The following is a 204001-nucleotide window of genomic DNA, read 5'->3' on the forward strand; positions in this document are numbered from 1 at the left end:
GGCGACATCAGGACCAACGTCTGCCCATAGATCAGCGCCCGCAGCGCTGCACAGACTAGCCCGCCGACGTGGAAATGCGGCATCCCCTGGCCCACGACGTCCTCGCGCGCGCTGCCCATCAGCGCGCCCATCATCCAGGCGTTCAGCAGGGTCTTGATATGGGTGTGCCGGACCAGCTTGGGCGCACCCGTGGTGCCGCCGGTCGGCATCAGCGTGCATTCGTCATTGCCGCCGCGCCGGGGCAGTCTGGCGAAGCGGGTGCGGTCCACGTCCGCAAGGGCGCGTTCCAGCGACCGGGGGTCGTTCGGATCGCCGATCAGGAACACTGCCCGCAGGTCCGGCGCCGCCGCCAGCAGTTCGTCAAGCTGATCCCAGACGCCCTGTCCCAGGGCGGATGTCGCGCAGACGAGAATATCGGTTCCCGCCGCCTTCAACAGGGCCGTGACGCCCACGGGGGCAAGGAAGGGATTTACCGGATTGACCAAGCCGACCGACTGCGCGCCCCAGGTCGCGGCCATGGCCAGGGGGTGCAGCGGGGCGATCACCGAGACCACTGGCGGGCGGCTGCCGCCATCCGGGTTGACCGACTGGTGAAACAGCACCGCCGCCCTTTCGACCTGGTCCAGATGCTCGGCATAGCTGACGGGAACGGCATCCCCGGTCTCGGCGCCGGGCATGAAGACGATCGCGGACTTGTCGGGCTCGACCGCCGCCGCCGCGGCGATGCAGCCGTGGATGCTGTCGTCAGGCAGCATGCTGGCGGGCGCCATCGTCTCCAGCTCCAGCCGGTCCTCGACGGTGCGCAGCCGCATGCGGTGGATCGCCGTGCCCGCGGGCGCGCGGTCGATGGGCTTCTCGGTCGCTGATCCGGAATCGCGCATGCCAGGTTCCTCCCTTTTTCCCGGTTGGAACCTAGTCCGGCGTCCTGCTCCGGCTGCCACCCACGTGGGTAGGGCAAAGGTAAATTTCCTGAGCTATGCTCTTTGGCGGGAGGAGCAGGCCGATGAAGCAGCATTCAAGAATTATACAGGCTCCGGCGATACCGGAGCCGGCCGCAACCCGGACGGATCACAGTAGCTTTGTCGATGCCCCGCCTGATTTCCGGTTTCCCGTCGTCAGAACCCGTCTGCTGGCCGACTTGGCCAGTCGTGCGCTGCAAAGGCCCTGCGGGCTGGCCACGGTCGAGACTTTGCTGTCGCCGCACGGCTGGGGAAAGACGGTCATCCTGGCCGAGGTCTTCCGGGCATGGCGCCGGGATGCTGGCCTGCCGGGGGTCTGGCTGGGGCTGGGCTATCTGGACGACGACCTGGATACGGTCATCCTGCAGCTGTCGCGGCAGATCGCAGCATGGGTGCCCGGCATGGTGCGTAGCCTGCCCGCGGAACACGGTCCGATCTATGGGGCGCAGGACCAGGTCCTGTGGCCGCTGCTGGAAAACGTGCCGCGGCCTTTCCTGATCTGCATCGACAATATCGACAACTGCACCGCATCGCTGGTGCCCGGTGCGTTGGATGCGCTGTTCAACATCGCGCCGCCGGGGGTCCACTTCCTGCTGACCACGAACCACAGCCTGGGCTATGACCGGGTGGGCGCGTTGATGCGCGGCGCCTTGCGCGAGCATGGCGTGGACGAGCTGGCCTTTGCCGATGCCGAGGCCCGCGAGATGCTGGGCAGGACGGCGCAATCTATCGGGTCCGAGATCCTTCCCGCGCTGCTGAAACGCGCCGAGGGCTGGGCCGCGGGGCTGCGGCTGGTCGCCATGCTGCTGGATGGACCCGAGGGCGGATCGGGGACGCTCAGCCGGTTTTCCGGCGCGGCACCGGGCTTGCGCGACTGGTTCGACCGCAAGGTACTGGCGGCGATGCCGCCGCAGATGCATGGCTTCCTTTTGTTCGCCTCGCTCCTGCCCAGCTTCGAACCGGGGCAGGTCGGCAAGGCGATCGGCGTGGGCAATGTCCAGAAGCACATGGACAGCATGCTGGCGCAGGGCATGTTCATCGTGCCGGTGGCGGGCCGGGGCAATCGCTTCCGCATGCACCAACTGCTGCGCGACAGGCTGCGGTCCGAGGCTGAACAGACGATCCCCGAAACCAAACGGATGGCGTTCTGCCGGGAAATGGCCCTGCTGGCGCTCGAGGGCCGGCTGTGGGAGGAGGCGATTGCCGCGGCCCGCAGCACTCGGAGCGACAGCCTGATCGCCCAGGTTCTTGAACGCGCCGCGCCCAGCTTGGTGCGCGATATGTGTCGGATGCGCTATTTCGTCGAGGTGGTGGACGAGTTGATCGCGGCGGACGTTCCGCTGGGTTTCGAGACCCGCTATTGGCATGTCTTTGCCCTGACCTTCTACTTGCGCCATGCCTCGGCCGGTCGGCATCTGCAGCAACTGCGCAACATGGCCCGCGGTGGGGAAGGCGGCGGCAGTCTCATGCACCGGGTCGAGCATCTTTCGGTGGCGCTGGCGTTCCTGCGCGACGATCTGCCGGTTGCGGGACGCCATGCGCGGCAATGGCTAGAATCCGGCCATGACAAGGATCCGTTCGATCATGCCTGGGTTCTGTCCGTCATGGCGGCCTATCATCTGACCGCCTATCGCTTTGCCGAGACGCGAGAGTGCCTGTGGCGGGTTCGGGCCTTGGCCCATGAGGTGCGTTCGCCCTATCTGACCGGCTGGTGCGACCTGATCCTGGGCGCCAGCTATCTTTACGAGGGCAATGTCTTCCGCGCGCGCGAGATTATAGATCAGGCGCTTGTCCGGGCCGAGAGGGCGCTGGGCGCTGATGCCGATCTGTGCGACCTGATCAGTTCGGTAGCATCCAAATGCGCCATCGAAGCCGGCGATCATGAAGCTGCCCGCAATTTGCTGGCTCGCGCCTTGCGCAGCATGCACAAGCACGGGAATGTCGGAACCAGCATGTGTGCCGTAGATGCTGCGCTGCAGCTTTGGGACGGAGACGAGAGCGATCCGGTCTTCCTGCGGCTGAAATCCGTGGTGCCGTGCTATTCGTTCCGCCTTCGGCTGATGTTTTCCTGCTACCTGATCCGCCGTTTCGTTTCGTTGGGGCGGGTGGCGGATGCGCAGGCCGAGGCTGCGGCGATCGGCCTGGACCTGGCCGAGGGTTGTGTCAGTCCCGCCGATGGGAAGATGCTGCCGCGCACCCGCGACATCATTGCCATGACCGCGATCGAACTGTTGCTTGGCAGCGGCGAGTCCGGCGCCGCCCGCAAGCTGGCGGAGCGCGAAAGGAACATCGCGGAAAACGAGGGTCGCGCCCTGCGCCAAGCCCGGCTTGAACTGGTGCTGATGGCGATGGCAAGGCAGGGAGGCGATGCTTCGGAAGCGGCGAACCGCCTGCGGGCTGCGCTGCTGTTGGCGCGTCGCCGCGATATGGTCGAGGCGTTCCGCCGGCACAGTGCGGATATTGGCGCCTTGTTCGCCAGCCGGGCGATCCGGGCCGAGCATTTCCCGAACCCAGAGGACCGCGCCTTTCTGTCCCGGTTGCTGGAACGACTGGGTTTCGACGTGCCCGGCGGCAAGGAGTCCGAACGGCCTTTCGTTGCTGTGCCGCTGACGGGACGCGAGCGCGAATTGATGCGGCTGGTCCAGTCGGGGCTGAGCAACCCCGAGATCTGCGAGATCATGAATCTCAGCCGGAACACCGTCAAATGGCATCTCAAGAATATTTTCATCAAGCTGAATGTTCCGAACCGCACGGTGGCGGCCATGGTCTATTCCGAATGAACGGCGCTATTGATCGTCCAGGTGGCTTGCGGCTGTTCCCGATACATCAATGCGGTTGCCTGGACCTTGGGATCCCCGCGTGATGGAACAGCTTGGCCCGGAGACCAACCGATTGTCAGGAGATTTCCCCAGCATGACCGACCTTCCCGCCATTGAGTTTCCCCTTGCCGACCCGCCCGCCTATGGCGAGGTGCAGGCCATAGCGGATGGACTGCTATGGGTCAGGATCCCGCTGCCCTATCTGCTGGATCATGTGAACGTGTTTCTGCTGCAGGATCATGATGGATGGGCGGTGGTCGATACGGGAATCCTCACGCCCGAGGCACTTGCGGTCTGGCAGGCATTGTTCGCCGGTCCTCTGTCGGGCTTGCGGATCAGTCGCGTGATCATCACCCATTATCATCCCGACCATATCGGCCTGGCCGGCTGGTTCCATGAACGGCACGGCGCTCAGCTTCTGACCAGCCTCAGTAGCTATACACTGTGTCAGCTGATCTCGCAGGGACGCAACGAACAGGCGGTCCGGCAGAACTTCGATTTCTTCCTGCGCCATGGAATGACTGCGGAAACCGCCGGACTGGTCGCGATCCAGGGCAAGGAGTTCCTCCAGCGGGTCGCGCCTCTGCCCACGACCTTTCAGCGCCTCGTGCATGGCGACAGCCTGACCATCGGCGGGCGCAGCTTTCGCGTGCTGACCGGGGACGGGCATGCTCCCGAACAGGTCATGCTGCATTGCCCCGAGGAGGGTCTTTTCTTTGCCGCCGATCAGGTTCTGGAAAAGATCAGCCCCAACATCAGCGTCGAGGCGACCGAGCCGACAAGCGATCCGCTTGGGCATTTCCTGCGCAGCTTGCGGGTGATCGAGGCCGAGATTCCCGACGACGTGCTGGTGCTGGCCGGGCACCGCCGTCCATTCCGCGGGCTGCATACCCGCTGCCGCGAGTTGATCCGGCACCACGAAAACCGCTGCGACATCATCCTCGCCGCCTGTGCCGATCGTCCGCATTCTGCGGCGGAACTGGTTCCCCTGCTGTTCCATCGCCCTCTCGACCCCCATCAGATGGGCTTCGCCTTCACCGAGACGCTGGCCCATGCCAACCGGCTCGTTCGTCGCGATCAGCTTTCCATCATCGAAGAGAAGGACCGGACCCTGCTGGCCCTTGTGCGGTGACTGCCTGAACCGCTGCCTGGTCCGCGATGTATCGGCCTGGCCTCGCGCTTGCGGGGCATGCCGTGTTGGGCCGTCGGGACGGTTTCCTCTGGAAGCGTAAAATATTGCTGCGGAGGGCGGCGAATATGGAAAGCTTTATTATCTTATGATAGCGTAATGTTATGCTGACGTGTAGCATGAGTCATGGGCGGACCGGGGAGAGTGGTCCGGGGGGAGGTATCTTGAAACGTCTTGAAGGCCGAAGGGCAATCATCACCGGAGCAGGCAGTGGGATCGGACGGGCCAGCGCGCTGCGTTTCGCGGCCGAGGGCGCACTGGTTCTGGCAACAGGCCGGCGCGAGGCGCCATTGCAGGAAACCGCGGAACTGGTGCGCGCCGCAGGTGGCACCTGCATCGCCCATGTCGCGGACGCTGGTGACGAAGCGGCCGTCCAGGATGCCATCGACCGCTGCGTGCGGGAGTTGGGCGGGCTGGAGATATTCTTCGCCAATGCCGGAAACACCGATTCCGTCACGCCCTTCACGGAACAGACCGTGGAACAATGGACAGGCATGTTCCGCGACAATGTGATCCCGGCCTTCATCGCCTGCAAGCTCGCGGGCTGCTATATGGCCGCGCATGGCGGCGGGTCGATCATCCTGAACTCCTCGACCGGCTCGTTGCGTGCGCGGGGCGGGACCGAGGCCTATGGCGCGGCCAAGGCGGGCGTGAACCACCTGACGATGACGGCGGCCTGCGCCTATGCCGGTCAGAAGGTTCGGGTGAACGCGATCCTGCCCGGTCTGACCGAGACGGGCCTGACCAAGCCCATGTTCGACTGGGCGCGCCACTCGGGCAAGGAGGACCGGCTGGGCAAGCTGACCCCGCTGCAGCGTCCGGGTCATGTCGATGACATGGCGGCCGTCGCGGCATTCCTGGCGTCTGACGATTCGGCCTATATGGACGGTCAGCTGCTTCCGGTGGATGGGGGGATTTCCGCCACCCATCCGGCCGGAAAGTTCGTTTACTGAAAAACGGCACCGGCTGCCCCCGCGCAGGCGCCGGGGCGCGGCCGGCTTCTCCCGCGGCACAGAAGGCTTGACGCAACCGATTTTGCTATGCTTGAGTATAGTAGTCGAGCGTATCATTTTCCGGATTCCGCCAAGCTGGCATCCGCGCTGATGCCCCGGCAGGAGGAGGAAACCATGACCGACGGATTCGATCTCGCGGCGCATGCCCAAGCCATGCGGGTGGCTGGCTGGTGGCAGGACAGAACCTTCGACGATCTGCTGGAATCGGCGATCACCGCCTCGCCGCAGAAGAAGGCGGTGGTCGCCTATCGCAAGGATCGGGGCTTCGAGCGTCCGGCCAGGGTGATGACCTATGCCGAACTGGGCGATGCGGTGGCGCAGGCGGCGGGATCGCTGCGGGCGCTCGGCGTCGGTCCGGGGGACGTCATCGGCCTCATGCTGCCGAACTGGTGGGAATTCGTGGTCGCTGCCTTTGCCGCCTGCCGTATCGGTGCGGTGCCCAATCCGCTGATGCACATCTTCCGCGAACGCGAACTGCGTTTCATGCTGGGTTTTGCCGGGACCAAGGTGATCCTTGTCCCGAAAAACTTTCGGGGACATGACTTCCCGGCGATGATCGATCGGCTGAAGCCCGAGCTTTCCGCGCTGGAACATGTGATTATCGTGGATGACGACGGTCCGCAGTCCTTCGATCGGCTCATCATGCATTCCGGCGCCGTGCCGGTTCCGGCAACCAAGGGCACCCCCGCCGATCCTGGCGAGATGGCGGTGCTGATGTATACCTCGGGCACCACGGGCGAGCCCAAGGGCGTGATGCATTGCTTCAACACCCAGGTTGCATGTGTCACCGCACTGGGCAATCGCTTCGGCCTGACGCCGGACGACGTGCATTTCGCAGTCGCGCCCTTCGGGCACATGACCGGCTATACCGCGATGATGGTGCAGGGCATCCATTGCGGCGGCACGCTGGTGCTGCAGGACGTCTGGGAACCCGAGGCCGGGGCGGACATCATGGTGCGCGAGGGTGCGACCCATATGGCGGCCGCGACGCCCTTCCTGTCCGACATCTGCAACGTGATCGCCAATGGCGGCCCGGTACCTGGGCTGCGCACCTTTCTGTGCGGCGGCGCGCAAATCCCGCCGGTGGTCATCGAGCGCGCGCGGGAGATGATGAACTTGGACGTCTCTTCGCTGTGGGGCATGTCCGAAAGCCTCGCCGGCAGCCTGACCGAACCGGAACGCGCACAGGAAAAATCCGCCACCACTGACGGCCGCGCGGTCGACGGTGTGGAACTGCTGATCGCCGACGAGAACCTGACACCCCTGCCTCAGGGCGAGACCGGGCGGCTGTGGTTCCGCGGTGCCCAGCAGTTCCTGGGCTACTACAAGCGGCCGGGACTGGACGGTCGCGGGCCGGAAGGCTGGTTCGACACCGGCGATCTCGCCTATATGGACGCCGAGGGTTATATTCGCATCAACGGCCGCTCCAAGGACATCGTGATCCGCGGCGGCGAGAATATCCCCGTGGTCGAGATCGAATCGATCCTCTATCGCCACCCCCGCGTCACCGATGCGGCGGTTGTGGGCTATCCTGACCGGCGCATGGGCGAACGGGTCTGCGCCTTCCTGGTGCTTGCCGACCGCGAGCCGTTCAACATGGACGACCTTCGCGCCTGGATGGCGGCCTCGGCGGCGGCCAGGCAATACTGGCCCGAGGCGGTGGAGGTCATCGAGACCATGCCCCGCAACGCCGCCGGTAAGATCCAGAAATTCCTGCTCAGGGAACAGGCGGCCAAATACGCCGCCGACTGAAACGCGCACCGGGGGGCGCGGTGATCCAGCCCCGCATTCTTGCAACCACCCAGGAAAGTCACATGGATTTCACACTGCCTCAGGCCGTCGCCGACAAACTGGCCGAACTCGACGCTTTCATCGAGGCCGAGATCAAGCCGCTGGAACGCGAGAACATCAGGTTTTTCGACCATCGCCGCGAATATTACCGCACCGATTGGGAAAACGACGGCGCGCCAAGCAAGGAATGGCGCGCATTGCTGTCGGAAATGGAGCGCCGGGCCGACAAGGCCGGGCATCTACGGCTGTGCCTGCCGGAAAGTTGCGGCGGCAAGGCCGCCGGCAACCTGATGAACGCGGCGATCCGCGAATACCTGGCCGCCAAGGGTTTGGGGCTGCACAACGACCTTCAGGACGAGAACTCGATCGTCGGCAACTTTCCCATCGTGCCCGCCATCGCCGAATACGGAACCGAGGCGCAAAAGGTCTATATCGAGGGCATCATCACCGGCGAGCGTCACCTCAGCTTTGCGCTGACCGAGCCGCGGCACGGCTCGGATGCGACCTGGCTGGAAACCAGGGCGGTCCGGGACGGCGACCACTGGATCATCAACGGCCGCAAGCGCTGGAACAGCCAGGTCGGCCGCGCCGAGGCGAACCTGGTCTTTGCCCGCACCAGCGGAAAGGACGGCGAGGCGCGCGGCATCACCGCCTTCATCGTGCCGACCGACACCCCCGGCCACCGGATCGTGATGAACCACTGGACCTTCAACATGCCCACCGACCATTCCGAGGTCGAGCTGAAGGATGTCCGCGTGCCCGATAGCGCCATCCTGCACAAGGAGGGCGAGGGGCTGCGGATCGCCATGATGTTCATCCATGAAAACCGCATCCGCCAGGCGGCCGGCAGCGTAGGCGCCGCGCGCTATTGCATTCGCGAGGCGGTGCAATACGCCAAGGACCGGGTGCTGTTCGGCGAATCCCTGGCTTCGCGCCAAGCGATCCAGTTCCCGCTGGCGGAACTGCACGCCGAATGCGAGGTCGTGCGCAACTATGTCTTCCGCACCGCCTGGAAGATGGACCGGCAGGATCCCGCCACCATGTCGGACGAGGTGTCGATCTGCAACTACATGGCCAACAACCTGGTCTGCCGGGCGGCGGATTTCGCCATGCAGGTGCATGGCGGCATCGGCTATTCCCGCCACATGCCGTTCGAACACATCTATCGCCACCACCGGCGCTACAAAATCACCGAAGGGTCCGAGGAGGTGCAGAAGCGCCGTATCGCGCAGAAGCTTTTCGGCTTCGGGGGCAGGGGGGCGGCATGAGCGCGCCCTCTGCAACCCATGCGCCCGGCCTCGATTTCGACATCGAGGCGCTGCGCGGCTTTCTGAACGGCTTTCTGGGACGGGCGGTTCGCGACCTCATGGTCGTGCCGACCTCGGGCGGGATGTCGAACCCGACCTATTTCGTCACCGCCGACAATTGGCGGGCGGTGCTGCGCAAGCAGCCGGGGATGAAGCTTGCAAAGTCGGCCCATGCCATCGACCGCGAGTTTCGGGTGATGGGGGCGCTGCAGGCCAGCGCCGTGCCGGTCCCGCAACTCCATCACTACGAAGAGGACGCGAGCTTGCTGGGCACGCCCTTCTACCTGATGGAGTGGCTCGACGGGCGCATCTTCACCCAATATTCCCTGCCCGGCCTTGCGCCGGAACAGCGGGGCGCGATCTACAGGTCCATGGCGGCGACGATGGCGTCGATCCACAGCCTTGATTTCCGGGCGGCCGGCCTGGGCGATTTCGGCCGGCCGGGCAACTATTTCGAACGCCAGATCAGCCGCTGGTCGCAACTGTGGCAGCAATACCGCAAGGGGGATGACGACAACCCCGACCTGGACCGGATGATCGCCTGGCTTGGCGGCCGCATCCCGGACAGCCAACTCTTGGCCTTGTGCCATGGCGATTGCCGGATCGGCAACCTGATGTTCCACCCGACCGAACCGCGCGTGATCGGCGTGCTCGACTGGGAGCTTTCGACGCTGGGCCATCCGCTCGTCGACGTGGCGTTCAACACCCAGGCCTGGAACATGGCCCCGGACGAGAACGGCGGCCTTCTGGGCATCGACCTGGCGGCCGAGGGGATTCCGGCCGAGGCGGATTACCTGGAATGCTATTATGCCGAGGCCGGGACGACCGAGCGGATGACCGATTTCCATCGCGTCTTCGCCATGTTCCGTGCCGCGGTCGGCAGCGCCGGTGTCGCCTGGCGCGGCGAGCAGGGCAACAGCACGCTGCCCGATTCCGCGCAGGTCGGCCGCCGACTGGCCGCCGCCTATGCCCGTCGCGGCATGGAGATCGCCGCCCGCAGCGGCCTGTAAGGGGAAAAGCCGGGATGATGACCATCGACGAAGCCGTGGCAGGGCGCCGTTCCGTGCGCGGCTACCTGCCCGACGAGGCGCCGCAGGACATCCTGCGCGAGGTGCTGGGGCTGGCCCAGCTTGCGCCCTCGAACTGCAATATCCAGCCGTGGATAACCCATGTCCTGTCGGGGCCAAGCCTGCGCAGCCTTGGCCGGAAGATGGTAGAGGCAGCCCAGGCCGGGATTCCGCCGGACCCGGATTTCGCCGCGGACCGCAAGTTCGAGGGCGTCTATCGCGCGCGCCAGATCGACGCTGCCATGCAGCTTTACGGAGCGATGGGGATCGACCGGCACGACCGGCCACGCCGGGACTGGGCCTATCGCCGCAATCTTGATTTCTTCGGCGCGCCGCATGCGGCGCTGATCTTTCTTCACCATGCGTTCGAGGAGCGCGAGGCGGTCGATCTGGGCATCTATGCGCAGACGCTGATGCTTTTGCTGACCTCGCGAGGGGTTTCCTCCTGCGCGCAGGGGGCGCTTGGCCTGTATCCGACCATCATCCGGGACCATCTCGGCTTGCCCGAGACGCAGCGGCTGATCTTCGGCATCTCCTTCGGCTACGAGGATCCGGCGGTGGATGCGAACCGGGCGCGCGTCGGGCGCGCCGGATTGGAGGACGCGGTCATTTTCCATCGCGACCCAGCCTCGGGATGAGCGGGCAAGCGACCGGCAAGACGGGCTTCGACACCGGGTTCAGCTAACCCCACCTGACGATGCGGGGCCGGGGCGAACGGCCCGGTTGCGAATGCGGGCCGAAGCAGATCAAGGCTCGGGGCCGTTGCTCCGTCCATGTACCGGGCGAGCTTGCGAAACGGGACGACCTGATGCGACTGTTCGACAGATGGCCATGGCGGTTTTCGGCCGGGTCGACATCCTGGCCCGCGACATCCTGCCTTGCCAGATCACCGTGCTGGACAGGAAGGGGCGGTGCGCGGCCGTGGGCGTCAACCTGACCGGCGTTCTGCCGCTGCCGGACGGTCTGCTGGCAGTCCATGACCTGTCCTGGGCGGCGGTGGCGGTCGTTGTCGCGCATCCTGGACGTCAAGTTTGGTCCGCATAGCGGCGGTTACCACATCAAAAGGAGAAGCGAATGACGGGACGGCTGGAAGGATGTGTGGCGCTGGTGACGGGTGCCTCGAGCGGAATTGGCGAGGCGACGGCGGTCGAACTTGCCGCGCAGGGGGCCAAGGTCGTCCTGGTCGCGCGGCGGGCCGAAAGGCTGGTCGAGGTGGCCGGCAGGATCGCCGCGGCGGGCGGTGATGCCGGGGTGCTGGCCGCCGACATTGCCCGGCGGGGGGTGCCGGCGCAACTCGTGGCGGATGTGGTTGCGGCCGAGGGGCGGCTCGACATCCTCGTCAATGCCGCCGGCGTCATGCTCAACGGCGATTCCATCGAACGGCCGCTGTCGGAATGGGAGCAGATGGTCGACCTGAACCTGATGGCGCTGCTGGCGACCACCAAGGCGGCGCTGCCGCATCTGGTCGAGGCGGCCAAGGACCGGCGGGGCGTGGCCGATGTGGTGAACGTCAGTTCCATTGCCGGCAGGATCGCGGCGGGCACGGTGGGGGTCTACAATGCCACGAAGTTCGGTGTCACTGCCTTCAGCGAGGCGTTGCGGCAGGAGTTCGCCCGGCGCAATGTCCGCGTCTCCGTGGTCGAGCCTGGGGCCGTGCGCACCGAACTGTTCGACCATCAGGCCCCGGTCGCACAGGCGCGGCTGTCGCGGGTTCTCGCGGAAGTGGAGCAACTGCACCCCGAGGATCTTGCCGAGACCATCGTCCATATCGTCACCCGGCCCCGCCGCGTCGCATTGGCCGAGGTCGTGATCCGGCCCACCGACCATATCTGACCGCGGCGCGGCGACCCGCGCCGTCACCTGGAGCCGATCCGGCAAAAAAACCCCCTCACCACCGCGACGGACCCGAACCCGCACCGGCTTGAAAGGGCGTTCTGCAACCGGATGGAAAGGTTCCTGTCGTCCCAGGGCCAAGGCTGCGTCCAGATTGCGACAGACCGGGGCAAGATTGCCGGATCGCATCAATAAGAAGGGCGAGTCCCGAAAGACCCGCCCCCCGATCCGCGCAGGACAAGAGGGACTACCCCGCGGGCCGGTTCAGTTGGGCGTGGAAGAAGTCCAGCATCTCCTGCGGATCTTCCATCCCCGCGGCCTTGGCCTTTTCCAGCCATTCCGCGGTCAGCGGCGCTACTCTTTCCTTCATCCGGGCCAGTTCCGCGTCGCCCATGCGATGGATCGTCATGCCCTTGGCCTGCATCGCGGCGATGGCGGCCTCGGTTTCCTTGCGGTGCAGGTCGCCCGACATCCTGGCGACCGCCGCGCCGGAAACCTGGCGGATCGCCTGCTGGTCGGCCTCGGAAATCCTTGCCCAGGCATCGGGGTTGACCGAAACCAGCACCGTGGTCGAGCCGAGGCTGCCGGGCACGAAGGTCATCGTGTCCAGCACATCGTCGAGCTTGAAGCCGAGCAGCGCATCGGGCGGCGTCGTCGCGCCGTCGATCACGCCGCCGGAGGCCAGCTCATAGACCTCGGACACCGGCTTGTTGATCGGCGTGCCGCCCAGAAGCTCGATGATCCGGGTAAGCGAGGGGCTGGAGGTGCGGATCTTGGCGCCCTTCCAGTTGTCCGCCGCCGACAGGTCGCGTCCGGTGGTGAAGACGTGGAACACCCCGGTCTGGAACAAGGCCAGCGGCACGACATCGGGGAATACGTCCTTGTCGGCAAGGAACCTCTCGTAGGTGGCCCAGACGGCGGGTGATGTGCGGGATTCGTCGTCGCTGGCAAAGGGCAGTTCCATCGCCTCGACCTGCGGGAAACGGCCGGGCGCATAGCTCAGCACCATCAGCGACATGTCTGCCATCCCGTCGGCCACCACGTCATATTGCGAGGCGACGCTGCCCACCACCTTGGGGCTTTTCTGGATCTTGACCCGGCCCTGGGTCGCCTGCTCGATGGCGGCGATCCAGGGCTCCATCAGCTCGACGTCCAGCGCATAGCCCGCGGGCAGCCAGTTGGAATAGCGCAAGGTGACTTCTTGCGCCTGGACCGCCGCGGCGCCGGCCGCCAGCATGAGCCCGGCCAGAAGCCCGGCACGATTGAAAAACGACATTCTAAACTCCCTGTTTGTTGCCGCCGCCGGGGCAGATGAAGGGTCTGGCCCAGCGGGGGCAGACTGGCCGGTGGATCAGATCTTGCGCTCATGCCCCATCCAGTAGGGATCGCGCAGCACGTTCTTCATGACGGTGTTCTTGGGCGCCAGCGGCAGCGGTTCGCTGCGGAACTCGACCGACTTGGGGCATTTGTAGCCCCCGATCAGCGTGCGGCAGTGCGCGATCAGTTCCTCTTCGGTCGCGGTCGCGCCGGGCTTCAGGACCACGATGGCATGAACCTGTTCCCCCCATTCCTGGGACGGGATGCCGATCACCGCCGCCTCATGCACGGCGGAATGTTGGAACAGGGCGCGCTCGACCTCGATCGAATAGACGTTCTCGCCGCCGGTGACGATCATGTCCTTCACCCGGTCCGCGACATAGAGATAGCCGTCCTCGTCCAGATAGCCGGCATCGCCGGAATGCATCCAGCCGTCGCGCAGAACCTCGGCGGTCTGGTCCGGCTTGCCCAGGTATCCCATCATCAGGTAGTCCGAGCGCATGGCGATCTCGCCCAGCTGGCGGGGTGGCAGGGTCTTGCCGTCGGGCGAGACGATCCTGACCTCCACCCCCGGTCCAGGCTGGCCGCAAGAGCGGATGCGTTCGGCCTTGGGTCCGCTGAACACATGGTCGCGCCAGCGCAGCATGGTGGCAAAGCCGCCGGTCTCGGTCATGCCGTAGATCTGATAGAACCGCAGGTGCGGCAGTTTGGCCGCGGCGGCGGCCATCAGCGCCTCGGGCATGGGCGAGCCGCCATAGACGCAGGTTCGCAGGTTCGACAGGTCGTATTTGTCGAAATCGGGATGGCTGATAAGCATGTTGACGATCGTGGGCACCATCACCGCATTGCTGACCTTGTGGTCGTGGATGGCCTGCATCATCGCCAGCGGCTCGAACTTGGGCAGCACGACATGGGTGCCCCCGGCCATGGTGATGTAATGCACCGGGCTTGCGCCCGAGAAATGGAAGAACCCGCCGACATAGGCAAAGCTCAGATCCTCGACATCGGGGATCATGGCCAGCCAGGCGGTCGCGGCATGGCCGAGCGCCGCATGGCTCAGCGCCACGCCCTTGGGCTGGCCCGTGGTCCCGCCGGTATAGAACACGGCATAAAGATCCTCGCCCTTGCGGTCGGCATCCTCCATCCCGTCATGGCTGGCGATCAGTTCCTCATAGGACAGCATGCCCTCGGGCGTGGGGGCGTCGCCGATGTGGATCACGGCCCTGAGGCCGGGGAACGCCTCGCGCAGTTGCCGGCCCTGTTCGGCAAAGGCGTCGTCGACGCAGAGGATCACGGCATTGCAGTCCTGCAACGCATAAAGGTTCTCATGCGCCGACCAGCGCACGTTCATCGGCGCAAAGCATCCGCCCGCCCAAGGGACGGCATAGAACAGCTCCAGATACCTGTCCGAGTTCATGGCAAGCACGGCGACGAAGCCGCCGTCTTCCACGCCCAGCCGGTGCAGCGCCGCCGCCATGCGTGGAACCCGGTCGCCGACCTCATGCCAGCGGCGCTTGCGTGTCCCGCAAACCGTGGCGATGCCTTGCGCATTGCGGTGAACCGCCTGTTTCAGCAGCAGCGTTCCCTGCATGTCGTTCTCCTCCCTCTCTCGCCGACGATTCGCTCATGGACGGTCCGTGCCCCAGCCCTCGGCGGTGTCGGCAGGCCTGCCGATACCGCTTTCCTCTCTTTTGTCCCAAGAAGCGCCTTGCGGTTCTCGTGCCGTCGGACCGATCGTTTCGCCGGGTTGCCAGATTTGTTTTGCAATATTACTGTATGAAAGCGAATTTAAAACGCAAGCGCGCATTTCACCGATGAAGGGGTGGCGTGATCAGGAAATTTTCGCGCGACGCCGGCAGGCGATAGCTGTCGCGCCTGAAAGGGAGGAGACCACCATGACCGGACCCTTGTCCGATCTGCGGATCGTCGAGTTTTCGGGTCAGGGGCCGGGGCCGTTCGCCGGCGGGCTGCTGGCAGACTTCGGCGCCGATGTCATCCGCATCGACCGGCCGGCAGAGCCGCTGCTGCCGCCGAAATACGACTTCTACAACCGCAACAAGCGGTCGATCGCGCTGAACCTCAAATCACCGGCCGGGCGAGAGGCCGCGCTGGCGCTGGTTGCCGCCGCCGATGTGGTGATCGAGGGGTTCCGGCCGGGCGTGATGGACAAGCTGGGCCTTGGCCATGACGCTTGCGCCACCGTCAACCCGCGCATCGTCTACGGGTCGATGACCGGCTGGGGGCAAAGCGGTCCCATGGCGATGGAGGCGGGGCACGACATCAACTATCTCGCGCTGACCGGAGCGCTGGACGCCATAGGCTATCCCGACCGACCGCCAGCGCCCCCGTTGAATCTGGTCGCCGATCTGGGCGGGGGCGGGATGTATCTTGCCTTCGGTATCCTGGCCGCAGTCCATGAGGCCCGGCGCTCTGGCCAGGGGCAGAGGGTGGATGCGGCGATGATCGACGGCGTGTCGCATCTGATGTCTGCCTTCATGGCCTTCACCCAGCAGGGCACATGGACGGACCAGCGGGCGGACAATATCGTGGATGGCGGCTCTCCCGACTATGGCTGCTACGAGACGGCGGACGGCAAGCATGTCGCCGTGGGCGCGATCGAGCCGCAGTTCTATGCCGCGCTTCTGGAGGTGCTGGGCCTGGAGGCCGCGGATGTTCCCGACCGGGCGGACCGGGCGAACTGGCTCGCGCTGAGACAGCTTTTCGCCGAGCGGTTCCGGCAAAAGACCCGTGCCGAATGGGAGGCCGCCATGGCGGGGCGCGACGCCTGTTTCTCTCCGGTGCTGAGCATCGCTGAGGCTTGGGCGCACCCGCAGATGCAGGCGCGCGGGGTCCATGCACGATTCGACGGGTTGGTGCATCCCGCCCCCGCGCCCCGGCTGTCGCGCACTCCGGGCAGCCTGCGCCGCCCCACGCCCGCGCCTGGGGAAAACAGCCGCGAAATCTGCGCCGACTGGGGCCTGCCGCAGGCGCTTTGCGAGCGGCTGGAAAGCCAGGCGGCGATGCTCCAGGCCGAGCCCGCCGGAGCCTGAGCCATGGCGATCATTCCGCAACGGGCGCTGGCGGTCGACATCCCCGAACTGGTGCAGGCCTATTCCGAACGGGACACGATCCTCTATGCCCTCGGCATCGGCATCGGGCATGACACCACCGACCTGGGACAGGTCGGCTTCGTCTATGAAAAGGGGCTGAAGGTGGTCCCCACCATGGCGGTCGTCCTGGGCGAAACCATGGGCTGGGTCCATGATCCCGGACTGGGCATGGATGTGGTCCAGTCCCTTCATGGCGAGGAGCGGGTGATCCTGCACCGTCCGCTGGCGCCCGAGGGTCGCGTGGCCGGGCAGACCCAGGTCATTGGCCTGGCCGACAAGGGCGCGGGGCGCGGCGCTCTGGTCCACAGCCGCAAGGAGCTTCGCGATGCCGGAACTGGCGCCCTGATCGCCACTACGCTGCGAACCGCCTTCGCCCGCGCGGATGGCGGCTTCGGCGGCGTGCATGGCGAAACTCCCGCCCCCTTGCCGCCGGTGCCGGGCCGCGCACCCGATCTGACCTGCGAATTGCCGACCGTGCCGCAGGCTGCGCTGATCTATCGCCTGAGCGGCGACCGCATCCCGCTGCATGCCGATCCGGCCGTGGCGCGGGCGGCGGGGTTCGACCGGCCGATCCTGCACGGGCTCTGCAGCCTCGGGATCGCCTGCCACGCCATCCTGCGACTGGTCTGCGACTACGACCCCGTCCGGATCGCCGAGATAGGCTGCCGGTTCAGCGCCCCGGTCTTCCCCGGCGAAACCCTGCGCGTCGAATTGTGGCGCGACGGGCGGGCGGTCCATTTTCGCGCGCTGGTGGCGGAACGGGGCGTGGTTGCCGTGACCAATGGCCATGCGGTGCTGCGGATGCACGGAGGATGGAATGACTAAGCCCTTGCTTGGCAAGACCGCCATCGTCACCGGCTCCGCGCGCGGCATCGGGCGCGCCTATGCGCTGCGGCTGGCGCTGCTGGGGGCCGATGTGGTGGTGGCCGACCTCAACATGCAAGGCGCGGCCCGCATCGGCGAGCAGCTGACCGCCGAAACCGTCATGGCCGAGGTCGAGGTGCTGGGTTCCCGCGCGCTGGGGGTCGAGGGCGATTTGCGGGACTCCAGGACCGTCGAGCGGCTGTTCCGGGAAACGGTCCATGCTTTCGGCGGCGTGGATATTCTGGTCAACAACGCCGGCGCCGCCGTCTATCGCGACAGCGGCCCGTTGCCCAGTCAGACCACGCAGGAGGGATTCGACTTCCTGATCGACGTGAACCTGCGATCCTGCGTGATGTGCTGTCAGGCCGCCGTGCCGATCATGGCGGCGAAGGGGGCGGGGGTGATCGTCAACATCTCGTCCCAGACCGCGCTGGAGCCGCTGAAGGGTGGGGCGATGGCCGTCTATGGTGCCGCAAAATCGGCGGTAAACACCTATACCCGCAACCTGGCCGCCGAGTTGGGGCCGAAAGGCATCCGGGTCAACGCCATCGCTCCAGGGATCACGCTGACCGCACGGCTGCAGAAGCTGGATCCCGAAAACGGCGTGGGCACCCCCGAGCAGCTGGAAGCGATCGCGCTGCGCCGCTTTGCCACGCCCAAGGACATGGCGAATGTGTTGGAGTTTCTGGTCACCGACCTGTCCGGCTATGTTACCGGACAGGTGATCTCGGTCTGCGGCGGGGCGGTGCTGACGCCCGGCTAGGGCCGCGCCTCCCGGACGAAGGCCGCGACCTTGCCCCGCTGGCAAAGCTCGGTGACGGTGCCATGGCCGCCGCCCTTGGTGATCCAGCCGCGCCGCAGCGGCAGGTTCGGGATTGGCGGCTGATCATGGGCTTTGAGGCCACGCGTGCGGTATTCCGCGATGGCGGCGTCCAGATCCCGACCTCCCGCGCCACCACCACGTCGCCCGGCTGCAGTTCCGCCTTGCCCAAGGCTTCGACCAGTTCGATGATCCGCCCGGCGGTGTTGTCGAAGAACGCAAGCCACAGCCACAGCCCCAATTCCGGGATGCGCCGGATGATCGGCTCGCCCAGACCCGGCGTCCTGCCATGGAATTCCAGCGCGGGTCCATAGCGCCCGCGATGCCGATATGGTCCAGGATCGGCTTCATTTTCCTTGCTTCAATTTGATATGAATATTTATTGTAAACTAGCTGATAATATAAAACCAAGTCTGGCAACGGACGGACGGGGAAAGATGAACGATCCGATCAACCGGCAGCGGACTCATGCAGGGTCGCTGGAGGGCGCGTCGTGTCCAGGCCGAGACGCCGCAGTCCGGCCCGGCGCCAGGCAGGGCGGTGTCGTCACGGGCTCGGCCGAGCAGGGCGGGGGCGTGCCGGTCCCCACATCGCCTCTGGCCTTAGTCTTGTTGGCGACGGGGAACTTTGTCGTCGGTACCAGCGGTTTCATCGTCGTCAGCATTCTGCCCGCGATCACCGCCGGGCTGGGCATCAGCCTGGCTCAAGGGGCGCTGCTGTTCACCATCTATGCAGGAGCCTATGCCATAGGCTCGCCGCTGCTGATCTCCTTGACAGGGGGGATCGGGCGCCGGCTGCTACTGCTTGCAGCTTTGGCGATGGTGGTGGTCTCGGCCCTGGTCTGCGCCTTCACCCGCTCGTTCGAGGTGATGCTGGCGGCGCGGGCTGCCGCCGCCTTTGGCGGCGGGCTTTACACGCCGGTCGCTGCCTCTGTCGTATTCGCCACCGTGCCCGAGCCGCGGCGTGGTCGGGCGCTGGGTCTTGTCTTCGCCGGGCTTCAGCTGTCGCAGGCGGTCGGACTGCCGTTGGGCGTGGTCATCGCGCATCAGCTGAGTTGGCCTGCCGCCTTCCTGACCGTGGCCGGGCTGGGTGCGCTGTCGGCGGCCGGATTGTGGTGGACGCTGCCCCGCCGGGTCGTCGTTCCGGTCACTTCGCTGGGTACGTTGCTGGATGCGGGACGCGACCTCAAGGCGCTGGCGGCAGTGACGATCATGGCGCTGCATGCCTGCGCCCTGATCCTCTGCTATGGGCTGATCGCGCCGCTGGTCATGCGGCATGGCGGCAATGTCGGCCTGACGGTCGGGGCCTTCGGCGTCGGTGGGGTGGTTGCCGGGTTGATGATGGGCCTCGTCACCCAGAGGCTTGGCGCGGTGCGGGCGCGGATGATCGCGCTTGGCTCGCAGGTGGCGATCCTGCCGGTGCTGTCGCTGCCGCTGGTCGGCATCGCGCCGCTGCCGGGATCGCTGCTGATCGTGCAGGCGCTGCTGTGGCATCTGTTGGCAGGCGGCATGATGATCCCGCAGCAGATCCTGCTGATGCAGCGCAATCCCGAGCGGGGGGCGGTCGTGCTGGGCCTGAATGCGACGATGAATTATCTGGGCTTTGCACTGGGTTCGGGGCTGGGCGGCGTCGTGGTGGCCGGGCTGGGCTATGACTGGCTGGGCGTGGCGGGCGGCGCGGTGGCGGGGCTGGCAGTGTTCGTTTCGGTCCACAGCGAGCGGCTTTACCACCGCGCGGGACTGGGCCTGTGATCCTGCGGCAGCCAGGGCCTGCGGGGCCGGGGGAAATAATCGTTGCGTCGTAATCCCGGCAATATAGTATATAAGCGCACGATATGCTTCAGCCCGTTCCGGGAGAAATGTCAACAGGCCGGCCTTTGGCCCGCCGCAGCACCAGCGAGATGCGAATGCCTTACAATTCCGTGTATGCACCAGGTCTGTTCAAGGACCAGACCATCATCGTCACCGGCGGCGGCAGCGGCATCGGGCGCTGCACCGCGCACGAACTGGCCCATTTGGGCGCGCAGGTCGTGATCGTCGGTCGGAACCCCGAAAAGCTTGAAACCGTTCGGCAAGAGATCACCGAGGACGGCGGCAAGGTTCACGCCGCGACCTGTGACATCCGCGACGAGACGCAGGTCATCGCCGTGATCGATCAGACCCTGGAGCGTTTCGGTGCCATCAACGCGCTGGTCAACAACGCCGGCGGGCAATACCGCGCCGAACTCAAGACGATCTCGACCAAAGGATTCGAGGCGGTGGTCCGCAACAACCTGACCGGCGGCTTCATCTTCATGCGGGAAATCTACAACCGCTGGATGGAGGCCGACGGCGGCGCCATCGTCAACGTCATCGCCGACATCTGGAACGGCTGGCCCGAGATGGGGCATTCCGGCGCCTCGCGCGGTGGCATGTGGACGCTGACCGAAACTGCGGCCTGTGAATGGGCGCATTCCGGCGTGCGCGTGAATGCGGTGGCTCCGGGGGGAATCGCGTCCTCGGGTTTTGACCAATATGCCCCCGAGATCACCGAGCGGATCCTGGCCTATCCGGCGCAGGTGCCGCTGCCGCGCTATGGCACCGAATCGGAAATCTCGGCTGCGATCACCTATCTGCTGTCGCCCGCGGCCGCCTATGTGACCGGCAGCTGCCTGCGCGTCGACGGCGGCGCGCCGAACCGCAGGCAGACCTGGACCCAGAACTATCCGGCAACGAATATACCGGAATACAACGGCTTCCACCGTGCCGTGCAGCCGCAGATACTCAAGAACCGGACCTGAACCGCGCGTGCGGCAACAAGGACAAAGGCCCTCGCTCGTGCCGGGCCTTTGCTTTCGGCCGGGATTCCACCGGCTTCGGCGGCCAGCCGCACGATCACCTGCACGCCAAGGGCAGGGAGTGGGCCGGGTCGCCGTCTTCATGGTCCAAGGGAGGGAAATATGGCATTCATATCCAGAAATCTGCTGTCGGGCATTCTGCTGACGGTCATGGCTGCGGCGCCGCTGGGGGCACGGGCCCAGGCGGAATCGATAACCTTGCGCTATTCGCAATGGCTGCCCGCGACCTATCCGCTGCATGCCGAGATCATCGCGCCCTGGTTCGAGGAGATCGCGCGCGTGACCGAGGGCAGGGTGATCATTGTCCCGACGCCGAAAGTCGTCGGTGCCGTGGCGGGGCAATATGACGTGCTGGCGGACGGGCTTGCCGATGTGGCGCTGGTGGTGCCCGGCTATACGCCGGGACGGTTCCCGCTGTCCGAGGGGCTGGAGCTTCCGTTCCTGGGCGACGATCCGCGCGTCTCGATGCCGGTCAGCTACCGCACCTATGAAACCTATCTGGAGCCGACGGGGCTGTTCAAGGAGATCGTGCCCCTGGCCGTGTTCATCGGCAATCCGGCCCATATCGCGCTGCGCTCGGGCGAGGTGGCGGCCTTGTCCGACCTGGCAGGGAAAAAGCTGCGCAGCCCGCAGCAGGCGGCCTCGGCCTCGATCGACCTGCTGGAGGCGGTGCCGGTGTCGAAACCGATGTCCGAGGTCTACGAACTCGCCTCCAGCGGCGCGATCGACGGCGGCATCATTCCTCCCGACACGCTGCTGAGCTTCAAGCTGGCGGGCACGATGAAGGAATATGTGCTGGTGCCGGGCGGGGTGGTGAACACCGTCAATATGCTGGCCTTCAGCCACGAGGCCTGGGACCGCATCTCGCCGCAGGACCAGGCGGCGATCCGCAAGGTTTCGGGGTTGGCCCTGGTCACGAAAATGGGCGAGGTCTATGCGCAATCGCTTTCCGATGCGCTGACGGCCATGCCGGGCGAGGGCGTGCGGGTGCAAACGCCGCCGGAAGGCTTTGTCGCCGCCCTGAAAGAGCGGCTGGAGCCGATCCGAACCAACTGGTTCGAGGTGGCGCGGACATCCGGGCTTGAAAACCCCGAGGCGATGATCCGGTTCTTCGAAACCGAATACGCGGCCGGAAAGGCGGCACAGTAGGCCGGAAGGCGCGATCCAGGACGACTTCAGGCGATGCCCAGGCCATCGAGCTTGCCTGGGCATCCCACCGGCTAGGCGACCACCGAATAGCGTTTCAGCTCGGCCGCAGGCAGAGACTGCACGGCCAGCGCAAGAAGGGTTCACGCTGGAGATCGATCATGGTCGGCACCACGTCCTAGGCGTAAACGCCGTCGCCCTCGGTGCCGAACAGTCCGATGGTGCGCGGGATTTGATCTGCCCGCGTCGCGAAATGCGGCTTGTGGCCCCCTCTTGCAGGATCGAGGCGTGACTCGCCGGCAAACCGCCCAGAACGATGGTGGTTATCCGCGTTGATCTTGGTCGCAGCAAGGCGGGCTCCTGATGTTCCCTGCTCCTTCAGGTTGAGCAGACACCAGCGAGGGTGCTTCAGGGGGCAGGACAGGCGCCTTCGCCATCCTGGGAGGGACAGTCGCTAGGGAGGTCGTATTGCCGCGCCGGACCACTCGGCCCATATACCGGATGGGGGACAGCGGGATTCTAGCCCAGCTTGCCGGCCACGACGCGGTGCGCTGCGCTCGGCAGGCGCCGCATGCGCGGATCGCAAGGGGCCGGAAAACCGTAAAGCAGATCTATTCAGCATTGATATTATGGATTCATCCGGGCGGCAGGGAACCGCATTTGCGATGCGGATCGCGCGACCGTACCTATCCGCCCTCGCCAGCGATCCGCACCCGCGAGGGCCAGAGTTCGGCGCATTTCATATAGAACGGATGGCTGACATGATCGGCCTGGGAAGATATCTTGAAGATGCCGCGCGAACTCATGACCGGCGTATGGTCCACCCGTGCCACCATTTGGGTAAAGCACATCTTGCGGGTCTGGCGAATGATGTCTACCCGCGCCGAGACCCATTTTCCGGGCAGGATAGCCTGCAGGAAGTCGACGGACAGGGTGACCGTCGGCGTAATGATCCGGGAAAGACCGATGGCGTATTGCGCCCCAAGGGCCGCGTAATCCGCGAAAGCCGCGATTGCCCCGCCGTGACACAGGCCCAGCGGGTTCAGGTGGTGTTCTCCACAGCGGAAGCCCAGTTCAAGATGCTGGTCCTCGGACTCGCGGAAACCGACCAGACCGAAGGATCGGGCAAATCCGAATTCCAGGTCAAGGGGCGTCCATCCCGAAGGGATGTCCGTTCTGTCTGCCTTGGGATCGGCTGTCATGGTTCCCTCATTTCTGATTTGTGGCCGGGCGGCCCGGAAAAGGTCGATGAGGGCGCAGGCAGGATTGTTGGCCCCTGCCTGCGCCCCAATGCGGATCACGGCTTCAGCATGTCCCGCAGCAGGAATTTCTGGATCTTGCCGCTGGGCGTCCGGGGCATCGCTTCGATGATCTCGATCCGTTCGGGCCAATATTGCTTGGCGACCTTCTTCTCGTCCATCCAGACCCGCAGGTCGTCCAGCGAAACGGTGGCGCCGTTCTCCACCGTCAGAAAGGCGCAGGCGCGCTCGCCCAGTCGCTGGTCGGGATAGCCGACCAGCGCGGCGATGGTGATGGCGGGATGTTCGACCAGCAGGTTCTCGATCTCGACGACCGGGATGTTCTCGCCGCCACGGATGATGACGTCCTTGGTCCGCCCGGCAATGCGGATATAGTCGGTGCAATCGTCCTCGGCCAGGCAATAGGCCAGATCGCCGGTATCCATCCAGCCTTCGGCATCGAAGGTTTCTTCGGGCGGGATGCCCATATAGCCGATATGCAGTTGGGCACCGCGCACCAGCAGCCGCCCCCGTTCGCCCGCGGCAAGCGTCCTGCCGGCGTCATCGACGACCTTCACCTGCATCCCGGCGACCGGCCGGCCATCGGAGATCGAAGAAAGCTGCCCCGCCCGCTCGGGTTCGGTCATGGTCGAAGCCAGGCTTTCCGTCATCCCCCAGACCGAGGTGACGGTCGTGCCCAGCACCTCGTTGGCCTGGCGGACCAGCACCGGCGGAATTGGTGCACCGGCGCACAGGAACAGCCGCAGCGTCTCGGGGCGCGGCGCACCGCCCTGAACCTCGCGCACCAGATCGGCAAGGAAGGGCGTGGCGCCACCGCTGAAGGTGACCCGGTATTCCTCGATCAGTTCCAGCGCATGCCTGCCGTTCCAGCTTTCCTGCAAGACCATGGTCGCGCGGTTGAAGATCGCCAGGACCACCCCGGCCGCAAGGCCCAGCATGTGCCCCACGGGAGAGCCGACCAGGAACACGTCGTCGTTGGACAGATGCCCGCGCTTGGTCATGCTGCGGGCGGCGTTCACCATGCTGTTGGCGGTATGCTGCACCCCTTTGGGCGAGCCGGTGGTGCCCGAGGTATACATCAGCATCGATGTCTCGCCAGGATCGGTGATCGGCTTGCTTCCGTCGGGCGGCAGATCCACCCGTTCGCCCGAATTCAGCAGCGCCTCGAAACTGTCGCTGCCAGAGCCGTTCGCCACCACGACATGCTCGAGATGATCCAGTTCGTCACGAAGCTGACGGGCTGTGCCGACCAGATCCAGCGAACCATAGCCCTCTGGCACGATGAACACCTTGCAGCGTGCGAAGCCCAGCATGAAGCGCAGCTCGCGTTCGCGGAAGATGGGCATCAACGGATTGGTGATCGCCCCCAACCGCTGGGTGGCCAGCACGGCCACCACGAACTCCCACCAGTTGGGCATTTGGAGCGCCACCACATCACCTTTGCCTACGCCCAGCTTGCGCAGCCCGCCGGCGGCCCGAGCGACGCGATCCTCAAGCTCGCGAAAGGTCAACCTGACGACGCCCGAGGCACGATCCCCGACAACAGCCAGCTTGTCGGGGTGATCTTGCAGTGCCCGGCGCAGAAAATCGTCGTAATGCTCGTCCGTCCAATGGCCCTGTTCGCGCAACTTGCGCCTATGCACCCCGAGGTCGAATTTGGTCATGTGTCATCCTCCCATGGATTGGCGGATCGCCCCTCGATCCGGGGCGATGTCTCAGAAAGCGGCTGGATACTGTCGTTTCAGTCTGCGATCGGGGCGATCAGGCGCCGGACGCCATCGCTGCCGATGGAATCGTAAAGGGCAAACGGGCCGCCCAGATAGGCGGGGAAACCCGCCGCGTTGATGCTGTGGAAATCGGCCGCCCGGCGGCTGTCGGCGTCGAGCTCCCCACCGTTTTCCAATGCCGCCACGACCGCAGCGCCGAGCAATGCGCCAGCGATGACCTGATCCTGCCCTTGCGGCGCATCGATCCAGATCCCGGTGGCGGCGATGCCCCGATGTTCGCCCAGCACCTCGGCCAGGACTGGACGAGCCTGGCCATCTGCCGGGATCGTAATTGTCAGCCGCGCCCAGTGGGCCGCGCTTTCGACATCCTTCGGTTCGAAACGCGCCGCCACTTCGGCCCATGTCTTGCGTATGGCGGCAGCGATGGTGTCGTAAGCCTTGGGCAGGGCCTCGGCCTTGCGCTGCTTTTGCCAGATCTGCTTGCCCAGAAACAGGCTCGAGATCATGTCGCGCGGCTCGGGACGCTTGATGAGATCGGCGAAGATGTCGATTTCCTTGCTGACGGCGTCGTCCATCTTCAGCGGCATACCGAATTCGACGCAATCCAGGATGGCCGTGATTGCCGGATAGTGGCCGCCCGTCTCCTCTTGTCGCGCGCGCCGCAGGCCGGCCAGCCGGGCGCTGACCTCTGCCGCGGGGGGCATCACATGGTCCGTCCGGTCCCAGGGCTGCTGCGGCTGGGGATTGCCCTTGATCCATTCCACGCAGGCCGCGATTTCCTGGCCGGCGGGAACCACGCGATGGGCGACACCGGCCGCAACCGCGTCGGCAGGCGTGAAGCGGGCCGCGTCCAGCAAGACCGGCATTGCCGCCTCGATGCCCACAAGCCGGGGCATGCGTTGCGTGCCACCACCGCCGGGCAGCAGGCCCACCAGCGATTCCGGCAGCCCGAGAGCGGTCGACGGCGTGTCGGCCAGAACGCGGTAATGCCCGGCCAACGCGAATTCGCAGCCGCCACCAAGCGCCAACCCGTTGATGGCGAAGGCAATCGGCACCCCGGCGGTTTCCAGCTTGCGGAACGAGCGGCCGATGGGCGCGAAATGCTCGCGCCCGATCTGCCAGCGTTCGCTTTCCGGCGCGGCGATGATCATCGCATAGGCTTGCGCCAGCTCGCCCAGATCGGCCCCCGCACAGAAGGCGCTGTTCTTGCCCGAGGAGACCACCAGCCCTTTCAGCCCGCTCGTCCTGAGCCAGTCGGCTACGGCTTCCGATTCGTGGATTGCGCGATTCGAAAAGACGTTCATGGTTCGGCCGGGCATGTCGAAGATCAGGTGGCCGATGCCGTCCTCGATCAGCTCATACCGAAACTCCACGAGTTCAGGCGGTTGCGTCGTCATGTCCTGTCCTCCCCACGGGCATAAGTGCCGGCACAAATATAGTGCGCTTCAATATAATGCATATGCATATCTATTCGTCAATTCCCTTGCATCGGGCCACGCCGGGAAGACAGGTGTCGGTCGTCAAGCCGCAGTGGGCTTTCGCAGGAAAATGCCGGTCGCGATGGCGCTGTAGACGGCTGTTTTGTCCTGATTCTCGCCCTCCATCCGAAACGAGACGATTCCCCGATCGGGCTTCGACCGGGAAAGCCGGGCCGACAGCACCGTCACCCGCAGCCACAAGCTGTCGCCGGGACGCACCGGATGCAGCCAGCGCAATTCGTCGCAGCCGGGCGCCGCCAATCCAGCCCGCGACGGCAGGAAGTCATCGACCAGCAGCCGCATCATCAGCGCTGCCGTCATCCAGCCCGAGGCGATGACGCAGCCATAGGGTCCGGTTGCGGCAGTCTGCGGGTCGATATGGAACGACTGCGGATCATAGCGGCGCGCGAACGCGATGATTTCCTGTTCGGTTACCTCGATCGGGCCGAAAAGATAGGCATCCCCCGGACGGTAATGCTCAAACCAGCGATCTGCGGCGGAAGTATCGAAACCCATTTTTGGCGTCATGCGACCTGCTCTCTTGCGGCCAAGGGACGCCGCGTCAATTAAGTTGCTAGTTTACGATATGGTTGCATATTTATTTTACCCGATCTAATGTTGTCCATGCAACATAGCTCAGGGGGCGGAGGAGAGCATGGAGTTTCGCGGGCAATCTGTCAGGATGACCATGGAAGACGGGCTTGCCCGGATCGTGCTTTGCCAGTCCGATCGCGGCAATCCGATCGACGCGACGCTGGGTGCGGAACTGCTCGAACTGTCGGGCATGCTCTTTACCTCTGCGCAGGTGCGCGCCGTGCTGATGACGGCCGAAGGCCGCTTCTTTTCCGTGGGTGGCGATCTGAACAGCTTCAAGAATCGCATCGACGAGCTGCCCCGGCTGATTCTCGACTGGACCTCGGACTTTCACACGGCGCTTGTCCGCCTGCGCCGCATGGATGCCCCCATCGTCTGCGCGGTCGAGGGCGGGGTCGCGGGGGGCGCGGTATCCATGATGGCCTTCGCGGATGTGATTCACGCCGCCGACTCGGTCAAGTTCACGGCTGCCTTTCCCGCCATCGGCTTTTGCGCCGACAGCGGCACAACCGTCTCGCTGTCCGAACGGATGGGAATCGCCAGGGCGCGGCGCTTCATCCTGTGCAATGAAACGATCACGGCGGTCGAGGCCTGCGATGCGGGGCTGGTCGATCATTTGCATCCGCTTGCCGAGGTGCGCGCGGCAGCCGAGGCGACGGCGATGCGGTTGGCCCAAGGCCCCACGCGCGCTTATGGCATGATCAAGCGCAGCTTCTCGGGGGCGCTTGGTCGCAGCATCGACGAACAACTGGAGTTGGAGGCGCAGTCCCTGTCTCTCGTCGCCGGCTTGGCGGATGCGCGCGAGGGGATCGAGGCTTTCGTACAAAAGCGGAAGGCGGGCTTTACCGGCAGCTAGTCCTGCAACCGAACTTCGCTAGTCGCCAGAAGCACCCGCCGGACAGGCAGGAACCACTATAAAGAGGAAAAACCATGAAGCTTCTCGTCCCCGTGAAGCGCGTGATCGACTACAACGTGAAGGCCCGTGTGAAGGCTGACGGGTCTGGCGTCGATCTTGCGAATGTGAAGATGTCGATGAACCCGTTCGACGAGATCGCGGTCGAGGAGGCGATCCGGCTGAAGGAAAAGGGCGTGGCCTCCGAGGTCATCGCCGTCTCGATCGGCGTCAAGCAGGCGGCGGAGACGCTGCGCACGGCCTTGGCGATGGGCGCCGACCGGGCCATTCTCGTCACCGCTACGGACGACGTGCAGCAGGACATCGAGCCCTTGGCGGTGGCGAAGATCCTCGCCGCGGTGGCCAAGGCGGAAGGCACCGAGCTGGTCATCGCCGGCAAGCAGGCGATCGACAACGACATGAACGCGACCGGCCAGATGCTGGCGGCGCTGCTGGGCTGGGCGCAGGCGACCTTCGCCTCGAAACTCGAGATCGAGGGCGGCAAGGCCAGGGTGACGCGCGAGGTCGACGGCGGGCTGCAGACCATCGCGGTCAGCCTGCCGGCGGTGGTCACCGCCGACCTGCGCCTGAACGAGCCGCGCTATGCGTCGCTGCCGAACATCATGAAGGCGAAGAAGAAGCCGCTCGATGAAAAGACCGCCGCCGACTACGGCGTCGACGTCTCGCCGCGGCTCGAGGTGGTCTCGGTGCGCGAGCCCGAGGGCCGCAAGGCCGGCATCAAGGTCGGCTCGGTCGACGAGCTGGTCGGCAAGCTGAAGGAAGCGGGGGTGATCTGATGGCTGTTCTGCTGCTTGGGGAAGTGACGAACGGGGTGCTGAACCGCGACGCGACGGCGAAGGCGGTGGGCGCGGTCGGGTCCTTGGGCGAGGTGACGGTGCTCTGCGCCGGCGCCTCGGCGAAAGCGGCCGCCGAGGAGGCGGCGAAGATCGCCGGGGTCGCCAAGGTTCTGGTGGCGGAAGACGCGCTCTACGGCCACCGCCTGGCCGAGCCGACGGCGGCGCTGATCGTGGGCCTTGCCGGCGATTACGACCACATCGCGGCGCCTGCGACGACGGATGCCAAGAACGTGATGCCGCGCGTCGCGGCGCTTCTGGACGTGATGGTGCTGTCGGACGTCTCGGCGGTGATCGACGCGGACACGTTCGAGCGGCCGATCTATGCCGGCAACGCCATCCAGGTGGTGCGCTCGAAGGACGCCAGGAAGGTCTTCACCATCCGCACGGCGAGCTTCGACGCGGCGGGCGAGGGCGGCTCGGCCAGCGTTGCCGAGACCGCCGCCGCCGCCGATCCCGGCCTGTCGGCCTGGGTTGCCGACGAGGTTGCCGAGAGCGACCGCCCCGAGCTGACCTCGGCCAAGCGGGTGGTCTCGGGCGGCCGCGGCCTGGGCTCGAAGGAGAGCTTCGCGATCATCGAGGCGCTTGCCGACAAGCTCGGCGCCGCGGTGGGCGCCTCGCGCGCGGCGGTGGACTCGGGCTATGCGCCGAACGACTGGCAGGTCGGCCAGACCGGCAAGGTCGTCGCCCCCGAGCTCTACGTGGCGGTGGGCATCTCGGGGGCGATCCAGCACCTTGCGGGGATGAAGGATTCGAAGGTGATCGTTGCGATCAACAAGGACGAGGAGGCGCCGATCTTCCAGGTCGCCGACTACGGGTTGGTGGGCGACCTGTTCAGCGTCATCCCGGAACTGACCGGCAAGCTCTGAGGGGTCGCGTATCAGCAAAATTTCGTCGATCCGGTATCGGGTATGGCAGTTGCCGAAACAGATATGCATGCTGACAATATTAATACGAACCATAACCGCGGTATCTCGCTCGGTCGCAACCGCAGCCCTGCCGCATGACTGGAGGAGAGGCCAATATGGCAAACGCACCTGCTTTTGAGGACATCATCTATGAAATCCGCGGTCGCGCGGCCTGGATCATCATCAACCGCCCCAAGGTCTATAACGCCTTCCGCGGTCAGACGCTGGAAGAAATGATCCAGGCGTTGCATCTGGCGGGAAACAACAAGGACGTGGCATCGATCGTCATTACCGGTGCCGGCGACAAGGCGTTCTGCACCGGCGGCGACCAGTCCGCGCATGAGGGCAACTATGACGGCCGCGGCGTGGTCGGCCTGCCCATCGACGAGTTGCAGGGCCTGATCCGCGATGTGCCGAAACCCGTGATCGCCCGCGTGAACGGCTTTGCCATCGGCGGCGGCAATGTGCTGGCGACGCTGTGCGACCTGACCATCGCTTCGGAAAATGCCATGTTCGGTCAGGTGGGGCCGAAGGTCGGTTCGTTCGACGCCGGCTGGGGCACCGCCCTGCTGGCCCGCATCGTCGGCGACAAGAAGGCGCGCGAGATCTGGTATCTCAACGACCGCATCTCGGCCAGCGACGCCATGGGCTATGGCCTTGTGAACAAGGTCGTGCCGCTGGAGGAACTGGACGCCGCCGTCACGCAATGGACCGATACGCTGGCCGAGCGCTCGCCCACGGCACTGGCCTTCCTGAAGCGGTCGTTCAACGCCGACAGCGACGCGATCCGGGGCATCTCGAACCTGGCCCTGCATGCGGTCAAGCTGTATTACGCGACGCCGGAATCGCAGGAAGGGGTCAATGCCTTCAACGAGAAGCGCAAGCCCGATTTCTACAAGTTCGTGGAATAAGCGGGACCGGCCATGGCACCCCTGCGGATCGGTTCGGGCGACATAGCCGACCACCTTCCGGCCAGTTCCCGTATCTGGCTGCATGCCTGTTCGGGAGAAAGCGTCCTGATCCGCGATGGTTTAGAGGCCGCGGACCTGCGCGGCTTGACCTTTACCGGTATCTTCGTGCCCGGCCTGAATCGTCTGGCCGGGCTGCTGGCGGCGGGCGCGCGGATCGAAAGCTATTTCATGATGCCCGAGTTCTCGGGCCATGACGCGCAGGTGCGCTTCCTGCCGTTCTGCTATCGCGAGATCCGGCTGCATCTGGCGGCGAACCCGCCCGATGCGGCATTGCTCATGGTCTCGCTGCCGGACGAGGCCGGCATGTGCAGCCTTGGCCCGGTCAATGACTTCATTGCCGACATATGGCCGCGGATTCCGCGGATCATCGCCCATATCAACCCGCTGGTGCCGCGGACCAACGGCTGGTCGATCCCCTTCGACCGCTTCCATGCCGTGATCGAGGGCGAAGCGCCGCTGCCGGTCTCGGACCCCGGCATGGACGAGGTGTCGGCCCGCATCGCCGCGCTTGCCGGCGAAATGGTGCCCGAGGGCGCGACGATCCAGGCGGGCCTGGGCCGCACGCCCGAGGCCGTCCTGCGCGGCCTGACTGACCACCGGAACCTGTCGGTCCATTCGGGCTTGATCGGCAACTCGACGCTGGATCTGCTGGAAGCCGGTGCCCTGCGCCAGGATGCGCCGATCCGCGCCGGGGTCGCCATCGGCAACAGCCGGCTTTACGAGGCCGTGGGGCGGCCGGAGTTCCGCTTTGCCCCGCCCTCGATCACGCATGACGTCGCGCAGCTGGCGGCCATCGGACGCCTCGTGACCATCAATTCGGCCATCGAGGTGGATCTGGCCGGCAACAGCTATGCCGAAGCCACCCCCAGGGGCCTGGTTTCCGGCCCCGGCGGGGCTTCGGATTTCGCGGCCGGTGCCCGCGGATTGCAGGGGCTGCGCCTTGTCGTGCTGCCGGCGACCGCCGCCGGCGGCAGGGTCAGCCGCATCGTATCGGCCGGGCGGGCGACCGGACCGATCTCCCTGGGCCGGTTCGACACCGATATGGTCGTCACCGAATACGGCATTGCGGACCTGCGTGCGGCAAGCCAGGCGCAGCGCCGCGAAAGACTGACTGCCATTGCCGCCCCGCAACACCGGGCCGAGCTGGCGCAAAACTGATCCCGCCGTCCGGCACGACCTTGCGGCACTCGCCACCAGAGAGGAACCAACATGATCGAACGCAGCCTGTTCAACGAGGAACACGAGCTTTTCCGCGCCACCGTCAGGCGTTTCGTCGAGAAAGAGATCACGCCCCATCATGCGCAATGGGAAAGGGACGGCATCGTCCCGCGCGAACTTTGGCTGAAGGCCGGCGAACAGGGTCTGCTGTGCTGCACCGTGCCGGAAGAATACGGAGGGCTGGGCCTCGACTACCTGTTCGACGTTGTGGTGTTCGAGGAACTGTGGCGTGCCGGCGCCTCGGGGCCTGGCTTCCTGATCCACACCGACCTGGTGGCGACCTATATCCTGTCCTTCGGCACCGAAGAGCAGAAGCGCAGGTTCCTGCCCAAGATGGTCACGGGGGAATGGATCGGCGCGCTTGGCATGACCGAACCCCATGCGGGTTCTGACCTCAAGGCCATTCGCACCCGCGCCACCCGCGACGGCGACGATTTCGTCATCAACGGCCAGAAGGTCTTCATCTCGAACGGGCAGCATGCCGACGTGCTGGTCTGCGCCACCAAGACCGACCGCGACGCCGGGGCCAAGGGCGTCACCCTGTTCCTGATCGAAGGCGACCGCGAAGGCTTCCGCCGCGGCCGCAACCTGGAAAAGCTGGGGATGCACGCGCAGGACACGTCCGAGCTGTTCTTCGACAACGTGCGCGTTCCCGCCTCGAACATGCTGGGCAGCGAGGGCGACGGTTTTTCCCTGATGATGACCAAGCTGAGCCAGGAGCGGCTGGCGCAGGCCATCCGCTCGGCCACCGTGGCCGAGACGATCATCGAATGGACGCTGGACTATACCACGCAGCGCGAAGCCTTCGGCAAGACGATCTTCGACTTCCAGAACACCCAGTTCAAGCTGGCGGAGTTGAAGACCCAGGCCACGCTGGCCCGCGTGTTCACCGACAAATGCATCGAACTGTTCATGCAGGGCAAGCTGGATCCGGTCGATGCGGCGATGGCCAAGATGTATACGACCGAACTGCACTGCAAGGCGGCCGACGAATGCCTGCAACTGTTCGGCGGTTGGGGTTACATGTGGGAATATCCGATCTGTCGCGCCTATGCCGATGCACGGATCACCAAGATCGCCGGCGGCTCGATCGAGATCATGAAGACCATCATCGCGCGCGCCATGAAATCCGAGCATGATCGGCGTTGAAGACCCGGCTGCCCGCCCTGCGCCTTGCGGATCGGCGCCTGCCGCGCCGATCCCCGCGTAACGGTCACAGCCCCTGACGGGGATCCCTGTGGATCACGCTGTAAAAGGCTGCGGGCTGCAAGGCGCGACCCATATCCGGCGCTTCATATCCAGGTGGCGGCGACGAGGGGTTGCAGTGAGGATCTGACGCAGGATTGCGTCAGTCAAAAGACTGAGAAAACCGGGATGTCGACATGGGCATGATGCCGGCGGTCAGTTTAGTGGCTGATCGTCATCTGTCCGACGCGAAGGGCCGCGTGCTGCGCATCGACGCGGCGGCCGGACAATGCGTCCCGGCCGACTGATCGGCGCAGCCGACAGGAGGGGAGAGCACCTGCAGCCACCTTGGGCGGCCCTTCCTTCATCGACGTCGCCTGTTTCCGGGCAGGATACGCGGATGTGATCAAGGCTGTTTTCGACCCTGCCGGTGATGATGCCGGCTGAAAAATCAAGGCGGATCGTAAGAGTGGGCCGCCCTGACGGCCTTGGAAAGGATATGCCGCCCGGATCGCCGCTACCCTATCCAACTGGAAACGGGGCTCGGCTGCACCCGAGGCCAGGCGTCGACCGGATGGCTTGCACCGCAAGCGGCTGTGACGCGCTTTCGGTTTATGCAGAGCCGTGCTGCCTGGGACAGGAAGACTGTCTGTCCCGACCCCTCAATCGCCGGTGCCGAGGGTCCGGAGCGATGTGGGCTTCCCGTCCGTCGGGCCGATGTGGCCTGGTCTGGAAGCCCATGGCCGTTTCACGCGGCGCGGGTCCGCTGCACGTCGATGGTTTCCAGCATCGCCTCCAGACGGCTTTGCAGAACCTCGTCCTTGTAGAAGCTTTCGTCTGCGACATCGCCTTCGAAGAACATTGTCTGTATCCCCTTCTCCTGCGCCATTCGGGCAAGGAGGAGCTGTCCGTTGGTGGCTGACCGGCAGGTCCGGGTCGCGTGGAACACGATGCCGTCGATGCCGTATGTCTCGCAATCACGCAGCACCTGCTCGGCCAGGTTCTTTGCGCTATGGTTGAAGGGACACAGCAGATAGTGCTGCGCCATGCCAAGGATCGGATCGTCCTCATCGATCAGATGCGGCTCGTGCCAGAAACTGTTGTGCGTATAGCGCCCGCAGACGACCGCGGCGTCACGTTCGGCGAACTTGTTGGCAAGCCAGCCCACCTTATTCCAGTTCATGATGCCGTCAAATGCAAGGCGGTAGCGTTCGTTCGGAAGCGCGCTTACACCGTCTTGCAGCCGCTGCTCGATCTCGGTCTTTACGCCTTGGAAGTAATCGACCAGCGCCTGGTTGCCCGGCAGGAAGTTGATCGGCGCGATACTGGCAACCCAGTCCCAAAATACCGCCGGGGCGGGCCTGGCCTTGCACAGTTCAAGCGCATCAAGCCGCAATTGCGCGGCGCGCTTGATGTAATGCATCGATTCGCGCAGCCCCTCCCAATCGAATTTGTTGCCGGTCTGATGCTCAAGAAACTCGATCAGGTTGTAGATCTGGCCCGCGACGTATTTGGACGCGTTGTCCCATTCCTCGCCGCGCAGATATCCCGCGTCGGGCTTGTTTCCCCAAAGCAGGGGATAGGAGACCTTGAAAAGCGGCAGCTTCCTGTCGAAGACGCGATAGGAGATCTCGTCCCATTGCTGGCCGGTGCTGCATCCCGCATAAGCATTCACGAAAAGATCCGGCGGCGGCAGGCGGGCGGCCAGAACCTCTTTATCTGGGATGTTGGGCGAGCCGTCGATCTCGACCCTGTCCACCGCTTCCTTCTTGGTCAGCAGCGCACAGCCCAGGGTCGTGCGGGCATAGGAACAAAGTTCGTTGATATAGCCATAGGCCTCGCCGGCCTGTTGCGCGGGCCTTTCCAGATGCATTGCCGCAAGGCGCGCGCCGAAGGCCTCGCCATGGCACCACTCGACACCGGCTGCCTGCAGGATCGGGTTGATCGCGGCGCCGTTGTACCAGACGACCGTGGCACCGCGTTCGCGGGCGGTGAACAGGTTGTCCCAATAGTTTCTGATCATTTCCCCACCTGCGCGGGTGCTGACCAGGCGGTTGGCCAGCGGTGCGGTGCGGGCCGGGGCCTGACCGGGATTTGCGTGTTCCGTGATGGCAGACATCTTGTGTTCCTCCGAAGTCTTCAGGCCTCAGGCGGTTTCTCTGGACAGGGCAGGGCGGCGGATAACTTCGACCAGGGCCTCGACGCGGGTTTTCAGCATTTCCAGCGCCAACCCCTCGTGTTCCGTCTCGATCAGAAGGTGAGGAATGTTCCGCTTGCCGAATTCCTTGCGCAGTTCGGGGTAATAGAGCATGTGAGGTTCGCAGAACTTGGCCACGAGCACGATGACACCCTGCGCGCCGCTCTTTTCTAGCGCGCTTGCCAGATAGCTTTCCCAATCGACCGTCATCTGGGCCCGAGTAGAGCAGGGAACGTTGGCATTGCGGTTGAAATACCATCCGGCCAGCGCCGCGACCGGGTCAGAGCTGTCGGGGACATCGGTCGAGATGTAACGATAGCCGGTATAAATATCGTCATCGACCACGGTCACGCCGCAGCTTTCGATCATGTCGAGCAGTTCGGGCTTGGGTGCGTGGCAGAAATGCCCCGAGAGATGCAGCTTGACCAACGAGGAAGGCGCAGCCGGCTGTGCCTCAAGCAGCGTCACGAGACGTTCCATATGGGCGCTGTGCTCATCTACATCCATCACCATGGCGGATTTCACCAGCACCTGCATCTGTCGGCTGGTCAGCCTGATGAGGCCTGAACGGCGCATTTCATAAACCCGGCGCAACAGGCTGCGGTTGCGACTATAGGCCGTGATGCTGCGACGGATCGCCTGATCGTCGATCGGCGTGCCACAGAGTTCTTCCAGCTTTTCGCGCAGTTCGCTGATCCGGCCAAGAATCTGCGGTCGAGTCGTGGTCTCGTCCATCGAGGCGGTGAACTGGGCAAGAAAAACCGGCATGTCCGGCAGTTCAAAGCGAATCGCATCCACCGCGCCCAACAGGGCGACGCAATGATCGACCAGGAAAACCCCGTCATAGGGCTCAAGCCTTCCTGTTGCGGCCTGATCGACCAAGCTGCGCGTGTAGCCGCAGTAGAATTCGTGCAACAGGCGGCGGCCATAGGTGATCGGCGTATCGTCCTCTTGCACCGTGACAGGCAGCGCACCGGCCGCATGCACGATCTCGGCGGGGAAGTTCATCGGCAGTATGCCGATGACCTTGCGCCCGGTCTGGGCCTTCCAGGCGGTGGCATAGGCGCTTGGGCATGCGGCAATCTTGGCCAGATGCCCGACGATTTCGTCAATTTTGGCTGCCTGGTCCATTCAGCTCCTCCAGCTTCTGGTGAGTCCCACTCCGTAACTCGACACAGCTCTGTCACTGTCGAGAGCGCTGGAAAATGGGAAGGTAGCGTATCTTTCTTAGGCGAACATTCATTGCGAATCGTGTTCTGTCAACCGTGCAATCTTTGGCCTGATCCGCTCTCCAATTAAAATCTATTATAATTCAATAGTATAACAATTGCTTGTGCCTGGCATCATCTGATCCGCAGGGCAAGGCTGTGCATCCGTGCCTTCTCTGGCTGCTGGTTCGCGGGCTGATCAGGCTCCGTTCAAGGTGTTCCCTGCGTCGGCAGTGTTTTCGGCGTTACAGCATGATGCCGATGTGGAAAACCGTTATGAAACGTATTAATTTAATATATGAAAATCAATATGTTAATCTTACAAGTTTGGCAAAATCAAAAATAATCGTTGACCGAATGAGCGTCACTCATCACTATAGCTAATGAAGTGAGCGATGCTCATGATGCAACCAGGGGCCGCTGCAGCTAATGGCGGCAAGGAGGTAGCGTGTTGCCTTGGGAAGCTCTGTTGGAAGTCGATGCCGCCAAGGTTTCCCCTTGCAGGGTCCAACTGCGGGCCGGTCGCACGGAAACAGGCCCTGAAGAGGCCGGCGTGTGCAGGACGGCGAAAGCATAATGGCCATGAACAGGCACGTGATGGGGGTCGATCTTGGGTCGACCACGGCCAAGGCGGTCATCCTTGACCAGCATGGCCGGATTGTCGCCCGCGAGGTGGTGCAGATGGGTGCGGTCAGCGGCGACGCGATGACGGACGCGATACGGCGGGCATTGGCCAGTGCCGGGCTGTCCGAGGCGCAGATCGCCAATACCGTAGCGACTGGTTACGGCCGGCGGATGATCGACAGCGCCTCGAAATCCTATACCGAAATCACCTGCCACGCCCGCGGCGCGGCCCATATGGTGCCTGGCGTGCGGCTGGTCATCGACATCGGGGGTCAGGACAGCAAGGTGATTGCGGTCGCCCCAGACGGTCTGGTCGAGACCTTTGCCATGAATGACCGCTGCGCTGGCGGCACCGGCAAGTTCCTGGAGACGCTGGCGCGTTCCCTGGAGGTGCCGCTGGAAGACATGGGGGCCATGGCCTTGCAGGCGCAGGGCGAACTGGCGATCTCCAGCATCTGCGCGACTTTCGCGGAAACCGAGGTGATCTCTCTGCTGGCGGAAGGATCCTCGAAGCCCGATGTGGCAGCGGCGGTTCACGGCTCGGTCGCGCGCCGCACGCTCGGCCTGGTGTCGCGGGTCGGCTTGCGTAAGCCGATAGCGATGACGGGGGGCGTTGCACGCAACGCCGCGGCAGTGCGCGCCATCGTCAGGGAACTGGGGACGGAAATCACGGTCCCGCCCGATCCGCAGATCGCCGGTGCGCTTGGCGCTGCGCTTTTCGCGCTGGATGCGTTGCGGGTTGCCAAGCAGGAAAGCGAGCAGGCCGAGGAAGATCGGCTTTCGGCTGTCGCGATCCCAGGTTCGGACGCCCCGAAATGTCGTCTCGGACGTGGAGGCGATGACCCGTCCGCAACCATCGCCCCGCGGCCGACCGGCCCGTTGGCCCGGTTCCTTGGTCAGTTGAGCCCGTCAGGACGGGAGTGGAGGAAAAGATGACAGGAACCGGAGCTGGCAATGCCAGCCATTACCCAGGGTTTCCCCTGCGCAACAGTCACGTCGTCATCGGCGGCGGAACCTCTGGCGTCGGGCTTGAAACCGCCCGGTTGCTGCTGTGCGAAGGCGCGGCGCGGGTCGTTCTGATCGGCCGCAACCCGGACAAGGGCGCGGCGGCTGCGGCGGAGCTGAACACCGAAGGGCATGAGGGGGTGGCCAGCTTCGAATCTGTCGACCTGTGCGATCCGACGGCTGTCGCCCCGGCGATTGCCGCCGTCGAGGCCGCGGGCGGCCCGATAGACATCGCGATCAGTGCGGCCAATTCCAACGGTGTCCCCAAGCTGTTCCATTTGCTCGACCCCGCCGCCATCGTCGCCCAGCTGAACGAGCAGGCTCTGCCCGCGCTGCTGCTGTCTGCCGCGGTGTTGCCGGGGATGCGCCAGCGTCGGCGCGGGGCGATCATCCTGGTCGCATCGGACGCGGCCAGAGTGCCGACCCCTGGCGAGGCGGTGATCGGCGCCGGCATGGCCGCCATCACCCGCTTCGCGACCACGCTGGCGATGGAGGCCAAGCGCGACGGCATCCGGGTGAATGCGGTGACGCCCTCGCTGATCGCGGAAACGCAGTCCTATGACCGGATCATGGAAGACCCGTTCGCAGCCAAGCTGTTCCAGCGCGCCGAGAAGGCTGCTTCTCTGGGTCTGACCCGTCCTGAAGACATTGCGCCGACGCTGGTGTTCCTGGCCAGTCCTGCAGCCGCGCGGCTGACCGGGCAGGTGATTTCGGTGAACGGAGGCATTTCGGCCGCCTGAGACCGGGCGACCACTCCCGCCCTGCCGGGGGGAGGATGAAACAAAGTCCAGTGCTTTTGGGAGGAGGCAAGATGGAAACATTGACGCGCAGCGCGGCAGACGCCGCTGTTTCGCCCTGGCTGCCAGGGCATGCGCCCCGGTCCGGCCAGGTGGCGCGTGCGCGCTGCCTGACCCAGGCGGACCGCACGGAAATCGCCCGCTGGCCGATCGAGGCCCTGCTGCCCGCGGCGACCATCCTGGGCTGCCTGCGGGCGACTGCGGCAATGCAGCCCGACAAGACCGCGATCATCCAGCTGCACCGGGGCATTCCCGGCGGCCCGCGCAACGGCCTGTCCTATGACGATCTGCTCGACCGGGTCGAACGCGCGGGGCGGGTGTTTCAGGCCCATGCCGGGCCGGGCCGTCGCCCGGTGGTGGGCGTGGTGTTGCCGATGGTGGCCGAAGGGCTGATCGCCTCTTGGGCGGCGATGGCGGTCGGCACGCTGCTGCCCGTCAATCCCTATCTCGAGGTCGAGGCGCTGGCGGCGATCCTGCGTGCCGGCGGAGTAACCACCCTGGTCACCACGACCACCGCCGCGGGTGGCGATGGGGTCTGGCGCGATCTGGATCGGCTGCGGGCGATGATGCCCGACCTGGACCATATCCTGCTGGTCGGCGAGGCGGATCCCGCTTGCGGTTTTGACGCCGCCCTGGCCGGTGTTGGAACGGACGCGCCGCTGGCGTCCCTGACCGGCCCCGAAGAGGTCGTCGTGACGATGCCGACGGGCGGAACGACCGGAATGCCCAAGCTTGTCCGCATGTCGCAGCAGGGGCTGCTGACCGTTTCCTGGAACACGGGCATCCTGATGGGGCCCGAACCCGACGCCGTGGTTGCCCACGGCATGCCGAATTTCCATTGCGGCGGGTTGATCCCGTTGGCGACCCGCAGCCTGCTGTTCGGCCAGACGCTGTTGACGCTGACCTCGCTGGGGTTTCGAGACCGCGAGGTGGTGGCCAATTTTTGGCCGCTGATGCAGGAGTTCGGCGTCAGCTCGGTTCTTTCCACGCCAACGACGGCTGCCGCCATCCTGCAGGCCAGTCCCGAAGGCGAGATCCCCCACCGGATCACCGACTACCATTGCGGCGGATCGACCATCCCGGTCGATCTGATGGAGCGGTTCCACCGGCGCTTCGGGATCTGGCTGCGCGAGAACTGGGGCCTGACCGAGATGCATGGCACCATCACCGGCCATCCCGATCCGTCCAGCCGCCCGCAGGTGGGGTCGGTCGGCCGGGCTCTGCCCGGATATACCCTGAGGGTCGTCGAGCTGGACGACCACAGCCGGATCATCCGCGACCTCCCCGCGGACACCTGCGGGGTCGTGGTCGCACAGGGGCCAACCCTCATGCTGGGCTACAACATGCCGGACCGCGACCCCGAATTCTTTGTCACCGATCCGCGCGACGGCACGGTCTGGGGCAATTCCGGCGACATTGGACGGCTGGATGCCGAAGGTTATCTGTGGCTTTCGGGCCGGGCCAAGGATCTGATCATCCGGGGCGGCCACAATATCGACCCGCGCCTGATCGAGGATGTTCTGGACGCCCATCCGGCAGTGCGCCTGTGCGCCGCCGTGGCAGAACCCGATGCGGAAAAGGGCGAGATGCCGGTGGCCTATGTCGAGTTGATGGACGGGGCCGAGGTCAGCGGCGCGGCATTGCGAGCCTGGTGCGCCGAACGGATCGCCGAACGCGCCGCCCTGCCGCACGAAATCCGCATCCTGCAGGCGCTGCCCCTGACTTCGGTCGGCAAGATATCCAAGGTAGCGCTGCGCTTCGACGCCAAACGGCGCGCGCTGGAAACCGCGTTGCGGGACCGTTTCGGCGCGGCCGCCCCCGCCTTCGAGCTGAGCGCGGACCTCAGGGGTGACCGGGCGGTCTTTGCCGGCGCCGTCCCTGGAGACGTCGTCCCGGAGATCGCCGGGATCGCCTCTCGCTTGCTCTGCCTGACCAACCTCGACCCTGCATCCTGACCTTGAGGACCAAAGATGAAAGCCCTATTGCCACTCGTCATATCGGCCCTGATCGCTATCTCCGGCCAGGCCGTGGCGCAGCAGGTCACGCTGCGCGTCCACCATTTCCTGCCGCCCACCGCCTTTCCGGCGACCGATATGGTCGGGCACTGGTGCGAAACGATCAAGACGCGTTCGGAAGGAAGAATGGCCTGCCAGATCTATCCGGCGATGCAGCTGGGCGGCACGCCGGCGCAGTTGATCGACCAGGCCCGTGACGGGATTGCCGATGCGGTTTTCACCGTGCCGTCCTACCAACCCGGCGGCTATCTGCGCAGCGAGGTCTTCGAGCTGCCCTTCATCGGCGGAACCGAACCAGTGACCGCGATGGCGATGTATGAATACGTCACCGAGCATGTGTCCGATGAATACAGGGGCGTGCGTCCGCTCTGGGTCGCGGTTGGTGATCCTTCGGTCCTGCATTTCAAGGCTGACCCGTTGAAGACGGTTGCCGAGATGCGCGGCGCCAAGGTCCGCTCACCCGGCCGCTACGGCGCCATCGCACTGGAACAGGTCGGCGCCATGCCGGTGCAATTGCCTGCCAACGCGATCACGGAATCGCTTGCCCGTGGCGCGATCGACGGCGTCATGATTCCCTGGAGTGCAGTTCGCATGCTGAACATGGATGAGGAAGTGCATGCCCACAGCGTCTTCCCCGAGGGACACCGGCCATTCACCAGCTCGATCGCCATGTTCCTGGTCAGCGAGCGCACCTATAGCCGCCTGCCTGCCGATCTGCAGTCCGTCATCGACGAGGCTTCGGGGCTCGAGGTTTCGCGCTACATGAGCGAGATCTATCGCCAGAAGGGAATCGAGGACCAGGAGGCTGCCAAGGCACGCGGTGCCAAGGTCCATGTCATCGACGAGGCCCAGTATGGCGAATGGGTGACGCGGATGGACGTGGTCCGGCAACGCTGGATCGAGGAGGTCGAGCGCACCGGCGCAAACGGGGCCGCACTCTATGATACCGCCACGGCCCTGATCGAGAAATACGAAAACCAGTGAGCCTTGATCCGGCCCGCGACTGCTGCGGGCCTGGCCGCTTCGCTCGGCTACCATCTCTTTGCAGAGGGCAGAATGATAGACGTTCCAGGAAGGGCCGACCAGCCGGTCGGAGGTATGCCGCTGGAGGGCCTGCGCTCGCCGTGGCAACATGCGGCGACAGGATTGCGAAGGGCCGCACTGATTGCCGCGGGCGCCGGCGGCACGGCGCTTTGCGGACTTGCGATCCTGCTGACGATCTCGATCGTGGCGCGCAAGACCATGGGCTGGCAGGTGCGCGGCGATGTCGAGATCGTTCAGATGGGCGGCGCCGTGGCGTCCTCGCTGTTGTTTGCCTGGTGCCAGATTCGCCATGGCAATGTCGCGGTCGACTTTGCCACCAAATCGCTGCCGCGCGGCGTCCAGCAGGTATTGAACCGCATCGGTTATTTCAGCCTGGGCTGCCTTGGGTTGCTCCTGGCGGTGCGCACGGCGGCGCTTGGTCTGGGCAGTCTTGAGATCCATGCGGTATCGACCCTGCTCGCCTGGGGCGAAGGATATTGGCAACTGGCGATGGTTCCGGGACTGATGCTGTTCGGCATGATCGGCCTGTTTCAGTCGTTCGCGCCCCAACAGGTGGTCGACGACATGGCCCATATCTTTTCATGCAAGGGGAATTGACGCATGGACCCGATCACCCTTGGGCTTTTGCTTCTTGGCATCACCGTTCTGCTGATCTTGCTGCGCATGCCGGTGGGCGCGGCAATGTTCCTGTGCGGAGCAGCGGGCTTTCTATACGTGATGGGTTCGGTCGACGTCTTTCTGGCCTGGGTCAAGAACGTCACCTATGCCCGCCTGTCCAATTTCGACCTGATCGTAATTCCGATGTTCGTCCTGATGGGACAGTTCGCCACCCATGGTGGGCTGTCGCGTGCGCTGTTTCGGTTCGTGAATGCCGTGCTCGGCAGGTTTCGCGGTGGGGTTGCGGTGGCGACCATCGGCGCCTGTGCAGGCTTTGCGTCGGTTTGCGGCAGTTCGCTTGCGACGGCGGCGACCATGGGACAGGTCGCCCTGCCCGAAATGCGCAAGCGGGGATATTCTCCCCGGCTGGCAACCGGAACGGTCGCTGCGGGCGGCACGCTTGGCATCTTGATCCCGCCTTCGGTGCCGCTGGTGATCTACGCAATTCTCACCGGGGAATCGATCGGCAAGCTGTTCATCGCCGCTATCGTGCCCGCGATCATCGCCGTGATCGGCTATATGCTGGTGGTGATGCTCATCGTCTCGCGCAATCCCGGCTCGGGGCCCGCCAGCGTTCCGTCATCGCTGAACGAGATCCTGCGCTCTTTCATCGGCGTGCTGCCGGTGAGCCTTGTGTTTCTGGTGGTGATCCTCAGCATCTATCGCGGTTGGGCCAGTCCGACCGAGGCTTCGGCTGTCGGGGTCGTCGGTTGTGGCGTGATTGCCGCCCTGTCGGGAGAACTGCGGCCCGTCGCCTTCCTGCAATGCCTGTTGGGTACCGCCGAGGCGACGGTGATGATCTTTGTCATCCTGCTGGGCGCCGATATGCTGAATGCGGCGCTGGCGCTGACCAACATGACCCATCAGATCGCGGATATCATCGTCAACAGCGGCGTTACCCCGATCATGGTCGTGCTGGGCATGCTGATCATTTACATCGTGCTGGGCTGCGTGATGGAATCCATGGCGATCATCATGCTGACCGTACCCCTGTTCTTTCCGATCGTGATGCATCTGGATCTTTTCGGCCTGACGCCCCAGGAGAAATCGCTGTGGTTCGGCATTCTGGCGCTCAGCGTGGTGGAGATCGGGCTGATTACCCCTCCGGTCGGTATGAATGTCTTTGTCGTCAACAAGATGGCCAGGGATGTCAGCATGATGGAAACCTATCGAGGCGTATTTCCTTTCCTGATGTCCGATCTGCTGCGAATCGTGCTGCTGTTGGCGGTGCCGACGCTTTCGCTGATACTGGTCCGGACAATGTAACCAGCAGAATGTGATGGCCGCCTTGCCCCGATCCCCGAACAGCACTGCCATTCCGACCGCGAAATTGACCCAAACGATGACGGACTTGCCCCGGCGCCGGTCGCGCATGCCGCAAAAACAGCGGCTGTCGATGATCCTTTCCGTCGCGCGGCGGATGCTGGCCGAACGTGATTACAATTCCGTATCCATTGCCGAGATTGCGGCGGAATGCGGTATCGTCGAAGGAACGATCTACCGCTTCTTCAAGACCAAGCGCGACCTGATGCTGCGCGTGGCCGAGGACTGGATGGAGCAGGAATACCGCATAGGTGCGGGATATGCCAATCTCACGGGAACGCGTGAACGGATCTATTATCTGATCCATGCGGCGTTGCGCACGACCTATGATTTTCCCGGACTCTCCCGCTTCGTGCTGACCGAGGTGCGGCCAGATCCGAATTATCGCAAGATGCGGATCTACGAGCTGACCCGCACCTATTCCGCCGCGATCCGCGAGGTTTGTCAGGAAGCCATCGCCTCGGGCGAGTTCCACGACGCGGTCTCGACCCGGCTGATCCGCTCGGCGGTCTTCGGGACCATCGAACACGAGACTTGGGGCCATCTGCGTGGTGAAGGGCGACTCTCGGTTCCCGATGTCGCGCGTGAACTGACCGAATTGATCTACGAGGGCATGCGCAACCGCGAGACGCCGCCTGAACGGTTCCTGCCGTTGCCCGAACGGCTTGAACGAATCGAGGCGCGGTTGGCCCGGCTGGAAGCCGAAGCCTTGCCCCCCGAACGCGACGGCGGATCGCGGATCGGACCCCGAACAGCATAAGAGGAAAAGACATGGGCCCCTTGCAAGGCTTGAAGGTTCTGGAAATGGCGGGTCTTGGCCCGGCCCCGTTTTGCGGCATGCTGCTGGCTGATCTTGGGGCCGAAGTGCTCAGCGTCCAGCGACTGGCCAGCGCCGACCTGGGTTTTGATATTCCGACCCGCTACGACCTGTTGAACCGCAACAAGGAGGCGGTGGCCGTCGACCTGAAGTCCCCCGAGGGGATAGGGCTCATGCTTGATCTGGTGCGCGGCAGCGATCTGCTGATCGAAGGCTTCCGCCCAGGCGTGATGGAACGTCTTGGCCTGGGACCAGAGACCTGCATGGCGGCCAATCCCGGTCTGATCTACGGTCGCATGACGGGTTGGGGCCAGTCCGGCCCTCTGAGCGCCCGCGCCGGCCACGACATCAACTACATCGCGATGAGCGGCGCGCTGGCCGCGATCGGTCCCGAGCCCGGCGCCCCGCCGGCCGTTCCGCTCAATTACGTGGGCGATTTTGGCGGTGGGTCGCTCTATCTTGCCATGGGGTTGCTGGCGGCGCTGCACGAGCGCCGGCAATCCGGGCTTGGCCAAGTGGTCGATGCCGCCATGGTGGACGGCGTCGGGTCGATGATGGCGATGCATTACGGCTATTGGCAAGCCGGACAGTGGGAGCTGCGACGCGGCAGCAACACGGTGGACGGCGGTTCGCCCTGGTACACGACCTATCGCACGCGAGACGGGGGTTATGTTGCTGTGGGCGCGGTTGAAAGGCGGTTCTACGCCGAACTGCTATCGGTTCTGGGGCTTGCTGATGCCGATCTGCCCGACCAATATGACCGTGAAGGCTGGCCCCGGCTGCGCGCTGCTTTTGCAGAGGTTTTTGCCACCCGGAGCCGCAACGAATGGGAAGCGGCCTTCGCCGGGACCGACGCCTGCGTCAGCCCGGTTCTCGACATGGCCGAGGCGGCGGCCCATGAACTGGCCCAGGCCCGCGGTGCGTTCCTTCGCAACGATGACGTGATCGAGCCAGCCCCCGCGCCGCGTTTCAGCCGCTCGGCTCCGGCCGGAATTCGCCCGCCCCCTGTCGCTGCGCGGACTGGCGGCCCTGCGCTTCGGCAGCGCGGGGTCGACGCCGAGCGCATTGCCGATCTGATCCGCCGGAGGATTATTGCGGGCGAACCAGCCGTCCGGATGGCGTAATCGTCTGGGTCGTCTTGGCGGGAATGAATGTGACTGCCCCCCTTTCCGCTGGTGCCCGGTTCCTTCATGCTGGGCTGCCGATTAACCGAACGAGCCAGGGACGCGCGAACTCATGGCGCGCTGCAGAGCCGCAGACAGCTTATCGCCCTGGCGGATTTTATCCACCTGCCCATCGCGCTCCGTGACCTGATTGAAATAGGTGTCAACGCCGCGATTGATGGCCTCTGCGTCGAACACACCCGAGGAAAGGGCCGGGTTGAACTCGCGCTGATAGCCAGCGCCGCCACCGGTTAACAGCGCCGTGAGCGGGTTGAACCCGACCGCCTCGGCATCATTTGTCAATCGGCCCTTTAATTGCGTGCCTGGGTCAAGCCTTTTTTCAGTCCTTGCCGGGGTCATGGTCCTTTCCGAGGTCATGGCCTCATGATGAAGTTCGGGCCTGGCGCCTCAACGTGCGCAGCGCGGTTCTTCAGACCGCAGCCGATTGAACGAGGTCACCACAACCACCGTCCTGGCGGGACATCACAGGTCTGGTGTCAGGCCCGCGATCTCGAGGTAGTGTTGAGGGTCAGGCCGGCTCTTTTCCCCATTCGAACGAGGTGCCATCTACCCAGATGCAGTGCAGGATGACGGCGAGCTTCCGCGCCACCGCAACCTGCGCCTTCTTCATCCCATTTCGCTTGGCCAGCCGGAGTCCCCAAGCCTTCAGTGCGCACCAGCGCTTGGTCCGATGCAGCAGCACGCTGGCGGCTTCGAAGAGATAAGCGCGTAGGAGGCGGTTGCCCCATCGTGAGACATGGTCGGTGGTGTCCATCTCGTCCGACTGCCTTCGCCTCGGCGTAAGACCGAGATAGGCCCCGACCGACGCCGCGCTTCGAAACCGCGAGGGATCATCGATCATGTGCCGGAAGGTCAGCGCCGTAACCACGCCGATGCCGGGCACGGTCATCAACCGTCGTGTCGTCTCGTCGGTTCTCGCCATCTCCCCGATCTGCCGATCCAGCCCTTCAAGCTTGCCGCAGACATGATCATGCACCGAGAGCAGTGGTTGCAGGACAGGCCAGAGAACGTGCTCATCGCCGGTTAGTTCGATAACGCGGCGTCGGAACTGACCGGCAATCGCACGTGGAAAGATCAGCCCGTGTTCCTTCAGCATGGAGCGGATCTGGTTCTCCAAATCCCTGCGGATCGCCACCAGCCGCGACCTTGCGACCAGCAGGGCGCGGACCTGTTGACTGGCCTTGCTCTTGACCGCTACTTCCCGATACCAACAAATCCACACCAGTTCGGCTAGGCCACGGGCGTCGTTCTCGTTGCTCTTGTTCATCCGGACGGACAGAACGGCGTGCGCGTGTCGGGCATCGATACAGACCACCGGCAGACCGATCCCTTTCAGTTCATGCCAGAGCCAACTCGACATAGCGCCGGTCTCGAAGCCAACCATTTCTGCCAGCGGCGCCCTTTTTGCTAGGACACTGGCCAGAGCTCCTGGATCCGACTTGGCCCGACCCTCGAAGATCAGGCGGCCATCCTCGTCGACAACGCAGACTGCCGTTTCCTTCTGCGAGACGTCCAACCCCACATACTGCTTCATCGTCATATCCTCCCATGATCAGCGGGACGAGTGTGCCACCATCGACGGGTTGGAGAGATACGGGCAGCAACCCTGCATCCCGGCCACAATCGCCGCATGAAAGGTTGTTCAGACCGGAGCAATGAGACGAGGATTTCCGGGCCGGCGGCCGGGCACAGGCATGGGCGGGAATGGCCGCACCGGCTGCGGGGAGGCCGACCGGCGGGGCGGGCGATGGGATCGGGCGACCGGGTGGGGTTGGCGGCATCCTGCGGGCATGTCATGGTTGCCCGCGCGCACCCCCAAGGCGAACGGAACCGATGAATCACCCCAAAAAGCCAGCCGGCCGTATCATCCCTCTGTGGGAACGGATCGCCGAGGAACTGCGCGGCCGCATCGCCGACGGATCGCTTCCCGTGGACAGCTATCTGCCGAACGAGATCGACCTTGCGGGACAGTACGGGGTCAGCCGGAACACCATCCGCGCCAGCCTGCGCCAGCTTGCCGATCAAGGCTTCATCACCCGCATCCGCAAGAAGGGATCGCGCGTGGTTAAGAATGACGAGGTTCCCGTCGTGCGGACCACCGTCAACCCGTTCATCGCGCTGCGCGAGATCCACGCCAAGTCCCGGCTGAGGATCGATTCCTTCGAGCATTTCGGTGGGATCACCGGGCTTTGCCGGGATTACACCCCCTTTGGCCGCGACCCGGCCGACTGGTTCAGGCTTTCCTGCTATCGCATCCTGGACAAGACGCAGGAGCCGTGGAACCCGATCACGCTCTATTTCCCGCGCGAGTTCGAGGAGGCCGCGCGGCGGATGGGCAAGACCAAGGCGTCGGCCATCGACGTCATCAGCGATCTGGGCCTGGGCCGGGCGGTGTCGGCGCGGACCTTTGCCCAGCCGGTGCTGATGCCGGACGATTGCGCGGACTATCTGAAGATCCCGCGCAAGATGCTCGCCACCCAGATCACGACGCTGTATTTCAACGCCGACGACCAGTTCTTCCACCTCAGCGTCAGCCTGAATCCGGTGGACAGGTTCCAGATCGAACTGATCTTTCAGCCCTGACCTTTTCGGCCCCCACCTTTTCGGTCCCGACCGTCAGCGCCCTTCGCGGCGGGCCAGAAAGCCCGCGATCTCGCCCACGATGCCCTTGCGGAAGGCGATGACCACCACCACGAAGATCACGCCGTTGATGACCAGGATCCAGTCCTCGATCCCCGACAAGAACTCCTGGATGCCGATGATCGTCGCCGCCCCCGCGATCGGGCCCAACATCGTGCCGATGCCGCCGACGAGGTTCATCAGCACCACCTCGCCCGAGGTATGCCAGGACACATCGGTCAGCGAGGCCAACTCGAACACCACCGCCTTCATCGCCCCGGCCGCGCCGGACAGGGCGGCGGACAGCACGAAGGCCGCAAGCTTGTAGCGGTTGGTGCGGTAGCCAAGCGAGATCGCCCGGGTCTCGTTTTCCCGGATCGCCTTCAGCGTCTGGCCAAAGGGCGAATGCACGGTGCGGAAGACGATCAGGAACCCCGCCACGAACAGGATCAGCGTCGCCAGAAAAAGCTGGAACTCGTTGCGCGTGTCCAGCAAGCCCAGGAAATACCCGCGCGGGATCGACTGCAGCCCGTCCTCGCCCCCGGTGAACGGGGCCTGGATCGCCAGGAACAGCAGCATCTGCGCAAAGGCCAGCGTCACCATCGCTGTATAGATGCCATGACGGCGGACCGCCAGCACCCCGGTGCCCAGCCCCAGCAGGGCGGCCGCGGCGGCGGCCAGCACGATCCCCGCCTCGAGCGGCCAGCCGAAGGCCTTGATCGCGTGGCCGCCCACATAGGCCCCGCCGCCGAAGAACATCGCATGGCCGAACGAGACGATGCCGGTGAACCCCATGAGCAGGTTCAGCGCCAACGCGAACATGGCGAAGCACATGATCTTCATCACCACGAAGGGGTTCATCACCAGAGGCGCAAGCAGCAGCACCAGGACGATGGCGGCAAAGAGCCCGAGTTCCGCCCTCCGGCGGCGGCGGGTCATCAGGCGTTCGTTCCCGGGTGCGGAAAGGCTGGTCGTGTTGCCGGTCATCGGGCGCTCCCGAACAGGCCCGAGGGCCGGAAGATGAGGATCAGGATCATGATGAAGAAGATCACCGTGGTTGAAGCAGCGGGATAGAAGACCTTGGTCAGCCCCTCGATCAGCCCCAGCCCGAAGCCCGCGATCACCGAGCCCGCGATGGAGCCCATGCCGCCGATCACCACCACCGCGAAGACGACGATGATCAGGTTCGAGCCCATCGCCGGGCTGACCTGATAGACCGGGGCGGCGACGACGCCCGCCAGCCCCGCCAGCCCGACGCCGAAGCCATAGGTCAGCATGATCAGCCGGGGGATGTTGACGCCGAAGGCCTGCACCATGTCGGCATCCTCGGAGGCGGCGCGCAGATAGGCGCCGAGGCGGGTCCGCTCGATGGCGATCCAGACCGCAAGGCAGACGACCAGCGCGATGGCGATCGCCGCCAGCCGGTACATCGGCATGCGCATGAAGCCCAGATCGACCGCGCCCGGCAGCGGGTTGGGATAGGGCATCCCGGACCAGCCATAGGTCTGCGCCACCAGCCCTTCGAGGATCAGGGCGACGCCGAAGGTCAGCAGCAGCCCGTATATCTGGTCCATGTCGCGGAGATGCCGCAGCAGCCCCCGTTCCAGCGCCATGCCCAGCACGGCCACCACCAGCGGGGCGAGGACCAGCGCGCCCCAGAACCCGATCCCGAAATAGCTGAGCAGCATCCAGGCGGCATAGGCGCCCAGCATGTACTGCGCCCCGTGCGCGAAGTTGATCAGGTTCAGCAGCCCGAAGATGATGGCGAGCCCAAGGCTCAGCAGCGCATAGAACGCCCCGTTGACCAGCCCGAGCGCAAGCTGGCCGTAAAGCGCCTGTGCGGGAATTCCGAAAATTTCCATGCCGTTTCCCTTTCAGACGCCCAGATAGGCCCTGATCCGCGCCGATCCGGCGCCGAGGCCGTCCGAGGCGATTTCATCGACCACCCGCCCGTGCTCGACCACGTAATGCCGGTCTGCCAGGGCGGAGGCAAAGCGGAAGTTCTGCTCGACCAGAAGGATGGTGAAGCCCATGGACCGCAGCGATCCGATGATCTCTCCCAGCTGCTTGACGATGATCGGGGCCAGGCCTTCGGTCGGTTCGTCCAGCAACAGGAACCTGGCTCCCGTCCGCAGGATCCGCGCGATGGCCAGCATCTGCTGTTCGCCCCCCGACAGTTTCGTTCCCGGGCTGTGGCGGCGTTCCATGAGCCGGGGGAACATCGCCTGCACCCGGTCGAGCGTCAGGGGATCGGCGCCGATCACCGGCGGGAGTTCCAGGTTTTCCTGGACATCCAGCCGCGAGAAGATGCCGCGGTGTTCCGGGCAATAGGCGATGCCCATCCGTGCGATCCTGTGCGGCGGCAGCGCGATCGCCTCGCGCCCCTCATAGGTGATGGCGCCGCTGCGCTTTTTCATCAGCCCCATGATGGCGCGCATGGTGGTGGACTTGCCCGCGCCGTTCCGGCCGAGAAGCGTCACCACCTCGCCCCGCTCGACGTGCAATGTCATGCCGTGGAGCACATGGCTTTCGCCATACCAGGCATGAAGGTCGCGGACCGAAAGCATGGCCGTGTCTGCGGTCATCCTATTCTCCCATATAGGCGCGGGTGACGTCGGGGTCGGTCGAAACCTCGGCATAGGTTCCTTCGGCCAACACCTCGCCCCGCGCCAGGACGGTGATGCGGTCGGAAAGCTCCGCTACCACGGACAGGTTGTGTTCCACCATCAGCACCGTCATCGGCCCGCGCAGGCGGTTGATCAGCGCGGTGATCGGCGCGATGTCCTCGATCCCCATGCCCGAGGTCGGTTCGTCCAGCAGCAGCAGTTTCGGCCGCAGGGCCAGCGTCGTCGCGATCTCCAGCGCCCGCTTGCGGCCATAGGACAAGCTGGAGGCGAGCCTGCCCGCACGGTCGGCCAGCCCCACGTCGGCCAGAAGCTGCTCGGCCTCGTCGTTCAGCGACTCGGACCGGGTGATCGGACGCCAGAACCGGAAGGTGCCCCCCTCGCGGCGCTGGAGCGCGATCCGCACGTTCTCGATCAGGGTCAGGTGCGGGAACGTGGCCGAGATCTGGAAGGAGCGCACCATGCCGTCCATCGCCACGTCGGCCGGATGCCGCCGGGTGATGTCCTTGCCGTCGAAACGGATCATGCCCGAGGTCGCGTCCAGAAACCGGGTCAGCAGGTTGAAGGTCGTGGTCTTGCCTGCCCCATTGGGCCCGATCAGCGCATGCACCTTGCCCCGCGCCACGTCGAGGGACACGCCGTTCACGGCCTTGAAGCCGCCGAACTGCCTGGAAAGGTTGCGTGCTTGAAGAATCGTGTCGGTCATGGCGTTCCGTTCCGGCTGTGCCGCGCGCGGGCCGTCATTCGGCAGTCGCGCTGGTTTCAGGGTTGCCCGCATAACGGCCGAGCAGGGTTTCAAGCGCCGGAACCTCGGCCGGGGCGGGGTCGAGGCCCATGGGAAGATACCAGGCCCGTTCCATGGCGATGCGGTCCGCGGTGCCGTCGATCACGGCCAGGGCGATGCGGCGCGAGACCTCGGCCGGCAGGCCCGGGGCGGCTTGCACGATCCCGGAAACCGCATGATGGGCCCGGGCGGTCGCCTCGCGCAGGTCGGCGGTGGCCGCCCGGTGATCGGCCAGCAGATCGCCGGCCGCGGCGATCGCGCTTGCCAGCGCGGCGGTGTCCGGCGCGTCCGGGGCCGCTTCGCGCACCAGCACGGCCAGCGTCCGGGCATCGGCCAGCTGGAACCGTTCCCGCGCATGCAGATGGTCCAGCCGCGACCGCAGGAATTCCAGGTAGTGCACGATCAGGCTCAGCTGTTCGCGGGCCAGCGGGTCGTCCGGTTTCAGCGAGGGCGCGATCACGTCGGTCAGCGATTTGCAGACGGCGCGCAGGCCGGTGTCGGAGTGATCCATCACAGACGCTCCTTGAGACAAAGGGAGAGTTCGAGTTCGACGGTAGGCGCCATGCCCTTGACCCGGGTCAGCAGCGGGTCCTGGTGCGACTTGCCAAGCCGCGCGACGCGGTTGGCCGTCGCCACGGTCGAGGCGATGATCTGGTAGCAGTTCAGGATGCGATACCACGCCAGCCGGTCGGGATCGACCGAGAGCCCCGAGGCGCGGCTGTACCGGTCGAAGAATTCATCCAGCGGGATCAGCCCGCAGACGAAATAGGTTTTTCTGTCTTCGGAATAATGGCCCATGGTCGATTGCGTCATCCAGGCCAGATCGCGGTGGCGGTCGCCGATATGCGCCCGTTCCCAGTCGAGCCATGCGCCGATTCGGCCGGTTTCCTCGTCGAACAGGAAATTGCCGCTGCGGAAATCGCCATGCACGATGCTGGCGTGGTCGAGCACGGGCGCGTTCGCCTCGAGCCAGTTCGCGGCCACGTCCATCAGCGGGAAATCCTCGCCCCGGTCCTCTTCCCAGATGCGGCGGGCGCGGTTCAGCTGCCAGAGCGCCGCCTGGGTGGTCCCGGCCCGGGGCATGTCCATGGTCGAGAAGGACCGGGCCGAAAAGTCGAAATGGTGGATCGCCGCCAGATGGGCCATGAACTGCGGCGCCAGCTTCGCGCGCAGCTCGGGCCCGAAATTGGTCCCCAGTCCGCTGACCTGCCCCGTTTGCGTCGTCCGGCTTTTGGTGACGCCCGGGGCAAAGGCATAGATCAGCGCCGGCTGGGGAAACCAGCGCCCGTCCGGATCCAGCCAATACACTGCGGGCACGGGAATGATGTCCTGGAACGCCTCCAGCAGTTCGTATTCCCTTGCGCGGGACGTGGTATTGGATCCTTCGGACGGGTCCATCCGCAGCACCAGCCGTTCCTTCCTGCGGCCGCTTGCCGGGTCGTCCCATTCCAGGGTGAAGCCCATCTGGATCTTGGACACGCCCCCGGTGAACCAGCCCGGTTCGGTGATGACGAAGCTCCCGACGCCAAGGCCGGTCAGCATCCGGGTCAGGTTCGCCTCAAGCTCCTCCAGCGTGATGCGGCGATAGGGCGGGCCCGAGCGGTTCTGCATCTTGCGTGTCAGAAGCTCGTCCACCTCGCGTTCCACGGGGAATCGGTCGCGGATCGCGCGGATGAACTCGGGCGTCGGATTGTCGCGGATGTTGAAGCCGTCGTGCAGCGAAGCGGGTGCGGCGGTCATGCGATGCCCCCCGTCCGGACGCGGCGCCACGGCGCGGAACGCGACATGTGGCGGGCAAGGTAGTCCAGCCCGAAGATGTCGCCGAATTCGCCGAAGCCGACGCGGTTGTTCCAGGTGTAACGCATCGTGGTCTGATAGCAGACATGGCAGGGGTTGAACGAATGCCACGGATGCCCGCCGACCGCGGTGCCCAGGAACTCGAAGCTTTTGCCGCGGATGTCGGTGACGGTGATGCGGTTGCCGACCGGCTGCAGGTGGACACGGTTGGCCTGCACCTCGGCGCTGACCACGCCGTAAACCTCGCCATTCTCGCAGACGAAGCCGAACTGGACCGGATCATACAGCACCGTGCCCTTTTCGATCCGCATCGGCACGGCCAGATGGATGGCCAGATCGTCGCCGAAGTTGATGGAGACCCAGGTCACCGCGCGGGTGCCCAGTTCCTTTCGCGGACCCCAGGAATGGTCCATGCCCTCGTAGCAATCGACCTTGTAGGTTTCGCCGTAAAGCGTCAGCGACCCGGTGACATGGCCCTTGCATTCGAAATGGCCGTTCGCCCATTCCTTGCCGATGCGCGTGTCCTCGGCGCCCGTCGCCCGTTGCGAGAGCAGCGGGTTTTCCGCCGGGTCATGCGGGTCGAAAGGACGGTGCAGGCCGCGGAAGTCCAGGTCGAAGCTGCAGGCGCTCAGCTGGTTCTCATAGCGCATGTGATAATTCTGCGGACCGCCGAGCGCCTTGATGGACAGCCCGTTCTCCAGCGTGAAGTCGGAAAACTTCTCAGGACATTTCAGATGCATCTGCGGGTCGGTGAAGTCGATCTCGTAGGTGTGCAGGCAGATGCCGCGGCTGACGATGACCGAGGCCAGGCACACGCCCAGGTTCGGCCGGGCCAGCACGTAGCAATTGCCGAAGATGCCTTCTTCCGGGACCGCGAACGGCAGGAAGGTGGTCTCGGTCCAGCTCATGTCCGAGGGGTCGCGCGGATGGAAATCTGCATCGGCTGGGGTAATCATTGGCTTTGCTCCTGACGGGGATGGCGGATCGGTACGGGGCCGCGCACGATCCGGCGGTTTGCCTACGCGCCTTACTTCGCCAGCGCGCATTTCTCCGGTTCGGCCGGGCCGAAGGCCTGATCGCCGGGAATGGTCTTCAGCACCTTGACGTAATCCCAGGGCTTCGTGCTTTCCTCGGGGGTCTTGACCTGCATTACATACATGTCGTGGATGGCACGGCCGTCGGGCCGGATCGTCACCTGGCCGAACAGCGGGTCGTCGATCGGCTGCGCCTTCATGTCCGCGACGATGGCGCCGGCCTTGGACGACCCGGCCGCAAGTGCGGATTCAAGATAGTGATAGACCACGGAATAGACGCCCGCCTGTCCTTCGGACGGCATCGCGCCGTTGTGGGCGGCGGCGAAACGTTCGGAAAACGCGCGGGTCCGGTCGTTCGTGTCCCAATAGAAGGCCGTGGTATAGATCAGCCCCTTGGCCGCATCGAGCCCCAGCCCGTGCACGTCGTTGATGAAGATGGCAAGCGTCGCAAGCCGCTGGCCGCCGTCCACCAGTCCGAATTCGTTGGACTGCTTGATCATGTTCATCAGGTCCGTGCCCGCGGTGCCAAAGGCCACCACGTCGGACCCCGAGGATTGCGCCTGCAGCAGGAAGGACGAATAATCGACCAGCCCCAGCGGCGGCAGCACATGTCCCTTGACCTCGCCCCCCGCCTCGAGCACGAATCTGGTCGCGACCGCCTCGAGCCCCTTGCCGCCGGCATAGTCGGAAGTGACGAAGAACCAGCTTTTCCCGCCGGTCTCGACCGTCGCCTGCGCGGTGTTGCGGGCCAGCGAATACAGGTCAAAGGTCCAGTGCACCGTGTTCGGCGTGCATGCATCGCGGGTCAGCGCGTCATGCCCGCCGCCCGAGACGAGCAGAGCGGTGTCGCTATCCTTGACCAGCGTCGCGACCGCCAGCGCGGCGGCGGAATTCGGCACATCGACGATGGCGTTCACGCCGTCCCTGATCCAGTCCCGGGCGATGGTCGAGGCAACGTCGGCCTTGTTCTGGTGATCGGCAGAAAGCACTTCGATGTCGAAATCCGCCTCGGGATGCGCCATGCGGAAATCCTCGACCGCAAGTTTCGCGGCCACGACCGATCCCGGCCCGCTCCAGGCGGAAAAGCCGCTGGCCATGTCGTTCAGGACACCCAGACGGAGCTTGCTGATTTCGGCGAAGGCCGTGCCTGCGGTCAGGGTGAGCGCCAGCGCGGAGACGGCCGGAAGCCATCCCAGCAGCCGTCCCGGAAACCGTCCACGATTGATAGGTGCCATTGTCGCATATCCTCCCCGATATGTATGATGTATGGCGTTGTGAGGACGCATCGGTTGGCGCAGAAGCCATCGCCGGCCTCCGGCATGTGCCGAAACCTTTCTGTTCACTGTAGTTTTTCGCCCCCCGGCACTGCCTCCTCCGGCAGCCGATGGCCGGGCGATATTGGTACGCTAGAATAAGATAAATCTGCTGTCAAATGATTTGTTGGTACATAATAACGGACGGAAGGATGACGGAATCCGGGGTCCGGCCAGGCGGCCGAAGGGGCGCCAGGATTGAAAATACACAACAATATCAGTTTTGTGCCGGGTTTCCGGCCCGGCGCGTCCGGCTGGGAACCGGGCCGCGTCCGGGGGCAGGGGGCCCTAGCGGCCCTCGAATCGGGGGGTGCGGCGCTGGGAAAACGCGGTCATGCCCTCCCAGGCCTCGTCCGACAGCGAGAGGCGCGAAATCGTGCTCGCCTCGTCCTCAAGCGCGGCCTCGATCTCGCGCAGGCGCGCTGGCCATCGTGCGCTTTATTCCGCCATAGGCGAGCGTCGGCCCGTTCGCGAAACGGCCCGCCAGTCTTTCCGCTTCCGCCAGAAAATCCTCTTCGGCAAGGATTTCATCCACGAGACCCGATTGCTTGGCGTCCTCGGCCGAAATCGTGTCCGAAAGCAGCAGGAATTGTTTTGCCCGGGCATAGCCCATGCGGGCGGGCAGGGTCAGCGTGGTGCCGCAATCGGCGCTGAAGCCGATCATCGGAAAGGCGGGCGTGAAACGGGCGCGTGGGCTGGAAAACACGAAATCCGCCATTGCAATCAAGCCGATCGCGCCACCGGCCGCGGGGCCCTGGACTGTGCAGATGATGGGCGCGTCAAGCCGTAGCAGGCAGACGATCGCAGAATTCAGATCGGCCGTGGTGCGCCGCACGATTTCCGGTATTTTGCCGCGGTCGGAAAGAAACATGTTCATGTCCCCGCCGACGCTGAAATATTTTCCGGTCGAGGAGACAAGCACGTTGCTGGCCCGGATTGCAGAGCCATCAAGGGTGTCATTGCCAGCTCCGCCCCACAGGGAATCGCTTCCGGCCGCAGCTTCCAGTAAATCGTCTCCGTCCCGCCCGTCCAGAACATTGGCTCCCCCGTTTCCGACAAGCCGATTGTTTGCTGCTGATCCCAGTCTCCGATATTGGCGCTGCCTTGCAGCCAGACGTTTTCGACGTTGGCATAGGCCCCGTTTTCGCGGTCCAAGTTGACGCCGACCGTTGCGTTGATGCGGTCGACGCCGCCAGCGGCGCTCTCTGCAATGATATCGCCCGTGTGGTCCATGCGCCAGAGACGGTAATGGGCCGCAGCCAGATATCGTTCTGTTTTGTTGGAAAGCGAGGGGCGGTCCCAGGTCACCCCTTCAGGCTGCCCGCACTGTAGCAGGGCCGACGGCCGCTTGGACAGGCCCCCACTCTTCCGGATCAGGTGCGATCCTAGAGGGCGGTATTTCTACCGTAATGCTTATGCGGCCAAGGATTCTGCCGGTTGCCAGCCGCCTTGATACAAAGGCAAGTATTTCTGGAATCGCGTCCGCGCAACGATGTCTTCGTCGTTCCGGTCGCGGGGGATGCGGTGCTGCGCCAGCGCGCGGCACGGCTTGTGCTCCGTTACACGCGGCAGGACTGTCCGAACCTGGTCGATGCAGGCCCTACAGGGCGAGGGGTTGAAAAGCCTTCCCGTGCGTCGCCGTCAGGATCGGCTTCCAGCGTCGGATCGGCAACCGCCTTGCGCAGCCGGTCCTTCTTCTGGAGGTCCTTCCACTGGCGCGGCCGGTCCCGGCTCATGCCGCCGAGCTGCAATAGGTCAGCGCGGAAACGCCGATCTGGCGCCATCGTCCTGCCCTGGCCGCGCAGCACTTCAACCCGCCGCAACTTCGGCTTGTGCCGCATCCGTGCCATTGCGCCCCGTGCTTCATGGCCGGAACCATCTTCCAGGATGGACCCGTTCAAGGGAGGTGGATCGGTCGCGGACGATTGCATCCCTGCTCCGGGCGCGTTAGTTGCAATGACTACCAGTCGCCATTGCCCGCATTGGAGGGACGATCCCGTGGATATCGCAAACCCGCTTCAGACCCTTATTGCTGACCTGCAGGGCCTGCATTTCAGCGACTACGAATCCCGTGCCTATCTGGGGTTGCTGAAGATCCAGCCCGCGACCGCCTATGAGGTGGCCAAGGAAGCGGGGCTTCCCAAGGCGAATGCCTATTCGGTGCTGGAAAGCCTGGTTCGGAAGGAGGCGGTGCAGCCGGTTTCCGAAAGCCCGGTCCGCTATACCGCGACGCCGCCGGACGTGTTGCTGTCGGCCATCGTCGAGACGACCGAGCGGCGCGCGGCCCGGATCAAGGAAGGGATCAGCAAGCTCGGCAATGTGCCGCAGCAGGAATATGTCTGGTCGATGACCGGGGCGCATGCCATCAACTCGCGCATCTCGCAGATGATCGACGCCTCGACCACGCATCTCTGGATCAAGGGGTCGGAGGACAATCTCGAGGGGCATCTCGACCAGCTCGAGGCGGCCGCGCGGCGCGGGGTGGACGTGCTGATCGTGCTGTTCGGCACCAAGGTCGAGCAGTTCTCCTGCGGGGGTCGCATCACGGTCATGCTGCACGAGGGCAATGGCATTCCGGTGGCGATGGCCCCCTATCTGATCAGCATCACCCGCGATTTCGAGGAGGCGCTGGTGGCCGAGTTCGGCAGCCAGCCGCACGGTTCCTATACGCGCAACAAGCCCCTGGTGAACATCTTCGACAGCCTGATCCGGCACGAGATCTATTTTTGCGAGATCTTCGCCATCTTCGGCGACGAGATCCAGAACCGCTTCGGCCCGGCCCTGTTCGAGCTGCGGCAGAAATACCTTCCCACTCCGCAGGTCGAGACGCTTCGCAAGCTGATCGGCGTTGGGGACGACGCGAACCCCTGAGGCCCGCGCCGCATTGGATCGCGACGCCGGGTCCCTGCCGTTACCCGCAAGCGCCGCGCATGGCGGATGACCGGCGGTCGTCCTGTCCGTTGCGCGGCGGCCCTGGCGGATTTCCTGCAGGCCGATCCGCTGTCCGGTATGCCGGCGGAGGGCGGGGGCCGCGGCCAGCGGTCCCGCCCCTGGTGCTATTGCAGCAGGCCCAGATCGGTAAGCGAGGCCCTGAGCAGGTCGCGCTCGGTCGCAAGGAAGGTCATCGTCTCGTCGTGGCCCTTGACGTTTTCGGTCCAGTAATTCTCCGCGACTTCCTTTTTCCAGGCGTCAGTCGCGGCCATCTTCTGCAAGGCATCCTCCCAGAAGGCGATCTGCTCGGGCTCCATGCCTTGCGGGCCGATCACGCCGCGGAACGGGCCATAGACCACGTCATAGCCGAGTTCGGTCCATGTCGGCACATCCGACAGCGCCCCGCCCAGCCGCTCGGGCGCGCTGACCGCCAGGCATTTCACGTCGCCCGACCGGACATATTCCGCAAAGCTCGCGGCGGGGGCGATGGAAAAGTCGATATGCCGGCCAAGAAGCGCCGTCACCGCCTCGGACGCGCCCTTGAAGATCACGGTCTTGGGTTTCATCACGTCGAAGCCTACCGCCCCGGCAAGCTGCGCGAAGGCCACGTGGTTGTGGTTGCCCGGCGTGGTGGCGAAGCCGAAGCGGATCGCCTCGGGCTTTTCCTTCAGCGCCGCGACCAGATCCGCGGCGGTTTCCAGGTCGCTGTCGGCATGGACGGCAAAGCAGAGATATTCCGAAACCAGCGTCGCGATGGGGGTCAGGGCCTCGAAGGTCATGGGCGAGGTGCCCCGCAGCTCGTCGGTCAGGATGTTGGGCGAGGTGATCGAGATATAGTGCATGTCGCCCGGATGCCGGTTCATCGAGGCAAGGCCGACCGCCCCGCCGGCGCCGGGCTGGTTGATGACGTTGATCGGCTGGCCGACGATGCCGTCCTCCAGCACGCGCTCGATCGCTCGGGCGGTGCGGTCGAAGCCGCCGCCGGGCGAGGCGCCCACGATGATCTCGATCACGCGAGTCGGCTCGGCAGCCTGTGCGGCGGCGGCACTTGTGGCCACGGTCAGGGCCATTGCAACGATGCGGCTGAATGCAGCCATGGTGTCCTCCTATTGGGTTTGCGGTCTTTTTTCCTTTTTCGCCGCGCGCCGAAGCGCACGGTTCCGCGGGCTCATCAGCCGGGTGGCGGGCAGGATCGCCGCCAGCAGCACAAGAAGCGCGCTGAGGCCAAGGAACACCGCCGCGATGCCGCTGGGCACCAGCCCGGCCGGATCGCCGTCCGACAGGGAAAGCGCCTGGCGCAGGGATTGTTCCAGGCCGCCGCCCAGGGCGACCGCCAGCACCAGCGGGGCCAGCGGCACCTGCGCGCTGCGCAGCAGGAAGCCGATAACGCCGAAGACCAGCGCCACCTGGATGTCGAAGACGTTGTTGTTCAGCGAATAGGCTCCGGTGACGGCCAGCAGCAGGATGATCGCGTTGAGCGGCGCGCCGGGCATCATCAGCATCCGCACGAAGATGCCGATGAAGGGAATGTTGAGGATCACGAGCACCACGTTCGCGACATAGAGGCTGCCGATGATGCCCCAGACCAGGTCGGGATTTTCGGTGAAGAGATGCGGGCCCGGCTGGATGCCGAAGATCATCAGCGCCCCCAGCAGGATCGCCGTCGCCGACGATCCGGGCAGGCCCAGGGTGAAAAGCGGGATCAGCGCGCCGCCGACGCTGGCATTGTTGGCGGCCTCGGGGCCGGCCACGCCCTCGATCGCGCCCTTGCCGAATTCTTCGGGGTGGCGGCTCGACCGGCGCTCGGCGGCATAGGAAAGAAGCGTCGCCACCGCCCCGCCCGCGCCCGGCACGACCCCCACCATGAAGCCGATGACCGAGCCGCGCAGGAAGGAAAAGCGGCAGCGCTTCCATTCGGAGGGCTCCATCCACAGCCGTCCGACCGTTTCGACCTTGCCCCAGCGCCGGGCCATGATCTCCTGGATGTTGGTAAAGACCTCGGAGATGCCGAACAGGCCGATGATGACCGCGATGAGGCTGATCCCGTCGAAAAGGTTCGGCGAGTTCATGGTAAAGCGCGCCGCGCCGCTTTGCAGGTCGATGCCGACTGTGGCGATCATCAGGCCGATCACGATGGCCATGAGCCCCTTGACGGCCGCGCCCTGCATCAGCGTGGCGGTCGCGATCAGCGCAAAGGTCATCAGCGCGAAATATTCCGCAGGCCCGAAGCGCAGGGCGAAGCGCGCGATGGGCTCGGCCAGGAAGGTAAGCCCGACAAGCCCGACGCTTCCCCCGATGAACGAGGCGACGGCGGCGCAGAAAAGCGCGGCACCCCCGCGCCCGCGCCGCGCCATCGGGTTGCCGTCGAGCATGGTGATGACCGACGAGACGTCGCCCGGCGTGTTGAGCAGGATCGACGAGATCGAGCCCCCGTACATCGAGCCGAAATAGATGCCGCAAAGCATGATCATGCCGCCCGTTGGGTCGAGCCCGTAGGTCAGCGGCAGCAGCAGCGCGATGCCGGTCGAGGGGCCGAGGCCGGGCAGCATCCCGATCCAGGTGCCCACGAACGCCCCGATCAGGACATAGACGAAGTTCCAGCCGGAAAAAGCGGTGGCGATGCCCGTGGCAAGAAAGGCGACGGTGTCCATCAGAAGATCCTCCCCAGCAGGGTCGGCGGGAAATAGGTCTGCAGAAGCACCGTGAAGACGACATAGAACAGCAGGGTCAGGCCCGCCGCGTATAGCAGCGCAAGGCGCAGCGGCTCGCGCAGCGTCAGCAGGAAGCCCAGGAACAGCAGGAAGCTTGTCGCCGCATAGCCGACGACCGGCAAGAGCAGGATGAAGCCCAGGACCAGCGCCGCGCAGATCGCGATGGCGACAAGGGTCGCAAGCGGCGTGGCCGGCGCCTGCCGGGCCGAGGGCTGCACCAGCGTGATGATCGAGAACAGGATCAGCAGCGCGCCGAGGATCTGCGGAAAGGCCCGCGGCCCCAGCGGGTCGCCGAAACTGCCCTGCGCAATGCCGAGGGAAGCCGAGAGATAGAGCCCGGCCACGGCGATGCAGATCAGGGCAACCACCCTGTCGATGCCAAGAACATGTCTCATGGTCTTCTCCCTTCGTCCTGCGCCGCCAGGGGCTCGGCCAGGAAGGCGATATGCCGGTCCCAGCCGCTGTCCTGGTCGGGGCAATCGATGCGATAATGGGCGCCGCGGGATTCCGTCCGCGTGCCGCTTGCCTGGAGGATCAGGCGCGAAAGCACATACATGGCGTCGAGCGAGAAGCCCTCGACAGGGCCCGCCCCGGCCAGCGCCGCCTCGACCAGGGGGGCGAGGGCGGCGTGGCGGGCCAGCGCCCGCTCGACCGCGGCGCCGGTCCGCTCGATCCCCGCCCCTTCGACGAGGATCGCCCGGATCTCGGCCTTCAGCGCCGCGTGGTCCCTTGCGGCTGCAGCCCCGCCCGGCAGCCGGATGCCGATCATGTCGGACCGGGGCCGGCCGTTCGGGCGCCGCGGATCCTCGGCGATCAGGCAACGCACCATCCGCGGCGGAAAGTCGAAGCGCAAGGGCCGCTGGCCGGCCGTGCGGGCATGGTCCGCCGCGCTGCGGCCGGCGCGGATGCCAAAGACCGCGGCCTCGGTCAGCCCGTTGCTGTTCAGCCGCGTCGCGCCGTGAAGGCCGGCGGTGATCTCGCCCGCCGCGAAAAGCCCCGGCACGGCGGTGCGCCCGTCGATGTCGGCCACGACGCCGCCCATGGCGAAATGCACATCGGGCGCCACCTCGACGCGCTCGCGATAGGGGTCGATGCCGACCTTCGCGATCGCCCGCAGGAAGCGGCCGGAAACCTGCGCCACCGCCTCGCGGTCGGTTTCGGAAATATCCACCCAGACGGCGCCGTGTTCCGTGCCGCGCCCCTCGCTCACCTCGCGGAAAATCGCCCGCGAAAGCACGTCGCGGGTCGCCGCCTCCATCCGCTCGGGGTCGTAGCGGTGCATGAACCGCTCGCCCCTGGCATTCAGCAGCTTGACGCCGGGCTGCGCCATCAGCCCGCCGCCGGTGCTGGTGCCCCGCACCTGCGGCGGCCAGGCAAGCGAGGTGGGGGTGAACTGCACGAATTCCAGGTCGGTCAGCACCGCCCCGGCCTTCAGCGCGAGGTAATAGCCGCTGCCGTCCGCCAGGTCGTGGTTGCTGGTGACTGGAAAGATCCGTCCCATGCCGCCGCAGGCCAGCAGCACCGCCCCCGCCTCGATCGCAAGCCAGCCGTCGGGACCATGGCAGAGCAGCCCCGCCGCCGCCCCCTCGGCGTCCTTCAGCACTTCGATGGCGGTGGTATGGCCGACAAGACCTATCCCCGCCTCGGTCGCGCGTTCGATAAGCGTCGTCATCAGCCCGACCGCCCCCCCGTCCTCGCAGCGGACCGAGCGCGCGCGGGAATGTCCGGGGGCGGGGTAAAGGGCAAGGTCGCCGTCCTTCCGGTGGAAGGCCACGCCGAGCGACTCGAGCTTGCGGATCGCGGGCCCGGCCTCGGCCACGAAGGTCCGGGCGATATCGTCAAAGGCAAGGCCGCGGGCCGTCCGGCGGATGTCCTGCAAATGCAGTTCGGGCGTATCCTCGGGGTCCACGCCCGTCACCGCCGCAAGGCCGCCGCTCGCAAGCCAGCTGTTGGCGGACTTGCCGATCTCACCCTGGGCGACCAGGGTCACGGTCGCGCCGGCTTCGCGTGCGGTAATGGCGGCAAGCAGCCCTGCAAGGCCCGAGCCCACCACCACGACGTCGGCGCTTGCACGCGCCGCTTCGGTTATCACCACGTTTTCCTCCCCGATCTTTGGCCGGCCTCCCCGCCGGCGCTTGGTTGTCGCGCCTAAACCTCCAGTCCTGCGCGCAGTTCCTCGATCCTTGCGCGCGGGGCGAACAGGTCGCCCGCCATCAGCAGCCGCGCCGTTCGCTCGACCGCGGCGCTTTCGATGCGCCAGCCGTCCGCGGTCCGCGCCACCTGGGCCGAGACGGTCAGCACGCCCGCCGGATGGCCAAGCCGGGTCCGGTCGTCCCCGGCGCGGCACAGTTCCTGGACGATGCTTCCCGGCAGGCGGCTGGCCACAGCCGAGCAGACCGCCCCGGTCACGGCAAGCGTGTTGTGCGGCTTCTGCATGGCCAGTTGCCGGACGCAGACATCCATGCTTTCGGCGCTCACCGGACCATCCTGCGCGGCATAATCCTGCGGCGGGCCGACCATGATGACGCGCGGAATGTTGGGCGAGCGAAGCGTCGCCTCTTCGGGCCGGTCCACGAGGCCAAGGACGGTCGCCGCCCAGCCCCTGATCGCCTCCAGCTCGGCCATCAGGGCGGGATTGGCGCTGATCTCGGCGGGGCTTTCGGCACCCGTCGCCCCCAGCGCCCTGGCCGGGACGAAGACGAAGGGCGTCGCCGCATCCACGAAAGACACCGGCACCTCGCGTTCGCCCAGCCGGACCATGTCGCGGACCGATCCGGTGGGCAGCAGCCTGCCGCTGACCGCGCCCGCGCAATCGCCGAAATCAAGCGCGATGGCCGAGCCGGTGCCGGGCACGCCCGGTATGCGCGCCTCTCCCTCGATGCAGGGGCGGCCCTTTTCGACGCGAAAGCGTGCGGTGACGACTTGGCCCGTGTTCGTGGTGTGGATCCGCACCGACATCTCGGGCTCCCGCGGGGCGATCATGCCGCGCAATACCGCGAAGGGGCCCACCGCGGCCAGCATGTTGCCGCAATTGCCGCCCGCGCTGACCATCGGCCGGTCGATGCCCACCTGCAGGAAGGTATAGTCGAGGTCCGCGTCGGGGCGGGCCGAGCGGCCGACGACCGCCGCCTTGCTGGTCAGCGGGTCGGCGCCGCCGATTCCGTCGATCTGCCGACGGTCGGGCGAGCCGTAGCAGGCCAGCAGGAGCGCGTCGCGCTCCTGCCGGTCCGCAGGAAGATCCTCTTGCAGGAAGAAGGCCCCCCGGCTCGATCCGCCCCGCATGAAAAGGGCGCGGACCGAGACCTGTTGCGGATCGCTTATCGCGCCCGCCGCTTCTTGTGCGGAAACCTGGGGCATGGCCGCCTCAGGCTGCCCGGAGCGCGGGCTTGCGGTCGGATGCGACCGTAAGCGCGGGTATGACGCCCGCATCGCTTTCGGTCTCCAGCGCCATCAGGCGGCGGCTGATGTCCGCGATCCTGTCCTCGTCCAGCACCAGCCCGGCGGTGGTCAGGAACTTGCGCTCCAGCTCTTCCGCGGTCAGCGGGTTGGTGGGCTCGCCGCGCGGCTCGTCGCTGCGGTGGACAAGGCTGCGCCCGTCCTTCAGCCCCAGCGTCACCACCGCCTGCCGGCCGCCCACGCCGAAATCCGGCTCGGCCTCCAGCACCACCCTGGCCGCGAGGTCGTGGATCGATTGGTCGGCATAGCCGTCCCAATAGTCGCGCAGCCCGTTTCCGCCCCGCGCCAGCGCCAGCGCCACGCCGAACTGGGTGCTGCCCATCGCCGCGTTCAGGCTGGGGCAGGGGAACTTCGACGCCTGCCGGATGGCAAGGCCGCTCATCTTCACCGTGATCGTGTCGATCTCGTCCAGCGTGATCCCCTCGTCATGGAAAAGCTGCGCGAGGTCGATCGGGCCATGCGCATAGCGGCAGGCGGCATGGGGCTTGAAGCCCACCTCCATGATCGCGAACTCGGTGCCGAACCCGTCGAGCAGGTCCGAGGCGCGGACGCTGTCGGTGAAGGCGTTGAGGAAGCCCTCCTTCGATTCCAGCGCCTTTTTCGGCCCCGTGAAGCCGCGGCGCGCCATGACCCCGGCCAGCACGCCGTTGAAGGCGCCCTTGCCGGGACCAAAGGGCTTGGCCATGCAGGGATCGTCCAGATAGGACTGGATGCCGCTCGACTGCATCGCGGCCAGGCCGATGGCATTGGCGATGCCTTCCTCGTCGCAGCCCAGAAGGCGGGCGGTGATGACGGCCGCGCCCATCAGCGAAACGGTCGAGGTGGTGTGATAGCCGCGATGGCGGTGGCCGGGGTTGATCGCCTTGGCGACCCGGATCGCGATCTCGTAGCCCGCGACGACCGCGGCGACCAGATCCTCGCCCTTCGCGTGGCTGACCTCGGCCGCGGCAAAGGCCGCGGGGATAAGCACCGATCCGGCCTTGATCAGGCCCGAGCCATGCGCGTCGTCGAGTTCCACCCCGTGCCCCATCGCGCCGTTGCAAAAGGCGGCCAGCGGCGCCGGCACCTTGTCGCCATAGCCGACGATCGTGCTTTCGGGCTTGCCGCCCCATTCCTGCACGAGCTGCGTGATGGCGATCGCCGCCTCGCTGATGGCCGAGGCGGCGATCTGGTTGCCGACGCCATCGCGGATGATGAGCTTGGCCTTCTGCTGCACCGGGGCCGGCAGGTCTTGATAGCGCAGGTTCGCGGCCAGCTTCGCAAAGCGGCGCGTCAGGCCCTGGAGATCGGCTGTATCGCGGATGTGTTCGTTCATCGGCTCTTCCTTCGATTGAGTGTCTGGCAGGTGAGGGATGTGGTAGTTTCTAGCGCTGCGGCTATTGGTGGTATGTATAGCTACTACCATTTGCACCGACCTGTCAACGACGAGCAGCCGTTTTGCCGATCATGGGTCAAGGATTTGAAAAACTTGGTTTCCAAGCGGCCAGTTCCAGCCCGTATCCGGGTTACCGAACAATCTTGCGCTTTTAGGTGGTAGTAACTACAACCATTAAAGGGAATCAGGAGGCCCCATGTGCGACCGTTCCATCCTCGGGCCCTTGCCGGGGGCTGGTCCCGGCGGACCATGGCGCGGTCGCGGGGGCACGGGCTTGGGGAATATCGCAAGATGCAACATCAGATGCCGGGCGAGGCCGCGACTTCGGCGGAGGGGGTGACGCCGCTCAAGCTGTTCCTCGGCTTCGCCTCCATCGGCTTCGTGGGCTTCGGGGGCGTGATGCCCTGGGTGCGATGGCTGGTGGTGGACCGCAAGAGCTGGTGCAGCGCCGAGGAGTTCGACAATCTCTTCGCCTTGGCGAGCTTCCTGCCGGGCGGCAACGTGCTGGGCGTGTCGGTGATGGTGGGCGGACGGCTGGCCGGGCGGCGAGGCTCGCTTGCGGCGGTGCTGGGGCTCGTGGCGCCGCCGGCCGTGCTTGTCTGCCTCATGGCCGAACTCTATCGCCGGCACCAGCATCTCGAGGCGGTGCAGGGCATGATCGGCGCGCTGGCCTCGGCGGCGGCCGGGCTGATCGTGGCCATGGGGCTGCGCATGGTCTGGCCGATGCGGCGCAGCCCGCGGGCCCTGGCCATCGTCCTGGTGGTCGTGGTCGCGGCCGGGCTCCTGCGGCTGCCGCTGGTCTGGATCCTGCTGACGATCCTGCCGGCCAGCCTGCTTGCCGCCCGCCTGGTCGCAAGGTGACGGCCGATGGAGAATCCCGTCGCCCTGCTGACGCTGAAGATCCTTTTCCTTTCCTGCATCGCGGTCGGTGGCTTCATCGCGACGGTGCCGGAACTGAACCGCTTTGCCGTGCAGGTGCAGGGCTGGATGAGCGACGGGACATTCGCCACGCTCTTTGCCCTGTCCCAAGCCTCGCCCGGCCCCAACCTGATCATCGCGACCCTGGTCGGATGGGAGGTCGCGGGCTTTGCGGGCGCCGTGCTGGCGACGGCCGCGACCTGCCTGCCGACGCTGGTGATCGCCTATCAGGCGATGCGTTTGCGCGCCCATCACGGCCGCGCCCGCTGGTTCTTGCTGGTGGAGCGGGCGATCCTTCCGATCGCGGTCGGGCTGATCCTTGCCACCGCGATCCTGCTGACCGCCTCGGCTTCGGGTGCCGCGCCGCCGAAGCTGGCGCTGACCGCGCTGACGGCGGCCTTCCTCCTGGCCACCCGCCGCAGCCCGCTGGTCCCCCTGGCGATAGCCGCGGTGCTGGGCGGCGCGGGGTGGGTCTGACGGGGCCCGGCACCGCGCCGCCGCGCCGGCGGGGCAGGGGGCGCGGCCCTACTGGCCGCGTTCGCCCTTCATGGCGCGGTCGACCTCGGCCGAAAGGATCTCGGTGACCTCCTGCCGGTAGCGCCCGAGCCGCTGGTCCAGCGGGTCGCGCGGATGGGGCAGGTCGATCCTGACATCGGCCACGATCCGCGAGGGCCGCGCGCCAAGGATCAGCACCCGGTCGGCCATCAGCGTCGCCTCCTGCACCGAATGGGTCACCATCAGGATGGTCTTGCTGGCCGCGATCCACAGATCCTGCAGATCCTTCATGACATAGTTCTTCGTCTGCACGTCCAGCGCCCCGAAAGGCTCGTCGAGCAGCAGGATGTCGGGCTCGCAGGTCAGCGCGCGCGCGATCGCCACCCGTTGCTTCATGCCACCCGAAAGCGTGGCGGGATAGGCATTCTCGAACCCGCCGAGGCCGGTGAGGCGGATCCATTTCCGCGCCCGCTCCTCGGCCTCGGCCCGCGGCAGGCCGGCGATCTCGGGGCCCAGCGTGATGTTGCGCAGGACCGTGCGCCAGGGGAACAGCACGAATTCCTGGAACACGATGCCCCGGTCGGGCCCCGGCTTCACGATGGGCTTGCCGTCCACCTTCAGCACGCCCGAGGTGGTCTTCAGAAAGCCCGCGATCGCATAGAGCAGCGTGGACTTGCCGCAGCCCGAGGGGCCGATGATCGACACGAATTCGCGCTCGCGGATCACCGTGGTGAAATCCTCGACGGCGACGATGCTGCCAAAGCGGATGCCGGCGCCCTCGGCGGTGATTTTCGGCTTTGGGGCCAAGGTCGCGGTTTCGCCCACCGGATCGGACAGGATTTTCTCAACGTTCGACATTGACGCCCCATTTTTCAATCGTTCGCTTTTCCAGGGCGCCGATGACGCCCCGCTCGATCAAAAGCCCCATGACCGAGATCGTCAGGATCCCGCCGTAGATGCTTTTCATGTCCATGTATTCCTGCGCGTCGTAGATCATGAAGCCGAGCCCGTGAGAGCTGGCAGCCAGCATCTCGGCCGCGATCAGGGCACGCCAGGCATAGCCCACACCCAGCTTCAACCCGGTGATGAGATAGGGCAGGATGCCGGGCAGGACGACATAGCGCAAAGTCTGGAGGCGCGAGGCGCCCATGGAGGCCGCGACCCAGTAGACCTTGCGCGTCATCATCTCGATGCCGGTCACGACGTTGTAGATGATCTCGAAGCTGGCCGCGATGAAGACCACCGTGATCGTGGTGCGGTTGTCGATGCCGAAGACCAGCAGCAGCACGGGCGTCCAGGCCAGGGTCGGGATCGGCATCAGCGCGCTGATGATCGGCTTGAAGACCGCCCGGCCCCAGCCGGTCAGGCCGATGGCAAGGCCGATGATCGTGCCCAGCACGAGCGCAAGTCCCACCCCGGCGAGCAGCCGGTAGAGGCTCAGCGCGATGTCGAGCAGGATGCCATAGGGCGGATCGCCGTTCGGCCCCGCCGAGATCCAGAGCGCCGCGAAGATCGCGCTGGGCGGCGGGAAAAGGAAGGCGCTGATCGCGCCCGTGCGGGCCGCAATCTCCCACAGGCCGAAGAGAACCCCCAGCGACACCACCGGCCGGATCAGCTTCATGGGGGGCAACGGCAGGCGCCGGCGCGGAATCTCGGCGGTGTCCAGGGTCATTGGCGGCCTCCGGTCTGGGCGTCGCGGGCATACCAGCGATGGATGGTGGCGTGTTCCAGCGTGCCGAACAGGACATGCTCGATCAGCATGCCGATCGCGGCCAGGCAGACGACGCCCACGAACATGGTGCTGACGTCCATGTAGGAGCGGGCGGCAAAGATCATGTAGCCCAGCCCGCTGGTCAGCGCGGCAAGCATCTCGGCCGCGACCAGCGTCCGCCAGGAATGGGCCATGCCCAGCTTGAAGCCGGTGATGAGCGCGGGCAGGGACGAGGGGATCAGCACGCGGCGCAGGACGTCAAGACCGCTGCCGCCCATCGAGCGGACGACCCAGACGGGCTGCCTTCCGCAGGCGCGCACGCCCTGCATGGTGCTGTAGAGGACCGGAAACACCGCGCCGAGGAAGCAGACGACCACGATGGTCAGATCGCCCGGCCCGAACAGCACCAGCAGGATCGGCGTCCAGGCGACGGCCGGCAGCGGCAGCATCAGGCTCAGGATCGGGCTGACCCAGAGCTGGGCCTCCTCGCTCAGCCCGAGCAGGAAGCCCAGCGGCACGCCCACCGCCACCGCCAGGGCGAAGGCGACGAGCGCGCGCCTGAGACTTGCCAGGATATGACCCAAGAGGACCGCGCGCTCTCCCGTCAGGCCGAGCAGTTCGACCGCGCGGGCAAGGATGGTGCTGGGCGCAGGCAGGATGCCCGCCTGGGCAAGGCCGGTGCGCACCGCCAGTTCCCAGACCAGCAGCAGGCCCAGGATTGGCAGCAGGAACCGTATCACGCGCAGGGCGCGATCCAGGATTTGGAAGCCGATGGGCATGGGTCTGTCCTCTCCGGGGACGGGTCAGTGGGTGGCGGAGCGGGTCAGTTCGACCGCCTGCTCGTAGAGATCCTGCCGCACGAACGAGCCGAAGTCGGGCACCTCGGGGATCTTGCCCGCCGCCTTCATCGCCTCGGCGACCGGAATGAGTTCGGCCACCATCTCGTCGGTCACGGCGCGATCCACGCTGATCCGGGTGAAGGCCGTCTCGAGCGCTGCGGCCGGCACCGCGATCCCGCCCTTCGCGATCTGTTCGGCGGCGAGTTTCCCGGCCTCGGCCGGATCGGCCTCGATGAAGCGCGCCGCGTCGATGGTCGAGGCCAGGAACTTGACGATGGTCTCGGGATTGGCGTCGGTGAAGCTGCGGCTGGCGAGCAGGAAGTTCGGGCTTTCGTTCACGCCCTTGAGAGAGACGAGCCGCTTGACGTTGCCCATCTCCTCGGCGATGGCCACGAAGGGCTCCCACATCACCGCGCCGTCCACGAGCTTTTGCTCGACCGCGGCGCGCAGGTCGTCGATCTTCATGTTGACGATCTGGAAGTCGGCCTCGCTCATCCCCTGCTGCTGGAGATAGACGAGGAACGTGCCGTAGGTTCCGGTTCCCGTGACGACGCCGAGCTTGCGGCCCTTGAGATCCTGGATGCTGCCGATGTCGGAATCGGCCCGCACCACCACGCTGTAGCGGTCGCCGCCCGATTGCTGGGTGCCTATGATGTAGAAGCTTTCGGGCTGCTGGGCCGCAAGCGTCACCAGCCGCCCCGAGCCGCCATTCGCCACGGCGACCCGGCCGGCGAGGAAGGCTTTCAGCATGTCTCCGCCCGAGGAGAACTGCGTGGCCTTGACCTCGAGCCCATAGGGCTGGCCCCAGTCGCGGGCGATATAGACCTCGTCGGGCGGCACCTGCTGGACGCCGACCTCCAGCGTCTCGGCCTGTGCCGTTCCGGCGCCACCCGCCGCGAGGCAGGCCAGCATAAGCCCGCCCAGCATCCGCCGGATGCGGTGCAATCCGTCTTTCGCATTTCCCATGATCTCTCCTCCCGTTTTTATGTCGCGCAGCCCGCCCCTCGTCAGGCGGCCTGCAGGCTCAGCGCATGTTGGCCGGCATGCTCTCCCGCCAGCTTGCCGAAGACCGCCCCCGAGGTGAGGCCGGTGCCGCCCGGATAGTTGTGATAGAAGATGCCGCCCACCATCTCGCCGGCGGAATAGAGGCCGGGGATCGGCCTTCCGGCCCGGTCCATCACCTCGCCCCGCTCGGAAACCTTGACACCGCCGAAGGTGAAGGTCACGCCGCATGTGACGGCATAGGCCTCGAAGGGGGCCTGGTCGATGGTGTTGGCCCAGTTGGATTTCGGCACGGCCAGCCCGTCCGTCCCGCGCCCGTCCTTGACCGTGGGATTGAACGGGACCGAGGTGCGGACCGCCGCATTGTAGGCGCGCACCGTTTCGAGAAAGCGGCGCGGATCGACGCCGTCGAGCTTCCCGGCCAGTTCCTCGAGCGAGTTGGCAGTCACCTTGGTCACTTCGCGGATCCGGTATTCGTCGCGCAGCATCGGCACCACCTTCGCGTCGAATACCTGCCAGGCGAACATGCCGGGCTGGCGCAAGACCTCGTGCCCGTATTTCGCATAGGTGTAGTTGCGGAAGTCCGCTCCCTCGTCCACGAACCGCTCGCCATTCGCATTCACCATGATGCCGAAGGGATAGCTGTGCTTCTGGTAGTTGTCCCCGACGGCCAGGTCGCCATAGGGGGGTGCGTCGCGGTCCCAGCCCACGGCATGGGCGCCCGACCAGTGGCCGCAGGGCATGGCCCCGGCCTCCAGCGCCATCCTGATGCCGTCGCCCATGTTGAAGCGGGTGCCGCGGACCTTGGCCAGATCCCAGTCCGGCCCAAGGTAGCGGGCGCGCATCTCGGCATTGCTTTCGAAGCCGCCGCAGGCCAGCACGACCGAGCGCGCCCGGATCGACCGCCGCCCGGTCGCCGTGCGCACCACGACACCCTTCACCCCGCCGTCGTCGCGCACCAGGTCGACGGCCGGCGTGGAATAGCGGATCTCGATCCCGCCCTTGCGGCAGGCCGCGTGCAGCATCTCGACCAGTCCCGGACCGCCGCCCCAGACCTCGCAGGCCAGCCCGCCCCAGAAGCGGAACCTTCCGTCCACCTTGAACGCCTGCCGCCCGAAGCTGAGCTGGAAGCGGACGCCCTGCTCGCGCATCCAGCGCAGCGTGGGCAAGCTGTTGAGCACCAGGATCTCGACCAGTTCGGGGTCCGTGCGGAACTGGGTCATCCGAAACATGTCGTCGAAAAAGGCGCTGGCGCCGTAGCTGCCGAAATCGGTGATCGCCACCAGATCGTCGGGCACGTCGGGAACCAGCTGGTGCAGGTCGTCGATCCCGTCATAGACGACGCGCATCGCGCCGGCCGTATAGGTGGAATTGCCGCCGGCCTCGGCCTCGGGGGCGGCTTCCAGCATCAGCACGGTCCGGGCGCCGGCCTCGCGTGCGGCCAGCGCGGCACAAGAGGCGGCATTGCCCGCTCCGACCACGATCACGTCGAAATCGGGCGCTTTTTCGTCGTCGGGTGCCGCGTGCAGGGGCGGGGCATAGGTCATGCGGGGACTTCCTCTTCAGAGAACATCGAATAATCCACACCGCGCCCGATGCCGCGCCGCAGCCCCTCGAGCCGCAGTGCCTGCCCAGGGGCGATATTGGCAAGGCTGACATTGGCGCCGAACCGGCGGATCAGGTCGGCGTGCTGCGCGGGAAAGCGCAGCGGATCGGCTTCGATCAGGATGTCGGCGAACCACGGCTCGCGCGCAAGGCGGTCGAGGATGCCCGCATCGCTCCTGGTCGCCAGCTCGATCTCGGACTGCTCGACGATGACGTGATGCGCGCCCTTGTCGCGCACGGCGCCGATGATCCCGGCCAGGCGGTCGATATCCAGCGACTCGTCGGGCGTCTTGCGGCCGAATTCGTAGATCACGTCAAAACCGCGGTCGCGGAACCAGCCGATCCAGCGGTCGCGCTCGGCCGGGTCGAGCCGAATGTAGTTTTCCGAGATCTCGAGCCCCTGGATGCCGAGCCCGCGGAGCAGGGGGACCAACGCCTCCACCTCGCCCTGGCGATGGGCCCATTCGAAGAGGATGCCGCCCGAGAAGGTCGCGACGCCGGCCGCGCCATAGGCCGCGACGATCCGGGCCAGCGGCTCCTGCGGCATGAGCAGGGCGTTCATCGCATAGATCTTGGCGAAGTCGATATAGGGTCCGGCGATCGCCAGCAGATCCTCGACGCCCTGCACCCCGGTCCAGCCTGCGCTGTCGGGGCCGAAATCGATCACGGCGGTCAGCCCGCCGCCCGGCCCGCCCATGTCGCGCGGAGGAAGGCTGAGCGTCATCGGCCGGCCCCGGCTTGCGGGTGGCCGGCGAGGCGGGATGGTCGGCCAAGGAGCAGCCAGGATCGCATGATTCCCTCCATGCTTGGAATAGTAGCTGTTGCTAACACTATATGCTGCCTTCTATTATCCCAACAAGAAAGATCCTTTTCTTGGCAATAGCTTAGCTGGAAGCGGCATGCCGTGCCGGAGGGAACAAGTCCGTGCTACACGCCGTGAAACCAAGATTTCGAGGCTGCTTCGATAGTTTGCAGGGGTCCGTTCCCCCTTGGCCAGCCTGCCGCAGGCCGAGGGGCTGCTTGCCGGCCAGGACCGTGATGCGGGTTGGTTCCGCGACGCCCTGGAAAGGCAAGGGGATCAACCCACCGCCTGCCGCCGCCACGTGGCGGGATCTTGCGCTGCCGCGGACACCCGTCCGCCGTCGCCCCCTCTGCCGGATCGGCTGCGCCAAGCGCTCCTGGGGCGCGCAAAAATCAAGATCGCATTACAGCAGTTGAGCAGCTTTGACATGAAAAATTGTCGACAGTCGCCATTTTTGGTTGCCGCATGGGTATTTTCGGCTTAGCTGGATCAAGAACACAACCATCGACGGGTAAGGAATGCGCACGTCTGTCCTTGCGCCTTGCGTTCTCATCATCGCGGGACTTGCGGGATGGACTGCCTCGGCGCTGAAGTTGCCGCTTGCCTGGGTGCTTGCGCCGATGCTGGTGGTGGCGCTTGCCTCGATGGCGGGCCTGCGGATGCCAGAGATCCGCATGGGGCGGAAAATCGGACAGCTGATCGTCGGCTCGGCCATCGGCCTGACCATGACGCCGCAAGCGGCAGGGATGCTGGTCGCATGGTCGCCTCTCATGGTGCTGACCGCCTTTGTCGCGATCGGCGTCACCGGGCTGCTGACGGTGCCCTTTGCCCGGCTGTCGGGGCAGGATACGGCTACCGCCTTCTTCTCGCTGACACCGGGGGGGCTTTCGGAAATGGCCCATGTCGGCGCAGCCGAAGGCGCAAGGACCGAGGTGGTCGCCTTGGCCCAGGCGGTGCGCGTCGCCGTTCTGGTGACGGTTCTGCCGCTTCTTCTGCGCAGTTTCGGTGAGGACGGCGGCCTTCTGTCGCAGGAAGGTCGTCTGGATCTGCCGGTATTCGTCTATGCGGGGGTGCTGCTGGCCTGTCTTCTTTCGATCCGGCTGGTGCGCTATATCGGGGCCAACAATCCCTGGATGATCGGCGCGCTGCTGGCGGCGGCGCTTCTGGCCGGGTCGGGCTTGGTGTCGGGGCGCACGCCCTGGATGCCCTTTGCCCTTGGCCAGTATCTGATCGGCATTTCCATCGGCGCCCGGTTTGAACGCGAACGGATGAAAGGCATCCTGCGGATACTGGGCCTTGCCATGGCAATGGTGCTGGTCCTGTCGCTTGTGCTGGCGGGCTATGCCTGGCTGTTGTCGCGGATCAGCGGACAGGGGCTTTCCACGACGATCTTGCTGACCTCGCCGGGGGGAATGGCCGAAATGGCGCTGACTGCAACCGCTTTGCATCTGAATGTGATGCTGGTCACGGGCTTCCATTTCGCCCGGTCCTTTATCGTCAATGCCTATGTGTCGAACTTCTATCGCCTGTTCCTGCGGCTCGGGGTCTTCGGACATATGGAGCAGCTGCTGAGCAGGTTGGCGGGGGAGAAGCGCCGTTGATCGGCGCCGGTCATCTGAGGAGGAGAAGAAGGATGGAGACGAATGGCACCGCGGGCCGGATGCTGTCCGGGCAGGTCGCGCTGGTGACTGGCGGGGTGCGGCGCATCGGACGTTCGATCGCGCTCGCCCTTGCGGGTGCGGGGGCGGATGTGGTGATCAATGCCCGCAGTTCGGCCGAAGAGGCCGAGACGGTTTGCCGCGAGATCGAGGCCATGGGCGTGCGCGCGATGGCGCATCTGGCGGATGTGACGGATGACGATCAGGTCGCGCGAATGCGGCGGAAGGTGCTGGAGCGCTTCGGCCGCCTGGACATCCTGGTCAACAATGCGGCAATCCGGCAAGAGGCGGCGCTGACCGAGATGAGCCTTGCCGAGTGGCGCGGCGTGCTTTCGGTGATCCTGGACGGGGCTTTCCTGACCAGCCGGGCGTTTCTTCCGGCGATGGCAGGGCAGGGTTATGGCCGGATCATCAATATCGGCGGGGTCAGTTCCCATACCGGCGCCAGCCGGCGTGCCCATGTCGCTGCGGCCAAGGCCGGGATCGAAGGCTTCACCCGTGCGCTTGCCGTGGAATTCGCGAATTGCGGCGTTACCGCGAATTGCGTGGTGCCCGGCAAGATCGGCGGCAAGCGTTCGGCCACCTCGGGCGAATCGTTCAGCCTGCATGGCCATGAAGCCCGCCCCATCGTCGGCCGCGAGGGGCGGCCGGAGGATGTCGCCGCCATGGTCCTGACGCTCTGCGGCCCCGCGGGAGGGTTCATCACCGGGCAGTCTCTGCACGTGAACGGTGGTTTGTTCTTGACATGAGCGAGCGTTCTCGCAATCTTGAAATTGTCGACAGGCGACAATCGACTATCGGGGCGCAGGGAGACGCCCAGGGAGGAAATATGAAGCATCATGGAATCCGGGGGCTGCTGGGTGCGGCCGCCGTCGCCGCATCTCTTGTGGCTGCACCGCCGGTGCTGGCGGACTATCCCGTCCAGACCGTCCGCCTGATCACCCATTCCAGCCCCGGCGGCGGAATGGATGTTTTCCTGCGCAAGATTGGCCAGCATCTCGGCCCGATCATGGGCGTTCATTTCGTCGTCGAGAGCGTGACCGGCAGCGGCGGCGCCGCGGCCATGGCCGCCGTGGCGAACGGGCCAAAGGACGGCAGCGTCTTCTATGGCTCGACGCCGACCCATATCATCACGTCGCTGCTCAGCAACCCGTCTGTGACCTATGAAGAGATGGAGCCGGTGGTCAATCTCTTCAACGATCCGCAGACGGTCTACGTGCTGACCGAAAGCCCCTATCAGACGCTGGGCGATGTCGTGGCCGCCGCAAAGGAAAACCCGTCCAGCATCGTGGTCTCGGTCTCCACCCCCGGTTCACTCGACCGTCAGGTGATGGAGGAATTCCAGACCCTCACTGATAGCTCGATGATCGTGCTGACCCATGACGGCGGCGGCGATGCGATCCTCAGCGTGCTGAACGGCACCGCCCAGGTCGGCGTCAGCGAGATTGCGGAACTGCGCGGCCAGATCGAGGCGGGAAAGGTGCGCATCATCGCCACCTATACCGACGAGCGCGTGCCGGGAATCGGCGATGTGCCCACCGCCAAGGAGCAGGGCTATGACCTGGTGATCTCGAAGTTCCGCGGCATCGCGGGGGCGAAAGACCTGCCCCCCGAGGTGATCGCCGCCTGGGAGGAAGGCGTGGCAAAGCTGATGGAGGATCCCGAGTTCCGCGCCTGGTATGAGGCCGAGGGCCTGCAGAACGCCTATCAGACCCAGGCCGAGGCGGTTGCCGCGCGCGAGGCGTTCGTGACCTCGCTGCAGGCGTTCTTCGAAAAATTCGACATCAACTGACGGCGGAGGGGAACGACATGCGCAAGGCGACGCTGGCCGTATCGGCAGCCCTGTTCGTCCTGGCGGTGGCCTATTGGCTTGCGGCCGATGCCATTCCCGCAAGCCGTCTTGCGGGGCAGGTGGGGGCCGACGGCCTGCCGAAGCTGCTCGGCCTCGCGCTCGGGGTGCTCTCGCTGCTTCTGGCGGGGCAGACCCTGTTCGAGATGCGCCGCGCCGCCGCCGCAGGCGGGGGGGATGACCAGGACAAGGGCGAAGACCGGCTGCCGGGCTCGTGGCGCGAGCATCTGCGCGCGCTCGGCCTGATCGGGATCGGGGTGGGCTATCTCCTCGTGCTGCCCCATCTGGGCTACATGGTCTCGGCCGGATTGCTGTTGGCGGCGGTTGCGACCTATGCCGGGTTGAAGCCTTCGCCGGCCACCCTGCTTTTCGCGGCTGGCGGCGGCATCCTCTTCTATCTGATCTTCGTGAAGATCCTGCAGATTCCGCTGCCGGCGGGATTCTGGCCTGGGCTGCTGCGCTGAACGCAGCCCTCCTCTCCACCGTGTGATCGGAAACGTATAATGGATGGACTGACTTACGCATTGACCGCCGTGACCACGCCCTCGACGGTGCTGGCGGCGGCGGGGGGCGTGCTCTGGGGAATTCTCGGAGGGGCCCTGCCGGGGCTTTCGCCATCGATCGCGATGGCGCTTTTGCTGCCCTTCACCTTCGACATGTCGCCGCTGGCGGCGATCATCATGCTGACCGGCGTCTATATCGGGGCGGAATACGGCGGCTCGATCCCCGCCATCCTGATCCGCACGCCGGGCACCAATGCCGCCGCCGCGACGGTGATCGACGGCTATACCCTGCATCAGCAGGGCCGGGGCGGCGAGGCGCTGGGCCTTTCGCTGGTCGCCGGCACCATCGCCGGGCTGGTCGGGCTGATCTGCCTCGTGCTGCTGACTGCGCCGCTTTCCGCGCTGGCGCTTTACTTCAAGCCGCCCGCCTATTTCGCCCTGGCGTTCCTGGGCCTCAGCATCATTGCGGCCCTGTCCGAGGGATCGCTGGTCAAGGGGCTGATCATGGGGGTGATCGGGCTGATGGTGTCGACGGTCGGGACCGATCCCTTGTCGGGGGTGACGCGCTTTACCTTCGACGAGCCGGATCTTCTGGGCGGCATCGACTATATCTTCGTCATGCTGGGCGTTTTCGCGGTGGCCGAGCTGATGTCGAAAGTGGCCGAAAAGGACGGGGGCGACGGCGGCATCACAAAGACCGTGGCGCGGGTGAAGCTGCCGAGCCTGCAGAAGCTGTGGGAGTTGCGGCGCGCCCAGGCCATCGGCACGGCAGTGGGCATCATCGAGGGACCGATCCCCGGTGCGGGCGGCACCGTCGCGGCCTTCCTCTCTTATAACGAGACGAAGCGCTGGTCGAAGACGCCCGAGAAATTCGGCAAGGGCTCTGAGGAGGGCGTCGTCGCGCCCGAAGCCGCGAACAACGCCGTGACGTCCAGTGCGCTGATCCCGACGCTTTCATTCGGCATCCCCGGCTCGAACTCCATGGCGATCCTGCTGGGCGGGCTGCTGATCCACGGCATCCAGCCGGGGCCGATGCTGCTGAGTTCGCGCCCGGATCTGGTCTATGGGCTGTTCGGCGGCCTGTTCATGTCGAACATCTTCATGCTGATCTTTGGCCTTCTGGTCCTTGGTCCGGCGATCTGGCTGGTGAACCGGCCCAAGCCCTACCTGACCGCCGGGATCTTCATGGTCGTGCTGTCGGGGATCTATGTGATCAACCAGAGCCTGTTCGACTTCTGGATCGTGCTGGCGGCCGGGATCATCGGCTACGGGATGCGGCTGCTGAAATTCCCGGTCCTGCCGCTGATCCTGGGCATCGTGCTGGGCTACATGGTGGAATCCAACTATCGCCGCTCGCTTCTGCTGACCAATGGCGAGCATCGCGTGTTCTTCGAAAACCCGCTCAGCCTGGGCCTGCTGATCTGCGCCGGGCTGATCATCGGAATGGCGATCCTGAGCGAAATCCGCCGCTTCCGCCGCTCGGGGGTCGAGGTCCATGGCTGACAACGCAAGGGACCGCCTGGGGGCGGGCGGTCCATCGGTTCAGGGGAAAGGCACAACGATGGGAAAACACATGCGCGTTTCGGCCGGGACGGCAGTCGCGGAACAATTCGCCGCCTGGGCGGCGGGGTTGCGGGCGGCGGATCTTCCCGCCGAGGTCCGGGTCCGCGCGCAAGAGGCGCTGATCGACCATCTCGGCCTCGTCGTCTCGGCGCGGAACGAACCCTATGTCGCGGCCGTTCTGGCCGGGCTCGACAGCCGCGGCACCTGCACCGCCTTTGGCCATGAGGGCGGCCTCGACATGGCCGGGGCGGCGCTCGTGAACGGCACCGCCGCCCATGGCGAGGATTACGACGATACCTTCGAGGGCACACCCATGCACCCCGGCGCCGCCGTCATTCCGGCGACCCTGGCGGCGGCAGAGCATTCCGGCGCGGGGGGCGAGGCGGTCCTTTGCGGCATCGTCGCCGGGGCCGAGCTGATGTGCCGCATGGCGATCGTCGCCCCGATGGCGCAGCACCGGGCGGGCTTTCACCCCACGGCTGTCGCCGGGGCGATGGGCGCGGCTGCGGCGGTCTCGGTGGTGTTGGGGCTGGATGCGAAGCGGATGACGGATGCGCTTGGCATCGCGGGCAGCATGGCCTCGGGGATCATCGAATATCTCGCCGAGGGCACCTGGACCAAGCGGCTCCACCCCGGCTGGGCGGCGCAAAGCGGAATCCGCGCCGCCCATTTCGCCCGAGGCGGGTTCAGGGGGCCGCGCACCGTGTTCGAGGGCGAGCATGGATTTTTCCACGCTTTCGGCATCGAAAGCATCCCCCCCGATGTCACCCGCATCACCGACGAACTTGGCCGGCGCTGGCATTTCGCCGACATCGCCTTCAAGCCCTATGCCTGCGGCACCATGGTGCAGCCCTTCATCGATTGCGCCATCGCCCTTGCGCGCGAGGGGCTGGCGGTGTCCGACATCGACAGCATCCTGTGCAAGGTCGGCGAGGGCACGGTTCATCGGCTCTGGGAACCGCTGGCCGAAAAGCGCCGCCCCAGCACCCCTTATTCCGCCAAGTTCAGCGTGCCCTACGGGGTGGCCGTGGGGCTTCTCGACCAGGAGGCGGGGCTCCGCCAGTTCACCGAAAAGCGGATCCGGGATGCCGCGCTGCTGGATCTGACGGGGCGGATCAGCTACGAGATCGACCCCGATGACGAATACCCCCGCAACTACACCGGCACCGTCATCGCCACCCTGAAGGACGGCAGCACGCGCACCGCGCGGCAGCCCCATCTACGCGGCGGGCGCCGCGAGAGGCTTCCGCGAGAAGAGATTGTCGCCAAGTTTCGCGCCAACTGCCGTTTCGGCGGTTGGGACGATGCGCGGACCGAAGCGCTGCTTTCGTCGGCACAATCGCTGTTTATGGCAGAGAATATGGCTATGCTTGCAGGGTTCCGCGGATAGAACGCCGAGGAAGGATCTGGAGTTGACACAGGTGATGGAATGACGGGCGCAACCAGGCAGAAAAGCGAAGAATCCGGTCAGCCGGGCACGTCCGGCATCCGGTTCCTGAAGGGCAATTCCCTCAGCGAACTGGTCCGCCACGAGATCGAGGCCATGATCGTTGCCGGTCACTTCGCCCCCAACGAGCGGATCAACGAGATGAGCCTGGCCGCCCAGTGCGGCGTCAGCCGTGCTCCGGTGCGCGAGGCATGCCGGGCGCTCGCGGCGGTGGGGTTGCTGGAATATATCCCCAACCGGGGCCTTTTCGTGCGCCAGATGGACGAGGCCGAGCTGCGCGAGGTGGATATCGCGCGCGGCTTCGCCTTCGGCGCCGTCGCCTGGAGCCTCGCGGAAAACGCCACGCCTGCGCAACTGCATGAACTGCGCGGGCATATCCTGGGGATGGACGAGGCGGTCGCCGCCGATGACGTCAGCGCCTATTACCCGCTGAATGTCGCGTTCCACACCGCGCTTTGCGAGATGTGCGGCAATCGCAGGCTGGCCAACACCTATCAGGGTTTCGCGCGCGAACTGCATGTCCAGCGCTTCCGCGGCCTTTCGGCCCCGGCCAGCCTGCACCTGTCGAACCGCGAACATGGCCAGATCGTCGAGGCCATCGCGGCGGGCGACCCACAGGCGGCCTTCGATGCGGCGCGCGGGCATGTGATGAACGGCTATGCCCGGATCCTCGAACAGCGCCGCGCCATGGACGAAGGCCAGGCCGGGGAGACGGCCGAGGACCCCCCTCCTGAATGACGGACCTGCCCGGCAGTGCCGCGTGCGTGCCGGGCCGCTCCTGCGAATTTGACAACTGAAAGGCTATGAAATGACCGAAGTTTCGGTAACCCGCGATCTTGCGGAATGGATTGTTGCACTCCGCGCCCAGGATATTCCCGACGCCGTCCGGGCCGAGGGGCTGCGCACCTTCGTCAACTGGTTCGGCTGCGCCATCGGGGGGGCGAACCATGTCACCGCAGACCGCGCAATCGCGGCGCTTGCCCCCTTTGCGGGCCAGGCCCAGGCCGGGGTGATCGGCCGCGGGGAAAGGACCGATGTGCTTCATGCCGCGCTGTTCAACGGCATCGCCTCGCATGTGCTGGACTATGACGATACCCATCTGAAGACGATCATCCATCCGGCCGGGCCGGTGGCTTCGGCGCTGATGGCGGTGGCCGGATACAGGGCCGTCACGGGCGCCGATCTGCTGGACGCGCTGATCGTCGGAGTCGAGGTTGAGTGCCGCATCGGCAATGCGGTCTATCCGCACCATTACGACCGTGGCTGGCACATCACCGGCACGGCCGGCGTCTTTGGCGCCGCGGCGGCAATGTCCAGGCTGCTGGGGCTGGACGCGGAGCGGACGACCTGGGCGCTCGGGATCGCGGCCACCCAGTCCTCGGGGCTGCGCGAGATGTTCGGGACCATGTGCAAGAGCCTGCATCCCGGACGCGCGGCGCAGAACGGCGCGGCCGCGGCCTTCCTGGCCGAGGCCGGTTTCGACAGCTCGCTGCGCGGCATCGAGGCGCCGCGCGGCTTTGCCAACGTGCTTTCGGACAAGCAGGATTATTCGGAAATCCTTGGCGGCTTGGGCAGCCGCTGGGAAGCCGCGCTGAACAGCTACAAGCCCTTCGCCTGCGGCATCGTGATCCACCCCACCATCGACGGCTGCTGCCAGCTGCGCGAACGGCTGGGCGCGGAAGTGGCCGAAATCGCCTCGGTCGAACTGACCACCCATCCGCTGGTGCTGGAGCTGACCGGCAAACGGACGCCGCGGACCGGGCTGGAGACCAAGTTCAGCGTCTATCATGCCGCGGCGGTCGCGCTGCTGCATGGCGACGGCTCACCCACCGCCTTCACCGACGAGATCGCGCAGGATCCTCGGGTCATCGCCTTGCGCGACAGGGTAACTGCGACGGCGGGCGAGATTGCCGAGGACGAGGTGCGCATCACGCTGGTCATGAAGGACGGGCGGCGGATCGATCATCACGTCGAACATGCCATCGGCAGCGTCGAGCGCCCGCTGACCAACGAGGAGTTGAACGATAAATTCCTGCGCCAGTCGGCCCTGGTCATCGGCGAGGAGCAAAGCCGCAAGGCGCTGGACCTGGCCTGGAAACTGCCGGATCTGGCTTCCCCGGCCGGATTGGTCGACGTGACCGTTCCGCATGCGGGCGGCTTCGTCGCCAAGCTTGCTCGGTGAGGTTTTGCCATATGTCGGAGGGCGGCGCGCCCTCCGCACGCAAACAGGGACACTGATCGGAATATTGCAGACTGCATGAGGGCGGAAAAGGGCAGGGCCAAATTTCCGAACCGGCATGCCTGTTGGCGGGAGGATATTGCAAGGACAAGCATTTAGAATGCAGTTTCACAAAGGGAGGAGCACCATGAAACAAATGACTGGATTGTCAGGGTCGTTTAAGGGGGCGGTTTTTGGTCTTGCCAGCTTGATAATCACGAGCAGCGCGGTTTTCGCCCAGGGCGAGCCCATGACCGTCGTTGAACAGGGAAGCTTTTTTGTCGGCGGCCATTCTCTACAGGCGGCTGGCGAGTTTGATGCCGGAGCGCTCGGGTATACCGACAAGGGACAGACCTTCTGGAAGGATCAGATGTATGTTCAATACCAGATCCCGGCGGACGCTCGAAAGCTGCCTATCGTCCTTGTGCATGGCGGAGGCGGTACCGGGCGCGTCTGGGAAACGACGCCAGATGGCCGCGAGGGCTATCAGACCATTTTCCTCCGTCGCGGCTTCCCGGTCTATATCGTAGATGCACCTCGCCGTGGTCGGTCGGGATATCCAAGCTACAATGGGCCGTTTGGACAGCTTGATGGCGACGAAATCATCCCGAACAGGACGCAGCGCGCTGGTATTCAATATGCTTGGAGCCGGTGGAGAATCGGGCCCAAATATCCGGAAGTCTTTCCGGTCCAGCAGTTTGATGTCGAGAACATCGAAAGCTTCATCCAGCACCTGGTCCCGGATGTGAATCGCGATCCCGATGCAGTGGTTCAGGCCCTTGTCGCACTTCTGGAAAAAATCGGGCCGGCCATTCTGGTTACGCATTCGGAGTCCGGCATCTATGGATGGAAGACCGCCACCTTGTCCGATAATGTGAAGGGCATCGTCTCGTATGAGCCGGGATTTGTCTTCCCGGAGGATTCCATGCCTGATCCCATACCGCTTTTCGAAGGGGAAATGGCTGCCGGCAGTGTTGTCTCGAACGATGAGTTTGCCAAGCTTGCAAACATTCCTATCCAGATCGTCTATGGTGACAATATCCCAAGCGAGCCAATCCCTGATATCCCTGCGGACGGTCGGCGTGCCCAGGTTGTTGCATCCCAGCTATTTGCGGATTTCTTGAATGGAATTGGGGGGAACGCAAGCATTCTTTCGTTGCCGTCTGTGGGGCTGTTCGGGAATTCTCATTTCATGTTCTCGGACTTGAACAACCTGCAAGTCGCAGATCAGCTTTCCAAATTCCTGGCAGAAAACGAATTGGATCAACGCTGATTTCACTTTGGAAGTAAAAGTGGTGTGATCGCCCGCTTGCGTGGGCGATCATCACCATGAATTATTGGAAGAATGGGGAAATACCGGGCGCCAGCACGAAAGAAGGTGCTCGCGCTGGCCTGACGGGGCAGAGTTTCCATTGAGCGGCTCGTTGGAATAAATCGCAAGGTTTGATAGATGCACGCACCCATCTTTCACTTGCTCCGGGCCCGAGTAAAATGCTTGTCCCCACCGGCATGGTTCATTGCCTAACAGACTGCGGAAAAAGGGCCCTGACACGGCGTCGTGGCGAAATTCATTCTGGATTCGGCGAAGATTTGCCCATCGTCTCCGACTCCATTTCGGCGGCATTCACCGCATGCCGAAACGTGTTGCTGTTGACCCAGACCAGCCGGTCCGACAGCCCGGTGCGTCGCGATCTCGGCCGGCAGCAGCCCGACCGGCGCGCGATCAGGCGCGGCGTTCATGATGCGCCGCACCCGCCAGCGGGTGGCGATGTCGCGCAGGGCCGCGACCTGCGCCTCGTCCGGCCAAAGCCGGATCTTGCCGACCATGAAACCTCGGCACCGTCCAGGCGCAGCTTGCCCGAATTGGCCTGCCAGCCGGGGTCGATCCCGGTCGGAACGATCCGCACCTCGCCGGTGCGTTCATTCCTGACCACGCGGTCTGGCGCCTCCGGCTCCTCGGAAACCCTGCGCCGGGCTGCCTCGGCCTTCGTCACCTGCCGCGTCCAGGATTTGCAGCCCCAGCCGTTCGGCGGCATCCACGCGTCCCACAATGGGCTGTCGACCGGCAGGATCAGGCTGGCCGGTGCTTCTCGCCGGGACCGGTCCGATATTCCAGGAAGGAGAATGCGCTCCCACTGCCCAGCCGCGCGGGCCGAGCAGAGGTTCGCATTATAGATCGTGCGCAGCCGGCGCGGGCCGCCGAGTTGCACCAGCTCGGTCTCGCCGGTCAGCGGATCGACCATCTCGCGCTTGCCCCATCAATCGGCCAGCTTCGGGTTTGCGCGCCAGCTTTTCTGGAACGCATCGAAGGGCAAGCCCTCAGCGCCTTCTGCACCTCGCCCCTCATGGCATCGGGCAGGTCGAACGCCATGGCCTTGGCGACGGTGAAGGCGACGGCATGTTCCTCGGGCTCGACGTCCTCCCAACCCCAAAGCCGGCCGCAGTCCCTTGACGTGATGAACGACAACCTGGTGGCATGGCGGGTCTTTCTCGATCAGGTCATGGGTCGCCCCTGCCTTGGCGTCGGATTGGCCAGCTGCGTCTTGCCTCTTGTGGTCGAGGCCGTGGCAAATCGCGCGCTTCCACGGAATACCGGCGGTCGGCTGCTTGTGCGGGATCGACCCTGCGGAGTCCGGCGCCCGCCGCAGATTCAGCGCATCTTGCTGCAACGGGCAGACAGCGTGCCGTGGGTTGCCTAACTGATGGCTAAATCCGGGCGCGGGGTGATGCGCCAACGCGGGCTGGACTGGTATCTGGAGCGGGCCTTCCGCAGCGCACCGCTGAACCGGTCGACCGTACGCAATCCCGATTGGATGGCGTTGATCCGAAACGCCTGTGAGCATCTGCTGAAACAGGGTCCTGCGACCTTCGTGCTTTCGCGCCACCGCATGGATACCGCGCTGTGAAGGCTGGCCAAAATTCCTCGCGGCAGCACTGACGGAAAGGTATGGAGAGGACCGAGATTCTGGTCTGAACTGCCCATGGAGCCTGTACTTCCTCTGCGGGTCTCCGCCGCAAGGTAAGAGCAATGCGGCCAGGGAAACGCCTTCTCCTGCATATGCAAGCCTGGCCTGTCCTTCGGCCTATACCGGGGCGTGCTCTAGCCGGGTGCGCCTATTGCATCCGGCCGATCGTGGTGGCCTTGCGCCGCGCTGCGCCATATTGCCGACACAATGGGTGCTGTCGGCCTTGGGTGCCGAGGTTGCGACGGCGGGATCGGGCCGGTCGGCGATCGACTGCGCGGCGAAGCAATCCTTCGCTATTCTGCTGCTGGACCTGCGGATGCCCGATGCCGCCTCAAACAAGCGGGGGACGAATCCTCGGCCCGCCGCCCCAGCCGGGCTTTCCCGCCGTCAGGCAAGCCATCCTCACCGCGCGCGGGCAGCCAATCCGGTGTCCCCACTGCCGCAAATCCTTGCCCATGAAGACTTTGCCAAGGCAGGGCTAATCCAGCGGCGTGTTCACGGGCGTTTCCATGAAGACCGCTATCGCTCGCGGAAGGCGCGATTGAACTGGTCGGTCAAGGGCTTGGCAAGGTAAGAGAACGCTGTGCGTTCCTCGGTCGTGACGAAAACCTCGACGGGCATGCCCGGCACCAGTTGCAGCCCGGCCAGCTTTGCCAATTCTTCGGGGCCGACCTCGATATCCCCGGCATAGAAGCTGTCGCCGGTGGGGCCGACGCGCGAGGTGGCCGCCGCCACATAGGTCATCACGCCCTCGAGTTCGGGGGTGGTGCGCTGGTTGAAGGCGGAAAAGCGCAGCCGGGCGGTCTGGCCCACGGCAATCTGGTCGATGCTGGCGGGGGCGAATTTCACCCCGATCTTCAGCCGTGCATCTTCGGGAACGATGGTGGCCAGCACCTCGGCCGGGGATATGACACCGCCGATGGTATGGATCTTCATCTCGTTCACGATCCCCGCGATCGGGGCACGGATGTCGGTGCGGGTCAGCCGGTCCTCTATCGCCGCGCGGCGGTCCTGCAATTCCGAGATGCGGGTTTCGACAAGGCTCAGTTCGCGCTGCGCCTCGGTGCGCGCGGTTTCATCGATGGCGATGATCTGCAAGCGCACCTCGTTGGTGCGGGTCTTCGCGCGGGCAATGGCCGCGTCGATCTCGCCGCGTTCGCCAAGCAGCCGGCTGCGTTCGCGCCCGGTGGCGAAGACGCGCGAAACCTCGATCAGCCGCGCCTCGGTCAGCGCCGAGATCCTGAGATGCTCGGCCTCGACCAGTTCGATCTCTTCCAGCTTGGCGGCGCGCTGCGCCTCCAGCCCGGCGATTTCCTCGCCGATCTGCACGATGCCCAGCTCAAGCTGCTGCTTGCGGCTCTCGCGGTTCAGGCGGTTGCCCTCGAAAAGCCGCGTCTCGCCGGCCAGAAGGCTGGCGGTTTCCGCCCCGGCCTCGGTCAGTTCCGGCGGAAAGGCGATGACGGGCTGGTCGTCGCGTTCGGCGACCAGCCGCGCCTGCCGCGCCGCCAGCTCGATCAACTGCGAGCGGACGATCGACAGCTCCGCCCATGTCTGCGCATCGTCGAGGCGGAACAGGACCTGGCCCGCCGTCACGCGGTCGCCCTCTCGGATCTCGATGCTGCCGACGATGCCGCCGTCGCGGTGCTGGATCAGCTTCAGGTTCTGGTCGACCGCCACCTCGCCCTGCGCGATCACCGCGCCGGTCAATTGCGCCGTCGCGGCCCAGCCTCCGATCCCCAGCACCAGAACCGCGCCCAGCAGGAACCCGGCCGCCACGCGCGCGCGAAGGCGAAACCGCCCGTCATCGACAGGCGAGGCGGCGTTGGTCCGGTCTTTGCCCATGGCTTGTCCTTTCTTGCGTCAAGCCGTCCCATGCTCGACGATCACCAGAAGATGGCGGCCTTCGAGGGTGATCGTGGTTTCGTAAATGTCGTCGCGGTTGAAATCGGCCTCGATCACGGTGCGGTCGATGTCTTCGTCACGCTCGTGGCTAAAGCGGATGCGGATATCGTCGTCGTCGAAATCGTCGCCGTAGATCTTTTCGAAGTCGTCCTCGTGGCGGTCGATTATTCGCTCGAACAGGTCATATTTCGACATGCGCAACCGATCCCCGACCTTGAAGTCCATGATCTCGAAACTGCGCGCCTCGACCGTGGCGCCGGGATCGGGCGGCGGCGACGGGGCAAGAAATTCAAAGACATTGTCGCCCTCGCCGCCCTCAAGGCAGAACGGCGCGTCGCCCAGGATGAAATGGTCGTCACCCTTGCCGCCGCTTACGGCCTCGAAGCCGGCGATCGCATCCGTGCCGATCTCGACCCCGCTGGCGACGCCGGCATTCAGGTCGATCAGCAGGCATTCCTCGGCGGCGGAATAGTCCAGCCGGTCCCATCCCTCGCCGCCGTCCAGGCTGCCGTCCCCGCCATCGAGCGCCGCGATGACGTGATCGTCGCCCGCGCCTGCGATCACGCGCTCGAATCCCGCGATCGTGTCCGTGCCGATTTCCTCGCCGCTGGCAAGCTCGTCATGAAGGTCGATCAGCAGGCTGTCGGCGGCGGCGGAATAGTCCAGCGTATCCACGCCCGCGCCGCCGTCATAGATGTCGTCGGCGGCGTCCAGCGCCGCGACGACATGGTCGTCGCCCAGCCCGCCGCGGAGGACATCCGCGCCCCGGCCGTCGCTGAGAATATCATTGCCCGCACCGCCTTCCAGCAGGTCGTCGCCCGCGCCCCCGATCAGCAGATCGTCGCCCGCGCTGCCATGCAGGCTGTCATTGCCTGCACCGCCGTCCAGATAGTCGTCGCCGGTGCCGCCATCCAGCAGGTCGTGGCCGGCTTCGCCCTGGATGATGTCGTCGCCCTCCTGGCCGAAGATGCGGTCGTCGCCGGCACCGCCCCACAGGTGATCGTCGCCCCGGCCGCCGAAGATCACGTCATTGCCGTCGCCGCCGAAAACCGTGTCGTTGCCGTCAGCGGCGACGATATGGTCGTGGCCCCGCCCGCCCTGCACGACGTCGTTGCCGCCGCCCGCATCGATATTGTCGTCGCCGTCGCCGCCGTCGATATCCTCGGCGCAGGCGCCGCCAAGCAGGTTGTCGTCCCCGTCGGTCCCCTGGATGAAATGCCGTTCGAAGACCGAGAAATGCGCGGTCTGGATGACAGAGGCATGGCCGTCGCCGATCTCGTAGCTCAGCGTGACCGGGCCGCTGAAACCGGGTTCGGGGCGATACTCCCAGCCGCCGTCGGTGCGGATCACCGTGCCGGCCGAGGCGGTGACATGATGCACCGACAGCATGTCGCCGTCGGGATCCTCGGCATGGCGCAGCAATTGGCCCAGCCCGATCGCCAGAACCGCGCAAGAGGCCATGTCGGCCAGATGGACCGGCCCGGAAACGCGCGGAGGGCGGTTGCCGCCCTGGGGCGGGGGATCGCCGTCGTCGTCATCCTCGTCCGGTTTCGGGTCCGCAGGCCCGTCGTCCGCCGGCGGAAGCACCTGGCCCTTGGGGCTCGGGTTCGCGAATCCGGGCGTGGCGATGCGGTTGTCATTCGCGGCCGCGCCGCCCGGCGGGACGAACGGTGCGCCCTGCCACGGCACCGGCAGGCCGAATGTCTCGACATGAACGGTTTTCGGCGATGCCACGGATCCGGCGGCAAGGCCGGCGGGGCCGTCCTCGACCGGCGCCGCCGGCTGCGCCCCGGTTGCCGAAGGGGCGCCTTCTGGCGCCCTGGGCGGGGCGGCGGCCGAGAATGCGGCGCCGGCCGGCTCTGCCGCGCCCTGCGCCGCTTTCTGCGGCGGAAGGGCTGTTTCCTCTTGTCCCCAGGTTGGAAAGATCGATTTCAGATACAGGCCCAGCCAAACCAGCGCCGCGCCGAAAACATAGGGCGCGCGGCCTTCCCCTTCGGGCGCCTTCGCCGCATAGCGTTCCGCGGCGGCGGTTTCGGCCGAGCCGGATCGGGTGCCCTTGACCTTGATGATCATGCCGTGACGCGCGCCGTTGCCGGGGCACGCTCCTTCCTGTCGGTTTCTGCTGCGTCGAGATCGACCCGCACGGGCCGCGCGATGATGTCCTCCTTGGGACCGAAGGCGGTCATCCGGCCGTTCTGGACCACCGCGACCAGGTCCACCGCCGCCAGGGCGCTGGGACGATGGGCGATCACCACCACGATGCCGCCCCGCGCCTTGACCGCGTTGATCGCCGCCGTCAGCGCTGCCTCGCCCTCGCCATCCAGGTTCGAGTTCGGCTCGTCCAGCACCACCACGAAGGGATCGCCGTAAAGCGCGCGGGCAAGGCCGATGCGCTGCCGCTGGCCGCCGGACAGCGCGATCCCCATCGGCCCCAGCGCGGTGTGATAGCCGTCGGGCAGGCGCACGATCATCTCGTGCACGCCCGCCGCCTTGGCGGCATCGACGATGCCGCGCGGATCGGGATCGGGTTCCAGGCGCGAGATGTTTTCCTGGAGGTCGCCCTCCAGCAGCGCGACATCCTGCGGCAGATAGCCGATATGGCGGCCAAGGGTTTCGTCGTCCCATTGCCCCAGCTCGGCATCGTCCAGCCGGATGCTGCCGCGCAGGGCGGGCCAGATGCCGGTCAGGGCACGCGCCAGGGTGGTCTTGCCGCCGCCGCTGGGGCCGATGACGCCAAGCGCCTGGCCCGGCGACAAGGTGAAGCCGACCTCGCTCAGCAGCACGCGGCCGCTGTCGGGGGCGACGATGGTCAGGTTCTCGACCTTCAGCGACTGGCGGGGGGGCGGCAGGGGCATCGGCGCCTCGGCCTCGGCCAGCGCCACGACGGTTTCCTTCAGCCGCCGGAAGGCCGCGCGGGCGGCGACCACGCCCTTCCAGTTGGCGATGGCCATGTCGATCGGCGCCAGCGCGCGGGCCGAGGCGACCGAGGCGGCGATGATCGCGCCGGGCGACAGCTCGCCGATTATGGTCAGGAAGGCGCCGAGGCCCAGCACCGCGGATTGCAGGATCATCCTGAACACGCGCGAGATCGCCCCGAAGGTGCCGCCGACATCGTTGGCGCGGGTCTGCAGCGCCAGATGCTCGTCATTGGCGCGCGTGAAGCGCATGACGGCGCGGGCGCCGAAGCCCATCGCCTTGACGATCTCGGCGTTGCGGGCGTTGGAATCGGCGATGGCGTTGCGGGCGATCATCGCCTTCTGCGATGCCTCGTTCAGGCGCCGTGTCATCAGCTCGGTGACGATGGTCAGCGCTGCCAGCACGAAGGCGCCGCCCAGCGTCAGCGCCCCCAGCCAAGGATGCAGGACATAGACGAAGGCCACGAACAGCGGAACCCAAGGCAGGTCGAACAGCGCCACCGGCCCCTGGCTGCCCAGGAAGCCGCGCACCGTATCGACGTCGCGCCCCCGCTCCAGCGCCTCCGAGGTGGAAAAGCCAAAGCGCGGCATGTCGATCGCCACCTGATGGGCCAGCGGCGCCAGCCGGCGGTCCAGCCGCGCGCCGATCCGCACCAGGATCTGCGAGCGGATGATGTCGAACAGCCCCTGCGAGAAATACAGCCCGATGGCCAGGATCGAGATCGCCAGCAGCGTCGGCACGCTGCCGCTGGTCAGCGCCCGGTCATAGATCTGCAGCATGTAGAAGGCGCCGGTCAGCGCCAGGACGCTGATGATGCCCGATATGCCGAACAGAAAGACGAGGATGGCGCGATATCCCCGGATCAGGTTTGCAGCGCCCTTGCGTCTCGCCACCTTCGTCACATCCCTGCCACGCATCGGAACCCACCTCGCTACCTTGTCGGGAAAGGAACCCGCCGGCCGCCCTGGGACCGGCCGGCGGGCCACGGCGTCACAGATTGAAGTCGTTCGCCGTCAGGATATGCGCGCCCTTGAGGCTGATGCGGAAATCGGCCCCGTCATCGCCGGTGGTGTTCCCCATCACGACCGTATAGTCGCCATCCTCCCTTGTCTCGTGAACGACCATCAGCTGGCCGCGTCCGGTGAAGGCCTCTCCGGTCACCAGGGTGAAGGATTGCTTGCCGCCCGCCCCGGCATCGGCATCGATGGCGGAAAGGTCGATGCGATCACCCGGCGCGAAGTCGACGATCGTGTCGCCATCGGCATCCTGCGCCGACAGGAAGCGGAAGACGTCCTTGCCGCCGCCGCCATCCATCACGTTGACCGCGGCGCTGGCGGTGATGACGTCATTGCCCGATCCGGTGACGATGTTCTCGATGCTCCAAATCGTGTCGCTGCCGGTCTGTTCGCTCGACACGCTGCCCCGGCCCATGAAGCCGGTGCCCAGATCGGCGGTGATGTTGGTGGTTATCTGGGACATGTCCAGCGTGTCGGCATCCTCGTCGCCGTAATAGACGTCGTCGCCGTCGCCCTTGGTGGCCACGATCAGATCCCCGCCCTTGCCGCCGAAGACGGTGTCGTTGCCGGTGCCGCCGGTGATCATGTCCCCGTCGTCGCCGCCGAAGATCCGGTCGTGCCCGGCATCGCCATAGAGCATGTCCGCCCCGGCACCGCCGAAGATGTCATCGGCGTCGCTGCCGCCGAGGATCACGTCGCGCCCGCCGCCGCCGCTGAGGAAGTCGCTGCCCTCGCCGCCGCGGATGATGTCGGCGCCCTCGCCGCCCTGCAGCACATCCGCCTTGCCCGTGCCGATCAGGGTCAGGTCAGCCGCCGCGCCGGCCCCATCCGGGGGCGCGACGTCGTCCGGGCCGTCGCCCAAAGGGCTGGTATCGTCCGGCTCGGTTTCCGCCGGCGGCGCGGCCGGGCCGGTGAAGGTGACGGAACCCTCCCCGGCCGTCAGCGTGGTGGTGCCGTCGGGATTATGGGTGATCGTATGGCCCGCATCGCTTCCGGGCATCTCGATCACGTCCTGCTCGCGCAGCTGCCCGATGATCGTGTCCTGCCCGCCGTTCGAGCGGAACAGAACCCGGTGGGCCGAGTTCAGCCCCGAGATGTCGAGCACGTCGTCGCCGGCCCCGCCTTCCAGCGTGATGGTGCTGTAGGAAAGGCTGGTGCCGGTAAAGTCGCCATGCGCCGCGAAGGTGTCGCCGCCGCCCATGCCCGAGATGACGACCTCCTCGACATCCTTCATGATCGCGACGACCGCGGCGTAATTGGTGCCGTTGCGGGTGATGATGATCTCGGTATCCTCGGGCACGTTGCCGTTCAGCACCTGGTTGTTGTTGGCCGCGGCGGCGGCCCGCCATTCGGCAAGCGTCCAGATGTGATAGGCTTCGGCGGTCGCGTCGCCGGTGACATGCACGGTATCGGTGTCGGCGCCGCCGTCGATCGTGTCGCGCCCGTCGCCGACGTTCCACTGGACCAGGTCGTCGCCATCGCCGCCGCGGATGACGTCGGCGCCCACCCCGCCGATCAGCGTGTCGTTGCCCAGGCCGCCGTCAAGCGTGTCGTTGCCGATGCCGCCGTCAAGCGCGTCGTTGCCGGCCCCGCCATCCAGCAGATCGACGCCGGCCTCGCCGATCAGCTCGTCGTCGCCATCGCCGCCGGACAGGGCATCGTTGCCGGCGCCGCCGTTCAGCAGGTCGTCGCCCGCGTCGCCCTCCAGCGTATCGGCCCCGGCGGCGCCGTTCAGCGTGTCGTTGCCGCCGCCGCCCAGCAACAGGTCGTTGCCGCCTTCGCCGTTCAGAAGATCGTCGCCGTCCAGGCCGCTGATCGTGTCATTGCCGCCCCTGCCTTCGATGATGTCGGCGCCGACGGTGCCCGACATCGTCTCTGCCGTGCCGTTGCCGACCAGATGGACGCCGACCGGCGAGGTCACGGAAGAGATCACCTCCTCGGCCTTGCCGAAGCCGTCGGTATAGCGCGCCACCACCCGCAGCTGGGTGTTCACATGGGCCAGGCCCGGCGTGAAGGAACTGCCGGTCGCCCCGGCGATATCCGTCCACAGGCCGCCGATGAAGCTTTGCCACTGCACGCTCATCGTCGCCATGTCGATCCCGTCGGCATCGCTGATCCCGCTCAGGTCCACGGCCAGCGCCTGGCCCTGCGTGGGCGTGGTGTCGCTGATCAGCGGCTGGCCCACCGGCTCGGCGTTGAACAGGTCCGAGACATTGACGGTGACGTCGCCGAACTGCAGCACCTCGATGTTGTAGAGCGTGTCGATCCCGTCCGAGACCCGGTTCTGGTTGGTGATCGGGTCGATCACGCCAGCGGTCTCGTCGAGATGCTCGATCCGGATGCTGCCATCGGCGTTGCGCGTCACCGCGTAGTTCTCGAACAGATCCCAATAGACCGCGGTGTCCGTGCCGCTGTCGTCCCACAGGATTTCGCGGGTGATCTGCAACTGGCCGGGGTCATAGACCCGCTCCAGCATCAGCAGGTCCAGCGTCCGGCCGCCATGCAGCACGTTGCCGGCCAGGTCGGTGACGACCGCGGACATGCCTTCGGCCGTGGCGATCTCGGCCCCGCCCGCGTCAAGGATGCTGATGCGCAGGTTCAGCCAGGCGTCGCCGTCGATGACGTCATTGCCGCCCCGGCCCTCGATCAGATCGCCGCCGCCGCCGCCCAGCAGGATGTTGCCGCCGGTGAAGATCATCTTCTCGGCGCCCGAGCCGTCGGCCCAGTATTCGCCCAGCCGCATCATGTCGGGGGTGATGATCTGGTCCAGCCCGGCGATGCGGTCGATCCCGGCCTGGTCCAGCTCGTTATGGATGAAATTGCCCTCGGGCGTCGGATCGAAGGCCAGCTCCTGGTCGCCCTCTTCGTCGCTGCGGTCGTCGCCGCGCAGGATGTCGTCATGGATCCAGCCCGACAGCGCCTCGACCTGGCTGAAGCGGTCGCGCAGTACCTCCAGGGGCAGGCTGTCGAAGACCGGGAAGTTCATGTCGGCCACGCCCGGAACCTGCTGGCCCTTGAAGGCCACCCAGTCATGGCCCCACATGCCGATGAACTTCTGGATCCCCTCGCCGGCGATCATGATGTCGTCGCCGGAATCGGCGTCGTAATCGGTGTCGCCGCTGCCGCCGTTCAGCACGTCATGGCCGATGATCGACGAGTTGAAGAAGATGTCGCCGTTGTCGCCGGCGATATAGTCGAACAGGCCGTGGCCCTCGACCCAGTCGTCGCCCTCGTTGCCGAACAGCATGTCCGGGCCGTTGCCGCCCATGAGGAAGTCGTCGCCGGTGCCGCCGCGGATCTCGGAGCCGTCCGGGCCGGTCATCAGGAAATCCCGGCCCGAGCCGCCGAAGATCAGCGCCATGCCCGAGCCGCCGTGGATGACGTCGTTGCCGGCATCGCCATGCAGCATGTCGGTCTCGCCTATGTCGGTGCCGGCATTGGTGATGATGTCGTTGCCGTCGCCGCCATGGACGATGTCGACGCCATATCCGGCCTCGATCCGGTCGTCGCCGCCGAAGCCCCGGATCGCATCGTCGCCGCCGCCGGCGATGATGGTGTCGTTGCCCTCGGTCCCGGCGATGACGGTGTGATCGGCGCCATTGTAGCGGATGAAGTTCTCGCCGCGCTCGACCAGGCTGGAGATCGCCTCCAGCGTCGGGTTGTCATGCACCGGATCCGCGTGCCCGAACTGCGCCTGCTTGGCGGCATCGACATAGAGGACGTGATCGGGGATCGAGAAGATGTCGCCCGGCAGCGCGAATCCCGTCGCTCCCAGGTCGGTGTTGCGCATGACGATCGAGGCCAGCGAGTTGTTCTCCAGCTCGGTCAGCAGGTTCAGGCCCTGCGCGCGCGACAGGTAATAGAAGCGGTCGGCATGCTGCAGGTTCTCCATCTGCAATTCGAAGATGAAGGCGAAGGTCGAGCCCAGCATGCCCCCGAAGGGCATCTTCTTCTCGGCCAGGCCGCCGACCCACAGGTCGACATCGTCAAGCCCGCCCCTGCGCGCCGCGAACTCGCCGCTTGCGCTCAGGAAGGCCAGCCGGTCGGCGGGGGTCGAGATCACGCGGGCGCCGCCGTCCTCGAAGACCGTCTGGTCGGTGCCGAAGACGATGGCCATGGCGGCGGCACGCTTGCCCGCCACGGTTTCCTCGCCCGTGATCAGGTCATGGGTGCCGTAGGCGGCGATGAAGTTGACGATGGATTCGGGGTTCTTCAGGTTCACCGCGAAATCGACCCAGCTGTCATAGGGCTTCAGCTGGCTGTCGCCGCCGGCCATGTCCATGAACTGCTGGCGCGCCTCGTTCAGCGTCGGCATGCCGGTGTCGCGGCCGCGCGCGATGTTGATCGCGGCAAGGTCCAGCGGGATGCCGACCAGCTGGTTGCGCAGCACGTTGGTGACGAATTCGTCGATCTCGTTGCCGACCTGCCCGGTCATGCCGCGCACGATGGCGCCCGCCGCCTGGTGATGGTCCACGGTGTCGGAGCCGAAGGCCAGCGGGTTGAGGAAGGCGTCGAAGAGCGTCAGGTGGTCGGTCGAGCCGTCCGCATGGATCTGGTCCACGGTCTCGTTCAGCATCGAATGGCCGAAGCGATAGACCACATGGGCGAATTCGGCAAAGATCGCCGGATTGATCTCGACATCCGGCTGCACCATGAAGATGTCTACGTCGGGCTGCGCCTTGCGGGCGAATTCCTCGAAGACCAGGTGCTGATATTCCATCTCGGTGGTGAAGCGCGCGGTCTGGAACAGCCGCTCGCCGTCCCAGTTGCCGTCGGCGTCGCGCCATTCGGCGATGAAATCCGCGTCGCCAGTGTCCAGGATCACCTGCTTGATGTGATCGACCAGCCGGTTGTGCTCGGCGTGGAACACCGAATGCACCGCCGTCAGGCCGATATTCTCGTTCCCGCGCCCGTCGCCGGTGATGTAATGCGCATCCAGCATCTCGTCGTCATAGGAATCGCGGTTGCCGCGCGCGTCGAAGCCGCCGGAATAGCCCGGCGCGTCGTCGCCATCGGGCTGCAACACGCCGTCCACCGCCACCGGCACCGCGTTATGGGCGATGTCGTCCAGGAAGGCATTGCCCGTGCGTGCGGCCGAGACGGTCTCGCCCGGATCGATCACGTTGCCGCCGAACAGCACGGTGCCGGGGGGCAGCTGGATGGCGGAGGGATCGACCGGATCGGCCAGGTTGCCCTCGACCCAGATCGGCATGCCGTCCACGTCGAAGGCGGCAAGGATCTGCGGCAGCCCGTTCGGGCCGCGGATGAATTCGCCGTAGGGGTCGGTCAGCAGGACCGGAACCGCGCCCACGTCCAGGTCGGTCAGGTCGATGCCCAGCAACTCGCGCGCCTGATCCTTGACGTCGCGCCATGTGGCCATGCCCCGCGCCCCTTCCAGCAGCTTGCCGGTCGAGACCGGCCCGTCCGGCCCTTCGGCATATTCGCGCAGAAAGACCTGATGCGAGGGATGCGAGGTATAGGTCTGGTTCTGGTCCACCCACGGCGTGGTCACATTGGCCGCGCCGTCGCCGATGGTGGCGCGGGACATGGCCATGAAATTGGTATGCGGCGAATCCGGGTCATACAGCGGGTCGTCCGGCTGCAGCGGGATATAGACCGTGCCGTGCCCGCCCTTCTGCACCAGGTCCAGGCCGTGGTCGAAGAACTGCCCGAACAGCGTGAACCAGGCATTGTAGGATGCCGACAGCCCTTCGTCCGGGGCCTGGTTGGGCAGCCTGATGGTCGGGCCGTCCATCTCGATCCCGTGCTGGTCCAACAATGTGGCCAGCTGGGCCTGTGCGATGGCATGGGCCGCGCTGCCCGGCACCGTGCCCTTGACCAGCGAATGGGCCGTCATGACGCCTTGCATCGCCGCGGTCATGTCCGCGCCCTCGACCCCGGCATGGCGCAGCGCGGCGGCGATGGCCGCCGGATTGTCCAGCGTCTGGTCCACGATCAGGTTGGAAATCAGCCGCGGGTCGGCATCGACCACGGTTCCGGGCTGAAAGCCGGGGCTGGTCGGACTACCGGGCGCATAGTCGTTGTTGGTCAGCCATACCGGGTTTTCCGGCGTGCCGAACATCATCTGGTCGTCGCTTTCGTCGCGCCAGGTGGGGTCGGTCAGCCGCAGGAATTCCTCGTGCGAGGCGCCCCATCTTTCGCGGCCGGGAACAAGGTTGTTGTCGCTGCCATCGACCGTGCGCAGCCCATAGGGCAACAGCGGGCTGCTTACCAGTTCGGTCAGCGGCGTGCCGGCGGCATGGGCCTCGGCGATCTTGATCTGCTCGAGAATGAATTCGAGATCGTGCCTGATCAGCGTTACCATGATGTAATCCCCCTGTGTCGAACGCTTTCCGCCGCGGTGGCGGAAAAGCCCCGCCGGCGCCGCTATGCGGGACGCCTGCCGATATGCCTGGAATCATGCCCGTCTGGGCGCGGGGCATGAACTTGACAAAGTCCGGTCTTTTCATGCGGCCCAGGTCCGAAGGATAAGGCGTCGAAGGTCCAGGTGCGGATCGGACCAATGTCCGAAGGCCGATTGACCGAAAGTCTGAAAACCGGCCTTGGGACAATTCAACGGCCGTTCATTTCCATTATCGCATTCATATTGAAATCATCGGGAATCCGTATGGGAAAGACCGCGTCAAGATGCAAAAACATGCCCTTAACGACAGTTTCTGGGCCCGGACCGTTCTGCTATCGTCAAAACATATCGGTTCAGTTGAATGTCGACGGAGGTTTCCGCCCATGCCCAGAGTCGAGTTGGCGATTTTCGATGATCACCCCATCTTTCTTGAAGGCCTGGCAGGAATATTCGCCGACTCGGATGAATTCGCCGTGGTGGAAAAGGGCGTCTCGGCCAGCGATGCAATCAACCTGACGCTGAAGAACAGGCCCGATGTCATCCTTCTGGACCTGGACATGCCGGGGAACATCCTGCAGGCGATCCAGAAGATCCGCGAGGAAGCTCCCGATGTGCGGGTGCTGATCTTTACCGCCTCGATGGCGGTCGAACATGCCGTCCAGGTGCTGGAAGCGGGGGCGCATGGCTATGTCATCAAGGGCAGCACGGCGGCCGAACTGGCCGAGGCGATCCGCGCCGTGATGCGAGGCGAGACCTTTGTGACGCATACCTTCGCGGCCAAGGTCATCGCGGCATTGCAGAACGCTTCGCTTCGCAAGCGCACGCTGCAGGCGATCCGGCTGAACATGCGCGAGGAACAGATCGTGCGGCTGCTGTTGCGAGGCAGGACCAACAAGGAAATCGGCCAACAGCTGCAGATCAGCGAAAAGACCGTCAAGCATTACATGTCGATCCTGATGCAGAAGCTGCATGCACGCAACCGGCTGGAGGTGGTGTTGGCCGCACAAAAGCTGCAGGCAGAGGTGGCGCCGGGATCGAACCTCTACCTCCAGTAGTTTCCTATCCGGCTTCGACCGGCAGGCGAGCGGTGATCGTCGTGCCTCGTCCCGGTTCCGAGGTCGCATCAAGATTGCCGCCCAGGGTCTGCAATCGCCGCGACAGTCCAGGCAGCCCCAGTCCGGGCATTCCGTTTCCGCCCTGCGGCGCTTTCGCCGCCTCGGGTTGCAGCCCCGGACCGGCATCGCTGATGACAAGCTTGATCTCGCCGTTCCGCGTCTCGGCCCAGACCTGCTGGCCCCTGCCGCCGGCATGGCGAAAGGCGTTGTTCAGCGATTCCTGCACGATGCGATACAGGCAGATCTTTGCGGGCTCGGACAGGTGGTCGGGCAATTCCCCCAGCCGTTGCGAGACTGTCGTGCCGGTCTGGCTTTCATGCCGCGCAATCGCCAGCGACAGGGTTTCGGACACCGTCAGCCCGTCCAGTTCGGGAATGCTCAGCCCATAGGCCAGGTTCCGCAACTCCTGCATCGTGCGCGTGGCCAGCTCTGCGGTCTTTTGCCGCTCGCGCGCGGCGGCGGCGTCCTCGGCGCGGCCCGAGGGCAGGCCGCTGAGGCGCAGCACGATCAGCCCCAGCAGTTGCAGCGGGCCATCATGCAGATCCGCGCCGATGCGGGTCAGCAAGGTCTCGTTCACCTTGATCGCCTCCAGCTTGGCCGTTTCGGCGGTCTGCCGCAGGTCCGCGTTCTGGCGGGCCAGTTGCTGCGACATGTCCAGCCGATGGCGCAACTCGTCCTGTTGCGCCCGCACGATGCGGCGCGCCCGGCTCGCGGTCAGGATCAGCAGCGTCAGCATCAGCGCGGTCGTCAGCCCGACCACCCCCCAGATCCGCGACGCGACGCGGTTCATCTGGGCCTGAAGCTCGGCGGCATTCTGATAGAACTCGCCGACGGCGGTGACGAGGCCGCTTTCGCGGTCGCGCAGGGGCATATAGATCTCCAGCAAGGGCTGGCCCAGCCGCTCTTGCCGCCGAGTTCCGTGATCGGTCAGGTTCTCCATCAGTTCGGCCACGACCTGACCGCCAAAGGCGGCATCCAATTGGGCGGATGACATCTGCCGCCCCGTCAGCCGCTTGTCGGTGCTGTAGGCCACGGTGCCGTCCTGCCACCAGATCACCGCCGCCTCGATGGCGGTTTCATGGGTATGGCGCATCAGCAGTTCGTCCAGCTGCAATTCGATCCGGGACGGCAGCGTTCCATTTCGTTCGACATCACGCAGCAGCGGTTCGATGATGATGTTCATGTAGACGGCGCTGGCATCGGCCGCGCTTTCCACTTCGACATTGCGAATATAGGCGTTTACCCAATATCCTAGCGTGGCCATCGACATGCAGATCACCAGAGCGATCGCGATCACGACTTGCGAATGCAGCCCCATCTGCCGTCCGAAACTCTGAAGGATATGAGAGAACTCGGATTTGGGCATGGCGGATCCGCGGGGCAAGAAGAGCTTTCGCCATCTTGCAACAACCCGCAAAGCCCGCGCAATCCTTGCTGTGCCATGAAGTCCCGCACAGCGGGCGGTAGGCTCCGCGCATCCTCCGCAGCAACCTGGCCGCGTTTCCTCTTCGGGGAAGGCGTTGCAGTTCTCCCCGCGAGACAAGGGGTAAGCACCGGCCAGACTGACCCAGCGGAAGTTGATCGGGGAGGAACTCAAGCCGGTCTGGATTGGATGATATAACAGGTGCCTGTTAGATAACCGGCGAGGGAGCGCGAGATGACGACCGATCAGAACGATATGCGAAAGGATCAAGGTGAAACAATCGCCATCCTCAAACAAATCAAGCTTTGGCTACAGATATTGGCTGGGCTGCTCGTCCTGCTGATTTTGCAGGTCACGGTTTCTTGACGGCATCGCCTGATCGGCGGCGCGACGATGACGAGGGGCGACTTGATAAACGATCAGCCCAAGCTCAGCCAGGCGGTGGCAGCCGGCCGACTACGAGGTTTCCGAACCTCGCAGTCGATTGACCGATCCGCAGATGTCCAGGCCTGGAATCGCGGTCCAGATACCGTCCCTCGCGCTATCCAGACGAATGCAGCATTCGGTAAGTCCGTCCGCAACCACGGATCGGTGCCCGGTTTCGACACGGGCACGCCGGGCTTCATCCATGTGCTGGACGCCAATGACCTGCACCCGATCCGAAAAATCCAGGTGCTGCGCCGCTAATTCGCGCTGGCGCTCGACCGCAGCGCGGGGCGGCTTTACGCCGGCAATCCGCTGGACGGCTCGCTGACCGGGATCGACGCGCGGGGCGGGCGAGTTCTTGCACCGGATCGAGGGCGGGCTCTGGACCGCCGGCGCCGCCTATGGCGCGGCTGCCGGGCGCTTCTACGCCAGCGGCGGCGGCATCGAGGAGATCGCGGCGATCGACGCGGCTGGCGCGCTTCCAACCGGCGACACCGCCGAGGAAGGCGCCGAGACCTCGCAGCATTTTCTCGTCAACCTGACGATCGACGCCGAGGGCCAGCGCCTGTTCGCGGCCGATGCCCTATGCGGTCAAGCAGCGCATTCCCTTGCCGACGCATCCGAACAGGCTGGAGGTCAGCGAGGAAGGCCGGACCCCGTTTTTGACCGTCAAGACCCCGCGTGACAAGGACCATCCCGACTATCGCGAGGGCGCGCTGGATTCGCGGCCGCGCATCGACCTGGAGCGGTTGGGTAATCACGAAAAATAGCCAGCGATCCCGTTTTGAGTCCGAGCTTAGAGGTGTTTTTTGGCTTTCCACCGGAAAGTGCGTCTCTCCGAACTGATCCTATGCCCCAGGATGTTCCAGAATTACAAAAGCTGCATTCAGACGAATATGGGGAAATGGGAGGAATGGTTCTCGGGATCCGTGACGATTGCTTCAACCATGAGCCTGGTTGATACGGAGAAAATGGACGCGGAGCAGTTCTGCTCGGACCTCGCTGCCGGGGCCGGATGCTATTTTGACTGGGCATATGTCTTTATCGGCCCTGAGGCTCATGATATGATCATTCCGTTTTCCTGTATATGATCCTGTCCCGGCGGTATGGAGCCGCCGCTCTCGGGATCCGATGCCCGTCCTATAGGGATGCTGCCATGACGGAGTATCCGCCGTGTCGACTATCTGGCACCAGGGGTTCCGGGGTTTCCGAAGCTCGACTAAAGTGCCGAAACAGCCGAAAGCGACTGTCGTGATCCGCTGTCGCGCGGTTTCATGATGTATCCTTCCTTCACGGTCAATCGGCGCGCAAAGCTGGCTACTCCTGCTCGGCATCGGAAATGCCGCCAGATGACCGGTGTTGAGGGGGCATCATGCGGCCATCGCCCGCTTTGCCGGCCAGGTTCTCAGCCATGGCAATGACGGTTGCAGCCTGCCTCGCACAGGGCGCGCGACAGATGGATGCCGCGGGCCTTTGTATTTCCGTCCGATATGCCGCGCTCGTCCGACTGGTTGCGTGAGGGCGTCAGGCCCCCAAGGCCCAACCCGCTTCGAATATGCCAGGCCGGGTGGAGTTATCGAATGTTGACCGCGTCGTTGAGCTTGTGGAACTGGATCCCCGGACTAATGGGCGGCACGGGATCGTCGCCATCGTCATCGAGGATCTGGGCGGCTCTTGCGCGACCGGCTGCCGTGGCCGGCCTCGTTGGACGCGGCGGCACTTCGGGCGCATGGTCTCCTTCGTATTCGCCTGCGCGTTCAGGGGTGCGGAAAGGCCCAGATTACCAGCCGCATGGAGCGGACCGGCGGCCGGTATGAAGGCCTTGCCCTTGGTGAAGCTTTCCAGCCTCCACATCCAGCATGAAGCAGATTTGAAACGGGACCATCAGATCGCGCAGGCCGGTTTCGCAATCGGCATTGCTCGATCTCATGCCCGCAACATGCCGATAAGCTCCGTGGTCGATGCTGCGGAGTATTTCTTGAGCAGGCTTCCGCGATGGATATCCACCGTCTTGGGGCTGATGCCCAAGGCGATCGCGATCTGCTTGCTGGTGAGCTTGTCGACCAGCAGGGCGGCGACATCCCGCTCGCGCTGGGTCAGCGAGATTGCGGTCTTCTTCGCATCGCGATCCTCGGTGATCTCGGAAAACAGCCAGGCGGTCATTTCATGCGGCACCGCGGGATTGAAAGCATGGCCCCGAACCCGCACCCAGAAATGGCTGCCGTCGAGGCGGCGCATGATCCGGTTGTCGTCCTGGGGCACGCCGCCGATCAGAGAGGGTTCCATGCGGCGGCCGGCGGCCTCGAATTCGTCCAGGTCGGGGTAGAGGACCGAGAAGGGTTGCAGGACGACATCCCTGCGCCGCGCCCGGAAAAGGCTCAGTGCGGCGCCGTTGCAATCCATGATGATTCGGTCTTGGGCAATAATGGCAGCAACCGGCAACCCCAGGAAAATTGCTTTGTAATCAAGGCGTTTTCTTGATTTCATCCGCCATCCCATCACCGATTACCTAGGTAAAATATACCTATAGACCTAGGGGTCTGTCTGCAACATCCTTGCAGGCACGAAAAGACGTCCGATGGGGCGCAGGAAAATCACGGGGAGTTCTGGATGAAGACCGCAGCAATCATCGGCGCGGGGCTTATCGGGCAAGGCTGGGCGATCGTCTTTGCCCGTGCCGGTTGGAACGTGAACCTTTACGATCCGAATTCGCAGGCCGCCGAAAAGGGCCTGGCCATGATCGGTTCGCTGTTGGGGATGTTGAAGCAGGAAGGACTGCTGCCGGACGACACCTCTGCTGCAAACCGCATCCGCATTGCCCCGACGCTGCCGGACGCGCTGGCGGGGGCCGAATATATCCAGGAATCGGCGCCCGAGAACCTGGAGGCGAAGCGGGCGCTATTTGCCGAAATGGACGCGCTTGCCGCGCCGGATGCGCTACTGTGCAGCTCGACCTCGACCATCCCGGCCAGCGCGTTTACCGGGCATCTGGCCGGGCGGGCGCGCTGCATGGTGGCCCATCCGGTCAATCCGACCTATCTGATTCCGCTGGTCGAGCTTTCCGGTGCGCCCTGGACCGCAGCGAACCATATCGAACGCGCAAAGGACATTCTGCTGGACGTCGGCCAGCGTCCGATCGTCGTCAGGAAGGAGATCGAAGGCTTCGTCATGAACCGTCTGCAAGGCGCGGTGCTGCACGAAGCGTTCCGGCTGTTCAGCGAAGGCATCGCCTCGGGCGAGGATATCGACGCCACGATCAAGCACGGGCTGGGCCTTCGCTGGGCCTTCATCGGACCGTTCGAGACCATCGATCTGAACTCGCCCCAGGGGATCGAGGAATATTGCGAACGCTATGCCGGGGTCTACGAATCCATCGGCGCCTCGCTGGGCAAATGCGTGGACTGGAACAAGGCGCTGCGCCAGGGCCTTGCCGACGAGCGCAAGCGCGAACTGCCGCGCGACCAGCTGGAAGCCAAGCGCCTGTGGCGCGACCAGAAGCTGATGCAGATGGTGCGCCAGCTTTACCATGCCGGCTGACCGGCCGGAACGTTATCAGGAGAACTTCATGGCCAATCCCGTCATCATCACCTGTGCCGTCACAGGTGGCACGGATCACGCGCACAAGAATCCGGCCGTTCCGGTCACGCCCGCACAGATCGCGGCGTCTGCCGTCGAGGCCGCCGATGCCGGCGCGGCCATCGTCCATGTCCATGTCCGCGACCCGGAAACGACGCTCGCCTCGACCGATTTCGCGCTTTACGCCGAGACGGTGGAGCTGATCCGGCAGGCCCGGCCCGACCTGATCATCAATCTCAGTTCCGGCTATGGCGCCATGGTGACGGCGGACCAGATCCGCGACGGCAGATCCGCGGCCGAGGCGCTGCTGACCCCCGAGGCGCGGGTCGAGCATATCGTCCGGCTCAGGCCGGAAATCTGCAGCCTCGACATCGCCGCGATGAATTTCGGCGAGCAGATGTTCCTGAACTCGATCCCCGACCTGCGCGTCATGGCCGGGCTGATCGAGGGGGCAGGGGTCAAGCCCGAGTTGGAAGCCTTCGACATGGGGCATCTCGGCATCATCCGGCATTTCCTGAAGAAGGGGGTGCTGTCCTCGCCGCCCTTGGTGCAGATCGGCCTGGGCGTCATGGGCGGCGCGGATGCGGATGCGCACAGCATGTCCGCGCTCGTGCGCTTGCTGCCCGAGGATGCCGCCTGGGCGATCTTTGGCATCGGGCGCCACCAGTTCCCGGTGGCGACGCAGGCGATGCTGATGGGCGGCCATGTCCGGCTGGGGCTGGAGGACAATCTTTACCTCGAGGACGGCGTGCTGGCCCCGTCGAACGCCGCGCTGGTCGAGAGGATGGTCGCGATCATGGGCCTGCTGGGCCGCAGGCCCGCCACCACCGACGAGGCGCGCGCCACCCTTGGCCTGCGGCACGCCGGCTGATGGAGGACCAGGCCGCGCCCCGCCTGCTGGCCCGCATGTCGATTCCGGTCCGCTGGGGCGACATGGATGCGGCGGGTCACGTGAACAACACGGTCTATTTCCGTTTTGCAGAAGAAATCCGCCTGACATGGTTTCAGCGGATGGGCTTCGGCGCCGGGCTGGGCCATGGCGAAGGGCCGGTCATCGTCAACGCCTCGATGACCTTCCTGCGCCAGCTGCATCATCCGGCCAGCGTCATCGTCACCATGACCGCGTCCAATCCGGGACGCAGCAGCTTCGACACCGATTACGAACTGACGGACGCCGGCGATCCCGGCATCGTCTATGCGCGCGGCTCGGCCCGTTGCGTCTGGATCGACTATGCCACGGCGAAATCGGCACCGATGCCCGACCGCCTGCGCAAGGCGATCCTTGATCCCAGCCCGATCACGGCGGGTCTCTGAGCCCGAAACCAGAAGAAGCGTGATCAGGCCCAACCAGCCCACGGGGAGGCTACATGTCTGCAACACCACCACCCTTCGACCGTAAACAGCTGAAGTCCCTTCGCGTCGCGGCCATAGGCAACGCGCTGGAGTGGTTCGACTGGACGCTTTACGGCATGTTCTCGGTCTACCTGTCGGTGAACCTGTTCGACAAGGAGGATCCGACCTCGGCCCTGCTCAGCACCTTGCTGGCCTTTGCCGGCGGGTTCATCGCCCGGCCCATCGGCGGCTGGGTGTTCGGCCGCTTCGGCGACAGCTATGGCCGCAAGAACGCGCTGGTCGCGACGATGTGCCTCGTCGCGCTCGGCAGTCTCGGCATCGCCGTCCTGCCGACCTTCGAGAGCGTCGGTGCATGGGCCTCGGTCATGCTGTTCATGCTGAGGCTGCTCCAGGGCCTGGCCCATGGCGGCGAGACCGGCGTGTCCTTCACCTATGTCGCGGAAATCGCGCCGGCCAAAAGCCGGGGTTTCTGGTCCAGCGCGGTCTATATCAGCGTGCTGGTGGGCGTGATCGCCGCCACCGGGGTCGCCGCGCTTCTGACCTCGATCCTGTCGGCCGAGGCGATGAACGCCTGGGGCTGGCGCGTCGGCTTCGCCCTGGGCGGGGGTCTGGGGATCTATGCGCTGATCCTGCGCCGCGGCGCCTCGGAAAGCCATGCCTTCGAGAAGCAGGTGCTGGAGGATGAGAAGTCGGCCACGCGCCCCAGGCTGACGCAACGCCAGATCTGGATCATCGCCCGCAACATCGTGATGATCTCGGCCGTGGTCAACGCGGCCTACTACACCTGGGTCACCTTCGCCGCCTCGAACGCCATCAGCCAGGGCATGGACCCCGCCGGTGCCTATCGCGCCACGCTGTTCGCGCAGATCATCTGCCTGGCATGGCTGCCTGTTTCCGGCTGGTTGGCCGACAAGGTGGGGCGGCGCGCGATGGTCATGGCCTTCGGCTTCGGCGTGGTCATCATCTCCTTCCCGGTCTCGTGGATGGTGACGGATGCCCCCTGGACGCTGTTCGTTGCACAATTGATCTGCCTGTTCGTCTGGGGCCTGCTGGCCGGCATGTATCCGGCACTGGTCTCGGAGCAGGTTCCGACCCATGCCCGCGCCACTTCGGTCGGCTGGATCACCTCGACCGCGGCGGCGATCTTTGGCGGCACGGCGCCCTATCTCTACGCTTGGCTGAACGCCCATGACAGCGGCTGGATCTATGACGTCTATCTTGTCGCGCTTGGCCTGGTTTCCGCTTTGGGCGGTTATCTCATCAAGGAAACCGCCGGCAAGCCGATCGAGGAAATCAGCGTTGCGGATGCAAGGGACAACCTCCAACCCACAGCGGCGGGCGCGGTTCGATAGCCCCGTGCCATGGAGCGCCGGCACCGATTGGCGCTCCCCTCCCAACAATGCAAGCAAGACCCAAGGATCCGACATGACCGCACTGCACGACGATATCATTGTCTTCGACGGGCTGAACGTCTCGAACTTCGACCGTTCCGTCTACGAGGCGATGCGCGAGGGGGGCGTGACCGCCGCCAATTGCACCTGCTGCGTCTGGGAGAACTTCAGCGACACGATGCGCAATGTCGCCAAGCTGCGCAAGGACATCGCCGATCATTCCGACCTGATCATGCAAGTGACCGCGGTCGATCATATCCATGAGGCAAAGGCCGCCGGAAAGACCGGCATCGTGCTGGGCTGGCAGAACACCTCGGGGATCGAGGACCGGCTGGACCGGCTGGAGCTGTTTCACGGCCTCGGCCTGCGGATCGTGCAGCTGACCTACAACACGCAAAACTACGTCGGCTCGGGCTGCTATGAAGGCCGGGACGGCGGGCTGTCCGATTTCGGCCATGACCTGCTGGCCGAGATGAACCGGCTGGGCGTCCTGTGCGACCTGTCCCATGTCGGGCCCAAGACCTCGGAGGACGCCATCCGGGCATCAAGCCAGCGCGTCGCCTATTCGCATTGCCTTCCCGCCGGGCTGAAGGCGCATCCGCGCAACAAGACGGACGAGCAGCTTCGCTTCATCGCCGAGCATGACGGTTTCGTCGGGGTGACGATGTTCCCGCCCTTCCTGAAGAACGGACCGGCCTCGGACCTGGCGGATTATCTCGAGGCTATCGAATACATCATCAACCTGGTCGGCGAGGATGCGGTCGGGATCGGCACCGATTTCACCCAAGGCTATGACCAGCGCTTCTTCGAATGGATCTCGCGCGACAAGGGGGTGGGGCGCCTGCTGACCGATCTGGGCGAGATCATCAATCCCGACGGGATGCGCGAGATCAAGGATTTCCCGAACCTGACCGCGGCGATGGAAAGGCGCGGCTGGACGCGGTCGCGGATCGAAAAGGTCATGGGCGGGAACTGGGTGCGGTTGCTGGGCGACGTCTGGGCCGATTGAGGGACAGGGAGGTGTCGGAATGACGGACCGCAAGCCGGGCTCGCCATCATCGGCGCGGGAACTTCGGGGCGGCAGATCGCAAGGCTGATGGCCGTCCGAGACGAGGATATCGCCATATTCGACACCGATCCGGTCGTCGCGCGGGAGGCGGCCGGAACCGCCACCCGGCGGCGCTGCCGTTGATCGTCGCGCTGGTCGGTTGCTGCATGGGCGGCGGACAGACCGGGCTGAACGCCGCTGCGCCGACTGGCTATCCGACGGCCATTCGTGCAACGGCGGCAAGCTGGATGCTGGGCATGGGTCGCCTGGGCAGCGTTCCCGGTTCTTCCATCGGCGGCGCGCCGATGAGCTTCGGCTGGAGCTTCACGACGATCTTCCGCGTTCCTGCCATTCCGGCAGATCTGGCCGCCCTTGCCATCACGATCAACGGCCGCGACGCGGCTCGAGCCTGTGTGCAGGCAATCGGAGGCTGAGGCCGGGACGTTCCTGGCCGGAGGATCGGCGGCGCGTATCCTCGGGCGCCAGCATCACGCCCTGGGAAACGATTCCCCAAAAGAACGGCGCAATCCACCGGGCCGGCCGTCCGCCCGCGAACGACGACCCCGGTCGATAGAGCAAGGATCGAGCCATCGGTTCATCGGGCCTGATCACCTCGATGTTCTGCTACGGGAACCGGGATGCCGGACACCGCGGCAAGGGTTTGCAGCGCGACCTGCCGGTCAAGCGAGCCGACCGGGCGGCCGCGCGCGTCCAGCACGCAAAGCGGGCCGCCCTGCGCCACGATTTTCGGGGCGATCTCGGCGATGGTGGCATCGGCGCTGACCTGCTCGCCCGCGGCTGCTTCGTGCGCGGGCGTCATCAGCGACGCCACCCGGATCACGCGCGCGGGCGGCACCTTGGCGACGAAGCGTCGGACGTAATCGGTCGCCGGACGCGTGACCAGCTCCTCGGGCGTGCCGATCTGGACGATGCGGCCGCTTTCCATGATCGCCACCCGGTCGGCCAGCCGGATCGCCTCGTCCAGGTCGTGGGTGACGAAGATCGTGGTGCGGGTGTGTTCGCGCTGCAGCCGCTGCACCTCGGCCTGCAGGTCGGCGCGGATCAACGGGTCCAGCGCCGAGAAGGGCTCGTCCAGGAACCAGAATTCCGGGTCGGTGGCCAGCGAGCGGGCGATGCCCACGCGCTGCTGCTGGCCGCCCGACAGTTCCGCCGGGAAGCGGTGCTCGCGCCCGGTCAGGCCCACGACCTCGGCCAGTTCGCGGGCGCGCGCCTCGGCCCGGTCGCGGTCCATGCCCTGCATCTCCAGCGGGAAGGCGATATTGCCCAGCACGGTGCGGTTGGGCAGCAGGGCGAAATGCTGGAACACCATCCCCATACGCTTGCGGCGCAACGCGGCCAGCGGCTTTTCCCCCAGGGACAGGATGTCCTGGCCGTCGAACAGGATGCGTCCCTCGCTGGGTTCGATCAGCCGGGTCAGGCAGCGCAGCAGCGTGGACTTGCCCGAGCCCGACAGGCCCATGATGACGAAGACCTCGCCCCGGCCGATCTGGAAGCCGGCGTCGCGGACGGCGCCGACCAGGCGGTCGCGGGCCATGGCCTCGGGGGTGCGAGCCTCGGGCGGCCGATTGCGGAAGGCGCTTGCATCGGTGCCGAAGACCTTCCAGACGCCCTCGGCCGAGATGGCGACGGGGCGGGAAGCGGGGGTGTCAGGCATGGGCCTCTCCCTGGTGTCGGGCGGCACGGGCCGCGCCGGATTTCAGAAGCGCGTCGGCGATCAGCGCGATGCAGGCGACGCAAAGCCCGGCGGTGATGCCCGGCCCCGGCTGGCCCTGGGACAGGGCGGTGAACACGACCTGCCCCAGCTCGCGCGTGCCGACCAGCGCGGCGATGACCAGCATCGACAGCGCCATCATCACCGTCTGGTTGACGCCCAGCAGCAGCGTGGGCAGGGCCGCGGGCAGGCGGACATGGCGGAAGGTCTGCCATTTGCTGCATCCGCACATGGCGGCGGCCTCGACCCGTTCCGAGGGCACATGCGCCATCGCGTCCATGCCGTAGCGGATGGCGGGCGCGACCGCATAGCTGGTGATGGCGATCAGCGCCGAGAAATCGCCGTTGCGGAACAGCATGACGGCGGGTAGCAGATAGACCAGCGTCGGCAGGGTCTGCAGCGTGTCCAGCGCCAGTTGCACACCCTGGTGCCAGCGCTTGCGGGCGCTGATCCAGATGCCGAAGGGCATCCCCACCGCCAGCGCGACCAGCACCGCCAGCACGGTCAGGTAGACCGATCCCGTCGCGGGCAGCCAATAGCCGGTGACGACGACGAACATCGCCATCGCGGCGATGCCGGCGCCGACGCGCCAGCCGCCCAGCCGCCATCCGGCCAGGGCCAGCAGGACCACCGCGATGGGCCAGGGCAGGGCCGCAAGCGCATCGCGGAACGGGTTCATCACCTTCAGCAGCATGAAGGTGCGGATTGCTTCCAGCGGGTCGTAGAAATGCTGGTTGATGAAGGAGACCGCCGCGTTCCAGAATGGCGCCGAGGTCAGGCTCAGCGCCTTGGGCCAGACCGCCAGCGCGGGCAGCGCCAGGCTCAGCCCGGTCGGCACCGCCAGCAGGGCCAGCAGGATCAGGCCGTCGCGGCGGGACCAGAGCCTGCGGCGCCCGACGGACTGGTTGCGCGCGGCGGCCTGCGTCAGCCGGTCCAGCACCACGGCCAGCGCGACGATGCCCATCCCGGCCTCGAAACCCGCGCCGAAGTCGAGGCGGCGCAGCGCGCGCAGCACGTCATAGCCAAGCCCGCCGGCGCCGATCATCGAGGCGATGATGACCATGTTCAGCGTCATCATCACCACCTGGTTCAGCCCGATGGCAAGGCGGGGCAGGGCCACCGGCAGCTCGACCCGCCACAGGGTCTGGCGGCGCGAACAGCCGGTCATGCGCGCCAGCTCCAGCGTCTCGGCCGGGACCGAGCGCAGGGCCAGCACGGTCGCATGGACCATCGGCGGCAGCGCATAGACGACGGTGGCGAACAGCGCGGCGCTGGGGCCATAGCCGAACAGCAGAAGCGTCGGCAGCAGGTAGGAAAAGATCGGCACCGTCTGCATGACGTTCATCACCGCCCGCACCGCCGGCTCCATCCCCGGCGAGCGATGGGCGCGGATGCCGATGGCAAGGCCCAGCACCAGCGCGGCCAGAACGCAAAGCAGCACCGAGGCCAGCGTCGTCATGGCCGAGGTCCACAGCCCGAACAGCGCCAGGTAAAGCCCGGCGAGCAGCGTCATCGCGCCAAGTCCCGGCCCCGAGATGCGCCAGGCCAGCAGCGCGGTGGCCAGCGTGACCCCCAGCCAGCTGAGCGGCGGGGCGATCTGCACCTTGTTGAACCCCGCGCCCTGCACCCAGCCCTTGGCCAGCACCACCTGCAACGCCTCGATCGGCCATTGCGCGGCCGTGGCCAGCGCGCGGGTGACGGTGGCGAAATGGACGCCGGCGATCGCGGCGTCCCGCGCCAGCCAGTTCATCCCTGCCGCGATCCAGTCCGACAGGGGCCAGCGCAGCGCCTCGGGCACCGCGCGCCATGACGGCGGCATCAGCGGTGCGGCCGCCAGCAGGGCAAGGATCACGGCGGCGACCAGCAGGCCGGACCACAAGCGACGGAAAGGCCGCCTGCCGCGCAGGGTGTCGGGGGAAATGTCAGCCATGACGGGCCTTCCGGTCCGGGAAAGGCCGCGTCCCGGCCTCTCCCTGTCCAAGTTGCGTCAATTGGCGGCGCAGGTTGCCCATTCGCGCCACTTGGGCTCGTTCTCGGTCGCCCATTCCATGGCCACCTCCTCGACGCTGCGGCCATCGACATCGACCTTGTAGACCAGCTGGCCGACCTCGTCGCCGTCCATGGTGAACTTGCGCAGGATGTCATAGGCGCAGGGCCAGAGCTGCTCGCCCTCGGCCCAGGCCATCTTCTTGATCCAGCCCTGCGGCTTGCCGCAGTCATAGGCCTTGTCGGGGTTCACGCCCCAGGACGGATCGTTGTAGCAGGCATCTTCGTAGAGCGGGAACTCGACGAAGGAACCCTCGAAGACCGAGGGCGCCCAATGCGGGGTATAGACCCACAGGATGATCGGCGCCTTGCGTTCATAGGCCGATTGCAGCTCGGCGAACATGGCGGCGTCGGTGCCGGCATGGACCACCTCGAAGGGCAGGTCCAGCGCCTCGATCCGTTCCTCGTCGAAGCCGCCCCAGCTGACCGGCGCGCCCAGGTAGCGGCCCTTGGGCGCGGTCTCCGGCGACGAAAACGCCTCGGCGCAATTCTTCAGCGCCTGCCAGTCGGGCAGGCCGGGGCATTGCTCGGCCATATAGGCGGGATACCACCAGTCCTCGCGCGCATGGGGGCCAAGCTCGCCCATGTCCAAGACCTTGCCGGTCGCGACCGAGGCGTTGAAGGCCTTGTCCTGCGTCGTCTGCCAGGTCTCGACCGCCATGGTCAGGTCGCCGGATTCAAAGCCCGGATAGCGGGCGCTGTCGTCGGCAATGACCTTTTCCACGTCATAGCCATAGGTGGACAGGATGATGTTCAGGATCTCGGTATTGACCAGCATCGAGGTCCAGTCGGCCTGCATCAGCTTGATGGTCCGGTCCGATTCCGGCTCGAAACCCGAGGCCGCGCCTGTCAGCAAAAGACCGGCGGCGGTGGCGGTCAGGATGGTTTTCATGTCGTTTCTCCCTGTTTCCTGTTTTCCGACGCGCAAGGGTCAGCCCTTGGCATACCAGCCGTTATCGACGTAAAGCGCGGTGCCGTTGACGAAGCTTGCCTCGTCCGAGGCCAGCCACAAGGCGGCGGCGGCGACCTCTTCGGGTTCGCAAAGCCGGCCCTGGACGGCGTGCAGGTCGGCCTCGTTCCAGTTCTGGCCCAGGCCGTCCAGTTCCTCGATCTCGCGCAACCCGTGGGCGGTCTTGACGAAGGCGGGGCAGACCGCGTTGGTGCGGATGCCCTGGTCGCGGTATTCGATGGCGATCGAGCGTGCCAGTTGCAGCACCGCGCCCTTGCTCATGCAATAGATGCTTTCCAGCGCGAAGCCCTTCTCGCCGCCGATGGACGAGGTGATGACGATGGAACCGCCGCCGTTTTCCCGCATCTGCTTGACGACCTCGCGGCAGACGATGAAGGCGGAGCGCACGTTGATCGCCATCAGGCGGTCGTAATCCTCGTCGGTGGATTCGTGCAGCGGCTTGACGATGATGGTGCCGGCATGGCTGAACAGCGTGTCCACCGGCCCCCATTCCGTGTTGATCCGCGCCAGCGCGGCGCGCACCGCCTCCGAGCGGGTGACGTCGGTTTCGATGAACATGACCTCTCGGCCCGCGGCGGCCAGCTCGGCTTCGGCGGCGCGGCCGGCCTCGGCGGCGATGTCGAGGATCGCGACACGCGCGCCGGCCTCGGCGAACATGCGCACGGCGGCAAGGCCCATGCCGTTCGCGCCGCCGGTGATGATCGCGGTGCGCCCCGCCAGGCGGCCGGCCAGCGGCGCCTGGGCCAGGGCTTTCGACTCGATGTTCATGCCATTCCCTATTGGACCATTGGTATGCCCTTCATACCATTAGATCCGCTCCGGGTCTGTCAAGACTTTCTTGCGCTGCCCGCCGATTCAGGCTGCCGAGCGGGTGATCCGGCGAATGGCGCCCCAAAGCCTTGCATTCAGAACGTCCATTGCCCCCTCGACATCGTCCAGATTTTCAGCATCCAGCGCATCGTGGAGCCGCTGATAGGCGGCGACGGTTTCGGCAACCGATTGGGCCTCGGGCGCGGTCTCGAAGGGCAGGAACAGTTCGGCCAGGGCATCCTCGACCCCGCGGGACAAAAGCGCGTTCTGGGCGCCGTCGGCCACGGCCAGCAGGAACAGCGTCTCGGCCTGCTTGCGCCGCGGCGCGTCGTCTGCATTGCGCATGAGGGCCAGGGCCTCGCGCATCTTCTTGAGTTCGGCCGGGCCCCGGCGCCTTGCGGCAAAGCGCGCGGCGGCGGTCTGGTTCACGACCAGGTATTCCACCACCCGCATCGAGGCGGCGGGGGCGCGGGAAATGCGCCGCCTGGCCAGCTGGCTCAGCCGGTCCTGGTCCGAGACGAAGGCGCCGCCCTGCGCGCCGCGGCGGACGCTGATATACTGGTTCGTCTCCAGCACCCGCAGCGCCTCGCGCAGGGTCACGCGGCTGATGCCGAACTTGTCGGAAAGCTGGCGTTCGGCGGGCAGGCGTTCCTGCGGCAGCAGCAGGCCGGAATGGATCTGGCGCTGCAGCAGGTCCACCGCCAGGCCATAGGCCGCCTTGGGCTCAAGCGGTCGCAAGCCCCAAAGCACGGGTCAGACCGCCGTGAAGGTGTTGTCGACGAAGACTTCGGCCCCGTTGACAAAGCTGGACGCATCCGAGGCCAGGAACAGCGCCACCTCGGCCACTTCTTCCGGCTCGCAGATGCGGCCCTGCATCGCGTTCACGTCGCCTTCCGAGGCCAGCACGCCATAGCTGCGCAGCTGCTCGATCTCATGCTCGCCATGCTGGGTGCGCACGAAGCTGGGGCAGATCAGGTTGCAGCGGATGCCCTGGTCGCGATATTCCACGGCCAGCGCGCGCGCCAGCTGGTGCATCGCCGCCTTGGAGGCGCAATAGAGCGCCTCGAGATGGGTGGCGGCGCGCACGCCGGTGGTCGAGGTAAAGACCAGGGTGCCCTTGCCGCGTTCCAGCATCTGCGGCAGCACCAGGCGGCTCATCAAAAAGGCCGATTTGGCGTTGTTGTCCATCAGCTCGTCCCATTCCTCGAGCGTGCAGTCGAGAAAGGGCTTCACCAGCATGATGCCCGCGTGGTTGAACAGCACGTCGATCTCGCCCAGCTGCCGGCAGGCGGCGTCATGGGCGGCGCGGGCGTCCTCGACCTGCGAGACGTCGGCGCGGACCCAATGCACCTCGTGCCCGGCCTGGGTCAGTTCCTCGGACAGCAGGCGCGCGGCCTCGCCGTCGCGGTCGGCGATCATGATCCGTGCCCCCTCGCGAACGAACAGCCGGACGCTGGCCGCGCCGGCCCCCTTGGCGCCGCCGGTGATCAGGACGTTCTTGCGATCGAGCCGTTTCATGGATCAGAAACTAAACCATTGCGGCAAGGGATTCCAGTTGGTCGGTGGGTTTTCGGCAATCGCCGCCGGTCAGTTTTCCGCCACGATCAGCCGCGCGACCGCGTTCTCGAGCGCGGGGAACCCGCTGCGCGCGCGCGCCTTGGCATCGACGACCAGGCAGTCGATCTCGGCCGTCGGGCAGACGCATTTCCGGCTGGTCACGCCTATTTTCGCATGATCGGCAAGAATCGCGGTCTTGGTCGATTGGCGCGCCATCGCCTCTGCGATCTCGGCCCCGTAGAGGTGATGATAGGTCGCGCCCAACGCCGCATCCACCCCAAGGGGCGAGAGAAGGGCGATGTCGGCGTGATAGCTGTAGATGTCGGCGACCGTGGCCCCGCCCCAGGTTTCCAGCGGGTCGCGCCTGACCGGCCCCCGCAGAAGCTGCACCCGGACCCCGTTCTCGGGCGTGTTCTGCGCAAGGCGCATGGCCACTTCCAGCGAATTGGTGATCACGGTCAGGTCGGTCAGGCCGGTCGGTCCGGCCAGCACCTCGGCCATGATCGTGGTGGTCGAGCCTGCATCCATGAAGATGGTCTGCTGGCTTTTCAGCAGTTGCAGCGCCGCCACGCAGATCGCACGCTTTTCCTGCAGGCGCTGGGTGATGCGGACGCTGAACTCCATGTCCTCGGTTTCGACCGGGACGGCGCCGCCGCGGACGCGGCGTAATATTCCAGATTGTTCCATCTCGATCAGATCGCGCCGGACGGTTTGGCGCGACACGCCGAAGCTTTCGACGATCCGGTCGATGGAGACCTGGCCGAACGATGCCAGCATCGCCCGTATTTTCTGATGGCGCTCTTCTTGCCACATGGCTTCTCCAATCGCTGCGCAGGGGCCGTCTGCTTTCACTTAGCCTTCCCCACCCGGTGCATGCAAATTACAGATTGACGCATTTGCTACAAAATGCAACATTTCGGTATCGAAGGGCGAATCTGACGGCGCGTGCGCGACAGGGCGTCCGCAAATCGGAAAAAAGGGCAGGGGTGCCCCGGTTTCAGCCGGGGCAGGGTGGCACCGGCATCCGGGGTCGCATCGGCCTTGCCCATGCGCGGCGCGTTGCCCGCAAGCGGCGCAGGATATCAGGAGAAAGAACCAAGGTGTTGACGAACAGCAGCAAATCGAATGACGCGGTCCTGGATCGCCTGGCCGGCTTTGCCGCAATCCTTGCCGATGAAAGCCGCCGGATGCTTCTGGACGTGGTCGCGCAGGACCGCGCGATCGAGATGAAGGCCGACCGCAGTTTCGTCACCGACATGGACCTGGCCATCGAGATGCGGCTGCGCGAACTGATCTCGGACGCCCATCCCGACCATGGCGTCGTGGGCGAGGAACAGGACGCTTCGGACCCGGATGCGGAATTCGTCTGGGTGCTGGACCCCATCGACGGCACCGCACCCTTCATCGCGGGGATGCCGGTATTCGGCACGCTGATCGCGCTGATGCATCGCGGCAAGCCGGTGATCGGCGTGATCGACCACCCCTCGGGCGGCAATCGCTGGCTGGGGGTCGCGGGCCGGCCGACGCTGCTGAACGGCAGCCCGTGCCGGACGCGGGCCTGCGCCGACATCGGCGCCGCGATCCTGTCGGTCTGCAACCCGGATTTCTTCCACCCCGAGGAATATCCGGCGCTGGACGCGCTGCGCGAGGCGACGGCCTGGCGCATCTATGGCGGCGCCTGCCTCAGCTTCGGGCTGCTGGCCTCGGGGCGGACGGATGTCCATATCGACACGCAGTTCAAGATCCACGACCTTGCCCCCTATGCGCCGATCATCGAGGGCGCGGGCGGGGTCGTCACCGACTGGGACGGCCAACCGCTGACCCTGTCGAGCGGCCCGCGCATCCTGGCGGCGGGCGATCCGGCGCGGCATCGCGACGCGCTGGATCTGGTCCAGCGCGCGATGCGCTAGGCGACTTCTGGGGAGGAGACAGAGGGAATGGGGATTGATATCCAGAAACTGGGCGTCGCCTATGGCGATCACCTGGTCATCGACGGGCTTTCGCTGAGGATCGAGCCCGGATCGTTCTTCACGCTGCTGGGCCCGTCGGGCTGCGGCAAGACCACGCTTCTGCGCACCATCGCGGGCTTCATCGACGCGGCGGCGGGGCGGATCCTGTTCGGCGACAAGGACGTGACCGGCCTGCCGGCGCATCGGCGCGACATCGGCATGGTGTTCCAGGATTACGCCTTGTTTCCCGACAAGACCGTGAACGACAACGTGGCCTACGGGCTGCGGGCGCGCGGCCAGGACGGCGCCACGATCCGGCGCAAGGTCGGCGAGGCGCTGGAACGCGTGGGCCTGGGCCATCTGGGCGGGCGGCATCCGGCGGCGCTGTCGGGCGGCCAGCGCCAGCGGGTCGCGCTGGCCCGCGCGCTGGTGATCCAGCCGACGGTGCTGTTGATGGACGAGCCGCTGTCGAACCTGGACGCCAAGCTGCGGGTGCAGGTGCGCGACACCATCACCGAATTGCAGCGCGAGGCCGGGATCACCACCGTCTTCGTGACCCACGACCAGGAAGAGGCGCTGGCCATGTCCGACCGGATCGGGGTGATGAAAAGCGGCCGGCTGGAACAGGTCGGCACGCCCTCCGAGATCTATCGCGACTCGGTCTCGTCCTATGTCGCGGATTTCGTCGGCGCGGCCAATACGGTCGAGATCGACGCGCCCGGCGCGGCGCCGGGCATGGTCACTGTCCGCCTGGGCGGGCATGCGCTTTCGGCGCGCGTGCCGGCGCCCCTGGCCGGGTCCAGGGCGGTGCTGATCGCGCGGCCCGAGGACATCGCGCTGTCCCCGCAGGGCACGGGCGGCGCCAACAGCGTGCAGGGCACCGTCAGCCGCCGGCAATATCTGGGCGGCAAGACGCATTACCTGATCGGAATCGGCCAAGACGTCGCGCTGGCGGTGGAAACCCATGGCGACGGCCATGACCGCTACATGCCCGGCGCCGATGTCGAGCTGTCCTTCGACCCGGCGAAGACCCTGGTGCTGGCATCATGAGCGGGGGGTCCGGCAATCGCACCGTATGGTGGTGGATCTCGCTGGCCGCGATGGTGGTCATGGTGGTGTTCCTGCTTTATCCGCTGCTGACCATCCTGACCGGCAGCTTCGGCGGCGGCGAACGGAACGGCTGGGCGCAGCTGCTGGCCGATCCGCGCTATCTCGAGGCCGTGCGCAACACGCTGGTCCTGGCGACGGCGGTGACGGGGCTTTCGGTCTGCCTGGGCGTGCCGCTGGCCTATCTGGCCTCGCGCTACGAGTTTCCCGGCAAGTCGGCGCTGGCGCTCTTGCCGCTGATCGCGCTGGTGATCCCCGAGGTCATCGCCGCGCAGACCTGGCTGATGCTGGTCGGCAACAACGGCGTTGTCACCCGCGCGCTGCGCAACGTGGACATCGTCCTGCCCAGCTTCTACGGCTGGCCGGGGCTGATCGTCTCGCTGACCTTCACCTATTACGCCTATGTCTATATCAGCACGCTGGCGGCGATCCGCGGCTTCGACGTGCAACTGGAAGAGGCCGCCCGCAGCCTCGGCACCTCGCCCGCCCGGTCGCGGCTGAAGGTGCTGGTGCCGGTGATCATGCCCTCGGTCATGGCCGGCGCGCTGCTGGTCTTTACCATGGTCATGGGCAATTTCGGCACTTCGTCGATCCTGGGCGGCAAGGTGCGGCTGCTTTCCGTGATGACCTACCAGGCCGCCGTGGCCGAGGGAGGCGCCGACCCGGTGATGCAAAGCACGCTGGCCAGCGTCGCGGTCGGGCTGATCGTGATCGTGCTGTTCCTGCAGCGCTGGGTGCTGTCGCGCGGGCGCTACCAGGTGGTGCAGGGCCGCAATGCCCGGCCGGTGCCGCTGTCGGGCCGCCAGGGCTGGCTGATCGGCGGGGCGGCGGGTGCGGTGGCGATCGTGTCGCTGATGCCGCTGGCCATGCTGGTTGCGGGGGCCTTCACCGTCTCGCGCGGGCCGGTGATGCGCTGGGGCGAATGGACGCTGGCGAATTTCGAGCGGCTGCTGCTGACCAATCCCACGCCGATCCTCAACACGCTGGCCTATTCCGCCGTCGCCACGCTGATCGGCATCGCCGCCAGCACGCTGGTCAGCTACATGATCGTCAAGAAGAAGAACCTGTTCACCCCGGCGCTGGACTATCTCAGCACCCTGCCGCTGGCGCTTTCGGGCACGGCGATCGGGATCGGCCTCGCCATGTCCTTCAACAGCGGCTGGCTGCATCTGACGGGAACCGGGGCCATCGTCGTCTTGGCCTATGTCATCCGGCGGCTGCCCTTCTCGATGCGCAGCGCCTCGTCCACGCTCTACAACATCCCCGATTCCATCGAGGAGGCGTCGATCAGCCTTGGCGTGGCCCCGGTGCCCAGCTTCTTCAAGGTGGTGCTGCCGCTGATGGTGCCCGCCATCGCCTCGGCCATGGTGCTGACCTGGGCGGTGACGGTGTCCGAACTCAGCGCCTCGATCATCGTCTATTCCGGCGGGCGCGAGACCATGCCGATCCAGATCTACAAGCTGATCGACAGCAACCTGATGGCGCAGGCCTCGGCCATGGGGGTGCTGCTGCTGGCGGTGATCCTGCTGCCGATCTTCGTCGCGACCAAGCTGTTCCAGGTCGAGCTGTTCTCGTCCCGCTAGGCCCCACGCCGCCGGCCCGGCCGGGAGAGGCCGGCGAGCGTCACACAGAGCCATCACCCCGGAATGCAGAGGAGGAAAGACATGAACCCTGGATTTACCCGCCGCGTCGTGCTGTGCGGCTTGGCCGCCAGCTTGCTGCCGGCAATCGGCCTGGCGCAGGATGCCGGCGGCACGGTCGTCGTCTATACGCCTGCGCCCGCCCAGGCGGTCGAGGCGGTGACCGACAGCCTGCGCCAGCTTGAGCCGCAGATCTCGCTCAGCACCATCACCGGCGGCAGCGGCCAGCTTCTGCGCCGGCTGGAGGCCGAGGCCTCCGCCCCGCAGGCCGACCTGTTCTGGAGTTCGAGCGAAAACACCCTCGGCGGTTTTCGCGACCTGTTCGAGCCCTATCGCTCGACCCAGCTCGACGCGATCCCTGCGGCGCTGCACCAGCCCGAGGATCTGTGGGCCGCGACCTTCAGCCATGTCGTGGTCGCGATGGTGAACACCGACCAGCTTGGCGACATTCCCGCCCCGACGAAATGGCAGGATTTCCTGGACCCCGCCTGGAAGGGCAAGCTGGCCATCGCCGATCCGAACAACAGTTCGACCGCCTATACCATCCTGTGGGGGATCGACCAGCTGATGGGCCCCGATGCGCTGGAAAAGCTGGCGCAGAACGTGACGGTGAACAGCTCGGCCTCGTCGATCCTGCGCGGCGTGGCGCAGGGTGAATTCGTGGCCGGGCTGACCTTCGAGGCCAATGCCTATGCCTATGTCGCCGGCGGCCAGTCCGAGATTTCGCTGGTCTATCCCGAGGAGGGCACCTTCACCTCGACCGAGTTCATGGCGCTGGTGAAGGGCGCGCCCAATCCCGAACTGGGGCGGCGGACGATGGACGCGATCCTGTCCAGGGAAACCCAGGTCGCGCTGCTGGAAAGCACCTTCCGCCGTCCGACCCGCAGCGACATCGTGGTGGGCGACCATGCCGACCTGCCCGCGATCGACGAGATCAAGGTCTTTGCCACCGACGAGGCCGAGGCGGCCGCCGGCCGCGACGCCTTCCTCGCGCGCTGGCAGGGCTATCTGCAATCCGCCAACTAAGCCCCTGCCGCGAAAAGCGCCGCCCGGTGCCCGAGCCGGGCGGCGGCCCAGGCAAGCGCCGCCGGTCCGCATGGTGTCACTCACGGGATCTGCCGTTGGGGCGCCGCGCAGCAAAAACCCCGCAGCGGTGCAGGATGAAGAGAAGGCAAGGACATGCGCGGGACGGTGATCTCCAACCTGCAGGGCGAACTGGCCGAGGCCCTCACCGATGCGACGTTCGAGCTGCTGAGCGATGCGGAACGCCATGCGCTGGCCCGTTTCATCCGGCAGGATTGCGAACAGGGACAGGGCATGGACGATGTGGGGTTTGCCGGTGCCCATGTCATCGGACACCAGCGGGCTATCGGGAAATGGGCAAGCGCCTGACCGATGTGGCGGAAACCCCGCGTCGGGCCGAGGTCGCGCTGGACGAGGCGCGGGCGCTTTCCAGCACGGCCGGTCCCCTTGACCGGATCGAGCAGATGAAGGCCGGGGTCCGGGATCGCGCGGCAGAGCTTTCGACAGCAAATTGCCGGGCCTGACGCGGGGCTGGCGCTTCGCGCGCGCGAGATCCGAACCGATATCCTGCGTGCCGAGATCGACCGCGACCTGCCCGGACTTTCCGCCGGCAGCAAGGAGAACGGTGCGCTCGATCAGCTTTTGCGGCGGGCCGAACGGATCGCCGATGAGGATATCCTGCCTGACGCAAGGCAAGGGCTGCAGGATCGCATCGCGCCGCCCGCCCTGAGGACAAGCGATGAATACGTGACCGCGCTGACCGCGGAAGTCGACGCTTTGCCGGTCTCGTTGCAGGGCCTTGCGGATGCCTGGCGCATCGGTGCGTCGCTTGAGCCGATCGCCGATGCAATGCGCGCCCGCTTCGGTGTCGATCTTCGGCCCCGCATCCAGCCGCTGCATCTTCGCCGCACCATGATCGAAGGCGATCCGGCAGTGCTGGGGGCATTCCGTCAGCTTCTGGCGGATGTCCCCTCCGGTCGCGGCGCGAAAGAGGCTGTGCGAGCCGCTGCGTCGCAATATCTCGATGAGGCGGCGATGCAGTGCCTGCCGGACTATGCCGCGATCTACGAAGAGGCTTTGGAAGAGGCGGAGTTGCACGCGATCACCATCACCGACAACAGCCGCGATCCCGGCCCGGACGAACCGACTGCCGAGGATATCGCCCGCTTCGCGCTGGACCACGTGCGCGCGGTGAACGCGACGATCTCGCAGATCGAGGATGACTGCATGCAGGGCGCCGCGGGCATCGGCAACAATCCGGTGCGCGCGATGGAGTGCCAGACCATGCAGTCTGGGCGGTGCAAAAGGGCTTTGCATCCGAGCTGGTCTCGATCACCAAGCCATCCTGCTCTGCCGAGGCCGGGGGTTTTCCATGCTATTTTCAGCGGGGGGCTGACCGACCGTTACGGCACGCGCAATGCGCGGTGAAGCTGGGGATGAAGAATGCGCAGAGGATGCATCCAGGGCAGGGGCTGGCGCAGAAGCCTGTTCCGCCGGATTGCGCCCAGGCAGGTTCCCGGTCGGCAAGACGGATAACGAGACCGCAGAGCCCGACGATGCCCGTCCCGGCCGCCAAAGCGCTTCGCAACTGGGGACGCTTTGGACCGCAAAGCCGGTTTGCGCCGCCTCACGCCATGCCGCGCAACAGCATTTCCCCGCCCAGCAGGGCAAGCATGATCAGGAACCAGCGCCGGAAGGTGGCAGCGCTGACGGCACGACGCAGGATCTGTCCCGCCCCCATGCCGATCAGCGCCGGAACGACGGCCAGCACGGAAAGCGCAAGCTGATCGACCTGCCAGACCTGGCGCGAGGCCAGGCCAAGTGCCAGGGCGATGGTCGACGTGGTGAAGGACATGCCAAGCGCCTGGACCAACTCGTCCTTCTCCAGCCCAAGCGCCTGCAGCCAGGGCACCGCCGGGATCACGAAGACCCCGGTGCCGCCGGCAATCAGCCCGGTGACAAGCCCGACCAGCGGCGACAGCCAGCGCTCCTGGACAGGCGAGACCCGGAACGGCGGCGCGAGAAGGGTATAGAGCGCATAGGCGATCAGGGTCGCGCCGAGGATCGGCGTCGCCGCCCCGCCATTCCCGCCGGCCAGCAGCGGCGCGGCGATCAGCGTGCCCGCCATGCTCGCGGCCATCATCGGCCAAAGCCGCCGCGCCAATGCGCCGATGCGCGGACCGGCCAGCAACTGCCAGAGATTGGTGACCATCGACGGGACGATCAGCAGGCTCGCGGCGGTCAGGGGCGACAGCAGCGCGCCAAGGACGCCCATGGCGAGGGTGGGCAGCCCCATGCCGGTCACGCCCTTGACGATCCCGGCGGCAAGGAAGGTGAGGGCGATCAGCGGGACGGTGAAATCGGTCATGGTCTGTCCATAATCGAAGGGGAGCGCCGGACAATGCGGAACCTCCGCAGCCAGGCTTCGGTTGTTCCGAAGGCTGATTCTGGCCTATGCTGCCGGAATGCGCTTCGACCTGACCGATCTTCGCCTGTTCCTTGCCGTGGCCGACGCCGGCAGCATCACCCATGGCGCCGCCGATGCCGGGCTTTCGCTGCCCGCCGCCAGCGAGCGGCTGCGGGACATGGAACTGGCCGGCGGCGTCAGGCTGCTGGAGCGCGGGCGGCGCGGCGTGACGCTGACCGAGGCGGGCGAGGCGCTGGCCCATCACGCGCGCCTGATCTCCCGCCAGATGGCCATGATGCGCGGGGAGCTTGGCGAATATGCCACGGGCCTGCGCTCGACCGTGCGGCTTCTGTCGAACACGGCCGCCATCGCCGAGCTGCTGCCGCAGCGGCTTGCGGCGTGGATGGCGGCGAACCCGCGCATCGACCTCGACCTGAAGGAACGCCAGAGCATCGAGATCGCTCGCAGCGTCATGGCGGGCTTTGCCGATATCGGCATCCTTTCGGCGGCGGCGGCGCAGGAGGGGCTGGAGCTGCGCCCCTTTGCCGATGACCGGCTGGTCGTCGTCGCCGCGCAGGACGACGTCCTGGCCCGGATGCGGCAGGTCCGCCTTGCCGACCTTGCCGGGCGTCATTTCATCGGCCTGTCCGGCAGCGCGCTTCAGGATCACGTCACCGCCCAAGCCGCGGCGATGGGGATGCAGTTGCGCTATCGCGTCCGGCTGCGCACATTCGACGGAATTTGCCGGATGGCCGGGGCGGGCGCCGGCATCGGCATCGTGCCCCGGACCGCTGCCCGGCGGATGAAGCGGACCTCGGGCATCGCGATTATCCGGCTGGCCGACGGTTGGGCGCTGCGGCGCCTGTCGGTCTGTATCAGGGCCGGCACCGAGCTCTCGGCCCCGGCGCAGAGCCTGTTTCGCCACCTGACACAGGGCACGCCCGCAGCGTGACGCGATGCGGCCCGCAGCCGGATCGCCGTCTCGCACCAGAAGCCCTGTGCGGGGTTGTCGGGGAAGATGCGTATTCTGAACCCGCCTGGCTGACTGGCTGACTGGCTGACTGGCTGACTGGCTGACTGGCTGACTGGCGGGCTGCTCGATGCCGGCCGTCCCATCAGCCCGCAAAGCGAGTTGCGCCCGCATACCTCTCCAGGGCCAACCCGAGCCATTTTCGCAAGGACGTCCCACCAATTCCGGGCCGGAATACCGCTTCCTTGGGCATCCATCCAATCGAAATGCGCAGGCCCTTGCCCCAGCCGATCAGCGGCCGTCCTGCGCGGTGACGAGAAGCGCAGCCAGAGCCGCCCTCTGCCGCGCGGACAGGCTGTGGCGCAAGAAGAAGCGGACCATCTCGCGCGATGCATCGGGGCCCTTCGGATCGGTGAAGCGGCCGGCCGACGAACCGCCCGACCAGGCATGGCCCGATCCCGCGATGCTCCAATGCTCGACCAGCGGGCGCCCGGATCCGACCCGATGCACGGTTTTGACATAGCGGTGGCCGTTGGGAACCTGGCCCGCAAGCTCGGTCGCGCGCAGGGATGCGTAGGGTTCGCGCGCCCGAATTGCGGCCAGCCGCCCGTTCCGGGGGTGGACCACGTGATCGCGGCTGCCATGGAAGATGATGGTCGGCTTGGGATGTTGCAGCCGCCAGCCGGGATTGCCTCGCTGCATCGCCAGCAAGGCGGAAGCCTGGTCCTGCGCCGCGCCCGCGGGCAGCCCGGAATGCGCGCCGACCGCCGCGAAGATCTCGGGATAGGTCGCCGCCAGGATCAGCGCCGCCGAGGCGCCTGCCGAAAGGCCCGCGACATAGACGCGGGCGGGATCGGCGCCATGCCGATGGGTGATGCGGCGGGTCAGGCTGGCCAGCAGGGCCGGCTCGCCGGAACCGCGGGCCTGATCGTCGCGGCTGAACCAGTTCCAGCAGCGGTTCGGATGCGCCTCGCGCGGCTGCGCCGGATAAACCACCATGAAGCCGAACTCCGCCGCCAGCGCGTTCATGCGCGTGCCCTTGGCAAAATCGTCGGGCGTCTGGCCGCAGCCATGCAGCATCACCAGCAACGGCGGGGGCCTTGCGTCCGCCGCAAGGCCGGGCGTGAACAGCTTGTAGTGCCTGGCGCCATGTTCGCTGTCATGCGTGCCCGCCCGAAAGCTTGCACCCTGCCGGGCCTTGCCCTGGACCTTGGCGGTGCGTTTCGCGCGCTTGGGCGGGGCCTTCGCCGGTTTCGCGGCCTTGGGCGTCAGCGCGTTCAGCGCCGTCGTGGCCATCGAGGCAAGGCGCATGGCAAGCTTCAGCCCGCTGGTCAGCGTCGATGCCGTCTTTCGCGCGCGGCGTCTGCCGGTGCCATGTCTTCGGCGTTTGGAGGGGCTGGGCATATGACCTGGGGCGCTTGATCGGGGAACGTGCTTGCGATGGCCGGCTCACCTCGCCGCATCGTGACGCGCGAGGCATTGCGACACCCCTTGCGCGGAAAGCGCGGCCAGGCGCTTTTGCAGGGCCTCGCGCTTGCGCATCTCGGCGGCGGGGTCGATCGGCACCCTTTTGCGCATCGTATCGGGGCCACCGTGGCAGCTGGAATAGCCCAGGCCCAACCGGCCGTAACCGCCGCGGAAGCCGCCCGCGCAGAGGCGGAAGCCGGTGCCGCTCACCGTGGTTTCCCAGGCATAGCCGCGCGCGATATTCGCCTCGACTTCTTGCAAAAGCCGCAAGACGTTCCTTTGCTCGGCCGCGACGCGCGCCTCGCACTGCTCGGCCGGCGTGCCGCAGGAGGCCAGCCCGAACAGGGCGGCGCAGGTGATGGCAAGGGCGACGCGGTTCATCGGCATATCCCCTTATGGCCTCTTCAGCTTACCCCAGTCCAAGGGCGGGCGCGACAGTTTTGCCGTATCGGCCGGCAAGGCAGCGGCCGCCCTGCACGCGATGGCACGCCCGCAATATGCCTCGTCCCCCGCAGTCGGCATGCCGCAATCATGCGGCTTGACGGGCATGATCCGACCGGAATTGCGCGGTCTTGACTTTGTTTAATCCGGCGTGATGCGTGCCGGAAAAATTCCTCTCCTGCCAATCGGTTAACGAAGCTCTGCGCAACCCTGCCGCGGGGCGGGCCGCTTTTTCGCGGCCCGTAGGGGCGGATCCGGCGGGCCATTCCCGGCGCCGCAGCCCCAGCACTCTGGCAACTCGCCGGGACAGGCCCTAGATTGGCACGGGTATTGATGGGGTCGATACGGCCCGGACCCTCCGGGACGACGGTGCGACCGGAAGGAACAGGCGATGCCTCACCAGCGACCACCGCAAGCCGGCGAAGCGTTTTCCCGTCAGGCCGAGGAAAGACGGCGCATGGCCTCCCAGGCGAATGCCTGGCTTGCGGCCATTGTCGAGAACTCGAACGACGCCATCATCTCCAAGACGCTGGACGGGGTGATCACGACCTGGAACCGGGGGGCGGAACAGCTGTTCGGATACCAGGCCGAGGAAGCCGTCGGGCAACCGATCACCATGCTGATCCCCGACGAGCGCCTTTCGGAGGAAGAGGAGATCCTTTCCCGCCTGCGGACAGGCCAGAAGATCGATCATTTCGAAACCGTCCGCCGCCGCAAGGATGGCGCGTTGATCGAGATATCCGTCACGGTTTCGCCCGTCACGGACGAGGCCGGAACGATCCTGGGTGCCTCGAAGATCGCGCGCGACATCGGCGCACAAAAGCGCGCCTTCATCCGGCAGTCGCTGCTGCTGCGCGAGATGCATCACCGGATCAAGAACCTTTTCACCCTGACGGCGGGGCTGGTTTCGCTGAGCGCCCGCGCGACGACGGGGGGCGAGGCATTTGCGTCCGACCTGCATGCCCGGCTGCGCGCCTTGGCGCGGGCGCATGAATTGACGATGCCGGACCTCGGCGATGCTCCGATTGCGGCAAACGCGACGACCGTGCGTGCCCTGCTTGACGCGATCCTCACGCCACACGCTTCCCGGTCGGACATGCGCATCTCGATCACCGGCTGCGACGCGCCGCTGGCGGGAAATGCCCTGACCTCGATGGCGCTGCTTCTGCACGAGTTGACGACCAACGCGGCGAAATACGGGGCATTGTCCGTTCCCGAGGGGCATCTCGCCGTCGATTTCACGACCCATGCCGACAGGCTGCTCATGGCCTGGACGGAAACGAACGGTCCCGCGACCCCGGCCGAGGATCGGGTCGCAGGCTTCGGCTCGACCCTGGAAAGCGCGGCGGTCGCCGGGGTCGAAGGCGAACTGCGGCGCGAGTGGAGGGCCGATGGCCTTGCCATCACGCTGGAGGTTCCGCTGCGGCGCCTGGCCGGGTGACTGTTCGCCCGCCCGATTTCCACCACCCCGCAACCGGCCGCCCCACCGCGCTGTCGCGCAGGGCCGGGAGGTCTTTCGCGAAGGTTCCTCGCCAAGACGACATTGTTCCCGGCAAAGCGCGCCCCGCGCCGCAAGGGCTTGCAGGGGGATCTGCGTTTCGGTGACAGCCCTCGGCCGTAGCTGCGCTGTGGCTAGCTTTCGGGCGGAAGCAGGACGCTTCTGCGGGAACCTGACGGCGGGCCTGCGGCAGGCTATGCTGTTGGGAGGGCGTGATGAGCGCTGATCACGTCCGAGCCGGTGGCGAACCCGCGCCAGTTCCCGTGGCGGGCTTTCAAGGGCGGCCGGGTCGAGCGGCAGGGCGGGCTGGCACAGCACCGGCGCCAGCATCGCGGGCTCCAGCATCATCGACAGGGCGAAATTGCCGGTAAAGCACATGCCCACCGCGCCCACGCCAGGCCCGCCGCATTCCGCCTGCGCCAGCCGCGCCAGCGATCGCAGCCATGCCGTGACCGGGCTTGCCCCCTGTCCGGCCAGGGTGCGGAACGCAACCGCGGTGCAGGCGCGCCTGAAGATGCTTGCGCCGGCCTCAGCGGTGCGTTTGGCGCCGTCGACGCCGAACAGCGAGGGCAGCCAGACGGTGAAACCCGCATCGTGCAGCCAGCGGGCAAAGCGGACGACCTGTGGGCTGAGGCCGGGCATTTCCTGCATCACGGTCACCGCGGGCCCTTGCCCGCCGACATGGACCCGGCGGGTTTCGTCGGCGAGCGTGATGTCGCGCGGGGTGAAGTCGCCCATCCTGTCGTCGCGCATCCGCCCATCCTCAGCTTGCCCCGGCCGGCAGGCGGGCGGCGCTTCGGGGCATTGCGCGACGACGCGATAGCGGTCCTGCGACATCGGCGCGACCACCAGCGTGCCGCCGGCCGAGAAGAACAGCGTCACCTCGTCTTTCGGAATCGGCCAGCCCATCCGCACGTCGGCCAGCATGAACGAGCCATGGGTCTTGCCCGGAAAGGCGATGCCGGCCTGGTCGCGAACCGTGCTGTTCTGCCCGTCCGCGCCGACGGCGTAACGGGTCGCGATCCTGCGGCCATCGACCAGGGTCACGACCGCCCCGTCCGCCGCGGTCTCGATCCGCTCTGCCGCGGCGGGGCGCAGCACGCAATGGCCCAGACCGGCCAGCCGTTGGGTCAGGATGGCCTCGGTTTCGTCCTGCGGGATCATCAGCGCAAAGGGCAGCGCGTGGCGCAAGCTGCGGAAATCGGCACGCAGCAGCACCGGGTCGCGGTCGCTCGCAACTGATGGTGAACAATCATGGAGCAGATGGTCGCCCTGCGCGTATTCAGGACGGTGGAGCAGGGCTCCTTCACCGGGGCGGCACGCCCCTGCTGAAACTCTCGCCGGCCGCCGTCAGCAAGAATATCGGCGCGCTGGAGGGCCACCTGAACGTCCGGCTGCTGAGCCTGACCGAGGCGGGAGGGCGCTATTTCGAGCAGATCGCCCGGATCCTGGATGACCTTGACGAGGCCGACCGTTCGCTCGGCCCTTGTAGCGCCAGCCGAGCGGGCTGTTGCGTGTCAGCGCGCCGATGACCTTCACGCTCACCCGGCTTTCTGCGGCGCTATCCCGACCTGTCGCTCGACCTTCAGCTTGACGACAGGCGGGTCGATATCGTCAAGGAGGGCTTCGACCCGGCCATCCGCGGCAGCGACCGGCTAGAGGATTCAAGCCTGGTCGCCCGCCGGCTGATGACGCTGCGCCACGTCGTCTGCGCCTCGCCGGATCATTTCGCCCGTCACGGCGCGCCGCAGGATCTTGGGGCGCATGACTGCATCCAGTTCACCCTGTCGGGCCATGTCAGCGAATGGGAGTTTACCCGCGGGGCCGAGCGGATCAGGGTGCCGATCGACGGCCGCTACAAGGTAACGAGCGGCCTGGCGATCCGCGATGCCCTGCTTGCCGGTTTCGGGCTGAATCTCATTCCGCGCCAATATGTCGCCGATGACATCAGGGCCGGCCGCCTTGCTACTGCGCTCGACGACTGGACGCCGGTGCAGACCGCGATCTATGCGGTCTATCCTTCGCGCCGATACATCCTGCCGAAGGTGCGCGCCTTCGTCGCGTTCCTGGTCGAGGCCACCCGCGACGAGGCATAGCCGGCCGGGCAGGGCGCGGGGCCTATCGCATGGCCGGCCGTGGCCGATGCCGAGCGCATCCTGCGGGATGCCTGGCTGCGCTTGCCGGGCAGGATCTGGGGCGGCCATGCCTCGACCATCTCCGCGCCGCGCCGCGCGGATGCGATGCGAGGCACTTGCCGGCTGCCCGAGCCGCTGGTCCAGGACGCCCTCGCGGGGGTCGAGCAGCAGGACGTCGGCATCGCGCTGATCCTGACGCTCCACGGTCGCCCGATGCAGGTCTGACCGCTTGCATGGCCGTGGCCGTAACAAATCGGTCCCATGGGGCCGGCTTCCAGCCCATGGAAAGGATCGCGCCATCGAACCGTGGGATCAAACCGCTAGGGGGCCGAGACGGCGATGCCCCTTGGCCGCGCCCGCATGGAGACGACATCCAGGGCGAATCGCACCAGGTAGTCGTTCAGCTCCATCGAGGCAGAGGTCGCGGCCCCGGCATCGCCTTCGGCAATCGCCGTCAGGATGCGGCGGTGAAACGCCTTGCCGATGCCGATGTCCGCCGCCTCGTCCTGGATATGCATCACCCAGAAGCGCCGCGACAGCGCCTGGAGCGGGGTCATCAGCGCCTCGAGGTAGGGGTTATGGGCCGCCTGGATCACCAGCGCATGCGTTTGCCGCACCGTTTCGGCATAATCCTCGAGCGAGAACTCGCCCTCGAGCGACGCGGCAAGATCCCGCATCTGCTGCCGTTCGGCCTGGGTCGCGCGCTCGCAGGCCAGGGCGATCGCCAGAACCTCGGTGGCGCGGCGGACCTCCAGGGCGCTCAGCTGGTCCTCGACGGAAATGGCGGGGATCTCGATGCCGCGGCTGGGGTGGATGCGCAGCATCCGGCTTAGCGCAAGCCGCTGGATGGCCTCGCGGATCGGTGTGCGGCCAAATCCCGTCAGCTCCATCAGGCTGCGTTCGGACACCATCGACCCCGGCCTGAGTTCGCCGCGCTCGATCAATTGCTGAAGCACCGCCACGGCGCGATCCGACTGGTTGATCACCTGCTTTTCCCTGCAGCCACCCTGCGCGCCGTCATAGCGCAGGACGCGGGGCAGCGCAAAATATTCCCGGCCGCCAGTTGCCATGCAACCGATATATCGGTTATGTATCGATTCTGCCGAACCTCGAAAAGATGCCGTCCGCGTCTCCCTGAACCCCACCGACCGAGAGAGCAAAGATGAAGTATTCGCCCCATTCCGAGCCCTGTCCGCTGCCCTTTTCGCCGTTCAAGAGCTGCACCGTGCCGCGGCCGATCGGCTGGATTTCAAGCGTCAGCCGCGACGGGATCGAGAACATCGCCCCCTACAGCCAGTGGCAGAACCTGACCTTCGATCCGCCCATGGTGATGTTCTCGGCCAACCGCTACCCGGACGGCCGCCGCAAGGACACGGTGGTCAATGCCGAGGAGATCGGCTGGTTCGTCTGGAACATGGCGACCTATGCCCTGCGCGAGGCGGTCAATATCAGCGCGATGGCCTTGCCCCCGCAGGAAAGCGAATGGGACCGACTGGACGTCACCCGCGACTATGCCGACAACGCCCGCATCCCGATGGTGCGCGAAAGCCCCTGCAAGTTCGAATGCCGCCATATCGGCACGCATGTGCTGAAGGGCCGCTCGACGGTGGGGACCATCGACGTGGTGTTCGCCCAGGTCGAGAAGATCCATATCGACGACCGCGTCATCCGCGCCGACGGCCGGCTCGACATCCAGGCGATCCAGCCGATCGCGCGCATGGGCTATTTCGACTATACCGTCGTCCGCGAGACGTTCGAGATGCGCGTGCCCGGCTCCGACGCCGATGCGCGCGCCGGCCTCGAAGGCCGGGCCGAAGCCGTCTGACGGCGCCGGCAGGAATCAGCACCAGACATATGGCAACACATCCGGGGAGGAGACCCATGCCTGCGTCAGAACATTCGACACTCGTCGCCGATTGCGCCAGCGGCGCCGGGCCGCGCAAGCTGCGCGATCTGGTCGCGGTGAACTTCGGCAATGCGCTGGAATGGTTCGACTGGACCATCTACACCATTTTCGCGCCCTATTTCGCGGTGCAGTTCTTTCCGTCCGAGGACCGGGCCGCGGCGCTTCTGGCGACATTGGCGATCTTCGCGGTCGGCTTCGTGACCCGCCCGATCGGCGGGCTGGTCTTCGGGCTTTATGCCGACCGCGTCGGGCGCAAGGCCAGCCTGACGCTGGCGATGCTGGTGACGGCCGGCGGCAGCATCGTCATCGCGCTGGCCCCGACCTTCGATTCCGTCGGCATCCTGGCCTCGATCATCCTGCTGGTGGCGCGGCTGGCGCAGGGCATGGCCCATGGCGGCGAGATGGGCACCTCGATCACCTATCTGGTCGAGCGGGCGCCCAGGCACCGGCGGGCGCTTTACGGCAGCACCTCATGGGTCAGCGTGGTGATCGGCACCATGATCGCCACGCTTGCCGGGCTGGCGCTGACCAGCAATCTCGACCGGGCGGAAATCGAGGCCTGGGGCTGGCGCATTCCCTTTGCCCTTGGCGGCTTGCTGGGGGTCTATGGGCTTTACCTGCGCCGCAAGCTGACCGAGACGGAATCCTTCGAAAAGGGCCGGCGCGCGAAGACCCACTCGGGGATCGAGCCGCTTCTGCGCAACTGGCGCGGCATCGCCGTCGTGTTCGGGCTTTCGGCGGGCGGGTCGATCATGTTCTACACCTGGCTGATCTACAGCCCGACCTTTGCGCAGATCGGCCGCGGGCTTGACGCGCGCTCGGCCTTCACCGCCAGCCTGGTCGCGCAATGCATCTTCCTCGTGGCGATTCCCCTGGTCGGCTGGCTGGCCGACAGATACGGGCGGCGGCTGTTCGTGGCGCTGTTCGGCGTCGGCTTCATCCTGCTGACGCTGCATCTGGACGGGCGGATCGACGACAGCTTCGGCGGGCTGCTTTCGGCGATGACCATCGCGCTCGTGCTGCTTGCCTGCCTGTTCGGCGTGAACACGGCCGTCTGGTCCGAGGTGTTCCCGACCGGCGTCCGGGCGACGGGCGTGGCCGGCCCCCTGTCGCTGGCGACCGCGATCTTCGGCGGGACCGCGCCCTATGTGAACACCTATCTTTCGCAGCAGGGCCATCATGGCTGGTTCCTATACTACCTGATGGCGGTATCGGGGATCACCCTGCTCACGGCGATCCTGATGCCCGAGACCAGGGATCTCGACCTCGATCGCCCGGATACCGGCCGGCTGTCCTGACAGCAGGTCTGCAAGCTGCGCCGTGCGGCGGCGAGGGGGGCCTTTCCGGCCCCCCCTTTTCACCTTGCTTGAGGGAGTCTGAGGATTTCCTCGTGCGTTTTGATTGCGTCCTCGATGTTTTCGAAGAGGATGAGGCCTGCGTTGTGCAGGACGGCGCCCATGGAGCACATGGAGCGGATCATCGGCATGGAATGGCTGACGACGATGGCCGAGGAGCGGGCCATGCGCTCGGCGAAGACGCGCTGGGACTTGGCGCGGAAATTGGCGTCGCCGACGCTGGTGACCTCGTCCACCAGGTAGGTGTCGAAATGGATGCCCATCGAGGTGCCCATCGCCAGCCGCGAGCGCATCCCCGAGGAATAGCTGCCGAAAGGCTGGTGGTAATGCTGGCCCAGCTCGGCGAAATCGGCGACGTAATCGACCAGCTCGTCGGTGTCCACGCCGTAGATCCGCGCCACGAAGCGCACGTTCTGCGCCCCGGTCAGCTCGGGGTGGAAACTGCCCGAAAACCCCACCGGCCAGGAAATCGTGCCGTCCGACAGCACCCGGCCCGCGGTGGGCAGCACCGTGCCGGCGATGATCCGCAAGAGCGTCGACTTGCCGGCGCCGTTGCGGCCCAGCAGCGCCACCGAGGCCCCGGTCGGGAACTCGGCGTTCAGGTTGTCCGCCACCAGCGTCTCGCGGCCCTTGAGCCGGTAGATCTTGGTCAGGTTCTCGAGCCGGATCATCGCGCTAGCGGCGGTCGCGGACGCTGTAATAGACCAGCACCAGGATCGACCAGCCGGCCAGCAGCATGCCGGTGATCATCGCCCAGAGCCAGGGCCGGTTCGGCTCGGTCGCGCTTTGCGCCACCTTGGGCTCGATATGGGCGGCCAGGTAGCGGGCCTGGCGCTGCGCCTCGGCCAGCGCCGTCTCATGGGCGATGCGGGCCGAGCGATAGGCGCCCTCGGCGAATTCGCGGTCCACGGCCAGCTTTTCGTATTCCGCCATCAGCTGGGCATAGCTTTCGCCGGCCGGGCCCTGGCCCTCGGCGCCGAACTTGGCCCGCTCGGCCTCGATCAGCCGGCGCAGCGCGTCGATCTTCTGCTGGGACTGGGTGACGCGGTGGTCGGTGGGCTGGGCATTGTCCAGAAGCAGGTCGTGGGCGACCAGCGCCTCGGCCAGCTGCGCCTGCAGCCCGCTCAGCACCCCCATCTGCCCGGCGAGGTCGGCCTCGGGGTCGACGATCTGCGAGCGCATGCGGAAGGCGGTCATCGCCTGGCGGGTCTCGGTCAGCTCGGCGCGGGCCTTGTCCAGCTCGGCCTTGGCCAGGCGGGTGGCGTCGTCCTGGGCGATGGTCGAGAGCGCGTTGATCTTGTCCGAGCTTTCCTGGAACACCGCGGCGGCGATCTCCTGCGCGTCCTGGGCGGTGAAGGCGCTGACCTTGAGCGTGATCAGCTGGGTGCCGCTGTCGTAGAGCACCTTGACCTGGCGCTGCCAGTAGTCGGTCAGCTCCTCGACATGGCCCTCGGGGTCGAAGGCGAAGACGAAGTCATGCGGCCAGGCGCGCGCGTAGCGGGCGCGCAGGTCGAGCCGGGCGTCGATCCTTTCGACCATGTCCTGGCTGCGGATGTATTCGTAGAGGATGTCGGTGTCCGAGGCGCTGCCGCCGGCGCTGGCCAGCGGCGCCAGCCCGCCCAGGAGGTCGATGGCGGGGGTGGATTGTTCCTTGCGCACCGAGAAGCCGACGGTCGAGACATACTGGTCCTCGGCGCGCAGCCAGAGATAGCCGGCCCAGATGAGGCTCGGCAGCACCACCAGCGCCAGGAACGATCCCAGGATCAGCCAGTGCCGGCGCCGCGGCTCGGCCATGCGGGCGGGCGGGCGCAGGGGCTGGGCCGGGGCGGGGGCCGCCGGCCGGCGCGCGGGCGGCTGGGCGGCAGGCTGGGCGGCGGGCTGGGCCGGCGGCATGGGCCGGACCGGGATCGGCTGGCCCTGCGGGCGCAGCGCCGGCGGCTTGGCCTGGGACTGCGCCGCCAGCCGGCGCGCCCGCGCCGCCCTGCGCTCCCGCGCCAGTTCCTGCGCCGTCCTCTCCTGCGCCGTCTTTTCCTGGGCGGCCTCCTGCGGTGGCTCCGGCTTCGCCTGCGCCGGGTCCTGCGCCGGTTCGGGCTGGCGCTTCGTCTCCGCCCGTGCCCCTTCCCGTGCCCCTTCCGGCGGCTTCGGCGGCGTCACGCCCAAGCCCTGCCGGTTCTGGAAGGGGCGCTGCGGGCCAGCCTGGGCGGTAGTCTGCGAGACAGCTTGCGGCCCCGGCCGGGATGCGGCCTGGGTTGCGGATTGCGGTGCGGGCGCGGCCGGCCGGGGCGCGACAGCCTCGGCCTCGGCCTGCCGCGGCAGGGCGGCGCCCGGCTGCCGGGTGGCGGGCTCGGCGGGCTGGCCGGCCTTGCCGCCGGCCGGTGTGGAGGGGGTGGTCACGGGCAGGTGCGCTTTCGCTGGTTTACCTTTCGGGCGCAGTTGTTACATATTGCCGCCCGTCCAGACCAGTGTTTGCGTTCACATGTCCGATACCGCCCCGGAAATCCGCCACCCCCAAGGCCCGGCCGGCCAGGCCCGTGCCGGCCAGACCCGTGCCGGCGAAAGCCCAGCCGACGAAAGCCCAGCCGGCGCAGCCCATGCGGGCCCGACCCGCCGGCCGCAGCGCCCGTCGCGCAACGGGCCGCGCTTTCGCATGCCGCGCACCGTGGTGGCCCTGATGCTGCGCGAGATGGCCACCAGCTACGGCCGCTCGGCCGGCGGCTATGTCTGGGCGGTGCTCGAGCCGGTGCTGGGCGTGGCGCTTTTGTCGGTGCTGTTCAGCATGGCGCTGCGCAGCCCGGGCCTCGGCTCGAACTTCCCGCTGTTCTATGCCACCGGCTACCTGCCCTTTGCCATGTTCACCGACCTGGCCAACAAGACCGCCGCCTCGATCCGCTTCTCGCGGCCCTTCCTGGCCTATCCCAGCGTGACTTTCCTCGATGCGCTGCTGGCGCGGGTGGTGCTGAACGCGCTGACCCATGTCGCGGTGATCGCCATCGTGATCGGCGGCATCTTCCTGGCCTACCAGCTGCCGGGGCCGGTGGACATGGCCGGGGTCTTCGAGGCGCTGCTGCTGGTGGCGCTGCTGGGCACCGGGGTGGGGACGCTGAACTGCTACCTGATGAACGCCTTCCCGGTCTGGGAGCGGATCTGGCACATCCTGACCCGGCCGCTGTTCCTGATCTCGGGGGTGATCTTCCTTTACGACATGATGCCGGTCCGGGCGCAGGACCTGCTGTGGTACAACCCGCTGATCCATTGCACCGGGCTGATGCGCCGCGGCTTTTACGCCACCTACGAGGCCAGCTATGTCAGCCAGGCCTATGTCGTCGCCATCGCCCTGGTCTTCCTGCTCGCCGGCCTCGCCCTGCTCGAGAGAAACCACCAGAAACTCCTCGAACGATGATGCGCGGGGGCGGCGTCGCCCCGGCCCGCCGCCTTTCCGTGATCCGGGCCGTGATCCGGGCCGTGACGCACGCCATGTCCTGTGCCGTGCCCTCGCCGCCCAGGGCCGGATCGGAGCGCGCACCAGGCAGGCGCACAGGCATCGGCCCCGCCGAGAGCACGAACCCATCGGCTCCAGGCCCGCCGGCACCGGCAGCGCCTCTGCATCCGGCCATGCCCAGGCTTGAACCGCAGGCTCCAGGCCCGGCGCCGATCACGGGGCAATGCGCTGCGCCCCCCGACCGCCACCGGAAAGCGGATGCGGCATTCGTGCAGGACGGCGCGCAGCGCCTCCGGGATCATCGCCGCATGATGCTGGAACACGCCGTGCAGGCCGCCGACCGCGACATCCCTTGGCCAGCAGGGCCGGGCGATGCGCTGCCGAGGGGGCGAGGGCGCGCCACCCCGACCTTGTCGACCGGCTGCTGAGCGCCTCTCCGATCACGGGGCAATGCGCTGCGCCCCGCGACCGCTAGAGAAGCAGGTCCGAGGCGTTCAACTGCTCCAGCCCGCCCAGCGCGATCGTCAACTCGGCCGTGCCATCGCCGTCCAGGTCGACCAGCAGCCGATGCGCGCCGGCCTGCGACCAGTCGGCGCGAACCTGCCCCAGCCCGGAAAAATCATCGGTGCCGATGAAGGTCAGCCACAGGCGCGATGCGGCCCGCCCGTCACCATCGTCCAACGCTGTTGACATGGCCGCCGGAGGGTGCCTTGTTGCCGCTGCATGACAAGGGCCGGGGGGGGGTGAATGGCGCGGTTCTCTGCCAATCTGGGCTTTCTCTGGGCCGATCTGCCGCTGCCGCAGGCGATTCGCGCCGCCGGCCGCGCCGGCTTCGACGCGGTGGAATGCCATTGGCCGCATGAGGTGCCGCCCGAGCAGGTGGCGGCGGCGCTGGCCGAGACAGGGTTGCCGCTGCTGGGCCTGAACACCCGCCGCGGCCGGCCGGGCGAGAACGGGCTTGCCGCCCTGCCGGGGCGCGAGGCCGAGGCGCGGGCCGAGATCGCGCGCACGCTGGACCTTGCCGCCACCCTGGGCTGCGGCGCGGTGCATGTCATGGCGGGCATGGCCGAGGGGCAGGCGGCCGAGCGCGCCTTCCTGGCCAACCTGGACCATGCCTGCCGGCTGGCGCGCCCGCTTGGCATCACCATCCTGATCGAGCCGCTGAACCGGCACGACGCGCCGGGCTATTTCCTGGCCGGCTCGGACCAGGCGGCGCGGATCATCGAGGCGGCCGGGCACGACAACCTGCGGCTGATGTTCGACTGCTATCACCTGCAGATCATGGAGGGCGACATTTCGCGCCGGCTGCGGGCGCATCGGGACATCCTTGGCCATGTGCAGATCGCCTCGGTTCCCGACCGCGGCCCGCCCGACGGGGGCGAGCTGATGTCTGCGCGCTTCTGGACGATCTGGGCTGGATGCGGCCCATCGGCGCGGAATACCGCCCCAAGGGGCCGACCGAGGCGACGCTGGGCTGGCTGCACCAGCGCCGGCTGGATGCCGGGCGGGACGGGGCCGCGCGGTCGGGGCGATAGGGCCCGCGGTGCGGCGCGGAAAGGATCGCCGCCTTCGCGACAGCGCGGTCGCCCCGCTGCTGCAAGGGCGTCGCCGGGTTCCAGAGGCTTGAAATCAAAGCGGCAATGGCCATCTTTACGGGTGGGCCCCTTGGGGCCTCTTGGATTTTGCGCATGGGGATTTCGTCTTGCAAGGCTTCGGCTTGGACAGATTCGCCCTGCGCCTTGAACAGGCGCATGGCTTGCCCCGGCCCCGTTGACACGCAAGGCGTGGACGGCTGGCCGGGGTCAAGCTGAATCAAGCCCGTTTTCCCAAGAGGTTCCGTCATGCCGCGCGCCTTCCTGCCGGCGGTTTGCCCGCATTGCGGCGAGGATGTCCCCAGGGCTGCCGCCCGGCGATGTCCGATCTGCCGCTCTCCGTTTCCATTGCCGTTCTCGGTGCCCGAGCCCCGCCGCCTGCCCCGGCGCAAGGGCGCAAAGGGGGGCGACGATGGCGAAAGATGACATCCCCGCCCCCGGCCTGCTGTGGCGGCTGGCGGCGGCCATCGCCCTGGCGCTGGCCAGCGCCACGCTGGCCGAGCCGCTGGCGCGGCGCCATCCCGACCTGTCCGCCTTGCAGCTTTGGGCGGGGCCGCTGCGCAACGCGAGCTTTTCCGTCGCCTTCTTTGCCGGCGCGCGCCTGGCGCATGGGCTGGCCGCCCGGCGCCTCTTGCGGCGCCGGAAGGGCCGGCGCCCGGTGCCCAAGGTGCTGCTGGACCTTTTGTGGTTCGTGCTGCTGGCCGTGGCCACGCTGGCCAGCCTGTCGCTGTTCTTCCGCCAGGATCTGTCCGGGATCCTGACCGGCTCGGGCCTGGTGCTGGCGGTGCTGGGCTTTGCCGTCCGCAATGCGGTGGCCGACGTGTTCTCGGGGCTGGCGATGGGGATCGAGGCGCCGTTCCGCATCGGCGACTGGGTGCGCATCGAAACCCTGGCCGAGGGCAAGGTGCAGGAGATCGGCTGGCGCACCACCCGGCTGGTCAGCCGCGACAGCACCTATGTCATCCTGCCCAACAGCCAGATATCATCGCGGCGAATCACCAATTTCAGCGCGCCGCGGCAGGAATATCGCGACCATGCCGAACTGACCCTGCCCGCCGACCTGCCGGTGGCCGAGGCGGGACGGCTGATCGCCGAGGCCGCGGCGGCGGCGCGCATGATCTCGGCCGGCAAGCCGCCCGAGGTGCAGGTGACGGATTACGGCCCCACGGGCATCACCTATCGGGTGAAATACTGGGTGCCGCAGCACGACCGCGAGCTGGCCTGCCGCAACGAGGTCTTCAGCCTGATCGACGCGGCGCTGCGCAAGCAGGGCATCCGGCTGGCGGCGGACCGGATGCCCTGCGGCGAAGGTCAGGACAGCGCCAGCGCGGGCAGGGCGCCGGACGGGGCCCGCAGGCCGATCCGTCCGGCCTCGGCCGAGGCCAGGTAGATGTGATGGAAGGCATCGACCCGCCCGCCGGTCAGCTGGATGTCGTCGCGCCGCCAATGCCAGGGCTGGGCGTCCAGCACCCGCTCGAACGGGTCCGAGGCGGTGGCCGACCAGAAGGCGGCGATGCCGTCCGGCCGCAGCGCCCGGCGCAGCACCGCAAGGCCGTCATCGCCGTAAAGCCGGCTGTTTTCCGGGCGCACGGTGAAATCCGGCCCGTTGTCGGTGTCCATCAGGATCACGTCGAAGCCGGTGCGGGGTTCCGCCAGCACCGCCATCACATCCGCGACGCGCAGGGCGACGCGCGGATCGCGCAGCGGGTGGCCGGCCAGATGGCCGATGCGGTCGCGGTTCCAGCCGGCGATCTCGGGGACAAGCTCGCAGACCGTGACCTGCGCGGCGGGCCCCAGCAATTCCAGCGCCGCGCGCAGGGTGAAGCCCATGCCCAGCCCGCCGATCAGCACGCGGGCGTCGGGCCGGCCATGCAGGCGCAGGCTGCGCTCGGCCAGCACGGTTTCGGACTGGTGGTTGAGGTTCGACATCAGCTCGATCCCGTTGAAGCGGATCTCGTAAAGGGCGCCGCGCTGTCGCAGCAATATTTCGTCTCCCGCCGCCGTGCCGGCGCGGGCCAGGGTATTCCAGATGGGCATGTTCGATCCCCGACATCGGGCAGGCCAGAAGGGCCCCCCGGTGGTTGCGTGACGGTTTCGGAAAATGGCCTTGGGTTGCCCGGCGTTCAGCGCGCGGACAACCCCGGCACATTGTTGGCCCTGAAACCGATCAGCAGCGGGAAGATCGCCGAGGGATGCGGCAGGCCGAGCCGCGGCGCGGGGCCGCGATCCCGGCAGGACCGATCCGGTCGCATCGCAAGGCCCCCTATGCCGCCGGGGTCATTGGATCGGCGCGGCCGACCGTCAGCACCGTCAGCTCGCGCGTTTCGCCCACCCGCGTCTCCCAGGTGAAGCGCGCGCCCGCCCGCAGGCCGATCAGCGCCACCCCGATCGGCGTCAGCACCGAGGCGCGGCCGGCGGCGATGTCGGCATCCTCGGGCCAGGCCAGCACGACGGTCTGCTCGCGCCCGGTGGTCTCGTCGCGGAAGGTGACGGCGCTGCCGATGCCGGCGACGTCCTCGGGCATCCGCTCGGGCGCCAGGACGCGGGCGCGGGCCAGTTCGGTCAGCAGCCGGTCGGCAAGGTCGGGATTGCGCGCCATCGCCCCTTCGGCAAGGCGTTCAAGCCGGTCGAGCGTGTCGCTGGCGAGGGTGACCGGCGGTCGCGATGTTCTGGCCATGTCGGCTCCTTCAGTCATGTCATGACCCGCCGGAGCCGCCGCAGGCAGGGGCGGATCGGGGGTGGATTTTCTGGATCAGGAAAGCCCCGGACGCGAGGTCAGCGCAAGCGCGCCCCTGTCCGGGGCAGCTGGCGCGTCAGCAGCAAACCGGTGCCGAACCGGCTCTTGCAAAGGGGAATAGGCATGGTCATGCGCCCAGTCTAGCCGCGCGGCCAGCCCGAGTCGAGAGACCCGCCTCGCCGGCTTCAGGCCTGGCCCCTTCGCGGGCGGGCCCATCGGCAGAGGGGCAGGGCCCGCGCCGCCCTAGCGGGTCTCGACGGTGGCCAGGTAGCGGCGCAGATCCCCGGCCCCGCGGCCCAGCGACGCCTGTTCCTCGCCGCGCAGCTCGGGCGGCTCCAGCCAGCCGGGCTCGATCCCGGTCATGTCGGGCAGCTGATGCGCGATGCCCTTGTGGCAGTCGATGCAGGTCTTTTCGCCCGAGATCAGGTAGCGCTCGTGGATCTGGGCCGCGCGGCGGGTCTGCTTGGTAAAGTCCATCGCCACCGCCGCATGGCAGTTGCGGCATTCCAGCGAATCGTTGGCCTTAAGCCGCGCCCATTCGTGCTGGGCCAGCTCCAGCCGCTTTTCCAGGAATTTCTCGCGCGTGCTGATGGTGCCGAAGATCTTGCCCCAGACCTCCTTCGAGGCCTGCATCTTGCGGGCGATCTTGTCCGTCCACTGGTGCGGCACATGGCAGTCGGGGCAGCTGGCCCTGACCCCCGAGCGGTTCGAGAAATGCACCGTCGGCATCAGCTCCTGATAGACGTTGTCGCGCATCTCGTGGCAGCTGGTGCAGAATTTCTCGGTATTGGTGACTTCCAGCGCGGTGTTGAAGCCGCCCCAGAAGATCACGCCGCAGATGAAGCCGCCCAGCGTCAGGAAGCCGATGCTGAGAAAGCTGCTGGGCCGGCTGATGACGCGCCAGAACCAGGCGACCCGGCCCCAGACCCAGCGGATGCTTGCCCTGATCCAGCCCATGTCACGGGCTCCCGGCGTGGCGATAGCCGTCGCGGAACTGGTTGGGCACCAAGGGCTTCACGTCGGTCTGCTGGACGTGGCAGGCGGTGCAGAAATAGCGCCGCGGCGTCACGTCGGTCAGCACCTGCCCGTCGCGGTCCATGAAATGGGTGACGCTGATCATGGGCGCGCCCGAGCCTTCGGTGAATTGCGGCTTGTGGCAGTCCATGCAGCGGTTGGTGTTCACGCTCAGCTGATAGCCGTCGATCGAATGCGGGATCACCGGCGGCTGTTCGGGATAGTTGCGCATCCGGCGCACGTCGTCGGTGATCGGCCGGCCCAGGGGCGGGATCTGGCCTTCGGACATCGGCTCGGCCCAGCCGGTCAGGGGCGGCACGATCTGTACCGCCGGCTCGTCCTGCGGCAGCGCGGCACCGACAAGGGCGAACAGCAGCATCCCGGCCATGGCGGCGGGCCGGATCAGACGGAAAGGATCTTGACCGCGCATTTCTTGAAATCCGTCTGTTTGGAAATGGGATCGGTGGCGTCCAGCGTCACCTTGTTGATTAGCTGGCTGGCATCGAACCAGGGCACGAAGATCACCCCGCGCGGCATCCGGTTCCTGCCGCGCGTCTCGACGCGCGAACGGATCTCGCCGCGGCGCGAGACGATGCGCACCTCGGCCCCCTGGTTCAGGCCCATGTCGCGGGCATCCTCGGGGTTCATGAAGCAGCGCGCGCCGGGAAAGGCCCGGTAAAGCTCGGGCACGCGCATGGTCATCGAGCCGGAATGCCAATGCTCCAGCACCCGGCCCGTCACCAGCCAGATGTCGTATTCCTCGTCCGGGGGCTCGGCCGGCGGCTCGTAGGGCACGGCAATGATCCTGGCCTTGCCGTCGGGGTTGCCATAAAACTGCACGCCCGCGCCCGGCTCGACATAGGGGTCGAGCCCCTCGCGATAGCGCCAGAGCGTCTCCTTGCCGTCCACCACCGGCCAGCGCAGGCCCCGCACCTCGTGATAGGTGTCATAGGGGGCAAGGTCGTGGCCATGGCCGCGGCCGAAGGCGGCATATTCCTCGAACAGGCCCTTCTGGACGTAGAAGCCGAAATCGTTCGATTCCTGGTTGGCGTAGTCGGGGCTCAGCCCGGAGATGTCGAAGCGGTCCACGCTGCCGTTGCGGAACAGCACGTCGAACAGGCTCTGCCCGCGATAGTTGGGATTGGCGGCCAGGATCTCCTCGGGCCAGACCTCGTCGGTGGTGAAGCGCTTGGAAAACTCCATCATCTGCCACAGGTCCGAGCGCGCCTCGCCCGGCGCTTCGACCAGCTGGTGCCAGACATGGGTGCGGCGCTCGGCATTGCCATAGGCACCCTCCTTCTCGACCCACATGGCGGCGGGCAGGATCAGGTCGGCGGCCATCGCCGTCACCGTGGGATAGGCGTCCGAGACGACGATGAAGTTGTCCGGGTTGCGATAGCCCGGCCAGGTCTCGTTGCTGTTGTTGGGCGCGGCCTGCAGGTTGTTGTTCACCTGCACCCAGTAGAAGTTCAGCGTGCCGTCGTGCAGCGCGCGGTCCTGCGCCACCGCGTGCAGCCCCGGCTTTTCCGGGATCACGCCATGGGGGAGGCGCCAGATTTCCTCGGCATGCTTGCGGTGTTCGGGATTGGTCACGGTCATGTCGGCGGGCAGGCGATGGGCGAACGTGCCCACCTCGCGCGCCGTGCCGCAGGCCGATGGCTGGCCAGTCAGCGAGAACGGGCTGTTGCCGGGTTCCGAGATCTTTCCGGTCAGCAGGTGGATGTTATAGACCATCTGGTTGGCCCAGACGCCGCGCACATGCTGGTTGAAGCCCATGGTCCAGAGCGACATGACCTTGCGGTCGGGATCGGCGTAAAGCTCGGCCAGCTGTTCCAGGAAGCCCGGTTCGACGCCGCTGAGTTCCGAGACCTTCTCCAGCGTGTATTCGCTGACCAGTTCGGCGAAGGCCTCGAAGGTCGAGGGGGTGGTCGCCGCCGGATCCTCGGCCGTGCGCGCGGCCATCTCGCGCGGGTCGTCCTCGCGCAGGCCATAGCCGATGCCGGTCGCGCCGGCGACGAAGGTGGTGTGGCGATCCACGAAATCGCGGTTCACCCGGCCGGTCTGGATGATGTGATTGGCGATATAGTTCAGGATCGCCAGGTCCGTGCCGGGCTTGAAGACGATGGGAATGTCGGCCAGGTCCGAGCTGCGATGGGTAAAGGTGGACAGCACCGCCACCTTGACATGCGGGTGCCCCAGCCGGCGGTCCGCGACCCGCGTCCACAGGATCGGGTGCATCTCGGCCATGTTCGAGCCCCAGAGGACAAAGGCGTCCGCCGCCTCGAAATCGTCATAGCAGCCCATCGGCTCGTCCATGCCGAAGGTGCGCATGAAGGCATAGGCGGCCGAGGCCATGCAATGCCGGGCGTTGGGGTCGAGGTTGTTCGACCGGAACCCCGCCCGCATCAGCTTGGTCGCGGCATAGCCCTCGAAGATGGTCCACTGGCCGGAACCGAACATGCCGACGGCGGTCGGCCCCTTGTCCTTCAGCACCCGCTTGGCCTGCGCGGCCATGGTGTCGAAGGCTTCCTCCCAGCTGACCGGGGTGAATTCGCCGTCCTTGGCATAGACGCCGTCCTTCTTGCGCAGCAGGGGCTGGGTCAGCCGGTCCTGGCCATACATGATCTTGGACAGGAAATAGCCCTTGACGCAGTTCAGGCCGCGGTTCACCTCGGCCAGAAGGTCGCCATGGGTGGCGACCACGCGGCCTTCCTTGACGCCCACCATGACGCCGCAGCCGGTGCCGCAAAAGCGGCAGGGCGCCTTGGACCAGGTGATCTGCAAGGATTCGACGCCGCCGGGCACGGGCTGGGCCTGCGAAGCCAGCGGGATATTGGCGGCCATGGCGGCGATCCCCGCCGCCTGCGCCTTGAGCAGATCGCGTCGCGAGAGGGTCATGCCATTGCCTCCGTCTCGTCGGCGGGCAGGATCTGTTCAAAGACCAGGTTTGCCGAGAACACGCCCTCCATGACCGAGATCTCGGCCATGCGGCTGCCGATCTCGCCCACCGAGGCGCCTTCCAGCACCAGCACGATCTTGGCGTCCTTGACGGCATGGACCTCGGTCCCCGGCAGGGCGGCAAGGCGCCGGGCCAGGTCGGCCGCGCCCTCGGCCCGGGCCGTGACGATGGCGCTGGAGATGTGGAGGAACCGCGCTTCCGTGCCGCTGTCCTGCTTCAGCTTTCCGGTCAGAATGTCGCGTCGCTGGATGGGGGTCCTGTCTGGCTCGCGCATGGCCGCTCTCTAATGTATGGGTCCGGGGGGTCCGAAAATGAGCTGCCACATCCAGACCAGGAAGCCGTAGCCGCCGACGATCGCGACCGACAGGATCGGCCAGATCACCACGGCCAAGATCAGGAATGCGATGATTTCATCCCGCTTCCGGTGCTTGGGACGATCGGTTTCTGTTGCGGAATCGATCATTTCTGGGCAACCCGTGCGTCAAAACGCCTCAGTTCAATCTTCCACGGAACTGTGAAGGATCGAAGAAGGTTCCCAGCAAAATTCGCCCCGGCGCGGCATCCCGCCGGCCAGGCGATCTATGCCCGGCTGAAGCCGGGTGCTATGCCGCGCTTGAAAAGGCTTGCTTTTCAGCAAGATGGCCGGGGCTTGCGGCGTGGCCCCGGTCGCGGCCTCAAAGACCGTAAAGCGCCCCGGCCAGGGTCAGGCCGATCACCAGCATAGACGCGACCAGCCCGGCGACGCCCGGCGAGTCGGACTTCTGCATCACTCGATTCCTGCGCATGGCGTCCCCCGGCCAATGACATTCGTTATGCATGGTCAAACACAACGAGCCGCAGGTCAAGCCGGAATCGGCCCTTGCGGGCCGACTGCGACATGAGGGCGCTAACGGGCGAAGCCGCTGACCCGCGGCAGCCAGGTGGACAGGGCGGGCACGAAGGTCAGGATCAGCAGCGCCGCAAGGGCCGCCAGGAAAAAGGGCGGCAATTCGCGGATCAGCGCCGAGGGCTTCTGCTTGGTCGCCGAGGCCACGACGAAGATCAGCCCGCCGACCGGCGGCGTCATCAGGCCAAAGGTCAGGTTCACGATGACGATGATGGCGAAATGATCCGCCGCGATGCCCAGGTTGTGGGCGATGGGCGCCAGGATCGGCACCAGGATCATCACCCCCGGCAGCGGGTCCATGAACATGCCGAAACCCAGCAGCAGCAGGTTCACCATCAAGAGGAAGGCGATGGGCGACAGGTCCATGGCGATCACCGCATCGGCCATGGCCTGCGGCACGCCCTCGATGATCAGCACCCAGGCAAAGGCGCGGGCGGCGGCCAGGATCATCAGCACCGCCACCGACATGATGGCCGAGCGCAGGAACGCCCCCCACAGGTCCGCCAGCGTGAAGCCGCGATAGACGAAGGCGCTGGTCAGGATGGCATAGAACACCGCCACGACCGAGGCCTCGGTGGGGGTAAAGACCCCGCCGCGGATGCCGCCGACGATCAGCACGATCAACAGCAGGGCGGGCAGGGCGGCGAAGCTGTTGCGGACCATCTGGCCCACCGGCGGGCGCGGCTCCAGGCTGCGATAGTTGCGCTTGCGGCTGATCCACCAGTTCACCGCCGCCAGCAGCGCCGCGATCAGGATGCCGGGCAGGATCCCGGCCATGAACAGTGAGCCGACCGAGGTGTTGCGGTCCTGCAGCGCATAGATGATCATGGTGATCGAGGGCGGGATGATCGGGTCGATCACCGCCACGGAAATCGTCAGCGCGCCGGCATAGGCCTTGGAATAGCCGCTGCGCTCCATCATCCGCGCCATCATCGCGCCCGGCCCCGCCGCCGAGGCCAGCGCCGAGCCGGAAATCCCCGCAAACAGCGTCCCGGTCAGCACGTTGGCATAGCCCAGCCCGCCGCGCAGGTGGCCCACGAATTGCGAGGCGAAGCGTAGCAGCATGCGCGAGATCGCCCCGGTGGACATGATCTCGGCCGCCAGGATGAAGAAGGGCACGGCCAGCAGCGGAAAGCTGTCGAGGCCGGTGAACATCTCTTTCACCACCACGACCAGCGGATAGCGGCCGGACAGGCCCACCGCCGCAAAGGCCGCCATCGCCAGCGCGAAGGCGATGGGCACCCCCATGACCATCAGGATCAGGAAGGCGGCGATCAGGATCTCAACCAAGGGGGGCCTCGTCGGAATGCTGCAGGCCGGCGCGCAGGTATTGCGGCGCGATCAGCGCAAGATGGACGATCATCAGCGCGAAACCGGCGGGCATCGCGGCATAGATCCATTTCATCGGTACCTGGAGCGCCGCCGAGCGCTGGATCGACATGCGGTTCATGTAGTCGATGCCGACCCAGACCATGAAGCCGAAAAAGGCGAACAGGACCAGCAGGATCGCCAGGCGCAGGATGCGCTGGCCCCTGCCGGGCAACGCGTCCTGGGCATTGGTGATGGCGGCATGGGCGCCATGGCGCAAGGCCAGCCCGCTGCCCAGGAAGGTCAGCCAGATCATCGAGTAACGCGCCACCTCGTCGGCCCAGGTCAGCGAATTGCCGGTCACGTAGCGGCCGGCGACGTTCCAGCCGACGATGACCGACATCGCCGCCAGCCCCAGCACGAGGATGGCGCCGTTCAGCGTGACGAAGGCGCGTTCGATCCGGCGCATCGGGGCTTACTCGACCGCCTGGATGCGGTCCATCAGCTCCTTGCCGAACTGGGCCTCATATTGCTGGTAGGGCCCGGCCAGCGCATCGCGGAAGGCGGCCTTCTGCTCGGGGGAAAGCTCGTTCACCTGCATCCCGGCATCCTTCATCGAGGCGACGCCCGAGGCATCGACCTCGTCGACATAGGCGCGCATCGCGACGACCGCGTCCTTGGCCGCCTTGTCGAAGGCCGCCTTCTGCGCATCGTCCAGCCCGTTCCACAGCGAGGGCGAGACCAGGATGATGGTCGAGGAATAGACGTGCCCGTCCAGCGTCAGGTATTTCTGCACCTCGTTCAGCTTGGCCGAGACGATGACCGAAAGCGGGTTTTCCTGCCCGTCGATGGCGCCCTGCTCCAGCGCGCCGATCACCTCGGGCCAGGCCATGGGGGTGGGGGCGGCGCCAAGGGCGCGGAAGGCCTCGATATGCACCGGGTTTTCCATGGTGCGGATCTTCAGCCCGTTCAGGTCGGCCGGCGCCTCGACCGCGCCGCGATTGCTGGTGATGTGGCGGAAGCCCTGCTCGCCCCAGGCCAGCGCATGCAGGCCCGCGGGCTCGAACTTGGCCAGCATCTCTTGCCCGATCTCGCCGTCCAGCACCTTGCGGGCATGGTCCTTGTCGCGCAGCAGGAAGGGCACGCCCAGCACGCCGACCTCGGGGACGAAATTGGTCAGCGTCCCGTCCGAGGCGATGGTCATCTCGACGGTGCCGAGCTGCAGCCCCTCGAGCACCTCGCGCTCGCCGCCCAGGCCCGACGAGGGGAAGTGGCGGAAGGTGAACTGGTCGCCCAGGCTTTCCTTGAGCGAGGCTTCGAAGGCCTTGGCGCCGGCGCCGTAATGGCTGTCCTCGGCCAGGGCATAGCCGATCTTGATTTCCTGCGCGAACGAAGGCGCGGCGACGGCGGCGCAGAGAAGCGCCGCGGCAAAGACGTGTTTCATGCTGAATCCCTTCCGCTGTCCGGCAGGGATTTAGCGCCACATGGCGACAATGTGCAATCCCGCTGCCGGCCCCTGGGCGCGCGGGCGGGGTTCAGGCCCGGTTGCGATCGGCCTCGGCCAGGGCGCGGACCACCTCTTCGTCGCTGGTCTGCTCGAAGTCGCGATAATGCAGGCCGACGGCCTGGAACGGCTCGGGCGTGCGCAGGCAGACCACCTCGTCGGCATCGGCGCGGATCTTCTCCAGCACGTCGGGCGGGGCGACGGGGACGGCGACGATCACCCTGGCCGCGCCCGACCGCGCCAGCGCCTTCAGGGCGATGCGCATGGTGGCGCCGGTAGCGATGCCGTCGTCGACCACGATCACCGTCCGGCCCCAGGTATCGGGTGCCGGCCGGCCGCCGCGATAGGCCTGGCGCCGGCGCTCGATCTCGCGCAGCTGCCGGGCCTTTTCGGCGGCGATGTGATCGGGCGTCGCCCCGGTCGCGGCGACGAGATGGTCGTCCAGCAGCAGTTGCGGCGGCGCGCCGTCCACGATGGCGCCGATGGCCAGTTCGGGATGCGCGGGCGCCCTGAGCTTGCGCACCAGCATCACGTCCAGCGGCGCGTCCAGCACCCTGGCCACCTCGAGCCCGACCGGAACCCCGCCGCGCGGCAGCGCCAGGACCAGCAGCGGCTGGCCCTTGTGACCGGACAATGCGGCGCCAAGCTGCCTGCCGGCATCCGTGCGATCTGCGAACATCCCGCCCCTTCCTTTCTTGTTCGTTTTCCGCGAACCGAACACCCGCCGCCGGGGAATGTTCCCGCGCCCCGGAAACCTGCCCCCAAAAACGCGCCCCGAAAACGCGCCCCCGAAACGCGCCCGGAAAATGGCTGCGCCTGCCGGGCGGCTGCGCACGGTTCCGCCGAAGGCGGCCAGGGCGGCAGATGCCGATGGACGCTGGGGCCGGGACGTATTAGGAAGATGGCCCAGGGAACGGGCCGGCCAAGCCCGTCCGAATACGAAGAACAGAGCGGGACCGAGCAGACAGATGCAATCCGGCAAGAGCGCGGCGCAGACCGTGGCGACCGTGAAGCCTTTACAGATCCGCGGCCGCACCTTCACGGCCATCGCGCTGCATCTGAGCGGCCGGCCGGACCGTGCCTTCTTCGAGGCGCTGGAGGCGCGGCTGAACCAGACGCCGCTGTTTTTCGACAATGCGCCGCTGGTCATCGACCTGGAGCAGGCCGAGGGGCTGGACCGCGCCCAGGACCTGCTGCACCTGACCGCCGAGCTGCGCCGGCGCAAGCTGTCGGTCTTCGGCATCCAGAGCGGCACGCCCGCGCAGGCGCAGGCCGCGGCCGAGGCCGGGCTGATCTCGTTGCCCGGCGGGCGCGACGCGGCGCTGGAGCGCGTCTCGCGCCAGGGCAGCCGCCCCGAACCGGCCCCCGCGCCGGCGCCGAAAGAACCGGCGAACCGCCTGATCGCGCAGCCGGTGCGCTCGGGCCAGACCGTCTTTGCCGATCGCGGCGACCTGATCGTCGTCGGCTCGGTCAGTTCCGGGGCCGAGGTGATCGCCGCCGGCAACATCCACATCTATGGCCGCCTGCGCGGCCGCGCGCTGGCCGGCGTCAACGGCGACGATTCGGCGCGCATCTTCTGCCATGCGCTCGATGCCGAGCTGCTGGCCATCGCCGGGCTTTATCGCACCAGCGAGAACCTGGGGGCCGACACGCCGCGGCATTACGTGCAGGTCTATCTTCAGGGCGAGGTGCTGCGCATCGAGTCCCTCAAATAACCCATGAGAAAGGAAACGCTCGTGAGCAAGGTTATCGTAGTCACATCCGGCAAGGGCGGCGTCGGCAAGACGACCTCCTCTGCCGCCATCGGCGCGGGGCTCGCCATGCGCGGCCACAAGACGGCCGTGATCGACTTCGACGTGGGCCTGCGCAACCTGGACATGATCATGGGCTGCGAACGCCGCGTGGTCTTCGACTTCATCAACGTCATCCAGGGCGACGCCAAGCTGAAGCAGGCGCTGATCAAGGACCGCCGGCTCGAGAACCTGTATGTCCTGCCGACCTCGCAGACCCGCGACAAGGATGCGCTGACCAAGGAAGGCGTCAAGAAGGTTCTGGACGAGCTGCGCGAAGAGTTCGACTATATCGTCTGCGACAGCCCGGCGGGGATCGAGCGCGGCGCGCATCTGGCGATGTATTACGCCGACGAGGCCGTGGTGGTGACGAACCCCGAGGTCTCGTCCGTGCGCGACAGCGACCGGGTGCTGGGCCTGCTGAACTCCAAGACGGCGCTGGCGGAAAAGGGCGACGGCAGCGCGGTCAAGGCGCAGCTGCTGCTGACCCGCTTCGACCAGACCCGCTCGGCCAACGGCGACATGATGAGCGTCGAGGACGTGCTGGAAATCCTGGCCATCCCGCTGCTGGGCATCATCCCGGAAAGCACCTCGGTCCTGAAGGCCTCGAACGAGGGCACGCCGGTCTCGCTGGACGAGAAGTCGCCGGCGGGCAAGGCCTATATCGACGCCGTCGGCCGGCTGGTCGGCGAGCAGATCGAGATGCGGGTGAACCCCGGCGACCAGCGCCGCGGCTTCTTCCAGAGGCTTCTGGGACGGACGGCCTGACATGTTCGGTTTCTCATTCCGTCAGCGAAAGCCCAGTTCGGCGCAAACCGCCAAGGAGCGCCTGCAAATCCTGCTAGCGCATGAGCGTTCCAGCGGGGGAACCAGCCCGGACTTTCTGCCGTTGTTGCAGCGCGACATCCTCGAGGTGGTGCGCCGGCACATGGAAATCGACGGCGATGCGGTCGACATCAAGCTGGAGCGCAGCGACGACCTGTCCAGCCTGGAGATCAATATCGAGCTGCCCAACGCCAACCCGGTGAAGGCGCGGCCCGCCAGCTGAGGCAGGCCGACAGGCCCCGCCCGCCAGGGGCGGGGCGCGTCGTGGTCACAGCGCGCCCTTCTCCATTTCGGCGGCGATATGCTCCGCCTGCCGAATCGCCAGCGCGACGATGGTCAGCGTCGGGTTCTCGGCCGCCGAGGTGGTGAAGACCGAACCGTCCGAGACGAACAGGTTCGGGATGTCATGCGCCTGGCCCCATTTGTTCACAACGCCGTCGCGCGGGTTTTCCGACATGCGGTTGGTGCCCAGGTTATGCGTGGACGGGTAGGGCGGCGTCGGCAGGATCCGCGTCGCGCCTGCGGCGCGATAGATCCGCTCGCCCACGCCATAGGCATGGTTGCGCATGGCGATGTCGTTGGGGTGGTCGTCGTAATGCACGTTCGGCACCGGCAGGCCGAAGCGGTCCTTTTCGCTGCGGTTCAGGGTGATGCGGTTGGTTTCCTGCGGCAGATCCTCGCCCACGATCCACATGCCGGCCATGTTCTCGTAGCTGTCCATCGCCGAGGTGAACTCGCGCCCCCAGCCGCCGGGGTCCATGAAGGCCGCCATGAAGGGGATGCCGAGGGCCAGCGTCTCCAGCTCATAGCCGCCGACGAAGCCGCGGGCGGGGTCGTGATGCGCCTCGTCCTGGACGATGCCGGCCATGGTGGTGCCGCGCCACATTCGCACCGGGCGTTCGAAGATCGCATAGACCGAGCCGGTGGTGTGGCGCATGTAGTTGCGCCCGACCTGGCCCGAACTGTTCGCGAGCCCGTCCGGGAAGCGTTCCGAGGCCGAGGCCAGCAGCAGCCGCGGGCTTTCGATCGAGTTGCCGGCGACGGCGACGATGCGGGCGCGCTGGAACTGCTCGGCCCCGTCCTTGTCGATATAGCGCACGCCGGTGATCTTGCCGTCCTCGTCATGTTCGATCCGGGTGGCGTGGCTATGGTCGCGGACTTCCAGGTTGCCGGTCGCTTCGCCGCGCGGGATGTCGGTATAGGCCGCCGACCATTTGGCGCCCCATTTGCAGCCCTGGAAGCAGAATCCGGTCTGCTGGCAGGCCATGCGGTCGTCGTTGTCGACCGAGTTGATCGCCATGCGTCCGGTCGAGACCTTGCTGTAGCCCATTGCCTTGGCGCCCTTTTCCAGCACCAGGTAGTTGTTGTTCCCCGGCAGGCCGGGCAGGTCGTTGGTGCGGGTGACGCCCAGCTTCTTCTCGGCCAGGTCGTAATATGGCTCCAGTTCGGCCAGCGTGATCGGCCAGTCCAGCAGGCTGGCGCCGTCCACCGCGCCATAGGTGCTGGCCGCCTTGAACTCGTGTTCCTGGAAGCGCAGCGAGGCGCCGGCCCAGTGGATCGAGGTGCCGCCCACCGCCTTGACGATCCAGGCCGGCAGGTTGGCAAAGTCCCGCGCCACCCGCCAGTCGCCCGAGGTGGTGCGCATGTCGCCCCAGCTCAGCTGCGCGAAACTGTCCCATTCGTCGTTGATGTAATCCTCGGGCAGGTAGCGGCCGCCCGCCTCCAGCGCCACGACCTTGACGCCCCTTTGCGCCAGTTCGTTGGCCAGCACGCCGCCGCCCGACCCGGTGCCGACCACGACCACGACCGAGGCATCGTCATGCCCGAATTTCGCAATATTGTCAGCCATGTCCGCCTCCCTCACAGCCAGTCGATGTCGTTGAAGCCGCGCTCGATATAGCCGCCCTGCGAAAAGCTTTCGCCCTCGTAGCCAAAGACCGGCCAGACCTCCTTCTGGTTGTAGAGCCCGGTCACGAGCCCCGCGCGCACGGTCTGGAAGAAGGGCGTATGCTCGATCATGCGCAGCATGGCGACGCGGTCCTTTTCCCAGCCCGCGGCCAGGTAGCCGTCGAAGCCCTGCGCCTGGGCGACAAGGTTCAGCCCGGCCACGCCCTCTTCGATCATCTGCGCCTGCTCGGCATCGTCATGCGCCTTGACGGCGATGGCATAGAAGCGGTCGGCGATGCGGTCATGCGGATAGATGTCGCGCGCCATCTGGATCAGCACCGCCATGGTCTCGGGCTTCAGGGCGGCGGTCTCGACCGCCCAGGCCGCGTCGCGGGCGGCGACGAAGCCCGAGCCGACCACGAAGGTCGCCCCCGCCGCCATGGCGCGCGCCAGCAGGCCGCGCCGGGTCAGCCCCCTGACATCGCTGCCAGAGGGGGATTTGTGGATGACAGTCATGTACTCCTCCCTGAGTTGGTTGGCCCGCCCCTCCCGGCGGGCTGCCTGCCTAGAGGTAGCGGCCCCCGCGTTGCAGCACCTCGATCTCGTAGCCGTCCGGGTCCTGGATGAAGAAGAAGCGGGCGATCACCGTGCCGCCGGGGGCGAAATCGACTAGCTTGCGCGGGGCAAGGCCCAGATCGGTCAGCCGCCGGTGTTCGGCCGCGACATCCTCGACCGAGACGGCCAGGTGGCCGTAGCCGTTGCCCAGGTCATAGGCTTCCTCGCGGCCCTTGTTGATGGTCAGCTCCAGCTCGAAGCTGCTTTCGGCATTGGCCAGGTAGACCAGGGTGAAGCTGTCGAAATCCAGCCGCTCGACCGGCTCCAGGCCGAAGGCCGCCCTGTAGAAGGCCAGCGAGCGCGCCTCGTCCGTCACGCGGATCATCGAATGAATCATCTTGGCCATGCGGGCTTTCCTTTCCGATCTTTGCACCAGTATCGGAAGGACGCCGGCCCCGCGGGTAGCATCATGCTACCACGCTGCGGATTTCTTGCGCGATGCCGCGATCAGGCGGCCTGCGCCACCTGCTGCGCGGCCTTGCGGAAATCCTGCGCGCCGCGGCCGCGCAATTCCAGCTGCACCAGGCAGGCGCAGCGCAGCAGCGAGGTGAAATTCACCGGCTCGCCGCCAAGTTGCAGCACTTCGGATTGCAGCGTGGACAGGAAGGCGGGCGTGGCCATGCCCTCGCCGGCCGCGATCTCGTCGATGATGTCCCAGAACGCCTGTTCCAGCCGGATCGAGGTGCTTTGCCCGTTCAGCCGCAGCTTGCGGGTCGTCGGCTGATAGCGGCGCGGATCCTGGCGGGAGAAGACTTCGCACATGGCATGGTTCCCAAACTGGCTAGGCAAGTTCCCCGATCATAGCACGGCAGGCGGGTCATGCCAGTTTCTTGGACAGGGCGCCGTCCGGCGCGGGAAATCCGGTGCCGCGATCGGGCCCGATCAGGCAAGAGGGCGGCGTCGGCGGGCGCTGCGCTGCGAGTAGGCGGTTTCGCCGGCACCTGGAAGCGATCTTCGGCCGCGACTCGTCCCTGCCGGCGGCATGGGGCGACAATAAGTCGCCGTCCGGGCGGTTGCCATCTGCAATATACGTAAATGCGTATTATCGCATCTTGCATCAGGAGAAACCGATGAAAACCCTGCTCGCCGCTTCTGTCCTTGCCCTTGCGGCCGCGCTGCCGGCCTCGGCCCAAGAGGGGCGCAAGCTCGTGACCATCCTGACCGCGCCCGAGCCGCAGACCCAGCTGATGGCGATGGTGCTGACCATGAATGCCGTGGCCAAGGGGGCCGAGGCGCAGATCCTGCTGTGCGGTCCCGCCGGCGACATGGCGCTGAAGGAGGCGCCGGAAACCGCCACCGCCGGCCAGCCGCCCCAGGGCGCCAGCCCGCAGGGCCTGATGCGGCAGATGATCGAGAAGAACGGCGTCAAGGTGCAGGTGTGCGCCATCTACCTGCCCGGCAAGGGCGCCGATGCCTCGGTGCTGCTGGAGGGCGTGACCCCCGCCAAGCCCGATGCGATGGCCGCCGAACTGATCGCCGAGGGCACCACCGTCCTGAGCTTCTGATCCCGCCTCGCGGCGACATGAAAGGAAAGGCCGCCCTTGCCGGGCGGCCTTGTCGTTTGTGCGGCCCGCGATGGCGGGGCGGCGCGGGCCGGCACCTTGCCGCAGCGGCCGATCCGGCCGAAGCGGCCCGGCCGCTGTCCCGGACGCGCATGCGCGGCGTCCGGGTGCCGGGGTGATCCGCCGTTCAGGCGCTTTCGGTGTCCTCCCTGGCGGCGGCCTTGTCCTCCATCATCTCGAACCACATCGCGTTCAGCACCGCGAAGGTGACGGCCAGCGGCAGGCCGAGGATCCATGCGAAATACCACATTGCGTTTTCCTTTCAGTAGGCGTGACCGCCCTCGGTGATGTCCTTTTCCTCGACCTTGCCCCACAGCACCTTGTAGACCCAGCTGGTGTAGAGCGCGATGATCGGCAGGAAGATCCCGGTGCAGACCAGCATGATGAACAGCGTCAGGTGGCTGGACGAGGCGTCCCAGACCGTCAGACTCGCCCCCGGCATGACCGAGGAGGGCAGGATGAACGGGAACATCGACAGCCCGACCGAGGAGATGATGCCAAAGATCGCCAGCTTGCTCAGCAAGAGCGTGCGGACCTCGCGCCCCGAGTTCAGCGACCACAGTGCGCCAAGCGCGCCCAGGAAGCCGAGGGCCGGGGCGGCCAGCATCCAGGGATGCGCGGCGTAATTGGCAAACCAGGCGCCGGGCGCGATCTCGACCGTCTTGGCCAGCGGGTTCGACGGCCCGTTCGGGTCGATGGCCCCGGCGATGCGATAGCCGTCGACGAACAGCCACAGCGCCAGCCCGCCCGCCGCGTAAAGCAGCACGGTGGCCATGGCCGCCCAGCTGCCGAAGCGCCGCGCCCGGCCTGCGACCGGCCCCGAGGTCTTCAGGACCAGCCAGGCGGACCCGTGCATGGCCAGCATCGCCACCGACAGCAGGCCGCAGAGCAGCGCGAACGGGTTGAGCAGGCCGAAGAAGCCGCCGTCGTAGAAGATGCGCAGGTCCGAGCCCAGCCGGAAGGGCACGCCTTGCAGCACGTTCCCGACCGCGACGCCGAAGATCAGCGAGGGGACGAAGCCGCCGACGAACAGCGCCCAGTCCCAGTTGCCGCGCCAGCGCGCGCTTTCGCGCTTCGAGCGATACTTGAACCCGACCGGCCGCAGGATCAGCGCGGCAAGGATCGCGAACATGGCGATGTAGAAGCCGGAAAAGGACACGGCGTAAAGCGGCGGCCAGGCGGCAAAGATCGCGCCGCCGCCCAGGACCAGCCAGACCTGGTTGCCCTCCCATACCGGGCCGATGGTGTTGATGACGACGCGGCGCTCCATGTCGGTCTGGCCGGCGAAAGGCAGCAGCATGCCCACGCCCAGGTCGAAGCCGTCGGTGGCGGCAAAGCCGATCAGCAGCACTCCCAGCAGCACCCACCAGATCACGCGCAGGGTTTCATAGGTCAGCAATTCATGCAGGATCATGGTCTTACTCCGCGGGAACGAAACGGGCAGGCAGAAGCGGCGCCTCGGGCCCGTGGTCGGGCTGCGGCCCCTTGCGGATCGCGGCCAGCATCAGGCGCATCTCGATCACGATCAGCACCGAATAGATCAGGGTGAAGCCGGCGATGGTGAACAGCAGCGTCGGCACCGTCAGCGACGAGGCGGCGGCGACCGTGGGCAGCACGTCCTCGATGCTCCAGGGCTGGCGGCCGAACTCGGCCACGATCCAGCCGGCCTCGGCGGCGATCCAGGGCAGGGCCAGCGCGGCGACGGCGGCTTTCAGCAGCCAGGGCCGGCGCGTGATCGTGCCGCGGGCCGAAACCACCACGAAGGCCGCCATCAGCGCCACGTTGACGAAGCCGATGCCCACCATGATGCGGAAGGCCCAGAACAGCGTCGGCACATGCGGCACGGTATCCCACGCGGCCTGGGCGATCTGTTCCTCGGTCGCGTTGCGCGGATCCTCGACATATTTGGTCAGAAGCAGCGCATAGCCCATGTCGTCGCCATGCTCTTCGAAGGCCCTGACCGACTCGGGCGGCACCGCCTCGCGCGAGGGCGCGGCGCGATAGTCCTGCAAGGCGTCATAGGCGACGATGCCGCTGCGGATGCGGTCCTCGGCCTTGTCCACCAGTTCCAGGATGCCGGGAATCTCCTGCGTGAGCGAGCGGGTGCCGATCAGGCCCATCACCCAGGGGATGTGGATGGCGTAATGGTTGGTCCGCGCTTCCATGTCGGGGATGCCGACCAGGGTGAACGAGGCCGGCGCCGGCTGGGTTTCCCACATGCCCTCGATGGCGGCCAGCTTCATCTTCTGGTGTTCCGAGGCCAGGTAGCCGCCCTCGTCGCCCAGGATCACCACCGAGACCGCCGACAACAGCCCGAACGAGGCCGCGACGGTGATCGAGCGCTTGGCCAGGTCGATATGGCGCCCCTTGAGCAGATACCAGGCCGAGATGCCCAGCACGAAGACCGAGGCCGTGACATAGCCGGCCGAGACCGTATGCACGAAGCGGGTCTGCGCCACATGGTTGAACAGCACCGCGAAGAAGTCGTGGACCTCCATGCGCATGGTGTCGGGGTTGAACTCGGCCCCGACCGGGTGCTGCATCCAGCCGTTCGCGATCAGGATCCACAGCGCCGAGAAGTTCGAGCCGATGGCCACCGCATAGGTCGCCATCAGATGGCCGAGCTTGGAAAGCTTGTCCCAGCCAAAGAAGAACAGCCCGACGAAGGTCGCCTCCAGGAAGAATGCCATCAGCCCCTCGATGGCCAAGGGCGCACCGAAGATGTCGCCGACATAATGGCTGTAATAGCTCCAGTTCATGCCGAACTGGAACTCCATCACGATGCCGGTGGCGACGCCCAGGACGAAGTTGATGCCGAAGAGCGTGCCCCAGAACTTGGTCATCTGGCGCCAGATCGCCCGGCCGGTCATGACATAGACGGTCTCCATCACCGCCAGCAGGATCGACAGGCCGAGCGTCAGGGGCACGAACAGGAAATGGTAGAGCGCGGTCAATGCGAATTGCAGCCGCGACAGGGTGACGATGTCTAATTCCATCGGTTTGCCTTGTTTCTTCCCGGCCGGGGCCGGGGTCATGCAGAGGCGTCCGCCGGTGGCGGGCGTCGGTGGTTTTGGGCGCCCTCAGTCGGGGCGCAGACCGGCCAGGGCCGAGGCAAAGCCGGCGCTGCCCCTGGCATGGATCGCGGCGATCCGGCCCTGGTCGATATGGACGAGGCGGTCGGCCAGTGCGGCCTCGCGCCGGATATGGGTGGCGATGACGGCGCTGCGCCCGGTCAGGCAGGGCTGCAGCCGCGCGATCACGTCGCGGGCGGTGGCGGCGTCCAGCCCCTCGGTCGGCTCGTCGAGCAGCCACAGCGGCGCATCGCGCAGGACCAGCCGCGCCAGCGCCAGCCGCCGCGCCTGCCCGCCCGAAAGCCCCAGCCCGTCCTCGCCCAGCCGGGTGTCGAGCCCGGCCGGCAGCGCCGCCACCTCGGGGCCAAGGCCCGCCGCCTCCAGCGCCGCCAGCAGCCGGGCGTCGTCGGCCCCCGGCGCGGCCAGGCGCAGGTTGTCGCGCAGGCTGTCGCGGAACAGTTCGCTGCGCTGGGTCATCAGGCAGGCCGGGCTGCGGGCGATCCGGCCGCCCTCGGGCGCGGCCTCGCCGGCCAGCAGCGCGAGCAGGCTGGACTTGCCGGCACCGCTGGCGCCGATCAGCGCCAGGCGCTCGCCCACGCGCAGCTCCAGGGTGATCCCGGCCAGCACCGCCCGCGCCGCGCCGGGATGGCGCAGCCCGACGCCGTGCATCTGCGCGGCAAAGCCCGGTTCGGGCAGGGGCGCGGCCGGCGGGGCAGGGGGCGGGTCCATCCGCGGTCCCAGCCGGCGGGCCGAGATCAGGCTGCGCGGCAGCTCCATCGCGCCGCGGCGCAACTGGGCAAAGGGCTCGACCGCCGCCAGCGCCACCAGCAAGGCCAGCGCCGCCACCGGCGCGCCGATGCGGCCGCTTTCCGCCAGCCCGCCTGCGACGACCAGCACCCCTGCCAGCAGGGCTGCCGATGCCGCGCCATAGCCGAAGCCCGCCAGCAGGTCGATGCGGTTCAGCCGATCCTCGGCCGCCGCCAGCCGGGCATCCGTCGCGGCGATGGCCCGGCGCTGCGCGCCCAGCCGGCCGGCCATGACCAGTTCGGTCTGGCCCTGCATCAGGTCGATGACGCGGGCGCGCAGCGTCTCGGTCGCCTGCGCGCGCCGTCGCATCCCCGGTCCCGCCGCGCGGGCGGCGGCCAGGGCAAGGCCGATCCCCGCGGCGATCAGAAAGCCAAGCACCGCCAGCCCGAACAGCGGCTGCATCAGCCCCAGCGTCACGCCCGCCGCCAGCGCGGTGACGAGCGCCGCCGCCAGCGGCACCAGCACCCGCAGGTAAAGCACGTCGAGCGCGTCTATATCCACGGTCAGCCGGAACAGCAGCCGCGCCGGGCGCAGCATCAGCGCCCCCGCGGCACCGGGCGCGGCCCAGCCGCGAAACAGCCGCTCGCGCAGGCCGGCCAGCACGGCCAGCGTCGCGTCATGCGTCACCAGCCGCTCGCCATAGCGCGCCCCCGTGCGCCCCAGGGCCAGCAGCCGGATGCCCGAGGAGGGCATGAACACGTCGAAGGCCAGCGCCGTGGCCGTGGTCAGCCCGGCGATGGCGGTGGCGGTGATGAACCAGCCCGACAGCCCCAGCAGCGCGATGCCCGCCAGCACCGTCGCCGCCGCCAGCGCCGCGCCCGTCCACAGCCGGCGCCGCCCTTCGCAAGCGAACAGCGCCAGCACCGGCGCCATGTCCCGGACCAGCCGCCTCATGCCGCCGCCTCCATCCCGGTGCCGTCCAGCCGAATGACGCGGTCCATGCGCGCGGCCAGTTCCGGGTCATGCGTCGCCACGATCAGCGTTCGTCCCTGCGCCAGCGCCACCAGCCCCTCGGCGATCTCGCGCGCGGTGGCGGCGTCGAGATGTGCCGTCGGCTCGTCCGCCAGGATCAGCCCGGCCTGCGGCGTCGCGGCCACCCGCGCCAGGGCCAGGCGTAGCGCCTCGCCGCCGGACAGGCCGGTGCCGCCCTCGCCGACCGGGGCGCTGCCGCGCCGGGCCGCGACCTGGTCCAGCCGGGCGATGCGCAGCGCCTCCGGCAGGCTGCCCGCGGCGGGCAGGGTTCGGCCCAGCGTGACGTTCTGCGCCAGCGAGCCCGCAAAGATATGCGGCGCCTGGCCGATCCAGGCCATCCGGGCGCGCAGTCCCGCGGCGGCTTGCGCGTCGAGCAGCCGGCCGTCGATCTCGATCCGCCCCGAATCGGGTGCGGCCAGGCCGGCGATCAGCGAAAGCAGCGTCGACTTGCCCGAGCCGCTGGGCCCGACCAGCGCCACATGTTCGCCCGGCGCGATGGCCAGGCTGAGGCCGCGCGGGCCGGGCTGCGTCGCGCCGGCATGGCGAAAGCGCAGATCCTCAAGGCGCAGCGCCGTGGCGGCGGCGGTTGACGGGGCGGCGCCCTCGGCCTCGGCGCCGGGCAGCGCCATCCCCGGCTCGGCCGCCCGCTGCAAGGCGGCCATCCCGGCCTCGCCCGCCGCCTTGTCGTGCCAGACTGCCGACAATTCGCGCAAAGGTTCGAAAAAGGCCGGCGCCAGCAGCAGGATGAACAGGCCCTCGGCCAGCGTCAGCTTGTCGCCCCAGGCGCCGAAGGGCAGGTCGCCCAGCAGGTGGAAACCGATATAGACCGCGACCATCGCCACGCCGAGCGCCGCGAAAAGCTCCAGCACCGCCGAGGTCAGGAAGGCGATGCGCAAGACCGCCATGGTGCGCGCGCGCAGCGATTCCGCATCGGCCCTGACCCGCAGCGCCGTCGCTTCGATGGCGCCCAGGCTGCGGATGGTCGCCATGCCGCGCAGCCGGTCCAGCAGAAAGGCGTTCATGCCGCCGACCTCGACCATCTGCGCCTCGCTTGCCGCCTTGGCCTTCCAGCCGACCAGCACCATGAAGACCGGAATCACCGGCAGCGCCACCAGCAGCACCAGCGCCGCCGTCCAGGAAAAGGGCAGGATCGCCAGGAAGATGACCAAGGGCAGCACCGCCGCCTTCAGCCGCGCGGGCCGAAAGCGCGCCAGCCAGGGCACGACGGCCTCGGCCTGTTCGGCGACGATGCTTGCCGCCTCGCCCGAGGGGATGCGCCCGGCATCCAGCGGTGAGCGCGCCGAAAGCGCGGCCACCGCCCTGCCGCGCAGGTCCGACAACTGTGCCCGCGCCGCGCGCCAGGCCAGCCTGCCGCCAAGCGCCTCGAGCCCGGCGCGCAGGAGCCCCAGGGCCAGCACGCCAAGCGCCGGCCCCACCAGCGATGCCGCGCCCGTTCCCGCGGCGATCCCGGCCACCGCAGCGGCCAGGATGCCGGCCTGCGGCAGCCACAAGAGCGCGGCCGCCACCGCCAGGGCGGGGGCAAGCCAGGGTGCGGGGCGGACGCCCTCTCCGTTGGCCGGAGGCGGGTGCCGAGGGGACCTTTCGGATTCGCGCATGGTGATGTCTTTTGGTTCGCGTCGGATGAGGCGACACTTTATATTCGAAGGGATGTATAAATGATGAAGCGGAGGGATGCAGCGAGACAACACGACGCATCCTTTGCTCGCCACCCTTGCATATATTCGCATACTCGAATATCTCATGGATGAAGGACAGTTTGCGCGCAGGAGGAGTATCCGATGAGCCATGCCCCGACCTCGACCTCGACGCCCGGCCAGGGCGCGGCCCCTGATCGTGATACCCGTGATCGTGCTTCCGGCCCCGGCCGGGCCGCCGATCCGCATTCCGATCCGCATTCCGATCCTGGCCCCGGTTCTGGCGCAGGCGTGGCCGCGGCCCTGGCGGCTGCGCCGGAGGTGACGGGGTTTTACGAGGCGCGGACCGGCTCGGTGCAATATGTGGTGGCCGATCCGGCGACCGGCCAATGCGCCGTCGTCGACCCGGTGCTGGACTATGACGAGAAATCCGGCGCCACCGCCACCATCGAGGCCGACCGCATCCTCGCCTTCATCGCCGAGCGCGGCTACAGGCTGGAATGGATCCTCGACACCCATCCCCATGCCGACCATTTCTCGGCCGCCGACTACCTCAAGCGCAAGACCGGCGCCCCCACCGCCATCGGCGAGAAGGTGGTCGAGGTGCAGAAACTGTGGAAGGAATTCTACAACTGGCCGGACTTCCCCGCCGACGGCTCGCAATGGGACCGGCTCTTTGCCGAGGGCGAGACCTTCCGCCTCGGCTCGATCCCGGCGCGGGTGCTGTTCTCGCCCGGCCATACCCTGGCCTCGATCTCCTATGTGATCGGCGACGCGGCCTTCGTGCACGACACGCTGTTCATGCCCGACAGCGGCACGGCGCGGGCGGATTTCCCCGGCGGCGACGCGCATGCGCTGTGGCGCTCGATCCAGGAGATCCTGGCCCTGCCCGAGGCGACGCGGGTCTTCACCGGCCACGACTATTGCCAGGGCGGGCGGGCGCCGGCCTGGGAATCGACCGTGGCCGAGCAGAAGGCGCGCAACAGCCACATGGCGCAATACCTGACCGAGGCCGAGTTCGTCGCCGCGCGGCAGGCGCGCGACCGCACCCTGCCGATGCCCAAGCTGATCCTGCATGCGCTGCAGGTCAACACCAATGCCGGCCGGCTGCCCGCGCCGGAGGCGAACGGTCGGCGCTACCTGAAGATCCCGCTTGACCTGCTGCAGGCGCCCTGGGACTGAGGAGGAGGAGGAAGGATGCGGATCAATATCGCAGGCACCGAGCGGGTGCTGCGGCTGGTGCTGGGCCTCGGCCTGGTTCTGCTGGCCTTGCTGGCCGGGCTTTCGCCGGCGTGGAGCTGGGCGGCGGCGGTTGCCGGGCTGGTGCTGCTGGCGACCGCGGCGCTGCGCTTCTGCCCGGTCTGGGCGCTGCTGGGCATCGGCCGCGGGCCGGAAGGCGGCGGTTCCGAAGGCGGTTCCGAAGGCGGCTCTGAAGGCGAAGGCGCGGATCGTCGGGACGGGGATCGTCGGGACGGGGACCGCGAGGACGGGGACCGCGAGGACGGGGATCGTCGGAACGGAGGCGGGGCATGACCGAATTCACCCCTGTGCAATCGTTGCTGGGCGGCGGATTGATCGGGCTGGCGGCGGTGCTGCTGATGGCGCTGCACGGCCGCATCGCCGGCATGACCGGGATCCTGGCCGGGGCGCTGGCGCCGGGCGGCGGCTGGCGGCTGGCCTTCCTGGCCGGCGCGGTGGCGGCGCCCTTGCTGCTGGTGCGGCTGGGCGGGGTCGAGATCGGCTTCGACAGCCCGGTGCCGCTGGGCTGGACGGCGCTCAGCGGGCTGCTGGTCGGGATCGGGGTCAGCTATGGCGGCGGCTGCACCTCGGGCCACGGGGTCTGCGGGCTGGCGCGGCTGTCGGCGCGGTCGCTGGTGGCGACGCTGAGCTTCATGCTGGCGACCGGGGCGACGGTCTATGCGGTGCGCCATCTTGCGGGAGGGTTCTGAGATGGTCTTGCTGTCGGCCTTGCTGGTCGGGTTGGTCTTTGGCGCGGGGATTGCGGTCTCGGGCATGGCCAACCCTGCGAAGGTTCTGAATTTCTTCGACATTGCCGGGGCCTGGGATCCGTCCCTGGCCTTCGTGATGGGCGGTGCGCTGCTGGTGGCCTATCCGGGCTACCGGCTGGTGTTGCGCCGGCCGGCGCCGGTGCTGGCGCTGCGCTTCCACCTGCCCGAGCGGCGCGACATCGACGCCGGGCTGGTCGGGGGTTCGGCGCTGTTCGGCCTGGGCTGGGGGCTGTCGGGCTTCTGCCCCGGCGGCGCCATCCCCGCCATCGGCCTCATCCGCCCCGAACCCGTCCTCTTCACCGCAACAATGGCCGCCGGAATCGCAATGGTCAAAATCGGGCAGCGATGGGCCGCGGCCCGCTCTGCCGCCGATCGGCAGGGGGCATGAATGTGGCCCTTTCGACGGCGCGGCAAGCCGCGGATTCGCAAGATTGACGACCGGTTCTCGGCCACCGGCCAGCTTCGTCCAGAAGACCTGCCGGCGGTTGCCGCGGCCGGGTTCCGGGTGCTGGTCTGCGTTCGCCGCGACGGCGAGGAACGCGGCCAGCCCGATTTCGCCACCATCGCCGCCGCTGCCGCGCGCCTGGGCCTGACCGCCCGCCACATTCCGGTGTCCGGCCAGCCCTCGGCCGGCCAGATTGCGGCTTTCCGCCGCATCCTGGCCGAGGCGAAGGGGCCGGTGCTGGGCTGGTGCCGCTCGGGCATGCGGGTCCGGGCGTTCTATGCCCTGTGCCGGCAACAGGCGGTGGCGAGCAGGGCGTGATGCCTTTGCGCAACCCGGCACCTGCGGAAGGCTGGGCCTGAAAAGGCGGGGCCTGGTCAGCAGGTTCGCTTGCGCCAAGGGCCGCGGCCTGCCGCAGCAAGGCGCCGGAGCCCAGCGTCGCCCGGCCTGCCGCATGGCATTGCGGGCCGGGCTTGCGCCTAGCCGGATCAGCCCTTCGGGCCGCAGAACGTGTTGTAGAGCACTTCCATCACCTTGCGGGCAGGCTGGCTTTCGATCCGATACCAGATCGTCTGCCCGTCGCGCCGGCCAAGGATGATCTTGTCGCGGCGCAAGAGCGCCAGGTGTTGCGACACGGTCGAATCGCGGATGCCCAGGAATTCCGCCAGCTGGCCCACGGATTTTTCACCCTGCACCAGCTGGCACAGGATCAGCAGCCGATGGCGGTTGCCAAGCGATTTCAGAAGCTCGCTGGCCTCGTCGGCGGCTGCGCGCATGGTTTCGGGGTCTATGCTGACGTCGGCACTCATGCTCCATAGCTACATTAATGCGAATATACGGTCAAGATGCGCCCGCAGGCTGCCGGTGCCCGGCCCAGGCGAGGGGTCAGATCGCGACAGTTTGCCGCATTAATCTTCGAAGTTTCGAATGTTACGGCATTTTACATAACGCGCATCAGCAAGCCATCAACAGCAAGCAAAAAAGGTGATTTCCATGCACAAGATCTTTCTGGCCGCCGCCGTCCTGGCCCTTCCCATCACGGCCCAGGCTTCCGAGCCCGGCGATATTGCCGCCGCGCGCATCGGCTATTTCAGCCTGGTCAACCTGGAGATGGGCGGGCTGGCCGCCATGGCGCAGGGCAAGGCGCCCTATGACGCCGAACGGGCGCGGGCGCTGGCCGGGGATCTCAAGCTGCTGTCGGAATACCTGCATGACGACCTGCTGATGCCGGGAACCTCGAATGCCGACCTGGCCGGCAAGACCCGCGCCCTGCCGGCGATCTGGGAACAGACCGAGGATTACCGCGCCAAGGGCATGGCCTTCCGCGAGGCGGTTGCCACGCTGCACGGCGTCGCCGGCGAAGGGCAGGAGGCGCTTGCCCCCGCCGTCGGCCAGGTCGGGGCGACCTGCAAGGCCTGCCACGACAGCTATCGCGCCAAGGATTTCTAGGATGCGCGACGGCGCAGCCACCACCTCTGCCGAGCCTACCCAGGTGGTCCGGCTGTGGGATCTGCCCTTGCGGATCTTTCACTGGGCGCTGGCGATCTGCGTCGCCGGGGCTTGGGGATTGGGCAAGTTCGGCCCCGATGTCATGACCCTGCATTTCCTGTTCGGCTATGCGGTGATCGGGCTTCTGGCCTTTCGGCTGCTCTGGGGCTTCGTCGGGCCGCGCCCGGCGCGGTTCCGCAGCTGCCTTCATGGTCCCAGGGCGGTTCTGGCCTATCTGCGGCAGCTTCCGGCGCGGCAGCCCAGCTTCTGGCCGGGGCACAACCCCCTGGGCGGGCTGTTCGTGATCCTGCTGCTGGCCGTGCTGGCGGTGCAGGTCGCGGCCGGCCTGGTCGCCGATCCGCAGGATTACGTCAATACCGGGCCGCTGGCCGGGGCGGTCAGCGCCCGGATCTCGCGCCTGGGGCTGGCCCTGCACGACCTGCTGGGCAAGCTGGTTCTGCCCATGGTGCTGCTGCATGTCGCGGCGGTGCTGTTCTATCGCCTGTGGAAGCGCGAGAACCTGATTCGCCCGATGATCACCGGGTGGAAGCGCATCCGCCGGTGACGGCGCATCCTGGCCGGAACCGCAGCCGTGGTTCCGGCCGAGGGCTGCGACCAAGGCGAAATGTCGCAGGCTGCAGGTTCGATTCCGGGGCGTCGTTGAAGACATTCTCCTTGAAACCGATTATACGTATATATGTATATACTGTCGGCAATCGGCCGTTCTGGAGTTCCCCGATGACACTTGATCGCACCATTCTTGCCTTTGCAGGGTTCATGGTCCTGCTTTCCGTCGCGCTGACCGTCTGGGTTTCGCCCTTGTTCGTCTGGCTGACGGTCTTTGTCGGCGCCAACCTGCTGCAATCCGCCTTTACAGGCTTCTGCCCGGCGGCCATGATCTTCCGCAAGCTTGGCATAAAACCCGGCTGCGCCTTCTGAAAGTTCGATCCATGCGATTGCTGCTGCTTGTCGCGCTTGTCGCCACCGGGCCGGCGCTGGCCGAGCCGTTGATCCTGGACTGGAGCGCGGTGCCCGAGATGAAGGCCGTCTACGGCACGGTCGAGGCCCGTGACACCATCCCGGCGCGGGCGCGCATCGGCGGCACGGTCGTGGAACTGCTGGTCAGCGAGGGGGATCGCGTCGAGGCGGGGGCGACGCTCGCCACCGTCCGCGACGACAAGATCGCCTTCCAGATCGCGGCTTTCGCCTCGCGGATCGAGGCGCTGCGGGCGCAGCTGGCCGAGGCGGAATCCGACTATGCGCGCGGCCAGTCGCTGGTGCAGCGCGGCGCGGCTTCGCAGCAGCGGGTCGAACAGTTGCAGACCGCGGTCGATGTCATCCGCGGCCAGATCGCCGCGGCCGAGGCCGAGCGTGCCGTCATCGAGCAGCAGCAGGCCGAAGGTGCGGTCCTGGCCCCGGTCTCGGGCCTGGTGCTGAGCGTACCGGCCGTGCGCGGCTCGGTGGTGATGCCGGGCGAGGTGGTGGCGAGCGTGGGCGGCGGCGGCTTCTTCCTGCGCCTGTCGGTGCCCGAACGCCATGCCGCCGACCTGGCCGAAGGGGCCGAAATCCAGATCAGGGCCGGCGGCCAGGCTGCCGCGGGCCGGCTGGCCAAGGTCTATCCGCTGATCCAGGGCGGCCGGGTGCAGGCCGATGTCGAGGTCGACCGGCTGCCCGACGCCTTTGTCGGCGCGCGCGTGGCGGTGGACCTGCCTGTGGGCGAGCGCCGGGCGCTTCTGGTGCCCGCCGCGGCGGTGACGACCCGCGCCGGGGTGGATTTCGTCAGCGTCGCCGGCGCCGCGGGCGAAGAGCGGCGGGCGGTGCTGACCGGCGAAAGCCTGGCCCAGGACGATATTGAGATGGTTGAGATCCTGACCGGCCTTGCGCCGGGGGAAACGGTGATCGTCCCATGAACATCCCCGGCGACACCCCCCGCAGCCCCGGCCTGGCCGGCTGGCTGACGCGCGGCTTCATCACCTCGCCGCTGACGCCGCTGTTCCTGATCGCGGCGCTGGCCTTCGGGCTCATCGCGCTGATCAGCCTGCCGCGCGAGGAGGAGCCGCAGATTTCGGTCCCCATGGTGGACATCCGCGTCCAGGCCCCCGGCCTGCGGGCCGAGGATGCGGTCAAGCTGGTGACAGAGCCGCTGGAGACCATCGTCAAGGGAATCGACGGGGTCGAGCATATCTATTCCCAGACCCAGGACGACGGCGTGCTGGTCACGGCGCGCTTCCTGGTCGGCACCCCCTCCGATGCGGCGGTGCTGCGGGTGCATGACAAGCTGCGCGCTAACATGGACCGCATCCCGGTCGGCATCCCCGAGCCGCAGGTGCTCGGGCGCGGCATTGACGACGTGGCCATCGTGGCGCTGACGCTTTCGGCCCGACCCGATGCGGCGGACCGGGTGACGGCTGCCGAACTGACCCGCATCGCCCGCGAATTGCGCACCGAACTGGCCAAGATCGACGATGTCGGCCTGACCTATCTGATCGGCGAGACGGAGGAAGCGATCCGCGTCGCCCCCGACCCCGGCAAGCTGGCGCTTTACGGCATCACGCTGCAACAGCTGGCCGGCAAGGTCCAGGGCGCCAACCGCGCCCTGCCGGCGGGGATGCTGCGCGACGACGGCCAGCAAGTGATGCTGGTCGCGGGCGAGACCCTGCGCAGCCCCGACGAGATCGGCAACCTGGTGCTGACCGCGCGCGACGGCCGCCCGGTCTATGTCCGCGACGTGGCCGACGTGGGTTTCGTCTCCGATACGGCCGAGGCGCTGGTCGCCACCGTCACCCGCGATTCCGCCCGGCGCCCGGCGGTGACGCTGGCGCTGGCCAAGCGCGCCGGCGCCAATGCCGTCACCGTGGCCGAGGCGATCCTGCACCGCGCCGAGGCACTGCAAGGCACGCTGATCCCCGACGACATGCAGGTCGAGATCACCCGCGACTATGGCGAGACGGCCAACGAAAAGGCCAACGAGTTGCTGTATCACCTGGGCCTGGCCACGCTGTCGATCATCGCGCTGGTCTGGCTCGCCATCGGCCGGCGCGAGGCGCTGGTGGTGGCGGTGGTGATCCCGGTGACGATCCTGCTGACGCTGTTCGCATCCTGGATCATGGGCTATACGCTGAACCGGGTCAGCCTGTTCGCGCTGATCTTCTCGATCGGCATCCTGGTGGACGACGCCATCGTGGTGATCGAGAACATCGCCCGGCATTGGGGCATGGGCGGCACCGACCGCCGTGAAACCGCCATCAGCGCGGTGATCGAGGTCGGCAACCCCACCATCGTCGCCACCCTGACCGTGGTGGTGGCGCTGCTGCCGATGCTGTTCGTCTCGGGGATGATGGGGCCTTACATGAGCCCGATCCCCTCGAACGCCTCGGTCGCGATGATCTTTTCCTTCTTCGTCGCGGTGACGGTGACGCCCTGGCTGATGCTGAAGGTCGCGGGCCGCGCGCCGCTGCACCACGGCGCCGAGGGGCAGGGCGGCCGGCTGGGCCGCGCCTATGCCGCCGTCGCCCGGCCGGTTCTGGCCAGCAAGGGGCGCGCCTGGCTGTTCCTGGGCGGGGTGATCGTGCTGACCTTCGGCTCGCTCGCGCTGTTCTATACCCGCGACGTGACGGTGAAGCTTTTGCCTTTCGACAGCAAGTCGGAACTGTCCGTGACCATCGACCTGCCCGAAGGCGCGGCGGTCGAGGCGACGGATGCCGTGGCCCAGGCGGTGGCCAGGGTGGCGATGGACCTGCCCGAGGTGGTCTCGGTCCAGACCCATGCCGCCGCCGCTGCGCCGTTCAATTTCAACGGCCTGGTGCGGCATTCCTTCTATCGCACCCAGCCGCAGCAGGGCGAGGTGGCGGTCAACCTGGCGCCCAAGCACGACCGCGACCGCTCGAGCCACCAGATCGCGCTGGACCTGCGCGCGCGCATCCTGGCCCTGCCGCTGCCCGAGGGCACGGTGCTGAAGGTGGTGGAACCTCCGCCCGGCCCGCCGGTGATGGCGACGCTTCTGGCCGAGATCTATGGCCCCGACCCGCAGACCCGCCGCGCGGTGGGCGAAAAGGTCGAGGCGGCCTTCCGCTCGGTCCCCTTCATCGTCGATGTGGACAATTCCTGGGGTGATGCCGCGCCGCGGCTGCGGGCGCTGATCTCGCCCGACGACCTGGATTTCTACGGCGTGGCGGAATCGGATGTCTTCGACAGCATCGCCATCCTGAACGGCTCGACCACGGTCGGCTATTCCCACCGGGGCGAGGGGCGCGCGCCCATCCCGATCCGCGTCGAGCGGCCCCGCGAACAGCGCGTGCCGGGCGAGGATTTCCTGACCACGCCGATCCCGGCCGACCTTCTGCCCGGCAATCGCGGCGTGGTCGAGCTGGGCGACGTGGTGCGGATCGAGGAAGAGCGCGCCTCGCATATCCTGTTCCGCCACAACGGCCGCCCGGCCGAGATGGTGACGGCGGAACTCGCCGGCACCTTCGAGGCGCCGCTCTACGGCATGATGGCGGTCAAGGATGCGCTGGAGGCGCAGGACTGGACCGGCCTGCCCAAGCCCGAGATCCGGTTGCGCGGCCAGCCCGAGGACGACAGCGCCAGCACGCTGCTGTGGGACGGCGAATGGGAGGTGACCTGGGTTACCTTCCGCGACATGGGAGGGGCCTTTGCGGTGGCGCTTCTGGGCATCTATATCCTGGTCGTGGCGCAGTTCGGCTCGTTCCGGCTGCCGCTGGTGATCCTGACCCCGGTGCCGCTGACCTTCATCGGCATCCTGGGCGGGCATTGGCTGTTCGGCGCGCCTTTTTCGGCGCCGTCGATGATCGGCTTCATCGCCTTGGCCGGGATCATCGTCAGGAACTCGATCCTGCTGGTGGATTTCATCCGCCACGACACCACCGGCCGGCCGCTGACTGAGGTGTTGATCGACGCCGGGGCCGTGCGTTTCCGGCCGATCCTGCTGACCGCTCTGGCGGCAATGATCGGGGCGGCGGTGATCCTGACCGATCCGATCTTCCAGGGGCTGGCGATCTCGCTCTTCTTCGGGCTGATCTCCTCGACGCTGCTGACGGTGCTGGTCATCCCGGCGGTCTATCGGGTGTTCCGCACCTGAGCCGCCGGGCCGATGGCTGGTCTTGGCGGGATGGTTGCCCTATTCCCAAGGAAAAGCCCGGCCGCCTTTCCTGCCACGACCGATGCCATGCAAGCAAACCGTTATCACCACCTCGGCTGGCATCACGGCATCGAACTGTTCGAGGCCGCCTTCAGCCACCAGACCTTTGGCCGTCATGCGCATGAGGGCTTTGCCATCGGCGCCATCGCCGAAGGGGCGGGCGGCTATGTCTGCCGCGGCGAAACCATGGTGTTGCCGGCCGGCACCCTGTCGCTGATGAACCCCGAAGAGCCGCATACCGGGCACGCCGCCGCCGACCGGGTGCGCTATACCATGCTTTACGCGTCCGAGGCGGCGGTCCGCGCCGTGCTGGGGCTGCGTGTCCTGCGCGGCTTTGCCGCCATCGCGCCGCGCGACCGCGGATTGCGCCTGGGCCGGGCCCTGGCGCATCTGGCCCATTGCCTGAATGCCCCGCCCAGCCCCGACTGGCGCCTTGCGGCGGAAGAGGCTGCGCATGCGGCCCTGGCGCTGGCCTTCGGCCAATACGGCCGCGCCGAATTGCGCCCGGCAGGGGACGAGCCGGCGGCGGTCCGGGCGGTCCGGGCACGGATCGTCGCCGGGGTCGAGGCGGGTGAGGCGCTGGCCCTTGCCGACCTGGCCGCCGAGGTGGGGCTGAACCCCTCTTACCTGATCCGCAGCATGCGGCGGGCCACCGGGCTGACGCCGCATGCCCATGTCTTGCAGGCCCGCATCGGCCATGCCCGCCGGCTGCTGCTGGAGGGCGTGCCCGCCGCCGAGGCCGCGGTCGCGGCGGGGTTTTGCGACCAGGCGCATCTGATCCGCCAATTCCGCCGCCACCTGGGCGTCACCCCCGGCGCGCTACTGAGGCATTAGCAGGTCGATTTCGTCCAATCCTTGCCCGCTCGATCCATGGCACGGGGTCCGGGAAAGGATTCGCCCATGCCATTGAAACCCGTCATCATCCTGGCCGCAGACCTGCCCCTGGGGCTCAAGGCCAATTTCGCCGCCGTCCTGGGCATGAGCCTGGGCCGGCTTCGTCCCGACCTGCTGGGCGGCGCGACCCCCACCGGCGACGGCATCGCCTTGCCCGGCATCACCACCGTTCCCCTGCCGGTGCTATACGCGCCGCTGCAGGATCTGCCCGGCCTTTTCGCCCAGGCCGAGGCCCTGCCGCTGCGGCTGGCCTATATGCGCGCCGCCTTCGAGGCGCGGGACTATCCCGATTACGCCGCCCGCATCGCCGCCGCGCCGCTGGCCGATCATGCGCCGCAGGCGATCCTGCTGGCGGGGCCGCGCAAGGCGGTGGACCGGATCTGCGGCCGCCTGCCGCTGCTGCGTTGACCATGGCCGACCCGCAGGCCCTGCTGGCGATGGCCAGTTTCGCCCTGGCGGCCTCGGCCACGCCGGGGCCGGTCAATATCATCGGCGCCATGACCGGCGCGCGGTTCGGTCCGCGCCGGGCGCTGGCCTTCGTCAGCGGGGCGACCGCCGGCTTCCTGGTGCTGCTGCTAGGCTTTGGTGCCGGCCTGCTGGCGGGAACGACCTGGATCCTGGCGCTGTCCCGGCCCCTGACGCTGGCCGGTGCGGCCTATCTGCTGTGGCTGGCATGGCGCCTGCTGCGCGACGACGGCCGGGTCGCATGGCGCGATCCGGCGGGGCAAGCCGCGCCCGGCTTCTGGTCCGGTGCGCTGGTGCAGGGCCTGAACCCCAAGGCCTGGCTGGCGGCGCTGTCCTCGCTCTCGACCTTCGTGATGCCGCTGGCCGATCCGGCGGCGGGGCTGGCGGTCTTCGCCGCGCTTTTCGGCGGGATCTGCTGGGCCTCGCTGGCCGCATGGGCCTGGGGCGGGGCACGGTTCGGACAGGGCCGGCTGCGGGCGTTCAACCGCGGCATGGCCCTGATCCTGGCGCTATCGGTCGGCTGGATGCTGGTGCAGGCCTTCTGACGAGCCTGCGCGCAAGCGCAGGGCGGTCCCGGAGCCCGACCACCCTGCACTTGCGCCCCGGATCAGGGATTCTGCCCGGACCGCGGAGGCCGCAGCAGCGACTGGACGGTATAGACCAGGATGGCGCTGCCCACCGCGCCCAGCACCGCCACGCCCAGAAGCACGATCACGTCGATCGGCCCGCCGATGTCGCGCAGGCCGGAATGCGTCATCTGCTGGACGAAGATCACCGCCAGAATCGCACCGAAGGGCATGGACAGCTGCGCCCAGAGGAATTTGCGCATCGACATCGCCCGGTCGCGGATCAGCACGTAAAGATAGGCCGCCGTGACCAGCAGGGCGAGCGCGACCATGGTCCAGAACAGGCCGCGGCCGAAGATTTCCTCGAAGACCGCGATCAGGGTGCCGAATGTCAGTTCTTTCATGTTGCTTCCCCTTTCGTCAGGCCCGGCCGCGCAGCATGGCGTTATAGGTGGCCTTCAGCGCCACCTCTTTCATCAACCAGCTGATCCACAGCTCTTCCAGCGGGGCGATCACGCCGGGGAACGAGGGCACCAGGTTGTTGTGATAGTCGAACTCGACCAGCATCGCCCGGCCGACGCGGGTGATGAGCGGGCAGGAGGTGTAGCCGTCATAGACCTCGGTCCCCTCGCGCCCCTGCAGGGCGGCGACCAGATGGTCCTCGATCACCGGAACCTGCCATTTCACCGAAGCCGCGGTCTTGCCCTTGGGCACGCCCGCCACGTCGCCAAGCGCGAAGATCTCCGGGTAGCGCAGATGGCGCAGGGTCTTCATGTCGCATTCGACCCAGCCCTGGTCGGTCCATTTGTCGGCCCAGGAAAGCCCCGACTGCCGGATCACCTCGGGCGCGCGCTGCGGCGGGATGACGTGCAGGTAGTCATAGGGCATCTCGGTGGTGGACTTGACCATCTCGCCCGTCGCCGGGTCGGGGGCGGCGGTTTCGAACCGCGCCGTCTTGCGGCCGGGGTCGATGGATTTCAGCGTATGGCCGTAATAGGTGGCGACGCCACGCTCGGCGAACAGCATGCGCACCTTTTCCGCGACGATCGGCACCGAGAACAGCGCCGTCTGCGGGCAGGTGTAATGCATCTCGTACTTGCCCTTGGCACCGCCGCGGCTGGCGATGTCGTCCAGCAGGAAGGTATGCTTCAGCGGCGCGCCGGCGCATTTCATCTCGGTCTCGGGGCGGGCGAACAGGCCGATGCCGCCTTCCTCGGTGAATTTCGACGCCGCCTGCCAGGTCCTGGCCGCATATTCCGGCCCGGCATAAAGCGCGCCGATCCCGTCCTTGCCCACCATGTCCAGCGAAAAGCCCTGGATCGCGCCGTGATCCAGCACCAGGCCCGGCGCCACCACCAGGAAGTCGTAGTCGAGCTTTTGCCCCTTTTCGGTCGAGACGGTCTTGGCCAGGGGGTCGATGGCAGCCGCCGCCTCGGCGATCAGCGTCACGCCCGAGGGCAGCCAGTCGGTCGTCTTGGACACCACGTAATTGGCCGGCTTCAGCCCCGCGGCGACCAGCGACAGGCCGGGCTGGTAAAGATGCTGCGCCCTGGGGTCGATCAGGGTGATCTGCGCCCCGTCCAGCCGCTGCACCAGGCGGTTGGCCAAGGCGGTGCCGCCGGCGCCGGCGCCGATGATGATGATCCTGGCTTTCGTCGCGATCCTGCTGGCCTGGGCGGCGCGAACCCCCAGTCCCGCCGTCACCGCGCCGGCAAGGGCAAAGCTCAACACTCCCCTGCGAGAGGGTCGGAAATCGTCTCGTCCTGTCATTCGGCCTCCTCCGTGACCTTTTGCGGCCGGCCCCGGAGCGTGGTTTCCGGTTCTGCGGCCACATGCGCTGACACCCGCCCGAGCCTGCAACGACCGTCAAGCCAGCCGCAGCACGCAGGCGTCCTACAGGTAAGCACAAGACGGTCGGGGCGGCGTTCCCAGTTACCCGAGCCAGATGTTGGATGTATTCATATTCGATCCTATGAATGTATCAATATGCCAGATGGCTCGCATTTTACTTGCGCGGCACTTGGTCGCAGCGCCCGGCAAGGCAGGGCATTTGCGCCATTGCGCGGTTGCCACTGGCCTTTTTGCGCAAACCCGCCCACAAGCCGGTCCATCGAACCGAATCCGAGAGACGTGATGGGCTATTTTCCTGACTGGCGCCCCGCCGCGGGCGCCACGGTGCTTCCCGATGAAAAGCTGCCGCTGACCCAGGCGGTGCCGATGAGCCTGCAACATTTGCTGGCGATGTCCGGCTCGACCATCCTGGCGCCGCTGATCATGGGCTTCGATCCCAATGTCGCGGTGTTCTTTTCCGGCATCGGCACGCTGCTGTTCTTTGCCGTCACCGGCGGGCGGGTGCCCAGCTATCTGGGCTCGTCCTTTGCCTTCATCGCCGTCATCATGGCGGCGACCGGCTTTGCCGGCGGCGGGCCGAACCCCAATATCGCCGTGGCGCTTGGCGGCATCATCGCCGCCGGCCTCGTCTATGCGCTGATCGGGCTGGTGGTGATGGCCATCGGCGCGGGCTGGGTGGAAAAGCTGATGCCGCCGGCGGTGACGGGCGCCATCGGCATGTCCATCGGGCTGAACCTGGCGCCGGTGGCGGTCAAGCAGCTGGCCGGCAGCCACGCGCATCTGAGCATCGCGCTGGCGACCGTGCTGTGCATGGCCATGGTCTCGGTCTATGGCCGGCAGGCCACGCGGCGGATCGCGGTGCTGGTCGCGCTGCTCTTCGGCTATGGGCTGGTGCTGGTCCTTGGCAACGGGCTGGGGCTGGTGCCGGGCATCGACTTCGCCGCCGTCGCCGCCGCGCCCTGGTTCGGGGTGCCGAACTTTACCGCGCCGCGCTTCGAATGGTCGGCGATCAGCCTGATCGCCCCGGTCGCCATCGTGCTGGTGGCCGAGAACCTGGGCCATATCAAGGCCCTGGGCGCGATCACCGGGCAAAGCATGGACCGCTATATCGGCCGGGGCTTCTTGGGCGACGGGCTGGCCACCATGCTGGCCGGCGCGGGCGGCGGCACCGGCGTCACCACCTATGCCGAGAACATCGGCGTCATGGCCATGACCCGCGTCTATTCCACGCTGATCTTTCCCATGGCGGCGGCGATCGCGATCTTCCTGGGGCTCTCGCCCAAGTTCGGCGCCGTGCTGCAAACCATCCCGGCACCGGTGCTGGCGGGGCTGGCGGTGTCGGTCTTTGGCCTGATCGCCTCGGCCATGGCCCGGATCTGGGTGGACAACAAGGTCGATTTCTCGGACCCGCGCAACCTGTTCACCGTGGGGGTGGCGCTGATCATGGGGGCGGGGGATTTCACCGTGAACATCGGCAATTTCTCGCTGGGCGGCATCGGCACCTCGACCTTTGCGGCGCTGGCGCTCTACCAGCTGCTGGGCATCGGCCGGCGGGCGTGACATCCTGAGGCGGGCCCCGCGACCGAGGCCTGCGCCCTGGGGCGGCCGGATGCCCCTGCGGCAAGGACCGCGCGCCAGGGACAACATGTATGGCAGGCTGCGCTATTGCGTGCGGTTTCAATCGCATTATGACTGGCGGCGCCGATCAGCCCATGGGGAATGCCAGATGCGCATGCGCGACACCTTCATCAAGCCCATGCACCGCGAGGGCATCCGCTTCGTGGCGGCCTTTGCCGCCGCCACCCTGCTGCTGTTCCTGATATGGGAGCCGCTGGGCTGGATCGGGGTCGGGCTGACCGTCTGGTGCTATTACTTCTTCCGCGACCCCGAACGGGTGACGCCGGCGCGGCCCGGACTGGTCGTCAGCCCGGCGGACGGCGTCGTCTCGCTGATCGAGCCGGCGGTGCCGCCGGCCGAGCTGGGCATGGCCGACACCCCGCTGACCCGCGTCAGCGTGTTCATGAGCGTCTTCAACTGCCATGTGAACCGCAGCCCCGTGGCGGGCGAGGTGGTGGCGGTCGCCTATCGGCCGGGCAAGTTCTTCAACGCCTCGCTGGACAAGGCCAGCGTCGACAACGAAAGAAACGGGCTGCGCATCCGCATGGCGGACGGGCGCGACCTGGCGGTGGTGCAGATCGCCGGGCTGGTCGCGCGCCGCATCGTCTGCTTCGTCAAGCCCGGCGACCGGCTGGGCCGGGGCGAACGCTTCGGGCTGATCCGATTCGGCTCGCGGCTGGATGTCTATCTGCCGCCGGGCGTGGTGCCGCTGGTCGAGATCGGCCAGACCATGGTCGCGGGCGAATCGGTCATCGCCGAACTGGCGCCGGCCGGGCAGGCGGAGGCGTGATGGACCAACCCACCGGCCCGCAGACCGAATTTTCGCTGGTCCAGCTCTTGCCCAACGTGCTGACCATCGTCGCGGTTTGCGCCGGGCTGACCGCCATCCGCTTCGGCGTGCAGGGCGACTACATGCCGGCGGCGCTGCTGATCATCGCCGCGGGCATCCTGGACGGCATCGACGGGCGGATCGCGCGGCTGCTGGGCTCCTCCAGCAAGATGGGGGCCGAGCTGGATTCGCTGGCCGATTTCCTGAATTTCGGCGTCGCCCCGCCGCTGATCCTGTATTTCTGGGCGCTGCGGGACTCTCGCGGCCTGGGCTGGATCTGCGTGCTGCTTTTCGCCGTCTGCTGCGTGATCCGGCTGGCGCGCTTCAACGTCTCGGCCAAGTCCGAGGATGCGCAGCGCGACAGCGCCTATTTCGAGGGCATCCCCTCGCCCGCCGGGGCGCTGCTGGTGATGCTGCCGATGTATCTGTCCTTCGCCTTCGCCGACCGGCCGATGCTGCCGGCGATACTGATCTGCCTGCACATGGTCCTGGTGGGGCTGCTGCTGATCAGCCGCATCCCGACCTGGTCCTTCAAGACCACCCGGATCTCGCGCGAGAACGTCAAGTTCTTCCTGGTCGGCGTGGCCTTTGTCGGGGCGGCATTGCTGACCTTCGCCTGGGTGACGCTGATCGCGTTGTGCCTGGGTTATGTCGTCATGGTCATCTGGGCCTGGATCGACCGGGAACGACCCTCAAACCGATAGGAACGGCCATGGACATCAAATCCATCCAAGCCTCGTATTCACGCTGGGCGCCGGTCTACGACCGGACCTTCGGGGCGGCGACCAACATGGGCCGGCGCCGGGCGGTGGACTACATCAACCGCCGCGGCGGCTCGGTGCTGGAGGTGGGGGTCGGCACCGGCCTGTCGCTGGAGCATTACGGCCCGCACATGCAGGTCACGGGCATCGACTTCAGCCGCGAGATGCTGGACAAGGCCGTCGCCAAGGTGCAGCGGCTGGGGCTGAAGCAGGTGCAGGCGCTGCGGCAGATGGATGCGCGGGCGCTGGATTTCCCCGACAACCATTTCGACACGGTGACGGCGATGCACGTCCTGTCGGTGGTGCCCGAGCCCGAGCGGGTGATGGCCGAGATCGCGCGGGTCTGCAAGCCGGGCGGCAAGGTGGTCATCACCAACCATTTCGCGCGCGACCGCGGCGCCATGGCGGCGGTCGAGCGGATCTTCGCCCCCCTGGCCAACACCATCGGCTGGCATTCCGATTTCCGCATCGAGCGGGTGCTGGGCCAGGAATCGCTGGTCCTCGAGGAACGCCGCACCCTGCCGCCCCTGGGCATGATGACCTTTCTGGTTCTGGCCAAGGCGGGCTAGGCGGGGCTTTCCGCGGCGCGCCGGGACGGCTATGTCCTGGGCATGACCGATCAGGACCAGATCCTGGGCCGGCTGGCCCGGTCCGCCTTTCGCAGCCGCTTTCGCCTTGGCCGGAAGGAGCGGAGCTATGCCGACGCCAGGGGGCGCGAGACCGTCGCCGCCCATGCGCGCGACTTCATCGCCGCGCGGCTGGCGCCGGCCGCGCCGCCGAACGACGGCCGCCAGACCCCGATGCGCGGCCATCCGGTCTTCATCGCCCAGCACGCCACCGCCTGCTGCTGCCGCTCTTGCCTGCAGAAATGGCACGGCATCCCGCGCGGCCGGGCGCTGGATGCCGCGCAGCAGGCGCAGATCGTCGACCTGCTGATGGCCTGGATCGACCGCGAGATGGGCTTTCGCCCGCCGCCGCCGGAAAGGCCCGCGGAATGAGCGGCGCCACCCCGGCCACGCAATTCCTGCTTCGGGCGCAGGTGGCCTTTCGCCCGGTCGAATACCGCTATGATCCGGGGTCCGAGCGCGTGGCGCTGCAAGCGGCCGAAGCCATCGGCCTGCCGCCCGCCCGCCTGCTCAAGACGCTGATGGTCGAGGTGGACGGCCGCCCCGCCTGCGCGGTCCTGCCCGGCGATCGCAGCCTGTCGATGAAGCGGGTGGCGGCGGCATTCGGCGGCAAGTCGGCGGCGATGATGCCGCCCGCCAAGGCCGAGCGGCTGACCGGCTATCATACCGGCGGCATCAGCCCCTTCGGCCAGCGCCGCCCGGTGCCGGTGGCCTTCGAGGCCGAGGCCATTGGCTTTGACGAGGTGGCGATCAACGGCGGCAGGCGCGGGCTGTTGCTGCTGCTGTCGCCGCGTGATGCGCTGGCCGCGCTGTCGGCCAGGGCGGCACCGCTGTCGGCCTAGCCCCCGCAATCGCCATTCCCCTTAACCAGTTGCTGGTGGCTGCGAGAAGGTCGCAGCCATTGAACGGGATGGTCCTGCGGTCGTAGCGGGTCGCGAAACGGCGGAAGTGTCTGGGTCTGTCGAAGCCGCGTTCGATGCAGTTTCTGTCGTTCGCAAACAGACGGCTATCATTCCCGGTCCGGCCCGGATCGCCTGCCTTTCCGGGCTAATGCGACGCGACCCTCTCCCATTGGGCGTGGCTCAACGCCGAGCGCTTTGTGGCCCTCCTGAACCCCGTGTCATCTCGGGATGTCCGGTGAACCGCTGAATTCCACCCAAGGAAAATCCTGAATGTCGATCCGCCCTGGGACACCGCGCGGGGGGCTTCAGCGGACCGCCTTGATCCCTTCCAGGATCAGGGTGGTCGCCACGTCGGCGTAATCCTCGCGCGTGATGCGGCCGCCGTCGCGGAACCACATGTAGACCCAGTTCATCATCCCGAACAGCGACATGGTCACGGGGGTCAGCAGGGGGCGCTGCGGATCGTCCAGGTCGGGGTTGATCTCGCGCAGGACGGCGGCGAAGCGCTTGACGATGCGGCGCTCGACGCCCAGGATCTCGGCCTTCTGCTCGTCTCCCAGGGCAGGGGTGGCGTTCAGCTGCACCTTGTGCTGGTTGTCCGCGCCGCGATAGCGCTCCAGCACCGTGCCGACCAGCCGGCGCAGGCGCTGCTGCGGCGGCAGGGTCGGGTCGTCCGCCTCTTCGATGGCGGCTTCCAGCTCTTCCAGATGGGTGATGATGATGGCGAAGATCAGCGCGTCCTTGCTGGGATAGTAGTGGTAAAGCAGCGCCTTGGAGACCTGGCTGTGGGTGGCGATCTGCGCCATGGATGCCTTTTCCATGCCCAGATCGGCAAAGACCTCGGCCGCCTTGTCCAGAAGGCCGCGTTGCTTTTCCTCGAAATCCGCTGCCCGTGTCCGAGCCATGCCATTCCTCATCAGATCATTTGTTCGCCCGCGGTCGGGAGGCGAGAAAAACAAGGGGGCGCATGGCCCCCCAACGACTTAGCGGGTTTGCGACCGCGCGTCATATTGGTTGCCGCGTTGCGGCATCATGTCTTGGGCCGATTGTCAAGCACCCGCTTGGCCTTGCCTTCGGAACGGGCAATGGCGTTGGGATCCTTGACCTCGATCCGGGTCGAGACGCCGACCACGCTTTTTATGTGATGCGCCAGTTCCTTGGCGGAATGGGCGCGGGCGGAATCCTCGGCCATCTCGGCGGTGCATTCGACATGCACGACCATGCTGTCCATCCGGCCCGAGCGGGTCAGCTCGATCTGGAAATGCGGCGCCAGGCCCTTGCATTTCAGGATCTGCTCTTCGATCTGGGTCGGGAAGACGTTGACGCCGCGCAGGATGATCATGTCGTCGCTGCGGCCGGTGATCTTCTCGATCCGGCGCATCGAGCGGGCGGTGCCGGGCAGCAGGCGGGTCAGGTCGCGGGTGCGGTAGCGCACCATCGGCAGCCCTTCCTTGGTCAGCGTGGTAAAGACCAGCTCGCCGATCTCGCCGTCGGGCAGCACCTCGCCCGTCGTCGGGTCGATGATCTCGGGATAGAAATGGTCCTCCCAGATGTGCAGCCCGTCCTTGGTCTCGACGCATTCCATGGCGACGCCGGGGCCCATGACCTCGCTGAGGCCGTAGATGTCGACGGCGTGCATGTCGAAGGCTTCCTCGATCTCCTGCCGCATGGCGTTGGTCCAGGGCTCGGCGCCGAAGATGCCGATCTGCAACGAGGACTCGCGCGGGTCCAGGCCCTGGCGGCGGAACTCGTCCAGGATCGACAGCATGTAGCTGGGCGTCACCATGATGATGCGCGGCTTGAAGTCGTCGATCAGCGTCACCTGCCGCTCGGTCATGCCGCCCGAGATCGGGACCACGGTGCAGCCCAGCCGCTCGGCGCCGTAATGCGCGCCGAGACCGCCGGTGAACAGCCCGTAGCCATAGGCGTTGTGCAGGATGTCGCCCGGACGCCCGCCCGCGGCGCGGATCGAGCGCGCGATCAGGTTCGCCCAATGGTCGATGTCGGCCTGGGTATAGCCCACGACGGTCGGCTTGCCGGTGGTGCCGGACGAGCCGTGGATGCGCACCAGCCTGGACTGCGGCACGGCGAACATGCCGAAGGGATAGGTGTCGCGCAGGTCCTGCTTGGTGGTGAAGGGGAATTTCGCGATGTCCCTGAGGGACTTCAGATCCTCGGGGTGGGCGTCATGTTCGATGAAGCGGTTGCGATAGAAGGGCGAATTTTCGAAGGCGTGCTTCAGCGACCGCTTCATGCGGTGGAATTGCAGGGCCTCGATCTCGTCGCGCGAGGCGATCTCGATCGGGTCCAGCTCTTTCCTTTCGGGCGCCAATGGGTGCATGGATTCCTCCCCTTGCGATGGGTTGCGGTCAGGCTTCGACCGGCAGATGGGTGCCTTTGACGGTGCGGGAATGGCCGCGGAACTCGGCCACATGCGCACCGTCCTGGTTGGTGATGCGGATGTCGTAGATGCCCGAGCGGCCGCGGCGCGACACCTCGCGCGCCGTTGCCGTAAGGCGGTCGCCGATGCGGCCCGGCAGCAGGTAGGTGATCGAGCAATGCTGCGCGACGACCAGCTGGTTGTAGCTGTTGCAGGCAAAGGCGAAGGCGCTGTCGGCCAAGGTAAAGATATAGCCGCCGTGGCAATTGCCGTGGCCGTTCGACATGGCCTCGCTGATGGTCATGGACAGCGTGGCCTCGCCCGGCGCGATATGGTCCAGGCTCATGCCCAGCCGCTGGCTGGCGGAATCGTCGTTCCACATCGCCCTGGCCGAGGCTTCGGCCAGTTCCTGCGGGGTCATCTGCGCGGCGGGTTTCCCGGTCATGTCGTTCATTGTCCCCTGAACTCCGGCTTGCGCTTTTCCAGGAAGGCGGCGACGCCTTCGGCATAATCGGCGCTGTGGCCGGCCCGCCGCTGGCAGTCGCGCTCCAGGTCGAGCTGTTCTTCCAGGCTGTTGCCGGCCGAGGCCTGGATCATCTGCTTGGTCAGGCCCAGCCCCAGCGTCGGGCCGGCCGCCAGCGATTTCGCCAGCGCCGCGGCCTCGTCCATCAGCGCCGCGTCCTCGACGGCCTTCCAGATCAGGCCCCATTCGGCCGCCTTTTCCGCGCCCAGCGGCTCGGCCGTCAGGGTCAGCGCCTTGGCGCGCGGCTCGCCCAGGATGCGGGTCAGCGACCAGGAGCCGCCGGCATCCGGCACCAGCCCGATCTTGGCGAAGGCCTGGACGAATTTCGCCGATTTCGCCGCCAGCACGATGTCGCAGGCGATGGCGATGTTCGCACCGGCGCCGGCGGCCACGCCGTTCACCGCGCAGACCACCGGCTTGGCCAGCGAACGGATCAGCCGCACCGAGGGGTTGTAATAGGCTTCCAGCGTATGGCCCAGGTCGGGCGCCTCGCCGCCGTTGCGCGGGTCGCGGTCGCCCAGGTCCTGGCCGGCGCAGAAGCCGCGGCCGGCGCCGGTCAGCAGCACCGCGCGCACCGCGGCATCGTCATGCGCCCTTTGCAGGCCGGCATGCAGCGCCAGGTGCATGTCCTTGTTGAAGGAATTCAGCTTGTCGGGGCGATTGAGCGTCAGCGTCAGCACGCCATCGGCCAAGGCCGTCAGGACGGTTTCCGTCATCGGTAAAACTCCCATGCCCCGGCTTCTGGGGCTCCCTGAAAATTTTTGTTGCATAAACCGACCGGCCGGTCAATGATAATCTGGCAAATGAGGGGGAACGCCGTGACAGAATTTTTCGACCGCCATCGGCCGATGCTGGACGCCGCGCTGGACGCTGTTCGCCAGCGCGCATTCTGGAGCCCGTTCCCCGAGATTCCAAGCGGCAAGATCTATGGGGAATCGGCGCGCCAGGACGGCGAAACCGGCTTCGCGGCGCTGCGCCATGCCGCCTTCGAACTGCCTGGGCATCCGAATCAGCGCCGGCTGGGTGCCGAGGTCTCGCCCTTTGGCGGCGCGCTGGGGATCACCTATCCGGCCGCCGATGCCGCGACGCTGATCGCCGCGGCGCAGGCGGCGCAGCCGGCGCTGGCGGCGGCCAGCCCCGAGGCGCGGGTGGGCGCCTGCCTCGAGGCGCTGGTGCGGCTCAACCGCATGAGCTTCCTTATCGGCCAGGCCACCATGCACACCACCGGCCAGGCCTTTGCCATGGCCTTCCAGGCGGGCGGGCCGCATGCCCAGGACCGCGGGCTCGAGGCCGTGGCGATGGCCTGGGACGAGATGACGCGTTTTGCCCCGCAGGCGCGCTGGGAAAAGCCGCAGGGCAAGGCGGCGCCGATCCTGCTGGAAAAGCACTGGTCGATCGTGCCCGCGGGCCTGTCGCTGGCCATCGGCTGCAACACCTTCCCGACCTGGAACAGCTATTCCGGGATCTTCGCCAGCCTCGCCACCGGCAACCCGGTGATCGTCAAGCCGCATCCCGCCGCCATCCTGCCGCTGGCGCTGACCGTGCGGGCCTTGCGCGAGGTGCTGGCCGAGGCCGGCCTGCCCGCCGATTCGGTGCTGCTGGCCGTGGACGAGCGCGGGGCCGAGATCACCCAGGAACTCGCCACCGATCCGGCGGTGCAGCTGATCGACTATACCGGCTCGGCCGCTTTCGGCGACTGGCTGCGCAGCCACGCGACCCAGGCGCAGCTGTTCACCGAAGAGGCGGGGGTGAACACCGTCACCATCGCCGCGACCGACGACTTCGCCGGCATGTGCGACAACCTGGCCTTTTCGCTGGCGCTTTATTCCGGGCAGATGTGTACCGCGCCGCAGAACATCTATGTGCCCGAGGGCGGCATCGACACCGACCAGGGCCGCAAGAGCTTCGACGAGGTCGGGATGGCGCTGGCCGGCGCCATCGACGCCCTGCTGGCCGACCCGGCCCGCGCGGCGGGCATCTGCGGCGCCATCGCCAACCAGGCGACGCTGGAGCGGGTGCAGCAGGCGCGCGGCCTGGGCCGGGTGCTGCGCGATTCGGCGCCCGTGGGGCAGGGGCGGACCGCCACCCCGCTGCTCTTGGCGCTGCGGGACGGCGATCCGGCCTGCGAGCGGGAATGCTTCGGCCCCGTCGCCTTCGTCGTCGCGGTCAAGGATGCCGATGCCGCCATTGCGCGGGCCGCCGAGCTGGCGCGGTGCAAGGGCGCGATCACCGCCGCGCTCTACGACCGGGACGAGGCGCGCATCGCCCGCGCCGCGCAGGCCTTTGCCGCGGCCGGCGTCAACCTGTCGGTGAACCTGACCGGCAACATCTATGTCAACCAATCGGCGGCCTTCAGCGATTTCCACGTCACCGGCGCCAACCCGGCCGGCAATGCCTGCCTGACCGACACCGCCTTCGTCGCCAGCCGGTTCCGGCGCGCCATGTGGCGCCGGCCCGCGGCGGCCTGACCCTGTAAACTGGTTCTCTGGGAGGAGACACATCATGAAAAAGACCCTGACGACGACCGTTCCGGCCGCGCTGATCGCGCTTGGCCTGGCCTCTGCCGCCAGTGCCGAGATCAGGATCGGCGCCTCGGTTTCCGCGACCGGCCCCGCCGCCTTCCTCGGCGACCCCGAGGCCAAGACCCTGCAAATGCTGGTCGAGGAGCTGAACGCCAAGGGCGGCATCAACGGCGAAGAGATCGCGCTGGTGCTTTACGACGACGGCGGCGACGCCAACAAGGCGCGCACCTTCGCCACCCGGCTGATCGAGGACGACGAGGTGCAGGCCATCGTCGGCGGCACCACCACCGGCACCTCGATGTCGATCCTGGCCGTGGCCGAGGACGCCGAGATCCCCTTCATCTCGCTGGCCGGCGCCATCGACATCATCCAGCCGGTCAAGCCCTTTACCTTCAAGACCCCGCATACCGACCGCATGGCCTGCCAGAAGATCTTCGAGGACATGCAGAAAAGCGGCATCCAGAAGATCGGCATGATCTCGGGCACCGACGGCTTCGGCGCCTCGATGCAGGCGCAATGCAAGGACGTGGTCGGCGAATACGGCATCGAGATCGCCGCGGACGAGACCTATGACCCCAAGGACGCCGACATGACGGCGCAGCTGACCAAGATCCGCAACACCGATGGCGTGCAGGCGGTGCTGAACCCCGGCTTCGGCCAGGGCCCGTCCATCGTGACGCGCAACTATCGCCAGCTGGGCATCGAGCTGCCGCTCTACCAGTCGCATGGCGTCGCCTCGGACGGGTTCATCGAGCTTGCCGGCAAGGAAGCGGCCGAGGGCGTGCGCCTGCCCGGCACCGCGCTGCTGGTCGCGGACCTCTTGGCCGAGGACGATCCGCAAAAGCCGGTGGTGACGGCCTACAAGGCGGCCTTCGAGGGCAAGTTCAACGAGCCGGTCGGCACCTTCGGCGGCTATGCCCATGACGGCTTCGCCCTGCTGGTCGATGCGGTCACGCGCGCCGGTTCCGCGGAACCTGCCGCGATCCGCGACGCGCTGGAGCAGACCTCGGGGCTGGCGGGCACGACCGGCATCTACACCATGTCGCCCGAGGACCATCTGGGGCTGGACCTGTCGGCCTTCCGCATGCTGGAGGTCAAGGACGGCAGCTGGTCCATCGTCGAATGACCCCGCGCGGTCCCCGCCCTGGGGACCGCTTCCGCCCGCTCGGGAGAGCCCAGCCAGAGAGCCTCGGCATGTCTGAACTTCTGCAATTCCTGTTTTCAGGGCTGACGGTGGGCGCGGTCTATGCGCTGGTCGCCCTGGGTTTCACGATCATCTACAACGCCTCGGACGTGGTGAACTTCGCCCAGGGCGAGTTCGTCATGCTGGGCGGCATGGTCACATGGTTCGCCCATGCCGCCGGGCTGCCGCTGCCGCTGGCGGCGCTGGTCGCCATCCTGGCGACCGCAGCCCTGGGGGTCGCGATCAACAAGCTGGCGATCGAGCCGGCGCGCGGCGCGCCCGTCGTCTCGCTCATCATCATCACCATCGGCGCCTCGGTCTTTCTGCAGGGCGCGGCGCAGCTGGTGTTCGACAAGCAGATCCACAGCTTCCCGGCCTTTTCCGGGGACACGCCGCTGCGCATCGGCGGCGCGACGATCCAGCCGCAAAGCCTGTGGGTGATCGGTGGCGCGCTGGTGGTCTTTGCCGGGCTGTGGCTGTTCTTCACCCGCACGCTCCTGGGCCGGGCGGTGCTGGCCACCTCGAACAACCGGCTGGCGGCGCAGCTGGTCGGCATCAACACCAATTTCGTCATGACGCTGTCCTTTGCGCTGTCGGCCGGGATCGGCGCCTTGGCCGGGGTCTTGGCGACGCCGATCACGCTGACCGCCTATAGCGTCGGCATCGGCTTCGCGCTGAAAGGCTTTGCCGGCGCCATGCTGGGCGGCATGGGCAATCCCAAGGGCGCGCTGGCCGGCGGTTTCCTGATCGGGCTGATCGAGGCGCTGACCGCGGGCTACCTGTCCTCGACCTACAAGGAGGCCGCGGCCTTCGTCGTGATCCTGCTGGTGCTGTTCTTCATGCCGCAGGGCCTGTTCGGCCGCAAATCGACGGAGCGGGTGTGATGCCGAGACTGTCCGCCAAATCCGCCACGCTGCTGGTGCTGGCCGCGCTGATCGCGGTGACGCCGTTCTTCTTTCCCTCGGGCTATTACTACCGCGTCGGCGCGCTGATCTTCGTCAACGGGCTGGCCGTGACCGGGATCGTGATCCTGACCGGCTATGCCGGGCAGATCAGCCTGGGCCATGCCGGTTTCGCCGGCATCGGCGGCTATGCCTGCGCCTTGGCGCCCACGCATCTGGGCCTGCATCCGTCGCTGGCGGTGGTGCTGGGCGCGGTGATCTCGGGCGTGCTGGCCTATCTGGTCGGGCGGCCGATCCTGCGGCTCAAGGGCTATTACCTGGCCGTCGCCACGCTGGGCTTCGGCATCCTGGTCGCCATGGTGCTGAACAACGAACGCCAGCTTACCGGCGGGCCGGACGGCATCGCCGTGCCCGAACTGGGCTTGCGCGGGCTCTTGAAAGACTGGGGGCTGGACCTGACCAACGGCCAGTTCTGGTATTTCTTCTGCGGCATCGTGCTGCTGATCGGCGCCTGGATCGCGCTGAACCTCTATCAAAGCCCCAGCGGCCGGGCGCTGCGGGCGCTGCACGGCTCGGAAATCGCCGCGGGCACCGTGGGCATCGATGTCGCGCGGGTCAAGCTGCAGGCCTTCGTCATCTCGGCCGTCTATGCCTCGGTCGCGGGCTCGCTGGTGGCGCTGCAGAACAAGTTCATCACCCCCGACGTCGCCGGCTTCATGCATTCGATCGAGATGGTGACGATGGCCGTCCTGGGTGGCGCCGGCTCGGTGCTGGGCGCGATCTTCGGCGCCGGCATCCTGACGCTGCTGCCGCAGGTGCTGACCGTCTTTGCCGAATACGAACAGCTCGTCCTGGGCCTGGTGATGATGCTGGTGATGATCTTCCTGCGGGAGGGGCTCTTGCCCTCGATCCTGCGCAAGCTGCGGGGGAGGGGCGAATGACGCTGCTTTCGGTCGAGGGTCTGGGCATCAGCTTCGGCGGCATCAAGGCCGTGCATGATGTCAGCTTCAAGGTCGAGCCGGGCGAGATCGTCTCGGTCATCGGCCCGAACGGCGCCGGCAAGACCACGCTGTTCAACATGATCTCGGGCGTCTACCAGCCCGGATCGGGCCGGGTCGTGCTGGAGGGCGAGGACGTGACCGGCATGGCGCCGTTCCGTCTGGCAAGCCGCGGCATGTCGCGCACCTTCCAGAACCTGCAGATCTTCCAGAACATGACGGTGCTGGAAAACGCCATCTCGGGCTTTCACCTGCAGGAAAGGGGGCCGGTGCTGGCGGATCTCCTGCACCTGCCATCCTCGCGCCGCCGGGCCCGCGCGGCCGAGGCGGGCGCGCGCGAACTGCTGGCCCGCGTCGGGCTGGAGCGCGCGGCGGACCGCGAGGCGGGGAACCTGTCCTATGGCTCGCTCAAGCGGCTCGAGATCGCGCGGGCGCTGGCGATGCGGCCCAAGGTGCTGCTGCTCGACGAGCCGGCGGCGGGCTGCAACGCCGTCGAGACCGAGGAGATCGACCACCTGATCGCCGAGGTCGCCGCCTCCGGCACCGCCATCCTGCTGGTCGAGCATGACATGAAGATGGTCATGCGCATTTCCAGCCATATCGTCGTGCTGGACCATGGCGAAAAGATCGCCGAGGGCGCGCCGGCCGAGGTCAGCCGCAACCCGGCGGTGATCGCCGCCTATCTGGGAACCGAGGAGGGTGCCGATGCTGACGGTTGAGGGCTTGCGCTCGCGCTATGGGCGCATCGAGGTCTTGCACGGCATCGACCTGCATGTCGATTCCGGCGAGATCGTCACCGTGGTCGGCGCCAATGGCGCGGGCAAGACCACGCTGCTGCGCTGCCTGTCGGGGGTGCAGCCGGTCTCGGCCGGCACCATCACCTTCCGCGGCGAGCCGCTGGCCCCGGTGCCGGCCTATCGGCGGCTGGCCCGCGGGCTGGCGCAATCGCCCGAGGGGCGGCAGATCTTCACCAACCTGACGGTCGAGGAGAACCTGCGCCTCGGCGCCTTCCTCTACAGCGACGAGCGGGTGGAAAAGGACATGGAAGACGCCTTCCAGATGTTCCCGATCCTGAAGCAGAAGCGCAACCTTGCCGCCGGGGGCCTGTCGGGCGGCCAGCAGCAGATGCTGGCCATGGCGCGGGCGCTGATGGGCCGGCCGTCCTGCCTGCTTCTGGACGAGCCCTCGATGGGCCTGGCGCCGATCATCGTCCAGCAGATCTTCGACGTGGTCAGCGGGCTCAAGGCGCTCGGCGTGACCGTGCTGCTGGTGGAACAGAACGCCTTCGGCGCGCTGAAGATCGCCGATCGCGGCTATGTCATGGAAACCGGCCAGATCACCATGCAGGGTCCGGCCGAGGAGCTGATCGCCGATCCGCGCATCCGCGAAGCCTATCTGGGGATATGAGGAAATGACCGTAACCATCGCCCGCCAAGGGGAAATCGCCACCGTCACCGTGGACAACCCGCCCGTCAACGCGCTGTCCGCGGCGCTGCGGCAGGGGCTGTGGGACGCGGTGGAGACGCTGGACGCCGACGGCTCGGTCGCGGCGGTGGTGCTGGTCTGCGCCGGCCGCACCTTCATCGCCGGGGCCGACGTGACCGAATTCGGCAAGCCGCCGGTTCCGCCGCACCTGCCCGACCTGGTGGACCGGATCGAGGCGGCCGCGAAGCCCTGGGTCGCGGCGATCCACGGCTCGGCGCTTGGCGGCGGGCTCGAGGTGGCGATGGGCTGCCGCTTCCGGGTGGCCGCGCAGGGTGCCTCGCTGGGCCTGCCCGAGGTGAGCCTGGGCATCGTTCCCGGCGCCTCGGGCACGGTGCGCACGCCGCGCCTGGTGGGCGTTCCGGCCGCGGTCGAACTGGTGACTTCGGGCCGGCCCCTGCGGGCGGCGCAAGCCGCCGAGGCCGGGCTGGTCGATGCGGTGATCCAGGGCGATCTGCTGGAAGGCGCCGTGGCCTTTGCCCGCCACGCGCTGACCCGGCCCTTGCCCCAGCCGACCTCGGCCCGCCCCGTCGCCGCGCCCGACCCGGCCTTCTGGGCCGAGCAGGAAAAGGCCGTCGCCAAGGCCGCCAAGGGCGCCGCCGCGCCGCTGCGGGCGCTGGCCTGCCTGCGCAAGGCGGCCGAGGCAAGCTTTGCCGAGGCCATGGCCTTCGAGCGCGAGACCTTCCTGGAACTGCGCAGCTCGGAACAGGCGGCGGCACTGCGCCACGTCTTCTTCGCCGAGCGCGCCGCGCCGCGCCCGGCCGCCCTGCGCGATGTCGAGCCCTTGCCCCTGCGCCGCGCGGCGGTGGTCGGCGGCGGCACCATGGGCGCGGGCATCGCCGCCGCCCTGCGCGACGCCGGCCTGCCGGTGGTGCTGGTCGAACGCGACGACGAGGCGGTGGCACGCGGCATGGCCAACCTGCGCGGCATCTTCGACGGCGCCGTCCGGCGCGGCAAGCTGACCCAGGCGCAGGCCGCCGACCGGCTGGCCGGCGTCACCGGGACCACCGACTATGCCCAACTGGCCGATGCCGATCTGGTCATCGAGGCGGTGTTCGAAGAGATCGGGGTCAAGCGCGCCGTCTTCGACCGGCTCGCCCAGGTCTGCCGGCCGGATGCGGTGCTGGCGACCAATACCTCCTATCTCGACCCGCGCGCCATCGCCGGGGGGCTGCCCGGCCCCGAGCGTTTCATCGGCCTGCATTTCTTCAGCCCGGCCAATGTGATGAAGCTCCTGGAGATCGTGCCCGTGCCCGAGACTTCGGAGCGCACGCTGGCGACCGGCTTTGCCCTGGCACGGCTGCTGAAGAAGATCCCGGTCCGCGCCGGCATCTGCGAGGGCTTCATCGGCAACCGCATCCTGAAGCGCTATCGCGCCGCGGCCGAGGCGCTGGTCCGCCAGGGCGTGGCGATTGCCGAGATCGACGCCGCCATGCGCGGCCATGGCTTTGCCATGGGCCCGTTCGAGGCGCAGGATCTGGGCGGGCTCGACATCGCCTTCCTGCAACGCGAGGGCGCGCGGGCGGCGGGGCAGGCGGTGCCCGAGACGCTGGGCGACATCCTGGTCCGCGCCGGCCGCAAGGGGCAAAAGACCGGCGGCGGCTGGTATGACTATGCGCCGGGCGAGCGGCGCCCGCAGCCTTCGGCCCTGGTGGCCGCGCTGCTGGCGGGCGCGATCACCCCCGGCGCGGCGATGGACCGCGATGCGATCGCCGCGCATCTGGTCGCCGAGATGGCGGCTGAGGGGCAGGCGATCCTGGACGAGGGCATCGCGCAAACCCCCGCCGACATCGACCTGGTCGAGATCCACGGCTACGGCTTTCCGCGCTGGCGCGGCGGCCCGATGTTCGCGACCGGCATCCGCGGCTGAAGCGGCGGGGGCCGGGATCTGGACAGGGCAGGGCCGCTTGAAACCATGCGGCCCTGCCATGCCCGGATCGGTGCGACGCAGAACCTTGCGATTTCGCCGCCGCCACGCGATGTCCTCGTCGGGCGTCGGGCGTCGGGCGTCGGGCGTCGGGCGTCGGGCGTCGGGCGTCGGGCGTCGGGCGTCGGGCGTCGGGCGTCGGGCGTCGGGCGTCAGGCGGCGCGGCGCAGGCGCGTGGCGGCGGCCCCGGCCAGATCCAGCAGCAGCGCGCGGCTTTCTTCCCAGCCCAGGCAGCCGTCGGTGATGCTCTGGCCATAGACCGGCACCTGGCCGGGCTGCAGATCCTGCCGCCCCGCCACCAGGTTGCTTTCCAGCATGACGCCGCGGATGCGCGCCTCGCCGGCGCGGATCTGCGCCGCGACATCGGCGATCACCGCCGGCTGGCGCGCCGGATCCTTGCCGCTGTTGGCGTGGCTCGCGTCGATGACGATGCCGGGCTCGATGCCGGCCCTGGCCGCAGCCGCCGCCACCGCCGCGACATGCCCGCCGTCGTAGTTCGGCCCGTCATGGCCGCCGCGCAGCACGACATGGCAGGCATCGTTGCCGGTGGTGGTGGCGATGGCCGCCGCCCCCTGGGCGGTGATCGCCGGGAAGCTGTGCGGCCGCGCGGCCGAGCGGATCGCGTCCAGCGCCACCTGCACCCCGCCATCGGTGCCGTTCTTGAACCCGACCGGGCAGGACAGGCCCGAGGCCAGCTGGCGGTGGATCTGGCTTTCCGTGGTGCGCGCGCCGATGGCGCCCCAGGCGATCAGGTCGGCGAAATACTGCGGCAGGATCGGGTCCAGGAACTCGGTCGCCGCCGGCAGGCCCATGCGGTTGATCTCCAGCAGCAGGCGGCGGGCCAGGGGCAGCCCGTCCTCGATCCGGTCCGAGCCGTCCAGATGCGGGTCGTTGATCAGCCCCTTCCAGCCGACGGTCGTGCGCGGCTTTTCGAAATAGACCCGCATGACGATTTCCAGCCGGTCGGACAGCGCGCGGCGCAGCTCGGCCAGGCGCGCGGCGTAATCCAGCGCCGCCGGGACGTCATGGATCGAGCAGGGGCCGGCAACGACCAGCAGCCGGTCGTCGCGCCCGGCCAGGATGGCGCGGATGGCGGCGCGGCTGTCGGCGACGGTGCGCGACACCGCCTCGTCCCGCGGCAGCGATTCGGCCAGGGCGGCCGGGGCGGGCAGGGGTCGCAGGGTGGCGATATGCAGGTTCTCGGTCTGGATGGGCATGGCTCTCTACTTTCTGCAAGAGGCCGGACCGGAAGCGCATGGAACTGAAAAAGCCGCCGGTCTTGGGCCAGCGGCTTGGGGGTCAGTATCGCGTTCGCGCTACACCCGGCTCCGCTGGGGACAGCGGAACCAATAAAACGAAATGGTGCAGGGCATTCGATGCGACATGGGCCATCCATAACCGCTGCGCGGCGCGCTGTCACGCCGATTCTTGCGCACGGGCTTTGGCGGCGCTCGGCCCCGTGCTACCCTGCCGCGCATGACCAGGATGCAGCCTTCCACCGCGGGACCGGGCGGGGCCGATGGGGACGAGCAGGGCGGCTCGCCCCCCTGCCAGGCCGCGCGGATCGCGCCGGATTACTTCGACCCGCTGGCCGTCGATGCAAAGCAGGCGCGCGACGTGGCGCGCTGGCGCAAGGCGCGGCGCGAGGAATTGCTGGCCCACCGCGCGGGCCTGAGCATCGCCGCGCGCCAGGCCGCCGCCGCGGCCATCGCCAGGGCCCTGGACGAGGTGCTGGCCGCGCATCTGCCCGATCCCCGCGGCCGGGTGATCGCCGGCTATTGGCCGATCCGGTCGGAACCCGACCTGCGCCCCTGGCTGGCCCGCCTGCACGAACGGGGCGCCATCCCGGCCCTGCCGGAGGTCGTGCGCCCGGCGAGCCCGCTGGTCTTTCGCCCCTGGCATCCCGGCGCGGCGATGCGGCGGGGGCATTGGAACATCCCGGTGCCGGCCAGCGCCGAGACGGTGGCGCCCGAGGTGATGCTGGCCCCGCTGGTCGGCTGGGACGGCGCGGGCTATCGGCTGGGCTATGGCGGCGGCTATTTCGACCGCACGCTGGCCGTGCGGCAGCCGCTGGCGATCGGGGTCGGCTTGCAGGCGGCCCGGCTGGCGACGATCTATCCGCAACCCCACGACATCCGGCTGGCCGCCATCGTCACCGAACGCGGCCTGCAATATCCGCCCCGTCCCGGCATGGCGTGAAAAATCTTGCCGGGCATCGCGTCGATTTCCGCGCCTGCGGCGTTGGGCGACAGCCGGCGCCGTTCCGCGCAACCCTCGGCAGGCAGGAAAGGAAACAGCGATGACCAAGACGATCCTGGGCCTCAGTGGCAGCCTGCGGCGCGCCTCGTTCAACGCCGGGCTGCTGCGCGCCGCGGCCGACCTGGCCCCCGAGGGGGTGCGCATCCAGATCGGCTCGATCCGCGAGGTGCCGCTCTACGACGGCGATCTGGAGGCCGAGTCGGGCCTGCCCCAGCCGGTGCGCGCCCTGCAAGCGCAGCTTGCGGCGGCGGACGGGTTGCTGATGGTGACGCCGGAATACAACAACGGCGTGCCGGGCGTGTTCAAGAACGCCATCGACTGGATGTCGCGCGGCGAGGGGCTGGCGATGTTCGTGGGCAAGCCGGTGGCGGTGATCGGCGCCTCGCCCGGCGGTTTCGGCACCATCCTGGCGCAAAGCCATTGGCTGCCGGTACTGCGCACGCTCAAGGCCGCGCTGTGGACCGAGGGGCGGCTGATGGTCTCGCGCGCGGAATCGCTCTTCGACGACCAGGGCAACCTGACCGACGACAAGATGCGCGCGCAGCTGCGCAAGTTCCTCGAGGGTTTTGCCGCAACCCTCTGATGCGGGCCGGATAAACGCCAAAGGCAGCCCGGAGGCTGCCTTTCCTGCGTCGGTGCGGCGAAAGGTTATTCGGCCGCGAAGGTGGTGGCGAACTGGCCGCACCAGTCGTTCGACTTGACGACCGGCCAATAACCCCTGGTGTCCGCGTCCCTTTGGTTGACGGGCGGGTTGGCGCGGCACAGGCCGGAATCGGACAGCGTGCTGGCGGAGTTGGCGACGTGATCCTCGTAGAACGCGCAGGCGTTGCAGGCGGTTTTGGTCATGGCTGTTGCTCCTGTCTGGCGGGCATGTCTTGGTTGCTGGCTGGCTTTCGGCTGGCTGGCGACCTTGGCAAGGATATAGAGGCCGATTCGCCGAAGGTCAAGAAATAATCTTGTAAAAACATATAGTTGACAGAATTACTTGGCGTTCTGATCCTGATCCGAACGCTCGGATTTGGATTTTGCGTCCTGTGAAAAACGCTCGGGAAAGGGCGGCGCGGGCGTCAAGAAAGCTTCACCGGACTGCGCCAATTCCGTCACCGATCCCGGCTATCAGCGCCCCAACCGCTCATGGAGGGCCGCCTTGCTTGCAGTTCAGAACGTCACCCGCGTCTTTTCCGGGCGTGCCGCGGTGGACGACATCAGCTTTGCCGTGGACGGCCCGGCCTTCGTCGGCATCATCGGCCGCTCGGGGGCGGGGAAATCGACCTTCCTGCGGATGATGAACCGGCTGACCGATGCCTCGGCCGGGCGGATCTGCGTGGACGGGCGCGACATCCTGGCGCTGCGCGGCCGCGACCGCCGCGCCTGGCAAAGCCAATGCGCGATGATCTTCCAGCAGTTCAACCTGGTGCCGCGCATGGACGTGGTCTCGAACGTGCTGCACGGGTTGCTGAACCGCCGCCCGGCGCTGGCCACGCTGTTCAACCTGTGGCCGCGCGCCGACATCCTGCGCGCGCTGGAGATCCTGGACCGGCTGGGCATCGCCGAACAGGCGCCCAAGCGGGCCGAGGCGCTGTCGGGCGGCCAGCAGCAGCGCGTGGCCATCGCCCGCGCGCTGATGCAAGACCCCAGGATCATCCTGGCGGACGAGCCCATCGCCAGCCTCGACCCGATGAACGCGCAGATCGTCATGGACACGCTCAAGCGCATCAATGTCGAGGACGGGCGCATGGTCATCGCCAACCTGCACACGCTGGACACCGCGCGGCGCTATTGCGACCGGGTGATCGGCATGCGCGACGGGCGCATCGTCTTCGACGGCACGCCGGCGCAGCTTTCGACCGGCGTCGCCCGCGACATCTATGGCGCCGACCACAGCTTCAACGAGGCCGCAACCTCGACCGCCATTCCCACCGATGCCATCGCCGATGCGGCCTATGCCGCGCGGCTGATGGCCTGACGCTTCCCGCAATACCGCAACCCATGGAGAGACCATGAAACCGCTTGCCCTGGCGCTTGCCGCCGCCACCGCCCTGACCTCCGGCCTGATCTCGGCCGCCTCGGCCCAGCCGATCACCGGCTTCAACCTCGGGATCATGGGCGGCGAGAACGCGCAGGACCGCATGACCTCGAACGAATGCTACCGCGCCGCCATCGAGGCCCAGCTGGGCGTGCCGGTCAAGGTCTTTACCCCCGCCGATTACGACGGCGTCATCCAGGGCCTGCTGGGCGGGACGCTGGACATGGCCTGGCTGGGCGCCTCGGGCTATGCCAAGATCCACCTGACCGATCCCGAGGCGGTCGAGCCGGTGCTGACCAAGCAGAACATGGACGGCTCGACCGGCTATTACGCCATCGGCTTCGCCCGCAAGGACAGCGGCATCGCCTCGATCGAGGACGCCAGGGGCAAGTCCTTCGCCTTTGCCGAGCCGAACTCGACCTCGGGCTACCTGGTGCCGGGGGCCGAGCTGGCCGAGACCCATGGCAAGCTGGAGGATTTCTTCGGCCAGGTCCGTTTCGCGGGCGGGCACGAGCAGGCGATCATCGGCGTCGCCAACGGCGATTTCGACGCCGGCGTCAGCTGGGCCGACGGTCTGGGCGACTGGGAGGACGGCTATAACTCGGGCGCCTTCCGCAAGGCCGCCGATGCCGGGCTGGTCGAGATGAACGACCTGGTCGAGATCTGGAAGTCCAAGCTGATCCCGGAAGGGCCGATGGTGCTGCGCAAGGCCCTGCCGCAAGAGGTCAAGGACAAGGTCACGCAACTGACCGCCGACCTGCACGAGACCGACAAGGACTGCGCCTATGGCGTCGCCCATGGCGAGGCCATGGATTTCGTGCCGGTGACGCATGACGCCTATCTGGGCGTGGTCGCCGCGCGCAAGTTGCAGGAAACGGCGCAGTAAAGCGCCCCCCGGCCGCGTCCCTAGGGGGGGCGCGGCATCCGCATTTCATCCGCAGGATCTTCATGGCCGCCCTTGCCCCGGACGACATCCGCGACGCCTATCTGGAACTGACGCGCCGCCGCCGCCTTTACGGCGGGCTCTTGCTGGTGATCTTCGTCGCCATGATGGCGGCCGGGTTCCGGCTGGCCGAAAGCCGCAATGCCGGCGGCTTCGTCGATGGGCTGCCGATGCTGCTGGCCTTCCCCTCGGAGGTGCTGGCCGAGGCATGGCAGAAGCGCGCGAACCTGCCCGGCCTGCTGGCCGAGCATCTGCCCTCGCTGGTCGAGACGCTGAACATCGCCGCCGTCTCGACGCTCATGGGCGGGCTGATGGCGATGGGGCTGGCGCTTCTGTCCACGCGCGGGCTGGCGCGCTGGCCGCGGCTGACGGGGCTGTTCCGCCGGCTGATGGACGCGCTGCGCGCCGTGCCCGAGATCGTGGTCGCGCTGGTGCTGATCTATATCCTCGGCGGCGGGCCGGTGCCGGCGGTCATCGCCATCTCGCTGCATACCGCCGGCGCGCTCGGCAAGCTGTTTTCCGAAGTGGCCGAGAACGCCGACCTGAAGCCGGTCGAGGGGCTTGCCTCGGTCGGCGCCGGCTGGGGCCAGCAGGTCGGGCTGGGGGTCCTGCCGCAGGTGGCGCCGAACTGGCTGTCCTATGCGCTGATGCGGTTCGAGATCAACCTGCGCGCCAGCGCCATCCTGGGCTTCGTCGGTGCGGGCGGCATCGGCTACGACCTGAAGCTGGCGATGCAATGGGGCATGGGCCGCTATGACGAGGTGGTGGCGATCTTTGCGCTGCTCTTCGTCGCCATCGTCGCCATCGACCGGCTGTCGGACCATGCACGCAGCCGGCTGGTAAGGGGCTGAACCATGACCGCTGCCACGCTTTCCCCCGCCCTGGCCGATACCGTGCTGACCCGTTTCGCCCGCCGCCGGCTGGCGGCCTTTGCGGTGCCGCTGGCGATCCTGGCCTACCTGGCCTATGCCGCCATGGCCTTCGACATCGCCGGGCTGGCCGGGCGGGCGCGGATGGACAATGCCGCGGTGCTGCTGTCGGATTTCTGGCAGCACAAGACCCATGTGACGCGGGACAACCGTTCGGGCGCCTTGCGCGTCGCCATCGACGGCGAGGCCAAGGGCACCTATCCGCCGGACCGCCTGCCGGGCTGGATCGCCACCCAGGGCGACGCCACCCGCATCGACCTGGGCCAGGGCCATGTCGTCACCTATGACGCGCAGGGCGCGCGCTACGAGGTGCCGGGCTATGGGCTGATCGACATCCGCCCCCAGGACGGCGGGCTGCACCTGACCGCGCCCCAGCCGCTGCCCGACTGGATCAACGCCTCGGACAGCCGGGTCAGCGTCACCACCCCGGCCGGGCGCTTCGCCTATACCCGCTCCAAGGTCGAGACCTTTCGCTATCAGCCGGGCTGGGCGCTGTTCTTCTTTACCCTCGACAGCCCGTTCCACTACATGAGCTGGCCCGAGATCGCCGCCAGCGCGCTTTGGGGGCCGCGCGTCGATCCCGGCCTGCCCAATGTCGCCGCCATGGCGCGGGAGTTCTGGACCAACGCCATGTGGCGGCACGGCGACGTGATCTGGGCCATGTTCGAGACGGTGCTGATGGCCTTCCTGGGCACCTTCGGCGCGGCGCTGGTCGCGCTGCCGCTGGGCTTCATGGCGGCGCGCAATATGATGCCCTTTGGCGCGCTGCGCTTTGGCCTGCGCCGGGTCTTCGACTTCATCCGCGGCGTTGACGGGCTGATCTGGACCATCGTGCTGGCCCGCGCCTTCGGCCCCGGCCCGATGACCGGGGCGCTGGCCATCCTGCTGACCGATACCGGCAGCTTTGGCAAGATGTTCTCGGAAGCGCTGGAAAACATCGACGAAAAGCAGGTCGAGGGCATCCGCTCGACCGGCGCGGGCGCCGTGCAGCGGGCGCGGTTCGGGGTGATCCCGCAGGTGACGCCGGTGCTGCTGTCGCAGGTGCTGTATTTCCTGGAATCGAACACGCGCGGCGCCACGGTGATCGGCGCCATCGTCGGCGGCGGCATCGGCCTGTTGCTGACGCAGGCGATCCAGACCCAGAAGGACTGGGAGGACGTGGCCTATTACATGGTGCTGATCGTGCTGATGGTGATGGCGATGGACAGCTTTTCGGGCTGGCTGCGCCGCAGGCTCATCAAGGGCTAGCGCCGTCGATCAACGCGCAAGGCGGGAAGGCGGCAGAAACCGCACCCCCGCCCACAGGGTCGGTCATGCCCCAACCCTGCTTGCGCCCCCGCGTGAGGGCAGGCACCCCAGGGCGAACCCGGCGCATGGCCTTACGCGCGGTTGGGCTTGCGGCCTTCCGAAGGCGGCGGGCGAAGGTTGTTGGCTTCAAGCCAGGCCGGTTTTTCGGCATACATGTCGCCAATCAGCCGCTTGACCAGGTCGAGATGGCGCGACGCATCGCCCGCGCGGTGGTAAAGGATTACCGGGGACACCGCCCGCGGGCTGTCGATAAGGCGATACTGCACGTCGGACCGCATCTGCCGGGCCGACGACGGTATGATGCAGACGCCCGAATCCGCGGCGACCAGGCCAAGGGCGGTCTGGATCTCCCGGACCTCCAGCACCTCGGAGGGACGGATGTCCTCGTCCTGAAGCAGGCTCAGGACCTGGTCGGCATAGCTGGGGCGCGGCTCCTTGGGATAGACGATCAGCTTCTGGCCGGCGACGGCGGCAAGCGGCAGCGGCGCGTCGTCCTGGGCCAGGGGCGTGCCCTCGGGCAGCGCGACGACAAGGCGTTCCTCGCGCATGAGCGTGCTGACGACATTCGGGTCGCTGTGCTTCAGGCGGCCGAAGCCGATGTCGATGCGGCCTTCCTTCAGCGCCGGTATCTGCTGGATCGACAGCATTTCGAGCAGCTGGATATCCAGCTCGGGCGCGTTCTGGCGCAGCTTCCTGATCAGCGACGGAAGGCCGCCATAAAGCGTCGAGGCCACGAAGCCGACGGACAGCACCCGGTTGCGGTTCATGCCCACCCGCCGCGTCGCATCCTTCATCTGGTCGACCCGCCCCAGCACCTGCAGGGCCTGTTCATAGAACAGGCGTCCCGCATCGGTCAGCTTGATCGGCCGGCTCTTGCGGATGATCAGGACGACGCCCAGCTCTTCCTCGAGCAGCTGGATCTGCCGGCTCAACGGCGGCTGGGCGATGTGCAGGCTTTCGGCTGCGCGGGTAAAGTTGCGCTCGCGCGCGACGGCGGCGAAATAGCGCAACTGCCGCAAATCCATGGAAAGCCCCTCCTGTCTGCCAGACGAATCTTACCCGCGTCCTGGGTATTTTGCGGCGGATCAACCCGCTGAAATGCGGGATAATTCGCAGTATAATACCTTCAGAGCATAGTATCAAACCCAAACGGTGTTGGACGAAAGGCATGGCCGGCCGCAATCTTGCCGGCATGAACCAGACATTCGCACCCCTTGCCCCGACCAACGCCGTCAGCCCGGTCATCGACCGGGTCGAGACCATCCTGGTCGACCTGCCCACCATCCGGCCGCACAAGCTGTCGGTCGCCACGATGAACGGCCAGACCCTGATGCTGGTCAAGCTGCATTGCAGCGACGGCGTGGTCGGCATCGGCGAAGGCACGACGATCGGCGGGCTGGCCTATGGCGGCGAAAGCCCCGAAAGCATGAAGCTGGCGATCGACACCTATTTCGCGGCGGTGATGCTGGGCCAGGACGCGACCCGCATCCAGGCGCTGATGGCGCGCATCGGCAAGGCGGTCAAGGAAAACCGCTTTGCCAAGAGCGCCGTCGAGACCGCGCTTCTGGATGCGCATGGCAAGCGGCTGGGCCTGCCGGTCAGCGAGCTTTTGGGCGGCCGGCGCCGCGACCGGCTGGCGGTGGCCTGGACGCTGGCCTCGGGCGATACCGCGACCGACATCGCCGAGGCCGAGCGCATGCTGGACCTGCGCCGCCACCGCATCTTCAAGCTGAAGATCGGCGCCCGCGACATCCGCGACGACATCGCCCATGTCGCGGCGATCAAGCGCGCGCTTGGCGACCGCGCCGCGGTGCGGGTCGACGTGAACATGGCCTGGAGCGAGACCGAGGCGGCCCATGGCATGGCGGCCCTGGCCGATGCCGGCTGCGAGCTGGTCGAGCAGCCTGTGGCCGCGGCCGCGGGGCTGGTGCGGCTGGTGCGCCGCTTTCCCACGGCGCTGATGGCCGATGAATCGCTTTCCGGCCCGGAATCGGCCTTCGAGCTCGCCAGGGTGCATGGCGCCGATGTCTTTGCCGTCAAGATCGAGCAATGCGGCGGCTGCTTCAACGCGCTGCGGGTGGCGGCCATCGCCGATGCCGCCGGGATCGGCCTTTACGGCGGCACCATGCTGGAAGGCGCGGTGGGCAGCATCGCCTCGGCCCATGCCTTCTCGACCTTCGCGAACCTGCAATGGGGCACGGAACTGTTCGGGCCGCTGCTTCTGACCGAGGAGATCCTGTGCGAGCCGCTGGATTACAGCGACTTCGCGCTGACGGTTCCGTCCGGGCCGGGGCTCGGCATCCAGCTGGACGACGACCGCGTGGCGTTCTTTGCCCGCGACGGCCTGCACCGCAAGACCCGCCCCGCCGGCCAAGGAGGATGACGATGCTGTTCCATGTTCGGATGGATGTGAACATCCCCCGCGACCTGCCCGCCGAGGAGGCGGCCGAGATCATCGCGCGGGAAAAGGCCTATTCGCAGGCGCTGCAGGCCAGCGGCAAGTGGCGGCACATCTGGCGCATCGCGGGCGAATACGCGAATTTCAGCATCCTCGACGTCCGGGACAATGCCGAGTTGCACGAGATCCTGTCGGGCCTGCCGCTGTTTCCCTTCATGAGGATCGAGGTGACGCCCCTGCTGCGCCACCCGTCCTCGATCCGCGAGGACGACCGCTAGAGCCATCATTCCCAAAGGGCCGGCGGAGGAGCCGACCCGTCCCAGTTTCCACGAGAATCCAGGAGGAGAGACCATGACTGTCAAGATTTTCGACCGGCCCGACGTGCAGGCGTTCCTGCGCGAACTCAGCGGGCAGAACAGCGCCAGCGGCAACCCGCGCATGAAGCAGATCATCCACCGGCTGATGTCCGACCTGTTCAAGGCCATCGACGACCTGGACATCACCCCCGACGAATACTGGACGGGCGTGGCCTGGCTGAACGATCTGGGCGCGGCCGGGCAGGCGGGGCTGATCTCGCCCGGACTCGGCGTCGACCATTTCCTGGACGAACGGCTCGACGCCATCGACGCCGCGCTGGGGATCGACAATCCGACGCCGCGCACCATCGAGGGCCCGCTTTACGTCGCCGGCGCCCCGGAATCGGTGGGCTTTGCGCGGCTCGACGACGGCACGGATGCCGACGGGCACACGTTGATCATGCATGGCACCGTGCATGGCGCGGACGGCAAGCCGCTGCCCGGCGCCAAGGTCGAGGTGTGGCATTGCGACACCCGCGGCTTCTATTCGCATTTCGACCCGACCGGAAAGCAGGCGCCGTTCAACATGCGCCGCACCATCATCACCGACCAGGACGGCCGCTACAAGTTCCAGAGCATCCTGCCCAGCGGCTATGGCGTGCCGCCCGGCAGCCCGACGGAAAAGCTGCTGTCCGCCCTGGGCCGCCACGGCCAGCGCCCGGCGCATATCCATTTCTTCATCAGCGCCGACAGCCACCGCAAGCTGACCACGCAGATCAACATCGAGGGCGATCCGCTGATCGACGACGACTTCGCCTATGCGACCCGCGAGGGGCTGGTGCCGAAGGTCGTCGAGCGCACGGACGAGGCCAGCATCCACGCCAACAACCTCAACGGCCCCTTCGCCGAGATCCAGTTCGACATCCACCTGACCGCGCTGATCGACGGCGTGGACAACCAGGTCAACGAACAGCGCCGCCGCGCCGTCGCCTGACCCGTGTCTTCGGGCGGCCCCTCGGACGGGGGGCGGCCGCCCGGCTCGAACCCACCTTTCATCACCGACATTGGCAGGGGCTGGCGCGCGAAACGTGCCTCCCCCTGGGGAGAGAACTCATGTCCGCGATCATCGAAAAGGCACGCGATCTGGAACATCTGCTGGCCGTTGCCGTGCAGGACGACAAGGAGGCCGGCCTCTACCGCTGCCGCCGCGACATCTTCACCAACGAAGATCTGTTCGCGCTGGAAATGAAGCACATCTTCGAAGGCAACTGGGTCTATCTGGCGCATGAAAGCCAGATCCCCGAAATCAACGACTATTACACCACCTGGATCGGTCGCCAGCCGGTCGTCATCACCCGCGACAAGACCGGCGCGCTGAACGCGGTCATCAACGCCTGCGCCCACAAGGGCGCGATGCTGTGCCGCCGCAAGCAGGGCAACAAGGGCAGCTTCACCTGTCCGTTCCACGGCTGGACCTTTTCGAACACCGGCAAGCTTCTGAAGGTCAAGGACGCCAAGACCACGCAATATCCCGAGCAGTTCGGCAAGGACGGCTCGCACGACCTGACCCGCGTGGCGCGCTTCGAAAGCTATCGCGGCTTCCTGTTCGGCAGCCTCAATCCCGATGTGGCCTCGCTCGAGGATTTCCTGGGCGAGACCAAGGTCATCATCGACCAGATCGTCGACCAGGCCCCCGAGGGGCTGGAGGTGCTGCGCGGCAATTCCTCCTATATCTACGACGGCAACTGGAAGCTGCAGATGGAGAACGGCTGCGACGGCTACCATGTCAGCTCGGTGCATTGGAACTATGCCACCACCATGGACCGGCGCAGCGAAACCGGCACCAAGGCGGTGGACGCCAACAGCTGGTCGAAATCGGTCGCCGGCGTCTATGGCTTCGAGA

The 204001-nt window shown here is 66.9% G+C and carries 196 protein-coding genes (1 of these 196 running past the window's edge); 110 read left to right on the top strand and 86 right to left on the bottom strand.

Annotated elements, in window-relative coordinates; translation table 11 throughout:
- A protein-coding gene (locus KF941_RS26780; RefSeq protein WP_214275106.1) for an AMP-binding protein crosses the window boundary here: on the bottom strand, window positions 1-881 show its start. It extends 1048 nt beyond the left edge of the window; the window shows 881 of its 1929 coding nt (coding positions 1-881); the start codon lies at window positions 879-881; its stop codon lies beyond the left edge, outside the window.
- 257 nt (window positions 882-1138) lie between these two features.
- Here KF941_RS26780 and KF941_RS26785 point away from each other — a divergent pair, with 257 nt between their 5' ends.
- The 9 genes from KF941_RS26785 to KF941_RS26825 all read left to right on the top strand — a co-directional run bounded on the left by KF941_RS26785 (window position 1139) and on the right by KF941_RS26825 (window position 11978).
- Window positions 1139-3739, top strand: a complete 2601-nt coding sequence (locus KF941_RS26785; protein WP_214275107.1) for a LuxR C-terminal-related transcriptional regulator — start codon at window positions 1139-1141, stop codon at window positions 3737-3739.
- Window positions 3740-3821: 82 nt separating this feature from the next.
- A complete protein-coding gene (locus tag KF941_RS26790) occupies window positions 3822-4910 on the top strand; it encodes an MBL fold metallo-hydrolase (RefSeq protein ID WP_240540640.1) in 1089 nt (362 codons plus the stop codon).
- 221 nt (window positions 4911-5131) lie between these two features.
- Window positions 5132-5920: an SDR family oxidoreductase gene (locus KF941_RS26795; RefSeq protein WP_214275108.1), complete on the top strand. Its 789-nt coding sequence runs from the start codon at window positions 5132-5134 to the stop codon at window positions 5918-5920.
- A gap of 174 nt (window positions 5921-6094) precedes the next feature.
- Window positions 6095-7732 (top strand): AMP-binding protein, encoded by a 1638-nt coding sequence (locus KF941_RS26800; protein WP_214275109.1) that lies wholly within the window; start codon window positions 6095-6097, stop codon window positions 7730-7732.
- Window positions 7733-7794: 62 nt separating this feature from the next.
- A complete protein-coding gene (locus KF941_RS26805) occupies window positions 7795-9039 on the top strand; it encodes an acyl-CoA dehydrogenase family protein (RefSeq protein ID WP_214275110.1) in 1245 nt (414 codons plus the stop codon).
- On the top strand, window positions 9036-10088 hold the full coding sequence (locus KF941_RS26810) for a phosphotransferase family protein (protein WP_214275111.1): 1053 nt from the start codon (window positions 9036-9038) through the stop codon (window positions 10086-10088). The genes KF941_RS26805 and KF941_RS26810 overlap by 4 nt, the downstream gene beginning before the upstream one ends.
- Window positions 10089-10102: 14 nt before the next feature.
- A complete protein-coding gene (locus KF941_RS26815; RefSeq protein ID WP_214275112.1) occupies window positions 10103-10783 on the top strand; it encodes a nitroreductase in 681 nt (226 codons plus the stop codon).
- Window positions 10784-10970: 187 nt separating this feature from the next.
- The gene (locus tag KF941_RS26820; RefSeq protein WP_214275113.1) at window positions 10971-11189 is read left to right on the top strand and encodes a hypothetical protein; all 219 of its coding nucleotides are present in this window, start codon (window positions 10971-10973) and stop codon (window positions 11187-11189) included.
- Window positions 11190-11219: 30 nt separating this feature from the next.
- The gene (locus KF941_RS26825; protein WP_214275114.1) at window positions 11220-11978 is read left to right on the top strand and encodes an SDR family NAD(P)-dependent oxidoreductase; all 759 of its coding nucleotides are present in this window, start codon (window positions 11220-11222) and stop codon (window positions 11976-11978) included.
- 247 nt (window positions 11979-12225) lie between these two features.
- Here the strand turns inward: KF941_RS26825 and KF941_RS26830 are convergent, their stop codons facing one another.
- Together KF941_RS26830 and KF941_RS26835 are read right to left on the bottom strand one after the other, a co-directional pair.
- Complete coding sequence (locus tag KF941_RS26830; protein WP_214275115.1) at window positions 12226-13254, bottom strand: TRAP transporter substrate-binding protein; 1029 nt, start codon at window positions 13252-13254, stop codon at window positions 12226-12228.
- A gap of 75 nt (window positions 13255-13329) precedes the next feature.
- Window positions 13330-14886: an AMP-binding protein gene (locus KF941_RS26835; RefSeq protein WP_214275116.1), complete on the bottom strand. Its 1557-nt coding sequence runs from the start codon at window positions 14884-14886 to the stop codon at window positions 13330-13332.
- A gap of 304 nt (window positions 14887-15190) precedes the next feature.
- On the opposite strand from KF941_RS26835, the gene KF941_RS26840 reads away from it, so the two are divergent.
- The 7 genes from KF941_RS26840 to KF941_RS26870 all read left to right on the top strand — a co-directional run bounded on the left by KF941_RS26840 (window position 15191) and on the right by KF941_RS26870 (window position 22074).
- A complete protein-coding gene (locus tag KF941_RS26840) occupies window positions 15191-16345 on the top strand; it encodes a CaiB/BaiF CoA-transferase family protein (RefSeq protein ID WP_214275117.1) in 1155 nt (384 codons plus the stop codon).
- Window positions 16346-16348: 3 nt separating this feature from the next.
- Complete coding sequence (locus KF941_RS26845; RefSeq protein WP_214275118.1) at window positions 16349-17230, top strand: MaoC/PaaZ C-terminal domain-containing protein; 882 nt, start codon at window positions 16349-16351, stop codon at window positions 17228-17230.
- A complete protein-coding gene (locus KF941_RS26850; RefSeq protein ID WP_214275119.1) occupies window positions 17223-18032 on the top strand; it encodes an SDR family oxidoreductase in 810 nt (269 codons plus the stop codon). Before KF941_RS26845 ends, KF941_RS26850 begins: the two co-directional genes overlap by 8 nt.
- Before the next feature lie 62 nt (window positions 18033-18094).
- Window positions 18095-18403: a hypothetical protein gene (locus tag KF941_RS26855; RefSeq protein WP_214275120.1), complete on the top strand. Its 309-nt coding sequence runs from the start codon at window positions 18095-18097 to the stop codon at window positions 18401-18403.
- 297 nt (window positions 18404-18700) lie between these two features.
- Window positions 18701-19840, top strand: coding sequence for an MFS transporter (locus tag KF941_RS26860; RefSeq protein ID WP_214275121.1), 1140 nt, complete (start codon window positions 18701-18703; stop codon window positions 19838-19840).
- 155 nt (window positions 19841-19995) lie between these two features.
- Window positions 19996-20868: an SDR family NAD(P)-dependent oxidoreductase gene (locus KF941_RS26865; RefSeq protein WP_214275122.1), complete on the top strand. Its 873-nt coding sequence runs from the start codon at window positions 19996-19998 to the stop codon at window positions 20866-20868.
- 159 nt (window positions 20869-21027) lie between these two features.
- Window positions 21028-22074: a hypothetical protein gene (locus KF941_RS26870; protein WP_214275123.1), complete on the top strand. Its 1047-nt coding sequence runs from the start codon at window positions 21028-21030 to the stop codon at window positions 22072-22074.
- Between the two features lie 683 nt (window positions 22075-22757).
- Here KF941_RS26870 and KF941_RS26875 read toward each other — a convergent pair.
- From KF941_RS26875 to KF941_RS26890, 4 genes are all read right to left on the bottom strand, one after another.
- A complete protein-coding gene (locus KF941_RS26875; protein WP_214275124.1) occupies window positions 22758-23273 on the bottom strand; it encodes a PaaI family thioesterase in 516 nt (171 codons plus the stop codon).
- A gap of 95 nt (window positions 23274-23368) precedes the next feature.
- On the bottom strand, window positions 23369-24994 hold the full coding sequence (locus tag KF941_RS26880; RefSeq protein ID WP_214275125.1) for an AMP-binding protein: 1626 nt from the start codon (window positions 24992-24994) through the stop codon (window positions 23369-23371).
- 77 nt (window positions 24995-25071) lie between these two features.
- Window positions 25072-26454 (bottom strand): enoyl-CoA hydratase-related protein, encoded by a 1383-nt coding sequence (locus KF941_RS26885; RefSeq protein WP_214275126.1) that lies wholly within the window; start codon window positions 26452-26454, stop codon window positions 25072-25074.
- Window positions 26455-26577: 123 nt separating this feature from the next.
- Entirely contained in the window at window positions 26578-27051 is a 474-nt protein-coding gene (locus KF941_RS26890) for a MaoC family dehydratase (RefSeq protein ID WP_240540641.1), read from the bottom strand.
- 166 nt (window positions 27052-27217) lie between these two features.
- Here KF941_RS26890 and KF941_RS26895 point away from each other — a divergent pair, with 166 nt between their 5' ends.
- The 6 genes from KF941_RS26895 (at window position 27218) to KF941_RS26920 (ending at window position 33121) form a co-directional block, all read left to right on the top strand.
- Complete coding sequence (locus KF941_RS26895) at window positions 27218-27985, top strand: enoyl-CoA hydratase-related protein (RefSeq protein WP_214275128.1); 768 nt, start codon at window positions 27218-27220, stop codon at window positions 27983-27985.
- A gap of 74 nt (window positions 27986-28059) precedes the next feature.
- Window positions 28060-28818, top strand: a complete 759-nt coding sequence (locus KF941_RS26900; RefSeq protein WP_214275129.1) for an electron transfer flavoprotein subunit beta/FixA family protein — start codon at window positions 28060-28062, stop codon at window positions 28816-28818.
- Entirely contained in the window at window positions 28818-29744 is a 927-nt protein-coding gene (locus tag KF941_RS26905) for an FAD-binding protein (protein WP_214275130.1), read from the top strand. The genes KF941_RS26900 and KF941_RS26905 overlap by 1 nt, the downstream gene beginning before the upstream one ends.
- Window positions 29745-29899: 155 nt before the next feature.
- A complete protein-coding gene (locus tag KF941_RS26910) occupies window positions 29900-30694 on the top strand; it encodes an enoyl-CoA hydratase-related protein (RefSeq protein WP_214275131.1) in 795 nt (264 codons plus the stop codon).
- A gap of 12 nt (window positions 30695-30706) precedes the next feature.
- A complete protein-coding gene (locus KF941_RS26915) occupies window positions 30707-31912 on the top strand; it encodes an acetyl-CoA hydrolase/transferase C-terminal domain-containing protein (RefSeq protein WP_214275132.1) in 1206 nt (401 codons plus the stop codon).
- 51 nt (window positions 31913-31963) lie between these two features.
- Window positions 31964-33121 (top strand): acyl-CoA dehydrogenase family protein, encoded by a 1158-nt coding sequence (locus tag KF941_RS26920; protein ID WP_214275133.1) that lies wholly within the window; start codon window positions 31964-31966, stop codon window positions 33119-33121.
- Between the two features lie 784 nt (window positions 33122-33905).
- Here the strand turns inward: KF941_RS26920 and KF941_RS26925 are convergent.
- Both KF941_RS26925 and KF941_RS26930 read right to left on the bottom strand, forming a co-directional pair.
- Window positions 33906-35276, bottom strand: coding sequence for a 2-hydroxyacyl-CoA dehydratase family protein (locus tag KF941_RS26925; RefSeq protein ID WP_214275134.1), 1371 nt, complete (start codon window positions 35274-35276; stop codon window positions 33906-33908).
- 27 nt (window positions 35277-35303) lie between these two features.
- Window positions 35304-36485, bottom strand: coding sequence for a 2-hydroxyacyl-CoA dehydratase family protein (locus tag KF941_RS26930; RefSeq protein ID WP_214275135.1), 1182 nt, complete (start codon window positions 36483-36485; stop codon window positions 35304-35306).
- Between the two features lie 653 nt (window positions 36486-37138).
- Between KF941_RS26930 and KF941_RS26935 the strand changes: the two genes are divergently transcribed.
- The 8 genes from KF941_RS26935 (at window position 37139) to KF941_RS26970 (ending at window position 45968) form a co-directional block, all read left to right on the top strand.
- Window positions 37139-38122 carry an acyl-CoA dehydratase activase gene (locus KF941_RS26935; protein WP_240540642.1) on the top strand — a complete coding sequence of 328 codons (984 nt, stop codon included), beginning with the start codon at window positions 37139-37141 and terminating at the stop codon, window positions 38120-38122.
- Window positions 38107-38931, top strand: coding sequence for an SDR family oxidoreductase (locus tag KF941_RS26940; RefSeq protein WP_214275137.1), 825 nt, complete (start codon window positions 38107-38109; stop codon window positions 38929-38931). Before KF941_RS26935 ends, KF941_RS26940 begins: the two co-directional genes overlap by 16 nt.
- Window positions 38932-39002: 71 nt before the next feature.
- Complete coding sequence (locus KF941_RS26945) at window positions 39003-40943, top strand: AMP-binding protein (RefSeq protein ID WP_214275138.1); 1941 nt, start codon at window positions 39003-39005, stop codon at window positions 40941-40943.
- Window positions 40944-40958: 15 nt separating this feature from the next.
- Window positions 40959-41987 (top strand): TRAP transporter substrate-binding protein, encoded by a 1029-nt coding sequence (locus KF941_RS26950; RefSeq protein ID WP_214275139.1) that lies wholly within the window; start codon window positions 40959-40961, stop codon window positions 41985-41987.
- Between the two features lie 72 nt (window positions 41988-42059).
- Window positions 42060-42644 (top strand): TRAP transporter small permease subunit, encoded by a 585-nt coding sequence (locus tag KF941_RS26955; RefSeq protein WP_214275140.1) that lies wholly within the window; start codon window positions 42060-42062, stop codon window positions 42642-42644.
- A gap of 3 nt (window positions 42645-42647) precedes the next feature.
- Entirely contained in the window at window positions 42648-43970 is a 1323-nt protein-coding gene (locus KF941_RS26960) for a TRAP transporter large permease (RefSeq protein WP_214275141.1), read from the top strand.
- Window positions 43971-43983: 13 nt separating this feature from the next.
- The gene (locus KF941_RS26965) at window positions 43984-44787 is read left to right on the top strand and encodes a TetR/AcrR family transcriptional regulator (RefSeq protein ID WP_214275142.1); all 804 of its coding nucleotides are present in this window, start codon (window positions 43984-43986) and stop codon (window positions 44785-44787) included.
- A gap of 11 nt (window positions 44788-44798) precedes the next feature.
- Window positions 44799-45968 carry a CaiB/BaiF CoA-transferase family protein gene (locus KF941_RS26970; protein ID WP_214275143.1) on the top strand — a complete coding sequence of 390 codons (1170 nt, stop codon included), beginning with the start codon at window positions 44799-44801 and terminating at the stop codon, window positions 45966-45968.
- An 81-nt stretch (window positions 45969-46049) separates the two neighbouring features.
- Here KF941_RS26970 and KF941_RS26975 read toward each other — a convergent pair whose 3' ends face one another.
- A complete protein-coding gene (locus KF941_RS26975; protein ID WP_214275144.1) occupies window positions 46050-46367 on the bottom strand; it encodes a hypothetical protein in 318 nt (105 codons plus the stop codon).
- Window positions 46368-46536: 169 nt separating this feature from the next.
- On the bottom strand, window positions 46537-47562 hold the full coding sequence (locus KF941_RS26980; protein ID WP_214275145.1) for an IS110 family transposase: 1026 nt from the start codon (window positions 47560-47562) through the stop codon (window positions 46537-46539).
- A 299-nt stretch (window positions 47563-47861) separates the two neighbouring features.
- On the opposite strand from KF941_RS26980, the gene KF941_RS26985 reads away from it, so the two are divergent.
- Window positions 47862-48611: a GntR family transcriptional regulator gene (locus tag KF941_RS26985; RefSeq protein ID WP_214275146.1), complete on the top strand. Its 750-nt coding sequence runs from the start codon at window positions 47862-47864 to the stop codon at window positions 48609-48611.
- 33 nt (window positions 48612-48644) lie between these two features.
- On the opposite strand, the gene KF941_RS26990 is transcribed toward KF941_RS26985, so the two are convergent.
- The 11 genes from KF941_RS26990 to KF941_RS27040 all read right to left on the bottom strand — a co-directional run bounded on the left by KF941_RS26990 (window position 48645) and on the right by KF941_RS27040 (window position 58130).
- Window positions 48645-49634 (bottom strand): branched-chain amino acid ABC transporter permease, encoded by a 990-nt coding sequence (locus KF941_RS26990; protein WP_214275147.1) that lies wholly within the window; start codon window positions 49632-49634, stop codon window positions 48645-48647.
- The gene (locus tag KF941_RS26995; protein ID WP_214275148.1) at window positions 49631-50509 is read right to left on the bottom strand and encodes a branched-chain amino acid ABC transporter permease; all 879 of its coding nucleotides are present in this window, start codon (window positions 50507-50509) and stop codon (window positions 49631-49633) included. Before KF941_RS26995 ends, KF941_RS26990 begins: the two co-directional genes overlap by 4 nt.
- 12 nt (window positions 50510-50521) lie before the next feature.
- Window positions 50522-51232, bottom strand: coding sequence for an ABC transporter ATP-binding protein (locus KF941_RS27000; RefSeq protein WP_214275149.1), 711 nt, complete (start codon window positions 51230-51232; stop codon window positions 50522-50524).
- Window position 51233: 1 nt separating this feature from the next.
- Window positions 51234-51977 (bottom strand): ABC transporter ATP-binding protein, encoded by a 744-nt coding sequence (locus tag KF941_RS27005; protein ID WP_214275150.1) that lies wholly within the window; start codon window positions 51975-51977, stop codon window positions 51234-51236.
- A 34-nt stretch (window positions 51978-52011) separates the two neighbouring features.
- The gene (locus KF941_RS27010; RefSeq protein ID WP_214275151.1) at window positions 52012-52566 is read right to left on the bottom strand and encodes a hypothetical protein; all 555 of its coding nucleotides are present in this window, start codon (window positions 52564-52566) and stop codon (window positions 52012-52014) included.
- Window positions 52566-53795 (bottom strand): phosphotransferase family protein, encoded by a 1230-nt coding sequence (locus KF941_RS27015; RefSeq protein ID WP_214275152.1) that lies wholly within the window; start codon window positions 53793-53795, stop codon window positions 52566-52568. The genes KF941_RS27010 and KF941_RS27015 overlap by 1 nt, the downstream gene beginning before the upstream one ends.
- A complete protein-coding gene (locus KF941_RS27020) occupies window positions 53792-54808 on the bottom strand; it encodes a hypothetical protein (RefSeq protein WP_214275153.1) in 1017 nt (338 codons plus the stop codon). Before KF941_RS27020 ends, KF941_RS27015 begins: the two co-directional genes overlap by 4 nt.
- Window positions 54809-54879: 71 nt before the next feature.
- The gene (locus tag KF941_RS27025; RefSeq protein ID WP_214275154.1) at window positions 54880-56121 is read right to left on the bottom strand and encodes an ABC transporter substrate-binding protein; all 1242 of its coding nucleotides are present in this window, start codon (window positions 56119-56121) and stop codon (window positions 54880-54882) included.
- 469 nt (window positions 56122-56590) lie between these two features.
- Entirely contained in the window at window positions 56591-57070 is a 480-nt protein-coding gene (locus tag KF941_RS27030) for an enoyl-CoA hydratase/isomerase family protein (protein ID WP_240540643.1), read from the bottom strand.
- Window positions 57071-57072: 2 nt separating this feature from the next.
- On the bottom strand, window positions 57073-57507 hold the full coding sequence (locus tag KF941_RS27035; RefSeq protein ID WP_240540644.1) for a hypothetical protein: 435 nt from the start codon (window positions 57505-57507) through the stop codon (window positions 57073-57075).
- A gap of 251 nt (window positions 57508-57758) precedes the next feature.
- Window positions 57759-58130 carry a hypothetical protein gene (locus KF941_RS27040; RefSeq protein WP_214275156.1) on the bottom strand — a complete coding sequence of 124 codons (372 nt, stop codon included), beginning with the start codon at window positions 58128-58130 and terminating at the stop codon, window positions 57759-57761.
- Window positions 58131-58197: 67 nt separating this feature from the next.
- On the opposite strand from KF941_RS27040, the gene KF941_RS27045 reads away from it, so the two are divergent.
- Window positions 58198-59070 (top strand): TrmB family transcriptional regulator, encoded by an 873-nt coding sequence (locus KF941_RS27045; protein ID WP_214275157.1) that lies wholly within the window; start codon window positions 58198-58200, stop codon window positions 59068-59070.
- A 185-nt stretch (window positions 59071-59255) separates the two neighbouring features.
- Here KF941_RS27045 and KF941_RS27050 read toward each other — a convergent pair whose 3' ends face one another.
- The 6 genes from KF941_RS27050 to KF941_RS27075 are packed head-to-tail and all read right to left on the bottom strand — an operon-like array spanning window position 59256 to window position 66612.
- Window positions 59256-60227 carry a tripartite tricarboxylate transporter substrate binding protein gene (locus tag KF941_RS27050; protein ID WP_214275158.1) on the bottom strand — a complete coding sequence of 324 codons (972 nt, stop codon included), beginning with the start codon at window positions 60225-60227 and terminating at the stop codon, window positions 59256-59258.
- A 9-nt stretch (window positions 60228-60236) separates the two neighbouring features.
- Window positions 60237-61781 carry a tripartite tricarboxylate transporter permease gene (locus tag KF941_RS27055; protein ID WP_036753079.1) on the bottom strand — a complete coding sequence of 515 codons (1545 nt, stop codon included), beginning with the start codon at window positions 61779-61781 and terminating at the stop codon, window positions 60237-60239.
- On the bottom strand, window positions 61781-62236 hold the full coding sequence (locus KF941_RS27060) for a tripartite tricarboxylate transporter TctB family protein (protein ID WP_214275159.1): 456 nt from the start codon (window positions 62234-62236) through the stop codon (window positions 61781-61783). The genes KF941_RS27055 and KF941_RS27060 overlap by 1 nt, the downstream gene beginning before the upstream one ends.
- Entirely contained in the window at window positions 62233-63933 is a 1701-nt protein-coding gene (locus KF941_RS27065; RefSeq protein WP_346429033.1) for an FAD-dependent oxidoreductase, read from the bottom strand. The genes KF941_RS27060 and KF941_RS27065 overlap by 4 nt, the downstream gene beginning before the upstream one ends.
- A 56-nt stretch (window positions 63934-63989) precedes the next feature.
- Window positions 63990-65198 (bottom strand): PrpF domain-containing protein, encoded by a 1209-nt coding sequence (locus KF941_RS27070; protein ID WP_114535649.1) that lies wholly within the window; start codon window positions 65196-65198, stop codon window positions 63990-63992.
- A 7-nt stretch (window positions 65199-65205) separates the two neighbouring features.
- Window positions 65206-66612: an MmgE/PrpD family protein gene (locus KF941_RS27075; RefSeq protein ID WP_214275161.1), complete on the bottom strand. Its 1407-nt coding sequence runs from the start codon at window positions 66610-66612 to the stop codon at window positions 65206-65208.
- Between the two features lie 351 nt (window positions 66613-66963).
- On the opposite strand from KF941_RS27075, the gene KF941_RS27080 reads away from it, so the two are divergent.
- Both KF941_RS27080 and KF941_RS27085 read left to right on the top strand, forming a co-directional pair.
- A complete protein-coding gene (locus tag KF941_RS27080) occupies window positions 66964-67533 on the top strand; it encodes a chromate transporter (RefSeq protein WP_240540645.1) in 570 nt (189 codons plus the stop codon).
- A 6-nt stretch (window positions 67534-67539) separates the two neighbouring features.
- A complete protein-coding gene (locus KF941_RS27085) occupies window positions 67540-68067 on the top strand; it encodes a chromate transporter (RefSeq protein ID WP_214275162.1) in 528 nt (175 codons plus the stop codon).
- 48 nt (window positions 68068-68115) lie between these two features.
- Here the strand turns inward: KF941_RS27085 and KF941_RS27090 are convergent, their stop codons facing one another.
- The 6 genes from KF941_RS27090 to KF941_RS27115 are packed head-to-tail and all read right to left on the bottom strand — an operon-like array spanning window position 68116 to window position 73966.
- Window positions 68116-68943: an ABC transporter ATP-binding protein gene (locus KF941_RS27090; RefSeq protein ID WP_036753096.1), complete on the bottom strand. Its 828-nt coding sequence runs from the start codon at window positions 68941-68943 to the stop codon at window positions 68116-68118.
- The gene (locus KF941_RS27095; RefSeq protein WP_036753099.1) at window positions 68930-69757 is read right to left on the bottom strand and encodes an ABC transporter permease; all 828 of its coding nucleotides are present in this window, start codon (window positions 69755-69757) and stop codon (window positions 68930-68932) included. Before KF941_RS27095 ends, KF941_RS27090 begins: the two co-directional genes overlap by 14 nt.
- Window positions 69754-70575: an ABC transporter permease gene (locus KF941_RS27100; RefSeq protein ID WP_140846515.1), complete on the bottom strand. Its 822-nt coding sequence runs from the start codon at window positions 70573-70575 to the stop codon at window positions 69754-69756. The genes KF941_RS27095 and KF941_RS27100 overlap by 4 nt, the downstream gene beginning before the upstream one ends.
- Before the next feature lie 24 nt (window positions 70576-70599).
- Complete coding sequence (locus KF941_RS27105; RefSeq protein WP_036753105.1) at window positions 70600-71601, bottom strand: NrtA/SsuA/CpmA family ABC transporter substrate-binding protein; 1002 nt, start codon at window positions 71599-71601, stop codon at window positions 70600-70602.
- 41 nt (window positions 71602-71642) lie between these two features.
- Entirely contained in the window at window positions 71643-73184 is a 1542-nt protein-coding gene (gene tcuA, locus KF941_RS27110) for an FAD-dependent tricarballylate dehydrogenase TcuA (protein ID WP_214275163.1), read from the bottom strand.
- Window positions 73181-73966 carry a phosphosulfolactate synthase gene (locus tag KF941_RS27115; RefSeq protein ID WP_036753111.1) on the bottom strand — a complete coding sequence of 262 codons (786 nt, stop codon included), beginning with the start codon at window positions 73964-73966 and terminating at the stop codon, window positions 73181-73183. The genes tcuA and KF941_RS27115 overlap by 4 nt, the downstream gene beginning before the upstream one ends.
- A 596-nt stretch (window positions 73967-74562) precedes the next feature.
- On the opposite strand from KF941_RS27115, the gene KF941_RS27120 reads away from it, so the two are divergent.
- The 9 genes from KF941_RS27120 to KF941_RS27160 all read left to right on the top strand — a co-directional run bounded on the left by KF941_RS27120 (window position 74563) and on the right by KF941_RS27160 (window position 84555).
- The gene (locus KF941_RS27120; RefSeq protein WP_084196978.1) at window positions 74563-75645 is read left to right on the top strand and encodes an AbrB family transcriptional regulator; all 1083 of its coding nucleotides are present in this window, start codon (window positions 74563-74565) and stop codon (window positions 75643-75645) included.
- A 32-nt stretch (window positions 75646-75677) separates the two neighbouring features.
- Window positions 75678-76451: an SDR family oxidoreductase gene (locus KF941_RS27125; protein WP_214275164.1), complete on the top strand. Its 774-nt coding sequence runs from the start codon at window positions 75678-75680 to the stop codon at window positions 76449-76451.
- 80 nt (window positions 76452-76531) lie between these two features.
- The gene (locus KF941_RS27130; RefSeq protein WP_181180802.1) at window positions 76532-77494 is read left to right on the top strand and encodes a tripartite tricarboxylate transporter substrate binding protein; all 963 of its coding nucleotides are present in this window, start codon (window positions 76532-76534) and stop codon (window positions 77492-77494) included.
- Window positions 77495-77511: 17 nt separating this feature from the next.
- Window positions 77512-78015 carry a tripartite tricarboxylate transporter TctB family protein gene (locus KF941_RS27135; RefSeq protein WP_036753121.1) on the top strand — a complete coding sequence of 168 codons (504 nt, stop codon included), beginning with the start codon at window positions 77512-77514 and terminating at the stop codon, window positions 78013-78015.
- 39 nt (window positions 78016-78054) lie between these two features.
- Complete coding sequence (locus KF941_RS27140) at window positions 78055-79557, top strand: tripartite tricarboxylate transporter permease (protein WP_036753124.1); 1503 nt, start codon at window positions 78055-78057, stop codon at window positions 79555-79557.
- A gap of 70 nt (window positions 79558-79627) precedes the next feature.
- Window positions 79628-81007: an MmgE/PrpD family protein gene (locus KF941_RS27145; protein ID WP_214275165.1), complete on the top strand. Its 1380-nt coding sequence runs from the start codon at window positions 79628-79630 to the stop codon at window positions 81005-81007.
- Between the two features lie 39 nt (window positions 81008-81046).
- Window positions 81047-81802, top strand: coding sequence for an FCD domain-containing protein (locus KF941_RS27150; RefSeq protein ID WP_214275166.1), 756 nt, complete (start codon window positions 81047-81049; stop codon window positions 81800-81802).
- 70 nt (window positions 81803-81872) lie between these two features.
- Window positions 81873-83246, top strand: a complete 1374-nt coding sequence (locus KF941_RS27155) for an MmgE/PrpD family protein (protein ID WP_214275167.1) — start codon at window positions 81873-81875, stop codon at window positions 83244-83246.
- 184 nt (window positions 83247-83430) lie between these two features.
- Window positions 83431-84555 (top strand): alpha/beta fold hydrolase, encoded by a 1125-nt coding sequence (locus KF941_RS27160; RefSeq protein WP_214275168.1) that lies wholly within the window; start codon window positions 83431-83433, stop codon window positions 84553-84555.
- 463 nt (window positions 84556-85018) lie between these two features.
- Here the strand turns inward: KF941_RS27160 and KF941_RS27165 are convergent, their stop codons facing one another.
- The gene (locus tag KF941_RS27165) at window positions 85019-85525 is read right to left on the bottom strand and encodes a hypothetical protein (protein WP_214275169.1); all 507 of its coding nucleotides are present in this window, start codon (window positions 85523-85525) and stop codon (window positions 85019-85021) included.
- Window positions 85526-85984: 459 nt separating this feature from the next.
- Between KF941_RS27165 and KF941_RS27170 the strand changes: the two genes are divergently transcribed.
- Window positions 85985-86188 carry a hypothetical protein gene (locus tag KF941_RS27170; protein ID WP_214275170.1) on the top strand — a complete coding sequence of 68 codons (204 nt, stop codon included), beginning with the start codon at window positions 85985-85987 and terminating at the stop codon, window positions 86186-86188.
- Between the two features lie 579 nt (window positions 86189-86767).
- On the opposite strand, the gene KF941_RS27175 is transcribed toward KF941_RS27170, so the two are convergent.
- The 4 genes from KF941_RS27175 to KF941_RS28470 all read right to left on the bottom strand — a co-directional run bounded on the left by KF941_RS27175 (window position 86768) and on the right by KF941_RS28470 (window position 98407).
- Complete coding sequence (locus KF941_RS27175) at window positions 86768-88090, bottom strand: HlyD family type I secretion periplasmic adaptor subunit (protein ID WP_214275171.1); 1323 nt, start codon at window positions 88088-88090, stop codon at window positions 86768-86770.
- A gap of 18 nt (window positions 88091-88108) precedes the next feature.
- On the bottom strand, window positions 88109-90223 hold the full coding sequence (locus KF941_RS27180; protein WP_214275172.1) for a cadherin-like domain-containing protein: 2115 nt from the start codon (window positions 90221-90223) through the stop codon (window positions 88109-88111).
- Entirely contained in the window at window positions 90220-91983 is a 1764-nt protein-coding gene (locus KF941_RS27185) for a type I secretion system permease/ATPase (protein WP_214275173.1), read from the bottom strand. Before KF941_RS27185 ends, KF941_RS27180 begins: the two co-directional genes overlap by 4 nt.
- Before the next feature lie 73 nt (window positions 91984-92056).
- A complete protein-coding gene (locus KF941_RS28470) occupies window positions 92057-98407 on the bottom strand; it encodes a peroxidase family protein (RefSeq protein ID WP_214275174.1) in 6351 nt (2116 codons plus the stop codon).
- A 422-nt stretch (window positions 98408-98829) separates the two neighbouring features.
- Here KF941_RS28470 and KF941_RS27195 point away from each other — a divergent pair, with 422 nt between their 5' ends.
- A complete protein-coding gene (locus KF941_RS27195; RefSeq protein ID WP_036753138.1) occupies window positions 98830-99501 on the top strand; it encodes a response regulator transcription factor in 672 nt (223 codons plus the stop codon).
- A 4-nt stretch (window positions 99502-99505) separates the two neighbouring features.
- Here the strand turns inward: KF941_RS27195 and KF941_RS27200 are convergent, their stop codons facing one another.
- Window positions 99506-100879 carry an ATP-binding protein gene (locus KF941_RS27200; protein ID WP_214275175.1) on the bottom strand — a complete coding sequence of 458 codons (1374 nt, stop codon included), beginning with the start codon at window positions 100877-100879 and terminating at the stop codon, window positions 99506-99508.
- Between the two features lie 339 nt (window positions 100880-101218).
- Here KF941_RS27200 and KF941_RS28475 point away from each other — a divergent pair, with 339 nt between their 5' ends.
- The 3 genes from KF941_RS28475 (at window position 101219) to KF941_RS28260 (ending at window position 102095) form a co-directional block, all read left to right on the top strand.
- Window positions 101219-101350 (top strand): hypothetical protein, encoded by a 132-nt coding sequence (locus KF941_RS28475; RefSeq protein ID WP_276315891.1) that lies wholly within the window; start codon window positions 101219-101221, stop codon window positions 101348-101350.
- 42 nt (window positions 101351-101392) lie between these two features.
- Window positions 101393-101671 carry a hypothetical protein gene (locus KF941_RS28255; RefSeq protein WP_240540646.1) on the top strand — a complete coding sequence of 93 codons (279 nt, stop codon included), beginning with the start codon at window positions 101393-101395 and terminating at the stop codon, window positions 101669-101671.
- Between the two features lie 97 nt (window positions 101672-101768).
- Window positions 101769-102095: a hypothetical protein gene (locus tag KF941_RS28260; protein WP_036753141.1), complete on the top strand. Its 327-nt coding sequence runs from the start codon at window positions 101769-101771 to the stop codon at window positions 102093-102095.
- Window positions 102096-103336: 1241 nt separating this feature from the next.
- Here KF941_RS28260 and KF941_RS27210 read toward each other — a convergent pair.
- Entirely contained in the window at window positions 103337-103897 is a 561-nt protein-coding gene (locus KF941_RS27210) for a LuxR C-terminal-related transcriptional regulator (protein WP_214275176.1), read from the bottom strand.
- Window positions 103898-104020: 123 nt separating this feature from the next.
- Between KF941_RS27210 and KF941_RS27215 the strand changes: the two genes are divergently transcribed.
- From KF941_RS27215 to KF941_RS27245, 6 genes are all read left to right on the top strand, one after another.
- The gene (locus KF941_RS27215) at window positions 104021-104947 is read left to right on the top strand and encodes a 3-hydroxyacyl-CoA dehydrogenase (protein ID WP_214275177.1); all 927 of its coding nucleotides are present in this window, start codon (window positions 104021-104023) and stop codon (window positions 104945-104947) included.
- A gap of 28 nt (window positions 104948-104975) precedes the next feature.
- The gene (locus KF941_RS27220; protein ID WP_214275178.1) at window positions 104976-105857 is read left to right on the top strand and encodes a 3-keto-5-aminohexanoate cleavage protein; all 882 of its coding nucleotides are present in this window, start codon (window positions 104976-104978) and stop codon (window positions 105855-105857) included.
- Window positions 105857-106300, top strand: a complete 444-nt coding sequence (locus KF941_RS27225) for an acyl-CoA thioesterase (protein ID WP_214275179.1) — start codon at window positions 105857-105859, stop codon at window positions 106298-106300. The genes KF941_RS27220 and KF941_RS27225 overlap by 1 nt, the downstream gene beginning before the upstream one ends.
- A gap of 53 nt (window positions 106301-106353) precedes the next feature.
- Window positions 106354-107691 carry an MFS transporter gene (locus tag KF941_RS27230; protein WP_214275180.1) on the top strand — a complete coding sequence of 446 codons (1338 nt, stop codon included), beginning with the start codon at window positions 106354-106356 and terminating at the stop codon, window positions 107689-107691.
- A 73-nt stretch (window positions 107692-107764) separates the two neighbouring features.
- Window positions 107765-108739 carry a dipeptidase gene (locus KF941_RS27235; RefSeq protein WP_036753167.1) on the top strand — a complete coding sequence of 325 codons (975 nt, stop codon included), beginning with the start codon at window positions 107765-107767 and terminating at the stop codon, window positions 108737-108739.
- A 179-nt stretch (window positions 108740-108918) separates the two neighbouring features.
- The gene (locus tag KF941_RS27245) at window positions 108919-109212 is read left to right on the top strand and encodes a hypothetical protein (protein ID WP_214275181.1); all 294 of its coding nucleotides are present in this window, start codon (window positions 108919-108921) and stop codon (window positions 109210-109212) included.
- A gap of 161 nt (window positions 109213-109373) precedes the next feature.
- On the opposite strand, the gene KF941_RS27250 is transcribed toward KF941_RS27245, so the two are convergent.
- The 7 genes from KF941_RS27250 to KF941_RS27280 all read right to left on the bottom strand — a co-directional run bounded on the left by KF941_RS27250 (window position 109374) and on the right by KF941_RS27280 (window position 116706).
- Window positions 109374-110453, bottom strand: coding sequence for an ATP-binding cassette domain-containing protein (locus KF941_RS27250; RefSeq protein WP_214275182.1), 1080 nt, complete (start codon window positions 110451-110453; stop codon window positions 109374-109376).
- Window positions 110446-112440, bottom strand: a complete 1995-nt coding sequence (locus KF941_RS27255) for an ABC transporter permease subunit (RefSeq protein ID WP_214275183.1) — start codon at window positions 112438-112440, stop codon at window positions 110446-110448. Before KF941_RS27255 ends, KF941_RS27250 begins: the two co-directional genes overlap by 8 nt.
- Before the next feature lie 57 nt (window positions 112441-112497).
- Complete coding sequence (locus KF941_RS27260) at window positions 112498-113448, bottom strand: ABC transporter substrate-binding protein (RefSeq protein WP_214275184.1); 951 nt, start codon at window positions 113446-113448, stop codon at window positions 112498-112500.
- 39 nt (window positions 113449-113487) lie between these two features.
- Window positions 113488-114294, bottom strand: a complete 807-nt coding sequence (locus tag KF941_RS27265; RefSeq protein WP_214275185.1) for an SDR family oxidoreductase — start codon at window positions 114292-114294, stop codon at window positions 113488-113490.
- 87 nt (window positions 114295-114381) lie between these two features.
- On the bottom strand, window positions 114382-115074 hold the full coding sequence (locus tag KF941_RS27270) for a GntR family transcriptional regulator (protein WP_214275186.1): 693 nt from the start codon (window positions 115072-115074) through the stop codon (window positions 114382-114384).
- A gap of 15 nt (window positions 115075-115089) precedes the next feature.
- Entirely contained in the window at window positions 115090-115854 is a 765-nt protein-coding gene (locus KF941_RS27275; protein ID WP_036753177.1) for an SDR family oxidoreductase, read from the bottom strand.
- Window positions 115855-115923: 69 nt separating this feature from the next.
- Window positions 115924-116706: a DeoR/GlpR family DNA-binding transcription regulator gene (locus KF941_RS27280; protein ID WP_036753178.1), complete on the bottom strand. Its 783-nt coding sequence runs from the start codon at window positions 116704-116706 to the stop codon at window positions 115924-115926.
- Window positions 116707-116993: 287 nt separating this feature from the next.
- Here KF941_RS27280 and KF941_RS27285 point away from each other — a divergent pair, with 287 nt between their 5' ends.
- From KF941_RS27285 to KF941_RS27315, 7 genes are all read left to right on the top strand, one after another.
- Entirely contained in the window at window positions 116994-117803 is an 810-nt protein-coding gene (locus KF941_RS27285; RefSeq protein WP_214275187.1) for an inositol monophosphatase family protein, read from the top strand.
- Window positions 117804-117830: 27 nt separating this feature from the next.
- Window positions 117831-118892, top strand: coding sequence for an ABC transporter ATP-binding protein (locus tag KF941_RS27290; RefSeq protein ID WP_036753182.1), 1062 nt, complete (start codon window positions 117831-117833; stop codon window positions 118890-118892).
- Window positions 118889-120532, top strand: coding sequence for an iron ABC transporter permease (locus KF941_RS27295; protein WP_214275188.1), 1644 nt, complete (start codon window positions 118889-118891; stop codon window positions 120530-120532). Before KF941_RS27290 ends, KF941_RS27295 begins: the two co-directional genes overlap by 4 nt.
- 81 nt (window positions 120533-120613) lie before the next feature.
- The gene (locus tag KF941_RS27300) at window positions 120614-121615 is read left to right on the top strand and encodes an ABC transporter substrate-binding protein (protein WP_214275189.1); all 1002 of its coding nucleotides are present in this window, start codon (window positions 120614-120616) and stop codon (window positions 121613-121615) included.
- 153 nt (window positions 121616-121768) lie between these two features.
- Window positions 121769-121981: a hypothetical protein gene (locus tag KF941_RS27305; protein ID WP_214275190.1), complete on the top strand. Its 213-nt coding sequence runs from the start codon at window positions 121769-121771 to the stop codon at window positions 121979-121981.
- Window positions 121966-122136 carry a hypothetical protein gene (locus KF941_RS27310; RefSeq protein ID WP_214275191.1) on the top strand — a complete coding sequence of 57 codons (171 nt, stop codon included), beginning with the start codon at window positions 121966-121968 and terminating at the stop codon, window positions 122134-122136. The genes KF941_RS27305 and KF941_RS27310 overlap by 16 nt, the downstream gene beginning before the upstream one ends.
- Before the next feature lie 223 nt (window positions 122137-122359).
- A complete protein-coding gene (locus KF941_RS27315) occupies window positions 122360-123040 on the top strand; it encodes a hypothetical protein (RefSeq protein WP_214275192.1) in 681 nt (226 codons plus the stop codon).
- Window positions 123041-123239: 199 nt separating this feature from the next.
- Here KF941_RS27315 and KF941_RS27320 read toward each other — a convergent pair whose 3' ends face one another.
- Entirely contained in the window at window positions 123240-123980 is a 741-nt protein-coding gene (locus KF941_RS27320) for a sulfite exporter TauE/SafE family protein (RefSeq protein ID WP_214275193.1), read from the bottom strand.
- 97 nt (window positions 123981-124077) lie between these two features.
- On the opposite strand from KF941_RS27320, the gene KF941_RS27325 reads away from it, so the two are divergent.
- The gene (locus KF941_RS27325; protein ID WP_214275194.1) at window positions 124078-124971 is read left to right on the top strand and encodes a LysR family transcriptional regulator; all 894 of its coding nucleotides are present in this window, start codon (window positions 124078-124080) and stop codon (window positions 124969-124971) included.
- A 309-nt stretch (window positions 124972-125280) separates the two neighbouring features.
- Here KF941_RS27325 and KF941_RS27330 read toward each other — a convergent pair whose 3' ends face one another.
- The 3 genes from KF941_RS27330 to KF941_RS27340 all read right to left on the bottom strand — a co-directional run bounded on the left by KF941_RS27330 (window position 125281) and on the right by KF941_RS27340 (window position 129613).
- Window positions 125281-126300, bottom strand: a complete 1020-nt coding sequence (locus KF941_RS27330; RefSeq protein ID WP_052095832.1) for a PHB depolymerase family esterase — start codon at window positions 126298-126300, stop codon at window positions 125281-125283.
- Window positions 126301-126438: 138 nt separating this feature from the next.
- Window positions 126439-126837: a hypothetical protein gene (locus KF941_RS27335; RefSeq protein WP_240540648.1), complete on the bottom strand. Its 399-nt coding sequence runs from the start codon at window positions 126835-126837 to the stop codon at window positions 126439-126441.
- 373 nt (window positions 126838-127210) lie between these two features.
- Window positions 127211-129613, bottom strand: coding sequence for an FAD-dependent monooxygenase (locus KF941_RS27340; RefSeq protein ID WP_214275196.1), 2403 nt, complete (start codon window positions 129611-129613; stop codon window positions 127211-127213).
- A 23-nt stretch (window positions 129614-129636) separates the two neighbouring features.
- Between KF941_RS27340 and KF941_RS27345 the strand changes: the two genes are divergently transcribed.
- Genes KF941_RS27345 through KF941_RS27355 form a run of 3 tightly spaced genes read left to right on the top strand, consistent with a single transcriptional unit; the run spans window position 129637 to window position 130755 of the window.
- Complete coding sequence (locus tag KF941_RS27345; protein WP_208021346.1) at window positions 129637-129927, top strand: hypothetical protein; 291 nt, start codon at window positions 129637-129639, stop codon at window positions 129925-129927.
- Window positions 129928-129948: 21 nt separating this feature from the next.
- Window positions 129949-130491, top strand: a complete 543-nt coding sequence (locus tag KF941_RS27350) for a substrate binding domain-containing protein (RefSeq protein WP_208021351.1) — start codon at window positions 129949-129951, stop codon at window positions 130489-130491.
- Window positions 130492-130530: 39 nt separating this feature from the next.
- Window positions 130531-130755 (top strand): hypothetical protein, encoded by a 225-nt coding sequence (locus KF941_RS27355; protein WP_214275197.1) that lies wholly within the window; start codon window positions 130531-130533, stop codon window positions 130753-130755.
- Window positions 130756-130850: 95 nt separating this feature from the next.
- Here KF941_RS27355 and KF941_RS27360 read toward each other — a convergent pair whose 3' ends face one another.
- On the bottom strand, window positions 130851-131516 hold the full coding sequence (locus tag KF941_RS27360; RefSeq protein WP_036753263.1) for a GntR family transcriptional regulator: 666 nt from the start codon (window positions 131514-131516) through the stop codon (window positions 130851-130853).
- Window positions 131517-131692: 176 nt separating this feature from the next.
- Between KF941_RS27360 and KF941_RS27365 the strand changes: the two genes are divergently transcribed.
- Window positions 131693-132355 (top strand): flavin reductase family protein, encoded by a 663-nt coding sequence (locus tag KF941_RS27365; RefSeq protein WP_036753208.1) that lies wholly within the window; start codon window positions 131693-131695, stop codon window positions 132353-132355.
- Between the two features lie 56 nt (window positions 132356-132411).
- On the top strand, window positions 132412-133734 hold the full coding sequence (locus KF941_RS27370) for an MFS transporter (protein ID WP_214275198.1): 1323 nt from the start codon (window positions 132412-132414) through the stop codon (window positions 133732-133734).
- A 59-nt stretch (window positions 133735-133793) separates the two neighbouring features.
- Here the strand turns inward: KF941_RS27370 and KF941_RS27375 are convergent, their stop codons facing one another.
- Together KF941_RS27375 and KF941_RS27380 are read right to left on the bottom strand one after the other, a co-directional pair.
- Window positions 133794-134462 carry an ABC transporter ATP-binding protein gene (locus tag KF941_RS27375; RefSeq protein ID WP_036753211.1) on the bottom strand — a complete coding sequence of 223 codons (669 nt, stop codon included), beginning with the start codon at window positions 134460-134462 and terminating at the stop codon, window positions 133794-133796.
- A gap of 4 nt (window positions 134463-134466) precedes the next feature.
- Window positions 134467-136185, bottom strand: coding sequence for a capsule biosynthesis protein (locus KF941_RS27380; RefSeq protein WP_214272439.1), 1719 nt, complete (start codon window positions 136183-136185; stop codon window positions 134467-134469).
- 253 nt (window positions 136186-136438) lie between these two features.
- Between KF941_RS27380 and KF941_RS27385 the strand changes: the two genes are divergently transcribed.
- Entirely contained in the window at window positions 136439-137191 is a 753-nt protein-coding gene (locus KF941_RS27385) for an ABC transporter permease (protein ID WP_214273626.1), read from the top strand.
- 510 nt (window positions 137192-137701) lie between these two features.
- Here the strand turns inward: KF941_RS27385 and KF941_RS27390 are convergent.
- Window positions 137702-137923, bottom strand: a complete 222-nt coding sequence (locus KF941_RS27390) for a hypothetical protein (protein ID WP_214275199.1) — start codon at window positions 137921-137923, stop codon at window positions 137702-137704.
- 54 nt (window positions 137924-137977) lie between these two features.
- On the opposite strand from KF941_RS27390, the gene KF941_RS27395 reads away from it, so the two are divergent.
- Window positions 137978-138973, top strand: coding sequence for a TIM barrel protein (locus tag KF941_RS27395; RefSeq protein ID WP_346429034.1), 996 nt, complete (start codon window positions 137978-137980; stop codon window positions 138971-138973).
- A 261-nt stretch (window positions 138974-139234) separates the two neighbouring features.
- Complete coding sequence (locus KF941_RS27400; RefSeq protein WP_214275200.1) at window positions 139235-140212, top strand: mechanosensitive ion channel family protein; 978 nt, start codon at window positions 139235-139237, stop codon at window positions 140210-140212.
- On the opposite strand, the gene KF941_RS27405 is transcribed toward KF941_RS27400, so the two are convergent.
- The 11 genes from KF941_RS27405 to KF941_RS27455 all read right to left on the bottom strand — a co-directional run bounded on the left by KF941_RS27405 (window position 140134) and on the right by KF941_RS27455 (window position 149909).
- The gene (locus KF941_RS27405; RefSeq protein WP_214275201.1) at window positions 140134-140859 is read right to left on the bottom strand and encodes a hypothetical protein; all 726 of its coding nucleotides are present in this window, start codon (window positions 140857-140859) and stop codon (window positions 140134-140136) included. The genes KF941_RS27400 and KF941_RS27405 overlap by 79 nt on opposite strands.
- A gap of 226 nt (window positions 140860-141085) precedes the next feature.
- Entirely contained in the window at window positions 141086-141499 is a 414-nt protein-coding gene (gene rnk / locus KF941_RS27410; RefSeq protein ID WP_214275202.1) for a nucleoside diphosphate kinase regulator, read from the bottom strand.
- Between the two features lie 303 nt (window positions 141500-141802).
- Entirely contained in the window at window positions 141803-142516 is a 714-nt protein-coding gene (locus KF941_RS27415; protein WP_214275203.1) for a cytochrome c3 family protein, read from the bottom strand.
- A 1-nt stretch (window position 142517) separates the two neighbouring features.
- Window positions 142518-143003, bottom strand: coding sequence for a nitrate reductase cytochrome c-type subunit (locus KF941_RS27420; RefSeq protein WP_140848507.1), 486 nt, complete (start codon window positions 143001-143003; stop codon window positions 142518-142520).
- Complete coding sequence (gene napA, locus KF941_RS27425) at window positions 142976-145471, bottom strand: periplasmic nitrate reductase subunit alpha (RefSeq protein ID WP_214275204.1); 2496 nt, start codon at window positions 145469-145471, stop codon at window positions 142976-142978. Before napA ends, KF941_RS27420 begins: the two co-directional genes overlap by 28 nt.
- Window positions 145468-145806, bottom strand: a complete 339-nt coding sequence (locus KF941_RS27430) for a chaperone NapD (RefSeq protein WP_214275205.1) — start codon at window positions 145804-145806, stop codon at window positions 145468-145470. The genes napA and KF941_RS27430 overlap by 4 nt, the downstream gene beginning before the upstream one ends.
- Before the next feature lie 9 nt (window positions 145807-145815).
- A complete protein-coding gene (gene napE / locus KF941_RS27435) occupies window positions 145816-145995 on the bottom strand; it encodes a periplasmic nitrate reductase, NapE protein (protein WP_036759931.1) in 180 nt (59 codons plus the stop codon).
- A gap of 423 nt (window positions 145996-146418) precedes the next feature.
- Window positions 146419-147708 (bottom strand): TRAP transporter large permease, encoded by a 1290-nt coding sequence (locus KF941_RS27440; protein ID WP_036759933.1) that lies wholly within the window; start codon window positions 147706-147708, stop codon window positions 146419-146421.
- On the bottom strand, window positions 147701-148195 hold the full coding sequence (locus tag KF941_RS27445) for a TRAP transporter small permease (RefSeq protein WP_036759936.1): 495 nt from the start codon (window positions 148193-148195) through the stop codon (window positions 147701-147703). The genes KF941_RS27440 and KF941_RS27445 overlap by 8 nt, the downstream gene beginning before the upstream one ends.
- A gap of 6 nt (window positions 148196-148201) precedes the next feature.
- Entirely contained in the window at window positions 148202-149170 is a 969-nt protein-coding gene (locus KF941_RS27450; RefSeq protein WP_072464071.1) for a TRAP transporter substrate-binding protein, read from the bottom strand.
- Between the two features lie 91 nt (window positions 149171-149261).
- Window positions 149262-149909: a phosphoribosyltransferase gene (locus tag KF941_RS27455; protein WP_036759940.1), complete on the bottom strand. Its 648-nt coding sequence runs from the start codon at window positions 149907-149909 to the stop codon at window positions 149262-149264.
- A 289-nt stretch (window positions 149910-150198) separates the two neighbouring features.
- Here KF941_RS27455 and minC point away from each other — a divergent pair, with 289 nt between their 5' ends.
- From minC to minE, 3 genes are read left to right on the top strand one after another with little or no spacing between them, the layout of a single operon-like run.
- Complete coding sequence (gene minC / locus KF941_RS27460; RefSeq protein ID WP_036759941.1) at window positions 150199-150945, top strand: septum site-determining protein MinC; 747 nt, start codon at window positions 150199-150201, stop codon at window positions 150943-150945.
- A gap of 21 nt (window positions 150946-150966) precedes the next feature.
- A complete protein-coding gene (gene minD, locus KF941_RS27465) occupies window positions 150967-151788 on the top strand; it encodes a septum site-determining protein MinD (RefSeq protein ID WP_083539308.1) in 822 nt (273 codons plus the stop codon).
- A gap of 1 nt (window position 151789) precedes the next feature.
- The gene (minE, locus tag KF941_RS27470) at window positions 151790-152068 is read left to right on the top strand and encodes a cell division topological specificity factor MinE (RefSeq protein ID WP_214275206.1); all 279 of its coding nucleotides are present in this window, start codon (window positions 151790-151792) and stop codon (window positions 152066-152068) included.
- A 45-nt stretch (window positions 152069-152113) separates the two neighbouring features.
- Here the strand turns inward: minE and KF941_RS27475 are convergent, their stop codons facing one another.
- From KF941_RS27475 to KF941_RS27490, 4 genes are all read right to left on the bottom strand, one after another.
- Window positions 152114-153694 carry a GMC family oxidoreductase gene (locus KF941_RS27475; protein ID WP_036759947.1) on the bottom strand — a complete coding sequence of 527 codons (1581 nt, stop codon included), beginning with the start codon at window positions 153692-153694 and terminating at the stop codon, window positions 152114-152116.
- A gap of 11 nt (window positions 153695-153705) precedes the next feature.
- Window positions 153706-154248: a Twin-arginine translocation pathway signal gene (locus KF941_RS27480; protein WP_072464073.1), complete on the bottom strand. Its 543-nt coding sequence runs from the start codon at window positions 154246-154248 to the stop codon at window positions 153706-153708.
- A gap of 49 nt (window positions 154249-154297) precedes the next feature.
- A complete protein-coding gene (locus KF941_RS27485) occupies window positions 154298-154693 on the bottom strand; it encodes a VOC family protein (RefSeq protein ID WP_214275207.1) in 396 nt (131 codons plus the stop codon).
- Between the two features lie 101 nt (window positions 154694-154794).
- The gene (locus KF941_RS27490; RefSeq protein ID WP_036759954.1) at window positions 154795-155109 is read right to left on the bottom strand and encodes a ribbon-helix-helix domain-containing protein; all 315 of its coding nucleotides are present in this window, start codon (window positions 155107-155109) and stop codon (window positions 154795-154797) included.
- A gap of 308 nt (window positions 155110-155417) precedes the next feature.
- Between KF941_RS27490 and KF941_RS27495 the strand changes: the two genes are divergently transcribed.
- Window positions 155418-155852, top strand: a complete 435-nt coding sequence (locus KF941_RS27495) for a hypothetical protein (protein WP_214275208.1) — start codon at window positions 155418-155420, stop codon at window positions 155850-155852.
- 184 nt (window positions 155853-156036) lie between these two features.
- On the opposite strand, the gene cydX is transcribed toward KF941_RS27495, so the two are convergent.
- The 5 genes from cydX to cydD all read right to left on the bottom strand — a co-directional run bounded on the left by cydX (window position 156037) and on the right by cydD (window position 162375).
- Window positions 156037-156159, bottom strand: coding sequence for a cytochrome bd-I oxidase subunit CydX (gene cydX, locus KF941_RS27500; RefSeq protein ID WP_072464076.1), 123 nt, complete (start codon window positions 156157-156159; stop codon window positions 156037-156039).
- Window positions 156160-156171: 12 nt separating this feature from the next.
- The gene (gene cydB / locus KF941_RS27505) at window positions 156172-157323 is read right to left on the bottom strand and encodes a cytochrome d ubiquinol oxidase subunit II (RefSeq protein WP_036759958.1); all 1152 of its coding nucleotides are present in this window, start codon (window positions 157321-157323) and stop codon (window positions 156172-156174) included.
- A gap of 4 nt (window positions 157324-157327) precedes the next feature.
- The gene (locus KF941_RS27510) at window positions 157328-158905 is read right to left on the bottom strand and encodes a cytochrome ubiquinol oxidase subunit I (protein ID WP_214275209.1); all 1578 of its coding nucleotides are present in this window, start codon (window positions 158903-158905) and stop codon (window positions 157328-157330) included.
- Window positions 158906-158989: 84 nt separating this feature from the next.
- Window positions 158990-160681, bottom strand: coding sequence for a thiol reductant ABC exporter subunit CydC (cydC, locus tag KF941_RS27515; protein WP_214275210.1), 1692 nt, complete (start codon window positions 160679-160681; stop codon window positions 158990-158992).
- Entirely contained in the window at window positions 160678-162375 is a 1698-nt protein-coding gene (gene cydD / locus KF941_RS27520) for a thiol reductant ABC exporter subunit CydD (protein WP_214275211.1), read from the bottom strand. The genes cydC and cydD overlap by 4 nt, the downstream gene beginning before the upstream one ends.
- A 342-nt stretch (window positions 162376-162717) precedes the next feature.
- Between cydD and KF941_RS27525 the strand changes: the two genes are divergently transcribed.
- The 5 genes from KF941_RS27525 to KF941_RS27545 are packed head-to-tail and all read left to right on the top strand — an operon-like array spanning window position 162718 to window position 165186.
- Entirely contained in the window at window positions 162718-163596 is an 879-nt protein-coding gene (locus KF941_RS27525) for an MBL fold metallo-hydrolase (protein ID WP_114536598.1), read from the top strand.
- 15 nt (window positions 163597-163611) lie between these two features.
- The gene (locus KF941_RS27530; protein WP_214275212.1) at window positions 163612-163947 is read left to right on the top strand and encodes a YgaP-like transmembrane domain; all 336 of its coding nucleotides are present in this window, start codon (window positions 163612-163614) and stop codon (window positions 163945-163947) included.
- Complete coding sequence (locus tag KF941_RS27535) at window positions 163944-164363, top strand: membrane protein (protein WP_036761444.1); 420 nt, start codon at window positions 163944-163946, stop codon at window positions 164361-164363. Before KF941_RS27530 ends, KF941_RS27535 begins: the two co-directional genes overlap by 4 nt.
- A 1-nt stretch (window position 164364) precedes the next feature.
- Entirely contained in the window at window positions 164365-164811 is a 447-nt protein-coding gene (locus KF941_RS27540) for a DUF6691 family protein (RefSeq protein ID WP_214275213.1), read from the top strand.
- Window positions 164812-165186, top strand: coding sequence for a TIGR01244 family sulfur transferase (locus KF941_RS27545; protein ID WP_214275214.1), 375 nt, complete (start codon window positions 164812-164814; stop codon window positions 165184-165186).
- 167 nt (window positions 165187-165353) lie between these two features.
- Here the strand turns inward: KF941_RS27545 and KF941_RS27550 are convergent, their stop codons facing one another.
- Window positions 165354-165674 (bottom strand): metalloregulator ArsR/SmtB family transcription factor, encoded by a 321-nt coding sequence (locus KF941_RS27550; protein WP_036755424.1) that lies wholly within the window; start codon window positions 165672-165674, stop codon window positions 165354-165356.
- 184 nt (window positions 165675-165858) lie between these two features.
- Between KF941_RS27550 and KF941_RS27555 the strand changes: the two genes are divergently transcribed.
- The 8 genes from KF941_RS27555 (at window position 165859) to KF941_RS27590 (ending at window position 173415) form a co-directional block, all read left to right on the top strand.
- On the top strand, window positions 165859-166314 hold the full coding sequence (locus KF941_RS27555; RefSeq protein ID WP_036755422.1) for a cytochrome c: 456 nt from the start codon (window positions 165859-165861) through the stop codon (window positions 166312-166314).
- 1 nt (window position 166315) lies between these two features.
- Entirely contained in the window at window positions 166316-166918 is a 603-nt protein-coding gene (locus KF941_RS27560; RefSeq protein ID WP_214275215.1) for a cytochrome b/b6 domain-containing protein, read from the top strand.
- A 173-nt stretch (window positions 166919-167091) separates the two neighbouring features.
- Window positions 167092-167292 (top strand): DUF2892 domain-containing protein, encoded by a 201-nt coding sequence (locus KF941_RS27565; RefSeq protein WP_036755416.1) that lies wholly within the window; start codon window positions 167092-167094, stop codon window positions 167290-167292.
- Window positions 167293-167303: 11 nt separating this feature from the next.
- Window positions 167304-168263: an efflux RND transporter periplasmic adaptor subunit gene (locus KF941_RS27570; protein WP_072462602.1), complete on the top strand. Its 960-nt coding sequence runs from the start codon at window positions 167304-167306 to the stop codon at window positions 168261-168263.
- Entirely contained in the window at window positions 168260-171451 is a 3192-nt protein-coding gene (locus KF941_RS27575) for an efflux RND transporter permease subunit (protein ID WP_214275216.1), read from the top strand. Before KF941_RS27570 ends, KF941_RS27575 begins: the two co-directional genes overlap by 4 nt.
- A gap of 87 nt (window positions 171452-171538) precedes the next feature.
- Window positions 171539-172345 carry an AraC family transcriptional regulator gene (locus tag KF941_RS27580; protein WP_214275217.1) on the top strand — a complete coding sequence of 269 codons (807 nt, stop codon included), beginning with the start codon at window positions 171539-171541 and terminating at the stop codon, window positions 172343-172345.
- A 66-nt stretch (window positions 172346-172411) separates the two neighbouring features.
- Complete coding sequence (locus tag KF941_RS27585) at window positions 172412-172813, top strand: DUF2000 domain-containing protein (RefSeq protein WP_214275218.1); 402 nt, start codon at window positions 172412-172414, stop codon at window positions 172811-172813.
- A gap of 2 nt (window positions 172814-172815) precedes the next feature.
- Entirely contained in the window at window positions 172816-173415 is a 600-nt protein-coding gene (locus KF941_RS27590; protein ID WP_214275219.1) for a LysE family transporter, read from the top strand.
- A gap of 62 nt (window positions 173416-173477) precedes the next feature.
- On the opposite strand, the gene KF941_RS27595 is transcribed toward KF941_RS27590, so the two are convergent.
- Both KF941_RS27595 and KF941_RS27600 read right to left on the bottom strand, forming a co-directional pair.
- Window positions 173478-173840: a DUF5368 domain-containing protein gene (locus KF941_RS27595; protein ID WP_036755399.1), complete on the bottom strand. Its 363-nt coding sequence runs from the start codon at window positions 173838-173840 to the stop codon at window positions 173478-173480.
- Window positions 173841-173856: 16 nt separating this feature from the next.
- Window positions 173857-175206, bottom strand: coding sequence for an FAD/NAD(P)-binding oxidoreductase (locus tag KF941_RS27600; RefSeq protein ID WP_214275220.1), 1350 nt, complete (start codon window positions 175204-175206; stop codon window positions 173857-173859).
- 363 nt (window positions 175207-175569) lie between these two features.
- Here KF941_RS27600 and KF941_RS27605 point away from each other — a divergent pair, with 363 nt between their 5' ends.
- From KF941_RS27605 to KF941_RS27630, 6 genes are all read left to right on the top strand, one after another.
- The gene (locus tag KF941_RS27605; RefSeq protein ID WP_072462607.1) at window positions 175570-176847 is read left to right on the top strand and encodes a solute carrier family 23 protein; all 1278 of its coding nucleotides are present in this window, start codon (window positions 175570-175572) and stop codon (window positions 176845-176847) included.
- Window positions 176848-177013: 166 nt separating this feature from the next.
- Entirely contained in the window at window positions 177014-177694 is a 681-nt protein-coding gene (locus KF941_RS27610; protein WP_114537994.1) for a phosphatidylserine decarboxylase, read from the top strand.
- Window positions 177694-178437 (top strand): CDP-diacylglycerol--serine O-phosphatidyltransferase, encoded by a 744-nt coding sequence (gene pssA, locus KF941_RS27615; RefSeq protein WP_114537947.1) that lies wholly within the window; start codon window positions 177694-177696, stop codon window positions 178435-178437. The genes KF941_RS27610 and pssA overlap by 1 nt, the downstream gene beginning before the upstream one ends.
- An 8-nt stretch (window positions 178438-178445) precedes the next feature.
- Entirely contained in the window at window positions 178446-179063 is a 618-nt protein-coding gene (locus tag KF941_RS27620; RefSeq protein WP_072462608.1) for a class I SAM-dependent methyltransferase, read from the top strand.
- Between the two features lie 42 nt (window positions 179064-179105).
- Window positions 179106-179492, top strand: a complete 387-nt coding sequence (locus tag KF941_RS27625; protein WP_140847136.1) for a DUF4186 domain-containing protein — start codon at window positions 179106-179108, stop codon at window positions 179490-179492.
- Entirely contained in the window at window positions 179489-179962 is a 474-nt protein-coding gene (locus KF941_RS27630) for a YbaK/EbsC family protein (RefSeq protein WP_214274644.1), read from the top strand. The genes KF941_RS27625 and KF941_RS27630 overlap by 4 nt, the downstream gene beginning before the upstream one ends.
- Before the next feature lie 365 nt (window positions 179963-180327).
- Here KF941_RS27630 and KF941_RS27635 read toward each other — a convergent pair whose 3' ends face one another.
- From KF941_RS27635 to paaG, 4 genes are all read right to left on the bottom strand, one after another.
- A complete protein-coding gene (locus tag KF941_RS27635) occupies window positions 180328-180927 on the bottom strand; it encodes a TetR/AcrR family transcriptional regulator (protein WP_036755443.1) in 600 nt (199 codons plus the stop codon).
- A 125-nt stretch (window positions 180928-181052) separates the two neighbouring features.
- A complete protein-coding gene (gene paaK, locus KF941_RS27640) occupies window positions 181053-182363 on the bottom strand; it encodes a phenylacetate--CoA ligase PaaK (RefSeq protein ID WP_072462611.1) in 1311 nt (436 codons plus the stop codon).
- Between the two features lie 28 nt (window positions 182364-182391).
- On the bottom strand, window positions 182392-182823 hold the full coding sequence (paaI, locus tag KF941_RS27645; protein WP_214275223.1) for a hydroxyphenylacetyl-CoA thioesterase PaaI: 432 nt from the start codon (window positions 182821-182823) through the stop codon (window positions 182392-182394).
- Window positions 182824-182852: 29 nt separating this feature from the next.
- Window positions 182853-183641, bottom strand: coding sequence for a 2-(1,2-epoxy-1,2-dihydrophenyl)acetyl-CoA isomerase PaaG (gene paaG, locus KF941_RS27650; protein ID WP_214274645.1), 789 nt, complete (start codon window positions 183639-183641; stop codon window positions 182853-182855).
- 102 nt (window positions 183642-183743) lie between these two features.
- On the opposite strand from paaG, the gene paaN reads away from it, so the two are divergent.
- From paaN to KF941_RS27685, 7 genes are all read left to right on the top strand, one after another.
- On the top strand, window positions 183744-185393 hold the full coding sequence (gene paaN, locus KF941_RS27655) for a phenylacetic acid degradation protein PaaN (protein ID WP_214275221.1): 1650 nt from the start codon (window positions 183744-183746) through the stop codon (window positions 185391-185393).
- A 34-nt stretch (window positions 185394-185427) separates the two neighbouring features.
- A complete protein-coding gene (locus KF941_RS27660; protein ID WP_036755375.1) occupies window positions 185428-186573 on the top strand; it encodes an ABC transporter substrate-binding protein in 1146 nt (381 codons plus the stop codon).
- 68 nt (window positions 186574-186641) lie between these two features.
- Window positions 186642-187514, top strand: coding sequence for a branched-chain amino acid ABC transporter permease (locus KF941_RS27665; RefSeq protein ID WP_036755374.1), 873 nt, complete (start codon window positions 186642-186644; stop codon window positions 187512-187514).
- The gene (locus KF941_RS27670; RefSeq protein ID WP_214274647.1) at window positions 187514-188473 is read left to right on the top strand and encodes a branched-chain amino acid ABC transporter permease; all 960 of its coding nucleotides are present in this window, start codon (window positions 187514-187516) and stop codon (window positions 188471-188473) included. Before KF941_RS27665 ends, KF941_RS27670 begins: the two co-directional genes overlap by 1 nt.
- Complete coding sequence (locus KF941_RS27675) at window positions 188470-189249, top strand: ABC transporter ATP-binding protein (RefSeq protein ID WP_036755371.1); 780 nt, start codon at window positions 188470-188472, stop codon at window positions 189247-189249. The genes KF941_RS27670 and KF941_RS27675 overlap by 4 nt, the downstream gene beginning before the upstream one ends.
- Complete coding sequence (locus KF941_RS27680; RefSeq protein WP_114537951.1) at window positions 189236-189937, top strand: ABC transporter ATP-binding protein; 702 nt, start codon at window positions 189236-189238, stop codon at window positions 189935-189937. The genes KF941_RS27675 and KF941_RS27680 overlap by 14 nt, the downstream gene beginning before the upstream one ends.
- A gap of 4 nt (window positions 189938-189941) precedes the next feature.
- On the top strand, window positions 189942-191882 hold the full coding sequence (locus KF941_RS27685) for a 3-hydroxyacyl-CoA dehydrogenase NAD-binding domain-containing protein (protein ID WP_214274648.1): 1941 nt from the start codon (window positions 189942-189944) through the stop codon (window positions 191880-191882).
- A 209-nt stretch (window positions 191883-192091) separates the two neighbouring features.
- Here the strand turns inward: KF941_RS27685 and KF941_RS27690 are convergent, their stop codons facing one another.
- Window positions 192092-193156 carry a 3-deoxy-7-phosphoheptulonate synthase gene (locus tag KF941_RS27690; RefSeq protein WP_214274649.1) on the bottom strand — a complete coding sequence of 355 codons (1065 nt, stop codon included), beginning with the start codon at window positions 193154-193156 and terminating at the stop codon, window positions 192092-192094.
- Window positions 193157-193424: 268 nt separating this feature from the next.
- Between KF941_RS27690 and KF941_RS27695 the strand changes: the two genes are divergently transcribed.
- Together KF941_RS27695 and KF941_RS27700 are read left to right on the top strand one after the other, a co-directional pair.
- On the top strand, window positions 193425-194138 hold the full coding sequence (locus KF941_RS27695) for a 5-formyltetrahydrofolate cyclo-ligase (protein ID WP_240540596.1): 714 nt from the start codon (window positions 193425-193427) through the stop codon (window positions 194136-194138).
- A gap of 100 nt (window positions 194139-194238) precedes the next feature.
- Complete coding sequence (locus KF941_RS27700; protein ID WP_214274651.1) at window positions 194239-194781, top strand: NADPH-dependent FMN reductase; 543 nt, start codon at window positions 194239-194241, stop codon at window positions 194779-194781.
- A 65-nt stretch (window positions 194782-194846) separates the two neighbouring features.
- Here KF941_RS27700 and KF941_RS27705 read toward each other — a convergent pair whose 3' ends face one another.
- Window positions 194847-195044: a hypothetical protein gene (locus KF941_RS27705; protein WP_036755362.1), complete on the bottom strand. Its 198-nt coding sequence runs from the start codon at window positions 195042-195044 to the stop codon at window positions 194847-194849.
- A 301-nt stretch (window positions 195045-195345) separates the two neighbouring features.
- Here KF941_RS27705 and phnC point away from each other — a divergent pair, with 301 nt between their 5' ends.
- The 4 genes from phnC (at window position 195346) to phnE (KF941_RS27725) (ending at window position 199344) form a co-directional block, all read left to right on the top strand.
- Window positions 195346-196164: a phosphonate ABC transporter ATP-binding protein gene (gene phnC, locus KF941_RS27710; RefSeq protein WP_214274652.1), complete on the top strand. Its 819-nt coding sequence runs from the start codon at window positions 195346-195348 to the stop codon at window positions 196162-196164.
- 34 nt (window positions 196165-196198) lie between these two features.
- Window positions 196199-197110 carry a phosphonate ABC transporter substrate-binding protein gene (gene phnD / locus KF941_RS27715; RefSeq protein ID WP_036755356.1) on the top strand — a complete coding sequence of 304 codons (912 nt, stop codon included), beginning with the start codon at window positions 196199-196201 and terminating at the stop codon, window positions 197108-197110.
- Between the two features lie 62 nt (window positions 197111-197172).
- A complete protein-coding gene (gene phnE / locus KF941_RS27720; protein WP_214274653.1) occupies window positions 197173-198018 on the top strand; it encodes a phosphonate ABC transporter, permease protein PhnE in 846 nt (281 codons plus the stop codon).
- Between the two features lie 3 nt (window positions 198019-198021).
- On the top strand, window positions 198022-199344 hold the full coding sequence (gene phnE, locus KF941_RS27725) for a phosphonate ABC transporter, permease protein PhnE (RefSeq protein ID WP_214274654.1): 1323 nt from the start codon (window positions 198022-198024) through the stop codon (window positions 199342-199344).
- A 131-nt stretch (window positions 199345-199475) separates the two neighbouring features.
- Here phnE (KF941_RS27725) and KF941_RS27730 read toward each other — a convergent pair whose 3' ends face one another.
- Window positions 199476-200429, bottom strand: a complete 954-nt coding sequence (locus tag KF941_RS27730; protein ID WP_214274655.1) for a LysR family transcriptional regulator — start codon at window positions 200427-200429, stop codon at window positions 199476-199478.
- 143 nt (window positions 200430-200572) lie between these two features.
- Between KF941_RS27730 and KF941_RS27735 the strand changes: the two genes are divergently transcribed.
- The 4 genes from KF941_RS27735 to KF941_RS27750 form a co-directional block, all read left to right on the top strand.
- On the top strand, window positions 200573-201787 hold the full coding sequence (locus KF941_RS27735) for a muconate/chloromuconate family cycloisomerase (protein ID WP_276315889.1): 1215 nt from the start codon (window positions 200573-200575) through the stop codon (window positions 201785-201787).
- A 2-nt stretch (window positions 201788-201789) separates the two neighbouring features.
- Window positions 201790-202080, top strand: a complete 291-nt coding sequence (catC, locus tag KF941_RS27740; RefSeq protein WP_214274656.1) for a muconolactone Delta-isomerase — start codon at window positions 201790-201792, stop codon at window positions 202078-202080.
- Between the two features lie 73 nt (window positions 202081-202153).
- Window positions 202154-203092: a catechol 1,2-dioxygenase gene (gene catA / locus KF941_RS27745; protein WP_214274657.1), complete on the top strand. Its 939-nt coding sequence runs from the start codon at window positions 202154-202156 to the stop codon at window positions 203090-203092.
- Window positions 203093-203211: 119 nt separating this feature from the next.
- The coding region (locus KF941_RS27750; RefSeq protein ID WP_214275222.1) for a Rieske 2Fe-2S domain-containing protein at window positions 203212-204001 on the top strand (790 nt) is incomplete at its 3' end.

This window comes from Paracoccus sp. pheM1 (assembly GCF_018499825.1).
Lineage (GTDB): Bacteria > Pseudomonadota > Alphaproteobacteria > Rhodobacterales > Rhodobacteraceae > Paracoccus > Paracoccus versutus.

Coding starts and splice junctions, on each gene's coding strand:
- KF941_RS27125 (WP_214275164.1), top strand. CDS start 75,678: ATGGAGACGAATGGCACCGCGGGCCGGATGCTGTCCGGGCAGGTCGCG.
- KF941_RS27535 (WP_036761444.1), top strand. CDS start 163,944: ATGACCGAATTCACCCCTGTGCAATCGTTGCTGGGCGGCGGATTGATC.
- KF941_RS27365 (WP_036753208.1), top strand. CDS start 131,693: ATGAAGTATTCGCCCCATTCCGAGCCCTGTCCGCTGCCCTTTTCGCCG.
- KF941_RS27325 (WP_214275194.1), top strand. CDS start 124,078: ATGCGCTTCGACCTGACCGATCTTCGCCTGTTCCTTGCCGTGGCCGAC.
- KF941_RS26855 (WP_214275120.1), top strand. CDS start 18,095: ATGGCCGCCGCCCTTGGTGATCCAGCCGCGCCGCAGCGGCAGGTTCGG.
- KF941_RS27700 (WP_214274651.1), top strand. CDS start 194,239: ATGACCAAGACGATCCTGGGCCTCAGTGGCAGCCTGCGGCGCGCCTCG.
- KF941_RS27475 (WP_036759947.1), bottom strand. CDS start 153,694: ATGGCTGACAATATTGCGAAATTCGGGCATGACGATGCCTCGGTCGTG.
- KF941_RS26825 (WP_214275114.1), top strand. CDS start 11,220: ATGACGGGACGGCTGGAAGGATGTGTGGCGCTGGTGACGGGTGCCTCG.
- KF941_RS27200 (WP_214275175.1), bottom strand. CDS start 100,879: ATGGGGCTGCATTCGCAAGTCGTGATCGCGATCGCTCTGGTGATCTGC.
- KF941_RS27730 (WP_214274655.1), bottom strand. CDS start 200,429: ATGGATTTGCGGCAGTTGCGCTATTTCGCCGCCGTCGCGCGCGAGCGC.
- napE (WP_036759931.1), bottom strand. CDS start 145,995: ATGATCGATTCCGCAACAGAAACCGATCGTCCCAAGCACCGGAAGCGG.
- KF941_RS27415 (WP_214275203.1), bottom strand. CDS start 142,516: ATGGGCTGGATCAGGGCAAGCATCCGCTGGGTCTGGGGCCGGGTCGCC.
- KF941_RS27055 (WP_036753079.1), bottom strand. CDS start 61,781: ATGGACACCGTCGCCTTTCTTGCCACGGGCATCGCCACCGCTTTTTCC.
- KF941_RS27135 (WP_036753121.1), top strand. CDS start 77,512: ATGCGCAAGGCGACGCTGGCCGTATCGGCAGCCCTGTTCGTCCTGGCG.
- KF941_RS27455 (WP_036759940.1), bottom strand. CDS start 149,909: ATGTTCGCAGATCGCACGGATGCCGGCAGGCAGCTTGGCGCCGCATTG.
- KF941_RS27405 (WP_214275201.1), bottom strand. CDS start 140,859: ATGCCCATCTGGAATACCCTGGCCCGCGCCGGCACGGCGGCGGGAGAC.
- KF941_RS26955 (WP_214275140.1), top strand. CDS start 42,060: ATGATAGACGTTCCAGGAAGGGCCGACCAGCCGGTCGGAGGTATGCCG.
- KF941_RS26970 (WP_214275143.1), top strand. CDS start 44,799: ATGGGCCCCTTGCAAGGCTTGAAGGTTCTGGAAATGGCGGGTCTTGGC.
- KF941_RS26910 (WP_214275131.1), top strand. CDS start 29,900: ATGGCAAACGCACCTGCTTTTGAGGACATCATCTATGAAATCCGCGGT.
- KF941_RS27290 (WP_036753182.1), top strand. CDS start 117,831: ATGGGGATTGATATCCAGAAACTGGGCGTCGCCTATGGCGATCACCTG.
- minC (WP_036759941.1), top strand. CDS start 150,199: ATGCAATCCGGCAAGAGCGCGGCGCAGACCGTGGCGACCGTGAAGCCT.
- KF941_RS27150 (WP_214275166.1), top strand. CDS start 81,047: ATGACGGGCGCAACCAGGCAGAAAAGCGAAGAATCCGGTCAGCCGGGC.
- KF941_RS26800 (WP_214275109.1), top strand. CDS start 6,095: ATGACCGACGGATTCGATCTCGCGGCGCATGCCCAAGCCATGCGGGTG.
- paaG (WP_214274645.1), bottom strand. CDS start 183,641: ATGACGGAAACCGTCCTGACGGCCTTGGCCGATGGCGTGCTGACGCTG.
- KF941_RS26865 (WP_214275122.1), top strand. CDS start 19,996: ATGCCTTACAATTCCGTGTATGCACCAGGTCTGTTCAAGGACCAGACC.
- paaK (WP_072462611.1), bottom strand. CDS start 182,363: ATGCACCCATTGGCGCCCGAAAGGAAAGAGCTGGACCCGATCGAGATC.
- KF941_RS27085 (WP_214275162.1), top strand. CDS start 67,540: ATGGAGAATCCCGTCGCCCTGCTGACGCTGAAGATCCTTTTCCTTTCC.
- KF941_RS26815 (WP_214275112.1), top strand. CDS start 10,103: ATGATGACCATCGACGAAGCCGTGGCAGGGCGCCGTTCCGTGCGCGGC.
- KF941_RS27255 (WP_214275183.1), bottom strand. CDS start 112,440: ATGGCTGACATTTCCCCCGACACCCTGCGCGGCAGGCGGCCTTTCCGT.
- KF941_RS27335 (WP_240540648.1), bottom strand. CDS start 126,837: ATGAACCGCGTCGCCCTTGCCATCACCTGCGCCGCCCTGTTCGGGCTG.
- KF941_RS27195 (WP_036753138.1), top strand. CDS start 98,830: ATGCCCAGAGTCGAGTTGGCGATTTTCGATGATCACCCCATCTTTCTT.
- KF941_RS27735 (WP_276315889.1), top strand. CDS start 200,573: ATGGCCGGCCGCAATCTTGCCGGCATGAACCAGACATTCGCACCCCTT.
- KF941_RS27060 (WP_214275159.1), bottom strand. CDS start 62,236: ATGAGACATGTTCTTGGCATCGACAGGGTGGTTGCCCTGATCTGCATC.
- KF941_RS26850 (WP_214275119.1), top strand. CDS start 17,223: ATGACTAAGCCCTTGCTTGGCAAGACCGCCATCGTCACCGGCTCCGCG.
- tcuA (WP_214275163.1), bottom strand. CDS start 73,184: ATGACCTATGCCCCGCCCCTGCACGCGGCACCCGACGACGAAAAAGCG.
- KF941_RS27495 (WP_214275208.1), top strand. CDS start 155,418: ATGAAAACCCTGCTCGCCGCTTCTGTCCTTGCCCTTGCGGCCGCGCTG.
- KF941_RS26875 (WP_214275124.1), bottom strand. CDS start 23,273: ATGACAGCCGATCCCAAGGCAGACAGAACGGACATCCCTTCGGGATGG.
- KF941_RS27485 (WP_214275207.1), bottom strand. CDS start 154,693: ATGGCCAAGATGATTCATTCGATGATCCGCGTGACGGACGAGGCGCGC.
- KF941_RS26870 (WP_214275123.1), top strand. CDS start 21,028: ATGGCATTCATATCCAGAAATCTGCTGTCGGGCATTCTGCTGACGGTC.
- KF941_RS27530 (WP_214275212.1), top strand. CDS start 163,612: ATGCGGATCAATATCGCAGGCACCGAGCGGGTGCTGCGGCTGGTGCTG.
- KF941_RS26810 (WP_214275111.1), top strand. CDS start 9,036: ATGAGCGCGCCCTCTGCAACCCATGCGCCCGGCCTCGATTTCGACATC.
- KF941_RS27265 (WP_214275185.1), bottom strand. CDS start 114,294: ATGAACATCGAGTCGAAAGCCCTGGCCCAGGCGCCGCTGGCCGGCCGC.
- KF941_RS26830 (WP_214275115.1), bottom strand. CDS start 13,254: ATGTCGTTTTTCAATCGTGCCGGGCTTCTGGCCGGGCTCATGCTGGCG.
- KF941_RS26900 (WP_214275129.1), top strand. CDS start 28,060: ATGAAGCTTCTCGTCCCCGTGAAGCGCGTGATCGACTACAACGTGAAG.
- KF941_RS27025 (WP_214275154.1), bottom strand. CDS start 56,121: ATGGCACCTATCAATCGTGGACGGTTTCCGGGACGGCTGCTGGGATGG.
- KF941_RS27215 (WP_214275177.1), top strand. CDS start 104,021: ATGAAGACCGCAGCAATCATCGGCGCGGGGCTTATCGGGCAAGGCTGG.
- KF941_RS27170 (WP_214275170.1), top strand. CDS start 85,985: ATGGCTAAATCCGGGCGCGGGGTGATGCGCCAACGCGGGCTGGACTGG.
- KF941_RS27630 (WP_214274644.1), top strand. CDS start 179,489: ATGAGCGGCGCCACCCCGGCCACGCAATTCCTGCTTCGGGCGCAGGTG.
- KF941_RS27690 (WP_214274649.1), bottom strand. CDS start 193,156: ATGCCCATCCAGACCGAGAACCTGCATATCGCCACCCTGCGACCCCTG.
- KF941_RS27310 (WP_214275191.1), top strand. CDS start 121,966: ATGGGCAAGCGCCTGACCGATGTGGCGGAAACCCCGCGTCGGGCCGAG.
- KF941_RS26885 (WP_214275126.1), bottom strand. CDS start 26,454: ATGACGACGCAACCGCCTGAACTCGTGGAGTTTCGGTATGAGCTGATC.
- KF941_RS27160 (WP_214275168.1), top strand. CDS start 83,431: ATGAAACAAATGACTGGATTGTCAGGGTCGTTTAAGGGGGCGGTTTTT.
- KF941_RS26790 (WP_240540640.1), top strand. CDS start 3,822: ATGGAACAGCTTGGCCCGGAGACCAACCGATTGTCAGGAGATTTCCCC.
- KF941_RS27250 (WP_214275182.1), bottom strand. CDS start 110,453: ATGCCTGACACCCCCGCTTCCCGCCCCGTCGCCATCTCGGCCGAGGGC.
- KF941_RS27370 (WP_214275198.1), top strand. CDS start 132,412: ATGCCTGCGTCAGAACATTCGACACTCGTCGCCGATTGCGCCAGCGGC.
- KF941_RS26820 (WP_214275113.1), top strand. CDS start 10,971: ATGGCCATGGCGGTTTTCGGCCGGGTCGACATCCTGGCCCGCGACATC.
- KF941_RS27480 (WP_072464073.1), bottom strand. CDS start 154,248: ATGACTGTCATCCACAAATCCCCCTCTGGCAGCGATGTCAGGGGGCTG.
- KF941_RS26920 (WP_214275133.1), top strand. CDS start 31,964: ATGATCGAACGCAGCCTGTTCAACGAGGAACACGAGCTTTTCCGCGCC.
- KF941_RS27300 (WP_214275189.1), top strand. CDS start 120,614: ATGAACCCTGGATTTACCCGCCGCGTCGTGCTGTGCGGCTTGGCCGCC.
- KF941_RS27260 (WP_214275184.1), bottom strand. CDS start 113,448: ATGAAAACCATCCTGACCGCCACCGCCGCCGGTCTTTTGCTGACAGGC.
- KF941_RS27230 (WP_214275180.1), top strand. CDS start 106,354: ATGTCTGCAACACCACCACCCTTCGACCGTAAACAGCTGAAGTCCCTT.
- KF941_RS27595 (WP_036755399.1), bottom strand. CDS start 173,840: ATGAAAGAACTGACATTCGGCACCCTGATCGCGGTCTTCGAGGAAATC.
- KF941_RS26840 (WP_214275117.1), top strand. CDS start 15,191: ATGACCGGACCCTTGTCCGATCTGCGGATCGTCGAGTTTTCGGGTCAG.
- KF941_RS27075 (WP_214275161.1), bottom strand. CDS start 66,612: ATGAACGAACACATCCGCGATACAGCCGATCTCCAGGGCCTGACGCGC.
- KF941_RS27080 (WP_240540645.1), top strand. CDS start 66,964: ATGCAACATCAGATGCCGGGCGAGGCCGCGACTTCGGCGGAGGGGGTG.
- KF941_RS27385 (WP_214273626.1), top strand. CDS start 136,439: ATGCCGCGCACCGTGGTGGCCCTGATGCTGCGCGAGATGGCCACCAGC.
- KF941_RS27005 (WP_214275150.1), bottom strand. CDS start 51,977: ATGACCGACACGATTCTTCAAGCACGCAACCTTTCCAGGCAGTTCGGC.
- KF941_RS27680 (WP_114537951.1), top strand. CDS start 189,236: ATGCTGACGGTTGAGGGCTTGCGCTCGCGCTATGGGCGCATCGAGGTC.
- KF941_RS27545 (WP_214275214.1), top strand. CDS start 164,812: ATGTGGCCCTTTCGACGGCGCGGCAAGCCGCGGATTCGCAAGATTGAC.
- KF941_RS27665 (WP_036755374.1), top strand. CDS start 186,642: ATGTCTGAACTTCTGCAATTCCTGTTTTCAGGGCTGACGGTGGGCGCG.
- KF941_RS27100 (WP_140846515.1), bottom strand. CDS start 70,575: ATGCCCATCGGCTTCCAAATCCTGGATCGCGCCCTGCGCGTGATACGG.
- KF941_RS26880 (WP_214275125.1), bottom strand. CDS start 24,994: ATGACCAAATTCGACCTCGGGGTGCATAGGCGCAAGTTGCGCGAACAG.
- KF941_RS27330 (WP_052095832.1), bottom strand. CDS start 126,300: ATGCGCCTTGCCTCGATGGCCACGACGGCGCTGAACGCGCTGACGCCC.
- KF941_RS27695 (WP_240540596.1), top strand. CDS start 193,425: ATGCAGCCTTCCACCGCGGGACCGGGCGGGGCCGATGGGGACGAGCAG.
- KF941_RS26950 (WP_214275139.1), top strand. CDS start 40,959: ATGAAAGCCCTATTGCCACTCGTCATATCGGCCCTGATCGCTATCTCC.
- phnE (WP_214274654.1), top strand. CDS start 198,022: ATGACCGCTGCCACGCTTTCCCCCGCCCTGGCCGATACCGTGCTGACC.
- KF941_RS26835 (WP_214275116.1), bottom strand. CDS start 14,886: ATGCAGGGAACGCTGCTGCTGAAACAGGCGGTTCACCGCAATGCGCAA.
- KF941_RS27090 (WP_036753096.1), bottom strand. CDS start 68,943: ATGTCGAACGTTGAGAAAATCCTGTCCGATCCGGTGGGCGAAACCGCG.
- KF941_RS27000 (WP_214275149.1), bottom strand. CDS start 51,232: ATGACCGCAGACACGGCCATGCTTTCGGTCCGCGACCTTCATGCCTGG.
- KF941_RS27670 (WP_214274647.1), top strand. CDS start 187,514: ATGCCGAGACTGTCCGCCAAATCCGCCACGCTGCTGGTGCTGGCCGCG.
- KF941_RS27420 (WP_140848507.1), bottom strand. CDS start 143,003: ATGCGCGGTCAAGATCCTTTCCGTCTGATCCGGCCCGCCGCCATGGCC.
- KF941_RS27590 (WP_214275219.1), top strand. CDS start 172,816: ATGGCCGACCCGCAGGCCCTGCTGGCGATGGCCAGTTTCGCCCTGGCG.
- KF941_RS27070 (WP_114535649.1), bottom strand. CDS start 65,198: ATGCCCCAGGTTTCCGCACAAGAAGCGGCGGGCGCGATAAGCGATCCG.
- KF941_RS27175 (WP_214275171.1), bottom strand. CDS start 88,090: ATGGGCAAAGACCGGACCAACGCCGCCTCGCCTGTCGATGACGGGCGG.
- KF941_RS27540 (WP_214275213.1), top strand. CDS start 164,365: ATGGTCTTGCTGTCGGCCTTGCTGGTCGGGTTGGTCTTTGGCGCGGGG.
- minE (WP_214275206.1), top strand. CDS start 151,790: ATGTTCGGTTTCTCATTCCGTCAGCGAAAGCCCAGTTCGGCGCAAACC.
- rnk (WP_214275202.1), bottom strand. CDS start 141,499: ATGGCCAGAACATCGCGACCGCCGGTCACCCTCGCCAGCGACACGCTC.
- KF941_RS27555 (WP_036755422.1), top strand. CDS start 165,859: ATGCACAAGATCTTTCTGGCCGCCGCCGTCCTGGCCCTTCCCATCACG.
- KF941_RS27145 (WP_214275165.1), top strand. CDS start 79,628: ATGCGCGTTTCGGCCGGGACGGCAGTCGCGGAACAATTCGCCGCCTGG.
- KF941_RS27155 (WP_214275167.1), top strand. CDS start 81,873: ATGACCGAAGTTTCGGTAACCCGCGATCTTGCGGAATGGATTGTTGCA.
- KF941_RS27675 (WP_036755371.1), top strand. CDS start 188,470: ATGACGCTGCTTTCGGTCGAGGGTCTGGGCATCAGCTTCGGCGGCATC.
- KF941_RS26845 (WP_214275118.1), top strand. CDS start 16,349: ATGGCGATCATTCCGCAACGGGCGCTGGCGGTCGACATCCCCGAACTG.
- KF941_RS27010 (WP_214275151.1), bottom strand. CDS start 52,566: ATGGATCACTCCGACACCGGCCTGCGCGCCGTCTGCAAATCGCTGACC.
- KF941_RS27660 (WP_036755375.1), top strand. CDS start 185,428: ATGAAAAAGACCCTGACGACGACCGTTCCGGCCGCGCTGATCGCGCTT.
- KF941_RS27180 (WP_214275172.1), bottom strand. CDS start 90,223: ATGATCATCAAGGTCAAGGGCACCCGATCCGGCTCGGCCGAAACCGCC.
- KF941_RS27490 (WP_036759954.1), bottom strand. CDS start 155,109: ATGTGCGAAGTCTTCTCCCGCCAGGATCCGCGCCGCTATCAGCCGACG.
- KF941_RS27220 (WP_214275178.1), top strand. CDS start 104,976: ATGGCCAATCCCGTCATCATCACCTGTGCCGTCACAGGTGGCACGGAT.
- KF941_RS26895 (WP_214275128.1), top strand. CDS start 27,218: ATGACCATGGAAGACGGGCTTGCCCGGATCGTGCTTTGCCAGTCCGAT.
- KF941_RS27445 (WP_036759936.1), bottom strand. CDS start 148,195: ATGCGCCGGATCGAACGCGCCTTCGTCACGCTGAACGGCGCCATCCTC.
- catC (WP_214274656.1), top strand. CDS start 201,790: ATGCTGTTCCATGTTCGGATGGATGTGAACATCCCCCGCGACCTGCCC.
- KF941_RS27575 (WP_214275216.1), top strand. CDS start 168,260: ATGAACATCCCCGGCGACACCCCCCGCAGCCCCGGCCTGGCCGGCTGG.
- KF941_RS28470 (WP_214275174.1), bottom strand. CDS start 98,407: ATGGTAACGCTGATCAGGCACGATCTCGAATTCATTCTCGAGCAGATC.
- KF941_RS27635 (WP_036755443.1), bottom strand. CDS start 180,927: ATGGCTCGGACACGGGCAGCGGATTTCGAGGAAAAGCAACGCGGCCTT.
- KF941_RS27105 (WP_036753105.1), bottom strand. CDS start 71,601: ATGGGAAATGCGAAAGACGGATTGCACCGCATCCGGCGGATGCTGGGC.
- KF941_RS27165 (WP_214275169.1), bottom strand. CDS start 85,525: ATGGTCGATCCGCTGACCGGCGAGACCGAGCTGGTGCAACTCGGCGGC.
- KF941_RS26915 (WP_214275132.1), top strand. CDS start 30,707: ATGGCACCCCTGCGGATCGGTTCGGGCGACATAGCCGACCACCTTCCG.
- pssA (WP_114537947.1), top strand. CDS start 177,694: ATGGACCAACCCACCGGCCCGCAGACCGAATTTTCGCTGGTCCAGCTC.
- KF941_RS27030 (WP_240540643.1), bottom strand. CDS start 57,070: ATGTTTCTTTCCGACCGCGGCAAAATACCGGAAATCGTGCGGCGCACC.
- KF941_RS27095 (WP_036753099.1), bottom strand. CDS start 69,757: ATGACCCTGGACACCGCCGAGATTCCGCGCCGGCGCCTGCCGTTGCCC.
- KF941_RS27295 (WP_214275188.1), top strand. CDS start 118,889: ATGAGCGGGGGGTCCGGCAATCGCACCGTATGGTGGTGGATCTCGCTG.
- KF941_RS27120 (WP_084196978.1), top strand. CDS start 74,563: ATGCGCACGTCTGTCCTTGCGCCTTGCGTTCTCATCATCGCGGGACTT.
- KF941_RS27390 (WP_214275199.1), bottom strand. CDS start 137,923: ATGTCAACAGCGTTGGACGATGGTGACGGGCGGGCCGCATCGCGCCTG.
- KF941_RS27580 (WP_214275217.1), top strand. CDS start 171,539: ATGCAAGCAAACCGTTATCACCACCTCGGCTGGCATCACGGCATCGAA.
- KF941_RS26890 (WP_240540641.1), bottom strand. CDS start 27,051: ATGGGTTTCGATACTTCCGCCGCAGATCGCTGGTTTGAGCATTACCGT.
- KF941_RS26935 (WP_240540642.1), top strand. CDS start 37,139: ATGGCCATGAACAGGCACGTGATGGGGGTCGATCTTGGGTCGACCACG.
- KF941_RS27210 (WP_214275176.1), bottom strand. CDS start 103,897: ATGAAATCAAGAAAACGCCTTGATTACAAAGCAATTTTCCTGGGGTTG.
- KF941_RS27585 (WP_214275218.1), top strand. CDS start 172,412: ATGCCATTGAAACCCGTCATCATCCTGGCCGCAGACCTGCCCCTGGGG.
- KF941_RS28475 (WP_276315891.1), top strand. CDS start 101,219: ATGACGACCGATCAGAACGATATGCGAAAGGATCAAGGTGAAACAATC.
- KF941_RS26995 (WP_214275148.1), bottom strand. CDS start 50,509: ATGGAAATTTTCGGAATTCCCGCACAGGCGCTTTACGGCCAGCTTGCG.
- cydB (WP_036759958.1), bottom strand. CDS start 157,323: ATGATCCTGCATGAATTGCTGACCTATGAAACCCTGCGCGTGATCTGG.
- phnE (WP_214274653.1), top strand. CDS start 197,173: ATGGCCGCCCTTGCCCCGGACGACATCCGCGACGCCTATCTGGAACTG.
- KF941_RS27040 (WP_214275156.1), bottom strand. CDS start 58,130: ATGCAATCGTCCGCGACCGATCCACCTCCCTTGAACGGGTCCATCCTG.
- KF941_RS26990 (WP_214275147.1), bottom strand. CDS start 49,634: ATGACCGGCAACACGACCAGCCTTTCCGCACCCGGGAACGAACGCCTG.
- KF941_RS26930 (WP_214275135.1), bottom strand. CDS start 36,485: ATGGACCAGGCAGCCAAAATTGACGAAATCGTCGGGCATCTGGCCAAG.
- KF941_RS27550 (WP_036755424.1), bottom strand. CDS start 165,674: ATGAGTGCCGACGTCAGCATAGACCCCGAAACCATGCGCGCAGCCGCC.
- KF941_RS27430 (WP_214275205.1), bottom strand. CDS start 145,806: ATGCGCGAGCCAGACAGGACCCCCATCCAGCGACGCGACATTCTGACC.
- KF941_RS27225 (WP_214275179.1), top strand. CDS start 105,857: ATGGAGGACCAGGCCGCGCCCCGCCTGCTGGCCCGCATGTCGATTCCG.
- KF941_RS26965 (WP_214275142.1), top strand. CDS start 43,984: ATGGCCGCCTTGCCCCGATCCCCGAACAGCACTGCCATTCCGACCGCG.
- KF941_RS27685 (WP_214274648.1), top strand. CDS start 189,942: ATGACCGTAACCATCGCCCGCCAAGGGGAAATCGCCACCGTCACCGTG.
- KF941_RS27395 (WP_346429034.1), top strand. CDS start 137,978: ATGGCGCGGTTCTCTGCCAATCTGGGCTTTCTCTGGGCCGATCTGCCG.
- KF941_RS26945 (WP_214275138.1), top strand. CDS start 39,003: ATGGAAACATTGACGCGCAGCGCGGCAGACGCCGCTGTTTCGCCCTGG.
- KF941_RS27565 (WP_036755416.1), top strand. CDS start 167,092: ATGACACTTGATCGCACCATTCTTGCCTTTGCAGGGTTCATGGTCCTG.
- KF941_RS26975 (WP_214275144.1), bottom strand. CDS start 46,367: ATGACCCCGGCAAGGACTGAAAAAAGGCTTGACCCAGGCACGCAATTA.
- KF941_RS26905 (WP_214275130.1), top strand. CDS start 28,818: ATGGCTGTTCTGCTGCTTGGGGAAGTGACGAACGGGGTGCTGAACCGC.
- KF941_RS27510 (WP_214275209.1), bottom strand. CDS start 158,905: ATGGAATTAGACATCGTCACCCTGTCGCGGCTGCAATTCGCATTGACC.
- KF941_RS27345 (WP_208021346.1), top strand. CDS start 129,637: ATGGTGAACAATCATGGAGCAGATGGTCGCCCTGCGCGTATTCAGGAC.
- KF941_RS27280 (WP_036753178.1), bottom strand. CDS start 116,706: ATGTGGCAAGAAGAGCGCCATCAGAAAATACGGGCGATGCTGGCATCG.
- KF941_RS27275 (WP_036753177.1), bottom strand. CDS start 115,854: ATGAAACGGCTCGATCGCAAGAACGTCCTGATCACCGGCGGCGCCAAG.
- KF941_RS27050 (WP_214275158.1), bottom strand. CDS start 60,227: ATGGCTGCATTCAGCCGCATCGTTGCAATGGCCCTGACCGTGGCCACA.
- paaI (WP_214275223.1), bottom strand. CDS start 182,823: ATGACCCCGCAGGAACTGGCCGAAGCCTCGGCCAGGGCGATGTGGAAC.
- phnD (WP_036755356.1), top strand. CDS start 196,199: ATGAAACCGCTTGCCCTGGCGCTTGCCGCCGCCACCGCCCTGACCTCC.
- KF941_RS26805 (WP_214275110.1), top strand. CDS start 7,795: ATGGATTTCACACTGCCTCAGGCCGTCGCCGACAAACTGGCCGAACTC.
- KF941_RS27620 (WP_072462608.1), top strand. CDS start 178,446: ATGGACATCAAATCCATCCAAGCCTCGTATTCACGCTGGGCGCCGGTC.
- KF941_RS27400 (WP_214275200.1), top strand. CDS start 139,235: ATGGCGAAAGATGACATCCCCGCCCCCGGCCTGCTGTGGCGGCTGGCG.
- KF941_RS26925 (WP_214275134.1), bottom strand. CDS start 35,276: ATGTCTGCCATCACGGAACACGCAAATCCCGGTCAGGCCCCGGCCCGC.
- cydC (WP_214275210.1), bottom strand. CDS start 160,681: ATGAGGCGGCTGGTCCGGGACATGGCGCCGGTGCTGGCGCTGTTCGCT.
- napA (WP_214275204.1), bottom strand. CDS start 145,471: ATGACCCTCTCGCGACGCGATCTGCTCAAGGCGCAGGCGGCGGGGATC.
- KF941_RS27015 (WP_214275152.1), bottom strand. CDS start 53,795: ATGACCGCCGCACCCGCTTCGCTGCACGACGGCTTCAACATCCGCGAC.
- KF941_RS27020 (WP_214275153.1), bottom strand. CDS start 54,808: ATGATTACCCCAGCCGATGCAGATTTCCATCCGCGCGACCCCTCGGAC.
- KF941_RS27320 (WP_214275193.1), bottom strand. CDS start 123,980: ATGACCGATTTCACCGTCCCGCTGATCGCCCTCACCTTCCTTGCCGCC.
- KF941_RS27570 (WP_072462602.1), top strand. CDS start 167,304: ATGCGATTGCTGCTGCTTGTCGCGCTTGTCGCCACCGGGCCGGCGCTG.
- KF941_RS26960 (WP_214275141.1), top strand. CDS start 42,648: ATGGACCCGATCACCCTTGGGCTTTTGCTTCTTGGCATCACCGTTCTG.
- KF941_RS27375 (WP_036753211.1), bottom strand. CDS start 134,462: ATGATCCGGCTCGAGAACCTGACCAAGATCTACCGGCTCAAGGGCCGC.
- catA (WP_214274657.1), top strand. CDS start 202,154: ATGACTGTCAAGATTTTCGACCGGCCCGACGTGCAGGCGTTCCTGCGC.
- KF941_RS27140 (WP_036753124.1), top strand. CDS start 78,055: ATGGATGGACTGACTTACGCATTGACCGCCGTGACCACGCCCTCGACG.
- KF941_RS27130 (WP_181180802.1), top strand. CDS start 76,532: ATGAAGCATCATGGAATCCGGGGGCTGCTGGGTGCGGCCGCCGTCGCC.
- KF941_RS27705 (WP_036755362.1), bottom strand. CDS start 195,044: ATGACCAAAACCGCCTGCAACGCCTGCGCGTTCTACGAGGATCACGTC.
- KF941_RS27115 (WP_036753111.1), bottom strand. CDS start 73,966: ATGACGCTCAGCCTTCCTCCGCGCGACATGGGCGGGCCGGGCGGCGGG.
- cydX (WP_072464076.1), bottom strand. CDS start 156,159: ATGTGGTATTTCGCATGGATCCTCGGCCTGCCGCTGGCCGTCACCTTC.
- KF941_RS26985 (WP_214275146.1), top strand. CDS start 47,862: ATGAATCACCCCAAAAAGCCAGCCGGCCGTATCATCCCTCTGTGGGAA.
- KF941_RS27600 (WP_214275220.1), bottom strand. CDS start 175,206: ATGACAGGACGAGACGATTTCCGACCCTCTCGCAGGGGAGTGTTGAGC.
- KF941_RS27625 (WP_140847136.1), top strand. CDS start 179,106: ATGACCGATCAGGACCAGATCCTGGGCCGGCTGGCCCGGTCCGCCTTT.
- KF941_RS27450 (WP_072464071.1), bottom strand. CDS start 149,170: ATGAAACACGTCTTTGCCGCGGCGCTTCTCTGCGCCGCCGTCGCCGCG.
- cydD (WP_214275211.1), bottom strand. CDS start 162,375: ATGCGCGAATCCGAAAGGTCCCCTCGGCACCCGCCTCCGGCCAACGGA.
- KF941_RS27610 (WP_114537994.1), top strand. CDS start 177,014: ATGCGCATGCGCGACACCTTCATCAAGCCCATGCACCGCGAGGGCATC.
- KF941_RS26980 (WP_214275145.1), bottom strand. CDS start 47,562: ATGAAGCAGTATGTGGGGTTGGACGTCTCGCAGAAGGAAACGGCAGTC.
- KF941_RS27305 (WP_214275190.1), top strand. CDS start 121,769: ATGCGCGGGACGGTGATCTCCAACCTGCAGGGCGAACTGGCCGAGGCC.
- KF941_RS27605 (WP_072462607.1), top strand. CDS start 175,570: ATGGGCTATTTTCCTGACTGGCGCCCCGCCGCGGGCGCCACGGTGCTT.
- KF941_RS27235 (WP_036753167.1), top strand. CDS start 107,765: ATGACCGCACTGCACGACGATATCATTGTCTTCGACGGGCTGAACGTC.
- KF941_RS27560 (WP_214275215.1), top strand. CDS start 166,316: ATGCGCGACGGCGCAGCCACCACCTCTGCCGAGCCTACCCAGGTGGTC.
- KF941_RS27185 (WP_214275173.1), bottom strand. CDS start 91,983: ATGCGTGGCAGGGATGTGACGAAGGTGGCGAGACGCAAGGGCGCTGCA.